Origin of the sequence: Streptomyces sp. NPDC018029 (assembly GCF_044327655.1) — a bacterium.
In the GTDB taxonomy this organism is placed as follows: domain Bacteria; phylum Actinomycetota; class Actinomycetes; order Streptomycetales; family Streptomycetaceae; genus Streptomyces.
The window spans coordinates 112,526-339,955 of sequence record NZ_JBIRFV010000001.1 but is presented as its reverse complement, the minus strand read 5'-3'; the positions used below and the strand labels follow the sequence as shown (position 1 = coordinate 339,955).

Genomic DNA, 227,430 nt, shown 5'->3' with positions numbered 1-227,430 from the left:
TTGATCTTCAGGTCGCGGGAGGCCGTGTCGACCTCGCCCGGCGTGCCGTGGGTCAGCGACGCGTCCATGACGGCCAGCGGGCCCGCGTCCCCCGTCTCCAGGCTGTGCGCGCCCGCGCCGAGCCGGACGGCCGGGGACTTCTCGCCCTCCTGGCAGAGCGTGATGTCGACCGGGCGCCGTTCGGTGAGGTCCCGGACCCTGCCCTTGGCGCTCGTCTCGTACAGCTCGCCGTCGATCGACATCGTCGGGCCCTGGCCGCAGGGCAGCGAGAAGCGGTCCGCCGGGTCGGGCTGCTTGGTGCGGTACTCGTCGAGCGCCGGGACGTACACCTCGGTGAGGCCCACGGGCAGCTGGAGGTCGTCGTCCGCCATCGGGTTGTGGACCGTGAGCGGCGCGGTCTCCGTGATGGTGATGTCCATCTCGTCGGTGGTGATCGGGGTGAAGCGGGCGTTGCCGTGCTCGTCCACGCCCGCGGTCGCCGCGCCGTCCGGCGAGCTGATCTCGATCTTCACCGGGCGGGTGGAGAGACCGCCCGCGGCGGGCAGCACGATCTCGCCCACCGCCTGCTTGCCCGGCCACTTGAGGTGGATCACGGGCCGGTTCGCGGAGCCCGCGATCCAGCCCGTCGTCAGGTCGCCGTCGGTGAGGTTGCGCGGCGACAGACCGTTGCCGAGCCGCGCCGTCGAGTCCGCCGTCGCGATGATCTGCCGCTCCTGCTCCGGCGCCACCTTGTACAGCAGCTCGTCCAGTGCGGCGCCCGGCACGGCGACCGCGCTCGCCTTGAACTCGTACGCGCCCTCGCCCGTCGTCGTGAAGCGGCGGTGCAGGCCGGCCTCGGCGTTCACCGGGGACAGGGCGCTCGGGTCCGACGAGCGGTGCATGGAATACGTCGTCGCCTTGGCGTCGGTGGACTTCTCCGCGTCCGTGGGGAGCTGGAGGAGCTTGGTGACGCGCACGTCGGGGATGCTGATCTCCGCGAAGCCCGCGCCGGCCAGACCGGGGCGCGCCTCCTCGGTGTCCACGATCGTGATCTTGATCCAGTCGGTGGTGCCCGGGCGGGCCTTGATCCGCTGGGCCGTGCCGTCCGGCCGGAGGTCGCTGGTGACGCTGCCCCGCTCCGTCTCCACGCGCACCCGCGTGGGCGCCGACCGCACGCCGTCCTGCGGCAGCGGCGTGACGCGGAAGGAGGACGGGACCGCGACCTTCGAGTTGAACTCCGCCTTGATCCACTCGCCGTCCGCGGAACCCGAGCCGCCCTCGGCCCAGGCCGTGGCCGGGTTCCCGTCGAACGCGTTCACCGGGTCGTACTGCGGCAGGTGGAAGAGCCAGTTGCCGTAGCTGGACGCGGAGACCGACCTGGCGCCGCGCAGCTCCGCCGTCGTCTGGTGCTCGATGCCCTTGGTCGGCAGGATCTGGTGCGGCTTCTTGCCGGGGTCCTGCACGGCGTCGACCGCGTTCCGCTCGTCGCGGCCGTACGTGTAGGAGGTGTTGGAGTTGACGAGGCCGAAGCGGGTGTCGGCGCGGCGCAGGCCGTCACCGACCGCCTGCAGGCCGGGCGCCCCGATGCCCGGGTGGTTGTCACCGGTCAGGACGGCCGGGCGGTCCCGCATCGACGGGTCGGCGGAGAGCGGGAGCAGGGACTCCGGGCCGCCGCTGACGACCGCCGTGTTGGATACCGGCTTCAGACCCGCCTGGCCGGGGCGCTCGGCGCCCTTGCCGGGGGCGTAGATCTCGACCGCGCGCTGGCGCGGATAGAGCCCCTCGACCTGGATCGGGGTGTCGTCCTCGATCTTCCCGCCGGTCGTCGTCGGACCGAGGCCCGTGACCCGGCTGAAGCCCGACTCCTCCAGGGTCCGCTTCACCGTCGCGGACGGGACGTGGCCGACCTGGTCGGGGTCGAGGTCGTTGCGTACGACGACGTAATAGAGACCGGCACGCGTCAAGTAGTCGCGCAGGCCCGGCACTTCGCCACCGGTCATCAGCGCCTGCTCGACCGCGTCCATCGCGCGGCGGTTGCCCGGGGTGCCGAACGGCACGTAGTCGCGCTGCGCCCACCGCGAGTCGGCGAGCACGTCCAGGGGCTGGTCGATGGGCGAGCCCCAGGTGTAGATGCCGTGCGCGGTCGCGGGGACGACGAGGGCACGGGAGTCGGGGGAGTACTTCTCCAGCCAGTCGGCCGTCGCCTGCCAGTACGTCGGCAGCTTCTGGAACGAACCGGGCTGCAGGATCGAGCCGTTGACGTACGGCCAGGCGAGGCCGGGCAGCACCAGGGCCGCGGCGATCAGCGGCGCGAAACGCCGCCCCCGCACCGGCCGCGCGCCCCGCGCCTGGGAGGCCACGCCCACCAGGTGCATCAGCCCGAAGACCAGCGCGAGCGCCAGGCCCGTCTGGAACTTGTAGATGTTGCGGAACGGCACGAGGCCGCCGTTCAGCCACGACTGGACGGTGTCGTGGAAGGGCGCCCCGAACGCGCCGCCGTACCCGGCGAGCGTGACCAGGGCGACGGAGAGCACCGTCAGGACCAGCCAGCGCCGCTCCGGCAGATCGCGCCGCGCCAGACCCGCGAGGCCGAGCGCCGCGGCGAGCGCCGAGCAGACGATCGTCACGACCGCCGTCGCCACCGTCCACCCCGCGGGCAGCCACGCCTCGCCGAAGTGGAGGTACGCGACCCAGTTCCCGGCGCCGCGCAGCGTCTCGGTCGCCGACATGGTGCCCGTCGTGGTGGCCGAATTCTCCACGTACGGAAGGAAGTTCTCGCCGTAGATGCCGAGCATCAGCAGCGGTATGACCCACCAGGCCGTGGCGAGGATGACGCCCGGCACCCACCAGGTGATCAGTTTTCTCTTACGGGGGCCGTTCGGCCGGGAGAGGAGATAGAGGCCCACCGGCAGCAGTGAGGCGAGCGTCGCCGCCGCGTTCACACCGCCCATGAACGGGATGATCAGCGCCGAGCGGCACGCGGCGAGGCGCGCGCTGATCCGCTCGTCGGCCAGCGGGAGCAGCACCCACGGCAGCACCGCGCCGGGCAGCGCGGCCGCCGACGTCGATCCCACCACCACGGTGAACGTCGGCCACAGCGCGTACACCGCCGCGCCCAGCAGCCGGCTGGGACGGCTGCCGATGCCGAGGCGCTCGGCGAGCCGCAGCGCACCCCAGAACGCCGCCGTCACGATCAGCGACAGCCACAGCCGCTCGGCCAGCCACACCGGCAGCTGCACCAGGTCGGCCAGGCCGTAGAACGGCAGCATCGGGAAGACGTAGCCGACGTACTGGTCCTGGATGCCGCCGAAGCCGCCCCGGTCGTGCCAGAGCTGGCCGAGGTCGGAGAGGAACTGCCAGGGGTCGACGGCGACACCGAGCTTGGTGTCGAACGTCATCCGCCCGGGTTTCACCGCGAGGAACAGCACGAACACCACGGCCCAGAACCCGAGGAGCCAGCGCCGCGAGCGCGGCCCCCGCGAGGGTTCAGGGGCATCGGTCGTGGGTCTTACGGCCGCCGGGGGTGGGGCCTGGACCGTGGTCATGGACACCGCCTGAGAATGAGAAGGAGATTCCAGGTCGCGATCTCGCGCACACCCGGCACCTTGGTGATCGCCCCGGCCAGGAACGGCCAGTAGCGCGAACGCGCCGATACGACGGCCACGTCGTCGCGGCCCCGCACCTCGCGCAGGGTCGTGCCGACGTGGTGGGCGAAGAGGTTCTCGCCGAGCGTGTGCTTCGCGGCCTTGCCGGTACGCCGTTCATAGCGGGCGCGGGCCCGGTCGGCGCCCAGGTAGTGCCAGGGCGCCCACTCGTGCCCGCCCCACGGGGAGAGCCAGTTGGTGAACGAGACGTAGATCAGACCGCCGGGCCTGGTGACCCGGACCATCTCGCTCAGGAACGTCTGCGGGTCGTCGACGTGCTCCAGGACGTTCGAGGAGAACGTGACGTCGGCGACGCCGTCCGCCAGCGGCAGCAGATACCCGTCGGCCACCACCGAACCCTCCGGCGGCTTGGCCCCCAACTCGGCCGGATCCGGCTCGAAGAGGAAGCACTGCGCGCCGCGCCGCCGGAACTCCTCGGTGAAGTAGCCGCCCCCGCCGCCGATGTCGACGACGACGCGGTCCTTCACGGGTACGTACGCCTCGACCTGGTCGGCGGCGTCCCGGGCGAGGAGGGTGTAGCACCGCTCGGGTTCCTGCTGCTCGCGCAGGAAGGCCCGGAAGAGGGTGGCGGAACGGCGCAGCGAGGGGTCCTTCACGCAGACCCCTGGGGTATTCCGGCCGCGTGGTGGGCGGCGACCGCCTCGGCCGCCACCGACTGGAACTGCCGCACCGTGTTGCCCCAGCGGAACTGCGCGGCCCGCTCACCTGCGGCCTTGCCGAGGGACCTGCGGCGCTCGGCGCTGAGGGCGAGGGTGCACCAGGCGGCGGCGAAGGAGCTCTCGCCGCGCGCGAGGAGCCCGGTCACGCCGTCCTCGACGGAGTCGCGCACCCCCGGCACGTCGAAGCCGATCGAGGGCGTGAAGCGGGTCGCCGCCTCGGTGATGACGAGCCCCCAGCCCTCCACGGCCGACGGATGCAGCAGCATCCACGCCTCACAGAGCAGCCGGTGCTTCTCCGCCTCGGAGACATGGCCCTTGAACTCGACGCCGGGGCCCGCGAGTTGTTCGAGCCTGCCGCGCTCGGGTCCGTCGCCCACGATCACGAGGCGGCCGCCCGTGACGGGTCTGACCCGCTCCCAGAGCCGCAGCAGCAGATCGATGCGCTTGTACTCGACGAGCCGCCCCATCGCGAGGAACAAGGGCTCGTCGGAGCGGGGGTGCAGCGGCCCGGGCTCCTCGACGCCGTTGTGTACGATGCGGATGCGCTCGCGCTCGACGCCGATCGCCCGCAGCGCCGTCGCCGTCGACGGCGACACGGCCACGAGGAGATTGCCGCGCTGCGCGCCGGACAGCGCCCAGTGCTCCAGCTTGCGGCCGAGCCGCGCCGCGGGGGCGAGGGCGCCCTGGAAGCGCATCCCCCACAGATCGGTGTGGACGTGGTTGACCAGGCACAGGGTGGGCCCGCGGTGCCACAGCGGCGCCAGGTACGGCATGCCGTTGCAGACCTCGACGAGCAGGTCGCAGTCGCCGACCTGCCGGGCGAACGCGGAGCGCGCCCGGACGAAGTGGCCCAGGTCGCTGCCCGCGGACACCACGCGGTAGTCGCGGTACGCGGCGGGCCCGCCGCACAACAGGGTCACCTGATGACCGAGGCCGCTGAGCCCGTCGGCGAGCCGGTCGACGAGGAGTTCGGAGCCCCCCGCGGCCGGATTGCCGAGGTCGCGGTGGGCGAGGAAGACGATCCGGCGCGGCTGTGGGGGAGGCGCCGGAAGGCGCTCCGCGCGGCGTGGGGCGGCCGCGCGCAGCGAGGACGGTACGTGCTGGGGCATGCGTGCTCCAACTCGTCTCAGGGTGCGGAACTGTGGGGGGTCCGGTCGGCGGAACGGTCCTGCTGGGTCATGGGGGAGTGCTGCGGGGGTGGTGCCGGGGTGGTGCGGGGCTGTGCGTGGGTGGGGGTGGATAGTTTTCGCCGCCCCGTACCGCGCGGCTACTCACCGAAGTGACAATTTTTGCGCTTTCAAGGGCTGACGTCTCATCACATCGTGGTGGGTTGCAGGGCGGTCGGTGACGCGTCCGGATTCGGACTCCCGGACTCCGCCGAACCGCCGTGCCGTCCGGGGCCGTTCGCCCCGTCGTCGTGCCGCCCACGCGCGACGAGCACGACACCCGCCACCGCGAGTACCCCGCCCAGCACGCCCGCACCGAGCGGAAGCGTCTCGCCGACCAGTTTCAGACGGCTGCTGTCGTCGTCGGCGAGCTTCACCTGAGCCTTCTGCGTGGCCGGCGTGAACGCGATCCGCTCGCTGTCGAGCAGCACTGTCGCGTCCTTGTCCGAGCCGGGCGCCCGCAGCGTCTTGCGGGGCCCGATGGCGGCGTAGATGATCCGGCCGGTGCGCTGGTCCGCGACGAGCTCGATGCCGTGGTTGGCGTAGTACTCGTCCGCGATGACCTGGCTCTTCCTCGGCTGGCCGACCATCCGCCCCGGCACCTGACGCGTGCCCGTCTTGGTGGCCTTCACGGTCGCCGTGAAGCGGTACCCCTCGTACCCCTGGATCTTCTTCGTGCCCTTGTACGTGAGCGGCACGGTCGCGCCCAAGGTGTTGTCCCACCAGCGGTAGGAGCGCTTCTCGACGTCGAAGGGGAACTTCAGATAGGCCTCGCCCTCGAAGTACGGCTCCTCGTCGCAGCAGTGCACGGGCTTGTTCGTCTTCCGGTCCGTGACCCAGCGCTCCTGGGTCCACTGGAGCGAGTCGTGCGGGCTGGCGGCGGGCAGTGACTTGTCCGGGTCGACGGACGTCACCACGTCCCAGACGGCCCGCCCGCTGTCCTCGCTGTCGGCGACGTCGCCGCGGACCTGGCGGGTGATCGTGAGGTTCTTGTCGTGGACGGTCTTGATCTTCTTGGTGTCGAAATAGCTTCCTTTGCCCTTGAAGACCGTGATGGTGTCGATGTCCACGGGCGTGCGTTTCGCTCGGGGCTCCACGTACCAGGCCAGCATCGGCGCGAGGACCAGAAGAAACGCGCCGAGCCCGAGAAGGATCAGCGACAGAGGTGAGGCGGTGCGGCGCATGAGGTCACTCCTGGGCTGAGGCGGGAGAAGTGTTACTGAGCCGTATGGGCCGGGAACGTAGGCCCACCCTTGACGAAGTGTCAATGCATTGCAGAGACTGAGCACTTGCCGGACGGGGCCGGCGCGGGCTGTGCGACCAGGACTTCGTGGCCGGAGCTTTCCGGCCGGCCGAGTGCCTGCGCGCCCCGGGGTGGGGACGACCTCCGACAGAGAGGCTGACCCTCGCAATGCACCGACTGCTCGCCGCTTCACTCACCGTCGCCGCCGGGGCGCTCCTCGCCGTGGGCGCGGCGCTCGGCATCGTCGCGCTCCTCGACGCCACACCGGACCAGCCCAACACGCCTCTTGTGCATTACGAGACCCCGGCGCGGGGGCAGTGAGCGACCGTGGCCGCGACCAGCGCTCAGCCGTCCGGTGACCGGACGGCCGACGACAGCTTCCCGGCCGGACGGACGGCCGACGCCGGCTTCCCGGACGACCGGCCTCCGGAGGGCACACCTCCGCACCGCTCCGCCTGGCGTGACGTACCGCCCCGGCAGGTGCGGCAGTTCGCCGCGCTCGCCCTGGAGGAGGTGCCGGCGCTCGCCCAGGACATCCTGCGCGAGATCCGCGCCGAGTACCCCGGCCTGCCCGTCGTCCTCGACGACTCCGGCGAGCCGATGGCCCTCATCGGCATCCGCCGCGCCCTGGAGGGCTTCGTCCAGCAACTGGCGTCCCAGGAGGGCAGGCCCCGCTACCACCTGGAGGTCTTCCAGGAGTTCGGCCGCGGCGAGGGCCTGCACGGCCGCAGCCTCGACTCGCTCCAGGCGATCTACCGCCTGGGCGTACGACTGGCCTGGCGCCGCCTCGCCGAGATCGGCCAGCAGATAGAGATCCCGCCGCCCGCCATGTACGAACTCGCCGAGTCGGGCTTCGAGTACCTGGACGGCCTGGTCGACCAGTCCGTACGCGGATACGCGGAGGCGGCGGCCCGCGAGGCGGGCGAACGCCTGCGCCTGCAGCGCAAGTTGATGGAGCTGCTGCTCTCCGAGCGGCGCTCCGACAGCACGACGGGGGCCGCCCACGGATCAGGGGCGGGCATCGGCCCGGCATCCGGCGGCAAGGCCTCCGCTTCCGGCAAGACCTCGGCCCTCGGCAACGCACTCGGCGAGCGCGCCGCCCGCGTCGGCTGGCAGCTGCCCGAACGCGTCGCCGTGGGTGTGCTGCTGCGCCCCGCGCGGGAGGCCGTCGCGCCCGCCGTCGGCGAGGGCGTCCTGCTCGACATGGAGGCCGAGCAGCCCCGCATGGTGGTGCCCGACCCCGAAGCGGCGGGGCGGCCCGAACTCCTGCGCCGCGCCATGACCGGCTGGTCCGGCGCCATCGGCCCGCCCGTCGCCCTGGCCGACGCCGCGAAGTCGCTGCGCTGGGCGGAGGCGGCGGTGCGTCTCATGGAGCGCGGACTGCTGCCCTCCGGTGAGGTCCTGCACTGCACGGAGCACACCGAGGCGCTGGTGCTGCTGCAGCCGGAGGAGCTGATCGAGGACCTGGCCCGCCGCTGTCTTGCCCCCCTGGAACACTGCGGTCCGGCCCACGGCCGCCGGCTCGCCGAGACCCTCCTCGCCTGGCTGGAAACCCGCGGCGGCGCCCCCGAGGTGGCGGCCCGCCTGGGTGTCCACCCGCAGACGGTCCGTTACCGCCTCCGCCAGATAAGGGAACTCTGGGGCGACGAGGTGGACGACCCGGACCGCCGCTTCGAACTGGAACTGGTGCTGCGGGCTCGTCGTCTGAGAGGCCTGCTGGGCAGGGCGTGACGCGTCGGCGCCACGCCGTCGAACTCACCGGACTTTTCGATTCCGCACACAACTTTCACAGCCCCCGCTTCCGCTGTCACCGGCGTGGCGCCTAGCCTCCATGCCTCATGGACTACTGCCACCCGTGCCGCAGGCACCTCAACGGCGCCCTCGCCTGCCCGGGGTGCGGAGCCCCGGCCGAAGCCTGCCGGGAGTACGCGCAGTCCGTCCCCGCGCCGGACGCGGAACCGGCCGACCGCGATGCCCCGCACGAGGCGCGGCCCCCGCACGCCCGTGGCCGCGCCCGCAGGGCGCACCGGCGCCGGCGCCGCAAGGTCCTGTTCATCACCGCGGGCCTCGCCCTCGCGGCGGGCGGCCTGAGCCTCGCCGAACTGGGCGCGGAGGACCCGGCCGCGGTGTCCGCCCCGGCCTCCGGCCCGTCCCCGACGGGGACCACGGCCCCGGGCGGCGGCACGACGGCAGAGGACGCGGCGGCCACATCGACGGCTCCCTCCGGAACGGAGTCGCCGGACGTGAAGCACCGGGACGACGAGACCGACAAGGCCGCCAAGGCCGACAAGAAGAACCGAAAGGAAGAGAGGGAAGAGGAGCGACCGGGAAACGCCGGGGCAGAAGGCGCGAAGGGCACGGAAGCGGGGGAGGGGACCGGCGAAGAATCCGAGCACACGACCCCTTCGACACAGACACCTCCCAAATCCCCGGACGCCACCCCCACCCCCACGCCACCCACTCCCACCACCCCAAGACCGACACCCCCGGACCCGACCCCCACCAAAACGTGCGACCGCTTCCTGTGGTGGTGCACGTAGCAGGGCCGACCGGGGGCGAGGCGAACTGCGCGCGACGAGGGCCGGTGGGGAGCGTGTGCGCGGGGTGTGAGCGAAACGTGAGCGAAACGTGAGCGGCGGAGCTCACGCTGGACCGCGTAACGCCCCGCTCTGGACAGGAGTCCCATGCCCGGCCCCACCCCCCGCGCCCGCGCCGGATCGCGCAGAAGGTCCCGCCCGCTGGCACGTCTGATGACGGTCTGTGCCGCGCTCGGTGCGGCACTGCTGACCCCGACCGCCGCGGAGGCGGCCGGGTCGACCAATGACGACGCCTACCGTCACATCGGCGCACCGGACCGGAACGAGTGGATGTGGGGCGTCGCGAGCAACACCAGGCTGTCGGACATGTCCATCCCGGGGACGCACGACACCCTGTCCATCCACGGCGGCAACCACGTGGAGACGCAGGAGAACTACGGCGACAGCGGGCAGACGCTGAGGGCGCAGTACGATCGCGGGATCCGTGCCATCGACATCCGGGTCCGCTCCATCGGGGGCAGGTTCGCGATCCACCACGGCTCGTTCTACCAGAAGGCCAACTTCGACGACGTCCTCAAGAAGACGCGGGACTTCCTCAAGGCCAACCCGCACGAGACGATCGTCATGCGGCTGAGGGCCGAGTGCCTCTACAAGGACGAAAAGGGCAGCCCCTTCGACTGCAGGAACGAGCCGGAGGGCGTGACCCAGGAACAGATCCGGTCGACCTTCGACACCTATGTGAAGGAGTACCCCGGCCTCTTCTACGCCGATTCGGTGAAGGGGGAGGGCAAGGCGGACATCCCCAGGCTGGGGGACGTCCGCGGCAAGCTGGTCCTGGCCGCCTTCGACAATGCGGACGCCGGCAAATACGGCATCAAGGATTTCGACTCCAACAAGGAAGACACCTGGAACGCGGCGGACCTCGGCGTGAAGTGGGAGCACGTCAAGAAGAACGTCGACAAGGCGATGGACAGCCCTTCGCCCCGTGACCTGTTCCTGACCTATACGTCCGCGTCCAACGCCCCCCTGGGCTTCGACCCGTACGAGTACGCCGGCGGCCGCGTGTACTCGAACAAGCCCCAGATGGGGGGCGTCAACCTCTGGCTGATGGAGCACCTCAACGACCGCAAGGCCGGCCGGGTCGGCTTCGTCATGATGGACTACCCCGGCTGGGGTCTGGTGAACGCGATCATCGACCACAACGCGGACAAGTTCGTCTCGGGCGGCAACCGGATGTTCTGGGTGGTCAACAAGGACAAGACCTACGTCAACAGCCTGTACGGCCGCTGCATGGTGCGGGGCCCCGAGTTCGACGACTCCAAGTCCGGCGGTCTGGTCACCCAGCGCGAGTGCCAGTCGGACGCGCCCGGCAGCCACCAGTGGGAAGCCTCGCAGCCGAAGTCGTTCGACCACAAGAACCACTTCTGGATCAAGGCGAACAACGGCAAGTGCCTGACGGTCCCCTACAACAACGGCACCCCGCCGGGCTCCGGCACCCAGCTGTTCTGGTGGGACTGTGAGACCCGCTGGTTCTCCGGCAGCCAGATGTGGAACGTCGTCCCGACCAAGATCGCCACCCCGACCGGCTCCATGGACGGCTACAAGTTCATCAACAACTGGACGGGCATGTGCCTGTCGATGGACCCGGCCACCGCCGACAAGGCGGGCGGCAAGGTGACCCAGGAGACCTGCCCGAAGAAGTAACCCCCGGCACGCTCCCCAAGCTTCCGACGTCCAGGCCGTCCCTCCTTTCCGGAGGGGCGGCCTGTTCGCGCTGCCCCGGACTCGTCCAGCTCTTCAGACGGCCGCCCCGCACCCAACACGCCACCACCCCCGAAACACTCACCCGTCCCCCTCACCCACCATCCTCCGCAACAGCCCCCGCAGAGCCACCCGCTCCTCGCGGGACAACTCCGCCAGCGGCTCGCGCGCGAAGCGCAGAGAGCCACGCAGGCGACGGGCGACCTCGAGCCCCTCCGGTGTCGGCGCCGCCAGCTTCACGCGGCGGTCCCCCGCATCGGCCCGCCGCTCCACGAGGCCGCGCGCCTCCAGCCGGTCCACGATCCCCGTGATGTTCGACGGCTCGCACTTCAGCTTCTGCGCGATGCGGCGCATGGGCATAGGTTCGAGGGAGAGCAGCCCCAGGACACGCGCCTGCGCGCCGGTCAGCGCGTGCTCGGCGGCCGCCTCCTCGTACTCCTCGTGGTAGCGGGCCACAACCGTGCCGATGAGCTCGACGACTTCGAGTGTCAGCGGGTCGACACGGGGGACGCGAGGGTCGGGAGTGCTGGTGGCCATGGTCCCCAGGCTACCCACTTACTTGACATCATGAAATATTCAGGAGCATGGTTGTTTAACAACCTCAAGCATCTCAAGTGCTTCTCCCCCCATTCCGTCACCCGTCTTGCCACGCAGTAGGAGGACGCCCCCCATGTCCGTCACCCCCGAGCAGCTCCCCTCCGTCAGCCGCGAATGGCACCTCGTGCGGCGCCCGTCCGGCTGGCCGGTCCCGGAGGACTTCGCGCTGCGCGAGGTTCCCGTCGAGGCCCCGGCCGAGGGCCGCGTCCTGGTCCGCAACCTCCACTTCTCGGTGGACCCGTACATGCGGGGCCGGATGAACGACGTGAAGTCGTACGTCCCGCCGTTCCAGCTGGACCGCCCCATGGAGGGCGGCGCGGTCGGCGAGGTCGTCGCGTCGAACGCCGACGGCTTCGCGGTGGGCGACCACGTCCTGCACTTCGCCGGCTGGCGCGAGTACGCCTCCGTGCCCGCCCAGCACGCCACCAAGGTCGACCCCGAGGCCGCCCCGCTCTCCGCCTACCTCGGCGTGCTCGGCATGACGGGCCTGACCGCGTACGCCGGGCTCCTCGAAGTGGCCTCCTTCAAGGAGGGCGACGCCGTCTTCGTCTCCGGCGCGGCCGGTGCCGTCGGCGGCCAGGTCGGCCAGATCGCCAAGCTCAAGGGCGCCTCGCGCGTCATCGGCTCGGCCGGCTCGGACGACAAGGTGAAGCTCCTCGTCGAGGAGTACGGCTTCGACGCCGCCTTCAACTACAAGGACGACAAGCCCGTCGCCGAGCAGCTCAAGGAGGCCGCCCCCGACGGCATCGACGTCTATTTCGACAACGTCGGCGGTGAGCACCTGGAGGCCGCCATCAGCCGCCTCAACGTGCACGGCCGGGTCACGATCTGCGGCATGATCGCGGGCTACAACGACACCGAGCCGACCCCGGCCCCGCGCAACCTCGCCCTGGTCATCGGCAAGCGTCTGCGCCTGACGGGCATGCTCGTCCAGGACCACAGCGCGCTGCAGCCCGAGTTCGTCCGCGAGGTCGGCGCCTGGATCCGCTCCGGCGAGCTCAAGTACCGCGAGACGGTCGTCGAGGGCGTGGAGAACGGCGTGGACGCCTTCCTCGGCATGCTCCGCGGCGAGAACACCGGAAAGATGATCGTCTCCCTCGCGTGATTTCCGTCATCCGATAACCTGATTCCAGAAACCGTGGTTGTGGGCGCGCGCCACGTCTCGTCTCAGGAGGAATGAGCAGGTATGTCCATCCAGAAGATCGACGTCAAGTACACCGCCGTAGCCACTGCGGAGAACGGCCGCGACGGCCGCGTCGCCAGCGACGACGGCAAGCTCGACGTCGTCGTGAACCCGCCGAAGGAGATGGGCGGCAGCGGCGCGGGCACCAACCCCGAGCAGCTCTTCGCCGCCGGCTACAGCGCCTGCTTCCAGGGCGCCCTCGGCGTGGTCGCCCGCAAGGAGAACGCCGACATCTCCGGCTCGACCGTGACCGCCAAGGTCGGCATCGGCCAGAACGAGTCCGGCGGCTTCGGCCTGGAGGTCGCGATCACCGCCTCCATCCCGAACGTGGACGCGGCCACCGCGCAGTCCCTCGTCGAGAAGGCGCACCAGGTGTGCCCCTACTCGAACGCCACGCGCGGCAACATCAAGGTCGAGCTCTCGGTCGCCTGACCGGGACCTCTCCGCTCGTCCGTACGACGGAGGGCCGCACCCCGAACCAGGGGTGCGGCCCTCCGTCGTACACATGGTCCATCCGTCGCTCAGCCCAAGGCCAGCGCCGCCTCGTGCACGGCCCGCGCGAGACGCTCGTTCTCCGGCGCCGGGCCGCCCGGGAACGCGTACCGCCGCCGCGTGTAGCCGTACGCGAGGCCGCTGCGCGGATCGGCGAACGCCTGCGAGCCGCCCGCGCCGCTGTGCCCGATGGAACCGGCGCCCAGGAACGGGTACCAGACCTCCGACGTGGCCTGGAAGCCGACCGCGAAGACCTTGTGGGTCCGCGCCACCAGGTCGTACCCCACCGACTGGACCTGCCCGAACTCGGCGACGGTGTCCGCCGTCAGGAGCGGTTCGCCCCCGTCGAGACCGGTGACCGCCGCCGCGTACATCCCCGCGAGGCCGCGCGCGGAGGCCACACCGCCGACCGACGCGGGCCCCTTGGCGCGCACCGCACGGGAGTTGGGCAGCGCCTCGATGTCGGTGGGCTCCGCCGCGTTGCGGTTGAAGGCGATGGAGGCCAGGTTCTGCGGGCCGGTCGGCAGCGACGCGAGGAGCGCCCGCTGCTCGGGCGTCGGGTCCATCGGCAGGACGGAGCGGAACCGCCCCTCGTGCTCCTCGGGCAGCCCCAGGAAGAAGTCCAGGCCGTGCGGCGCGCGCACCCGCTCCTCGTACAGCTCCCGCAGGGTCCGGCCGGTGGCGCGGAACACCACCTCGCCGGAGAGCGCCCCGATGGACAGGGCGTGGTAGCCGAAGGCGGTGCCGGGCCGCCAGTACGGGCGCTGCGCGGCCAGGCGCCGGGCGATCGCCCGGTCGTCGGCGAGCTCCTCGGGGGAGAAACCGGTGTCGGCGCCCACGACGCCCACCCGGTGCGCGAGCAGCTCGCGCAGCGTCGCGGCCCCCTTGCCCCCGGCGGCGAACTCCGGCCAGTAGTGCGCCACTTCGCGGTCCAGATCGAGCGTGCCGTCCTGGACGAGCAGGGCGACGACGAGATGCGCCGCACCCTTCGTGGAGGAGTACACCCCGTACAGCGTGTCACCGTCGGTGTCCGGGCCCACCCACAGGTCGACGACCTTGCGCCCCTTGACGTACGCCGCCAACTGCCCGGCGTAGTGGGGGTCCTCGGCGGCGAGGACGGCGGTGAACTCGTCGCGCACGGACTCGAATCCGTCGGCGACAGTGCCCTGCACTCTGATCTCACGCGTCATACGGAAAGCCTCCGGGGTGCGGCGGAATGATCGGTATCTGTGCAACCGCCGCGCCCCGGAGCATATTTCCCGGTCTCAGCCGACGCTCAGCAGTGCCCGCCCGACCTGCGGGAACACTCCCTTCGGATGGTCGCGGAAGAGCGGCTCGGTGCCGAAGAGCACCACTTCCGCGGCTCCGGCCGACCCGCTGACGACGGAGGCGCGGCCCGCGGCGTCCGCGGGTCCGCCGGTGCCGTCCTCCAGCGCGCGCCAGTGCCCGGAGACGAGCGGGTTCCCGCTGCCGTACCTCTGCTCCGCGCGCACACCCGGGCCGAGGTCGGTGAACCACGACGGCGAGTAGACGAAGCTGTGGTCCGGCGCCCCGCCGGTGACCGTGCCGCCCGCGTTGGCCACCCGGACCACGCCGTTGGCGTCGCCGTTGCCCTCGACGGCCCGCACGTCGAGCAGCCCGGCGTCGGCGTTGAGCGCGGCGCCGGTCGCACCCCGCCCGACCAGACCGCCGCCTCCGGCGAGGAACCGGTCGAGCCCGGCGCGGGCCGCCGGATTCAGCTTGCCGCGGTCGAGCCCGGCCGACACGAAGAGGACGTCCGCCTTCTTCCAGTCGAAGCCGGAGTTGAGCACGCCGGTCGACACGGGCACGACGTCGAAGTTCATCTCCCGCAGCGCGAACAGCTCGCCCGGCGTGACGGCCGCCGCGACCCGCGTGCGGTGCAGCGCGGGGCCGCCCTTGGCCTTCGTGGCGTCGAAGGCGACGTCGTACTTCTTCGCCGCTGCGGTCGCGGCACGCCGCGCGGACGACGGCACGACGGCACTGCCGTCACGGTCACGGCGTACGGAAACACCTTCGGCGAGAAGGGAGTTGACGGCCGCTATCTCCCGGGGGTCGTCGAGGCGCAGCCGCAGGTCGCCGCGGGGCGCCACATAGGCGACGCCGGACGCGGCACGCACCTTGCGCGTGTGCACACCGTCCAGGTCACCGCTCTTGACGGCGTCCACGCTTGCCCCCCACAGCCGGCCGAGGCTCCACCCCGAGATGTCGTACATGGTCGACACCTTGTCGCTGATGTCCCGCCCGTCGGCCAGCAGCACATTGGCCAGGCCCCGCTTCGGCTGGTGCATGTCGACGACGTACGACCCCTTCGCATACGTCCGCCCGCCGAGTCGGAAGCCGTGGCTCGCGCGCTCCACCCGCACGTCGTTGGCGACCAGATGGTCCACGAGCCGCGCCGCCGCCGTCGCCGACCGCTGACCGTGCCCGCCGCCCTTGGCGCCGCCCGCCGGAATCACGTAAGCGCGCGGGAACTCGGTCGTGTAGACGTCCTCCGGCCCGATCCCGGGCACGCCCGGCACGGTCTCCTCCGACACCGGCACCTGCTCCGCGCCCGTCGCGCCCCGCCGGAAGACCTCGATCTGGTCGGCGATCACGGAGGTGCGGTGGCGGTCGGTCCAGTCGAGCGCGGCACGCATCGCGGCGCCCGCGATGTCCACGTTGATGGCGGCCCTGCGGCGCAGCTCCTGGACCGGCTGCGTGTCGTACGCGTTGTTGTTCACCTGCATCGGGAACTCGATGGTGTGCGTCGCGACCGCGCCGTGGAACGGCATGTACTGCGGGGTGAAGATCGGCGGCCAGTCGTCCCAGCCCTCCTCCTGGTCCCGGAAGGGAATGACGGCGGGCTTCACCCCGTCCTTCTCCTCTGTGTAGCCGAGCCCGTTGACGGCGGCCTCCATGCCGAGGGCGTTGGCGTAGGAATTCTTGAGGAAGAGGTCGTACTCGTAGTTCTCGCCGTGCGGGGGAGTGGTCGGCTCGATCAGCGTGCCGTTCACGTACCCGTGCAGGTCGAGCATGACGGCGGGCTGCTTGGCGATGGCGATCCGCCGGACCGCTCGGGTCTCGGGCTGCGAGGCGGTGACGAAGTCACGGTTGAGGTCGAAGCCGTTGGCGTTGGCGCGGGTGCCCGCGATGCGGCCGTCGGGGTTGGTGGTGATGTTGAAGTAGAGGCGGTTGTGCGCGAGCAGCGACCGGCTCTTCCTGTCCTTCGCCTTCGCCAGCTTCTCGATGAGCTTCAGGGCGGCGTCGGTGCCCTCCCACTCGTTGCCGTGGATGTTGTTGTTGATGAAGACGGGCGTCTTGTACGAGGACTTGATCGCCTTGTCCCGGGCGGCCGCCGCGGGGGAGTCCTCGATGCGCTCGCGCATCCGCTCCTGCCGTGCCGTCTCCCGCGCGGACTCGGGAGCGGTGACCGTCACGAGGTAGAGCTGGTGCCCGCCCGCGGAACGGCCCGCGATCTCCACGCTGACGCGGTCGCCGATGCGCTGCAGGGCGTTCAGCTTCGGGGCGATGCCGTGGTACGGCGTGAGCCCCAGCTTTATCGACTTGTCGGCAGGGTTCTCCGGGGGTGCGGTGAGCTTCCGCTCGCGCGGATAGCCGCGGCCCTTGTCGCCCCTGAGGCCCGTGTCCCCTGCGCTCCCCCTGTCGCCGAGGGCCCGTTGGGCGGCCGCTTCCGGCGCCGTGGCGGCCCGGTCGGCGCCGAGCGGCGAGCCCTCGCGGACGGCTGGGCGCGGCGTCGGATCGGCGGTCGCGCTGCCCGGGGCGAGCGCGGTGAGGACCAGCGCGCCCGCGGTGACGGCGGTGGTGAGCAGAACGGGTCTGGATGGCCGGGATATACCCATATGTACCTCCGGGAGATCGGTAAGCGAGGTCTTACCGGTTCGCCACCCGTTCAACAAGAGGGCCGTGTTCCGCAGTTGTGCACCACCTGTGACAGTCCTGCCGACCGCCGCGGATCAAACCCCCGCCCACCTGCGGCTAAGGTGTGCCGCATGCGCGATCTGGGTGTGGGCTTCGGCTACTTGATGAAGGGGCAGCGCTGGGTCGCCCAGCACGGCAAGCAGTACGGATGGGGGCTGCTGCCCGGCCTCATCACGCTCGTCCTCTACGCGGGCGCGCTCGTGTCGCTCGCCCTGTGGGGCGGCGATCTCGTCGGCTGGGCCACGCCGTTCGCCGACGACTGGTCGTCCCCCTGGCTCGGCCTGTTCCGCGGCTTCCTGACGGCTCTGCTCTTCGCCCTCGCGCTGCTGCTGTCCGTCCTCACCTTCACCGCGGTGACGCTGCTCATCGGTGACCCCTTCTACGAGAAGCTGTCCGAGCAGGTCGACATCTCCGAGTGCGGCCACGCCCCCGAGTCGGGGCTGCCGCTCTGGCGGGACCTGTGGATCTCGGCGAGGGACAGCCTGCGGATCGTCGTGCGCGCGCTGTGCTGGGGCGTGCTGCTCTTCGCGCTCGGCTTCGTCCCGGTCGCCGGCCAGACCGTCGTCCCCGTGATCGGCTTCTGCGTGACCGGCTTCTTCCTGGTCGAGGAGCTCACCGCGGTCGCCATGCAGCGCCGCGGTGTGGAACTCCGCGACCGGCTCGCCCTGTTGCGCTCCCGCAAGACGCTCGCCTGGGGCTTCGGGACGCCGCTCGCCGTCGCCTTCCTGGTGCCGTTCGTCGCGGTGTTCCTGATGCCGGGCGCGGTCGCGGGCGCGACGCTGATGGCACGGGACCTGCTGGGCGAGAACGGGCCGTCGGGAGGCGACGGCGCCGGTGCTGCGGGCGGTGGTCAGGGTGATGACGTGGCTGACGCGGCGGCGCCGAGGATGCCCCGCACCTGAGCGATGATGTCCAGCCGGTTCCGTACGAACCCGGGATCGGTGACGGCACCCGTCGCCGGGTCGGTGTTACCCGCGCCGAACTGCAGGACGGGCGTGTGCACATGGCCGCCGGGCAGCCGGTCGCGCAGCCCGAGGCGGTCCCGCAGCAGCGTCGCCCGGTAGGCGATCTCGTTCGACAGGTAGTCCCCGCCGCCGCCCGCGCGCGCCGCCGACCCCTCGGTGGGCCCGTCGGGCCGGACCACGGGCGCGGTGCCGCCCGCCGGTATCTCGGTCACCGACGTGTTGTCGTACACGGGGAAACGGCCCGTCTTCGCCGCCACGATCTCCTTGTACGGGAGAGTCGTCGACGTCCACTGGGGCTGCGTCGCGGGGTCGCGCACCGGCACGGTCCCCGTGCGTGACAGGTTCTCGTTGTCCGCGAAGCCGCCGCGCCAGGCGCCGTTGGTCCGCTCGATGTCGAACCGGCCGACGCGGCCCTGGCTGATGGTGGTGAAGAGGTCGACGCGGGGGAGGTGCGGGCGCAGTGCCCGCTCCACGGCGCCGTCCGCGAAGTCGTCCCAGCGGACCGGGAAGACCATCGCCTCGACGCGCGCGGGCCCGTCGGCGGTCCGGATCGTCGTGCCGTCCAGGGCGAGCGCGGCGGCGCCCGACGGATTGCTGATCCGGACGTCGCGGTCGAGGGTGAAGGGGTCGAAGCCGGTGATGAGGATGCGCTTGGTGGCCCCGCGCCCGGACCCGCCTCCGTGCCTGTGCCCGTCGGGCCCGAAGCCGATGCTGTCCTGCCCGCGGGACGACGTCTCCAACGCGCCCACCAGCCGCGCCCGTTGGCGGTCGGTCATCCGGAAGCGGGTGGGCTCCCACTGCCGCAGCTCCCGCGTCATGCCGAGCCGGGCCCAGTACAGCGGCCGGTCGTCATCCTTGCTGAGACCCGCCTGCGGCTTCCCCTGCGCCCGGTCGACGGCCCGCCGCCACAGCGACTTCCCTTCGCGTACGACGAGACGCCGGGCCTGGTCGTAGGAGCGGGCCCGCTCCAGCGCACGCGCCAACTCCGGGGCGGCGCTGTCGAAGCCGCTGCGCCGCAGGATTTCCTGAGGGGCGGCACGGTCGAGCCGCGCTTCTTCGACGGTGGGGGCGGTGGGGGTTTCGGGGGTGGTGGCGGAGGCGGGGGCCGGGAATCCGAGTCCCAGTCCGGCCAGCAGAGCGGCGGCGCCGAGGGCGCCGAGTCGTGTGTGCACGCGAGTCCTTCCGTAACCGGTGAGGTGGCGGAAGTATCGCGGGACGCGTGGGGCGAGCGCTACAGCTCCTTGCGCACGAACCGGCTGCGGGCCGCGGCCGCGAGCAGCGCACACCCGACCACTCCGACCACCAGGTCGGTCCAGCCCGGGGCGCCGGCCTTCCGCAGCAGGGCGGAGACGCCGAACGAGGAGTCCCAGCCGGCTTCCGTGATCGCGGAGCCGAAGCCCTGCACGAGCAGGATGAAGCCGAAGAGGGCGAGAAGCCCCGCTGACGACTTGGTCTTGGAATTGCGATCGGTCTGACTGGCCACGTGCGTCGTCTCCTCGTTGCGCCCATTGCGGCGCGTGTTCCGATGCGGTCGCATCACATCATGCAGGGAGAAGGGATATGATGCAACCGCATCGAAAAACCCGGAGGAAGGCGCCCGAACCATGCCCAAGCAGGTCGACTACGAGGACCGCAGGGCCCGCATCGCCGAGGCGGTGTGCCTCCTGATCGCCCGCTCCGGGATGGAGGCCGTCAGCCTGCGCGACGTGGCCACCGAGGCGGGGGTGTCGATGGGGGCGGTGCAGCGGTGTTTCCGTACGAAGGACGAGATGCTGCTCTTCGCCCTGGAGGGCATCTCGCAGCGGATCGGCGACCGGGCGAAGGCGCGCATCGCGGCGTCGGGGACCCCGGAGTCGGCCGTGACCCTGCTGGACCGCACGCTGTCCGCGCTGGCGCTCGTCGAGCCGGAGGACGAGACGGAGGCGCGGGTCTGGGGGGCGTTCGTCGCCCACGCGGCGGTGAGCGGGGAGCTGGCGAAGGTGCTGCGCGAGACGTACGCGAAACTCCACGAACTCCTGGTCTGGCTGATCGGCTACGGCCAGGACACGGGCGAACTGAGCCCCGCCCTGGACCCCTCCGCGGAGGCCCACGTCCTGGTGGCCCTGACGGACGGCCTCACCGCACAGGTCCTGGTGGGCCACCACACGCCGAAGTCGGCGCAGGGGGTGCTGAGGAGGTACGCGGAGGGACTGAGGGCGTAGGCGGGGCGTGCGACTCCGCGCCTCATGCACCCCTCCCCGCACCCCGCCCGCCCCTACTCCCGCAGGACGTCGCGGGGCAAACAGGCGGGCGGGTGGGAGACATCCGCCGCGAAGCGGCGGGCCTGCCTACGACGGACGGACGGACCCCTACCGCACCACAAGATTGTCCGCGGCCGAAGTCGACGCCCCAGTCGTGGTGTTGCCGTAGTACACCCAGCGCCACGCCCCCGTCTGGGACGCCTTCACGGTCGTCCTGAGAGCCCCCGAGCCGTTGGCGCGCACCTTCTTCACGGTCGTGTAGGAGGCGGCCCCGCTGGGCTTGAACTGCAGGCTCACCAGGCGGCTTCCGTAGGAGACGTACTTCTTCTTCTCCCAGTCGGCCCGCGTGACCTTGCCGGTGACGGTGATGGTCCTGCCCTTGGCCACCGGCTCGGGCGCGGCGTTCACAGTCAGGCGGGAGTTGCGCTTGACGTAGGCGGTCAGGCCCTTGTCGTCCGTGTCGTCGCCGCCGCCCTTGAAGGACACCTCGGCCGCGACCTTCCAGGCTCCGGCCTCGCTGTTGCTCATGTCCCACACGGAGGGGTCGAAGTACATCGTCTCCTTGAAGTCGCAGACGCCCGAGCCCGCCTCGTGGCAGTCGCTCGTCTCAATGGCGTGCCACAGCCGGTCACTCGTGTTGCCGCGGTACAGGAACACCGCAGGCCACTTCCACTTGCGGGTGGTCGTCATCCGGAAGGAGGTGGGCACCGCGACCTCCTTCGACACCCCGATCACGATCGGCTTGCCGCCGTTCACCTGGACGCGGGTGAAGGAGGCCCCGCCCTCGGCCGCCCCGGCCGGCACCGCGGCCATGCCCGTGAAGACCGCCGCCGCGCCACCCGCCACGACAGCTCTCCAGACCTTCTTGCCCACCCGATCCCCGATCTCCGTCATTTCTGTCATCTCTGTAGCTCTGTACCGAAAGGCGCCGGAGAGCCCTCCTCCGGCGCCTTTCAGACAGCCGGGATCCATACGGGGTTGTGCACCCGTGGATCACGATCGGGCATCACGATCCGTCTCGGAACGGCCCGCGCCGGGAAATCGGTTGGCGGTGCCGCGCGGCGGCGGGAAGCTCACACCATGACGCCGACCCCCGCGCACCCATGAGCGCGGTCCTCCTCGCCGGGCTCCTCGCCGGGTACGGCATCGCGATGCCGGTCGGCGGAGTCGGGACCTACCTCGTCGCGCTCACCGCACGGACGACCCTGCGGACCGGCGCCTGCGCCGCCCTGGGGGTCGCGACCGCCGACGGCCTCTACGCACTCGTCGCCGCCGTCGGCGGCACCTCGCTCACCGGCGTCGTGGAGCCCGCCCTGGAGCCGCTGCGCTGGGCGTCGGTGCTGGTGCTCGTCGCGATGGCGGCGTGGGGCGCGGTGTCGGCGGTGCGTGAGTACCGCGGGGGCGACAGGGCCACAGCCAGGACCGGCACCCCCCTAGGCCCCGCCCGCGCCTACACCGCCCTCCTCGGCATCACGCTCCTGAACCCCGCCACCGTCGTCTACTTCGCGGCGCTCGTCCTCGGCAGCCCGGCCACGGCGACCCTGACACACGCGGAGCAGGCGGCGTTCGCACTGGCCGCCTTCGTGGCGTCCGCGAGCTGGCAGTTGCTTCTCGCGGGAGGCGGGGCCCTGCTCGGCCGGACCCTGACGGGCCGCAGGGGGCGTATGGTCACCGCGCTGGTGTCGAGCGCGCTGATCACGGGCCTGGCGACGCACCTGCTCCTGAGTGCCTGACAACCGGCCGAGCCGCCCCGCGACCAGCCCCCTCACCGTTACGCGTCGCCGGGCTCCGTCAGGCGGCCGATGACGCGGCGCGCCGTACTCGCCATCACCGGGTTCGTCTCCTGGTAGTACGCGAGTTCCGTGGCGGCGATCGTGAGGGCCCAGCCCCGGCCGCGCGCCCACATGGCGTCGTCGGCGGCAGGGCCGAGCGCGGCGCGGAAGACGTCGCGGGCCTCGGCGTCCATCAGGTACCACGCGGCGATCAGGTCGACCGCGGGATCCGCCGTACCCATGCATCCGAAGTCGATGACGGCGCCGAGCCGGCCCCCGTCGACGAGGACGTTGCCCGGTTGCAGGTCCCCGTGCACCCAGACGCCGGGACCCTCCCACGCGGGGGCGCGCACGGCGGCTTCCCACACCGCGGTCACGGCCCGCCCGTCGACGAGCCCGCCCAGGCCGGCGATCACCTCGCGGGTGTGGGCGTCGCGCCCGGCGAGCGGGTCGCCGCGGTAGGCGGCGGGCGCCCCGGCCGGGTCCACCTCGCGCAGGGCGGCCACGAACTCCGCGACGTCCTTGGCGAACAGGGAGGGTTCCGCGAGCGGCCGGGCCGGATCCGGTGTCGTGCCGTCCAGCCAGCGGAACACCGACCACGCGTACGGGTACCCCTCGCCCGGCAGGCCTTTCCCGAGCGGCACCGGAACGGCGACGGGCAGCACGGGCGCCAGCCGGGGCAGCCACACCTGCTCCCGCTCCACGTCCTCGGCGGCGCCCGCCACACGCGGCAGCCGCACCACCATGTCCGCGCCGAGCCGGTACATGGCGTTGGACGTCCCGGCCGATGCGACGCGCTCCACGGGCAGCCCGGCCCACGCGGGGAACTGGCCACCGACCAGCCGCCGCACCAGCCCCTCGTCGATGTCGGCTTCGTCGGCGTGCATCTTCCCGCTGCTCACATGTCCCCCTCGCTCACCGGTCCGGCCAGGTCAGGTCCGGCCTGGTCCGGCCCGAATGAAAGCCGTCAAGGAGCCCGGGGGTCAAACCAATTCAGCCCAGAGAGGCCGCCCGCCGCGCCGCCTCCCGCAGTGCCGTCAGGAACGGCCGCGTCGCCGGTGCCGAGGTGCGGTCCCGGGCCGTCGCCGCGTACACCGTGCGCGGCGGCGCCCCTTCGTCCCGCACCGGGACCAGCGTGATGTCCGGTCGTACGCCCTCCGCCGCGAGTGCGGGGACGAGGGCCACGCCGAGACCCGCCGCCACATACCCCTGTTTCGCCGTCCACTCGGCGACGACGTGGGCGACGCGTGGCCGGAAGCCGTGGCGCAGGGCCGCCTCCAGGAGGGAGCCCTCGACGCGGGGGCTCCCGGAGATCCAGTCGTCCGCGGCGAGTTGCGGGAGCCGCAGCTCGGGCTCGCCCGCCAGCGCGTGCCCCGCCGGCAGCGCGACGTACAGCGTCTCGTCGAGCAGCCGGTGCAGCTCGTACGCCTCGCCGGGCAGCGTGCCGCCCGTCGTCGACACCACCGCGAGGTCGAGCTCGCCCTCCGCGAGCCGGGACAGGAGCGCGGGCGTCAGGCCCTCCTCGCGGGTGAGGGTCACGCCTGGGTGGCGCGCACGGAACGCCGCGATCGCCCGCGGCACGAGACCGGCGTCCGCCGTCGCGAACGCCCCGACCCGCAGCAGCCCGCCCGTCGCGTCCCGGAGCGCCGCCAACTCCCGCCCCATGGCGCCCAGGCGGGACAGCAGGTCCTGCGCATGCGGCCACAGCGCCCGGCCGTGCGCCGTCGGGCTCACCCCACGCGGCAGCCGGTCGAAGAGCGGCGCACCACCGAGCGCCGCCTCCAGCGCGGCGATCTGCCGCGACACGGCGGACTGCGTCCACCCCAACTCCCGGGCGGCCACCGTGAACGACCCGTGCCGGGCCACCTCCAGGAAGGTGCGGAGCCAGACGGTCGAGAGGTCGGGCGGCAGGGGATCGGGGATGACCGCCCCCCGTGCGTCATGCGGATTCGGCATGGCTCGCATGCTAGACATTCGCTTGTCGCATCCCGTGGCCGGGCCTAGCGTCGGGCCCATGGAAAAGATCGCATTCCTCGGCCTCGGCCACATGGGAGAGCCCATGGCGCGCCAACTCCTGGCGGCCGGGCACCCGTTGACCGTCTGGAACCGCACACCGGCGAAGGCGGACGCCCTCGTCGCGGAGGGTGCCGTGGCCGCCGCGACCCCCGCCGACGCCGTCCGCGAGGCCGACGTCGTCATCACGATGCTCGCGGGTCCCGAAGCCGTGCGCGAGGTCGCAGGCGCCGTCCTCCCCGCCCTGCGCCCCGGCGCCCACTGGGTGGAGATGTCGACCGTCGGCCCGGACACCGTAAAGGAGTTGGCGGGACGCCTCCCGGACGGTGTCACCCTCGTCGACGCCCCCGTCATGGGCAGCACCGACAAGGCCGCCGCGGGACAGCTCGGCATCCTCGCGGGCGGCGAGGCGGCGGGCGTCGAGCACGTCCTCGCCCACTTCGGCCCGGTCACCCGCACGGGCGCCCTCGGTACCGGCGCGGCGCTCAAGCTCGTCGTCAACACCGCCGTCATCGGCGGAGTCGCCCTGATCGCCGAGGCCATGAAGCTCGCCGACGCACTCGGCCTCGACGAGGACACCGCCAAGGAGGCCCTCGCCGCGGGACCGCTCGGCGGCGCCGTCGCCCGCGCCTTCGCGACCGGCGTGCACTTCGGCAGTGATCTGGCCGTCAAGGACATCGCCCTCGCCACGGAAGCGGCACAACTCCCGGCGATGCGCGCCGTGTTGGGTCACTTCGAGGCGGCTGCCGCCGACCCGGACGTGGTCCACGAGGACATCGCCCGCGCCGTCACCCACATCCGCGCCCGGCGCGACACCTGACGCCCCCGCCCCGTCCCACGACCACGCCCACGCAAGGAGCCCGCACCGTGCAGATCACCATCGACAACCCCGCCACCGCCCCGCAGCCCTTCGGCCCCTACTCGCAGGTCGCCCGCGTCGAACACGCCGACGGCGGCGTCCTGTTGTACGTCTCGGGGCAGTGCGCCGAGGGCGACGACATGGCCACCCAGACACGCGGCGTCTTCGAGGCCCTGGAACTGCTGCTCAAGGCCCACGGCGCCGGACTCGACGACATCATCAACATCCGCACGTTCCTGACCGACATGGACGGCTTCGCCGACTACGCGGCCGTACGCAAGGAGTTCCTCACCGGCACCCCGCCCACCAGCACCACCGTCGCGGTGGCGCGTCTCGTCCCGCCGCGGGCGCTAGTCGAGGTCGAGGTGGTCGCCGCCGTCGCCGCTCCCGCCGCCCGCGGTCCCGTCCCCGGCGCCCCCGCCCAGTAGCCGCAGGAAGTCCCTGAACGCCCCCGGCATGTCCACCGTGTCGGGGGCGAGCAGCCACTGGTACTGCAAGCCGTCCATCACCGCCACCATCAGCGGCGCGGCGGCCTCCGGCGTGAGCCCGCCCGGCAGCCGGTCGCCGTACTCGGCGCGCAGCACCGCCGCGAAGCTCTCGCGCACCGCCTCGTACCGCCCCGCGAAGAAGGCGCGGGCCGGATGCCCGTCCGTGACGCTCTCGCCGAGCAGGGCGGAGAAGGTCTGCACGATGCCGGGGCGCATCGCGTTGTACTCGACCAGCGAGCCGAGCAGGTCGAGCCGCCACTCCGCGCGCGGCACCGCGTCCCATTGGTCGCGGGCCTCCAGGACGGCGACCAGCAGCGCCTCCTTGGTGGGGAAGTGGTGCAGCAGCCCCTGCTGGGTGAGCCCGACCCGCTCGGCCACCGCCCCGAGGGTCGCGCCCCGGTAACCGCGCTCGGCGATGACCTCGAACGCCGCCCGCAGGATCTCCGCGCGCCGCTCCTCACCCCTGGCCCTGACCGCCATGGCCGGCACCCCTTCCGTACGTCCTTGCTCGGAGGACCGTACGACATGTTTGGATAACGGCAAGATAACAAAACCTACCGGTCTACAGGTACGGGATGCACGATGGAGGAACCGGTACGGAACGAGGAGGCACCTCCATGGCGGAAACCGAGCCCACCGAGCAGAGCCAGGCCCGGACCCGGCAGGCCCAGGCCCGGACCCGGCAGGACCAGGCCCGAGAGGCCGCCGTCGAGGCCGCCCTTGGCAAGCTCGACCTGGAGGCCAAGGCCCGCCTCCTCGGCGGCCGCAACATGTGGGCCCTGCACGCCCTGCCGGAGATCGGCCTGGGGTCCCTCGTCATGTCCGACGGCCCGATCGGCGTGCGCGGCGTCCGCTGGACCGCCGACGACCCGTCCATCGCCCTGCCGTCCCCGACCGCCCTCGCCGCCACCTGGGACCAGGACCTCGCCCGCCGCGCCGGCGTACTGCTCGCGCAGGAGGCCCGCCGCAAGGGCGTGCACGTCCTCCTCGCCCCCACCGTCAACCTCCACCGCTCCCCGCTCGGCGGCCGCCATTTCGAGGCGTACAGCGAAGACCCGTACCTGACGGGCGTCATCGGCACCGGCTATGTGCGGGGCGTCCAGTCCGGCGGCGTCGGGACGACCGTCAAGCACTTCGTCGCCAACGACGCCGAGACCGACCGCTTCACCGTCGACAACAAGGTGCCCGCGCGCGCCCTGCGCGAGCTGTACCTCGCGCCCTTCGAAGCCATCGTCGCCAACGCCCACCCGTGGGGCATCATGACCGCGTACAACCAGGTCAACGGCGTGACGATGACCGAGCACCGGTATCTCGTCGAGGACGTCCTGCGCGGCGAATGGGGCTTCGACGGCTACAACGTCTCCGACTGGCTGGCCGCCCGCTCCACCACCGGCGCCATCGAGGGCGGTCTCGACGTCGCCATGCCGGGCCCGCGGACCGTGTACGGCGAGCCGCTGGCCGCCGCCGTCCGCGCGGGCCGGGTCGCGGAAGACACCCTGGACGAGGCCGTCCGCAACGTCCTGCGCCTCGCCGCCCGCGTCGGCATCCTCGAAGGCGCCGAACCGGCCGTCGCCCCGCGCGACCTGCCCGCCGAGATCGACGGCGAGGCCCTCGCCCGCGAGGTCGCCCGCCGCTCCTTCGTCCTCGTACGCAACGAGAACCGGACCCTGCCGCTGCGCGCCGACGGCACCGTCGCCCTCATCGGCGCAGCGGCCCGCGACGCCCGTATCCTCGGCGGCGGCTCCGCCACCGTCTTCCCCGCCCACGTCGTCTCCCCGCTCGACGGACTGACCGCCGCCCTGCCCGATGGCGCGCTCTCGTACGCGGTCGGCGCCGACCCCAGCGACGAGCTCGCCCCGGCCGACAAGGGGTTCGAGCTCCGCGCGGTCTGCCGCGACGCCACCGGCGCCGTCCTCGGCGAGGGTAGCCTCCCCACCGGCCAGGTCCAGTGGATCGGCGACGACCTGCCCGAGGGCGTCACCCACGAGACCCTGGCGAGCGTCGAGGTGACCGGCACCTTCACGCCGCGCGAGAGCGGTGACCACACGTTCGGCACGCGCGGCCTCGGCGCCTTCACGCTCACCGTCGGCGGCGACGTCCTCTACGACGGCGTCCAGGGGGCGGGCGCCGCGTCCGACCCCTTCGAGGCCTTCTTCGGCTCACCGGTCGAGCGCGGCAAGGTGACGCTCACCGCGGGCGAGCCCGTCGAGATCTCCCTGCGCCACCCGGTCGGCCGGGAGCCCGCGGCCCCGCTGCCTGCCGTCATGTTCTCCCTCGTCCACCTCGGCCCGCGCCGCGCCGCCGACGAGCTGATCGCCGAGGCCGTCGAGGCGGCGCGCGCCGCCGACACCGCCGTCGTGGTCGTCGCCACCACCGAGAGCGTCGAGTCCGAGGGCTTCGACCGCCGCGACCTCGCGCTGCCGGGCCGCCAGGACGACCTGGTCCGCGCGGTGGCCGCCGCCAACCCGAACACCGTGGTCGTCGTCAACTCCGGCTCCCCGGTGGAACTTCCGTGGCGCGACGACGTCGCGGCCGTGCTGCTCGGCTGGTTCCCCGGCCAGGAGGGCGGCGCCGCCCTCGCCGACGTCCTGCTCGGCACCGAGGAGCCCGGCGGTCGACTGCCCACGACATGGGGCGACCTGGCGTCCGCGCCGATCACCCGGACCACGCCCGCCGACGGCGAACTCGCCTATGAGGAGGGCGTGTTCATCGGATACCGCGCCTGGGAGAAGGCGGGCGCCACACCCGCCTACCCTTTCGGGCACGGCCTCGGCTACACCGACTGGACGTACGAGTCACTGACCGTCGACGGCACCACGGCCACGGTCCGCGTCCGCAACTCCGGGGACCGCGCGGGCCGCGAGGTCGTCCAGATCTACCTGGCCCCCACCGAGAACGACGGCAGCCGCCCCGCCCGCTGGCTGGCCGGTTTCGCGAGCGCCGACGCGGCACCCGGCGAGAGCGTCGAGGTCACCGTCGACTTCCCGCGCCGCGCCTTCGAGACCTGGGACGAGACCACGAACTCGTGGGTGTTCCAGACCGGTTCGTACGAGGTGGAGGCGGGCCGCTCCGTCACGGACCGCCGCCTGAGCACCCCTTTGACCGCCTGACAGAAGAGAAATCGCGCGACCTCACCGCACCGAGAAGCCGTACACCGTCTCCGACGCGTACACCTCGCCGGGACGCAGCACCGTGGAGGGAAAGTGCGGCCGGTGCGGCGAGTCGGGAAACCGCTGGGTCTCCAGCGCGATCCCGTCGCAGGGCGCGAAGGGCAGCTCCGGGGCGAAGTGGTCCGCCGTGTAGAGCTGCAGGCCCGGCTCCGTCGTCGCGACGGTCAGGACCCGGCCGGAGCCGGGGTCGCACAGCCGGGCCACCTCGACCGGCTCCGCCGTGACTCCCTTGTCCAGCACGTAGTTGTGGTCGTAGCCGGGCCCGGCCCCGCGCGTCGCACGGAAGTCGAACCGCGTCCCCGCCACATCCTCGTACGCGCCCGTCGGAATCCCGGCGCCGTCCGTCGGCGTGATGCGTGAGGCCGCGATCCGCACCTCGTGACCGAGTGCGCTGCCCGTCCCCGCCCCGGCGAGGTTCCAGTACGTGTGGTTGGTGAGGTTCACGACGGTCGGCGCGTCGGTCGTCGCCTCGTAGGCGATCCGCAGCGCCCCCGTCTCGTCCAGCGCGTACGTCGCCGAGACCGCGAGCCGCCCGGGATAGCCCTCCTCGCCGTCGGGGGAGACCCGCGAGAGCCGCACCCCGTGCCCGCCCGCCGGCTCCGCGTCCCACACGTGCTTGTCGAAGCCGCGCTCGCCCCCGTGCAGCGCGTTGGGCCCGTTGTTCCGCGCGAGGTCGTACGTCCGCCCGTCGATGACGAAGGAACCGCCCGCGATCCGGTTCGCGTACCGCCCTACCAGCGCACCGAAGTACGGCCCCGGATGCGCCAGATAACCGTCGAGCCCCTCGAAGCCCAGCGCCACCGGCGCCGCGCGCCCCGACCCGTCGGGGACGTCCACCGACTGCACGATCCCGCCGTACGTCAGGACGCGCACCCGCACCCCGGCCCTCTCCAGCGTCCACCGGTGGATAGGGCTGCCGTCGGGAAGCGTCCCGAAGAGTTCACTGCGCATGATCGAGACCCTAGCCGGGCCCCCGCCCGGAGCGCCTCCTCCGGCTATGCCACGGGCTTCTTGGACGTCACCTGCCGGTAGGCGATCTCGGCGAGCCGCGCCTGGCCGTTCTTGCTGGGGTGGAACCAGTCCCAGTGGCTCAACTGGTCGCCGTCGAAGCGGTAGTCGAAGACCGCCCCGCCGTCGTGCCGGCAGCGCCGGTCCTTCTCACACACCTCTCTGAGGACTTCGTTGTACGCGACCACGCGGTCCCGCACCGCGTCGCGCCGCTGCGTCGCCCGCGCGTCCAGGTCGTCCGGGTCGGCCAGCATGGAGGCGCAGATGCCCAGCTTCCACACCTGCTTGCCCAGCGGATTGGTCCGCCCCTGGGACCAGAGCCGCTTCAGGTCCGGCACGGACGCCACGTACACCTGCGCCTTCGGCAGCTCGCGGCGCAGGGTGCGCATCGCCTCCTGGAAGTCGGCGCGGAACTGCGCGACCGGCGTCATCGCGGCGACGGACGAGCGGCAGGCGTCGTTGGCACCCGTCATCACCGTGACCAGCTCGGGGCGCTCGGTGGCGGCCGCCTCGACCTGCCCGGTCAGATCCGCCATGCGGGCGCCGGTCTTCGCGTGGTTCCAACTGTGCGTGGCGGCGCGCCCCTTCCCGAGCAGCCGCGTCGCCAGGCTGTTGATCTCGCTGTCGGTGCCGGTCGCCCAGGACGCCTCGGGGCAGTCGGAGAGCACCGAGCAGGCGTCGAAGCCGCGGGTGATGGAGTCGCCGACGGCGGCCAGCGAGCGCGGTGAGGTGTCCCAGGCGGGCGTGGGCTTCGGGGACGGCCGGTGGGCGGACGAGCCGCCGGGCGCCCCGGAGTTGCCGCCCTGGGCGTCGCACGCGGTGAGCGCACCGCCGCAGAGAAGGGCCGCGGTCGCGAGGGCGACGGCGGCACGCGAGCGGTGCCTGCGGTTCCGCATCCCCTGCTCCCCTCTGTCGTTCAACGTGACGTCGTGCGGGTGGCCGGGGTTGCGCCCCGCCGGGTGAAAGGTCGGAGTTTCCTGGCCTTCGGACCGACGGTACGTCACACTCCTTGCGCCGCCGCACGGTAGCCTCGGCCCGTAGCCGCCGGACCACCGCTGTCACGGCGGCGACAGGCGGGTGGTCCACCCGGTGGCGCCCCGCTGCGGTGGTTCCGCTAAATTACATCACGTCACATCTGTCCCCTTTTCCCAGGTTTATCTAGTATTTGGGGAAAACTGCTCGGCACGGGCGCGAGGCCGCTGGGGAAGGCGAACCTCGACCCACACTGGAGGTCCCGGTGACGACACGTGGAGTTCTGTACGTGCACTCCGCTCCGCGCGCGCTGTGCCCACACGTCGAGTGGGCTGTCGCGGGCGTGCTCGGTGCGCGTGTGAGCCTCGACTGGATCAGGCAGCCCGCGGCGCCGGGCACCTGGAGATCCGAATTCTCCTGGCAGGGCTCGGTGGGCACCGCGTCCAAGCTCGCCTCCGCCCTGCGCGGCTGGGATCTGCTGCGCTTCGAAGTCACGGCGGAGCCCTGCACCAGCGCCGAGGGCGAGCGCTACAGCGCCACGCCCGAGCTCGGCATCTACCACGCCGTGACCGGTATCCACGGCGACATCCTGGTCCCCGAGGATCGGCTCCGCGCCGCGCTCGCCCGCTCGCAGCGCGGCGAGAGCAACCTGGAGGCGGAGCTGGCCAAGCTCCTCGGCAAGCCCTGGGACGACGAACTGGAGCCCTTCCGGTACGCGGGCGAGGGGGCACCCGTGCGCTGGCTGCACCAAGTGGTCTGACCTGCGCGAAGGGGCCCCACCGAACCGGTGGGGCCCCTTCGTACGTGCGGCAGGCTCAGACGCTGCGGAACGCCAGGACCACGTTGTGGCCGCCGAAGCCGAACGAGTCGTTCAGCGCCGCGATCGTGCCCTCGGGCAGCGGACGGGCCTCGCCGCGGACGATGTCCGCGTCGACCTCGGGGTCGAGGTTGTCGATGTTGATCGTCGGCGGGGCGACGCGGTGCTTGAGCGCGAGGACCGTGGCCACGGTCTCCACGCCGCCCGCGCCACCGAGCAGGTGACCGGTCATCGACTTGGTGCTGGAGATCGCCATGTGGTCCACGTCGTCGCCGAAGGCCTTGCGCAGCGCCTTGATCTCCGCGACGTCACCCTGCGGCGTCGAGGTCGCGTGCGCGTTCACGTGCACGATCTCGGCGGGCTTCAGGTCCGTCGTGTCGACCAGGTTCTGCAGCGCCGCGGCGATGCCGTTGCCGGACGGCTCGGGCTGCGTGATGTGGTGGGCGTCGGCCGAGATGCCCTGGCCGACGGCCTCCGCGTAGATCTTCGCGCCGCGGGCCTTGGCGTGCTCCTCGGACTCCAGGACGATGACACCGGCGCCCTCGCCGAGCACGAAGCCGTTGCGGTCCGCGTCGTAGGGCCGCGAGGCGCCCTGCGGGTCGTCGTTGTTCTTGGACATCGCCATCATGTTGCCGAACGCGACGATGGGCAGCGGGTGGATCGCCGCCTCCGTGCCGCCCGCGACGACGACGTCGGCGCGGCCGGTACGGATCATCTCGATCGCGTAGCCGATGGCCTCCGCGCCCGAGGCGCAGGCCGACACCGGGGTGTGGACGCCCGACTGGGCACCCAGCTCGATGCCGACGTTGGCCGCCGGGGAGTTGGGCATCAGCATCGGCACGGTGTGCGGGGAGACGCGGCGTACGCCCTTCTCCTTGAGCACGTCGTACTGGTCGAGGAGCGTGGTCACGCCGCCGATGCCGGACGCGATGACCGCGCCGAGACGGTGCGGGTCCACGGAAGCGTCCTCGCCCGCCTTGGCGGTGTAGCCGGCGTCCGCCCAGGCCTCCTTGGCCGCGATCAGCGCGAACTGCGCCGACCGGTCCAGCTTGCGGGCCTGCGGGCGGGGGATGACCTCGCCCGGCTCCACGGCGATCTGACCGGCGATGCGGACCGGCAGCTCGGCTGCCCAGTCCTGCTCCAGCGTGCTGACGCCGGAACGGCCCGCGAGCAGGCCCTCCCACGTCGAGGCTGCGTCGCCACCCAGCGGTGTGGTTGCGCCGATACCGGTGACGACCACGGTGCGATTGGTCGAGTTCACAGGAAAATTCTCCACGGTGTTGAGGGGATCAGCGGCGCCACCGCCGGGTGGCGACTGAGCACGAGCTGGGTCAGCTCTGGTGCTCGAGGATGTACTTGGTCGCGTCGCCGACCGTCTTGAGGTTCTTGACGTCGTCGTCCGGGATCTTGACGTCGAAGCGCTCTTCGGCGGCGACGACGACCTCGACCATGGACAGCGAGTCGACGTCCAGGTCGTCGGTGAAGGACTTGTCCAGCTGGACGTCCTCGACCGGGATGCCGGCGATCTCGTTCACGATCTCGGCGAGACCGTCGACGATCTCCTTCTCAGTGGCGGCCATGTTGGCGCTCCTTCTTGTGGATCCAGAGGGTGGGGCGCCCGCCGCGGCAGCGGCAGGCTGGGCACAGCTGTACGGATCGGAAGATCCGGACGAGATGCCTAGGGGAGGGTAACGACCGTGGCGGCGTACACGAGACCCGCCCCGAAGCCGATGACGAGCGCGGTGTCGCCGCTCTTCGCCTCGCCGGTCGCCAGGAGCCGCTCCATCGCGAGCGGGATCGAGGCGGCCGAGGTGTTGCCGGTGGTGCGCACGTCACGGGCGACCGTGACGTGTTCGGGCAGTTTCAGAGTCTTCACCATCGAGTCGATGATCCGCTCGTTGGCCTGGTGCGGAATGAAGACGTCCAGGTCGTCCGCGGTGATTCCGGCCGCGTCCAGCGCCTGCTGGGCGACCTTCGCCATCTCGAACACGGCCCAGCGGAAGACCGCCTGGCCCTCCTGCGTGATCGCAGGGAACTTGGCGGGCGCACCGCCGTTGCGGTACACCTCCCAGGACTCGGTCTGCTTGATCGTCTCGGCCTTGTCGCCCTCCGAGCCCCAGACCGTCGGGCCGATCATCGGCTCCTTGGCGGGGCCCACGATCACGGCGCCCGCGCCGTCACCGAAGAGGAAGGCCGTGGCACGGTCGTGCAGGTCGGTGAGGTCGCTCAGCCGCTCCACGCCGATCACCAGGACGTACTCCGCGGAGCCGTCGACGACCATGCCCTTGGCCAGCGTCAGGCCGTAGCCGAAGCCGGCGCAGCCCGCGGAGATGTCGAACGCGGCGGGCTTGCCCGCGCCGATCTTGTCCGCGATCTCGGTCGCGATGGCCGGGGTCTGCTTGAAGTGCGAGACGGTGGAGACGATCACGGCACCGATCTGCGCGGGCGTGATGCCCGCGTCCGCGATCGCCTTGCCCGACGCCTCGATCGACATCGCGGCCACGGTCTCCTCCTCGGAGGCCCAGTGGCGGGTCGCGATGCCGGAGCGGGAGCGGATCCATTCGTCGGACGAGTCGATCGTCTCCAGAATGACCTCGTTCGGCACGACGCGGGTGGGCCGGTAGCCGCCGACGCCCATGATCCGCGCGTACGGATGGCCCTTGCCGGGCTTGATCTTCGACATGCGCTACGGCTCCTTGTCTGTCGTCGGCTCAGGAATGCTCGGCGACGAGCGCGCGGGCCGCGTCGAGGTCGTCGGGGGTCTTCACCGCGAGGGTCTGCACGCCCTTCAGGGCGCGCTTGGCCAGACCGGTCAGGGTGCCGCCGGGGCACACCTCGATCAGCGCCGTCACACCGAGCTCCTTGAAGGTCTCCATGCACAGGTCCCAGCGGACCGGGTTGGCGACCTGGCCGACCAGGCGGGAGATCACCTCGGCGCCGGTGTCGACGGTGCTGCCGTCGCGGTTCGAGACGTACGGAATCTTCGGGTCGGCTGCGGTGAGGCCGGCTGCGGCCTGCTCCAGCTTCGCCACGGCGGGCGCCATGTGCTCCGTGTGGAACGCGCCCGCGACCTTGAGGGCGACGACCTTGCGGACACCTTCGGGCTTGTCGGCCTGCAGGGCATCCAGTTGCTCCAGCGTACCCGCTGCAACGATCTGACCTGCGCCGTTCACATTCGCCGGGGTCAGGCCGAGCTTCTGCAGGTGCGGGACGGTGACCTCGGGGTCGCCGCCGAGCAGCGCCGCCATGCCGGTCTGCGTGACCGCGGCGGCCTCCGCCATCGCCAGGCCGCGGGTGCGGACGAAGCCCAGGGCGGCGTCGTCACTGAGCACCCCGGCGTACGCGGCGGCGGTGATCTCACCGACGCTGTGTCCGGCGACGGCGCCCGGCGTGATGTCACCGAGTGCCGCGGCGGAGAGCAGTCCGGCGGCCACGAGCAGCGGCTGGGCCACTGCCGTGTCGCGGATCGCGTCCGCGTCGGCCTCGGTGCCGTAATGGGCGAGGTCGAGCCCGATGGCGTCGGACCAGGCGGCGATGCGGTCGGCGGCACCGGGGAGGTCGAGCCAGGGGGTCAGGAAGCCGGGCGTCTGAGCGCCTTGGCCGGGAGCGACGAGTACGAGCACTCTTACACTCTCTCTTGTGGACGGTGGGGGCCGCCCGTGGGGACAGGGACGAAGAACCGCTGGGGTAATTGTAGGAGCTCGACAAAACCCTAGGATTGAAGATCCGCGTCGGCCAGACGTCCCAGGATCAGCGCGATCCGCAGCGTGAACGCGGAACGCACATCGGAAGGTGACCAACCGGTGACGTCAGTCACACGTCGGAGCCGGTAGCGCACGGTGTTGGGATGCACAAAGAGCATCCGGGCCGCCCCTTCGAGGCTGCTCGCCTGCTCCAGATAGACGCTCAGCGTCTCCAGGAGCGCGGAGCCCGCCTCCTCCAGCGGTCTGTAGATCTCCTCCACCAGCTGCTCACGGGCCGCCGGATCCCCCGCCATCGCGCGCTCCGGCAGCAGATCGTCCGCGAGGACCGGCCGCGGGGCGTCCTGCCAGGCGGCGGACGCCTTGAGTCCGGCGGCGGCGGCCTGCGCGGAGCGGGTCGCCGCGAGCAGGTCGGGGACGATCGGTCCCGCCACCACGGGACCGGCGGCGTACGGCCCGATCAAGGACTTCGCCACGTGCAGCGGATTGTCGTTGCCGCCCGCGATGACGACCAGGCGGGTGCCGAGGACACCGGTCAGGACCTGCAGTTTCGCGTGCCGGGCGGCGCGGCGGATGGCCTCGACGGTGAGCTCGCTGTCGCCGTCGGGTGCGGTGCCGAGCACCACGCAGACGTGTTCGGGGGAGTTCCAGCCGAGCGCGGCGGCGCGCGAGACGGCCCCCTCGTCGGCCTCCCCGGACAGCACCGCGTTCACGACCAGGGACTCCAGGCGGGCGTCCCAGGCACCGCGTGCCTCGGCGGCCTGCGCGTACACCTGTGCGGTGGCGAAGGCGATCTCGCGGGCGTAGACGAGAAGGGCCTCCCGGAGCACGGACTCGTCGCCGGGGGCCGCGACCTCGTCGATCGCGGACTCCATCACCTCGATCGTCGTCCGCACCATCTCCACGGTCTGGCGCAGGGTGATCGCCCTGGTCAGCTCGCGGGGAGCGGTGCCGAAGACATCGGTGGAGATGGCCTGCGGGGCGTCCGGGTGCCGGAACCACTCGGTGAACGCGGCGATACCGGCCTGCGCGACCAGACCGATCCAGGAGCGGTTCTCCGGAGGCATCGCCCGGTACCAGGACAGCGTCTCGTCCATCCGCGCGATGGCCTGCGCCGCGAGGCTCCCTGACGACTTCTCCAGCCGCTTCAGGGTCGCGGTGTGGGCGTGGGCGGACCTGCGGGCGTCCTGGCCGGACTCCGGGCGGGATTCCCGGCGGGACTCCTGATGGGCTTCGTTCGCTGAGGGTTCGGGCACGGGACAAGACTGCCTTATCGGGGCGGGGACGTGCGGTGCCGGGGCTACGGTGGGGTGCGTGATTGATGTACGGCGCTCCGGCGACCGGTACCGCGGCGGGGAGACCGCGGCCGGCATCGAGTCCTGCCACGCCTTCTCCTTCGGGCCTCACTACGACCCCGACAACCTCCGCTTCGGCGCGGTCCTGGCCTGCAACGAAGAGCGCCTCGCCCCCGGCGCGGGCTTCGACGAACACCCGCACAGCCACACCGAGATCGTGACCTGGGTCGTCGAGGGTGAGCTCACCCACCGGGACTCGACGGGCCACGCGTCACTGGTCCGCCCCGGCGACGTGCAGCACCTGTCCGCGGCGGGCGGCGTCCGCCATGTGGAACGCAATGACGGCGCGACCCCGCTCGTCTTCGTCCAGATGTGGCTGGCCCCCCTCGCCCCGGGCGGCGACCCGGCCTACGAAGTGGTCCGCGGCATCGCCGACTCGACGCCGTACGCGGTGCCCGGCGCGGGGGCGCTGCTGCATGTGCGGCGCCCGGCGGCGGGCGAGCGGCTCGCGGTCCCGGCCGCGCCCTTCGTGTACGTCCATGTGGTGCGCGGCGAAGTGGCCCTGGGGGAGGAGCGGTTGGGGCCGGGCGACTCCGCGCGGATCACCGGGGAGGCGGGCCTGGAAGGGGTGGCCTCGGACGCGGCGGAACTGCTGATCTGGGAGATGACGGACGCCTCTCAGGGTCCCTGAGGATGCGGCGGGTGGCCGATCACCCGCGCAGCTCGGCGAGCACCGCGTCCGTGAACGGGGGCCACACCTCGACGGCCCACGGCCCGAAGGGCCGGTCGGTGAGGGCGACACAGGCCGCCCCCGCGTCCGGGTCGATCCACAGGAACGTCCCCGCCTGGCCGAAGTGCCCGAACGTCCGGGGCGACGAGGAACTCCCCGTCCAGTGCGGTGCCTTGGAGTCCCGGATCTCGAACCCGAGCCCCCAGTCGTTCGGATTCTGGTGCCCGTACCCCGGCAGGACGCCCTTCAGTCCCGGGTACGTCACCGTCATCGCCGCCGCCACGGTGCGTGTGTCGAGCAACCGGGGGGCCTGCACCTCCGCGGCGAACCTGACCAGGTCGTCGACCGTGGACACCCCGTCCTTGGCGGGCGAGCCCTCACCCTCCAGCGCGGTCGCGGTCATGCCGAGCGGCTCCAGCACCGCCTGCCGCAGATACTCCGCGAAGGGAATGTCCGTCGCCTTGGCGATGTGATCGCCCAACACCTCGAAGCCCGCGTTCGAGTACAGCCGCCGCGTCCCCGGCGCCGACGTCACCCGGTGCTCGTCGAACGCGAGGCCACTGGTGTGCGCCAGCAGATGCCGCACCGTCGACCCCTCGGGCCCTGCGGGCTCGTCGAGCTCGATCGCCCCCTCTTCGTACGCCACGAGGGCCGCGTACGCCGCGACGGGCTTGGTGACCGAGGCGAGGGCGAACCGCCGGTCCGTGGGGCCGTGGGTCCCGACGACGGTGCCGTCCGCACGGACGACGGCCGCGGCAGCGGTGGGGACCGGCCAGTTCTCGATCAACGCCAGGCTCTGCATGCCCCCGAGCCTAAGCGGCCGCCAGGACCAGCCGCATCGAGGGGTCTTCCCCGCATCCGCACGTCGCCGCAGATTCCCGCTTGCTTGGAGTGCACTCCAGGGTTCTAGCGTGTGGGCATGACGGTGACGGAGACCAGGAGCGCAGCAACCCGCCCGAACAGTGAGGACCGCTACACGATCAGCGAAGTCGCCGACCGTACCGGCCTCACCGCCTACACCCTGCGCTGGTACGAGCGGATCGGCCTGATGCCGCACATCGACCGCTCCCACACGGGCCAGCGCCGCTACACCAGCCGCGACCTGAACTGGCTCGCCTTCGTCGGCAAGCTGCGCCTGACCGGGATGCCCGTGGCGGACATGGTCCGTTACGCGGAACTGGTGCGCGAGGGCGAACACACCTTCCCCGAGCGCCAGGAACTCCTGGAGAGCACCCGGCGCGACGTCCGCGCCCGCATCGCGGAGCTGCAGGACACCCTCGCCGTCCTCGACTACAAGATCGACACATACGCGGGCGCCCGGCGGGCGTCGGAAAGGCCCTGAACACCATGACGGACACGAACATCACGAAGGTGCGACTCGGCGGCGAAGGGCCGGAGGTCGGCGTCCAGGGCCTCGGCTGCATGGGCATGAGCTTCGCCTACGGCCCCACGGACACCGGCGAGGCCAGGGCCACCCTGGACCGCGCCCTGGAGCTGGGCGTCACCCTCTACGACACCGCCGACGTCTACGGCATGGGCGAGAACGAGAAGTTCCTGGCCCCCTTCGTCAAGGCGCACCGCGACGAGATCGTCCTCGCCACCAAATTCGCCCTGGCCATCGACCCGGCCGAGCCGACGAAGCGGCGCATCGACAACTCTCCGGAGTACATCCGCGCCAGCATCGACGCCAGCCTGCGCCGCCTCGGCACGGACGTCGTCGACCTCTACTACATGCACCGCCGCGACCCGGACGTGCCCATCGAGGAGACGGTCGGTGTGCTGTCCGAGCTCGTCGCCGCGGGCAAGATCAAGCACGTCGGCCTGAGCGAGGTCACCGGCGCCGAGCTGCGCGCCGCGCACGCCGTCCACCCCATCGCCGCGGTCCAGTCGGAGTGGTCGCTCTTCAGCCGCGACATCGAGCGGAGCGTGGTCCCCACGGCCGCCGAGCTCGGCGTGGCGCTCGTGCCCTACTCCCCGCTCGGCCGGGGCTTCCTCACCGGCTCCTTCACCCACGCGGACAAGGAACTCGGCGAGGACGACTTCCGCCGCCAGCAGCCCCGCTTCACCGGCGAGAACGCCACCGCCAACGCCGCGCTCCTGGCCCCGGTCCGCTCCGTCGCCGACGCCCACGGAGCGAGCCTCGGACAGATCGCCCTGGCCTGGGTCCAGCAGCAGGCCGCGGTCCACGGCCTGCCCGTCGTCCCGATCCCCGGCACCCGCAGGCCCGCCCGCGTCGAGGAGAACACCGCGGCCACCCGCATCACGCTCACCGACGACGATCTCGCCCTGCTGAACCCGATCGCCGCCGACGTCGCGGGCAACCGCTACGCCGACATGACCTTCACCTCGGCGGGCCGGGAGTAGCCGGCGGCGGCCGGGAGCCGCCACCCGCTCAGAGCTCCGCCAGCAGCTCGGCCTTCTTCATCGTGAACTCGTCGTCCGTGAGCAGGCCGGCCTGGTGCAGCTCGCCGAGGTGCCGAATGCGGTCCGCGATGTCCGCCGGATCGCGGCGCACGGCAGGCACCGCGGGAGCCCCCGCGCCGACGCCGTCGGGCAGCAGGGCCGGGCTCGACGCGCGGACCGCGGCGAGGACCGAAGCGGCGAACGGCAGCGACTCGTGGACCGGGCCGTAACCGAGGCCGAAGACGACGGCCGCCGGGTCCTGGTCGGCCTGCGCCGGCTGCTGGACCGGGGTGTCGCGGCGGAGCAGCCGCAGATGGCCCTCGAAGACCTCCGGAGAGCGCCATTCGATGCCGCACAGATCCGTGACGGGGAAGCTCTGGTCCCCGGCCTTCCACTTCGCCGACGACGCGCCCGTCCAGAACCAGCGGAAGGACACCAGCTTGCCGTCGAAGGACGCCTTCCCGTCGTACGCCTTGAACTGCAGGGGCGCCTCGGGGGCGGCCACCAGGAAGCGGTCCGCGCTCTCGCCGACGTCCGGCGCGAGCCGGGCCCGCAGCTCGTCCGCGTAGTACTCGGCGAGTGTCTCCCGCTCCGCGGGAAGCACCAGGCGGTACGGGTCGCTGCCCTCCTTGAGCTGGCCCGCCGCGGCCTCCATCAGAGGATCGGCGCCCGGTCTCGGCACGGCGTGCAGCACCACGGTCCCGCGTTTGCCGGGGGAGAGCGTCACCGCCGCGATCGCCTCATGGGGGATGCGCCGTTCACCGAGAGCCTGGAAGAGCTTCGGTGTGCGGATCCCCCGTTCGAAGCGGATGAGCACGGAGTCGGACTCGAACTCCCAGGCGGCATGAAATCCGGCCAGAACATCACCCATGCGGCTCATCGTAGGCGGCACGAGCGCCTCCGTCCCTCCTGCGGCGGGCCGCTGTTTCATGGATTTCTACGCGCGTCAGGCCGCGGCCGTGCCGGAAAAACCCTTCCGGCAGGCGTCGTCGTCGCTCGCGCACCGCACCGAGCGGTACGCACCGGTGCCGATTTCCGCGAAGTTGCGGAGGCTCTCCGTGCCCGGCTCGAAATAGCCGGTGTGGCCCCGCGCGCCGGCCGCGGAGAGGATACGCGCGCCGAAGCCGACGGCCACCGGGTCGGCACCGTGGCCGAGCCCGCCGATCTCCATGTTCGGCACGTCCTGGATCCAGTCGTCGCCGTCCCGGGTGGCCCAGACCCGGGCCTTCGTGCCCAGCTGAGAGGCCGAGTCGGCGCGCATGCCCGGGCTGCCGGCCACCGCGATGTCCGTGACCCGCGGGGGCAGCTTCCGCGCGGCCACCCCGCACACCACGGAGCCGTAGCTGTGGCAGTACAGCGCGACCGGAGTGCGGCCGGGCAGGCCGCGCACCAGGGAGTCGAGCCGCTTGGCCCCGTCCTCGGCGCGCATCGCCGTCGCCGCGTCCACGCCGATCCCGACGGGCGCGGTGTAGTCGGCCCAGGCGATCACGGCGGTACGCGCGCCGGGATCCACCGCACGCTCCTCGCGGTAGAGCGCCTTCGCCATGCCCACCGGAGCGGAGTACTTGCGGAACGTCCGCTCGAAGGTCAGTACGTTCGTGTCCACACCGGGCACGACCACCGACACCCGGCGGGCCTTGTCCATGTCTCCGAAGACCTCGGCCATGCGCCCGGAGCCCATGGGATCGAAGGCGAGCACCTGGCGTCCCGGGCGCATCATCACCCCGAACCGCTTCATCCTGCGCTCGGCCTCCTGCTTCCCCAGCGGGGAGAGGCGGTTGTCGCGCATGCGCTGGCGCTCGACCTTGCGGGCCTGTCCCAGCGCGATGTGGTTGGCGCGGTAGCGGAGCTCGGCGGGCGCGCCGTTCATGTTGCCGACCGCGAGCGGGTAGCGGGCGGCGAGCCGGTTGCGCTGCTGCGTGTCGAGCGAGGCGAAGAAGTGGGCGAGCCGGCCGGCGGGCCCGTCCGGGTCGGGCAGCGCGCGTCCGGCGATGCTGCCCTTCTCCCAGGCGGTGAGGGCGGCCTCCAAGGGCGACGCGTCGCCCTTGTTGTGGCGCACGGCGGTCCAGCCGGTGGTGGCGAGCATGACGAACACCACGGCGAGCGCGAGGAGAGTGCGCCAGGCGTTGAGTTGAGGGGAGGAGTCGAAGGAAGTCACTACGGACCACCCTAGGAGAATCGTGATGTTTACCGTGCATCGCGTGAGGCAGATCACGTTTCCACAGGGGTAATTGAGGCGAAGCAGACACTTCGAGCGACCCAGGGTGTATGGGCCGCTGCTCAACGTAGGGGCGGTTCCGGCCGGTTGCCTCGGGCCGGTTGCTTCAGGGGGTGCGTGTGCGCCACTCCCCGGCCAGGGCGGGGCCCAGGTGGTCGAGGTAGGTCTCCGTGAGGACGCGGATCGACTCCGGGCTGGTGTCCTCGCCCGCGCCCCACAGCCGTCCCGTCACGCGCATGACGCCGCTGAAGGCGGCCACCGCCACGCGGGGGCGGGGGTCGCTGTCCACGTCGAGGCCCTCGCGCTCGGCGATCACACGGGCGACCTCGTCCTCCATCTCGATGGAGCGGCGCAGGTGGACGGCGAGCAGGGCGGGTGTCGACTCGATCATCTGGTAGGTCCGCATGTGGAGTTCGACCGGCACGACCTCCTCGATGGACTGGCCCATCGCCTCCCAGGCGCCGAGCACGGCACCGCGCAGGGCCACCAGCGGGGCTTCGTGGGCGGGGCGGTCGCGCAGGGCCTGGACGAAGCGCGCCTCCACCATCTCCTGGACCGCGAAGGCGGCTTCCTGCTTGTTGGCGAAGTAGCGGAAGAACGTGCGCTGGGAGACGTCGACGGCCTCGGCGATCTCGTCGACGGTCGTCTCCTCGTACCCCTTGGTGGTGAAGAGTTCGAGCGCCACGCGCAGAAGGGCGTCCCGGGTGCGCTGCTTCTTGCGCTCGCGCAGCCCCGGCCTGGAGGCTTCCGCGGGCGTGCCCTCGGCGCTCTCCTGCCGTGTCTCCGGGCGGTCCGTCGCTCGCTGCGTCGTCTTCACACCATGGTCCTCTTTCCGGCCGTTTGCCCAGTTCACCTTACCTGTGAGGCACGTGACAGTTACCGACTAGTGAAATAGTTTGTCAACTGTCAGACGCTGTCACTAACCTCGAACCCATGACTAGTCAGACCACCGTCGACAAGGCGGACGAGGCGCCGGAGCCCCTCTCCGTTCCGGCCCCGGCCAAGGGGCTCCGCGGCCACCCCTGGCTGACGCTCTTCGCCGTCGCGATCGGCGTGATGATGGTCGCCCTGGACGGCACCATCGTGGCGATCGCCAACCCGGCCATCCAGAAGGACCTCGGCGCCACCTTCGCCGAGGTGCAGTGGATCACCAACGGCTACTTCCTCGCCCTCGCCGTCGCGCTGATCACCGCGGGCAAGCTGGGCGACCGCTTCGGCCACCGCCAGACCTTCCTCATAGGCGTGGTGGGCTTCGCCGCCGCCTCGGGGGCCATCGGCCTCTCCGACACCATCCCGCTGGTCGTCGCCTTCCGCGTGCTCCAGGGCCTCTTCGGCGCCCTGCTGATGCCCGCCGCGCTCGGACTGCTCCGGGCGACGTTCCCGGCCGAGAAGCTCAACATGGCCATCGGCATCTGGGGCATGGTGATCGGCGCCTCCACGGCCGGCGGCCCGATCCTCGGCGGTCTCCTCGTCCAGCACGTCAGCTGGCAGTCCGTCTTCTTCATCAACGTGCCGGTCGGCATCATCGCTGTAGTGCTCGGTGTGGTCATCCTCAAGGACCACCGTGCGGAGAACGCGCCGAAGTCCTTCGACGTCGTCGGTATCGCCCTGCTGTCGGCAGCCATGTTCTGCCTGGTCTGGGCGCTCATCAAGGCCCCAGAGTGGGGCTGGGGCGACGGCATGACCTGGACCTTCATCGGCGCCTCCGTACTGAGCTTCGCGCTCTTCGCGGCCTGGGAGTCGAAGGTCAAGGAGCCGCTCATCCCCCTGGCCCTGTTCCGCTCGGTGCCGCTCTCCGCGGGCGTGGTCCTGATGGTGCTCATGGCCATCGCCTTCATGGGCGGCCTCTTCTTCGTCACCTTCTACCTGCAGAACGTGCACGGGATGAGCCCCGTGGACAGCGGCCTGCACCTGCTTCCGCTCACCGGCATGATGATCATCGGCTCGCCGCTGGCCGGCGCGATGATCACCAAGGTGGGCCCGCGCATCCCGCTGGCCGGCGGCATGCTCTTCACCGCCGTCGCCATGTACGGCATGTCCACGCTGGAGGCGGGCACCGGCAGCGGTCTCATGTCGATCTGGTTCGCGCTCCTCGGCCTCGGCCTCGCCCCGGTGATGGTCGGCGCGACGGAGGTCATCGTGGGCAACGCGCCGATGGAGCTCTCCGGCGTCGCCGGCGGTCTCCAGCAGGCCGCGATGCAGATCGGCGGCAGCCTCGGCACGGCCGTCCTCGGCGCCGTCATGGCGTCCAAGGTCGACAGCGACCTGCCCGACAACTGGGCCGATGCGAAGCTTCCGCCGCTCAGCGAGGCCCAGCTCGACAAGGCCGCCGAGGCCGTCCAGGTCGGGGTGGCGCCGGTGCCGCCGAAGGCTCCGCCGTCGATCGCCGACCAGATCACCTCGGTCGCCCACGACACCTTCATGTCGGGCATGGGCCTGGCCTGCCTGGTCGCCACCGGAGTCGCCGCGGTCGCCGTCTTCGTCGCGTTCCTGACCAAGCGCGGCGTCAACGCCGAGGCGGGCGCGGGCGTGGGCCACATCTGAGGCCCAGATACGCCGAGGCGTCCCCGGGTGCGCCGAGGTATCTCCGCGTACGCCGAGATATCGGGGAAAGCCCCTCAGGGAGAACCTGGGGGGCTTTCGCCTATCAGGGTGACGCACATTCGTACCCCTTCCGACGGCCGGTCCGGCGGGTCCACAGTGCAGACAGAAGATCCGCACACGTGGCCAACGGAGCCACAGCACACGGGGGTTGAAGAACCATGCGTACGACCACACCCGCGACCGCCACCGCAGCCGCACTCGCCGTATTGGCCGCACTCGCCGCGGTCGTCCTCACGCCCACGCACGCCGGGGCCGCCGCCCCGCCGACACTGCGCGGCTGCGGCGCCGGCGAGCTCTGCCTCTGGGAGAAGGCGGGCTTCCGCGGCCCCCGCCATGTGTACGAGCTGGCGGGCATCGACATCGAGAGCTGCACCGCGCTGCCGGAGGGGAGCAGCGCGGAGGCCGTCGCCAACCGCACGGGCCGGCCCGTGACGGTGTACCAGTCGGCGGAGTGCGCCGAGACCGGCGAGTTCAACACCTATCCGGGCAGCGGCACCTGGGCGCCCGAATCCCCGTATCGCGTCAGGGCTTTCAAGGTCTGGGAGAACTGAACGGGGGTACTCGCGGAGACATCACGCGCAAGCGCCCCGGCTCACGCGGCCGTACGTGGTCGCGGAGTCGGCCGGATCGCGCGACGCTCACCGGGACGGGAGGCTCCGGCTACGCGCCGGGCTTCCCCGCTCCGGGCCGTGGCACCGCAGCACCCACCTGCGGCTCGGCACCCACCACTCCGGGCACCGCAACCACTCCCGACTCCGCGCCCGATAGAGCCGTCACCTGCGCCCGCAGCGCCTTCACCTCGGCCGTCAACGCCTCGATCGCGGCTGTCTGACGCCGCTCCTCGGCATCGTCCTTCTCGAAGCGGGCGATGAACCAGGCGGCGATGTTCGCGGTCACGACACCGAGCAGGGCGATGCCCGACAGCATGAGACCGACCGCGAGCACCCTGCCGAGGCCCGTCGTCGGCGCGTGGTCGCCGTAGCCGACGGTCGTCATCGTGGTGAAGGACCACCACACCGCGTCGCCGAGCGTCTTGATGTTCCCGCCCGGTGCGTCCCGCTCCACGGAGAGCACCGCCAGGGAGCCGAACATCAACAGCCCCACCACCGACCCCACGACATACGTCGTCAGCCTTATCTGCGACGCCATCCGGGCCCGTCGGCCGACGAGAGTCAGCGTGGCGACGAGCCGCAGCAACCGCAGCGGCTGAATCATCGGAAGGAGCACGGCACACAGGTCCAGCCAGTGGGTGCGCACGAACCGTCCGCGGTGCTCGGCGAGGAGCAGACGCACGACGTAGTCGACGGCGAACGCACCCCAGACGAACCACTCCACCATCGAGCAGGTCTTCGCCACGGCCCGGTCGGCGTCGGGCATCACGATCGGCACGGCGTAGGCGACGGCGAACGCCACCGCGAGCGCGAGGAGCGGGCGCTGCGTGCGCCGCTCCCAGCGGATCTGTGCGGGTTGCGCCGGTTCTTCCTTCATGGGCGCATCGTAGAAAACGCCGATGGGCGGCGGGACCGTACCCCGCCGCCCATCGGATGGAGCGCTGTGTATCTGGAGCGCTATGTATCTGGAGTGCTGTGTGCCTGGGGCGCTACGCGTCGCCCCCGGCCGCGCCCGGGTCCGCGGCCGTGACGTCGAGGAGCTGGTAGCGGTCGATCGCCTGCTTCAGGACGGAGCGGTCGACCTTGCCCTCGCGAGCCAGTTCGGTCAGCACGCCGACCACGATCGACTGCGCGTCGATGTGGAAGAAGCGCCGGGCCGCGCCGCGGGTGTCGGCGAAGCCGAAGCCGTCCGCGCCCAGTGACTGGTAGGTGCCGGGCACCCAGCGGGAGATCTGGTCGGGGACGCTCCGCATCCAGTCGGAGACGGCCACGAACGGGCCTTCGGCGCCGGACAGCTTCTGCGTGACGTAGGGGACGCGCTGCTCCTCGTCGGGGTGCAGGAAGTTGTGGCGCTCCACGTCCACGGCCTCGCGGCGCAGTTCGTTCCAGGAGGTCGCCGACCAGACGTCCGCCTTGACGTTCCACTCCGCGGCGAGGATCCGCTGGGCCTCGACCGCCCACGGCACCGCGACGCCGGACGCGATGATCTGGGCCGGGATGGCGCCCTGCTCACCGGTCTTGAAGCGGTAGATGCCCTTGACGATGCCGTCGACGTCCACGTCGGCCGGCTCGGCCGGGTGCTGGATCGGCTCGTTGTAGACGGTGAGGTAGTAGAAGACGTCCTCGCTGTCGGGGCCGTACATCCGGCGCAGGCCGTCCTTGACGATGTGCGCGATCTCGTAGCCGAAGGCGGGGTCGTAGGCGACACAGCCCGGGTTCGTGGAGGCGAGCAGCTGCGAGTGGCCGTCCGCGTGCTGCAGGCCCTCGCCGGTCAGGGTCGTGCGGCCGGCGGTCGCGCCCAGGACGAAACCGCGCGCGAGCTGGTCGGCCATCTGCCAGAACTGGTCGCCGGTGCGCTGGAAACCGAACATCGAGTAGAAGACGTAGACGGGGATCAGCGGCTCGCCGTGGGTGGCGTAGGCCGAGCCGGCGGCGATGAGGGACGCCGTGCAGCCCGCCTCCGAGATGCCGTCGTGCAGCATCTGGCCCGTCGGGGACTCCTTGTACGCGAGGAGGAGGTCGCGGTCCACGGCCTCGTACTGCTGGCCGAGCGGGTTGTAGATCTTCGCGCTCGGGAAGAAGGCGTCCATGCCGAAGGTGCGGTACTCGTCGGGGGCGATCAGCACGAAGCGCTTGCCGATCTCCTTGTCCCGCATGAGGTCCTTCAGGATGCGGACGAACGCCATGGTGGTGGCGATCGACTGCTGTCCCGAGCCCTTCTTAGCGGCCGCGTACGCCTTGTCGTCGGGCAGCTGGAGGGGCTTGGCACGCACGACGCGGGTCGGGACGTAGCCCCCGAGGCCCTTGCGGCGGTCGTGCATGTACTGGATCTCTTCGGAGTCCCGGCCCGGGTGGTAGTACGGCGGGGCGCCGTCCTCCAACTGCTTGTCCGTGATCGGGATGTGCAGGCGGTCCCGGAAGCCCTTGAGGTCGTCGACCGTCAGCTTCTTCATCTGGTGCGTGGCGTTGCGGCCCTCGAAGTTGGGGCCGAGGGTCCAGCCCTTGACCGTCTGGGCGAGGATCACCGTCGGCTGGCCCTTGTGCGCCTTGGCCGCCGAGAACGCCGCGAAGATCTTCTTGTGGTCGTGACCGCCGCGGCCCAGGTGCAGGATCTGGTCGTCGGTCATGTTCTCGACCATGGCGCGCAGCCGGTGGTCGTCGCCGAAGAAGTGGTCGCGGATGTAGGCGCCGGTCTCGGTGGCGTACGTCTGGAACTGGCCGTCGGGCGTCGTGTTCAGCTTGTTGACCAGGATGCCGTCGCGGTCCTGCGCGAGCAGCGGGTCCCAGCTGCGGTCCCAGACCAGCTTGATGACGTTCCAGCCGGCGCCGCGGAACTGCGACTCCAGCTCCTGGATGATCTTGCCGTTGCCGCGCACCGGGCCGTCCAGGCGCTGCAGGTTGCAGTTGACGACGAAGGTGAGGTTGTCCAGGCCCTCGCGGGCGGCGATGGAGAGCTGGCCGAGCGACTCGGGCTCGTCCATCTCGCCGTCGCCGAGGAACGCCCAGACGTGCGACTTGGAGGTGTCCGCGATGGAGCGCGCCTCCATGTAGCGGTTCATCCGGGCCTGGAAGATCGCACCGAGCGGGCCGAGGCCCATGGACACGGTCGGGAACTCCCAGAAGTCCGGCATCAAACGCGGATGCGGGTACGACGAGAGGCCGTTGGGCGCCTTGGACTTCTCCTGGCGGAACGCGTCGAGCTGCGGCTCGGTGAGCCGGTCGAGGAGGAAGGCGCGGGCGTAGATACCGGGGGACGCGTGCCCCTGGAAGAAGATCTGGTCGCCGCCGTCGCCCTCGTCCTTGCCGCGGAAGAAGTGGTTGAAGCCCACGTCGTAGAGCGACGCGGAGGAGGCGAAGGTGGCGATGTGGCCGCCGACACCGATACCGGGACGCTGGGCGCGGGAGACCATCACCGCGGCGTTCCAGCGGGTCGCGTTCAGGATCTTGCGTTCGACTTCCTCGTTGCCGGGGAAGAACGGCTCGTCCTTGGTGGCGATCGTGTTGACGTAGTCCGTGCTGCGCATCTCGGGCACGGCGACGCGCTTCTCGCGCGCGCGTTCGATCAATCGGAGCATCAGGTAGCGGGCCCGCTCGCGGCCGCGTTCGTCGACCGCGGCGTCGAGGGAGTCGAGCCACTCCTGGGTCTCTTCGGGATCGAAGTCCGGGACCTGACTCGGCAGGCCGCCAATGATGATCGGGTTGCGATCGGATCCGGAAGCCACGCTGTTCCTTCGCTGTTGGGGCTCTCGCCTGCGGTGTGCCTGGCCGTGCACCGTTTCCCATCGTGTACCTCGCGGACGCAAACGTCATGTCTACCGATTGGTAACCGAGACGCTCATCCGGCCACCCTGGGGTAGGCTCGGCCCAAATCGCAACGATACGCCCAACGTGTCCAGCCGCTTCGCAGAGCCGTTCGGCCTCGTACAGGTGAGGCGGCAGTTGCGGCGACACGGTCGGGAACATCACCGTTTCGGCGGTCTCGACGGCCGGGTACTTGCGCGATCCGTCCCGCCCGTGTGGACTACGGCCAACGCCCCGCGCACGCGCGTGGCTGACAGGCATTCCCAAAAACATGATCAGGAGGCAATCCGTGAGCGCGACCGCGGACCACGCGGAGACGAACCTTGCCGTAAGGCTTGGTTTCCAGCCCGACCAGGTGGTCCAGGAGATCGGCTACGACGACGACGTCGATCAGGAGCTCCGCGAGGTCATCGAAGAGACCATTGGCTCCGAGCTCGTCGACGAGGACTACGACGACGTGGCTGACGCCGTGGTGCTCTGGTTCCGTGAGGACGACGGGGACCTGACCGATGCGCTGGTGGATGCCATCGCCTACATGGAGGAAGGCGGCTCGATCCTGCTGCTCACTCCGAAGACCGGTCGTGACGGGTACGTCGAGCCGAGCGAGATCGGCGAGGCGGCCACCACAGCGGGCCTCTCCCAGACCAAGAGCATCAACGCCGGCAAGGACTGGAACGGCAGCCGGCTGCTCACCCCCAAGGGCGCCGCCAAGAAGCGCTAGAGCGCCAGGCCCCGGCGGACCCAGAGTGGCACCGCAGAACGACCGTGAGGCCCCCGCCGACGACCATCCGTCGGCGGGGGCCTCACGCGTGTGCTGAACGCGTGTGGCGAACGCGTGTGCCGAGCGCCCCGAAAGGCGTAGATCGCCGCAAGTAGGGTGGGTGTCACCCGAACGGCCCCACCCGAGGGGCCCCGTCGAAGGGATGCGTACTCATGGCGATCGAGGTGGGCACCAAGGCCCCGGAGTTCGAGCTGAAGGACAACCACGGCCGGTCCGTGCGGCTCTCCGACTTCCGCGGCGAGAAGAACGTGGTGCTGCTCTTCTACCCGTTCGCGTTCACCGGCGTCTGCACCGGCGAGCTCTGCGCGCTCCGCGACGAGCTGCCGAAGTTCGTCAACGACGACACCCAGCTGCTCGCCGTCTCCAACGACTCCATCCACACCCTGCGCGTCTTCGCCGAGCAGGAGGGCCTGGAGTACCCGCTGCTCTCCGACTTCTGGCCGCACGGCGAGGTCTCGCGGGCGTACGGCGTCTTCGACGAGGAGAAGGGCTGCGCGGTGCGCGGCACCTTCATCATCGACAAGGAGGGCGTGGTGCGCTGGAGCGTCGTCAACGGCCTGCCGGACGCCCGTGACCTGAATGAGTACGTCAAGGCCCTCGAAACGCTCTGAGCAAGCCCCGTTTTCGCTCGCGGCCGGGAACCGGTCACTAGGATCCACACGTTGATCCGATGGCAACGCAACGCTTGGGGCTCCCCGCCCCTGGACACCAATTGGGAGGACTCGTGGGAGTCAGCCTCAGCAAGGGCGGCAACGTATCGCTGAGCAAGGAGGCGCCGGGCCTGACCGCGGTTCTGGTCGGCCTCGGCTGGGACGTCCGCACCACCACCGGTACGGACTTCGACCTCGACGCCAGCGCGATCCTGACGAACGCGGAGGGCAAGGTCAGCAGCGACCAGAACTTCGTGTTCTTCAACAACCTGAAGAGCCCCGACGGCTCCGTCGAGCACACCGGTGACAACACCACCGGTGAGGGCGAGGGCGACGACGAGGTGATCAAGGTCGACCTGGCCGCGGTCCCCGCCGACGTCGAGAAGGTCGTCTTCCCCGTCTCGATCTACGACGCCGAGAACCGCCAGCAGTCGTTCGGCCAGGTCCGCAACGCGTTCATCCGCGTCGTGAACCAGGCGGGCGGCGCGGAGATCGCGCGGTACGACCTCTCCGAGGACGCCTCGACGGAGACCGCCATGGTCTTCGGCGAGCTGTACCGCCACGGCGCCGAGTGGAAGTTCCGCGCGGTCGGCCAGGGCTACGCCTCGGGCCTGCGCGGCATCGCGCAGGACTTCGGCGTCAACGTCTGAGCCGAGCACACCCCGCACCATCCGTCCGGCGCCGCACACGCACGTGGTGCGGCGCCGGACGTGCTCAACCACCTGGTGCGCCCGTCACCGCGGGCGCACGGCTCTCGTCACCACGGGGAGGACCAGCACCATGGGCGTCACGCTCGCCAAGGGAGGCAATGTCTCCCTCTCCAAGGCCGCACCCGATCTCACCCAGGTCCTCGTGGGCCTCGGCTGGGACGCGCGCTCCACCACCGGCGCCCCCTTCGACCTCGACGCCAGCGCCCTGCTGTGCAACGCGGGCCGGGTCCTGGGCGACGAGTGGTTCGTCTTCTACAACAACCTGAAGAGCCCCGACGGCTCCGTCGAGCACACCGGCGACAACCTCACGGGCGAGGGGGACGGCGACGACGAGTCGGTCCTGATCGACCTCTCCAAGGTGCCGGCCAACTGCGACAAGATCATCTTCCCCGTCTCGATCCATGACGCGGACAACAGAGGGCAGACGTTCGGCCAGGTCAGCAACGCGTTCATCCGCGTCGTGAACCAGGCGGACGGCCAGGAGCTCGCGCGCTACGACCTCAGCGAGGACGCCTCCACGGAGACCGCGATGATCTTCGGCGAGGTGTATCGGTACGGGGAAGAGTGGAAGTTCCGTGCCGTCGGGCAGGGGTACGCGTCTGGCCTGCGTGGTATCGCTCTAGACTTCGGGGTCAACGTTTCGTAAAGCAGGGGACCGGCGCGGGGGAGACCGCTAAACGGGAGCCCGTAAACACACGATTGGGTAACCAGTGATTCTGAAAACCTTCGGCTGGTCGTTCGCGGTGACCGCGCTCGGCCTGGTCGCCGCGGTGTTCTACGGGGGGTGGACCGGCTTCGGCGTCGTGGCGATCCTGTCCATCCTCGAGATCTCGCTGTCCTTCGACAACGCGGTGGTCAACGCCGGAATCCTGAAGAAGATGAGTGCCTTCTGGCAGAAGATCTTCCTCACCATCGGTGTCCTGATCGCGGTCTTCGGTATGCGACTGGTCTTCCCCGTCGTGATCGTGGCCATCAGCGCCAAGGTCGGCCCGATCGAGGCCGTCCGCCTCGCCCTCAACGAAAAGGACCAGTACCAGCAGCTGGTCACCGACGCTCACCCGTCGATCGCCGCCTTCGGTGGCATGTTCCTGCTGATGATCTTCCTGGACTTCGTCTTCGAGGACCGGGACATCAAGTGGCTCGGCTGGATCGAGCGCCCGCTCGCCAAGCTCGGCAAGGTCGACATGCTGTCGGTCTGCATCGCGCTCATCGTGCTCCTGATCACCGCGATGACCTTCGCCACCCACGCCCACCAGCACGGTGGAGCGCATGTGGACAAGGCCCAGACGGTCCTCATCTCCGGCATCGCGGGTCTCATCACGTATCTCGTCGTCGGCGGTCTCTCCGGCTACTTCGAGAACAAGCTGGAGGAGGAAGAGGAGCGCGAGCACGAGCAGGAGGAAGAGGCCAAGCGGTCCGGCAAGAAGGTCCCGGCCGTCGTGATGGCCGGCAAGGCGGCGTTCTTCATGTTCCTCTACCTGGAGGTCCTGGACGCGTCCTTCTCCTTCGACGGTGTCATCGGCGCCTTCGCCGTCACCAACGACATCGTGCTGATGGCGCTGGGTCTCGGCATCGGCGCGATGTACGTCCGGTCCCTCACGGTCTACCTGGTCCGCCAGGGCACCCTCGACGACTACGTCTACCTGGAGCACGGCGCGCACTACGCGATCGGCGCCCTCGCCGTGATCCTCCTGATCACCATCCAGTACGAGATCCACGAGGTCATCACCGGCTCCGTCGGCGTCATCCTCATCGCCTGGTCCTTCGTCTCGTCCGTGCTGCGCAACCGGAGGCTGGCAGCGGCCGAGGGGAACGCGAGCGGTGACAAGACCCAGGTGTCGTCAGGGGTCTGAGACTGACTGATTCGCTCACCGAGCTGTCCGATTCCGGTTCCCGGAGTGTGACGACGGCCCGGGTGAGGAACGCTCTGTGCGGGGCGGCCGTCGAGGAGATGTCCTCATGGCCGCCCCGTCGGTTTCGTAGGCGGCACAAGGGCACTTGGGGGCGGAATGTCCTTCTGGGACGGTCTGTGGCGCGGGCGCTCGATGGACTTCGAGTCGGGCAGCGCCGCCAGCAACTCCATCGAACTCACCAAACGGCACCCGACGGTCTCGCTCTCCAAACAGGGCGCGGCCACCGGCAATCTGCGCGTCAACCTGTCCTGGCAGATGCGCACGTCCGACCTCATCGGCAAGCCCCGCCGCAGCGGCGGCCTGCTGCCGCACCCCTTCAAGCTCTTCCAGCCCGACGTGGTCCAGGCGCACACCCAGGGCGTGGTCAACGTCGACCTCGACATCGGCTGCCTGTACGAGCTCATGGACGGCACCAAGGGCGTCGTACAACCCCTCGGCAGCTTCTTCGGGGACCTGAACGGCCCGCCGTTCGTGAAGCTCAGCGGCGACGACCGGTTCGGCTCACCGTCCGGCGAGACCATCTACGTCAACCTCGACCACCGCGAGTCCATCAAGCGGCTCCTGGTCTTCGCGTACATCTACGACCAGACACCGGCCTTCGACCGTACGCAGGCCAAGGTCACGCTCTACCCCAGCAACGGCCCGCGCATCGAGATCGACCTCGACGAGCGGCAGCCGCAGGCCCGCTCCTGCGCGGTCGTCGCCATCGAGAACGTGAAGGACGAGCTGATCGTGCGCCGCGAGGTGAAGTTCGTCTACGGCTTCCAGGCCGAGCTCGACCGGCTGTACGGCTGGGGACTGCAGTGGGGCCGGGGCTACAAGACCAAGGTGGGCTGAGCCCCGTGCACCCACCGGGCCGGCCCGCCGCCTCAGCGGGGCAGGAACTGCGGCCCCTGCGGCGGCAGCCGGAAGTTCGGGTCCGGCATCGGCGTCACCGGCTGCGGATAGCCGTACGACGGCTGGGCGACCGGGGGCGGCGGCGCGATCGGGGCGGGCTGGGTGGCCGCCGCCGGCGGATAGCCGTACGCGGGCTGGGGCGCCGGGTGGCGGGGCGGCTCGGGCGGGTAGCCGTACGCGGGCTGCGGGGGCGTCTGCGGGGCCGGCTGGGCGATGGACGGCTGGGCGTGCTGCGGCGCCGGCTGCCGGGGCGGCAGCGGGAAGGACGTCGAGGGGGCTGCGGGCGCGGGCTCCGGGGCCGCGGAATCCGAGTCGTCCACCGAGATGCCGAAGTCGGAGGCGAGGCCCTCCAGGCCGTTGGAGTACCCCTCGCCGAGCGCGCGGAATTTCCAGCCCTCACCGCGGCGGTAGAGCTCCCCGCAGATCAGCGCGGTCTCCTCGCCGGTCTGCGGCGTGATGTCGAAGTAGGCCAGCGGCTCGCCCTCGGCGACCGCCGCGTCGAAGAGCAGGATCCGCAGCGCGGGTACATGCTCGAAGGAGACACCCTCGGCCGACGCGGCGAGGAGCACCCGGTCCACGGCCGGATCCAGGCCCGCCAGATCCGTCTGGATCGTGTCGGTGAGCCCCTCGGCGACCCGCTTCTTGCCGAGCCGCCACACCTTGCCGCCGGGGTGACGGGGCTGGTTGTAGAAGACGAAGTCCTCGTCGGAGCGGACCCGGCCGTCGCCGCCGAGCAGCAGCGCCGACGCGTCGACGTCGGGGACGCCCTGGCCCGGAGCCCAGCGCAGCACCGCGCGGACGGACGAGGCTTCGAGAGGGACGTTCGACCCCTTCAACATCGCGTGCGTCATACGGTCATCCTGCCTTCCCCCGCACGAGTGGGACAACGCGGGGGGCCGAAGCTCCCGGTCGCGCCATCAGGCTCCTGACCTGCGGGTGCTGCGAACGTGCGACGGTGGTGTGGTGAGCGTGTGTGACATGGCCGGGTTACCTGAAGTTCATGCCCGGAGGGAACCCCCGGCACCCGTCTCTACGTACTATTACCGGCCACATCCAAACGGCCCACGTCGATGAAACAGGCGATAGCAGGGGAATCACATGCGTCATTTCGGGCACATCGCCCCAGAGGTGCGTCAGCGCCTCTTCCACCGGGAGCCGTGTGCCTTCACCGCGGACTCCCCGCCCCACCTGCTCGCGCCCGCCCTGGGCGCCACGCTCTATAGCCCGGCCACCCGCCCCCGCCTCGCGGACGACATCATGAAGCAGGCCGGGCGCGGCGTGATCTCCATGGTCGTGTGCCTGGAGGACTCCATCGACGACTCCGAGGTCGCCGAGGCCGAGGAGAACCTGGTCAGGCAGTTCGCCGACCTGGCGGAGCGGGACGCGGAGCCGCCGCTGCTCTTCATCCGGGTCCGCGCCGCCGGGCAGATAACCGACCTCGTCCGCAGGCTCGGGACGAGCGTCCGGCTGTTGTCCGGATTCGTACTGCCCAAGTTCACCGAGGAGCGGGGCGTTCCGTTCCTGGAGGCGGTGGCGGCCGCGGAGGCGGAGCTGCCGACGGGGCCCACGGGCGGGGGCCGGCGGCTCTTCGCCATGCCCGTCCTGGAGTCGCCCGAGCTGCTGCATCTGGAGAGCCGCGCCGAGACCCTCGCCGGAATCGCCCGCACCGTCGACAAGTACCGCGACCGGGTCCTCGCGCTGCGTCTCGGCGTCACCGATTTCTGCTCGGCGTACGGACTGCGCAGACCGCCGGACATGACCGCGTACGACGTGCAGATCGTCGCCTCCGTCATCGCCGACGTGGTCAACGTCCTCGGCAGGGCCGACGGCACGGGCTTCACCGTGACCGGGCCCGTGTGGGAGTACTTCCGCGTCCAGGAGCGGATGTTCAAGCCGCAGCTGCGCCGCAGCCCCTTCCTGGAGAGCCGGGCCGAGGAGCTGCGCCAGGCCCTCATCGAGCACGACATGGACGGGCTGCTCCGCGAGATCGAGCTCGACCGCGCCAACGGCCTGCTCGGCAAGACCTGCATCCACCCCTCGCACGTGCTGCCCGTGCACGCGCTCTCCGTGGTCAGCCACGAGGAGTTCAGCGACGCCGAGGACATCCTCCGCCCCGAGCGGGGCGGCGGCGGGGTGCTGCGCTCCTCGTACACGAACAAGATGAACGAGGTGAAGCCGCACCGCGCCTGGGCCGAGCGGACCCTGCGGCGCGCCGAGGTCTTCGGCGTGGCCAAGGCGGACATCGGCTTCGTGGAGCTGCTCACCGCGGGACTTCCCGCTTGACCGGCCGGACTCCCCGGCCGGACCGCCGGGCTTCCCGGCCGACGAAGGCGCCGGGTTCCCGGCCGACGAACGTGCCGGTCTCCCGGCCGATGAACGTAAGGGACATGACGTACGTGACTGAAGACGCGGTGCCGGAGACGACGGAGTGGTCGGGGACCTGGGTCGCCGAGCGGCTCGGGGTCGGGCTCGACGGCGACGCGTCGCTGCGCGGCCTGCTCGGCCTCGCCCTGCGCCGCAACCCCAAGCGGGCGCACCTCCTGGTGTCGAACGTCCTCGGCAAGCACGTCCCCCAGCGCCCCTCGGTGGTGTACGCGGCCGGGCACGACCTCGGCGTCCGCGTGCGGGAGCTGCTCGGCGACGACGAGGCCCGGTGCGCCGTCGTCCTCGGCTACGCGGAGACCGCGACGGGCCTCGGCCACGCGGTCGCCGACGGCATCGCCCTCGCGCCCTACCTGCACTCCACCCGGCGCCCCGTCGACGGCGTCGAGCGCGCGGGCGGCTTCGAGGAGTCCCACTCGCACGCCAGCTCGCACCTGCTGCTGCCCGAGGACCCCGCGCTGCTCGCGGGGAACGGCCCACTGGTCCTCGTCGACGACGAGTTCTCCACCGGCAACACCGTCCTCAACACCATCCGCGCCCTGCACGAGCGCTTCCCCCGCGAGCGGTACGTGATAGTGGCGCTCGTCGACATGCGCTCGCCCGCGGACCGGGGGCGGCTCGCCGACTTCGCCCGCGAGATCGGCGCGCGCGTCGACCTCGTCGCCACGGCGTCCGGCACGGTGCGGCTGCCCGACGGCGTCCTGGAGAAGGGGCAGGCGCTGGTCGCGGAGTACGAGACGCGTCCCGTCCCGCCGCCCGGTGGGGGACGCGGCCCCGTCACGCGCGTCGAGCTCGGCTGGCCCGCGGGTGTCCCCGACGGCGGACGGCACGGCTTCACGCCCGCGCACCGGGCCGCCCTGGACGCGGCGCTGCCCGCCATGGCGGCCGAGATCGAGAAGGCCCTGCCGGCCGGGGCGCGCCGCGTGCTCGTCCTCGGCTTCGAGGAACTGATGTACGCCCCGCTCGCGCTGGGTGTGGAGCTGGAGCGCAGGGTCGGGGGAGAGGGGCGGGCCGGTATCGAGGTGCGGGCCGGTGTCGAGGTGCGGTTTTCGACCACGACTCGGTCGCCTGTGCTCGCCGTGGACGATCCCGGCTACGCGATACGCACCCGCCTCGCCTTCCCCGCGCACGACGACCCCGCCGACGGTCCCGGCACGCGGTACGCGTACAACGTCGCGGGCGGCGGTTTCGACGCGGTCGTCGCGGTCGTGGACTCGGTCGCGGACACCCCGCAACTGCACGCCCCGAACGGCCTGTTGGCGCAGCTCTCCGCACACACCGGGCACGTCCTGCTGGCCGTCGTCCCCTCCTACGTACCCGAGCGTGTCCCTGAAAGGTCCCGCATGCTTCCCGAGCCCCTTCGCGGCCCCGCCTTCTCCTCGTACGCCCCCGAAGACGTCGGCTGGCTGCTCCAGGACCTCTCGGACGTGACGCTCGAAGCCCCCACGGAGGAGCGCGAGGAGGCGATACAGAGCGGTGGCGCGCACTACGCCGAGTCGCTGCCCGTCGAGTACCAGCCGAGCGAGCGCTACCAGGAGCTGTTCCGCGCCGCGCTCGACACGTCCGCCGCCCGCATCGCGCAGGCCGTCGGCACCGTCACCGAGACCGTGCTCGCGGAGAGGTCCCCGCGTCCGGTCCTGGTCTCCCTGGCCCGCGCGGGCACCCCGGTCGGCGTCCTGATGCGCCGCTGGGCCGCCCACCGGCACGGCCTCGACCTGCCGCACTACGCCGTGTCGATCGTCCGCGGCCGCGGCATCGACGCCAACGCGCTGCGCTGGCTCGCCGCCCACCACGACCCGGTCGACGTCGTCTTCGTCGACGGCTGGACAGGCAAGGGGGCGATCACCCGCGAACTCGCGGACGCGGTAAGGGAGTTCGAGGCTTCGGGCGGTCCCGCGGGCTTCGATCCGGAGATCGCCGTGCTCGCCGACCCCGGCTCGTGCGTCCGCACCTACGGCACCCGCGAGGACTTCCTCATCCCCTCCGCCTGCCTCAACTCCACGGTGTCCGGGCTGATTTCGCGCACCGTGCTCCGCGCCGACCTGGTCGGCCCCGACGACTTCCACGGCGCGAAGTTCTACCGCGAGCTCGCGGAGGCGGATGTGTCCGGCGAGTTCATCGACGCGGTCGCGGGCCGTTTCGCGGAGGTCGACGACGCGGTGGACGCGCAGGTCAAGGAGGCGCTCTCCGCCGACCGCGCGCCGACCTGGGAGGGCTGGGCCGCCGTCGAGCGCATCAGCGAGGAGTACGGCATCCACGACGTGAACCTCGTCAAGCCGGGCGTCGGCGAGACGACCCGCGTCCTCCTCCGCCGCGTCCCCTGGAAGATCCTGGCCCGCGCGGGCGCCGGGGCCGACCTCGACCACGTACGCCTGCTCGCCGAGCAGAGGGGCGTGCCCGTCGAGGAGGTCGACGAACTCCCGTACACCTGCGTCGGGTTGATCCACCCCAAGTACACGCGCGGCGCGACGGGCGCGGACGGCAGGGCGGTGACCGGCAAGTGAGCACCATGGTGATCGCCAGCGACCTCGACCGCACCCTCATCTACTCCACCGCCGCCCTCGGCCTTGCCATGCCCGACGCCGAGGCGCCGCGCCTGCTCTGCGTCGAGGTGTACGAGGGCAAGCCCCTGTCGTACGTCACCGAGACCGCCGCCGGACTCCTCGACGAGCTGGGCCGCACCGCCGTCTTCGTGCCGACCACGACCCGGACCCGCGCACAGTACGGGCGCATCCATTTGCCGGGTCCCGCACCGAAGTTCGCGATCTGCGCCAACGGCGGGCACCTGCTCGTCGACGGCGTCTCCGACCCCGACTGGCAGGCGGTGGTCGCCCGCCGCCTCGCCGCCGAGTGCGCCACGCTCGACGAGGTCCGCGCCCACCTGGTGCGGACCGCCGATCCGGCGTGGCTGCTCAAGGAGCGCGTCGCCGAGGACCTCTTCGCGTACCTCGTCGTCGAGCGCGCGCTGCTGCCGGGGGAGTGGGTGAAGGAGCTCGCCGTCTGGGCCGAGGAGCGCGGGTGGACCGTCTCGCTGCAGGGCCGCAAGCTCTACGCCGTGCCGAAGCCGCTCACCAAGAGCGCGGCGGTACGGGAGGTCGCGCGGCGGGCCGGCGCGACGGAGGTCCTCGCGGCGGGGGACTCGCTGCTCGACGCCGACCTGCTGCTCGCGGCGGACCGCTCCTGGCGGCCCGGCCACGGGGAGCTCGCCGACACGGGGTTCGTCGCGCCGGGCCTCACGGTGCTCGCCGAGCGCGGGGTCGCGGCGGGGGAGGAGATCGCCAGGGCGTTCCTGGGGGCGGTGGGGTCCCGCTAGCCTGGGGTCATGCCTCGATACGAATACCGGTGCCGGTCCTGTGGTGAGACCTTCGAGCTGAGCCGTCCCATGGCCGAGTCGGGCGACCCGGCGGTGTGCCCCGGCGGGCACGAGGACACGGTGAAGTTGCTTTCTACTGTGGCCGTCGGTGGGTCGGCTGCCGCGTCTGCGCCCGCGGCTCGCGGGGGCGGGGGCGCGGGCGGTGGCGGTGGTTGCTGTGGTGGGGGTTGCTGCGGCTGAGGGCGCCGTTGGGGGCGGGGTGGGTTGTTCGGCTGCGGGTCGGGTGTGGCTGGGCGCGCAGTTCCCCGCGCCCCTGGGGCGGCGGGGGTGCGGGTTTGTCTGCGGGCCGGTGGGGGCTGGGCGCGCAGTTCCCCGCGCCCCTGGAAGCTGCCCTGGCGGGCGCTTTCCCCGGGGCCCCCGCCGGGGGCTAGCGGACCACCGTCCCGCCGCCTGCCCCCAGCAGGCCCAGCTCCGCCCGTGTCGGTGCGCCCTCCCAGTCGCCGGGGGTCGCCACCGCGAACGCGCCCGTCGTGACCGCGCGGGCCAGGCGGTCCTGCACGTCCGCGCCGTCGAGCAGGGCCGACAGGTAGCCGGCGACGAACGCGTCGCCCGCGCCCACCGCGTCCACGGCCCGCACCTCGCGGGCGGGGGAGTGGAGTTCGCCCTCGGCGGTGTGCACCGTGGCGCCGTCGGCGCCGAGTTTGACCACGACCTCGCGCACGCCCCGCTCGATGAGGCCATTCTCCGTGGTGCCCGACGGCAGGCACAGCGGCAGTTCGTCGTCGGAGGCGATGAGGACGTCGACGTACGGGAGCCACTCGCGCAGCTCCGTCGCCGCCTGCTCCGGACTCCACAGGCGGGAGCGGAAGTTCACGTCCAGGCAGACCTGTGTGCCGTGCTCGCGGGCGAGGCGCAGGGCGCGCCGGCACGCCTCGGCCGCCGACGGGCCGAGCGCCGGCGTGATGCCCGTCAGGTGCAGGACGCGCGGCGGCCGGGCGGTGGCGAAGGCCGCCTCGACCGCGTCCGGGGCGAGCCGTGAACCCGCCGACCCCGCCCGGTAGTAGTGCACGCGGGTCACGTCCGGCAGCCGCGGCTCGAACAGGACCAGGCCCGTCGGGGCCCGCGGGTCGCGCGTGGCGGCGGTGACGTCGACGCCCTCCGCGCGCAGCGTGCGCAGGACCAGCTCACCGGCCTCGTCGTCGCCGACCGCGCCCGCCCAGCGGACGGTGTGACCGAGCCGGGACAGCCCGATGGCGACATTGCTCTCGGCACCCGCGACCGACACATCCATCGAGCCCCCCAGCTTGAGGGGCCCGCTCCCGCGCAGGGCAACCATGGTCTCGCCGAGGGTGAGGACGTCGCAGGGGGCCGGGGGCGACGTCAAGGGCGAAGTCTGGGGTGAGGGCAAGGGCGAGGGCGGAGCCGGGGTCGAGGTCGAGGCCGGGGGCGAAGTCGGGGGCGAGGGTGGAATCGGGCCCGGGGTCGGGGGCGGGAGCGGTGGTGTGCTCATCGGGGCACCGCCCCCGTCGCCTCCACGAACTCCGCCGCCCGGGCGCGCAGCGCGCCCAGGTCGCCGCCGTCCGCCGCGTCGCCGATCAGCGGTGAGCCGACGCCCACCGCCACCGCGCCGAACGCCAGATACGCCTCGGCGGCCACCGCGTCCACCCCGCCGACCGGCACGAAGGCCGCGTCGGGGAAGGGGGCCCGCAGCGCCTTGAGATACGTGGGGCCGCCCATCGCCGACGCCGGGAAGACCTTCAGCGCCGTCACGCCCGCCGCTTCGGCCGCGATGACCTCGGTGGGCGTGAGGACACCACCGAGCACCGGAAGCCCGAGGCGCACCGCCTCGTCGACGCCCGCGCCGAGCCCGGGCGTGACGATGAGGTTGGCACCCGCCTCGGCGGCCCGGCGCGCGTCGTCGGCCGTGCGGACCGTGCCCGCGCCGAGCCAGGCGTCCGCGCCGAGCTCGGCCCGCGCCCGGCGCAGCACGCCCAGGGCGTCGGCGCCGCTGAGGGAGACCTCGACCAGCGGAACGCCGGACTCCACGAGCGTCATGACCGTACGGAAGGAGGCGTCGGGATCGGTGCCGCGCACGATGGCGACGAGGCGCCGCGCCCGGAGATCCGTGGGGAAGTCACCCGTGGGGAAGTCACGCATCTCCCCACGTTCGCACAGGGGTTCAAGCCGTACCCCGGCCGGGGTGATGAGACAGGCTCTCAGGCCCCCTGCCCCCGCTCCTCCCGGATCTGCGCGACCACGCGCGCCACGGTGGTGCGGACCGCCTCGGTCTCGGTCAGGAAGTGCCAGTAGTCGGGGTGGCGGCCCTCCAGGGAGGCCACCGCGCGGTCCAGGCGGGCCACGGAGTCGTCCAGCGGGCGGGCGTGGCGCGGCTCGGGGGTCTGGCGGCCCGCCATCGCCAGGCGCTGCGCGTCCCGGATCGCGAAGCGGGTGCGGTCGATCTCCTGCTGCGGGTCCTTCGACACCGCGTTCAGCCGCTGGAGGCGGTCACCGGCCGCCGAGACCGCCTCGTCCGTGGAGTTCAGCAGCGCGCGGACCGTGGAGAGCCGCGCGGTGGCGTCCGGCCAGCGCTGCTCCTCACGGGCCTGGCGCGCCTCCGCCAGCTTGGCCTCGGCCTGGCGCACGTGCTCCGCGGCCTGGTCGGGGACGTGCTGCAAGTCCTGCCAGCAGGCGGCGGAGAACCTGCGCCGCAGCTCGCTGAGGACGGGGTCGACCTGGCCGCTGCGCGTGGTCAGCGCCTGCGCGCGGGTGCGCAGCGACACGAGCCGCCGGTCGATCTCGGCGGCGCGCTCGGGCAGCCGCTCGGCCTCGGCGCGCACGGCCTCGGCGTCGCGCAGGACGCGGTCGGCACGCTGCAGCGTCTCCGGCACGCCGTGCCGGCCCGCGCCCTGGTTGAGCTTGGTCAGCTCGGGGCCGAGTGCGGCGAGCCGGGCGGCGAGGTCGTCGGCCTTGAGGCCCGCGGCCCGCACGGTGTCGAGGGCGTTGCTCGCGGCGAGCAGCGTCTGGCGGGCCCGCTCCACCGCGGGGGCGAGCCGCGCCAGCTGGGTCTCCGCCTTGTCGAGCAGCGGTCCGAGGCCCTGCTGGAAGCGGTCGAGGTCCTGCTTGGCCTTGTCCAGCTCGGTCTTGGCCGCGGCGAGTTCGGTCCTGGCGCGGGCCGCGACCGAGGACTCCAGGTCGTCCCGGTCGAGGTCGTGAGCGTCCACCGCGCTGATGTACTGGTGGCTCACCTCGTCGATGCGCCGCCCGATCGCCTCGAAGTCCGAGACGGCGCGCTGGGCCGCGGGCGAGGAGTCCACGGCCACGATCGTCTCTATCGAGATGCGCAGATCGCGCTGGGCGGTGTCCAGTTCGTAGAAGGCGGCGGCAGCGGCGTCCTTCGCGGCCTGCGCCTCGGCGCGCAGGCTCTCGCCGCGGCCGCCGAACCAACGGCGGGTGCCGCCGCCCGCGAACGCGGCCGGTGCGGCGGCGGCGAGCAGCGGCAGGGAGAGGGTGACGGCGGTGACGAGGGCGAGGGCGTGGAGGGCGTCACGGAGGGGACCGCCGCGACGCGCGCTCCCGCACTGAGCGCGCACTGTGCCCGCCGCGTCTCCTGTGGCTGTGGCTGTGGCTGTTGCTGTCGCTGCTGTGGTGCTCTCGGCCTCGGTTCTGTCCGGTGTGTACGGCTGCGAAGGTGTCGCCGTCACTATCCCTCTCCCGTGCTGTCATCCGCCCTGCCCCGGTGTCACATTCTCCCACCGGTTAAGGACGAATACACGGGCCGGTTAGTTCGCGCTGCGCACGGTGACTTTGCCGTCGGCGCTGCGGACGGACAGCCGGTGGGGGCTGTTGTCGTCGCGCGGCACCGCCACGTCGACGGAGCCGTCGGAGACATCGGTCCGCACGTCGTACGCGACCTTCTTCCCGCTCTCCCTGTCCGGCACCGCTATGTCGACGGAGCCGTCCTTGCTCCGGGCCTCCACGCGGTCGGGCACGGCGGCCAGTTCCAGCCGTACGGAACCGTCCTTGGAGTCGACGGCCACCTGCCGCGACGTGATGCGGCGCGCGGTGACGGAGCCGTCGGAGCTGTGCAGATCGAGCGGCCCCTGCGCGCCGTCGACGGTGATGGAGCCGTCGGAGCTGCGCAGGTCGAGCGCGGCGTGGGTGTTCTTGACGGTGACCGATCCGTCCTTCGTACGCACCTTCAGCGCGTCCTTGAACCCGCTCGCCGTGACCGTGCCGTCCTTGTTCTCGACGGTCACCGCGACCCCGCGGGGCACCTCGACCCGGTGCCTGGCCGAGCAGTTGGCGATGACTCCGGAGCACTCCATGTCGAGCGTGAGCCGGTTGCCCTCCATCTTCCACGTCACCTTGGGGTCGCCGCCGAGCACGGTCTCTCCGTCGAACCACCGGGTCACCTGCACGCCCTTGGCGTCGCCGGCGGCGGGAACCAGTTCGAGGGTGGAGTCGCTGGACTCGACGGTCAGCGTCTTGCCCGGCAGGGCGAACGTCCGGTGCTCCGGTTCGGTGTCGTCGTCGGCGTCGGCCCCGCACGCGCCGACGAGCAGGACGACGGCCGCGGTCCCGCCGACGGCGGCGAGTGCGCGGGCCGTGCGCGGACGACGACGGGTGCGGACGGTCATGACGGGCTCCCCCTGAAGTGCTCTCGTGCTGCTGAAGCGCTCTTGCGCGGCTGAAGTGATCTTGTGCTGTCGGGTCAGACTCTACGGAGCCGCCCGGGCCGGGAGGATCCCGCCGGCCACCGGATCAGGGTGGGGTTAACCCCCGGCCGCCCGGTGACAAGAAGGGGTTTGCGGGGCACTGCCTGCGGCAAGGTAGGCTGTCCACTCGTCCCGGGCGCGTAGCTCAGGGGTAGAGCGCCTCCCTTACAAGGAGGATGTCGGCGGTTCGAAACCGTCCGCGCCCACCGGGTGAAGAAGCAGGTGTCGTCCTGCTCGTGGCCCCCCGGCCGTGATCGGCCGGGGGGCTTCTTCGTGCGCCGGGTCCGCGGGACGAGGGGTAACCCGAATGGGCTAACCGGCGAGGGGCCGACCAGATCCGTCCGATGGCCGCAGGCGTGCCTCTGCACGGCCTTTTGCGGGCAGTCCGGGTACGGTGCGTGACTTTCCTGGTTGCGGCGCGGCGCCGCGCAGAGCGCGATGGAGGGGAGGCGTGCGTCCTCCGAGGCGAAAGTCGATTTTCGCCTGTCGCGCGCTGCAAGGGAGTGATCACCCATGACGCAGGGCGAGGCCTTCACCAACCCCGACGGGCTTGCGGGCCTGACGGCCTACGACCGGACCGGCGAGAAGATCGGCAGTGTCGAGCAGGTCTACCTCGACGACCGCAGCGGCCGCCCCGAGTGGATCACCGTCAAGACCGGCCTGTTCGGTATGAAGCAGAGCTTCGTCCCGCTGGCCGGCGCCCGCCGTCAGGAGGACAAGCTGCACGTGGCGACGACGAAGGAGGCCGTCAAGGACGCTCCCCGCATCGACGCCGACCAGCACATAGAGCCGGGTGAGGAGCACGAGCTCTACGCCCACTACGGGCTCGCCAGGCCCGACGCGACCGCGCGTGGCATGGCGGGCGGCAACCAGACGCGCACCACCTCCGGGACGGGCATGGCGGGTGCCGGAGCGGGTGCCGGTATGGCCGGCGCGGGCGCGGGTGGCTCGCGTGAGTTCGCGACGCGGGCCGGTGCGGCCGACACCGGCAAGGCCGAGGACATGGTGCGCTCCGAGGAGCGGCTGCGGGTGGGGAAGGAAGAGGAAGTGGTCGGGCGGGCCCGCCTGCGCAAGGTGGTCGTCACCGAGGACGTGAAGACGTCCGTGCCCATCTCCCACGAGGAGGTACGCGTGGTCCGCGAGCCCATCCGCGAGGGCGAGGAGACCCGCTCCAACATCGGTGAGGCCGAGACCGAGGTGACCCTGCACGCCGAGAAGCCCGTCGTCCGCAAGGAGTCGGTGCCGGTCGAGCGCGTGCGTCTGGAGACCGAGAAGGTCACGGAGACGCAGGAGGTCTCCGACTCCGTGCGCAAGGAGCAGATCGAGTTCGAGCGCGCCAAGGGTGAGCGCGGCGACGCGAAGGGTCAGGACTGGCGGGACCGGAAGCAGGGTCCGCGTCACTGACGCTCCCGCTCCGGTTGCGCGCAGGCCCCCCGCCGATGTCGGCGGGGGGCCTGCGCGTGGCGCTGCTCTTCGGCCGTCCCGGCGGGGATTTCAGCGGCCGGATCCGGGGTGCGTCCTGCGGTATCGGCGGTCCCAGCGCTCCTGGCGTTCCTTGCGGATGCGGTAGTCGCGGTACGTCTTGGGGTAGCCGCCGCCACCTGCGCCGCCTCCCCCTCCGGCGCCCATGCCGCTACCGCCGCTCCCGGAACCGCTCTTCTTGCCGGCCGAACCGCCCTCGTAGAAGCGCACCAGGTAGAAGGCGAGTGCCGCTGCGGCCAGCCACAGCAGAGGTTGGTCGAAGCCCAGGCCGAAGAGGGCCAGGATCGCGACGACTATCAAGACGTTCATGGCTGCACCTCCGTGGCTCGAAGGGGGCTCTTGTGCGCGGCTGGTAGGGAGTCAACGCCCGCTCTCAGCGCGTGTCAATGGCTTTACGGCGCGGACTCGTCCGGCGTCTCGTGGGCGTGCTTGAGGCGGGCCCGCGCGGCGACGACGTCCGGTCCCGTGACCTGTTCCCAGTACCGGTGGCAGGTCACGAAGACCGCCAACTCCCTTTCCCGCGTGCGGAGTTTCTCGACCTCGGCCTGTTCGTCGGGGGTCCAGCCGGGCGAAGCGGGGCGCTCCACTTTCCGCCAGCCGCCCGTGTCGCTGAAGCCGTCGAGGGGCTCGACGGACCAGGGCAGGCGTTTGAGCAGCGCCAGGAGCGTGGAGCGGACCTGGTGCAGTTCCTCCTGGCCGGCGAGGAGGTCGCTCGGGAAGTCATGGGGTGGGGTGACAGGCACGCCGTAATGGTACTCCTGTTCGAATTCCGTGTGCGAGTGATCCGTGCGCTCCGATCCGATTCGACGCGGCATCGGTGATGGCTAGGTGCGGCTCGGCGACGGCCCGACGTTGGCCCGGCGATGGCCCGGCGGCGGCCCGGCGGCGGCCCGGCGGTGGCAAGCTGGAGGCATGTGCCGAAGCATCAAGACGCTCCGCCCGCCCGCCATCCCCGAGGACGCCACCGAGGAGGAGATCCGGGCCGCCGCGCTTCAGTACGTACGCAAGGTCTCCGGCTTCCGCGCCCCGGCCGCCCACAACCGCGAGGTGTTCGACCGCGCGGTGAACGCGGTGGCGGAGGCGACGGCGGAACTGCTGGCGGACCTGGAAGTGCGCGGGGCACGCGCGTCCTAGCCCCAGCGGTGACCTGCCCTGCGGCAGGCTTCCCCCTCCCGCAGAGCGGACAAGGCAGAGGGTCGTCGTTGCCGCTGGGGTGCCCGGATGCGGCCGCCGACCCGGGTGGCGCCCGCTTCGCGGCGACGCGCGCATGCGCGAGGAGCGCGCAAGACGGCTAGGACCGCCGGAGCCGCCCCCCCCCGGAGCGCAGCCGGTCTGCCGGTGGGCCTGCACTCGGCGGACCTTTCGGTCCGGTGCTGCCACGGCTGGGCGGGGCGTGCGCTCGGCCGGCCGGGGCGAGGGGGGTTAGGGCTGGGGTCCGTGTGGGGCCGTGGCCGCTCGGTTTCCCTGCGCCTTCGTGGCGTCCGGTCCTGGGTGGCGTACCGGGACGCCGCCAGTCGGTCGGGGGGCAGGTGCGGGAGCGTGGTCCCATACGGCGCCTTCGGCCTCCGGCCCTGGGCGGCTTCCTGGGAACGTGGCCGGTCTTCGGGGTGCACCAAGGGGGGTGGGAGTGTGGGCGGGGCCGCGTGTCTCGGGCCTACGGGCGTCCGGTCCCCGGCGGCGTACCGCGCCCTCGCTGTGTCCGGTAGGCCCCGGCGGCGTACCCGAAAACGGCGCCGGCGGTAGGTCGGGGTGGGTGCAGGGGTAGAGCGCGGCCGTTCCGGCGGCCAGGGGCCATGCCGGGGCCGGGCGGTTGCCTACGCCTTTGCCGGTTCGGTTCCCGGCGGCGTGCGCCGTCGGCCAGGCGGGGCGGGAGTGCAGGTGGCCCTCCGGGGTCCGTGCCGGCCCGCGTGGTGCTCTGTGTGTTCGCTGCGGCCCGTCCCGGGGGGCGTGCCAGGGATGCCGCCGGTCGGGGCCCGGGGTGGGCGCAGGGGCGGCCCCGGGACCCCCGGGCGGACCGTGCCGGGTCGGGTGGTTGGTTAGGCCTTTGTTGGGGTCGGGGTGGGGCGGCGGACCAGGAATGCTGCTCCTGCGCCTGCTGCGAACAGGGCGAGGAGTGAGACGCCTGTGGCGAGCCACGTCGCGCCGAGCCATTGGCCGCCGAAGTAGCCGAGGGCGACGCTGTAGCCGGCCCAGGCCAGGCCGGCCAGGGCGGACCAGGGCAGGAACTCGCGCAGCCTGCGGTGGGCCGCGCCCGCGCCGAGGGAGACGATCGAGCGGCCCGCCGGTGCGAAGCGTGCGATGACGACGAGGATGCCGCCGCCCCGCGCGAGCGCGGTGCCGAGTCGTTCCTGCGCGGTGGTCAGGCGCCGGGAGCGGGCGATGGCGCGGTCGAGGCGTTCGCCGCCGCGCCAGGCCAGGCGGAAGGCGACCATGTCGCCGAGCACGGAGGCCGTCGCCGCGCAGAGGGTGAGCATCAGGATGTCGGGGACGCCGTGCGGCACTTGCCCCGCACCGGTCCCCGCCGCCGCGGCCGCCGTGGCCGACATGATGACGAGGACGCCGCTCGGCAGCACAGGAACGAACACGTCGAACAGGACGGACAGGGCGACGACCGCGTAGATCCACGGACTGCCGGTCAAGGCCCCCACACTCTCAAGCACCGTAACTCCCCGTTACTCCCCGGTTGGCAGCGCGTTGCCGCTGTGTCTCGGGGAACGGCAGGGGCGGCCTGGTGACAGCTGTACAGCGTACGCCGCGCGAAGGGCGAGAGATCCACTGGGGGTTTAGATGTTCCCTACATCACGTTCACCCGGCTGCCTCCCCCGATGCGGCGTACGGCACCGAAGTCCCGTACGAACGAGTCAGCGCCCGAGCGGGACGCGGGCGACATCAGGGACATGGAGCGGGGCGATGGTGGTGCCAGGGGTGCTGGTCAGGGTCGGTGTCGGGGGCATGGCTGCGGTGGGTGTGGTGAGTGTGATGGGTGTGCTGGGTGCGAGTGGTGCGGTTGCGGGGACCCCCTCCGTGCGGGTCGAGGCGCGGTTCGCGCCGCCCACGGCCTTCATCCCCTCGCCCGCGGTGACGTACGACCAGAGACTCGTCCCCGCGGCGTCGTGGATCGAGGTCGTGCAGCGCGGCGTCGAAGGCGGCACGGCCGTCACCCTGCGGGTCAGGGGCATGAAGCCGGGGCACGCGTACGGCGTGCACGTGCACCGGAAGCCGTGCGGCGCGGACCCGGAGGCCGCGGGCGGCCACTACCAGCACCGCGTCGACCCGGTGCAGCCGTCGAAGAACCCGGCCTACCTCAACCCGGAGAACGAGGTGTGGCTCGACTTCACCGCCGGAGCGGACGGCTCCGGATCGGCGGGCGCGGTCCACGGCTGGGGATTCCGGCCCGGCGAGGCCTCCTCCGTGGTCCTGCACCACGAGCCCGGCGGCGCCGGTGACCGGGCCGCGTGCTTCACGGTGCCGTTCGAGCCCCGGGCGCACGCGAAGGCCGACCGGGCGTAGACGGGAAACGGCGCCCCCTTCCTCGTACCGGAACACCGGGATGCTTGAGGAAGGGGGGGCGCCGCTTCGTACGCCGGCTCAGGTCACGCCGCGACCGGCGCCCGCTTCGAGTCCGCGTCCTCCCCGCCGGCCCCGCTCTCGACCCGCGAGGCGAAGAACCGGTCGAGGCCGAACGCGCCGGAGCCGGTGAAGACGAGCAGCAGCATGGCCCAGCAGAAGATCGCCGCGGCCTCGCCGCCGTTCTCCATGGGCCACAGCGCCTCCGGCTGGTGGACCTTGAAGTAGGCGTAGGCCATCGAACCGGACGAGACGAAGGCGGCGGCGCGGGTGCCGAGGCCGAGCAGGACCAGGCCGCCGCCGACGAGCTGGATGACGGCCGCGTACCAGCCGGGCCAGGTGCCGGCGTCGATCGTGCCGCCGCCCGCCGCGCCGCCGAGGACGCCGAAGAGGGAGGCGGCGCCGTGGCAGGCGAAGAGCAGGCCGATCACTATGCGGAACAGGCCGAGGGCGTAGGGCTGGGCGCTGTTGAGACGTCCAGTCATGGTGGGGGACTCCTTCGGTCGGGGGACGGTAACCGAGCGGAGGCCCAAGATTAGGCGCACCTAATTAGTGCTTGCAAGTTCAACATTCGGTCAGTCGGAGATTCCGCTTCGGCTCCGTCCGGGGTCCGGGAAGCGGCTCACCGCCCCCGGCGGCCATGCGGAGCGCGGCCCGCGCCACCGCGTCCGCGTCCGACAGGGTGACCGAGTCGACGCCGGGCCTGGCACCGGCCGCAGTCACCCAGTGGACCCCTTCGGTGGGCACACCGAACGCGAACCTCCGCGGCTGGACACGGCCTTGACGGTCGATCAGGCGGTAGGGCCGCGGCGTCACGTCCAGGCCTCCGGTTTCGTAGCCGTCGACCACATGGGGCCGGCATCCGCCGCTCGCCAGGAGCTCACCGAGCAGCGCGTCACCGGTGCGGCGCAGGTCCGGTTCGGGCAGCCGGGCCTCGATCAGCGTGGTGACACGGACGGCGGAGTCCGGCACGTCGGGGGAGTGGGCGAGAAAGGCCCCGCTCTCGGGCCGCACGGTCAGGCGCGGACCGAGCACCTCCAGGACCCCCGCCTCGATCAGTGCCGCCATCTCCTCGATGCGGCGGCGCGGCGGACCGATGGACAGGAAGGCGTTGAGCGGCGTGTACCAGCGGTCGAGGTGGTCGCGGCGCGAGGTGCCGGAGAGGCCGCCGTGGTCGACGATGCCGCGGAGTTCGTTGCGCAGGTCGCGGAGCACGTCGAGCGCGGCCTTCAGCGGACCTGCGACATTGCCGAGCGCGGCCTGCGCGGCGTCCTCGCGCAGCCGCTCCAGGAGCCACGCGCGGTGGGCGCGCGCGGAGGTGAAGGGGCGCGGCGGGTGCGGCCGGGAGAGCCGGTCCCAGGACCAGCGGTCGGCGTCAGCGATGCCGAACTCGCCCAGCACGCGCGCCTCTTGAGGGCTCCCGTGGCCGGTGGCGAGAAACCGTCCCCGGAAGTCGCTCACCCCTGCCGGGCCACCGCCCCAGCCCGCCAGCAGCGCCGCGTAATAGACCGTCTCCACCTCCTTCGCGATCAACGGCCATATCTCGTCGAGGAAGTCGGGGGCCTCCCCGCTCTCCGCGCGCTTGCGGAAGCGGGCCACGACGTCACCGGTCAGGACGGCGGGCTCGTGCCGCCCGTACGGGCCCTTCGCGTTGTCGCCGCGCGCCTGGTACGGGACGCCGCGCCGCGAGCCCGCGTACAGCCGCGGCTCACGGCCCGACGGCCGGTACCGCAGCGCGCCGCCGGGCGTTCGCACGTACCGGCCGCCGCGGCCCTCGGTGAGCAGCGCCATGTGGTCGAAGAAGTTGAGACCGAGCCCGCGCAGCAGCACCCGCTCGCCGGGGGCGACGGCGGACAGGTCCAGGTCGGCGGGGTTGGCGGGCGGGAAGTGGCGCAGGCCGTGCCGCGCCGCGTGGTCGGTCAGGCGCCGCTGCTCCGGGGTGGCCGCCGTCGGCAGGTGGCCCTGCGCGAGCACGACCGCCGCGAGGCCGGTGAGTTCCAGGCCGTCGTCCAGTACGAGGGTCTGCGCCCCGTCGGCCGTCCCGGTCAGGCGTACCGCGCGCGCCGCGTGCACCCGGACGCGGATCGAGCCGGGTGCGCCGCGCACGGTTTCGGCGAAGACCCACTCCAGATAGCGGCCGTAGCAGGCGCGGGTCGGATAGTCGTCGGGCCCGAGCCCCGGCGCGTGCCCTGCGGCCGCCCATTCGTACAGGCTCGGGCCCTGCCGTATCGGCCCCGAGCAGTCGACGCTCTCGTCCGTGAAGAGGGTCACCTGGGACGCGACGGTGTTCATCAGGAGCTCGGCGGGCTGTGCCGTGCGCCAGACGCGGCCCGCGCCCGGCGGGGAGGGATCGACGACGTGCACCGTCAGACGTGTCCCCGGCGTGAGGAGTTCGGCCGCCGACGCGCAGAGCCGTTCGAGCACGCTGGTGCCGCGGGGGCCCGCGCCGACCAGGGCGAGGGCGGACTCGTGCGGGCCGGGCCGGGATGACGCGGGTGGGAGCGGCGCGGGTACAGGTGCAGACAAAAGCGTGACTCCCGGGGCATATAGAGAACGCTGGAACGCAGGAAGGCCGAGCGCCGGAACGCTGGAACCAGGCGGTCCGCATCGGTCCGGCATCATCATGCCGTCGGCGGCCCCGATGCCGAACCCCTGCCGGAGGATCCGCTTCCGGCTGTGGGACGCGTCACGCCCGGGTGGCGGCACAGGCTCTCAGGAGAGCCGTGTCGACTCCGCCGTCTCCAGGCGTACGCTCCCGCCGCGCACCGCACGCGCCTGATCGAGCCGCAGCAGGGCCGAACGGCCGCGCAGCGTCAGGGTCATCAGCTGGTTGCCGAACCAGGGCCCGCCCGTCCTGCGCCAGTCGATGCCCGCCTGCGTCACCCCGCCGTGCCGCGCGAAGCGCCGTCCGAGCGCGCGCCCCACGCGGCTCCAGCCGAAGCGGAAACCGAGCTTGATGGAGGCGGGGATGGAGTTGTGCACCGGGGAGCAGGTGAGCTGCAGGACCCGGGCCTCGGGCCCTTCGCCCGCGGGCCAGCTCGGCTCGGCGATGTAGGCGTGGTGGACGTCGCCGGAGAGCACGCACACCGTCGCGGGCGCCGCCGGGCCCGAACCCGCCTCCGTGATCAGCGCGGTGAGCGCTTCGAAGGAGGCGGGGAAGGCGGCCCAGTGCTCCAGGTCCGAGCGTCTTCGCAGGTTCTCGCCGAAGCGGGCCCAGCGCTCGCCGCGCTCGCCCCGGCACAGCGCGGCGTTCCACCCCTCGGCGTCGTGGATGAGGTGGGGGAGGAGCCAGGGCAGGGAGGTGCCGATGAGGAGATGGTCGTACGCGCCAGGATCCGCCAGCGCCTGCTCGCGCAGCCAGTCGGCCTCGTCGGCGTCGAGCATGGCGCGCTCGCGCTCGTCCAGGACGCGGGCGGCGCGGGTGTCGACCATCAGCAGGCGTACGCGCCCGAAGTCCCGCCGGTAGCTCCAGCGGGCGGTGGTGGGGTCCAGGTCGGCCGCGGCGGCGAAGGCGCGCAGCGCGTCCGTGCCGTCCGGGGTCGCGCACACGGCGGCGTAGAGGGCGTCGCGCGCCAGTTCGTCGGGCGGCAGATTGCCGAGGTGCTGATAGACCCAGTACGACATGAGGCCGCTCAGGAGGCGCTCGCGCCACCAGGGCGTGGCCCGCATCTCGGCGAGCCAGGCCGCACTGGTGTTCCAGTCGTCGACGATGTCGTGGTCGTCGAAGATCATGTTGCTGGGCACGGTGGACAGCAGCCAGCGGATCTCCGGGTCGAGCCAGGACTCGTAGTAGAGCTGGGTGTACTCCTCATAGTCCGCGACCTGGGCGCCCGGGGGCTCGGCGAGGTCGCGGCGGGCGGCGAGCCAGCGCTGGGTGGCCTTGGAGGTCTGGTCCGCGTACACCTGGTCGCCGAGGAGCAGCAGGACGTCCGGGCGCTCGGCGGCCGGGTCGGCCGCGATGCGGGCGGCGAGGGTGTCCAGGGCGTCGGGCCCCACGGGGTCGTGCTCGCCGGACGGCGGCGCGGCCCACCGGCAGGAGCCGAAGGTGACGCGCAGCTCGCCGGCGCGGGGGTCGCCGGGCTCCGCAGGGGTGCGGATGGTGCTCGCGGGGTAGGGCGATGCGGGCAGGGGCCAGACGACGGCCCCCTCGCCGTCGCCGAGCCGCACTTCGTACGCCGTCTCGGTGCCGGGGGTCAGGCCGGTGACCGGGACGAGCGCGTAGTGGTGGCCGGCGATCTGGAAGGTGCGTGCCGAGCCGCGCGCGCCGTCCGCGCACCGCACCTCGGCGGTGCACGGCCGGTTGGCCTCGACCCAGACGGTCGCCGTGGCGCCGTCGACGTATCTCAGCAGTGGACCCAGGCGCAGCCGTGCCACAGGTGATCACCCTCCTCCGTCGCCCCGTACGGTACGGAACGACGGGGGAGGGCGGGCCGGTTCCGGGACAACCCGTCGGAACCCGGTCCGCCCGCCCGCGGGCGATCAGGAATCGTTTCAGCAGCCGTCGCGCAGCTGTCAGCAGCCGTTGAGCAGCGAGGAGAGGGTGCTCTTCTCCTCGGTGTTCACCGCCAGCTTGTAGTGGTGCTTCACGTCCACCCACATCCGGGCGTAGTAGCAGTGGTACGAGGTGGTGGGCGGGAGCCACTCCGCCGGGTCCTGGTCGCCCTTGGCCTGGTTGACGTTGTCGGTGACGGCGATCAGCTGGGGCTGGGCCAGGTCGTTGGCGAAGGTCTCGCGCTGCGCGGTGGTCCAGCCGCTCGCGCCGGACTTCCACGCCTCGGAGAGCGGCACGACGTGGTCGATGTCGACGTCGGACGCGGCGGTCCAGGTGCCGCCGTCGTAGGGGGACTTCCAGGTGCCGGAGGTCGCGGCGCAGCTGGCGTCCTGCTGGACGTTCGTGCCGTCGCGCTCGAGGACGACCTCGCGCGTGTTGCAGGCGCCGGACTGCGTCTTCCAGTGCGGGAACTTGTCGCGGCTGTAGCCGTCGGAGGAGCCCTCGGCCTTGACGGTGAGCTCGCCGAGGTAGGTGCGGGCCGTGGCGGCGCCGACCGGGGCCGGGGGTGCGGCCTCGGCGGAGGTGCCGGTGAGGAGGGTGGCGGCGGTGGCCAGGACGAGGGCCGCGGCGGCGAAGGCGGGCCGGGTGTGTCGACGCGCGTAGACAGCGGACATGCGAACTCCCTTGATGTGGGGGGCGGTTGACCGGTGGGGCGGTCAGAGTCGCGGGTCGTGGTGACGGACGGATGTGCGTCTAGTGACAGGGTCGCGTCAAACAGGTGCCGACTTCAAGAGTTCTGGCGTGGCGTCAAGTGCATTGGGCGGGACGGAAGTTGCATTCCGCGCGTATCGGCGCGCTTCCCGTGATCCAGGTCACTCCGGCGTGGACCGAAAGTCCCTGGTCGCGACCCGCGCGCCGTCCCGTACGATGGACGGCGCAGAAGGGGAGTAGCTCTTCGCCGGACCGTCGACATACTGCTCAGCTCGTCTGAGCCGGCGCCCGGAGGCAGGCCCTGTGGGGCAGGCCAGCGAGACCTTCGGCAAGCAGTGCCCGACGTGCGCGGCCCGTGTACGTCCAGACGCCCACATCCGTGTGCGTCCGTGTGCGCTGCCGTGCCGAGGTGTCGTACGCGAAGCGGTGTAACACTCTCGGTGGGGCGGCCCCGACCGATTGAGGAACCCTTGATCAGCTTCAGCGTGATGGCGCTCGTCTTCGGCGTCGTCTTCCTTGCCGAGCTGCCGGACAAGACGGCGCTGGCCGGGCTCGTCCTCGGCACGCGCTACCGCGCTTCGTACGTCTTCGCCGGCGTCGCGGCCGCCTTCACCGTCCATGTGGTGCTCGCCGTCGCGGCGGGCAGCGTCCTGACCCTGCTGCCGCAGCAGCTGGTCCACGCGCTGACGGGCGTCCTCTTCCTCGGCGGCGCCGCGATGCTGCTCCTGAAGGGCGGCGGCGAGGAGGAAGAGGTCAGGCAGCCCGAGGACCAGAGCTTCTGGAAGGTCTCCGGGGCGGGCTTCATGCTCATCCTGGTCGCCGAGTTCGGCGATCTGACGCAGATCATGACCGCGAACATGGCGGCGCGTTACGACGACCCGCTCTCCGTCGGCCTCGGCGCGGTGCTCGCGCTGTGGGCGGTCGCGGGACTCGGCATCGTCGGCGGAAAGGCGCTGATGAAGCGGGTGCCGCTGGTGCTCATCACGAAGATCGCGGCGCTGCTGATGCTGGGGCTCGGGGTGTGGAGCCTGTACGAGGCGATCGCCTGAGAGGGGTGGCCGCCCCGTGGGCAGTGGTCCCTTTTGCGGGTCTTGACCGGTCTGACCTGCGGCGTTGGCTTTTGGGGCCCACGTTTTGTACCGTGCAGGAACAAAGTGGCTCCGCCCGTACTCCCTGACCGGCGGGCGGGGCCGCCTTGATCTTTCGCTGCCCCTGCGCTCTGGAGCACCCCGATGACGGCAACGACCGCCGACCCTGTCGCACCCGTTCTGACCGCCCGGGCCGTTCTCCTCGACATGGACGGCACCCTCGTGAACTCCGACGCCGTCGTCGAGCGCTGCTGGCGGCGCTGGGCCGCGCGGCACGGGCTCGACTTCGACGAGGTCATCAAGGTCGTCCATGGGCGGCAGGGATACGCGTCCATGGCGGTGCTGCTGCCCGAGCGGCCCATGGAGGAGAACTACGCGGAGAACCGCGAGATGCTCGCCGCGGAGACCGCCGACATGGACGGCGTCGTTCCCGTGCCGGGCGCGCCCGCCTTCCTGGCCGCACTGGCCGGCCTCCGCCTGCCACACGCGCTCGTGACCTCCGCCGACGTGCCCCTGTCCACCGGACGCATGGCCGCGGCCGGGCTCGCGCTGCCCGAGGTCCGGGTGACCGCGGAGAGCGTGGGCGCGAGCAAGCCGGACCCCGAGGGGTTCCTCAAGGGGGCGGCGGCACTCGGTTTCGACCCCGCGGACTGCGTGGTCTTCGAGGACTCCGAGGCGGGGATACGCGCGGGTCAGGCGGCCGGCATGAGGGTCGTGGGCGTCGGCCCCCGCGCCGCGGAGTTCGGCCCGACGGTGCATGTGGACGACCTGACGGGCGTGGGCGTCGCGGACGCGGGCGACGGGTCGATCCGTCTGACGTTCGACTGACGTTCGGCTGAGGTCGCGGGGCGGGACCGACGCGAAGGGGTTTGTCTATGGTTCCGAGGTTTCCGCCTCCAGGCTGCGGCGGGTCTCGCGGCCGTACTCGCCCCGGGTGTCTTCGGTGAGGCCGCGGGCCCACTGGTAGCGGGCCACAGCCTCGGCGACCCGGGACGTGTAGACGCCGTCCCGCTCACCCACGTACAGGTAGAGTTGCGCAAGCCGACCCTGCAGCTCGGCGACGCGCGGCCCCTTGTCGCCCGGCCTCAGCGTGACGTCGGCCGCCTTGCGGGGCGGCGGTGACGCCGACGGCCCGACCGAGCCCGTCGCGCGCGCGGTCGAGGGCGTGATCGAGGGTGTCGGCGACGCCGAGTGCGCGGGCGTGGGTGCGGGCGGCAGGTTCACGGCCGGTGTGCTCGGGGTGACGGAGGGCGTGCGCGCGAGGGACGCCGACACGGATCGCTTCGCGGAGGGCGGCGCGGGCTTCGTCGGATCCGCGTACGCCGACACCGGGTCGCCCGGCAGCGCGCGGTCCCGGTCCGGCCCGTCCGTGGCGGCCGAGAAAAGCCCCACCGCGAAGACGGTGCCGGCCACCACGGCTGCCGCCGCCCCGGCCCCGGTGACCAGCGCGAGGCGCCGGTTGCGGGCCGGGTTCTCGTGCGGGGTGGTGGGTCCGGGAGCGGGATCTCTTTCGGCGTCCGGTGCCGGGGTGTCGGCGTTCGGGAGTGGGTGGGGCGGCGGCTGGGCCGGCAGGGGCGCCGTATCCGCCGCACGATCGGTCGGGGTGGCCGTATCGGGGTCCGGCAGCGAGACGTAGGGCCGTATGCGTAGCGGATCGAAGTCCTCCGCAGCGGCGGCCTCCGCAGACCGCAGACGAGTCCGGTCGAGGGCGTCAATCACGCGTGCCGCGGCGCCTGTGCCGGCTGGGCCACCTGCGCCTGCCGGCTCTGCCGGGTCTGCCGACCCTGCTGGACTTGCCGGCCCTGCCGGCCCTGCCGGGCCAGCCGGGCCCGCTGGGCTGCTGGTGCCTGCTGGGCTGCCTGCCGTGCTGGCCGGGTCGGCCGTGCTGCCCGGGCCTGCCGGGCCTGCCCGGCCTGACGGGCCGACCGTAGCGACTGGGCTCGCTGGGCTGCCCGCGTTTGCCGGGCCAGCCGTGTCAACCGGGCCCGCTGCACTTCCCGCGCCCGCTGGGCCCGCTGTGCTGCCCGGGCCCATCGCGCCGCCCGCGCCCGCCCGCCCCGGGCCTGGCGCGTCGACCGCCCCTGCCGAGCAACCGCACCCCGAGGACGCGCCCCCGGGCTCGCGAGGCGCGGATTCGCACGACGGGGAGTGCGGGTCGTCCCGTCCGCCCTGCCTGCCCCGCTCGCCCCGTAACCCCTCGTGCCGTTCGTCCTGTCCGGCCACCGGCCGTTCCTCCCCTCCTGCGTCCCGCCCGCCCCGAGAGCTCCAGCGATTATGCAGACGCTCGCTTCAACAGGCCATAACGGGAGACACGGACCAGGATGGAAAGGGAAGGCCGCAACGGACTCCACGGGTTCAACAGACTCAACAGACTCAATCGACCCAAGAGACTCACCGGGCTCGCCGGGCTCGCCGGGCTCACCTGGCTTGCCGGGCCCTACAGACCCGACAGCCCCGGTGAGAACAGCTGACCCGGCTGAATCAGCGGACCACGCGGCCCCGACGGACCCCCAGGAGGTGTCCATGTCGCAGGATGTCAGCGCCCGCTCCGCAGGAGAGGGACCCGGACCCGGCTCGACGCACGCCGGCGGCAACGGGCATCCCCCCGGAAACGTACTGATCTCCATCGGCGCACTGCTGCTGGGCATGCTCCTCGCGGCCCTCGACCAGACCATCGTCTCCACCGCTCTGCCGACGATCGTCAGCGAGCTCGGAGGCATGGACCACCTGTCGTGGGTCGTCACCGCGTACATGCTGGCGGCGACGGCCGCGACCCCGCTCTGGGGCAAGCTCGGCGACCAGTACGGCCGCAAGAAGCTGTTCCAGACCGCGATCGTGATCTTCCTGGTCGGCTCGGCGCTGTGCGGCATGGCGCAGAACATGCCGCAGCTCATCGGGTTCCGCGCGCTGCAGGGCCTCGGCGGCGGCGGGCTCATGGTGCTGTCCATGGCGATCGTCGGAGACCTCGTGTCGCCGCGCGAACGCGGCAAGTACCAGGGCCTGTTCGGCGCGGTGTTCGGCGCGACCAGCGTCCTCGGGCCGCTGCTCGGCGGACTCTTCACCGAGCACCTCTCTTGGCGCTGGGTCTTCTACATCAACCTGCCCATCGGCGTGCTCGCCCTCGCCGTCATCGCCACCACCCTGCACATCCCGGTGCGCAGGACCCGGCACACCATCGACTACCTCGGCACGTTTCTCATCGCGTCCGTCGCCACCTGCCTGGTCCTGGTCGCCTCGCTCGGCGGCACCACATGGGCCTGGGGCTCACCGCAGATCATCGGGCTCGCGGTGCTCGGCGTGATCCTGGCCGGGGCCTTCGTGGCGGTGGAGCGCAGGGCGGCGGAGCCGGTGATCCCGCTGAAGCTGTTCCGGATCCGCACCTTCACGCTCTCCGCCGTCATCAGTTTCATCGTGGGCTTCGCGATGTTCGGTGCGATGACCTACCTGCCGACGTTCCTCCAGGTCGTGCAGGGCGTATCGCCGACGATGTCGGGCGTGCACATGCTGCCGATGGTGGCCGGCATGCTTCTGTCGACGACCGCCTCCGGCCAGATCGTCAGCCGTACGGGCCGCTGGAAGGTCTTCCCGATCGCCGGCACGGCCATCACCACGCTCGGCCTGCTCCTGCTCCACCAGCTCAACGAGAACAGCGGCACCTTCGAGATGAGCGCGTACTTCTTCGTCTTCGGCCTGGGCCTCGGCCTGGTCATGCAGGTCCTCGTCCTCATCGTGCAGAACGCCGTCAGCTACGAGGACCTGGGCGTCGCCACATCCGGCGCGACGTTCTTCCGCTCCATCGGCGCCTCCTTCGGCGTCGCGATCTTCGGCACGGTCTTCACCAACAGGCTCGGCGACAAACTCACCGACGCCCTCGCCGGACAGCAACTGCCGCCCGGCCTTAGCGTGAGCACCCTGGAGGCCGACCCGCGCGGCATCGCCCGGCTCCCCGCCGACCTGCGGCCCAGCGCCCTGCACGCGTACGCCTCGTCGATCACCGACGTCTTCCTGTACGCGGCGCCGGTCGCCCTCGCGGCCTTCCTCCTCGCCTGGTTCCTGCGCGAGGACAAGCTGCGCGCCTCGGTCACGGCACCCGATCCGACCCAGACGCTGGCCAGCAACCCCGTGGAGCGTTCGTCGTACGACGAGTGCGCGCGGGCGCTCTCGGTGCTCGGGACGCGCGAGGGGCGGCGCAAGATCTACGAGAGGATCACCGAGCGGGCCGGCTACGACCTGCTGCCCGCGTCGAGCTGGCTGCTCCTGCGCGTCGCCCGGCACGGCTCCGTCGAGCCCGGCGTGCTCGCCGAGCGCACGACGGTGCCGCTGACCGTCATCACGGCCGCCGCCCGCCAGGTCGAGGAGCGCCGCCTGGCCGAACGCCAGGGCCTGGAGATGATCCTCACCGACCGGGGCCGCGAGGTCGCCGCCAAACTGGCCACGGCCCGCGAGGAGTCCCTGTCCGAACTCCTCGGCGACTGGTGGGGCCCCCACCGCCCGACCGACCTGGACCGACTGGTCAAGGAACTCAGCGCCGAACTGTGCGGCTCGGAGTCGGAGCGCCCGCACAACGGATCGACGGTGGCGCGGGCGGCGTGAGACCCGCCTGGTTCAGAGGGCGGCAAGTCCCCACGCGGCGCGGACGTCGGAGATGATGACGCGCGCGCTCTGAGGTGAGATGGACAGCTCCTGGCGTGCTTCGGCGAGCGGCTGCACACCGTCCCTGCGTGGTGACCGGCCGTCCGCCGCGGCCTTGCGGCGGGTGAACTCGGCGGACCCGAAGACGTCCAGGAGCGTCAGCCCGAAGTAGACGTACGCGCTGGCTTCTTCGAGGAGCGCGAGCGTCCCGTCCGACAGGCCGGGGCCCGTGGGCCATGGCTGGGCGCCGTCGACGGTCCACTGTCGCATGGGCCGCACCCGACGGCCCGCGAAGTCGGTCATGAGCACCCGGGCGTTGTTCCGGCGGGAGAGAGTCGATCCGGGCTGCTCGGCGCCGTCCGCCGACAGGAGCTGTTCGAGTTCGCCGAGGTGGAGCAGGACGGCGGCGGTCCCGGCGGTCCAGCCCGGCTCATCGGCGAGCAGCACGCGGGTGCTGGCCAGTGCTTCCGCCACCTCGTCGGAGATCATCTCCCAGGCCAGCTGCGCCATTTCGTACGCGTTGGTCTCCTGCTGCACTTCGTCCAGGCGGCGGCCGTACCGGATGAGGTCCCGCGGAACGCCACCGGAGAGGGCGTGGGAGAGGCAGGCGTACGGCGGTGTCAGGCCCGGAACCCGTTCCTTCAGGATGGCGGTCGATTCGGCGAGCGTGCAGGGCCGTACGTGCAGCACGTCATCGAGTGAGCTCTCGGTGACGTCCCGGTGCGGGAGCCCTCTGCGGACGAACGCGGCACCGACGTCCTCGGCGACGGAGATCAGGTAACAGACCCCGCGGATGCCGAACACGGCCTTCACCTCGCGCAGAAAGGCGAGGGCCTGCTCCTCGGTCCCGACGCGGTCCAGTTCGTCGATCGCGATGATCACCTTGGTCCGACGGCGGTACGAACCCAGCGGCCCGAGCCCCGAACCGCACTCCAACGCGATGTCGCCGAGGATCTGCCGGAAGTCGGAGACCAGTTCCGGATACGTCAGCGGGGCGAGGGAGAGCGACGTGGTCTGTGAGGCGCCGAGCTTGTCGGGCATGCCCAAACTGACCATGGCGGTGGCGTTCTGCAGCGTGCGCAGCCGGTACAGATGCCGTTGGCAGCGATGCACCAGATAGGGCGTCCTTCGCCTGTTGCGTCGGTAGGTGAGGTCGAAGAGGCCGAGGCCGGTGCAGACGAGAGCGACGCGTGCGGCGTTGTCGTCGTCGAAGACGAGAGAGACGATCTCCTCCTGCGTGACCGCCCAGTGCAGCCCTACGGCACCGCAGACGACGAGGGTGCCGAGCCAGAGAAGGGCCCTGGCGTCCTGGGGCTCGGAGTACCGGCCCGCCCTTTCCACGTAGAAATCTCTGTGCCTCCGCCAGATGATCCGGATGAGATAGGGCAGAGCGACGAACACGGCCAACAGGACGCCCCAGTCCGCGCCTTCGTAGAGCTGAACGGAGTTGTGTCGGATGTCCCGGTCGTAGAAGAGAGAGAAGACCGATGCGCCGATGACGGCCAGGGCGGCGAACCGGAGCGCGATACGCGTGGTACGGGCGGCGGTCCGGCGGAAGCCCGGCGACGTGCGGCACGACCACAGGAAGATGCCGGCGACGGTCAGCGCAAGCGCCGCCACGGGCCGCTCCCCTCGCCAGATCTGCTCCCCGTAGTCGAAGAGTCGCGACCCGTGGCCGGTGATCTGTTCGCGGAGACCCGGCCCGTGCTCGGTGACGTGGACGTCGACCTCCCGCGCAAGGCCGAGCACCAGAAGTCCGGCCGAGACCGCGGCGAAGACGAGCCGCCGGGCCAGCCGGCTCGTCGCCTTCCTCGCGAAACGCAGCGGACGTCGGATCAGCCCCAGAGACGTGAACTCCGGGACCGGGTAACCGTGACCACCGATGTAGTCCTCGCAGACCTTCGCCGACAGGTGGAGCAGGAAGTCGTGCGGGGTGTACGTGGCGGGCACCTGGACGAGGACGGAGAACGCGGCGTCGGCGGTGGCCTCTTCGAGCAGGGTGGTCTTGCCGGTGCCGCGCGGACCGCAGACGGCGATGGTGCCGTCGTCGATCTGGTCGATCTTCCGTTTCAACTGCGCGGACGCGGCCGAGTCGACGACATAGGCGCGGCTCCGGGCCGAGTAAAGACCCTGCTTGCTCGTGGGCAGGTACAAGCTGTCCTGGTCGTCGCCGAGCAGGTCCTCGACGATGTCCACGACCATGGGCAGGGTGGCGTTGCGCATGCGAAGCGTCACGGCCCGCGCCCGGCTCTCCATGACCGCGCGTGCCCATCTCGACTCGGCCCATCGCCTGGCCAAGGCGAGCCAGTTGTCGGCGCACGCGCGTGAACCCGAGGACATCACGGCGAGCGCCAGGCTGATCAGCGCGCAGCCGGCGAGCGCCCAGAGAACGGCCGTCGAGGAACCGATGAGGGTGTAGAGCGAGAACCAGCCGCAGGCGATCACGGCGCCTATCAGGCGCCAGTCCCGCAGGGGCCGACCCGTGGCCTCCCGCAGCCTTCCGTCGGCGGTCTCCCGGCGCTGCACGGCTGCCCGATACGAGGAGAGCACTGCGCCGCACCCGCTCAAGACCGTGGACACCTGGGACGGGTGGGCCGCGGCACGGCGCACGTTGGACGCGCTCGCCGACAGCCGCTTGTCGACCTTCTTCGCGACCTTCGGATTGGTCAGCGCGTCGTCGACGGCATCGGTGTACAGGGCCCGCTCCGCCTCGCCGCGCAGCGGGCCCGACCGCAGTGTCTGGCGGTGTGCGTTCCATGCGGGTGAGGTCATTCACGCGTCCTTGTGTGGCTGCCCTGGGCACGGGTGCCGCGTGCCCTTGGTACGGGGCGGGGCCGCCAACAGCCCCACGACGGAACCCTAGCGACGCACACTGACATCCTGATCTTGTGACCGGACACGGTGTCACGGAGACGCGACTGTGCCCCGTGTCCGGAGCGATCCGGGTACGGGGCACAGTGTCGAACCGAGCCGTTACTCGCCCTTGGGCGCGGCCTGCTGGATGACCTCGAAGGACCAGACCGAGGACCCGCTGGCGGCGGGCTTGGGGCGGTCGCCGCCCTCGCCGCCGCCTTGATGCGCGGCCTTCATGGGGCCCTCCATCCACGCCTGGAAGGAGGCCTCGTCGCGCCAGCGGGTGTAGACCAAGTACTGGTCCGTGCCCTCGATCGGGCGGAGGAGTTCGAACCACTCGAAGCCGTCCGAGTTCTCCACCGCGCCCGCGCGGGAGGCGAAGCGCTTTTCCAGGATCTCGCGCTGTTCGTCGGGGACGGTGAGGGCGTTGATCTTCACGATGCTCATACCGCCATCCTGCCGCACCGGGGTGTCGGGGCGGCGTGAGCCCCGGCCCCGGCGGGTGACAAAGGAGGGGGCACGGCGCCTGTCACAGGCGCAGCAGGCGCTCTGCCGTCTCGCGGTAGTCGCGCAGGGCCAGGCGGAGCTGTTCCGTGTCCCCGGTGGCCGTGCCGCCGGTGGCCGTCTCCCCGGTGGTGGTGCCACGGCCGGTGGTGTCACGGGCGGTGGTGTCACGGGCCGTGGTGTCTCCGGGACGGTGCCCGGAGGCGGCGGGCGGGGTGGCGTCGATGGTCGTGGGCGCGGCCTCGCCGGGTGCGCCCTGTGCCGGGAGGGACTGCCAGCTCGTGCGCAGGGTGCGGCGGCGCTCCTCCAGGGTGCGCGTCAGGTCGGCGATCGTCTCCTCCAGGACGCGGTCGGCGTTCTCGACGGCGGCACGCGGCTCGTCGACGAAGCCGTTGACGGCGTTCTGGAGGCGCAGCGTCAGCTTGTCGCGTGCGTCGGGCGGGAAGAGAGCGGTCCCGTCAGCCATGCTGAACTCCCTTGTGGGTGATGCCGGTCGAGCGCTTGTGGGTGCCGTGCCTGCCGTCGTGCACGGCGTCGGTGTCGGTGTGCTGCTCCTTCACCAGGGCGTCGAAGAGCGCCCGCGCCTCGATCATGGCGGCGCGCATCTCTTCGGTGCCGGTGCCGGTGCCGGCGCTGGTGCCGTGTTCGTCGGTGCCCGGCGTGTCGAGCGCCGCGCGGTGCACCTTGCGGTAGCCGTGGACGTGGTGGGCGTGATGCACGGAGAGCGCGTCGACCTGGTCCTCGTAGTGGCCCGCGTCGGGGAAGCCGCGGGCTCCCGCCACCTCGGCGATGAGCCGGTCGGCCTCGATCAGGGCTTCGCGGGGGGAGTCGACGAAACGTTCCTGGGCGACGGTCCAGCGCGCCGCGTACTCCTCGCGAGCGGCGGGCGCCAGCGGCCGCGTGCGCAGCGAACCGTGCCGCTTCACACGCTCGCCGAGGTCGCGCTCGGCGGCCTTGGTGTCACCGTCGTGCCGGGCGACCGCGCGGTCGTACTCGGGCCCGAAACGGCGCCTGAGATTGCGCCTGCCGCCCGCGCCCTGCCGCTTGCGGCTCAGTACGGCGAAAGCGGCGGCGACGAGGACGACGGCGACCACGATCAGAACGATGAGCAGGACTGTGGACATGGGTGGGTGCCCTTTTCGGCTCGGGGATCGGCCTGGGGCGCGAGACCCTGGGGGCCTCGACACCCGTTCCCCGAATCGAGTTGCCCGAAAGGGAGCCGTCAAACGGCCGGTCCTGAGGGCGAGTCGGGCCGCTCAGGCCTGATGGCGCTCCCGCCAGTCGCGGGCCACCTCGTCGACGTCGTAGGGGGCCAGGCCGAGCGGCGGGCCCGGCGGCGGGGTGCGCAGGGCCGCGCGGATCTTCTCGTTGAGTTCCGTCACGAGTCTGCGCGCCATGCGCTCGGACGGGGCTTCGGCGGCCGCGACCAGCGTGTCCTCGGCCTCCTTGCGCAGGGCGAGCGTGGGGGACAGGTAGGAGAGGCCTTCACGGGCCATCTTCCGCTTGACCCACCACATTTCGTCGTACGTCGGGTCGGGTCCCTCGGGGAGTGGCTTGCCCCTGCCCGGCAGGGAGGCGAAGTCCCCGCGCTCCTCCGCCTCACGGATCTGCTTGTCGATCCAGGACTCGAAGTCGACGCCAGGTGGCTTGCGCTCAGTCATGGGCCCATTGTCCCAGGAGGGCCGTGCGTCCGCCCAGGGAGGCGCTTAGGATGCGGCACGCGACACACCGGCCGCGGACCGGCAACCGCGGTCGTGCCGCCCCGAGTTGAAGGAGCGTACCCACGTGCTGGAGCTGACCATGGCCTCGGTGTCCGGGACGGACGCGGGCGCGACCGCAGGCATGCTGATGGCCGAGACGCCGAGCGAACCCGGTGCGGTGCTGCGGGTGGGGCGGGACAGGAACGTGTGCCGCCTGGTGACGCCCGACGACTGGCTGTTCGTGTCGCGTACGCATCTGGAGTTCCGCTGCGGGCCCGACGGGGCCTGGTCCGTCCGGTGGCTGCGCGGCTCGAACCCCGATCCGGCCTCCGAGGTGCGGGTGGTGTCCGAGGGCGCGGCGCGGCCCCTCGCCTACGGAGGGGCCGCGCCGCTCTCCTGGGGCGGCTCCGGGGAGATCGTCATCCAGGACAGGTCGGGGCCGCGGAGTGTGAACATCGGTTACTACCACGAGGGTTGAGGCCCGGACGCGCTAGGCCAGTACGCGGGCCAGCGCGAAGCCGTCGTACCCCTTGACGCCGACCGTCTGCACCGCCGTCCCGCTCAACTTCGGGTGCTCGGCGATGAGTTCGAGCGCGGCCCGGGTGCCGAGCACGCCCGGGTCGGTGCTGGAGGCGTCGGTGACGGCGCCGCCCCGTACGACGTTGTCGAGGATGATGAGGCTGCCGGGGCGGGTGAGCTTGAGCGACCACTCCAAGTAGTGCGCGTTGTTGACCTTGTCGGCGTCGATGAAGACGAGGTCGAAGGGGGCGGCGTGCGCGACGTGTTCGGCGCCGAGCGCGGTGAGCGAGTCGAGGGCCGGGCCGATGCGCACCTCGACGAGCTTGTCGAGTCCGGCGCGGGCGAGGTTGCCGCGGGCCACGGCGGCGTGCTGGGGGCTGTGTTCGAGGGTGATGAGACGGCCGTCGGCCGGCAGGGCGCGGGCCAGCCAGATGGTGCTGTAGCCGCCGAGGGTGCCGATCTCCAGGATGCGGCGGGCGCCCTGCGTCTGGGCGAGGAGGTGGAGCAGCTTGCCCTGGTTCGGGGCGACGTTGATGTGCGGCAGGCCGGCCGCGTCGCTGTCGCGCAGGGCGGCGGTCAGGGCCTCGTCGGCGGGGGCGAGGAGGCCGGTGAAGTAGTCGTCGACGGAGTCCCACTGCGGTTGGTTCATGCGGCGCGCACGTTCCCTTCGACTGTCTAGTTAGCTTCGCTAAGGAGTCTAGGGCGGGCGGCGGGGATTGTCAGTGGGGGCTCGCATACTGGGGGTGAAGATCGGCGGTTCAGGTGATGACGGGGGATGGGTGTCGTGGAGTACGGGGGGGCGGTGCGGGGGTTCGCCGAGCGGTGGCTGCCCGAGGTGGAGCGGGTGGCCGACGGTGTCGACGGCTCGGGGGACTTCGTGTGTTCGCCGGCCGGGATGTGGCTCGCGCTGGCCTCGGTCGCGGCGGGCGCCCGCGGGGAAACCGCCGACGAGCTGCGGGAGTTGCTCGGCGTCGCCGGGGCCGAGGCCGCCCGCGCCGTGACGGACGGCGCGCGGGCCCTCGCGGACACGGACGCGCTGGGCGTCGCCACGCGCGTGTGGAGCCGGGTGCCGGTCCTGCGGGAGTACGAGGAGGCCTTGCCGGACATCGGCTTCGGCCCCATGGACGCCGACGGCGCCGACGCCGCGGACGCGTGGGTGCGGGAGGCCACGGACGGCATGATCGAGCGCCTGCCCGTGACCGTCACCCCGGACACGCTGCTCCTCTTGGTCAACGCGCTGGCGCTGAAGGCGCGTTGGGAGTACCCCTTCGAGGGGGCGGCCACGCGGGACGCCCTCTTCACGGACGCGGCGGGCGTCGCGCACCAGGTGCCGACCATGCGGCGGGAGGTGGCGCCGGGGGACGCGTGGGTGGTGGACGCGGCCCTGGGCGGGGGTGCGGGTGCGAGTATGGGGGCGCGTGTCGTCGAGATGCGGTGTGCCGCCCCGCGCGGCGGTCTGCTTCCCGTACGGGTCCGCTTCGTCCTCGGGGAGCCGGGGGCCGGGCCGGCCGCCGTGCTGCCGCTCGCCTGGGCGCCTCGAGAGCGGCGCTCGCCGATCGACGCCGAACAGATCCTCATGGCCCTGCCCCGCTTCTCACTGCGTACGCGCACCGACGCGACGGGACAGCTGGCCGCTCTCGGGGTGCGGTGGGCCATGAGTGACGCCGCCGACTTCTCCGGGATGTCACCGGAGCGGCTCGCGATATCCCAGGTGGTGCAGGAGGCGGTCGTGAAGATCGCCGAGCGGGGGGTCGAGGCGGCGGCGGTGACGGCCGTGCCGATGCCGGCGGGCGCGGCGTATCGCCCACGGCGCGTGGAGCGGATCACTTTCGACCGCCCGTTCGGCGTCGTCGTGCTCGACGGTGCGGGGGAGGTGCCGCTGTTCGCGGGCTGGCAGGCGGGGGTCCCTACCGGCCCGTGAGCCGCCGCCTCCGGCTACACGCCTTTGGCGGCGTTTCGCCGGAGCCGGACTCCGCGCCTCCGCGGGGGCGTACATCTCGCTGGATCCGGACTCCGTGCCTCCGGGGGGGCGTACATCTCGCTGGATCCGGACTCCGTGCCTCCGGGGGGGCGTACATCTCGCTGGATCCGGGCCACACGTCTCGCCGGAGCCCAGCGTCGCCCGCATCTCCCCGGAGCCGCGACTCCGCCGCATCCCCCGGCGAGGGGCGGCCTCCTGAGGCCCCGCCTCGCCTCCCGCTCCTTGGGTGCCGGAGGAGCTGGATGGGCCAGGCCTCGCCCCGCGGCGCGGCCTCCCGAGGCCCCGCCCCGCCTCCCGCCCCTGGGGCGCCGGAGGAGCCAGGTCCCGCCGCCCGGCCTTCCGAGGCCTCGCCCCGCCTCCCGCTCCTTAGGCGCGGGAAGAGCCGGAGGAGGCGGAGGTGCCGGAGAGGCCGCAGGGAGCGGAAGAGCCGGAGGAGCCCGAGGCGCTCGCGTTCCGCAGGGCGGTCGCCTCTGCCTCCGTTTCCACCGCCGGCGGCGAACCCGGCAGTGGGCTGCGGGCCGATTCCGTCATGTACCAGACGGCGATGCCGCCCACCACGGCCGCCGCCATCATGTAGTACGCGGGCATCATCTTGTCGCCCGTCGCGCCGATCAGTGCCGTCACGACCAGCGGGGTCGTGCCGCCGAAGACCGAGACGGAGATGTTGAAGCCGATGGACAGGGAGCCGTAGCGGACCTTCGTCGGGAAGAGGGCGGGGAGCGTCGACGGCATCGAGGCCGTGAAGCAGACCAGGAGCATGCCGAGCGCGCCGAGGCCCAGCCCGATCGCCCACAGCGAGCCGTCGCGGATCAGGAGCAGGGCGGGGACGGAGAGCAGGAGGAAACCGGCGCAGCCCGCGGCGATCACCGGGCGGCGGCCCACGCGGTCCGTGAGCGCCCCCATGAACGGCTGGGCGCACATCATGAGCGCCATGACGGCCAGGATGACGAGGAGGCCGTGCGTCTCGTCGTACTCGAGCTCGCTGGTCAGATAGCTCGGCATGTACGACAGCAGCATGTAGTCCGTGACGTTGAAGACCAGGACCAGGCCCATGCAGAGGAGGAGCGCCTTCCACTGGCCCGTGACCATGTCGCGCAGGCGCACCTTCGCGCGGGTCTGCTCCTCCTTGTGGGCCTTCTCCAGCTCGGCGGCGAACGCCGGGGTCTCCTCCAGCTTCATGCGGAGGTAGAGGCCGATCAGGCCCATCGGGCCGGCGATCAGGAACGGGATGCGCCAGCCCCAGGAGAGCAGGTCGTCCGAGGAGAGCAGGGCCGTCATCAGGGTGACGAGGCCCGCGCCGCCGATGTAGCCCGCCAGCGTGCCGAACTCCAGCCAGCTGCCGAGGAAGCCCCGCTTCTTGTCGGGGGCGTACTCGGCGATGAAGGTGGAGGCACCCGCGTACTCGCCGCCCGTGGAGAAGCCCTGCACCAGACGCGCCGCGAGGAGCAGCACCGGCGCCCAGACGCCGATCGACGCGTAGGAGGGGATCAAGCCAATCGCGAAGGTGCCCGCCGCCATCATGATCATGGTCAGTGCGAGGACCTTCTGGCGGCCCACGCGGTCGCCGAGCGGCCCGAAGATCATGCCGCCGAGCGGCCTGATCAGGAAAGCCGCGGCGAAGGCGCCGAAGGTGGAGAGCAACTGGGCCGTCGGGTTGCCCGAGGGGAAGAAGACCTTGCCCAGGGTGACGGCGATGTAGCTGTAGACACCGAAGTCGAACCACTCCATCGCGTTGCCGAGGGCGGCCGCCTTCACCGCGCGCCTGACCATTGCCGGGTCGGTGACGGTGACGTCCTGAACTGCGGTGACGTCCTCAGCCGCTCCTCCCCGGGGCCCGGCCCCGGTTCCGGCCCCGGCCCCGGGCAGGTGTCCTTGCGAGGACTCCGGCTTGCGTAGTGCGACGGGTGTGGCGCTCGCCAAGGGTTCGCTCGCCTCTTTCGGTCGACGACAAGGACAAGGCCGCACCCGGAAACCGGGGCGGCCCGAAAAGCGACCATAGGTGCAAGGGGCATCATTACGGTGGGTGCCCGGGCGGCCGCGCACCGCACCGAAACCGCTGTTGTCCAGGCCAAACGTCTTTTCGTCCGGTAGGAGAGACTAGGTCTGTATGTGATCTATGTCGCCGCCCCGGCGCGGAACCGCACGCGTACGGCACGCCAAGCGCACGCGAACCGCACAGGAGCGGCACAGGAACCGCAGGTCGGGGGCCGATTCCCGGCCGCGGGCGGCGGGCGCGGCCCGGCGCCGGGCCCGAAAAGCCGATAGAAAGCGATGTGGCGGCCAGGTGAAAAGGTGGTTGCGTGCGTCTCACATGAGGGGCTTGAAAAGGGCCGCAGACAGGACGAACGGGGCGGGAGGGTCGACGGGGCGTGGCGAACGTTGAACACAGGAGTGGCGGCGCCCTGGGAACAGGGCCGGCCGGCGGACCCGAGTCGCGGATCGGAGCGGCCCGCGTCGTCCTCTGGCTGCTCGCCGCCGTCCTCGCGATCCGGCAGGCCACCGACGTCCTGCGGACCCCCGCGGGCGAGCGCCTCACCGATCTGGAGACCTGGATCGGGCCGGAGGGCGTCCTGCACGTGAAGGGCTCCTTCTACGACGCGGACAAGTTCACCGGCACCCCCTTCGCGGGCCTCGTCCTCAAGCCACTCGCGCGCTCCGGCGAGCAGGCGCTCGGCTGGGCCTGGACCTTCGGCACGCTCGGCCTCGTCGTCGCGCTCGGCCTGATCGCCGCCCGCGCCCTGCCCCAGCCGGTCACCCGGCGCACCTCCCTGCTCGCCGCCCCCGTCGCGGTCAGCCTGCTCATGCTGTCGCTGCCGGTCCGCAACACCCTGCACCTCGGCCAGACCAGCATCCTCCCCGTGCTGCTCGTCCTGCTCGGCCTCTTCGCGGTCCGCGGCGAGCGGACCAGCGGCGTCCTCATCGGCATCGGCGCGGCCCTCCAGCCGACCATGCTGCTCTTCGCCGCGCTGCTCTGGTGCACAGGACGCAGGAAGGCCGCCGCCTCCACCGGCGCCGGCTTCGCCGCCTGCACCGCGCTCGCCTGGGCGGCGATGCCGAGCGATTCGTCGACGTACTGGTTCCACCACCTCGGAGGCGCGGGCCTGGGCGGGAACCCGGACGCCAACGCCAACCAGTCGCTGCACGGCATGCTGCTCCGCGCCGGCCTCGAAGGACCGCTGGAGATCGGGCTCTTCCTGGCCCTGAGCGCCGCCCTCGTCGTCGTCGGCCTGCGCCGCGCCGTGCGCTACGCGCGGGACGGGCAGCTGCTCCTCGCCGTCGCGATCACCGGCTGTGTCGCGGTCGCGGTCTCCCCGACGACCTGGCAGCACCAGCTCCTGTGGGTGCTCTTCGCGGTGGTCGGCCGGGTCGGCAAGCGCCAGTCCGACCGGTACATGTGGCCGGTGGCCGTCGTCCTCGTGTCGACGCTGCCCGCCAAGATGATGCTGCCGAACATGCCGGTCACCGAGCCGATCAGGGACAACATCGTGCTGATCGCGGCGCTCGCCGCGGCCACCGTCGTGCCGTTCCTGTCGCGCACGCACCCGCAGTACCGGAGCCCCATCCCGACGGACTACGCGGCGCCCGTCCCTGCGCGCTGGAAGTGGGTGCCGCTCGTCCCGTTCTGGCGGCGCGTCGTGACCCGCCCGAACCTGCTGCTCGAACTGCTTCTGATCCGCGTCGGCTACTCCGCGTACCAGCAGGTCAGGCTCGCGGCGACGGGCGGCACGATCTCCGGGGGCCGGGCCACCGCCGAGCACCACGGCGAGCAGGTGCACGCGATCGAGCAGTTCCTGTTCATCGACATCGAGCACTGGTTCAACCATCTGACGGCGCGGACCGGCTGGATGGAGGACTTCTTCAACTTCTACTACACGTCGTTCCACTTCCTGGTGCCGCTGAGCGTCCTCGCGGTGCTGTACGTGCGCCGCCCCGCCGACTACCGCTGGGCGCGCTCGGCGCTCGGCTTCGCGACGGTCCTCGCGCTCATCGGGTTCTGGGCCTATCCGCTCGCCCCGCCCCGTCTGATGCCGGAGCTCGGCTTCATCGACACGGTGCACGGCGTGCAGGACTTCACCCAACCGGACTACGGCACGCTGACCGCGCTCACCAACCAGTACGCGGCGATGCCCTCGCTGCACTTCGGCTGGTCGCTGTGGTGCGGCCTGATCATCGCGATCGTCGCGCCCCGGTGGTGGATGAAGGCGCTCGGCCTGCTGCACCCGTTCTTCACGGTCTGCGCGATCGTCGGCACAGGCAACCACTGGATCCTTGACGCGGTGGGCGGCGCGGCCGTCGTGGGCGCGGGCTTCGGCCTCACCTACCTGCTGTCCGGACCCCGGGTGCGGCAGCCGCGGAAGACGCCCGTGCGGGAACCGGTCACCGGCACGTCGAAGGACGGCTCCGCGAAGGACCGTACCCCGAGCTGATCTCGTAGGTGCCGGCCGCGGGCACCGACAGACGCGTGAACTCGCCGTGCCGCTTCAGGCAGGCACCCTCCGCCCGGAGCCACGGCGAGTACACGAGGCGTACGGTCACCGAGCCCCGCTCGGGCACCCGCACCACCACGTTCGAGCCCGTGGAGCGGACGACGGCCGCGGGCTCGGAGACCAGCGGCACCGGGTCCTTCACCCGGAAGATCTGCCAGTGCGCGTCCTTCCACACCGGTTCCAGCCACTTCGGGCCGCTCGCCACCAGCTCCGCCTCGTCCTCGGCGAAGCCGTCCGGCTTGCCCGCGGGCAGCACGACGTACCCGACGGCCCACTTGTCGAGCCACTTGCGGTAGCTGGCCGCCGAGAACGACCCGTCGTAGAAGAGGCGGCCGCGCTCGATGTCGAGCTGGCGGTTCCAGCCGCGCGCCATGTTCACGTACGGGGCGAGGGCGGTGGCCTCGCGGTGGTTGCGGGTCGGCACGACCTCGACGCGGGTGCGGTTGGCCTCCAGACGCTCCAGCTCCCGCACCACGCCGTGGGTGTCGACCGCCCACTTCGGCACCTTCGTGGAGACCCGCAGGTCGTCGAGGGTCTTCTGCGCCACCCAGGCCGAGGACAGCACGAGCGCCACCGTCAGGGTGATCCGGCGGGCCCGGACAAGGCCGGGGGCGAGCAGCGCGGCGAGCAGCACGGCGGGGCCGACCAGCTCCGCGAGCCGCTCGACGTTGGTGCCGATCGGGGAGGGGATGAGGTACGTGAGGACGGTGCCCGCCGCGTAGACGCCGGCGCCCCACCGCAGCACCCGCCAGTGGCGCGGCCCCGCCACGATGAGGGCCAGGCTGAACAGCACGGGCGGGAAGATCCGGTCGAAGGGCATCAGGTGCTCGCCGGTGAACGGGAAGAGCACCGTGGTCGCCCCGACGACCAGGAACGGCGGCAGGATCAGCGCGGCCGACCGCACCCAGTCGCGTACGAAGAAGTAGCCGGCGCCCGCCACGACGAGGAAGAGCCCCGCGACCGGGGACCCCATGGTGGCGAGGGCCGCGCACGCCACCGCGGCGACCGTGCGCCGGCGGCCCACCAGGGCGAGACAGGCGGCGAGGCCGAAGGCGAGGCCGAGCGCGAACGTCGTACGGCCGGAGGCGACGTTGCACCAGACGGCGAGCGAGGCGAGCACCGCGGGCCACAGGGGTCTGCGGATGCCGCTGCGCTCGATCAGGACGGCGACCAGCCAGGCGCCCGCGATCCCCGACACCGCCGTCACGGTCTTCACGCCGAGGGCGGCCATCAGATAGGGCGAGACCAGGCTGTAGTTGGCGGTGTGCATGCCGCCGTACCAGAAGAGGTTGTACGCGGCCGAGCCGTGCTCGGAGGCGAACCGCGCCCAGGCCTCCTGCGCCGCGAGGTCGCCGCCGCCCGTCGCGAGGAACATCACCCACACGGCGTACAGGGGAAGCGTGGGGACGGTCGCCAGGAGCGGTACGCGATAGCGCCGGAGGAACTGCCGGAGCGGGGGGTTCCGGCCGGTGGACGCAGTGCCGGACGGGGCGAGCGAGACGTCGGCAGAGACCACGGTCACCGTTTCCGTTCGTGTCCTGGGAAGCCAAGGTTCACTTCTCAGGACGCTTCATGCAACGGAAACGTTGGTTCCGTAAAGGTGATTGACCTGATAGGTCGCCTCATGGCGCTCTATCGGCTCAGGGGCGGGCGCCGCGGCCGGTGCTGACCCGGAGTTCCTTGACGCCGTTGAGCCAGGCGGAGCGGAGCCGGCGCGGGTCGCCGGTCAGGCGCAGGCCGGGCATGGTGTCGGCGATCGCGTTGAAGATGAGGTTGATCTCCAGGACGGCGAGGGACTTGCCGAGGCAGAAGTGCGGTCCGCCGCCGCCGAAGCCGAGGTGCGGATTCGGGTCGCGGGTGATGTCGAACTTCTCCGGCGACTCGAACACGTCGGGGTCGTGGTTGGCCGATGAGTAGAAGATGCCGACCCGGTCGCCCTTCTTGATCCGCGCGCCGCCGAGCTCCGTGTCCTGGGTGGCCGTGCGCTGGAAGGAGACCACCGGGGTCGCCCAGCGCACGATCTCCTCCGCCGTCGTGGCGGGGCGCTCGCGCTTGTAGAGCTCCCACTGGTCCGGGTGGGTGAGGAAGGCGTGCATGCCGTGGGTGATGGCGTTGCGGGTGGTTTCGTTGCCGGCCACCGCCAGCAGGATCACGAAGAAGCCGAACTCGTCGGAGGAGAGGTTGCCCTCGTCCTCGGCGGCCACCAGCTGGCTGACGATGTCCTTGGCGGGGCACTCCTTGCGGGCCGCGGCGAGGTTCATCGCGTACGCGACGATCTCCATGGCCGCCTCGGCGCCGATCTCCTCGGTGATGGCGTACTCCGGATCGTCGTACGCCGCCATCTTGTTGGACCAGTCGAAGATCTTGGAGCGGTCCGCCTGGGGCACGCCGATCAGCTCGGCGATGGCCTGCAGCGGCAGCTCGGAGGCGACGTTCGTCACGAAGTCGAAGGAGCCGTCGTCGGCCGCGCCGGCGAGCGCCGTCTCGACGATGGAGCGGGCACGGGCGCGCAGCGCGTCCTCCAGGGACCGGATGGCGCGGGGCGTGAAGCCGCGCTGCACGATCTGCCGGACGCGGGTGTGCTCGGGCGGGTCCATGTTGATCATGATCAGCTTCTGGACCTCGATCCGGTCCCGGTCCATCGACTCGTTGAAGCGGATGATCGCGGTGTTGACGTTGGTGGAGAACAGCTCCGGGTGCGTGGAGACGTACTTGACGTCCTCGTGCCGCGTGACGGCCCAGTACCCCGCGTCGTCGTAGCCGGAGACGCGGTACGGCTGGGTGATCCAGCGCACCGGCTCCGTCCGCCGCAGCTGCGCGAACTCCGGCAGGGGGATCCGGTCCTGGATCAGGTCGGGGTCGGTGAAGTCGAACCCGTCGGGCAGCGCTGGACAGGGCATCGGCAACTCCAGGCGTGAACGGGGTTCCGACGGGCGGCCCGGACGGTGTCCTGACGGTCCATCAGAAGGCTTGGCCCGCAAGGTAGTAACGGGTTCTACAAGAGGCAAGGCCCAGAGCCGGTCCGGTTGCGTGCGGATCCTGCGCAAGGTGCGTGCAAGACCCTTGCGGCACCGGGGCCCGGCTCCGCAGACTGCTGAACGGAACTAGAACGCGTACTAGTTCTACTCGCGAGCCGCCGGGACGGCTCGCGGGACGTGGAGAGGGAGGACGAGCCCATGGCCGCGGAACCCGTCATCGTCGAAGCAGTGCGCACGCCCATCGGCAAGCGCGGAGGCGCGCTCGCCAATCTCCACCCCGCCTATCTGCTCGGTGAGACCTACCGCGAACTCCTCGGCCGCACCGGCATCCACGCCGACTGCGTCGAGCAGGTCGTCGGCGGCACGGTGACGCACGCCGGGGAGCAGTCCATGAACCCGGCGCGCACGGCCTGGCTCACCATGGGGCTGCCGTACGAGACCGCGGCCACCACCGTGGACTGCCAGTGCGGCTCCTCGCAGCAGGCGAGCCACATGGTCGCCAACATGGTCGCGGCCGGTGTCATCGACGTCGGCATCAGCTGCGGTGTCGAGGCGATGTCGCGGGTGCCGCTCGGCTCCGGGTCCAAGCACGGCCCGGGCAAGCCCTTCCCCGACGAGTGGAACGTCGATCTGCCGAACCAGTTCGAGGCCGCCGAGCGCATCGCCCGAAAGCGCGGGCTGACCCGCGAGAACGTGGACTCGCTCGGCCTCATCTCGCAGGAGCGGGCGGCCGTCGCCTGGGCCGAGGAGCGCTTCAAACGCGAGACCTTCGCCGTGCAGGTGCCCACCACGGAGGAGGAACAGGCCGCAGGACAGGGCATGTGGCGGCTCGTGGACCGCGACGAGGGGCTGCGCGACACCACGATGGAGGGCCTCGGCGGCCTCAAGCCGGTCATGCCGACCGCCGTGCACACCGCGGGCAACTCCTCGCAGATATCGGACGGCGCGGCCGCCCTCATGTGGGCGTCCAAGCGGATGGCGCGCGCCCTGAAGCTGAAGCCGCGGGCCCGCATCGTCGCGCAGGCACTCGTCGGCGCCGACCCGCACTTCCACCTGGACGGACCGGTCGACGCGACGCGCGCGGTGCTGGGCAAGGCCGGGATGTCCCTGAAGGACATCGACATCGTGGAGGTCAACGAGGCGTTCGCCTCAGTGGTGCTGAGCTGGGCGCAGGTCTTCGAGCAGGACCTGGAGAAGGTCAACGTGAACGGCGGCGCGATCGCGCTGGGCCACCCGGTCGGGGCGACGGGGGCGCGGCTCATCACCACGGCCCTGCACGAACTGGAGCGCAGGGACAAGGAGTTCGCACTCATCACCATGTGCGCGGGCGGGGCGGTGGCGACGGGGACGATCATTCAGCGGCTTTAGGCACACCAATCGCCGGACAGTCATAGCCTGTCCGGCGATTGAGGGCGAACTCGGCGAAGCCGGTGATGCGGCGGTGCTCAGTGGAACCGTTCAGGCGCCTGTCGCAACGCTCAGTACCAGCCGTTCGCCTGCCAGTGGCTCCACGCGCCGGTCGGGCTGCCGTAGCGCTCGTTCATGTACTTGAGGCCCCACTCGATCTGGGTCTCGGGGTTGGTCTTCCAGTCGGCGCCCGCGGAGGCCATCTTCGAGCCGGGCAGGGCCTGGACCAGGCCGTAGGCGCCGGACGAGGAGTTGGTCGCGCTCGGGTTCCAGCCGCTCTCGTGCGAGACGATCTTGTCGAACGCGGCGTACTGCGCCGGGTCCGGGATCATCTTCTTGGCGATCGCCTTGGCGGACGCGGGAGCGGCGGCCGGGGCGGCGGCCTTCGTGGTGGTCGGGGTGGCTGCCTGAGCCGGTGCCGCGGCGAAGACCATGCCGGAGGCGGCGGCGGCGACGAGGCCGCCGGTGATGGCCTTCTTCGGGGAAGCGATGCGGCGGATGAGCGAGGCGGACACAGAGGACCTTCCGGTGGGGAACGGGGCGGTCGCGGCGCACGCCGTGGCACACGGAAGTGTGGGGGACATGCGGCGGCGCCGAGGCCCGGGTGGGCTGTCGGCGCCTTGCGACTCATCCAGAGAAACAGGCCCGAGCCCTCGCCGCAATGACCCCGTTTACTAGTGGAAGCCGCACCCGCGCCAAATGTCCATTGTGTGACGTGGCTCTCAATGCCCAGGTCAGAGCGGGTATTGATGCGTGTACGTCAAGACGTGCGGGCTACTGGCCTCTTTCGTAGAGGACCAAGGTCCTGTGGGCCGCCTCACGCTCGCGGGACCTCGATGTGACGCGCCGCGTCGGTTCCCTCACGCCTTCGGGGCCTCGAATGTGACCGGCGCCTCGAACGCCGCCCGGCGCGTGGCCCGCCGGAGCGCCTTCAGGACGGCGGGGCCGAGCGCGAGGCTCAGCAGCACGGTGACCACGGCCCGCGGCAGGTCCCAGCCGAGCGAGGTCGCCAGGCAGTACGCGACGAAACGGCCGAGGTTGTCCACGAGCGGGTCGCCCGGCACGAAGGACACACCGGTGGCCCCACCGGCGAGATAGGGCCAGCCCTGGAGGTTCATCACCGTGCCGTACAGCACGGACGAGACCGCTCCATAGACCGCGAGCAGCCACAGCTCACGGCGGCCGCGCAGGGTGTCGGGCCCCGGCAGCAGCCCCGCGCCCATGCAGACCCAGCCCATCGACAGCATCTGGAACGGCATCCACGGCCCGACACCACCGGTCAGCAGCGCCGACGCGAACATCGACACCGCCCCCAGCACGAACCCGAAGCCGGGCCCGAGCACCCGGCCGCTCAGCACCATCAGGAAGAACATCGGCTCGATGCCCGCCGTCCCCGCGCCCAGTGGCCGCAGCGCGGCACCGGCCGCGGCCAGCACGCCCAGCATCGCGATGGCCTTCGCGTCAAGCCCGACGTCCGCGATGGTCGCCACCACGACGGCGAGCAGCAGCGGAAGCAGCGCCGCGAACAGCCACGGCGCGTCCTGCGCGTGATCGCTCAGCCCCGAGCCGCCGTCCGCGAGCAGCGGCCACCCGAACGCGGCCACGCCCACCGCGCTGACCAGCGTGAGCGCGACGACCGACCGGAGGCCGAGGCGGATGGGACGAACCCGGCGCGGGCCGTCCGGCCCGGCGGAGTCCTTCCGCACCGCCCTCACGACGCGCCCTCCCGGTCCCCGTCCAGTGCCTGCCGTACCTGCGCCACCGTCAGCCACTCCTGCGGCGCGAGGATCTTCGTGACCTGCGGAGCGAAGGACGGCGACGACACCACGATCTGCTCGGTGGGACCGTCCGCGACGACCTCGCCGTCCGCGAGGATCACCACGCGGTGGGCGATCTCGGCAGCCAGCTCCACGTCGTGCGTGGCCAGCACAATCGCGTGCCCCTCGGCGGCGAGCCCCCGCAGGATCCCGACCAGCCGCGCCTTCGCCGCGTAGTCGAGGCCGCGGGTCGGCTCGTCCAGGAGGAGCAGGGGCGGGCGTGTGGCCAGGACGATCGAGAGGGCGAGCGCAAGCCGCTGTCCCTCGGAGAGGTCCCGGGGGTGCGTGTCGTCGGCGATGCCGGGCAGCAGCTCGCTCACCAGGGCGCGGCAGGCCCCCGGTGCCGCACCGGCGTCATGGTCGGCGGCCGCGCACTCGGCGGCCACGGTGTCCGCGTACAGCAGGTCGCGCGGTTCCTGCGGGACGAGGCCGACGTGCCGGATCAGCTGCCGCGGGGCCGTGCGGTGGGGGACAGCGCCGCCCACCCGGACCGTCCCGGAGGTGGGCTCCAGCAGGCCGACGAGGGCGGAGAGGAGGGTCGACTTCCCGGCGCCGTTGCGGCCCATCAGGGCGACGGTCTCGCCGGGCGTGACGGTGAGGTCGACGCGGCGCAGCGCCTCGACGCGGCCGCGGCGCACGGCGAGGCGCTCGACGCGGGCGGCGGCTGTGTCTGCTTCGGATGTACGAGGTGTACGAGGTGTACGAGGCGTACGTTCCTTGCGCAGCCGGGACCACCGGCCGGGGGCCCGATGCTCGGCGGCCGGTTCGGCAGGCGTTTCCCGTGGCGGACCGGCCGCCGCGAGCCGCTCCCGGAGCCCGCCCGCCCTGCGCCGCGCGTCCCGCACGGTCAGCGGCAGCGGCGACCAGCCGGCGAGGCGGCCGAGCGCGACCACCGGCGGGAAGACGGGGGAGCGGGCCATCAACGTCGCCGGGTCGCCGAGCACCGGAGGCTCGCCCGGCGCGGCGAGGAGCAGCACCTGGTCCGCGTACTGCACCACCCGCTCCAGGCGGTGCTCGGCCATCAGGACCGTGGTGCCCAGGTCGTGGACGAGCCGCTGCAGCACGGCGAGGACCTCTTCGGCGGCGGCCGGGTCGAGCGCGGACGTCGGCTCGTCGAGGACGAGGACCCGCGGGTGCGGGGTGAGCACCGAGCCGATGGCGACGCGCTGCTGCTGGCCGCCCGACAGGGTCGCGATGGGGCGGTCGCGCAGATCGGCGAGGCCGAGCAGGTCGAGGGTCTCCTCGACGCGCCGCCGCATCACGTCAGGGGCGAGCCCCAGCGACTCCATCCCGTACGCCAGCTCGTCCTCGACGGTGTCGGTCACGAAGTGCGAGAGCGGGTCCTGGCCGACCGTGCCGACGACGTCGGCGAGCTCGCGCGGCTTGTGCGTACGGGTGTCGCGCCCCGCCACCGTCACGCGGCCGCGCAGGGTGCCGCCCGTGAAGTGCGGCACGAGCCCGCTCACGGTGCCGAGCAGCGTCGACTTGCCCACCCCGGACGGCCCGACGAGCAGCACGAGCTCCCCCTCGGGGACGGTGAGGTCGACCCCGCGGACGGTGTCCCCGGCGGCCCCCTCGTACGCCACCGACACATCCTCGAAGCGGATCATGAGGTCTCCTCGGGGGGTGTGGGGGATGCGGGCGTGGTCGATTCGCCGTCCCGGCGTGCGGGGGCTGTTCGCCATGCGGCGGGGGAGGGCCGTTGCGCGGGGGCTGCGGGGCGCCCCGGGACCGGGGCGGTCGGCTCACCGGTCCGGGCGGGCGGTTCGCCGGGGTGCTCCGGAGCGGGGTTGCCGGCGCGCTCCGGGGCCGGTCCGGCAGCGTGTTCCGCGGCCGGTTCGCCGGGGTGTTCTCGGGTCGGTTGGTCGGCGTGTTCCGCGGCCGGTTCGCCGGGGCGTTCCGGTACCGGTTTGTCGGGGTCTTCGGGGTCTTCGGGGTCTTCGGGGTCTTCGGGGTCGTCGGGCTCCGAGGTGCTGGCGTGCTCCGGGGTCCGCGTGGCGCGACGGACGGGCCCGGTTGCCCGGGCGGCCTCGGTGGATCCGGTGGATCCGGTGGATCCGGTGGATCCGGTGGCCTCGGTGGCGTCGGCGGTCCCGGCGGGCTTGGTGGGCCTGGTGGTCTCGGTGGTTCCGGCGGGCCTGGTGGGCCTGGTGGCCTCGGTGGTCCCGGGGGCCCCGGTGGTCCTGGTGGCCTCGGCGGCCCCGGTTGCCTCGGCGGCCCCGGTGGTCCTGCTGGCCTCGGTGGCCCCGGTGGTCCCAGCGGGCCTGGTGGCCTCAGTGGTCTCGGGGGTCCCGGCGGCCCGGGTTGCCCCGGTTGCCCCAACGGCCCCGGTGGCCCCGACACCGCGGGACATGTTCTCCGCCGGGACCGGTGCCACGAACGCCGGGAGGAGGCCGATCAGGACTGCCGCCGCGGGCCACAGCGGCAGCGTCGGGGCTACCAGCGGTACGACGCCGGGGTGCAGCGCGGCCGGGTCGTGCGACGCGGCCCAGATCGTCAGTCCCGCCACCGCGATCCCGGACGCGGAGACCAGCCAGGCGCGCGGGCCCCACGGGTCGGGCCGGTAGCGGGTGCGCACCGAGCGGCGGCCGCCGAGCCGCAGCCCCGCGAGCACGGCGAGCAGCCCGACCAGCAGGAAGGGCAGGCCGTAGACGGTGCCCTGCGCGGTCAGGAGTCCGTACGTCCCCACGCACACGCCCATCAGACCGCCGAGCGTCAGCACGGCCGTCGCCCTGCGCACCCCGGCGGGGACGGGCGCGGTGCGGCCGAAGCCGCGCGCGTCCATAGCGGCGGCCAGCGCGACCGACCGCTCCAGCGCGCCCTCCAGGACGGGCAGGCCGACCTGGAGGAGTCCGCGTATCCCCTTGTCGGGCCGGCCACGCAGCCGCCTGGCCGCCCGCAGCCGCTGGACATCGGTGATGAGGTTGGGGGCGAAGGTCATCGCCACGACCACCGCCACCCCCACCTCGTACAGCGCCCCCGGCAGCGACTTGAGCAGCCGGGCCGGGCTCGCCAGGGCGTTCGCGGCGCCGACACAGATCAGCAGGCCGGCCAGCCTGATCCCGTCGTAGAGCGCGAAGGTCAGGCCCTCGGCCGTGACGCGGCCGCCGATCCGCACGCCCTTCGCCCAGTCGGGCAGCGGCACCTCGGGCAGCGTGACGACGGTGTGCGTGCCGGGGATCGGCGAGCCGAGCACGATCGCGAAGACGAGACGGATCGCGATGACGACCAGGCCCAGCTTCACGAACGCGCCGTACGACTTCGCCCACGGCGCCGACGTCCGCCGCGCCGCCACCACATATCCGGCGACGCCGATCAGCATGCCGAGCAGCAGCGGATTGGTCGTGCGGGACGCCGCGGTGCCCAGGCCGATGGCCCACACCCACCAGGCGCCCGGGTGCAGGGCGTTGCTCCGGTGCGCCTCGGGGGCGAGGCGGCGCCGGAGGGGTCCTGGCACGCTGCTGCCGTGGTCGGTCATGGTGCTCTGCTGTCTGTCCGTGGGCTGTCCGTGTCCGTGGGAGTCCGGGCCCGCTCAGCCGCGGCGGCGCCGGGCCTGCCAGATCCCGGCACCGCCGAGCAGCGCGACGGCGGTGATCCCGGCGATCAGACCGAGGGAGGGTCCGCCGTCGTCCCCGTCCGTGTCGGGCTTGCTCTCGGTGGTCGTCTCCTGCCGGCCGGCGCCGTCCCCGGAGACCTGCTCGCCGCAGCCCGACTTCGGGTAGCCGTCGATGGCGCAGAGCAGGGCCTTGGTGTCGTAGCGCAGCGGCTTGGCGACGGCGGCGAGGGCGTCCGCGCTGGTGGCGTCGGAGGCGACGCGGGCGCAGGCTCGCCGGGGCGCGGGCGGTGTCTCGCCCTTGGGTGCGTCCTTCGGCAGGCCGAAGTCGATGACCAGCGCAACCCGCTTGCGGCCGTCCTCGGCGGGCGTGCTCGCGCAGATGTCCTCGAAGTCGGCGGGGCCGCGCGGCCGGGCCGAGTCCTGGGAGTCGTCGGAGACGGAGAAGCGGAATCCCTGCACGTCACCGTCCTCGGGGCGGGCGGTGCCCGGCCCCTGGCTGGCATACGTCCACTGGTCGCCGTCCCGCTCCCAGAACGACCAGTAGCGGTAGCCGGCGGCCTGAGCGGGCGCGCCGGCGAGGAGGCTCAGCAGGGCGGCGAGGACCACCCCGGCCGCCGCGCCGAGCCGCAGCCGGCCGCGGGTCACGGCTGCTGCTTCTTGCGGTTGCCGCTGTACAGGAAGCCGATGCCGATGCCGGCGACCATGCCGACGCCGATGATCCACCAGATGCTGACGCCGCCGTCGTCGTCCTTCTTCTCGTCCGCGTCCGCCGTGGCGGAGGCATCCGCGTCCTGCGGGGCCGGGCCCTGCGCGTTCAGCTGCTTCACGAGGTCGGCGCCGCCGAAGTCGCGGGGGTCCATGCCGGTCGCGTGCGCGGCGAAGATCAGTTTGGCGTACGCGGCCGGGCCGCCCTGCTTCGCCCAGTCCGCGGAGTTCTTCGCGAGCCACTCGGCGGACTTCTTCGCCTGCTCCTGCTGCCCGGCGGCGGCGAGGGCGACCACGGTGTCGGTGGTGCCGCCCGTGTCCGGCACGTCGGAGGCGCCGATCAGGTGGTCGTCCGTCTTGCCCAGGGTGTCCAGCAGATAGCCGGTGCCGTTGCTCGCGGCCTGCGCGGCGGTGTCCGGCTTCGCGCACTTGGGCGCGGAGGTCTCGCGCTTCTTGGGGGGCGACACGACCAGGCCCTTGCCGAGGCTGCCGAGCACGCCGGCCGCGGTGGCGGCGGCGTTCGGCGTGAGCTTGCCGGACTTGGGGTCGGCGAGACCGAAGGCGCCGTTCTCCTTGTCGCAGTCCATGACGAGCTTCGGCAGCGCGTCGTAGGCGGACTTGCCGTCCTGGGACTTCACGGCCGCGGGGTTCTGGCCCGCCGCGACGAGGGCGCCGATCACGATGCCGGTGGAGTTCGCGTCGGTGGGCAGGCCCGGGTTGTAGCCCCAGCCGCCGTCCTGGTTCTGCACGGACTTCAGCCACTGGACGCTCTTCTTGACCGTCGCGTCCTGGTGGCCGAGCGCGGCGAGGGCCTGTACGGCGGCGGCGGTGGAGTTGCTGTCCACCTGCGTCTTGGAGTCGCACGGCTCGCTCGCGTCGGCGCGGTAGGCCGCGAAGCCACCGCTCGCGCACTGCTGACCGGTCAGCCAGTCGACGGCCTTCGTGGCGGGCTTCACGCCTTCGGTGTGCTGGGCGAGCAGGGCGTACGACTGACGGAAGACGCCGTCGAACTTGGGGTCGCCCTTGCCATAGAGGCCCGAGGGGAGCGCGGTCGAGGGCGACGGCTTCGCGTCGTCCGCGAAGGCGGCCGGTGCAGCCACCGAGCCGAACACGGCTACGGCGGCCAGGACCGCGGCGCTGCGGCGAACGTTCATGATGCGGCGGGTTGCCTCTCCCTGCGGGGAGCGGGGCGGCACGGCGCGTGCGAGCACGGCTACCGGGCGGCTCCGGCTCCGTATACCTCGACGGTGCCGCTCATCGGGGTCCGATGAAGCGAGCCGGTCACGATCCGCACAGGGCATTCCGGCTCACCACGTTCGTGGTTGTACGGCTGCGGGTCAGCGCCGGATTCGCACCGGCTTCCCCCTGCGTGGACGTGAGGACGACGCGCCCACTCTACCGGCCGGTCGGCGCGCGCCCCGGGTCACACCGCCACGAACGTGACCGGATCGCTCCCCGCCACGGCCTCCGCGCGGCCCAGCTTCACCAGGCGCCGCACATGCGCCTCGGCCTCCGAGACCGCGATGTTGCGCGAGGCGTAGGGGATCTCGGCCCAGGGGCGGTTCCACTCCATGCGCGCGGCGATCTGCCAGGGGGTGAGGGGCTCGGCGAGCAGGGTGAGGAGTCCGGTCAGGCGGTCCTCGTGGTGGGCCAGGAGTGCGCGGACGCGGGCGGGGGCGTCGGTGAAGGCGCGCTGGTGGGCGGGGAGGATCTCCGCGGGGACGAGGCGGCCGACGCGTTCCAGGGAGTCCAGGTAGTCACCTAGGGGGTCCGTGGCCGTCTCGGCGTCCGGGTCCTCGTACAGGCCGATGTGCGGGGTGATGCCGGGCAGCAGGTGGTCGCCGGAGAAGAGGCGGCCGTTGCCGGGCAGGCCCGTGGGGTGGTCCTCCTCCAGGTGCAGGCAGACGTGTCCCGGTGTGTGGCCGGGCGTCCAGATCGCGCGCAGCCTTCGTCCCGGCAGGGCGAGGAGTTCGCCGGGGGTGATGGAGCGGTCGGGGAGGGCGGGCGCCAGGCCGGGGAGCTTGCGGGGGCGGCCCTCGTCCCTGGCGCGGACCAGCGGGGCGAGGTGGTCGGCGGGGGCGCCGGCGGCGGTGAGCTTGTCGACCAGGTACGCGTACCAGCGGTCCGGAGGGCTGGAGCGGGTGCGGTGGACCACGGCCGCGTCGGCCTCGTGCATCGCGACCCATGCCCCGGAGGTGTCCCTGACCCGCTGGGAGAGCCCGTGGTGGTCGGGGTGGTGGTGGGTGATGACGACGCCGTGCACGTCGGCGGCCGCGACGCCGCACGCGGCGAGCCCGGCGGTGAGGGTGTCCCAGGAGGTGGGGTCGTCCCAGCCGGTGTCGATGAGGACAGGTCCCGCGTCGGTGTCCAGGAGGTGGACGAGGGTGAAGCCGAGGGGGTTGTCGGGGATCGGGACCTTGATGCTCCAGACGCCGCCGCCGTGCTCGATCACCGGCGGGTCCGTCGCCTGCGGGGTCGGGGTCATGGGGCCTCGTCTCTGGTCGCCGGGTGCCGCCACTGTCGTCGCCGGGTGCCGCCACTATAACTAGAACTAGTTTCAATGGTCGCCCAAGTCGACTGACTCTGCGACGAGTTGCCCCTTCCGCTCGTGGACTCCGCCAACTAGAACTGGTATCAGTTCTGAAACAGTGTCAGGAACCGCCCGCCAGGAGGCAGTCAGCCATGACCGAGCTCGTGGAACACGGACAGCTGTTCATCGGCGGGGAGTTGGTGGACCCGCTCGGCAAGGACGTCATCGACGTCGTCTCCCCGCACACCGGCGAGGTCTTCGCGCGGGTGCCGCACGCGGCCCCCGCCGACGTCGACCGCGCCGTCGCCGCCGCCCGCAGGGCCTTCGAGCACGGCCCCTGGCCACGGATGACGCTGGACGAGCGCATCGAGGTCATCACCAAGATCAAGGACGGCTTCGCGGTACGCCACGAGGAGATCGCCCGCACCATCAGCACCGAGAACGGCACCCCCTACACCTCCAGCGTGATGGTGCAGGCCCTCGCCGCGATGATGGTGTGGGACGCGGCGATCACCGTCGCCCGCGACTTCACGTACGAGGAGGCGCGCGACGGGGTCCTCGGCAGGATCCTCGTCCGGCGCGAGCCGATGGGCGTCGTCGCGGCCGTCGTGCCGTGGAACGTCCCGCAGTTCACCGCCGCCGCCAAGCTGGCGCCCGCGCTGCTCGCCGGCTGCCCGGTGATCCTCAAGACCTCCCCGGAGGCGCCCCTCGACGCGTACATACTCGCCGAGCTGGCCGCAGAGGCGGGGCTGCCCGAGGGGGTCCTCTCGATCGTCTCCGCCGACCGCGAGGTGAGCGAGTACCTCGTCGGCCACCCGGACGTCGACAAGGTCTCCTTCACCGGCTCGGTCGCGGCGGGCAAGCGCGTCATGGAGGTCGCCGCCCGCAACCTGACCCGTGTGACGCTGGAGCTCGGCGGCAAGTCGGCCGCCGTCGTCCTGCCGGACGCCGACGCGGCGAGCGCGGTCGCCGGCATCACGCCGTTCGCCTGGATGATCAACGGCCAGGCGTGCGTGGCCCAGACCCGCATCCTCGTGCCGCGCACCCGCTACGACGAGTTCGCCGAAGCCTTCGCCGCCGCCGCGTCCGCCCTCAAGGTCGGCGACCCCCTCGACCCCGCCACCGAACTCGGCCCGCTGGTCGCCCGACGCCAGCAGCAGCGGTCCCTCGACTACATCCGCATCGGCCAGGAGGAGGGCGCCAAGCTCCTCGCGGGCGGCGGCCGGCCGCCCGGTCTCGATCAGGGCTGGTACGTCGAGCCGACGCTGTTCGGCGGCGTCGACAACTCCATGCGCATCGCCCGCGAGGAGATCTTCGGGCCCGTCATCTGCCTGCTGCCGTACGGCGAGGAGAGCGAGGCGGTGCGGATCGCCAACGACTCCGACTACGGGCTCAGCGGCAGCGTCTGGACCGCCGACGTCGAGCACGGCATCGACATCGCGCGGCAAGTGCGCACGGGGACGTACTCCGTGAACACCTTCAGCCTCGACATGCTCGGCCCCTTCGGCGGCTACAAGAACTCCGGCCTCGGCCGCGAGTTCGGCCCCGAGGGCTACGGCGAGTACTTCGAGCACAAGATGATCCACCTCCCCGCGGGCCATGACGGGAGTGGTGCCTGATGGGTGACCGCTGGCGCGTCGAGGTCGACCGGTCGGTCTGCATCGGCTCCGGGATGTGCGTGCTCACCGCGCCCGGCGGCTTCGAGCTGGACACCGCCCGACAGTCACACCCCACCGCGGCCGAGACCGACGCCGACGAAAAGATCCTGGAGGCCGCCGAGGGCTGCCCGGTCGAGGCGATCACGATCGCGCTCGCGGACGGCGGCGAGATCGTCTTCCCGCCGGAGGAGTAGCCGGGACAAACACCGACCGCCGTACGCCCGCGCCCCGTTCACCCTCGTCGTGGCGCGGGCGCCCGGGTCTCCGCCGTCAGGTCGATGAGTCTGCACACCGTCTCGATGTCGATCTTCACCTGGGCGATCGAGGCCCGGCCCGAGAGCCAGGTGATCAGCGCCGAGTGCCAGGTGTGCTCGATGACCCGCACCGCGGACAGCTGCTGCGCGGTCGGCGTCTCGGTCAGCCCCATCGCGTCCAGGATGATCGCCGTCGTCAGCCGGGACACCGTGTCGACCTCGGGACTCACCGAACGGTCCGCGAAGGTCAGGGCCCGCACCATCGCGTCCGCCAGATGCGGCTCGCGCTGCAGCGCGCGAAAGGCCCGCATCAGCGTCTCCGCGACCCGCTCGGCGGGCGTCTCGCCGGCCGGCGGGCGCTTCCTGATGGTCGTGTGCATGTGCTGCAGCTGGTCCTGCATGGTGGCGACCAGCAGATGGACCTTGGAGGGGAAGTAGCGGTAGAGGGTGCCGAGGGCGACCCCGGCGGCCTCGGCGACCTCGCGCATCTGCACGGCGTCGAAGCCGCCCCGGCTGGCCAGTTGGGCACTGGCGTGCAGGATGCGGCGGCGGCGCGCCTCCTGGCGCTCGGTGAGGGGCGGCGCCGCAGGGTTCGCCGCCTTGACTTCCGCTGTCATGTCGATGCCCCTCCGAAAAAACGCCTCGCGAGATCGCACAGCATGGCAGGGAGCCCGTGGTGGCGCGAATCACCTGATCCGGGCCTTACACCTCGCCTACCTGCCGGTAGATTCAAAGCTCGTCCAGCGATCATTCAGCGATCAAGTCTGAAACTTGTTCTAGATTACCGTCCCGGCGTAACCTCGCGGAGAACTGCAGGGAGAAGGGGGCCGAGAGGTGACCGCTGAGGCCATGGAGGCAGGCCCCCGAAAGGGCTCAGGCACCGACGGCGAGCGCCCGTTGCGCATCGCTCTCCTCACGTACAAGGGGAACCCGTTCTGCGGGGGACAGGGCGTCTACGTACGCCATCTCTCGCGCGAACTGGCCCGGCTCGGCCACAGCGTCGAAGTGATCGGCGCCCAGCCCTATCCCGTCCTGGACGAGGGCCCGGGCCTCGTGGGTCTCAAGCTCACCGAGCTGCCCAGCCTCGACCTCTACCGCTCGCCCGACCCCTTCCGCACGCCCAGGCGCGAGGAGTACCGCGACTGGGTCGACGCCCTCGAAGTGGCGACGATGTGGACCGGCGGTTTCCCCGAGCCCGTCACGTTCAGCCTGCGGGCCCGGCGGCATCTGCGCGCCCGGCGCGGCGACTTCGACGTCGTGCACGACAACCAGACCCTCGGCTACGGCCTGCTCGGCGACCTCGGCGCGCCCCTGGTCACCACCATCCACCACCCCATCACCGTCGACCGGCAGCTGGAGCTGGACGCCGCGCCCGACTGGAAGCGCCGCGCCTCCGTCCGCCGCTGGTACGCGTTCACCCGCATGCAGAAGCGCGTCGCGCGCCGCCTGCCCTCGGTCCTCACCGTCTCCGGCACCTCACGCCAGGAGATCATCGACCACCTCGGCGTCCGCGACGACCGGATCAGCGTCGTCCACATCGGCGCCGACACCGGCCTCTTCTCGCCGGACCCGGCCGTCCCGGAGGTGCCCGGACGGATCGTGACCACCTCAAGCGCCGACGTGCCGCTCAAGGGCCTCGTCCACCTCGTCGAGGCGCTCGCCAAGGTCCGCGCCGAACACCCCGGCGCCCACCTCGTCGTCGTCGGCAAGCGCGCCGAGGACGGGCCCGTCGCCCAGGCCATCGAGCGCTACGGCCTCGAAGGAGCCGTCGAGTTCGTCAAGGGCATCACCGACGCCGAGCTCGTCGACCTCGTCCGCTCGGCGCAGGTCGCCTGCGTCCCTTCGCTGTACGAGGGGTTCTCGCTCCCCGCTGCCGAGGCGATGGCCACCGGCACCCCGCTCCTCGCCACCACCGGCGGCGCGATCCCGGAGGTCGCGGGCCCCGACGGGGAGACCTGCCTCGCGGTCCCGCCGGGCGACGCGGGCGCGCTTGCGGTCGGCCTGAACCGGCTCCTCGGCGACCCGGAGCTGCGCGCCCGGCTCGGCACGGCGGGCCGCGCACGCGTCCTCGCCAAGTTCACCTGGGCGCAGGCCGCCAAGGGCACCGCAGACCGCTACCGCGAGGCCATCGCCCGCGCCGCGGCCACGAACCCCGGCCGCGCCGCCGCGGCCACCACGACGTACTCGACGCACTCCGGGAGCCATCGCTGATGCTGACCGTCGACTTCACCCGCTTCCCGCTCGCTGCGGGCGACCGCGTCCTCGACCTGGGCTGCGGCGCGGGCCGGCACGCCTTCGAGTGCTACCGGCGCGGCGCGCAGGTGGTGGCCCTCGACCAGAACGCCGAGGAGATCCGCGAGGTCGCCAAGTGGTTCGCCGCGATGAAGGAGGCGGGCGAGGCACCGGCGGGCGCGACCGCCACCGCGATGGAGGGCGACGCGCTCAACCTCCCCTTCCCCGACGCCTCGTTCGACGTCGTGATCATCTCCGAGGTCATGGAGCACATCCCCGACGACAAGGGCGTCCTCGCGGAGATGGTCCGCGTCCTCAAGCCGGGCGGCCGCATCGCGGTGACCGTCCCGCGCTACGGCCCCGAGAAGGTCTGCTGGGCCCTCTCCGACGCCTACCACGAGGTCGAGGGCGGCCACATCCGCATCTACAAGGCGGACGAGCTGCTCGGCCGGATGAAGGAAGCCGGACTCAAGCCGTACGGCACCCACCACGCGCACGCGCTGCACTCGCCGTACTGGTGGCTCAAGTGCGCGTTCGGCGTCGACAACGACAAGGCGCTGCCGGTGCGCGCGTACCACAAGCTTCTGGTCTGGGACATCATGAAGAAGCCCCTCGCCACCCGCGTCGCCGAGCAGCTGCTCAACCCCGTGGTCGGCAAGAGCTTCGTCGCCTACGCCACCAAGCCGCACCTGCCGAAGGCCTCGGCCGACGCCGCGGCGGCCGCCAAGTGACGAGCCCGGAGCGGACCGAACACCTCGTCCTGCCCGGCGTCCTGACGGCCGGTCAGGCCGCGGCGACGGTCCGCGGCATCCTTGCCGTCCAGCGCGAGGACGGCGCCATCCCGTGGTTCCGCGGCCACCACCTCGACCCGTGGGACCACACCGAGGCCGCGATGGCGCTGGACGCGTCGGGCGAACACGCGGCGGCCGAGCGCGCCTACGAGTGGCTCGCCCGCCACCAGAACGCGGACGGCTCCTGGTACGCGGCGTACGCCGACGGTGACCCGCACGACGTCACCGACCGCGGCCGCGAGACCAACTTCTGCGCGTACCTCGCGGTCGGCGTCTGGCACCACTACCTCTCCACCGGCGACGAGGCGTTCCTGGACCGCATGTGGCCCGCCGTGGTCGCCGCCGTCGAGTTCGTCCTGGCGCTGCAGCAGCCGGGCGGCCAGATCGGCTGGAAGCGGGAGGACGACGGCACGCCCGTCACGGACGCGCTCCTCACCGGCTCCTCCTCCATCCACCAGGCGCTGCGGTGCGCCCTCGCCATCGCCGAGCAGCGCGACGAGCCGCAGCCCGACTGGGAGTTGGCGGCCGGCGCCCTCGGGCACGCGATCCGCCGCCACCCCGAGCGGTTCCTCGACAAGGACCGCTACTCGATGGACTGGTACTACCCGGTCCTCGGCGGCGCGCTGACCGGCGCGGAGGCCAAGTCCCGTATAGAGGAGGGCTGGGACCGCTTCGTCGTCCCCGGCCTCGGGGTGCGCTGCGTGGTCCCGAACCCCTGGGTCACCGGCGGCGAGAGCGCCGAACTGGCCCTCGCGCTCTGGATACTGGGCGAGTCGGACCGCGCCCTGGAGATCCTCCAGTCCATCCAGCACCTGCGCGACCCGGAGTCGGGCCTGTACTGGACGGGCTACGTCTTCGACGACAAGGCGATCTGGCCCGAGGAACTCACCACCTGGACGGCGGGCTCCCTGCTCCTGGCAGCGGCGGCCCTGGGCGGCGACGAGGCCACCTGCGCTGTCTTCTCGGGCGACCATCTGCCGCGGGGCCTCGCCCCCGAGTGCTGCGAGCCGCCGGAGCAGCCGTCTCAGTAGCGGCGCAGGCGGTTCGCGACGGCGTGGCCGATGAACAGGTAGACCACTGCGGCGAGGCCGTAGCCGGCAACGACCCTGGCCCAGGTCTCGTCGAACGTGAACAGATCGTGTGACCAGCCTGCCAGCCAGCGGGCCGCGTCGTGGATGAACTGGACGAGGTCGTTGGCGCGGTTCGCGTCCAGCAGGTACATCAGGATCCACAGGCCGAGGATGGCGGCCATGATGTCGGCGACGAGCGCGATGACCCGTGCCGCGGTGCTGCCGTGGGAGTTCCGCGTGGGAGACATGGCGTCCGGGTACCGGGGAAGCCGCCGTTCGAAACCCGTTCGGGTCCACCCCGGTGGCGGGGCCCGGCGACCCGGGTGAGGGTGCGAGCAAGGTCCGCGCGCGACCGCGCGCACCTCAGCCCACGCCTGGAGGCCCCGCCGTGCCCAGCACCGTAACCGTCCGCCGTGCCGGAGTTTCCCTCACGCTCTGCTGCACCCTGCTGGCCGGTGCGACGGCCTGCGGCGGCAGCGGCGAGGACACCGCCACCGCGTCCGCGCCGTCCACCAGCAGCAGCGCCGAGAAGCAGAAGTTCGCCAAGACCCGCTTCGTCGCCAACGCGGGGCTCGCCGCGGGGGCGACCTACCAGTGGATCGTGAAGCCGTACCGCGCGGGCAAGTTCAAGAAGGGCGCCAACGGCCGCAAGTTCGCCCTGGTCAAGGCGGGCCTCGCGGGCGCGTTCACGTACAACAGGCTGAAGGCCGCGACGAAGAACGCGAAGGGCGACCCCACCCTCTCCAAGGCGGTGGCCCCGCTGACGTCCGGCATCGACGCCCTGAAGGACCTCCCCTCCAAGCTCCGCAAGGGCGAGGGGACGGACTCGGTCGTGAACTCCTTCGACGACATCATCAAGGACGTGAAGGGCGCGGGCAGCAAAGCGGGTGCCGAGGTCAAGGACAAGGTGCCGTCGGCGGGCGAGCTGGCGAAGGGCTGACGCGCACCGGCGCGGGCGTGGTCGTGGGCGTGGGCGTCAGGAGTTGAGCTCGGCGAGGACCCGCAGCGTGTGCGGGTCCGGGGCGAGCACGAGCAGGTCCGTCACCGGACCCTTGCGCCACAGTTCGAGCCGCTCCGCGATCCGCGCCCGCGGCCCGATCAGGGAGATCTCGTCCGCGAAGGCGTCGGGCACGGCGAGGACCGCCTCTTCCCTGCGCCCGGCGAGGAACAGCTCCTGGATGCGCCGGGCCTCCGCCTCGTACCCCATGCGGGCCATCAGGTCGGCGTGGAAGTTGCGGGCGGAGTGCCCCATTCCGCCGATGTAGAAGCCGAGCATGGCCTTGACGGGCAGCAGCCCCTCGGCGACGTCGTCGCAGACCTCGGCACGGGCCATCGGGGCGATCAGGAAGCGCTCCGGCACGTCGGCGAGCGACGCCTCGTACACGTCCGTCCGCAGCGGCGACCAGTACAGCGGCAGCCAGCCGTCCGCGATCCGCGTCGTCTGCGCGATGTTCTTGGGACCTTCCGCGCCGAGCAGGACGGGCAGGTCGGCGCGGAGGGGATGGGTGATCGGCTTGAGGGCCTTGCCGAGGCCGGTGCCGTCCGGGCCGTCGTACGGATGGGAGTGGAAGCGGCCCGCCACCTCCACCGGACCCTCGCGCCGCAGGACCTGCCGGATCACCTCGACGTACTCCCGCGTCGCGGTCAGCGGCGACTTCGGGAACGGCCGCCCGTACCAGCCCTCCACCACCTGCGGCCCGGAGAGCCCGAGCCCGAGCATCATCCGCCCGCCGGAGAGGTGGTCGAGGGTGAGCGCGTGCATGGCGGTGGTGACGGGGGAGCGCGCCGCCATCTGCGCGACGGCCGTGCCCAGCTTGATCCGCGAGGTCCGCGCGGCGATCCAGGTCAGCGGCGTGAAGGCGTCCGAGCCCCAGGCCTCGGCGGTCCACACGGAGTCATAACCGAGCCGCTCGGCCTCCTGGGCGAGGTCGACGTGCCCGGGGTCGGGGCCGCGCCCCCAGTAACCGAGTGCGAGCCCGAGCCGCATAGGCCTGCCTCCCTGGTGAGCTGACGGCGTGTCAGATTTGGTGTGCCGGGGAGGGACTGTACGACAACGGCCCCCCGCCCGGAAGGGCGAGGGGCCGCGGTACCGCTGCGCGGACGTCAGCCGCGCTGGATCCCCGTGGTGTCCTGCAGCACGCCGCGACGGCCGTCCTGCGTCTGGGCCACCAGGCCGGGGCCGCGCTGCTCGACGGCCAAGTACCAGGTGCCGGGCGCCAGTTCGGCGATCGGCGTGGGCGAGCCGTCCTCCGCGTACAGCGGACGCGGCACCGGCACGGCGAACCAGAACGGCGAGAAGTCACCGGCCGGCTGCGCCTGCGCGGGCGGCGGGGTCTGCCCGGCCTGCGGCTGCGGCTGCCCGCCGAAGGACTGGCCGCCCTGCGGCTGGCCCGGCTGACCGCCGTAGGGCGCACCCGGCTGCGGCTGGCCCGCGCCGGCGCCCGGGTAGCCGTAGCCACCCTGCGGCTGGCCGCCGTAGGGCTGCGGGGCCATCGGCTTCGGGGCGCCCATGAGGGGGGCCTTCAGCGCAGGAACGATCAGGCCCGCGACCGCACCGGCGGCGAGCACGAGGGCGGCGATCAGGCCGAGGATGAGGCCGACACCGGCGTCGGGGGACTCGCTGCTGCCCTGGCCGCCGCCGAACTGGCTGAGCTGCTTGAAGATGACGCCGAAGGACTGGTCGGTGTCGAAGATCGCACCGAGCGAGGACCAGGCGGCGGCCACCGTGAAGGCGACGCCTAGCTGTCCCAGGTCGAGGCCCGCGACCTTGCGCTGCGGCTGCATGGCGCGGCCGACCACGATGAGCGCGGCACCGATGATGCCGAGCAGGTACACGCTCATCAGCAGGTTGCCGTTGTCCCAGGCGTTGGGGACATCGTCACCATCGCCGTCGAAAGTGCCGAGGAACGAGGCAATGAAGAGCAACACCGCTGCTCCGATCACCACGCCGTCGCCTCGAGTGAGGGAGCGGAAATTCACTTCAGGTCCTTCGTCAGTCGTCTCGTCAGTGGAGGCGTCGCTGTCGCCGTAGTCGCGTTCGTGTCGCGGTGCGCGAAGCGCGGGGGTGGCCCCTCATCGTAGGGAGGACAATATCGTCCGGACACGCGGGGTGTCTGCTCGGGATAAAGACGTCCACGCTTCGTCGCGAAGACGTTCACTTCTACTTCCGCAGGAATCCCGCGATTCCCTCAGAAATGCCCTGTGCCGCCTTCTGGCGCCACTCGCCGCTCTTCAGCAGCGCCGCGTCCTTCGCGTCCCGCATGTTGCCGCACTCGATGAACACCTTGGGGACGGTGGAGAGATTGAGGCCGCCGAGGTCCTTGCGGACGTCGAGGCCGGTGCCGCCGCCGACGTAGTTGGAGGGGGCGCTGCCGGTCGCGCTCACGAAGGCTCCGGCGATGCGTTCGCCCAGCTCGGCGGAGGGGGCGACGATCGCGGATGTGTCGGCCGCGCCGGACTTCACCTTCGCGGGCAGGATCACGTGGTAGCCGCGGTTGCCCGCGCCGGAGCCGTCGGCGTGGATGGAGACCACCGCGTCGGCGTTGGCCTTGTTGCCGATCCGGGCGCGCTCGTCGACGCACGGGCCCCAGGGGCGGTCGCCGTCCTGGGTGAACTTGACCGTGGCGCCCTCCTTTTCGAGCAGGACGCGCAGGCGGCGGGAGACATCCAGGGTGAACTTCGCCTCGGTGTAGCCGTCGTTGGTCGACGTGCCCGTGGTGTCGCACTCCTTATGGTTCGTGCCGATGTCGACCTGACGGTTGATTTCCGCCGTGTGACGGAAGTTGCCGGGGTTGTGGCCGGGGTCGACCACGACGACCTTGCCCTTGAGGGGGCCGTCGGCGGCGGGGCGGCGCGGGGGCGTCTTCGTGGCCGAATCGTTGTCGTCGCCGCCCTCGCCCTTGCCGCTCTTGCCGTCTTTACCCTTTTCCTCCTCCTCATTGGACTTGCCGGGCTTGCCGGGCTCGCCGGTTCCCGAGGAGGAGGACGCGTCCTGTCCTGGGGACGCGCTCGACGACGCCGGCAGCGATCTCGCGGGTTCGTTCCCGTCGGACCCGCTCGTCGCCTGGTGGACGAGCCAGCCCACCAGACACGTCGGTACGAGCACGGCGACGGCCACCGTCAGCGGACGGCCGATGCGGCGCTTGGGCGGCTGGGACGGATCGAATTCCGGACCTACGTACGACACGAGGGCGAGCCTATCCGTGGGGCAGGATCCCCGCTCGGGTACGGGGCGGCGGTCGGATCCCCTCGGGGCGGGCGAGGGTCAGATCCCCGCGCCCGTCCGGCGCAGCACCCGCAGTGACTCCGTCACCGCCGTCTCGGTGAACGCGCCGGACTCCAGAGCCCTGAGGTAGACGCGGTACGGCGCCTGCCCGGTCATGATGTCGACCGGGTCGGGGAACACGTCGTGGATGACGAGCAGCCCGCCCTCGGCGACGTGCGGCGCCCAGCCCTCGTAGTCGGCCGTGGCGTGCTCGTCCGTGTGGCCGCCGTCGATGAAGACCAGGCCGAGCGCGCCGCCCCACGCCTTCGCCACCTGCGGGGAGCGCCCGACGACCGCGATCACGTGGTCCTCCAGGCCCGCCCTGTGCAGCGTGCGGCGGAAGGTGGGCAGCGTGTCCATCCGGCCGACCTCGGGGTCCACCGTCTCCGGGTCGTGGTACTCCCAGCCGGGCTGCTGCTCCTCGCTGCCGCGGTGGTGGTCCACGGTGATCGCGACGACGCCGGCCTGCCGGGCCGCGTCCGCCAGCAGGATCGTGGAGCGGCCGCAGTACGTGCCGACCTCCAGGAGGGGAAGCCCGAGCGCCGCGGCCTCCGTGGCGGCCGCGTACAGCGCGAGCCCCTCGTCACGGGGCATGAAGCCCTTGGCGGCCTCGAAGGCGGCGAGAATCTCCGGCTTGGGCTCGACGGCCATGGCTTCCTCCGGGGCGGGTGCGTGCGCGGATGCGTGTGTGGGTGGGGGCGGTGCGGTCCGGCTCATGATGCACGGCACCCCCGCCACTGCGGTGACGGGGGTGCCGGGTGACGCTTGCCGTGTGCCCCGGTCAGGCCGGGACGTCGCTCTCGCTCTCGCGCGGCAGGGCCAGGTCCATCCGGACCGGGCGGTTCTCGCCGGGGTGGGCCGCCGCCGAGGCGAGCGGACCGTGACCCGCCGCGCGCACCGCCAGGACGTACGAGCCGTCCCCGGGCACCGCCAGCTCGTACTGTCCGCCGTCGTCCGTCAGGGCCGCGCCCGCCTGCTGCCCCCTGCGGTCGATGAGCGTCACCTTCGCGCGGGGCACGGGTGTCCCCGCCGCGTCCCGCACCTGGCCGTGGAAGCCGGCGAGCGCCTCGGCCGCGCGCTCCAGGTTGGCGTCCTCCTCGCTGCTGGCCCGCAGCTGCGTGGTCGTGGAGCGGCGCGCGGAGGGCAGCAGCAGCGCGAAGAGCAGGCCGACGGCGACCGCTCCCGTGGCGATCAGGAACGAGACGCGGAAGCCGTGCATGGTGGGCACGGCGACGCCGCCGACGTGGTCCGCGGTGTTGGCGAGGACCATGCCGATCACGGCGCTCGACGCCGACGTGCCGATCGAGCGCATCAGCGTGTTGAGGCCGTTGGCCGCGCCCGTCTCGGACGGGTCGACCGAGCCGATGATGAGGGCGGGCAGCGAGGAGTAGGCGAGGCCGATGCCCGCGCCGAGGAGCACCGCGATGACGACGGTCTGCCAGGCGGCGCTCATCAGGCCGAGCCCGGCGCCGTAACCGATCGCGATGATCAGCATGCCGAGGATGAGGGTCACCTTCGGGCCGTACTTCGCCGAGAGGCGGGCGTAGACCGGGGCGGTGAACATCATCGTCAGGCCGAGCGGCATCACGCACAGGCCCGCGACGACCATCGACTGGCCGAGGCCGTAGCCGGTCGCCGTGGGCAGCTGAAGGAGCTGGGGCAGGACCAGCGAGACGGCGTAGAAGGCGACACCGACCATGATCGAGGCGAGGTTGGTGAAGAGCACCGAGCGGCGGGCCGTGGTGCGCAGGTCCACCAGCGGGGCCTTCAGGCGCAGTTCCATCACGCCCCACAGGACGAGGACGACGGCCGCGGCGCCGAAGAGGCCGAGCGTCAGGGCCGAGGTCCAGCCCCAGTCGCTGCCCTTGGTGATGGGGAGGAGGAAGAGGACGAGGCCGGCGGAGAGGCCGAACGCGCCGAGCACGTCGAAGGTGCCCTGGGCGCGGACCGGGCTCTCCGGGACGAAGACGAGGGTCAGGACGATGGAGAGGACGCCGAGGCCCGCCGCGCCGAAGAAGAGGGCGTGCCAGTCGGCGTGCTGCGCGGTGAGCGCGGCGAGCGGCAGGGCGAGGCCGCCGCCGACGCCGATGGAGGAGCTCATCAGGGCCATCGCCGAGCCGAGCTTCTCGCGGGGCAGCTCGTCGCGCATCAGGCCGATGCCGAGCGGGATGGCGCCCATGGCGAAGCCCTGGAGGGCGCGGCCCACGATCATCACGATCAGGTTGTCGGTGAAACCGCAGACCAGGGAGCCGACGACCATCACGGCGAGGCTGGTGAGCAGCATCTTCCGCTTGCCGTAGAGGTCGCCGAGGCGGCCCATGATCGGCGTGGAGACGGCGCCCGCGAGCAGGGTCGACGTCATGACCCAGGTGGCGTTCGACGGCGAGGTGGCGAGCAGTGCGGGCAGATCCTTGATGACCGGCACGAGGAGGGTCTGCATCACCGCCACGACGATGCCGGAGAACGCCAGTACGGGGACGACTCCGCGTATGCCACGTGGGTGGGTCGTCGACATCGACATAGGTGGGGGCCTCCGGCGAAGGTCGGGTTCGGCAGGTACTTGTAGATCGAACCTGTATCCCTGGGCGACTATTCCGACGGGTGTCGTACGAGGGGAATTCTTGACCTGCTGTTAACCGAGTCATCAGCCGCGCGCCGAGGCCCCGCTCGCGAGACCATCCCATCTGACCTTCCGTCAGATTGAAACGTGTTCTACTCTGCCTCCGTCCCGGCAGCTGCCACCGGCGAGGATGCGCAGGGAGATCGCGATGGGCGTCGGAATCACGCGGGAACAAGGGGAGTTGGCCTCGGCGGTACGCGGCTGGCTCGCGCGCGCCGCACCCCCGGAGGGGAGGCGCGCACTGCTCGACGCCGCCGAGCCCTCGGAGGAGGGGCGCGCGTCGCCCGCTGCCGGCGGGCCCTCCTCGGAGGAGACGGGCGAGCTGCACGACCCCGCCTCCCCGCCGAGTCCGGGCGGGGAGGGCTCCGCCCCCAGTGCCGCCCGGCCGCCTCGCCCGGACGGGGATAGCTCCGCCCCCGGTACCTCCCCGCCGCCTCGCCCGGACGGGGAAAGCTCCGCCCCCGGCGCTGCCCCGCCACCTCACCCGGGCGGGGAGGGCTCCGCCCCCGGTGCCGCCCCGTCACCTCGCCCGGACAGGAAAAGCTCCGCCCCCGGTGCCTCCCCGCCACCCCACCCGGACCGGGAAAGCCCCGCCCCCCGCGGTGGTCCCCCCGCCCACTGGGAAGGGCTTGCCCGGCAGGGGCTGCTGGGGCTTCATCTGCCCGAGGAGTACGGCGGCGGGGGCGGCGGTCTCCTCGACCTCGTCGTGGTCCTCGAAGAGGCGGCGCGGGCCGCGCTTCCCGGGCCGTTCGCGGCGAGTTCCCTCGCCTCGCTGGTGCTGCACCGTGCCGGCGCGCGGACGCTCGCCGCCGAGCTGGCCCGCGGTGCGCGGATCGGCGCCGTGGCTCTGGGCGCGGGCACTCTCACCGCCGCCTCCCGGCCCGACGGATACGTCCTCGACGGCACGGCGCCGCCCGTCCTCTCCGGCGGCGAGGCCGACCTGCTCGTCCTGGCCGCGGCCTCCGCGGCCGGCCCGGTGTGGCTGGCCGTCGACGCCGCCGCGCTGACCGTGCGTACCCACCGGAGCGCCGACCCGACGCGGCCCACCGCCGAAGTGACCGCACGGGCCGCGCACGTCCCCGCGGACCGGGTCCTCGCCGTGGACTCCGCGCTCGTCCGCGACCTGGCGGCCACCGTGCTGGCCGCCGACGCCTGCGGCACCGCGGCGTGGGCGCTGCACACCGCGGCCGAACACGCCAAGACCCGGGAGCAGTTCGGCCGCCCCATCGGACGGTTCCAGGGCGTCAAGCACCTCTGCGCCGACATGCTGCTCCGCGTCGAGCAGGCCCGCGCCCTGACCTGGGACGCGGCCCGCGCCGCCGACGACCCGGACCTGCCGGACGACGTACGGGGCCTGGTCACCGCCCTCGCCGCGGGCACGGCCCTGGACGCCGCGTACTCCTGCGCCAAGGACTGCGTACAGATCCTCGGCGGCATCGGCTTCACCTGGGAGCACGACGCACACCTGTACCTGCGCAGGGCCGTCGTGGCGCGGCAGCTGCTCGGCGCGGGCGACGCCCACCGGCTGCGGGCCGTGCGGCTCGCGGAGGGCGGCGCGCGGCGCGAACTGCGCCTGGAACTCCCGGCGGAGGCGGCGGAGGAAGCGGCGGCCTGCCGCGCCAGGGCCCGCGCGGCCATCGCCCCGGCCCGCGGGCTCGCCCCGGACGCCGCCCGCAAGGCCCTCGCCCCCACCGGCTACGCGGCCCCCCACCTCCCCGCCCCGTACGGACTCGGCGCCGGACCCGTCGAACAGCTCGTCAGCCAGGAGGAGTTGAAGGCGGCCGGAGTCAAGATCGGTGACCTCGGCATCGCGACCTGGGTGATCCCCTCCCTCCTCGCGTACGGCACCGAGGCCCAGCGGCAGCGCCACCTCGCGCCCACCCTGCGCGGCGAACTGCTGTGGTGCCAGCTCTTCAGCGAGCCGGACGCGGGCTCCGACCTCGCCGCGCTGCGTACCCGCGCCGAACGCGTCGACGAGGGCTGGCGCGTCAACGGCCAGAAGGTGTGGACGAGCGCGGCCCAGTGGGCCGACCACGGCATCCTCCTCGCCCGTACGAACCCGTCGGCGCCCAAACACAAAGGGCTGACGTACTTCCTCGTCGACATGAAGAACACCCCGGGGATCGACGTCCGCCCCCTGAAGGAGATCACCGGCGACTCCCTCTTCAACGAGGTGTACTTCGACGACGTACTGCTCCCCGCGGACGCGGTCGTCGGACAGGTCGACGACGGCTGGCGGGTCGCCCGCCACACCCTCGGCAACGAACGCGTCCACATGGCCGACCAGTTGACCTTCGACACCGGGCTCGAAGCGCTCATCGCCCGCGCCGGTGAGCTGGACGGCGCGTACCGCGCACGCATCGGGGCGCTCGCCGCCGAGGCCCACGCTCTCGCCTGCATCGGCCTGCGCACCACCACCCGGCAGGTGGCGGGCGCGGAGCCGGGCGCGGGCGCCGCCGTCCGTAAACTCGTCCAGACCTCGCACCAGCAGAAGGTCGCCGAGCTCGCCCTCGAACTCCTCGGCGCGGCGGGCGCGGTGCGCGAGGGCCCGGGGGAGCGGGCGCTGCACGGCTTCCTGATGTCGCGCTGCCTGACGATCGCGGGCGGCACCACCCAGGTCCAGCTCAATGTCGTCGCCGAGCGGATCCTCGGCCTGCCCCGTGACTGATCCCAGGACTGATCCCATGACTGGAGGACCCTCATGAAGGCGTACGTCGTCGGTGTCGGGATGACCCGGTTCGAGAAGCCCGAGACGCGGGACTGGCAGTACTGGGACATGGCGAAGGAGGCCGGCGACAAGGCGCTCGCGGACGCCGGGATCACGTACGACCGCATCGAGCAGGCCGCCGTCGGCTACTGCTTCCAGGCCTCCACGGCAGGACAGCGCGCCGTCTACGAACTGGGCCTCACCGGCATTCCCGTCTACAACGTCAACAACAACTGCGCGACGGGGTCGACCGCGCTCATGATGGCGCGCCAGTTCGTCGAGGGCGGCCTGAGCGACTGCGTGCTCGCGCTCGGCTTCGAGAAGATGACGCGCGGGGCGCTGGGCGGAGGCGGCGAGGGCGACTTCGCGACGTCTCCCGTCGCCCGCCACTACGGCATCATGGCCGCGCGCCACGGCTTCGAGATGACCCCGCCCACCGCGCAGATCTTCGGCAACGCGGCCCGCGAGCACATGGAGAAGTACGGCACGACCGAGGCGCAGCTCGCCGCGGTCGGCGCCAAGAACCACCGGCACTCGGTGAACAATCCGTACGCCCAGTTCCAGGACGCGTACACCGTCGACGAGATCCTCGCCGCCAGGACCATCCACCGCCCCCTCACCAAGCTCCAGTGCTCCCCGACGTCGGACGGTTCGGCGGCGGCGGTCGTGGTCTCCGAGCGGTTCGTGGAGCGGCACGGTCTTGCGGGGCGCGCGGTGGAGATCGCCGCCCAGGCCATGACCACCGACACCGAAGAGTCCTTCGCCTCCGGGTCCTGCGTCGACGCCGTCGGACAGCCCATGTCGCGGGAGGCGGCGCGCCGGGTGTACGAGAGGTCGGGGCTCGGCATCGAGGACGTGGACGTCGTCGAGCTGCACGACTGCTTCTCCGTCAACGAACTCCTGACGTACGAGGCGCTCAGCATGTGCGCGCCCGGCGAGTCGGGAAAGCTCGTCGAGAGCGGCGCGACGACGTACGGCGGGCGCTGGGTGGTGAACCCCTCCGGCGGCCTCATCTCCAAGGGCCACCCGCTGGGCGCGACCGGCATCGCGCAGGTCGCCGAGCTGACCTGGCAGCTGCGCGGCGAGGCGGCGGCACGGCAGGTCGAGGGGGCGCGGGTGGGGCTCGCGCACAACATCGGCCTCGGCGGGGCGGCGGTGGTGACGCTCCTGCGCGGCTAGCGGGGCGGGAGGGGCGTTCGACCTAGGCCTCTGGGACCAGGACAGGGGGAGCGAATGCCCGATGCGTCGCTCGAATTCCGCTTGAGAGGATGGCTGTCATGGTCCAGACGCCCTCCACCGCTTACACAGCCGGTTCGGCTCCCGCCGCCTCTCCGGCCCGGTCCGCCCGGCCCGCTCGCCCGCCGAAGAAGTCCGTACCGGTGTGGGCGGTCCTGCTCACCGCCTGCGCCGGTCAGTTCCTGGTCGTCCTCGACGTGTCCGTGGTGAACACCGCGCTGCCGTCGATGCGCTCCGACCTGGGCATGAGCGCCATCGGTCTGCAGTGGGTCGTCAACGCGTACTCCATAGCCTTCGCCGGCTTCATGCTGCTCGGCGGACGGGCCGGGGACCTCTTCGGACGCAAGCGCATGTTCCTCGTGGGGCTCGGCCTCTTCACCGCCGCCTCCCTCGGCGGCGGCCTCGCGCAGGCCGAGTGGCAGCTCCTCGCGGCGCGGGCCGTGCAGGGCCTCGGCGCCGCCGTCCTCGCGCCGTCGACCCTGACGATCCTCACCTCCGCGGTGCCCGAGGGCCCGGCAAGGGCGCGGGCCATCGGTGTCTGGTCGGCGGTCGGCGCGGGCGGCGGCGCAGCGGGCGGTCTGGTCGGCGGTGTCCTGACCGACCTGCTCTCCTGGCGCTGGGTGCTCCTGATCAACGTGCCGGTCGGGGCGCTGGTGATCGTCGCGGGCCTGGCCTGGCTCACCGAGAGCAGGGCCGACCGGACGCGCCGCCTGGACGTGCCGGGCGCCGTCCTCGTCACGGCCGGACTCGCCACCCTCGCGTACGGCATCGTGCAGACCGAGGAGAAGGGCTGGACGGCCGCCCCGACCCTGCTGCCCCTGGCGGCCGGGCTCGCGCTCCTCGCGGCCTTCCTCGTGGTGGAGTCGCGCACGAAGGCGCCGCTGATGCCGCTGAAGCTGTTCAAGGTGCGGACGGTGTCGGCGGCGAACGCCGCGATGTTCGTGTGCGGCGGCGGCATGTTCGCCATGTGGATGTTCATGACGCTCTACACCCAGAACGTCCTCGGCTACTCCCCGCTCAAGGCGGGCCTCGCCCTCATGCCGTCCTCGCTCACCGTCGTCCTCGGCTCGATGCTCGCGCCGCGCCTGATGCCGGTGATCGGCGCGAAGAGCGTCTCCGCCCTCGGCATCCTCGTGGCCGCCGCGGGCTTCGGCTGGCAGTCGACGGCGATGACGGTCGACGGGGCGTACGTGACCTCGATCCTGCTGCCCGGCATGGCGATGATGCTCGGCGCGGGCCTCGCCACGACGCCGCTCGCCTCACTCGCCACCTCGGGCGCGGCGGCGGGCGACGCGGGGCTCGTGTCCGGCCTGGTCAACACCTCCCGCACGATGGGCGGCGCGCTCGGCCTCGCGGTGCTGTCCACGGTGGCCGCCGCGCAGATGAACGGCTCGGCGTCGCGCCAGGCGCTCACCGACGGCTACGCGATGGCGTTCCGGACGAGCGGGTTCATCCTGCTGGCGGGTGTGGTGGTGCTGCTCCTGTGGATGCCGAGGCAGCGGAGCTCCTCACAGGAGTAGGGGGGTCACAACCACCCCTGCTGCCGGGCCTCCCGGACCGCCTCCATCCGGTTCCGCGTCCCCGTCTTGCCGATCGCGGCGGACAGGTAGTTCCGCACGGTCGACTCCGACAGATGCAGTCTGCCCGCGATGTCGGCGACCGTGGCGCCGTCCACGGAGGCCTTGAGGACGTCCGCCTCGCGGCCGGTCAGGGGGCTCGGACCCGCGCTCAGCGCGGCCGCGGCGAGCGCCGGGTCGATCACCGTCTCGCCCCGCAGCGCCCGCCGGACCGCCTCGGCGAGCTCCTCGACGGGCCCGTCCTTGACCAGGAAGCCGACCGCGCCCGCTTCCATGGCGCGGCGCAGATAGCCGGGCCTGCCGAAGGTGGTGAGGATGAGGACCCGGCAGTCCGGGCACTCCTCGCGCAGCTCGGCCGCGGCGTCCAGGCCGCTGCGGCCCGGCAGCTCGATGTCGAGCAGCGCCACGTCGGGCCGGGCGGCCAGCGCCGCGTCGACGATCTCGTCCCCCGCCCCGACCTGCGCGACGACCTCGATGTCCGCCTCAAGCCCGAGCAACAGCGCGAGCGCGCCCCGCATCATGCCCTGGTCCTCGGCGAGGAGAACCCTGATGGATCTGGTGGGGCGGTGGTCCTGCGGCATCTCTTCCACGGGAGAAGAGTATGACGGCCAGTCAGGCACAGGGGATTCGCGTCGGCTCACGCTTCTCGGGCGCCCGTCGGGGCGGGTGTGAGGGAGGTGGCCGGGACGGGGTCGGTCTCGGTGGCCGGGAGGATCGCTGTGACGCGGAAGCCGGTGCCGGGGGCCGGGCCCGAGGTGAGGGAGCCGCCTGCTGTCGTGAGGCGTTCGGTCAGGCCCTTCAGGCCGGTGCCGGGTGCCCCGGCGCCCCCGCCGCGGCCGTCGTCCGTGATGTCCAGGCGGGTCTGTTCGGAGGTGCCGGTGACCTCGATCTCGCAGTGGGCGGCGCCGGAATGGCGTACGACGTTGGTGGCGGCTTCGCGGACCACCCAGCCGAGGAGCGCCGCCGTCTGCGGGGCGAGGGGCGGGCCCGACTGGCGTACGACCGTGTCGATGCCCGCCGCGCCGAGCAGATCGCGGGCGCGGTCGAGCTCCGTGGCGAGGCTGCCCTCGCGGTAGCCGGTGACGGCCTCGCGGATCTCGGTGAGCGCCTGCCGGCCGACGGACTCGATGTCGGCGACCTGGCCGAGTGCCGCGTCCAGGTCGCGGGGGGCCAGGCGGCGGGTGGCCTCCGCCTTCACCACGATCACGGAGAGCGTGTGGCCGAGCAGGTCGTGCAGGTCCCGGGAGAAGCGGAGGCGTTCCTTCTCGACGGCGGCGCGGGCCAGTTCCTCGCGGGTGGCGCGGAGTTCACGGACGGCCTCGGACAGGGAGAGGATCGCGGCGGTCACCATGGTGGAGAGGAAAGTGCCGTAGGCGATGTTCACCGCGTCCCAGCCCTCCCTGAAGCCGCCGATGCCGCCGGCCAGGACGCTCAGGCCCAGGCCGACGGGGCCGAGGCCGCGCCCCCGCACGACGGCTCCGGTGGCCAGGCCGAGGAGCGGGAAGAACATCAGCCAGTTGCCGCCGTAGCCCGCGGCGAGGGCGATGGTGAGCACGGCCAGGGCGCCGAGGGCCCGGAAAGTGGCGGGTGCGGTGCGCTTCTCCTTGTCGAAGGCGCGGAACACCACGGAGATGTAGAGGGAGTTGAAGGCGATCAGACCCACGCCCGCGATCCACGGGTTGGGCGTCTTGCCCTGGAGGAGGTGCGAGAAGGCGCCCATGCCCATGAGCAGCCAGGGCAGCAGGGCGAAGCCGTTGGGCGGGCCGAACTCGTGCGGGGGGATCTCGCCCGCCTTCTTCTTGGCGCGCCAGGCGGGCTTGGCCTCCGCCCATGCGGACTTCCACGTCCGGCGGGCGTGCTGCCACTCGTGCATCCGGCAGCTGACCTTGTTCTTCCAGGACATGTCCACGTTCCTCGTCCTCCGGCTCATGCGGCTCACGCGGCTCACGCGGTGCGCGCGGCCCGCCGGTACGAGACAACAGCGTACGAACCGAACGCGAGCAGCCAGCAGAGCAGGACCGTCACGGTGACGAGGCCCGGCGCTTCGTGCTCGGTCACGGCGACGCCGAGGTCCGCGAACCGGTGGGTGGGTGTGTAGTCGGCGACGGTGCGCAGCCAGTCGGGGAACTGGGTGATCGGGAACCACAGGCCGCCGAGGACCGAGAGGCCGAGATTGCAGGCGATGTTCACGACTCCGGTGGACTGGGCGGTGAGACGGTAGCCGTTGCCGAGTCCGAGGAAGGTGAACGGCAGCGAGCCGAGCCACAGCAGCAGCGCGGCCGCCGCCCACTGCCAGGCGTCCATGCGCACGCCGTTGACCAGGCCGCCCGCGACGAACACCGCGGCGATCGAGGGGAGCACGGTGACCGAGCCGTTCAGGGCCCGGCCCGCGACGACCTCGCGCGGGGTCATCGGCGTGACCCTGAGCTGCCGCAGCCAGCCGACGGACTTGTCCTCGGCGACGCCGGTGCCGGTGTTCATGGCCGCGCCCAGCGCGCCGTACGCGGCCATGCCGATCATCGTCTGCGTCTTCCAGGCGTCCGCGTCGTCCCCGCCGACGTTGGTGAACAGCAGAAACATCAGGACCGGCATCGCGACCGCCGAGATCACATAGCCGGGGTCGCGCAGCGTCCTGCGGACCTCGAGTCGGAGGTAGGCGAACATCAGAAAGTCTCCAGAGCGGTCGGGGAGGTGGAAGCGGAGGTGAGGGCGAGGAACGCGTCGTCCAGGGAGGCCGGTGCGACCTCGAGGCCCCGGATCGCGCCGAGCGAGGCGAGCGCGAGGACCGTCGCGTCCGAGTCGTCGGTACGCAGCCGGGCCCGGTCGCCGCGCACCTCCAGGGAGCGCACCCCGGGCAGCTCGGTGAGCCCGGCCGTGCCGCCGCCCGCCAGGTCGAAGGAGACGAGGCTGCCGCCGGCGGCGCGCCGCAGCCGGTCCCCGGTGCCGTCGGCGACGATCCGGCCGCGGTCGAGGACGACGATCCGGTCGGCGTGCGTCTCGGCCTCCTCCAGGTAGTGGGTGGAGAAGAGGACGGTGTGGCCGCGCCGCGCGTAGGTGCGCATCGAGGTCCAGAAGGCGATGCGGGCCTCGACGTCGAGGGCGGCGGTCGGCTCGTCGAGCACGAGCAGCGCCGGGTCGCCGGCCAGCGCCACGGCGAACCGCACCCGCTGGCTCTGGCCCCCGGAGAGCCGGTCCACGCGCCGGTCGGCGAGTCCGGCGATGCCCGCGAGGTCGAGGGCCCGGGCGACGGACAGCGGCTCCGGGTACGTCCGGGCGACGAAGGAGACCAGCTCGCGGACGGTGACGCGCGGCACCTGGCGGCCCTCCTGCAGCATCGCGCCGACCCGGCCGGCGGCCACGGCGTGCTCCGGGGAGCGCCCGAAGAGCCGGACCGTGCCCGCGTCGGGGTCGTTCAGGCCGAGCAGGAGGGAGAGCGTGGTGGACTTGCCCGCGCCGTTGCGGCCGAGCAGCGCGACGGTCTCGCCCCGCTCGATCCGCAGGTCGACGCCGTCCACGGCGCGGACCCCGCCGAAGGTCTTGACAGCGCCGTCGAACGCCACCGCGGGCGCGTCCTCCGATGTGTTCGTCATGGCTGCGACTGATGTCTTCGTCATGACCACGACGCTACGAATCCGGGGCGGGGCGGCGGCAGATGCGGTTGTACGGACCCTGCCGGTACAAATGTCACCGTCACCCGACGGTGCCCGAGATCTGACGTCGCGTCAGGAGGGTTCACAAGTGCTGGGGCCTCGGCTATACATGGGATCGCCGGACTGGAACGCGTTCTAGAACCGGCCGGTTCGCGGACCGTTCGCCGACCGGCCTCCGGCCCTGTCACGACCTCGGTGCGGCCGACGGTGCGGACGGTCGCACCGAGGTCTTCTCCCGTCGGCCCAAGGAGCTGCCCCCCGATGCCCATCGACGCCGAGAAGGCCATGGCCGCCGAGCCCCGGTCCGCCGAGATCGCCTGGGACCACAAGGACGTCCAGCTCTACCACTTGGGCATCGGCGCCGGGCTGCCCGCCACGGACCCGGACGAGCTGCGCTACACCCTGGAGTCCAGGCTGCACGTCCTGCCCAGCTTCGCCACCGTCGCGGGCGCGGGCATGGGCGTCGTCGGCGGACTCTCCGCGCCCGGCATCGAGGTGGACCTGGCCGCCGTCCTGCACGGCGGCCAGAGCATCACGCTGCACCGCCCCATCCCGGTCCGGGGCAAGGCCGTCACGACGTCCCGGGTCGCCGCGGTGTACGACAAGGGGAAGGCCGCGATCCTCGTCCTGCGCTCCGACGTCGCCGACGACGACGGGCCGCTGTGGACGAGCGACGCGCAGATCTTCGTACGCGGTGAGGGCGGATTCGGCGGCGAGCGCGGGCCCTCCACCCGTGTTCCCGCACCCGAGGGCGACCCCGACCTGGAGGTCGAGCGCCCCGTCCGCGAGGACCAGGCGCTCCTCTACCGCCTCTCCGGGGACTGGAATCCGCTGCACGCCGACCCCGAGTTCGCCGCGCTCGCCGGCTTCGACAAGCCGATCCTGCATGGCCTGTGCACCTACGGAATGACACTCAAGGCCGTCGTCGACACCCAGCTCGGCGGCGACGTGACCCGCGTCCGCGGCTACAGCACCCGCTTCACCGGCATCGTCTTCCCCGGCGAGACGCTGCGGATCCGCATGTGGCGCGCCGAGGGCCGCGTCCAGGCCACGGTCACCGCCGTCGAACGGGACGACGCGCCGGTCCTCGCCGACACCGTCGTCGAACACGTCTGAGGCGTCGAACACGTCTCCGTACGAGAGGAGCCGCGCCATGCGCGCAGCCGTACTGCACGAGACAGGCCAGGAGAAGCTCGAAGTCCTCGACGACCTGGAGACGGCGGGCTTCGGCCCCGGCAAGGTGAAGATCCGGGTCCGGGCCACCGGGCTCTGCCACTCCGACCTCTCGGCGATGAGCGGCGTGCTGCCGCAGCCCGCCCCCTTCGTCCCCGGCCACGAGGGCGCCGGCGAGATAGTCGACGTCGGCGACGGCGTGAGCGGCCTCGCCCAGGGCGACCGGGTCCTCCTCTGCTGGCTCCCCGCCTGCGGCACCTGCCCCGCCTGCAAACGCGGCCAGACCCACCTCTGTCTCGCCGGGTTCATGAACGCGGGCACCCCCAACTTCAAGCGCCCCGGCGGTGACGTCTTCGGCTTCGCGGGCACCGGCACGTTCGCCGAGGAGGTCGTCGTCGACGCCGGGTGCGCCGTGCCGATCCCGGACGACGTGCCCTTCGACATCGCGGCGCTGATCGGCTGCGGCGTGACGACGGGGCTCGGCGCGGCCGTCAACACGGCGGACGTGGCGGTCGGTTCGTCGGTCGCCGTGATCGGCTGCGGCGGCGTCGGCATCTCCGCGATCCAGGGCGCCCGGCTCAAGGGCGCGGCGCAGATCGTCGCGGTCGACCCGGTCGCGTCGCGCAGGGAGGCGGCGCTCGCGTTCGGCGCCACGGAGGCGGTGGCGCCCGGCGAACTGGCCGACGCCAAGCAGCGGATCACCGCGGGCGAGGGCTTCGACTACGTCTTCGAGGTCGTCGGCAAGTCGGCCACGACCCGCACGGCGTACGAGACGACGCGGCGCGGCGGCACGCTCTGCGTCGTCGGCGCGGGCGCCATGGACGACCACCTGCAGCTCAACATGTTCGAGCTGTTCTTCGACGAGAAGCGCATCCTGCCCTCCATGTACGGCGGAGGGGACGTCCTCACGTCGTACGAACGGGCCATCGCGCTCTGGCGGGCGGGCCGCATCGACCTGGCGGGGATGATCACGCACCGCGTGCAGCTCGCCGAGGTCAACGAGGCGCTGGACCAGATGCGCACGGGTGTCTCCCTGCGCACCTGCATCGAGATCTGACCGCTCCGAGCGTCGAAGGGATGCAGATGTCACTGCCACTTGAGGGCCTGTCCGCGGTCGTCACCGGTGCGGGCCGCGGGCTCGGCCGTGCCGAGGCGCTGGAACTGGCCAGGCTCGGCGCGAGCGTCGTCGTCAACGACTTCGGGCAGCCGGGACGCGACGGCTCGGGCGAGGCGTCGGCCGCGCCCGCCGAGGAGGTCGCCGCCGAGATCAGGGCGGCGGGCGGGCAGGCCGTCGCCCACACCGGTGACGTCGCGGACCACGAGCAGGCCGGCGGCCTTGTGCGGTCGGCGGTCGAGACGTACGGAAAGCTCGACATCCTGGTCAACAACGCGGGCATCCTGCGGGACCGGATGATCTTCTCGATGAGCGAGTCCGAGTGGGACTCGGTCATCCGCGTCCACCTCAAGGGCCACTTCAATACGACTCACTTCGCGTCGGCCCACTGGCGCGAGCGCTCCAAGGCGGCGGGCGGCCCGGTCTACGGCCGGATCGTCAACACGTCGTCCGAGGCCTTCCTCGCCGGGTCGGCGGGCCAGCCCAACTACGCCGCGGCGAAGGGCGGCATCGTCGGCCTGACGACGTCGACGGCGCTGGCCCTCGCCAAGTACGGGGTGACCGCCAACGCCATCTGCCCCCGGGCCCGTACGCGGATGACGGAGGACGTCTTCGCCGGGTTCGAGGAGCCGTCGGAAGGCCGCCTCGACCCGTTGGCGCCCGAGCATGTCGCCCCGCTGGTGGGGTACTTGGCGTTGCCCGCCGCGGGGCGGGTCAACGGACAGCTGCTCGTCGTCCACGGCGGCATGGTCGCCGTCGTCGAGCGGCCCAAGGTGGCGGCGAAGTTCGACGCGGCGAAGGAGGCGTTCACCTTCGACGAGCTGGACGAGGCGCTCTCCCCCTACTACGCGGACCGCCCGGCGAACGAGACGTTCGCGGCGGCGGAGGTCCTGGGCCTCAAGCGGGGCTGAGCCCCGGGCCGGGGAGGGAGAGGAACGGAGAAAGGCCCCGCCCCGTGCCGCTCGTGACGGCGTGGGGCGAGACCTTTCTGCGACGAGCCACTCGGCGTCAGGACTGCGGGTCCTGCCTGCGGTGCCGCCCCCGCGGCGCCGTCGCCTCGTCGTGCTCGGCCACCGGGCCCCGGTGCCTGCCGGCGCCGACGTGCGCGCCGGTGGGCACAGTCGTCGGCCGCTGTGGCGCGGTGTTCTGCTGTGTCTCCGTGACGGTCTCGGTCATAGTCAAGCCATTCACCCCGTAAAGAAGATCGTTCGTACAGCCGGGCGAGTCTAACCGCCCGCCGTCCGCCCGCCGAGGGGTGCCTGCTGCAGCGGTACGGGGCGTGCCGCCGCGGGCTTCGGGGGGTGGGCCGGAGGTGGCTGCGGGGTGGGTGGTGCGTCGGCCGGCGGGGGTTCGCCGGCGGCGGGCCGTGCGGGTTCGGGGGCGGGTGCGGACGTGGCGGCGGGCGCGGGTGCGGAGGCGGGCGGCGCGGGGCCCCGCACGCGGGCGACTCCGCACGGAGTCGCGCTCGTCGCGTACGGCAGACACAGGGTGCCCTCCCGCGTCCACCACCCCGAGCCGGTCAACCACCCCGGGGGCGCGGCCAGTTGCTGCACCTGTCGCCGGGCGGGCCGCCACAGCCCGAGCCAACTGCCCCCGCTTCCACGGCCCGCACCGCCCCCGCCGCCGGCCGCCGGGCCGTCGATCCGCAGCGCCACCCCGCAGGACTCCGGCGTGAGCACCTGCCCCGGCTGGATCGCGAACGGCGTCACCGCGAGGCCGGGCAGCCGCAGGCTCTCGGGGAAGCGGACCGGCCGCGTGCCGCCGAGGACGCCCCAGCCCAGGCGGTGCTCGCCCGGGGCGTCGGAGCGGATCAGGAGCAGGCCGCTGCCCGCGTCGGCGAGCAGCAGCCGGTCGTCGCTGTCCTCGGAGATCTGCAGGAGCGGGGAGACCTCGCCGCCGCGCTCCAGGTCCACCGCGACCGTCTTGGTGCGGCCGTCCAGCTCGCGGTCCAGGGCGAGCATGCGGTCCGTGCCGTCCAGCCAGACGCCGCCCGAGCACCGGCCCGGCACCTCGGCGAGGTGCTCGGGCCCGAAGGCGCCGCCCGCCACCAGCCAGACGTCCGAGGCACGCGCGCCGGGCGCGAGGGCGTACGCGCGAGTGCCGCCCGGCGCGGGCGGCAGCAGGCTCAGCTCGCCGCACTCCACGGCCCCCAGCGGCACCTCACCGGTGGCCGGACCCGTCGGGTACAGGAGGGCGAAGGTGTGCCGCTCGCCCACCACGCGGTGGATGAGGACACGGCCGTCGGCCATCGGGAGCACTTCCGTGGCCGGTTCCTCCGGCTGGTTGCCGGGCAGCGGCACGGCGTACGGCTCGGCGGAGCCGAGGGTCCAGCGTTCGGGATACCAGGAGTCCGGAGCGCCCGCGGCGCGGGCGAGGCGCGCGGCGTACGACCCGTCCGCCGCGATCGTGCACCCCGCGGCGCGGGCGGGGACACGGACGCGGGCGCGGGCCCGGGGCGGTGGCGGCACTGGGGGCGCCGGTGGCGCCGGTGGTGCTGGTGGCGCTGTCATCGTGGGTGTCACCTCCGGCCCCGAAGCTAGTTTTCGCACGCACTGACGTGGCACCGACGAGCGTCCGCTTCACACAGAAGGGTGGAGATGTCCGGATTCGCCTGAGGGAGCAGGAGCGGTTGTGCTGCGCGGGGCTCTTCCGTGCCGTCGGCCGGGTCGCTCGCGCGGTTCCCCGCGCCCTCTTCGGGGCCCTCCGTGGCGGTCCGGTAGCGGCGGGTGACGCACGACATGCCGGGCGCGGCGGGAAGGTAGCCTTTCTTCGTGCCCCGTCTGTCTGAAGTCATCGCCGCGCTCGACGCCCTGTGGCCCGCCGAACTGGCCGAGAGCTGGGACGCGGTCGGCACGGTGTGCGGAGACCCCGAAGCGGAGGTCTCCCGGGTCCTCTTCGCCGTCGACCCCGTCCAGCAGATCGCCGACGAGGCGGTCGCGCTGGGAGCCCAGCTCCTGGTCACCCACCACCCCCTCTACCTGCGGGGTACGACGACGGTGGCGGCGTCCACCTTCAAGGGCCGCGTCGTCCACGACCTGATCAAGCACGACGTCGCGCTGCACGTCGCGCACACCAACGCCGACCGCGCCGACCCCGGCGTCTCCGACGCCCTCGCGGGCGCCCTCGACCTCCGCGTCGTACGCCCCCTCGTGCCGGACCCCGCCGACCCGCACGGGCGTCGCGGCCTCGGCCGGATCTGCGAACTCGACCACCCCCTGACCCTGAGCGAGCTGGCCGAGCGCGCCGCGAAGCGGCTGCCCGCCACCGCGCAGGGCATCCGCGTCGCCGGCGACCCCGCCGCGCAGATCCGCACCGTCGCGGTCAGCGGCGGCTCCGGCGACAGCCTCTTCGACGACGTGCGCGCCGCCGGCGTGGACGCCTTCCTCACCGCGGACCTGCGCCACCACCCGGCGTCCGAGGCCCGCGAACGCACGCCTCTCGCGCTGCTCGACGCGGCGCACTGGGCCACCGAGTGGCCCTGGTGCGAGCTGGCCGCAGCCCAGCTCGACGAGATCTCCGACCGGAACGGATGGGGACTGCGCGTCCACGTCTCGAAGACGGTCACCGACCCCTGGACCGCCCACGCGGCGTCCACGACTTCTGACACTTCTCAATCCTCTGGAGCCCCCAACTGAACGCCGCGCCCGCCGACCAGATCCGACTGCTCGACGTCCAGGCCCTGGACGTACGCCTGCAGCAGCTCGCGCACAAGAAGAAGTCCCTGCCCGAGCACGCCGAGATCGAGTCGCTGACCAGGGACCTCACGCAACTGCGTGACCTGCTCGTCGCCTCGACGACCGAGGAGAGCGACTGCGCCCGCGAGCAGACCAAGGCGGAGCAGGACGTCGACCAGGTCCGTCAGCGCGCGGCCCGCGACCAGCAGCGCCTGGACTCCGGCGCGGTCACCTCGCCCAAGGACCTGGAGAACCTCCAGAAGGAGATCGTCTCGCTGGCCAAGCGCCAGGGTGACCTGGAGGACGTCGTCCTGGAGGTCATGGAGCGCCGCGAGTCCGCCCAGGAGCGGGTCGCCGAGCTCACCGAGCGCGTCTCGTCCGTCCAGTCGAAGATCGACGACGCGACGGGCCGGCGTGACGCCGCGTTCGAGGAGATCGACGGCGAGGCCGCGACCGTGGGCAAGGAGCGCGAGGTCGTGGCGGCCTCCATCCCGGCCGACCTGCTGAAGCTCTACGACAAGCTGCGCGAGAAGGAGGGCGGCGTCGGTGCCGCCAAGCTCTACCAGCGGCGCTGCGAGGGCTGCCGCCTCGAGCTCAACATCACCGAGGTCAACGAGGTGAAGGCGGCGTCCCCCGACACCGTGCTGCGGTGCGAGAACTGCCGCCGCATCCTGGTCCGTACGTCCGAGTCCGGCCTGTAAGGGCCTTCTGGGATGCGGGAGTTCATCGTCGAGGCCGACGGCGGGTCACGGGGCAACCCGGGGCCCGCGGGCTACGGCTCGGTCGTCATCGACGCGGCCACGGGCGAGACCCTGATGGAGGCCGCCGAGTACATCGGCGTCGCGACGAACAACGTCGCGGAGTACAAGGGCCTCGTGGCGGGCCTGAAGGCGGCCCACCAGCTGGACCCGGCCGCCTCGGTGCACGTCCGCATGGACTCCAAGCTCGTCGTCGAGCAGATGTCGGGCCGCTGGAAGATCAAGCACCCCGACATGAAGCCGCTCGCGGCGGAGGCCGCGCGGATCTTCCCCGCCTCCCGCGTCACGTACGAGTGGATCCCCCGCGAGCGCAACAAGCACGCGGACCGGCTCGCCAACGAGGCGATGGACGCGGGCAAGCGGGGCGAGCGGTGGGAGCCGTCGAACTCGACGGCGGACCTCGACACGTCCGCCGCGCGGGCGGCGGCCGGACCCCCGCCGGGCCCGCCGGGCGACGCGGCGGCGGGCGCGGCGCTGGCCCGCGCGGCCCTGGCGACGACGGCCCGGGGGCCGCAGCAGCCTCCAGCCGGAACCACCGCTCCGGGCGCTTCGGCTTCCGGGCAGGGCATTTCAGTCTCGGATGCGGCCGTTTCGGGGCGCGGGGCCGCTGCGCAGGGTGCCGTGGCTCCGGGCCACGGAGCCTCCGCGCCCGCGCCCGCGCCTGCCGCCGAGCCGGTGCCCTCCGGGGCCGGCGCGGCGGACCGCGTCGACGTTCGTGCGGCGCGCAACGCCGCCACCCCGCCCGTGGGCTGGGCCGCGCCCGCCGACCTCGGCGCCCCCGCGACCTTCGTCCTGCTGCGGCACGGCGAGACCGCGCTCACGCCGCAGAAGCGGTTCTCCGGGAGCGGTGGGTCCGATCCGGCCCTGTCGGACGTGGGGCGCGAGCAGGCCGAGCGGGCCGCGGCCGCGTTCGCCGCGCGCGGCACGATCCAGGCGGTCGTCTCCTCGCCGCTCAGGCGCTGCCAGGAGACCGCGCGCATCGTCGCCGCCCGCACCGGACTCGACGTACGCATCGAGGACGGCCTGCGCGAGACGGACTTCGGGGCCTGGGAGGGCCTGACCTTCGGTGAGGTGCGCGAGCGCCACCCCGACGAGCTCAACGCCTGGCTCGCGTCACCGGAGGCGGCACCGCCGGGAGGCGAGTCCTTCGCGGCGGTCTCCCGGCGCGTCTCGGCGGCGCGCGACCGGCTCGTCGGCGCGTACGCGGGACGCACGGTCCTGCTCGTCACGCACGTCACGCCCATCAAGACGCTGGTGCGGCTCGCGCTCGGCGCCCCGCCGGAGTCCCTGTTCCGCATGGAGCTCTCGGCGGCATCGGTGTCGGCCGTGGCGTACTACGCCGACGGCAACGCGTCGCTGCGCCTCCTCAACGACACGTCGCATCTGCGCTAGCGCAGGACACGTCACACTTGCGCCAGCGCAGGACGCGTCACACTTGCGCCAGCGCAGGACACGTCAACGCCTGCGTCAGCGCAGGGCCGCGGCCTCGCGGGCCAGGGACTCGACGCGGTCCCAGTCCTTGGCCGCGACCGCGTCGGCGGGAAGCATCCAACTGCCGCCCACACAGCCGACGTTCTTGAGCGCGAGGTAGGTCGGCGCGGTGCCGGCCGTGATCCCGCCGGTCGGGCAGAACCGGGCCTGGGGGAGCGGGGCGCCCAGCGACTTCAGGTAGGCGGTGCCGCCGGCCGCCTCCGCCGGGAAGAACTTCATCTCCCGTACGCCGTGTTCCAGGAGCGCCACGACCTCCGAGGTCGTCGAGACGCCCGGCAGGAACGGCACGCCGGAGCCCTGCATCGCGTCCAGCAGCGACTCCGTCCAGCCGGGGCTGACGAGGAAGCGGGCCCCCGCCGCCACGGAGTCGGCGACGTGCCGCCCCGTGATGACGGTCCCCGCGCCGACCACCGCGTCCGGCACCTCGGCGGCGATCGCCGAGATCGCGTCGAGCGCGACCGGCGTCCGCAGGGTCACCTCGATCGCGGGCAGCCCGCCCGCGACCAGGGCCCGCGCCATCGGCACGGCGTCCTGGAGGTCCGAGACGACGACTACGGGGATGACGGGGGCGAGGTCCAGTACGGAGGAGGTCATGAGGGCATCCTGCCCCGGTGGGAGCAGCACGCGCAAAGCCCGTTGCGCATGCTGCAATCCTTTAAAGTCAGGGCCGGTCAGTGGATCTCCCGCACCACCACGTCCAGCGCCCACGGCTTGCCCGGCTTGGCCGGAGCCTCCGCCTCCACCACGTGCCCCAGGTCGCGCAGCGCCTCGACCAGCTCGGCGGGGTCTTTCGGCTCGGTCCCCGTGGTCAGCAGGGAACGGACGATGCGGCCCTTCGTCGCCTTGTTGAAGTGCGACACGACGGAGCGCTTCTCGGTGCCGGTCTTCTCGTCGAGCTGCGCGTGCAGCACGCGTACGGTCGCCGTCCGGCCGGCGAGCTCACCCTTCGGCTTCCACGCCGCCGCGTACGCGGACGACCGCAGGTCCAGGACGAGGCCTTCGCCGGCCGCTTCGGGCATGACGGAGGCCATCGGCGTACGCCAGTACGCGCCGAGGGCGCCGATGCCCGGCAGCTTCACGCCCATCGAGCAGCGGTAGGAGGGGATCCTGTCGCCCACGCCGACGGCGCCCCACAGGCCGGAGAAGACCAGCAGCGAGCGGGTGGCGCGGCGCTTGGCGGCGGCGTCGAGGGAGGCGAGGTCGAGGGCGTCGTACAGCACGCCCGTGTAGATCTCCCCGGCGGGCCGGGCACCGGCCGTACGCAACCCGGCGTTCTTCGCGACCTCACCGCGGAGCCCCTCGCTCAGACCGAGCACGTCGCGGGCCTTCTCCTCGTCCGCGGTGCACAACTCGACGAGCTCGTCGAGAACGGCCTGCCGCGCGTCGGCGAGCCCCGGCAGCGACAGGGACTCCGGCTTGAGGGGGGCGCCCCGGCCGGAGGAAGCCTTGCCTTCGGACGGCGGCAACAGGACGAGCACGATCGGACTCCTTAAGCGGTACGGGGGAGGGGTGCGGCCCCGGTGAAAGCGTACGGGGCGGGTCCTGCCGCGAAACATCGCGGAGCAACCCCCACCCACCCGCCCCTACCCCCGCAGGCCGCCGCGGGGGCCCCCCACCCACCCGCCCCCACTCCTGCGGGGCGTCACGAGGGCACCCCCGCCCACCCGCCCCTACCCCCGCGAAACGGTGCGGGGTGAACGGGTGGGTGGGTGGGAGGTATCCGCCGCGGAGCGGCGGGCTTGGGGTTCCTGGCCCGGCGGGACGGCGACGTGACGCAAGGAGGCAAGCGCGTGCCGGAACCCCGGCGCGGCCCTACGCTCGGGACATGCCCCGCCGCCACCTCCGCCTCACCACCGCCCCCGACGCCCCGCTGCGAACCGCGCTGCGGGATCTGCGTACGAGACTGGACGTGCCCGGAGAGTTCCCCGCCGGCGTCCTCGCGGAGGCGGAGCGTGCCGCCGCCGCGCCCCGGCTGCCGGAGTGCGACGCCACGGACATCCCCCTCTTCACCGTCGACCCGCCCACCTCTGTCGACCTGGACCAGGCCATGCACCTGTCGCGGCGCGACGGCGGCGGCTTCCGGGTGAGGTACGCGATCGCCGACGTAGCCGCGTATGTCGCGCCGGGCGGGCCCCTGGACGCCGAGGCGCATCGGCGGGTCACGACCCTGTACTTCCCCGACGGGAAGGTCCCGCTGCACCCCGCCGTGCTGAGCGAGGGCGCCGCCAGCCTGCTGCCGGGCCAGAGCTGTCCCGCCGTGCTGTGGACCGTCGACCTCGACGCGGACGGCCGCGCCGTGGCGACCGACGTGCGCCGTGCCCTCGTACGCAGCCGGGCGAAGCTCGACTACGAAGGCGTGCAGCGAGCCATCGACGGCGGCACCGCGGAGGAGCCCGTCGCGCTGCTGCGGGACATCGGGCTGCTCCGCGAGCGGCAAGAGGTCGAGCGGGGCGGGATCTCGCTCGGCGTGCCCGAGCAGGAGATCGTCGAGCGCGACGGAGCGTACGAACTGGCCTTCCGCGCCCCGCTCCCCGCCGACGGCTGGAACGCCCAGATCTCCCTGCTCACCGGCATGGCCGCCGCCGAGCTCATGATCGCCTCGGGGGCGGGCATCCTGCGGACGCTGCCCAGCGCCCCCGACGGAGCCGTGGGCCGGCTGCGCCGCACCGCCGACGCGCTGCACATCGACTGGCCGCACCACATGCCGTACGCACGGCTCGTACGCTCCCTCGACCCGCGCGAGTCGCACCACGCCGCCTTCCTCCAGGAGTGCACGACGCTGCTGCGCGGCGCGGGCTACACGGCGTTCAGCGGCGGCAGGATCCCCGAGCTCACCACCCATGCCGCGGTCGCCGCCCCGTACGCCCACTGCACCGCCCCCCTGCGCCGCCTCGTCGACCGTTATGCCTCCGAGCTCGCCCTCGCGGCCTGCGCCGGCGCGCCGCCCCCCGAGTGGGTGCTCGCCGCCCTGGACGAGCTGCCCAAGGAGATGGCGGACGGGGCGCGGCGCGGCAACACCGTGGAGCGGGAGTGCGTGGACATCGTCGAGGCCGCCCTGCTGAAGGAGCGGGTCGGGGAGGTCTTCGACGCGGTGGTGGTGGACGTGAAGGAGGGCGAACCGGCCGCCGGCACCGTGCAGTTGACCGAGCCGGCGATCGTGGCCCGCGTCGTGGGCGGCTCGGCCCAGTTGCCGTTGGGGGAGCGGATGCGGGTCCGGCTCACGCAGGCCGACCCCGGCACGGCGAAGGTTCAGTTCGCGCCCGCGTGAGGGCGGTGGCCGCCGAGCGCCGTGAGGTGGTCCCGCAGGGCCGTGAGGAGCCGGTCCGGCTCGTCCGCGTGCAGCCGTACCGTCGTCACCTCGCGCCGCTTCCCCAGGAAGCCGACATCGGTGACGGGCCGGGCGAGCTCCAGGGTGAGTGACGTCGTCGACGCGACCGGCACGGCGAGCACGCCGTCGGCGGCCTCGTGCGTGAACAGGCGCTCGGCGCGTACGGCGGAGACCAGCTCCAGCGGTATCCGCAGGTCCCGGTGGGCGCCCTGGCGCACCCGCAGCGCGTCCCGCGACAGCACGTGCGGGCGGGTCACGGACGCGGCGTGGATGCCGATCATCAGGAGCACGCCGTAGACGTCGACGACCAGCACGACGGCGTGGAGGGTCGGCCAGTGCCGCAGCAGCACGGACATCCCGAACGACTCGACGACACAGACGAAGGTCAGGCCGTACATGATCGCCGCCTGTCCGCGGGCGTGCCCGAAGGCACGGTCGCCGGCCGCCGGGCGCACCCCGTGCCGCCGCCGGGTCACCCACATCAGGAGGCTGGCCAGCACGCGCAGCTCGTGCCCGACGAGCCGCCGAGCGGGTGTGGGCACGGCCGCCCGGAGGACCTTCGTCCAGGCGCTCCCTGTCCGCGTTCTCATCCCGCCCCCCGCCCTTCCGCCCTCTCGTCCGCTTCATTTCCGCGGCGCACGAGCAGCCGCATCGCGCGGCGTACGGCCTCGGCCTGCGCGGGCGCGAGGTCGGCGAAGAACGCTTCGAGGAAGCCGTCGTCGCGGCTCCCGCGGCCCTCGGCGAGAGCCTGGGCGCCCTCGGTCCCCAGCTCCGTCAGGAGCGAGTCCGGCAGCGCGTCGGCGAGTGTCCGCGCGGCCTCGTCCACGGCGGCGTCCGTGCCGGGTTCCGCGAGGTCGGCGTCGGCGAGGGCGTCGAGCCGCGCGTACACCTCGTGGGCCCGCTCCACCGCGCCGGGCGTGCCGAGCGCAGGACGCATCGCGGCGAGGAAGGCGTCCCGGTCCTCCGGCGAGGCGGTGGTGTCGAGCAGGACGAGGAAATCGCGGTCCTTCGCGGCCATCACGGACTCCGTGCCCTGGCGCCCCTCCGACGCGCGGGCCATCTCTCCGAAGAAATCGGCCAGTTCGGGGGAGACGGGGCCCTCGGGCGACAGGCGCCCGCGCTCCGCGTCGTCGAGCAGGACCCGCAGCCGTGCCCTGTGCTCCCGGATCGCGGTCTCCTGCCGGGCGAGGTCCTCGTCGAGTTCCGTGAGGACCTCGGCGAGGTCGCGGCCCGCGTCGGCCGCGAGCACGTCCCGCACTTCGGCGAGACCCAGACCCAGCTCGGTCAGCCGCCGGACGCGGGCCAGCACGACGGCGTGCCGCAGCCCGTACGCGCGGTAGCCGTTGGGCCGCCGTTCGGGCTCCGGCAGCAGGCCCTGGTGGTGGTAGTGCCTGATGGCACGCGTGGTGACGCCGACCAGGCCGGCGAGTTCTCCGATCCGCATGCCCTCAGTAGAAACGTTGACGCTGCGGCAAGGTCAAGCACACGCGGGGCCGGACCGCTGCCCGGCACGGGCGCCGGTGTGCCACGATCGCGGGAAAGGCTCCGAGCTCACGGAGGCCGACGATCCGATCTCGCCGGGGGAGCGGCCACATGGACCACGAGGCGACGGCGGCCGGGCGTCCGCGCGAGCTTGCGGTGTGGGCCCGGGCTCCCGTGGGGCCCCGCGGCCAGACCCTCGACCTGCTGACCGCGCGCTTCGACCGGCACCGCTACGCGCCGCACTACCACGAGGAGTTCACCGTCGGCGTCTGCGTCGGCGGCTCGGAGGTCATCGACTATCGCGGCGGCCGGCTCGACATCGGGCCGGGTTCCATCGTCGTCCTCGCGCCCGGAGAGGTGCACACCGGCGGCCCCGGCGCGACCGGCGGCTACGCCTACCGCGCCATGTACCCGGCGCCGTCCCTCCTCGGCGAGGGCACCAGGACCCTGCCGCACTTCCGCGACCCGGTCCTCGACGACCCCGGCCTGGCCGCCGCCCTGCGTGCCGCGCACACCGGACTGAGCGCGCACGCCGACCCGTTGGAGGCCGAGTCCCGGATCCCGTGGCTGCTCACCGCCCTCGCCCGCAGACACGGCACCGCCCGGCCCCTCGACGACCGCGTGCCCGGCGCCGACCGCATCGCCCGCGCCGTGCGCGACCGTCTCGCGGACGAACTCCTCACCCCGCCCACCCTCGCCGAACTCGCCGCACCGCTCGGCCTCTCCCGCTACCAGCTCCTGCGCGCCTTCCGTACGTCGACGGGGATGCCGCCCTACACCTGGCTCGCCCAGCACCGCGTGCAGCGGGCCCGCGCCCACCTGGAGGCGGGCCTGCGCCCGGCCGAGGCGGCGTCCCTGGTGGGCTTCGCCGACCAGGCACACCTCACGCGCTGGTTCCGCCGGGTGCTCGGGGTGACCCCGGCGGCGTACCGCAACAGCGTTCAAGACACCGGCGGCCGAGGCGGCCGAAACTGCGCGCATGACGGCACGCGGCTGGTTCCTCTTCTCCCTCATGGGTGTCCTGTGGGGCATCCCCTATCTCATGATCAAAGTGGCGGTCGACAGTGATCTGTCACCGTCGATGGTGGTCTTCACACGCTGCGCGCTCGGCGCGGCGATCCTGCTCCCCTTCGCCGTACGACAGGGCGGACTCCCCGGCGTACTCAGGACGCACTGGCGCCCCATGCTGGTCTTCGCCTGTGTGGAGATCCTCGGCCCGTGGTGGACCCTGACCGACGCCGAGCGCCGCATCTCCAGCTCCACGGCCGGGCTCCTCATCGCCGCCGTCCCGATCATCGGCGCGCTCCTCGCCCGCTTCTTCGGGGACACCGAGCGCCTCGGCGCGCGCCGCCTCACCGGCCTCGGGCTCGGTCTGGCGGGCGTCGCCGTCCTGACGGTGCCGCACCTGACGGGCGGCGACGCCTGGTCCCTCACGGAGGTCATGCTCACCGCCCTCGGCTACGCCATCGCCCCGCTGATCGTCGCCCGTCATCTGCGCGGCATCCCCACCCTGCAGCTCATCGCGCCCTGCCTCACCCTGGCCGCCCTGGTCTACGCCCCCGCGGCGGCGGCGAGCTGGCCGGAGACCATGCCGGACACCGAGACCCTGGCCTCGCTCGCGGGCCTCGGTGTCATCTGCACGGCCCTGGCCTTCGTCGTCTTCCTCGAACTGATCAGGGAGGCGGGGCCGACCCGCGCGGTCGTCTTCACGTACGTCAATCCGGCCGTGGCGGTGGCCGCGGGCGTCACGTTCCTCTCCGAACCGCTGACGGCGGACGTCGTGGCGGCCTTCACGCTGATCCTCGCCGGCTCCTTCCTGGCGACGGCGGCGACGGCGACAGCGGCGGCGACGACGTCGGGCGTGGCGTCCGGCCCCGGGACCCGCCGGGTACCATGGTCGGCACGGCAGACGAGCCGGGCGGGCGGCCGCGTGAAGACCCCTTCGGGGGCCCTTCCCGAGGAACGTCCGGGCTCCACAGGGCAAGGTGGTGGCTAACGGCCACCCGGGGTGACCCGCGGGACAGTGCCACAGAGAACAGACCGCCGAGGGCTCCGGCCCCCGGTAAGGGTGAAACGGTGGTGTAAGAGACCACCAGCGCCTGAGGTGACTCAGGCGGCTAGGTAAACCCCACCTGGAGCAAGGTCAAAAGGAGCGCCGTCACAAGCGCTCTGCGCGGACGTTCGAGGGCTGCCCGCCCGAGTCCGCGGGTAGACCGCACGAGGCCGACAGCAATGCCGGCCCTAGATGGATGGCCGTCACCGCGACGTCCGCGAGGACCCGCGGTACAGAACCCGGCGTACAGCCCGACTCGTCTGCCTTTCTCTCAGCCATCCGGTGGAAGGGCGCCGGAAGGTAGGGTGTAAGGGGTGGGCGGTGCGCCATGGCCCGGGGGTGTCGGTCGTAGGTCATAGGGCCGACGGTCCGGGTGGTGTGGCGGATTCGTGGTCCTTCATCCGTGCCGGGTCCGGATGGACAGCCGTTCACGTCCGCCGCCGGGCGCCCCGGCGACAGCCGTTCGACACCTGCCGAGCCTTCCTCGGTACGTTCCCCACGTTTCCCGCCGGAAGGCTCACCGTGAATCACCAGGACCGCCCCGACCGCCCCTCCTCCTTCGCCGAGCTCGAACTGCCCGGTGAGCTGTTGCGGGCGCTCGACCGGCTCGGGGTGCGGGAGCCCTTCCCCATCCAGGCCGCCACCGTGCCCAGCGCCCTCGCCGGACGTGACGTCCTGGGCCGCGGGCGCACCGGGTCCGGCAAGACGCTCGCCTTCGGGCTGCCGCTGCTCGCCAGGATCGCCGGGCGGCGCGCCGAGCCGAAGCAGCCCCTCGCGCTGGTCCTGGTGCCCACGCGCGAGCTGGCCCAGCAGGTCACGGAGGCGCTCACGCCGTACGCCGAGGCGCTGCGGCTGCGCCTCGCCACCGTCGTCGGCGGCATCTCGATCGGCCGCCAGGTCGCCGCGCTGCGGGACGGCGCCGAGGTCGTCGTCGCCACCCCCGGTCGGCTGCACGACCTCATCGACCGCAAGGCCTGCCGCCTGGGCCGGGTCGGGATCACCGTCCTCGACGAGGCCGACCAGATGTGCGACATGGGCTTCCTGCCGCAGGTCACCGAGGCCCTCGACCAGGTGCGCCCGGACGGCCAGCGGATGTTGTTCTCGGCCACCCTGGACCGCGACGTCGACCAGCTGGTCAGCGACTATCTCCACGACCCCGTCGTCCACTCGGTCGACCCGTCGGCGGGCGCGGTGACGACGATGGACCACCACGTCCTGGTCGTCCACGGCCCCGACCGGTACGCCGTCACCACGGAGATCGCCGCCCGCGACGGCCGCGTCCTGCTCTTCCTCGACACCAAGCACGCCGTCGACCGGCTCACCAAGCACCTGCGGGACAGCGGAGTGCACGCCGCCGCCCTGCACAGCGGCAAGTCGCAGCCGCAGCGCAGCCGGACGCTCGCCCAGTTCAAGGGCGGCCAGATCACCGCGCTCGTCGCGACCAACGTCGCGGCCCGCGGGCTGCACGTCGACGACCTCGACCTGGTGGTCAACGTCGACCCGCCCACCGACCCCAAGGACTATCTGCACCGCGCGGGCCGCACCGCGAGGGCCGGCGAGTCCGGCCGCGTGGTCACCCTGGTGCTGTCCGCCCAGCGCCGCGAGATGAGCGAGCTGATGGCGGAGGCCGGCATCGAGCCGAAGGTCACCAAGGTGCGCTCGGGCGAGGCGGAGCTGAGCAGGATCACCGGGGCGAAGGCCCCCTCGGGCACCCCGCTCGACCGCGGGCCCGCCGAGACCCGCCCCAAGAACGTCAACACCCCGTTCCGCGGCCTCGGCTCCAGCAAGGACGCCTCCCGCGGCACGGGTGGCGGCGGTGCGGGCGGCAAGTCCCGCAAGGGCAGCGAGGCCCGCAAGCTCGCGGAGGCCCGCAAGGCGGCCCGGGTGCGGCGCGGGGGCTGAGCGCCCGCCCCCGCCCTGCCGGGCGCTAGCAGTTCTCGGTGTGGCTGAGGTGGATCAGATGGGCCACCGTGGGCGCGGTGCGCTTGCTGCGGATGCGGCGCAGATACGTGCTCACGGTGTGCACGCTGATGCCCAGGCGTCTGGCGATCTGCTTGTGGGAGAGGCCTGCCGCGATGTGGGCCAACACCTGACGCTCCCTGTGGGACAACGCCGGTGCGTTCTGCGGGCGGCTGTCTACTGGCATCTTCCCTCCGGGAGGGACTGTCAACACGTACGGCGGCTGTGGCCGCAACGTGATCTAACCACGGTCGTGGAGAAACAGAAAGGAATCCCCGCATACCCAGGGGAAACGCTGCGCTACTGAGCGCCATCGACCATGTCAAGTCCCCAATTCGGGTGACTGTAGGCGTGCTTCGGTGCGGGCGAGTGTGAAGGCGGTCTCGGCTGAGCGGCAGCCGTACACGTTCTGAATGGCAGCCCGGCGCGGACCAGGGGGGAACGCTTGCTCCACTTTCGCCTGCTCGTCGCGGGTAACGCCGTCTCGGCGTACGGCAGTTACCTGAACATGGTCGCCCTGAACGTGTTCGTCTACGAGGTGACCGACAGCGCGCTGGCCGCGGGGATCTTCATGGCCGTACGCCTGCTGACCAGTGTCGTGTCCGGCTTTGTGAGCGGACGCCTGGTCTCGGCGTACGACCGCAAGAGGTTGATGGTCGGCGCCGATCTGACGCAGTGCGCCGCCATGATAGCGCTGCTGATCGCCCCCGACGCGGGACGTGCGGGGCTTCTCTACGTCCTGGCCGTCGTGACCGGCTTCTGCTCGACCCTGTCGGGCGTGGCGCTGCGCAGCAGCATCCCGGAGATCGTCGGCAGCGACCTGCGGCTGCGCGCCAACTCGCTCCTCGCGACCGGGCGTTCGCTCGCGATGATCGCCGGTTTCGCCTCCGCGGGTGTCGTGGTCGCCCAGCTGGGATACGTCGCCGCCATCTCCCTGGACGCCGCCACCTTCGCGGTCTCCGCGTGTGTGCTGCTCTCGCTCCCGATCCGTACGAGGGCGGAGGCAGGGGACTCCACGGGCTCCGAGGGCTCCGGCGGGAAAGAGGACGCCGGGCGGAAGGCGGAGCGGCGTGGGGCCGGGGCGCTTCTTCTGCTGCGGGCCGCCCCTGTCCTCACCCTCATGATCGCCCTCCGGGCCGCCGACGGCCTCGGGTCCTCGTCCCACAACGTGGCCCTGCCCGTGTACTCCAGCGACCTCGACCCGTCCCATCCGGCCACGTTCATCAGCCAGTTCTGGGCCACGTGGGCCATCGGCAACATCGTCATGCAGCAGGTGTGCGGGCGGTGGGGCGGGCGCGGCGGCCGGCAGGGGCCGGGGGAGCGGGCGTTCGCGGTCGGGGCCTGTGTGATGTCGGCCGCGTTCATCGTGGTCTTCGCCGGGCTGCCCACGGGGGTGGCGGTCGCGGCGGCCCTGGTGGCGGGCATGGCCGACGGACTGACCGAGATCGCCTACGTCACCCGTCTCCAGGCGGCCCCCGACGAGCAGCGGGGCAGGCTCTTCGGGCTCTCCGCTTCGGTCGAGAACACCGGCTTCGGCCTGGGGATGCTGGTCAGCGGCGCGCTCCTTGACCACTTCTCACCGTTCCAAGTGGTGGGCCTACTGCACGGATTGGCGATCGCCCTGTGCCTCGGGATGTTCGTCGTCATGGTGCGTCAGGGCCGACGGGGCACGGCGGCACCGCCACCGGAGGGCGGCACGTCGACGAAGCCCGGGAACCCCGTGAAGAGCGAGAGTGAGCCCCGATGACCACGCCTGCCACAGGCCCCGCCTCCGGCCCCGACGTCTCCGTCGCCGTCGTCGGCATGTCCTTCCGGCTGCCCGGCGCGGACACGCCGGAGGAGTTCTGGCGCACGATCCGCGACGGCGCCGACCGCATCCGCCGCTTCACCGACGCCGAGCTCGCCGCCGCCGGGGTGCCCGAAGAGGCGTACCGCGCGGAGGAGTTCGTCGGGGCGAGCGGGGTCCTCGACGGCATCGCGGGGTTCGACGCCGGGTTCTTCGGAATGAGCGCGCACGAGGCCCGGATCACCGACCCGCAGCAGCGGCTGTTCCTGGAGTGCGTGCACCACGCGCTGGAGAACGCCGGGTACGCGGGCGGCGACGAAGGGGCGGCCGGGGACCGGGGCGGCCACGGTCACGACGTCGGCGTGTACGCCAGCACCGGCTACCACCTCTACTCCCTCCAGACCTATCTGCAGAACAACGTCCTCCGGGGCGGCATCGCGGACTGGGTCGCCGGACTCCAGGTCACCATCGGCAACTTCACCGACTTCACCGCCAACCGCGCCGCCTACCGCCTCGGCCTCACAGGACCCGCCGTCAACGTCCAGACGGCGTGCTCCAGTTCGCTCACCGCGGTCCACCTCGCGGCGCAGTCCGTCGTCGCCGGGGAGTGCGACATCGCTGTCGCCGGTGCCACCGCCCTCCACGTGCCGCAGGTGCTCGGCTACCAGTACGTCAAGGGGTCCATCCTCTCCAAGAGCGGCCGGCTGCGGCCCTTCGACGCCGGCGCGGACGGCACGGTCGGGGGCACGGGCGTCGTGGCGGTGGTGCTCAAGCGCCTCGACCGGGCGGTGGCGGACGGCGACCACATCCACGGCGTCATCCGGGGCTGGGGGGTCAACAACGACGGCGCGGACAAGAAGGCGTTCACCGCGCCCAGCGCGGCCGGCCAGCGCGGCGCGATCCGCCGTGCCCTGGCGCGGGCGGGCGTCGACGCGGCCACCATCGGCTACCTGGAGACGCACGGCACCGGCACGTTCAAGGGCGACCCCATCGAGTTCGAGGGCGCCACCGCCGCGTTCCGCGCCGACACCGACCGTACGGGGTACTGCGCGCTCGGCTCGGTCAAGGCCAACATCGGGCACCTCGACGTGTGTTCGGGCCTCGCGAGCCTGGTCAAGGCCCTCCTCGTGCTGCGGCACGGCGTCATCCCGCCGATGGCAAACTTCCGCCGCCCCAACCCTGCCCTCGACCTCGCGGCCAGTCCGTTCTACATCCCCGAATCCGCACGGCCGTGGCCGAAGGGCGACGTGCCGCGCAGGGCGTGCGTCAGTTCGTTCGGCGTCGGCGGCACCAACGTCCACGTCGTCCTGGAAGAGGCCCCCGAGCCCGCGCCCCGGCCCGCCGACGCCCCACCGCCCCCGGGCCTCCTGCTGGTCGCGGGCCACACCGAGGAGGCGCTCGCGGCCAACGCCACGGCCCTCCGCGACCACCTGCGCGCACACCCAGGGACACATCTCGCGGACCTCGTGACCACGCAGGCCCTCGGCCGCGCCCACCGCAAACACCGGCTCGCCGTGCGGGGCGACACCGTGGCCGCGCTGACCGGCGCCCTGGACGACTGGCTCACCCGGCCGCATCCGCAGCCCCGGCCCCGGACGTCGGGCGCGGGTGGTGCCGGGTTCCTCTTCACGGGGCAGGGCAGCCTCCACCGGGGCGCGGCCCGCGCTCTCCACGAGCGCTTTCCCGTCGTACGCGAGGTACTGGACGCCTGCGAGCGGCAGTTCGCCGAGCTCACCGGGGGCGACAGCCTCCTCGGCCCGCTGCTCGGCGAAGCGGGCGGAGAAGCGGGAGCGGAGGAGCCGGTCTGGCCCACCGAGGTGGCGCAGCCCGCGCTCTTCGCGCTGCAGTGCGCGCTCGTCCGCCTGTGGCGGGAGGCCGGGATCGCGCCGGACGTCGTGGCCGGGCACAGCGTGGGGGAGTACGGCGCGCTGTACGCGGCGGGCGTGCTGTCCGCCGAGGACGGGCTGCGGCTGACCGCGGGCCGCGGCAGGCTCATGCGGCTCCGGTGCGAGCCCGGCGCGATGGCCGCGGTCCCGACGGACAGGGCCACGGCGGAGAGGCTGGCCGCCGAGGTGCCCGGCGTGGAGCTCGCCGTCACCAACGGCGAGCACAACCAGGTCCTCGCGGGCCCGGTGGCCGCCATGGAACGGCTGACGGAACGGCTCGCGGCGCGCGGCGTCCACGCACGGGAACTCCCGGTGCGGCACGCCTTCCACACCGCCCTCATGGACCCGGCCCTCGACGGGCTGCGGCAGCTGGTCGCCGACGTGCGACCGCGCCCGGCCGAGGTGCCGTTCGTGAGCGGTCTGGACGGGCGCACCCGGCCGCCCGGCTGGGTGCCGGACGCCGACTACTTCGTACGGCAGGCGCGTGAGCCGGTGCGTTTCGCGGACGTACTGGAGGAGTTGAGGTCGGCGGCGTACGACGGCGTGGGCGCGCTGGTGGAGATCGGGCCGCACACGACGCTCAGCGGCCTCGCACGCCGGGAGCTCCCCGACCGGGCGGCCCTTCCGTCGCTGCGGCGCGGCGCCGGGCTCGAACCGCTGTGGGACGCGGCCGCCGGTCTGTACCGGGCCGGCGCGCCCGTCGCCTGGCGGGTCTTCATGGGCGGGACGGGGCGCAGGATCCCCCTGCCCGGCTACCGATTCCAGCACAAGGACTACTGGACAGGGCCGGAGAACTTCCTTCCCCGGCCCGTACAACCCGAACAACCGGCAAAGGGTGGGGCGGAAGTGGCACAGGACGAGGCAGCGGTCGAGCGCGTGCTCCAGCACATCATCAAGGTCACCGCGAAGCACCTCAGCTACGACACGAGCGAGATAGCCGAGGACGCTTCCTTCTTCGACCTCGGCGCGGACTCCCTCCAGATGATCGGGGTGCTCCGGGAGCTGGAGGAGGAGCACCAGGTCAAGGTGTCGATGCGGGAGCTCTTCGAGGAGGCGGGCACGGCACGGGGGCTCGCGGAGATCATCGCGGCGAAGGCGACGGCGACGGCGGGGCGCGCCGAGCCGCGGCCCGAACGACTTCCGGACCCTCTGCCGGAGCCGCAGGTCCAAGCGGCGCCCACGAGCCCCGCGCCCACGGCCCCCGCACCGGCGGTGGCGCCCGCCCCCGCGGCGTCCACGGAGTACGCCACCCGGCAGGAGGTCGAGGACCTCGTGCGCCAGGTGCACCAGCTCACCCAGATGCAGCTGCAGCTCATGGGCCAGCTCTCCCAGCTGCTCGCCGCGCAGACGGCACAGACGGCACAGGCAGCGCAGACAGTGCAGCCCACGCAGCCCGCGCGGGGTGACCGATGACCGCGCACCCCGGCTCCGTCTCCGCCGCGGTCGACGCGGACCTCGCCGCGATGGCCGAGCTCTCGCGGCGCATCACCGAGCAGATGGGGGCGACGGCAGCGGCCGAGGAGACTCCGGCGCCGCGCCCGGCCCAGCACGGCCCCCGCCTGGAGGTGTCCCGCGGCTCCGGAATGCTCCGCGGCAACGCCTCCGACAGCCAGCGGGCCCACCTGGCCGACCTCGTCCGCCGCTACACCGCCAAGACGCCCACATCGAAGAGCATCACCCAGCGCTACCGCCGTGTGCTCGCCGACAGCAGGGCGGCGGTCGGCTTCCGCAGCAGTACGAAGGAGATGCTGTACCCCATCGCGGGGCGGCGGGCGAAGGGCTCCTGGCTGGAGGACGTCGACGGCAACCGCTATGTCGACATCACCATGGGCTTCGGCGTCCTGCTCTTCGGCCACGAGCCCGCCTTCGTCACCGAAGCGGTCCGCGAGCACCTGTCGCGCGGCATCCAGCTCGGCCCGCGCAACGTGGAGACCGGCGAGGCCGCCGAGCTGCTCGCCGAGCTGACCGGCATGGAGCGCGTCGCCTTCGCCAACTCCGGCACGGAGGCGAACTCCGCGGCCATCCGGCTCGCCCGCGCCGCCACGGGACGCTCCCGCATCATCACCTTCGAGGGCGCCTACCACGGCCACAACGACAACGTACTCGGCCGCTCCCCGCACACCGGCGGCGACGGCCTCACCACCGTGCCGATGTCCGCGGGCGTGCCGCACAACGCCGTCGCCGACCTGCTCGTCCTGCCGTACGGCAGCGAGGAGAGCCTCGCCGTCATCGAGCGGGAGGCCGCCGGCATCGCGGCGGTCGTCGTGGAGCCGGTGCAGAGCCGCCACCCGTCGCTGCGGCCCGCCGAGTTCGTGCGCCGACTGCGCGAACTGACCCGGCGGCACGGCATCGTGCTGCTCTTCGACGAGATGCTGACCGGCTTCCGCCCCGCGCCGCGCGGCGCGCAGGAGCTCTACGGAGTCACGCCCGACCTGGCCACGTACGGCAAGCTGCTCGGCGGCGGCTTCCCCATCGGCGCCATCGCGGGCCGCGCCGACATCATGGACGGCATCGACGGCGGCCACTGGCAGTACGGGGACGACAGCTACCCGCGGGCCGACACCACGTTCTTCGGCGGTACGTACATCCAGCACCCGGTGTCGATGGTCGCCACGCGTGCCGTACTGGCCCACCTCAAGGAGCACAGCCCGCGGCTCCAGGAGCGCCTGAACGCCCGCACCGACGACATGGCCGCCACGCTCAACGCCTTCTTCGAGGCGGAGGGGTTCGCCCTGCGCATGAGCCACTTCGGCTCGATGTTCCGCTTCGAGCACCGCGCGGACATGGAACTGCTCTACCACCACCTCATGCTGCGCGGCGTGCACGTGTGGGAGTGGCGCAACTTCTTCCTCTCCACCGAACACTCCGACGGGGACATCGAGTTCATCGTGGACGCGGTGAAGGACTCGCTGCGGGAGCTGCGCGCGGCGGGCTTCCCGCTCGGGAGCCCCGCCAAGCCCTGCACCAAGGCGCCTGCGAAGGCACCTGCCAAGGTCTCCGCCAAGCCACAGGCCATGGCCTGGAACAGCGCGGCCACCCTCCAGCAGGAGCAGTCGGAACCCGCCCGCCCCCTCGACTTCGGCGTCTACTTCTTCGGCGACTACCCGCAGGACGAGGCGACCCCCCGGCACGGCAAGTACGACCACCTCCTGGAGACGGCCCGGTTCGCCGACCGCAACGGCTTCCACTCCCTGTGGATCCCCGAACGGCACTTCCACTCCTTCGGCGGTCTCTTCCCCAACCCCGTCGTGCTCGCCGCCGCGCTCGCCCGTGAGACGAGCCGCGTCCGCATCAACGCGGGCTCGGTGGTGCTGCCGCTGCACGACCCGATCCGCGTCGCCGAAGAGTGGTCGATGGTCGACAACCTCTCCGGCGGCCGCATCGGCATCGGCTGCGCCAGCGGCTGGAACGCCGACGACTTCGTCTTCTTCCCCGAGCGCTTCGGCTCGCACCGGGAGATGATGTACGAACAGGTGGCGCAGGTCAGGCAGTTGTGGCGCGGTGAGCCCGTGCGCCGCACCACCGGGGACGGCGAGAGCGACCTGCGGCTGTTCCCCCGCCCCGTCCAGGACGCCCCGCCGATGTACACGGCCGTCGTCGGCAACCCGGCGTCGTACGAGCTGGCCGCCCGCCACGACGTCGGCATCGTCACCAACCTCATGACGCAGAGCGTCGAGCAGCTCCGCGACAACATAGCCCTCTACCGGCGCACGCGCGCCGAGTGCGGCCTGGACCCGGACGCCGGGCACGTGGCCGTGCTGCTGCACACCTACCTCGCCGAGGACCACGCGACGGCCCGTGCAGAGGCGCGCGATCCGCTGTCGCGGTACATGCGCTCCTCCCTCTCCCTCTTCGGCAACGTCGCCAACAGCCTGGGCCACCGCATCGACCTGTCGGCGATGACCGAGGACGACCTGGACGTGGTATTCCGCCGCGCCTACGACCGCTACTGCGACCAGCGGGCCCTCATCGGCAGCCCCGAGAGCGTGCGGCCCGTCGTGGACGCGGTGCGCGCCGCGGGCGCCGACGAGATCGTCGGCCTCGTCGACTTCGGTGTCGCGCCCACCGCGCTGCGGGACGGCCTGGTCCACTTCGACGGGCTGCGCCGGGCGTACGTGGCTTCCTCTGCACCGGAGCCGGTCGCCGACCGCGGGGCGCCCCTGTCCCCCGGGCAGCAGCGCGTCTGGTTCCTGGAGCGGATGCTGCCGGGCCGTACCGCGTACAACGAGACCAAGGCCATCGAGCTCGAAGGCCCGCTGGACGTCCCCGCGCTGCGCGCCGCCCTGTCCGACCTCGCCGAACGGCACGACCAGCTGCGCACGGTGTTCCGCGAAGTGGGCGGTGAGGCGCGGCAGTTCACACTCCCCCCGGGAGAGGTGGACTTCGAAGTCGTGGACGGTACAGGAAAGGGCACCGGCGCCGGTGACCCCGTCGCCGACGTGCTCAAGGCCGAGAGCGAGCGCCGCTTCGACCTCGCGAACGGCCCCCTGTTCGTCACGCGCCTCGTCCGGCTCGGCGAGCGGCGGCACGTCCTCGTGCTCTCCCTGCACCACATCGTGATGGACGCGGCATCGGCCGCCGTGCTCGCCCGCGACGTCTCCGCCCTCTACCGCGCCCACCTGCCGGGCGCACCGGCCGCGGAACTCCCCGCCCTCACCCGTACCTACGCCGACCACGCCCGCGAACAGCGCACCGCGCTCACCGGTCCGAAGGCGGCCGAGGACCTCGCGTACTGGAAGAAGACGCTCGACGGCGACCTGCCCGTGCTGCGGCTGCCCACCGACCGGCCGCGGCCCGCCGTCATGACCTCCAACGGCCGCGCCCTGTTCCGCACCCTCGACCCCGAACTGTCCGACAAGGTGCGGCAGTTCGCGCGCGAGCGCCGCAGCACCCTCTTCATGGCCCTGCTCGCCGGCTACGCGGCCGCCCTGCGCCGCGTCACCGGCCAGGACGACCTGGTCATCGGCACCCCGATGTCCGACCGCACCCCCGAGTACGAGGACGTCGTCGGCTTCTTCGTCAACACCCTCGCGCTGCGCCTCGACCTCTCCGGCGACCCGGACTTCGGCACGCTCCTCGACCGGGTACGGGGGGTGGCCCTGGACGCGTACGACCACGCGGACGTGCCCTTCGAGGCGGTCGTACGGGAGCTCGCGCCGGCCCGCACGCTCGACCGGACGCCGGTCTTCCAGACGCTCGCCGAGTTCGAGACCGGCGACCCCTTCAGCTTCGACCTGCCCGGCGTGCGGGCGACGCCGCTCGACTCGGGGCCCGACAAGGCGCTGACGGACCTCAGCGTGTACTTCACCGACCAGCCCGACGGCATCCGCTGCCACCTGGAGTACCACACCGACCTCTTCGACGAGGCGACGGTCGACGCGCTCTTCGGCACCTTCCGCGAGGTCCTCGCGGAGGCGGTGGGGGCCGGGAGCGCGCAGGCCGCGGTGGCGCGGGAGTGGCGGCACGGGCCCGTCCGGCAGCGGACGCGCAGCACCGTCGACGCCCTGGCCTCGCGGTGGGCCGAGGTCGCCCCGGACCGCGTCGCGGTGATCAGTGGCGAAGTGACGCTGACGTACGGCGAGTTGAACGCCCGTGCCGAGCGACTGGCGGCCGTGCTGCGGACGGCGGACGGCGGCGGCGCGCCGGTCGCGCTGTGGCTGCCGCGCGGCGCCGACCTGATCGTCGCGATGCTCGCGGCCCTCAAGTCGGGACGCGGGTACGTGCCGCTGGACCCCGGACAGGGCAGGGCGCGGGCCGAGGCCGTTCTGGCGGAGAGCGGCGCGCGGATCGTGGTGGCGGACGGGACGCAGGCCGCGGATGCCGGCGCACGGCCGACGTGGCCGGCCGGGACGACACTGCTGGACGTCACCGCCGCCACCGTCACCGACGCGGCCCCGACGCCCCCGAGCGGCCCGGCGGCGACACGGCCCACCCCCGACTCCCTCTGCTTCGCCATCTACACCTCGGGCAGCACCGGCGCCCCCAAGGGCGTGGCCGTCCCGCACCGGGCCGTCGTGGACCTCTGCCAGTGGCACCACGAGCGGTTCGGGTTCACGGCGGACGACCGCAGTGCCGCCGTCTGCAGCCAGGGCTTCGACGCGGCCGTGCTGGAGATCTGGCCGGCGCTGACGGCGGGCGCCACGGTCGTCGTGGCCGACGAGGCGGTCCGCAGGGACCCGGCGGCGCTGGCCCGCTGGTACGCGGACCGGCGGATCACCTTCTCCATCCTGCCGACGGCTCTCGGCGAGGCGGTCCTCGCGCTCCCCGAGCCGCAACAGCCCCCGCTGCGGCACCTGTTGCTGGGCGGCGACGTGCTGCGCACCCGCCCGCGCCCCGGCGTCCCGTACGAGACGGTGAACGTCTACGGCCCGACCGAGGTGACGGTGCTGTGCACGGTCGCGACAGTGGAACCGGACCCGTCCGACGGCCCTATCCCGATCGGCCGCCCCGTCGACAACGTCACCCTGCGGGTGCTCGACGAGCGCGGCAGGGAGGTGCCCGCCGGTGAGGTGGGGGAGCTGTACGTCGGCGGGCCCGGGGTGGCCGCCGGCTACCTGGGCAGGCCGGACCTCACGGCGGAGCGCTTCGTCGACGACCCGCTGGGTGCCGAAGGGCGGATGTACCGCACGGGCGACCTGGTCCGCTGGACCGGCGACGGGGCGCTGGAATTCCGGGGCCGGGCCGACGACCAGGTGAAGATACGAGGCCACCGCGTCGAACCCGAGGAGGTCACGCGCACCCTGACCGGCCTGCCGGAGGTCCGTGACGCCCTCGTCCTGGCCCACCGCGACCGCCGGGACGACGCCTACCTCGCGGCCTACGTCGTACCCGCGTCGCCCGCCCCGGCGCGGGAGCGGGAACTCGCCGACCGTCTGACGGCGGACCTCGCGGCCCGCCTCCCGGACCACCTGGTGCCCCACGCCTGGGCCGTGCTCCCCGAACTCCCCATCTCCCCCAACGGCAAGGTGGACCGCGCCGCACTCCCCGCCCCCGCCCTCACCACCTCGACCGCCCCGCCCCCGCCGACGCACACGGTGCCCTCAATACCCCCGGCACCCTCGACGTCGGACATCGAGGCGCGCCTGAAGCGTCTCTGGGCGGCGGAGTTCGAGGTCGACGCGGCGTCGATCGATTCCGGCGCGTCCTTCTTCGAGCTGGGCGGCCACTCGATCACGGCGATCCGGCTGGCGAACGGTGTGCGGGAGGAGTTCGGCACGGAGTACCCGGTGGCGCGCTTCTACGAGGAGCCGACGCTGCGGGCGATGGCGGCGTACCTCGCAGGAGACGCCGGGGGAGGCGAGGACGTGCCGGTGCGCGCCCCCGTCACCGCCCAGCAGGGCGCCTTCATCACCCGGCACCGCACGCACCCCCGTCCGCAGATCTACAACGTGGCGATGCGGCTCACTCTGACGGGAGCCCTGGACGTACCGGCCCTGCGGACCGCGCTCACCCAGCTCGTCGCCCGGCACGAGGCCCTGCGCACCCGCTTCGTGGAGGACGGCGGCGAATGGTGGCAGGAGGCGCTGCCGGCCCGGCCGGTGGAGCTGCCGGAGGAGGATCTGTACGCGCGGCACGGATCGGCGGCCGCCGCCGACGAGCAGGCGGCACGCACGGCCGCCGACGTGGCCGCGACCCCCTTCGACATCGAGGCGGAACTCGCCCCGGTCCTCCGCCTGTTGCGCACCGGACGCGACCGGTGGACGCTGCTCTTCGTCCTGCACCACGCGGCCTGCGACGGCTGGTCGGTCAGCGTCCTGCTGCGCGAACTCGCCGCGCTGTACCGGGCGGCGGCCACCGGCACCCCGCACGGCCTGCCGGACGACGTCCCGCAGCCGGGGGAGTACGCGCGCTGGCAGCGCGAGCGGAGCCGTACGGAGGACAAGGGCCGGCTCGTCGACTACTGGACGCGTCAGCTGAAGGGCGCCCCCTTCGGTATGCCGCTGCCGCTGGACAGGCCCCGCCCGGCGGAGCTGAGCGGGGCCGGGGACGTGGTCCTGTTCACTGTGGACCGGGCCGCCCGCGCCGACGTCGAGGCGCTGTCACGGCGGCACCGCACGACGCCCTTCGTGGTGACGGCGGCCGCGCTGGCCCGCCTTGTCGCGGAGGTGGGCAAGGAGCCGGACGTCGTGCTCGGCATCTCCTACGCCAACCGCGAGCGGCGCGAGTTCGAGGCGCTCGCGGCCTGCACGGTCTCGTCCTTCACGCTGCGGGTGCGGGGCGGCGAGGCCGCGTCGTTCGGGGCGCTGGTGGACCAGGTGGCGCGCAGTTCGGTCGGGGCCATCGACCACGCCGCGCCGATCCGGGCGGTGGCGGCGGACGTGAGCGCCGCACTGGGCACGGAGGTGCCCGAGCGGCTGCCGCTCGGCTTCCAGTACCAGAGCTCCCTGGAGACGGAGATCGAACTGCCGGGCGTTACCACGGCGGTCGAGGACCTCGCGGTCCCGGGCGCGCGCTCCGAGTTCAACTTCGGCCTGATCCCCACGGGCGACGTGCTCTCCGGATATCTGGAGTACTCGACGGACCTGTGGGACCGCACCACGGTCGAGGCCTGGACCGGCGCGTACGTCGAACTCCTGGCGAGGGAGGCGGCGGAGGCGCTGCGGGACGGAGGCGCCCCCGGCGACAGCCGGTGACGTCTTCCACCCGCTCCACGAGGATCCGTCGGCATGGGGCCGTGGGGCCGAGCGCCCCACGGCTGGAATTGAGCGTGCCATGTCAAGAATCTTGGGGATCGGCCTTGTCGCCCCAAGACCCCTGTGCCTCAATGGGCAGCGATCCGGCCTGCTGACTGCCCGTCAGGCCGCGGGCCGGCACTCGCGTCCCCCCTCACTCCCCCCACCTCATGAAGGCAGGTCCTCCATGCGACACGGCAGCAGACACGGCAGCAGGCACGGTAGACTCGGCGGTACCGGCAGACTCGGCAGAGGCATCGGCTCGGCCCTCGGCGTCGGCGCGTTCGCCGTCGGCGCGCTCGCGATGGCGCCCGCGGCCGGTGCCGTGGAACCGCAGAGCGCCACCCTCTCGTTCGACTGCGGATCGTACGGCTCCGGAACGGCGACCCTCACCGCCGCTCAGGACGGCACCAACGCGACCATCAGCGTGTCCACCTCGGCGATCACCGCCCCGATCGACCTCGGCGCGGGCTCCGTCAACTCCACCCTCACCCTCACCAAGAACGGCACAGGGACGACCGACTTCACCGGCAGCTCCAACCCGGCCATCCCGGCCGGCGGCGCCGTCTCCACCGGACCGCTCACCGGGACCGTCGCCGCGGGCGACAGCCTGGAAGGGAAGTCCCTGAAGATAGTGGTCTTCGGGATCACGGTCACCTGCAACGCCACGTCGGCGCAGTCACCGGGCCCGTTCGTGTTCTGACCCGGCTCCGCCCGCACCTCCGGCGAGGGGGCGCCAGTACTGCTCCGCCCCCTCGTCGCGTACGACGAAACCGAGCCCCCGCACCGTCTCGGCCAGGTCCCTGGCGTCCTGCGGGGCCTTCCGCCGCAGCGCGGCCTTGCGTGCCGCGAGAAGCGCGTGGACCTCGGCGGGCAGGTCCGGGGTGCCGGGGATCCAGCGGTGGAACAGCGACGCGTGCGGGTCGCCGTCCCGCCACGGGTAGCCGTGCGCGCGGAAGGCGGCGGCCAGCGCGGCGGCCCGCGCACTGGGCTCGCCCCGCACGAGCTCGCCCGAGTCCGTGCCGAGCAGCACCAGGTGCTTGCCGTCGAGGAACACCGCGGAGACGGCAGCGCGTTCGAAGGTCCGGGTCCGGCCGTCCTGTTCGACGTGCACCCGCGCGTCGGTCAGCTTCAGCGACACCGTCTCGGCGATCGCCGTGAAGGCGAGGACGAGCCCGGCCACCAGGCCGGCGGCCACCACGAGCGCGGTCTGCCAGGGCGCGTCGAGCCTGCCGACGAACTCGATGCCGTCCCGCCACGGCAGCACCGGCGATCCGGAGGCCCAGCGGGCGAGCCGCGGCACGACGAGGCCGAGCAGCAGCCCGAGGAGAGGGAGACCGACGAGCAGGAGCAGCAGATCCCCTCGCGGATGCCCGAGCTCCGTGACCGTGCCCTGCGCCTTGCCCCGCTCGTCCCGCGTCTCGCCCCGCCTCTCGCCTCGCGCCTTGCCGAGCTCTTTGCCCGCCATCCCGTGCACTCCGTTCCGCCGCCCCGCCGGTCGTCTCCTCCACGACGCTAGGAGCGGGGATCGGGCCCGCACAGCCGCCGAAAGTCGCGCGCGGCCCTACTTCGGTAGGTGCCGTGCGCGACGTTCAGGGCGTCAGACCGTTTCGAGGGGGCGGTGCGGGCCCTCCGGCAGGACGACCTCGATCACGTCGCCGGGCCGGACCTCGCCGCCCTGCCGGACCACGCTCATCACCCCGGCCTTGTGGCGGACGGCCCCGGACGCGTCACGGCCGACGACCTTCTTCATCAGACCGGCCCGGAACCCGTCGATCTGGCGGCACGGGTTGCGCAGGCCGGTGATCTCGACGACGGCCTCGTCACCGAGGCGCAGCAGCGCGCCCACGGGCAGGCCGAGCAGGTCGATGCCGCGCGTGGTGATGTTCTCGCCGAGTTCGCCCGCCGCCACGGTGTAGCCGTCGTCCGCCAGCTCGTCGAAGAGCTCCTCGTGCATGAGGTGGACCTGGCGGAGGTTCGGCTGGTCGGGGTTCCGGGCGACACGGAAGCGGTGCTTCACCTTCGTACCGGCATGCACGTCCCCCTCGACGCCGAGGCCCGCGAGCAGCGTGACGCTCTCGCGGTTCGGCTTGGAGAAGGAGTACGTTCCGTTGCTGCTGACCGCAGTGACCATGGCGTCCATGGTGCGCGACCCTAGCCGCTCTCAGCCGACCGGCCCGACCGGCCCGACCGGCCCGACCGGCACCAAGGTCAGGTACGCGATGCCGAGCACCCGGCGATAGCCGCGCAGCCAGGAGGAACGCTGCGCGTCGACGCGCTCGCGGGTCTCGGCGGCCAGCGGGTGGCCGGGGTGCGCGGCGAGCCACTCCTCGACGTCGGAGCGGTAGCCCGACTCGAACTCCTCCCACTCCTCGACGCTCGCCGTCTCCACCCACAGCGGGCGGAACCCCGCCTCGATCGCCGCGTCCACCAGGTCGCCAAGCGCCAGGTGCTCGCCCGCGTCGGCGTCCGGCCACATCGCGGCGAGCTCTTCCGCCGTGGGCTCGCGCTGCCAGAAGCCCTCGCCGAGCACGACGCGGCCGCCCGGATTCACCAGGCGGCGCAGCGCGTGCAGCGCCTCGGTCGTCGTCCGGGGCGGCTCGGCGGAGCTGAGGGCCTGGCTCGCGCCGAGGCACAGCACGACGTCGGCGGGGCCGCGGGCGGTGTCCGTCGCCGACTCCTCGGCGAAGAGGGCCCGGCCGTCGAGCCCGCGCGCCGCGGCGTTCGCGCGGCCGCGCTCCAGGTCCTCGCCCTTGATGTCGACACCGACACCGGTCGCCTCCGGCACGGCTTCGAGGACGCGCAGCATCAACTCGCCCCAGCCGCAGCCGATGTCGAGGACGGTACGCGGACCCGCCGCCGCCAGCCGCTCCACCAGCCGGTCCGCGCGGGCCTCGGAGAGCGGGCCGTGGAAGGTGAGGCGGGTGAGCCGCGGGGGATGATCGGTGTCAGTGGTCATGACCCGGCACGCTAACCCGCCGACCGGCCCCTGGACCAGCACTTTTCCTGCCCCGCCAGCTCGGTCAGTCCTCAGCCTCCCCGGCCCCCCTGGACCGCTGGTCGACGCGGTGCAGGTGTCCGGCCAGGACCTGTGCCGCGTCCGGGGTGAGCGTGCGCAGGGCGACCATGGCCGTGACGATGACGTCGCAGAGCTCCGCCTGTACGTCGTCCCAGGTGTGGCTGGTGCCCTTGCGCGGATTCTGGCCGGTGGCGCCGATGACCGCCTGCGCGACCTCGCCGACCTCCTCCGACAGCTTCAGCATCCGCAGCAGCAGGGCCTCTTGGGGCGCTTTGCGGTTGTGGGAATCCAGCCATTCGTAGAGGCGGTCGACGGTCTCCCACGCATCCCGCAGGCCCCCCGACGCCGACGCGCCCCGCTGATCGTCGTCCATGCCCCGCAGCCTGCCACGGCGGCTACGCGTCGGACGAGCCGCCCTCGTCCCCCGCCCCCGCCGCCCGGACGGTCTTCTTCCGTGCTCCGAGCGTCACGAGTACGCCGACCGCCGTGCCCGCGAGTGCGGCCGGGACCATCCAGGCGCGGTTGAGGGAGTGGCCGAGGGCGTGGTCGGCGGAGTAGCGGCCGGGCCCTGTGACGGCGAGTGCGGCGGAGACCATGCCGAGGAACGCCGGGTACTCGTAGCCGCCGCCCTGGCTGAAGAAGCCGTTCGGCGCGTGCACGGCCGCGGCACCGGCCATCGCGCCCGCCGCGGCCGAGCCCGCCGCGGGGGTGGCGAGGCCGAGGGCGAGGAGGACGCCGCCGCCCGCCTCGGCGAGCCCCGCCACGACGGCGTTCACCTTGCCCGGCGCGTAGCCGACGGACTCCATGAAGGCGCCGGTGCCCGCGACGCCCCCGCCCCCGAACCAGCCGAACAGCTTCTGGGCGCCGTGCGCGGCGAGCACTCCGCCGGTGCCCGCACGGAGCAGCAGCAGCCCGACGTCTCGGCGGTCCGGACACGAGCAGGTGGTCATGGGGAACTCCCGGTTCGGCCCCTCGGCGGGGTGGCGGATACGTCCGCCTCCACCGTCCACCGGACCGGCCCGCGCCACCCGGCCCGCGGGTCCGTCCGGGTGACCCGCCCGGTGCGACCGGGGGAGGGCGGCGGCCCCGGTGGCGACGCGCGCCGACCGGTGTGACCGTGGGCCCATGAGTATTCAGGTGAGCCGTCTCTCCGACCCCACGGTCCGGTCCTTCGTCGCCGCGGTGAACGCCCACGACAAGGACGCCTTCGAAACCCTGCTCGCGCCCGGCGCGACCATGTCGGACGACGGCTCCGACCGGGACGTCGCGGACTGGACGGACCGCGAGATCTTCTCCTCCAACGGCCACATGGACGTCGAGACGGAGTCGGACGGCGGCCGCGTGCTGGTCGTCTCCTACCGCAACGACACCTGGGGCGAGATGCGCACGAAGTGGCGGTTCACCGTCGACGGCGGCAAGATCTCCCGCTTCGAGACGGGCCAGGCCTGAGCGGCCGCCCTTCCCCCTGACAGCGGTCAGTGGCAGCTGACGGAACCGGAGCCGAGCCGCGCCCACGAGCAGGAGTCCTGCTGCGCGCCGCTCGGCTTGATGAGGCGGGCCTTGTCGCCGGTGTTGTTCCAGACGTAGTTGGTGCGGCCCCAGTAGCGCACGCCGGAGGCGTTGGTGCCCTTGCCGGTGCGGACCTTGACGGTCTTGCCCGCGCCGATGTTGTAGCTGCCGAAGGTGTACGTGTAGCCGGTGTCGTCCTTCAGCTTGTAGCCCTTGAGCTGGATCGCCGAGCGGGTGTTGTTGTGGATGTTCACCCACTCCGCGTTCAGTGAGGAGTTCGAGCGGGTGTCCCGGCCCGGGCTGTCGTACTGGATGGAACCGAGGTGCAGCCCGCCCTGGTGGCGTGCCGTCGCCGCCGACGCGGGGGACGCGGCGAGCAGGGCCACCGACAGGGCGGTGGCGGTGAGGACGGCGGGGGCCGCGGTACGTATGCGCAAGGAGTGCTCCAAGTGTGAAGTTCTCGTGGAGAGAAGCCGAGCATACGGGGATCTCCGACCGGCCTTGATGCGGTATGCCGCATTCCACTTGTGGAGATATCGGCCCCGGCGCGCTGCACCCTCCCCGCGCGTCAACCCCGCCCGATGTACGGCATGTTGGTCGCGAGCACCGTCGCGAACTGGACATTGGCCTCCAGCGGCAGCTCCGCCATGTGCCGCACCGTGCGCGCCACGTCCGCCACGTCCATGACCGGCTCGGTCGCGAGCTGCCCGTTGGCCTGGGGGATCCCGGACTGCATGCGCTCGGTCATGTCGGTCGCGGCGTTGCCGATGTCGATCTGGCCGACCGCGATCCGGTAGGGCCTGCCGTCCAGCGACAGTGACTTCGTCAGGCCCGTCAGGGCGTGCTTCGTCGCCGTGTACGCCACCGAGTGCGGGCGCGGGGCGTGGGCCGAGATGGATCCGTTGTTGATGATCCGGCCGCCCTGCGGGTCCTGCTCCTTCATCTGCCGGAAGGCCGCCTGCGCGCACAGGAACGCGCCGTTCAGGTTGGTGTCGACGACGTGCCGCCAGGCCTCGTAGGGAAGCTCCTCGACCGGCACGCCGCCGGGACCGAACGTACCGGCGTTGTTGAAGAGGAGGTCCAGGCGCCCGAAGTCCGCGCGGACGCGGGAGAAGAGCGCCGCGACGTCCTCGGGGCGCGACACGTCCGTACGGACACACAAGGCGCCGCCGGCCTCCCTCGGCGCGAGGGCCGCCGTCTCCTCCAGCGTCTCCGTGCGGCGCCCCGCGAGCGCCACGGACCAGCCCGCTGCGAGCAGTTCCAGGGCGACGGAGCGGCCGATTCCGGAGCCGGCTCCGGTCACCACGGCGGTCTTCGGCGATGCAGTTCGCTCAGCGTTCATGGCCCCGCAGCGTACGGGAGGGCCGTCCACGCGGACATCATCCGCCCGCCATGCGGCTGTTGTGTACGCGACAGTCCCACGTCGTCCCCCGCCACTTACATGCCCCTGACAGCAATCGTCAGGGGAGGGCCACATGACACCCGCAGGCCAGCACCACGCACCGGAACTCCGTGCCGCCGCCCGCCACTTGGGACGCCGCAGGTTCCTCACCGTCACCGGCGCCGCCGCCGCGCTCGCCTTCGCCACCAACCTGCCCACCGCGGGCGTCGCCGGTGCCGCCGAGCTCGACGCCCGCCGCATCAGCAAGAACCCCTTCACGCTCGGCGTCGCGTCCGGCGACCCGCTGCCCTCCTCCGTCCTGCTGTGGACCCGGCTCGCCCCCGCACCGTACGAGCCCGACGGCGGCCTGCCCCGCGAGCGCGTCACCGTGGACTGGGAGCTCGCCCACGACGCGAGGTTCCGGCGCGTCGCCAGACGCGGCAAGGTCACCGCCCACCCCGAGTTCAGCCACACCGTGCACGTCGAGGCCGACCACCTCGACGCGGGCCGCACCTACTACTTCCGCTTCAAGACGGGCCGCTGGGTGAGCGAGACCGGCCGCACCCGCACCGCGCCGCCCATCGGCAGCCGCGCCGGCGCCCTCACCCTCGCCGCCGTCTCCTGCCAGGCGTACCACGACGGCTACTTCACCGCGTACAAGCACCTGGCGCAGGACGACGTCGACGTCGTCTTCCACCTCGGCGACTACCTCTACGAGTACGCCGTCAACGCGGTCGGCGGCGCCCGCAACTACACCGACCGCACCCTGCCCGCCCACTTCAACAAGGAGACGCAGACGCTGGAGGACTACCGCCTGCGGTACGCCCTCTACAAGTCCGACCCGGACCTGCGCGCCGCCCACGCCGCGCACCCCTTTGTCGTCACCTGGGACGACCACGAGGCCGAGAACAACTACGCCGACGACATCGACGAGAACGGCAACCCGCCGGCCGAGTTCCTGCTCCGCCGTGCCGCCGCCTACCGCGCGTACTGGGAGAACCAGCCGCTGCGCCGCGGGCAGCTGCCGAGCGGGCCCGACGCACAGCTCTACCGGCGCCTGAAGTGGGGCCGCCTCGCCCAGTTCGACATCCTCGACACCCGGCAGTACCGCTCCGACCAGGCGTACGGCGACAAGGCGCACGTCCCCGGTCCCGAGACCGACGATCCGAGGCGCACCATCACCGGCGCCACGCAGGAGCGCTGGCTCATCGACGGCTGGCGCCGCTCGCGGGCGCTGTGGAACGTCGTCCCGCAGCAGGTCACCTTCTCCCAGCGCAAGCTCGACCTCAACGCGCAGGCCAAGCTCTCCATGGACGCCTGGGACGGCTACCGCGCCTCCCGGAAGCGGGTCCTCGCGGGCGCGCGCTCGGCGGACATCGAGAACCTCATGGTCCTCACCGGTGACGTGCACGTCGGCTACGCCTTCGACATCAAGGCCGACTTCGACGACCCGTCCTCGAAGACCGTCGGCACGGAGATCGTCGCCACGTCCATCGCCAGCGGCAAGGACGGCGCGGACAAGCCGGCCAACTGGGACACCTACACCAAGGCCAACCCGCACCTGAAGTTCTACAACGGCCGCCGCGGCTACGTGACGGTCGCGCTCGGCTCCGACTCGGCGCGCGCCGACTTCAAGACGGTGTCGGCGGTGACGACGCCCGGCGCCCCCATCAGGACGGCGGCGTCGTTCGTGACGGAGGCGGGCGACCCGGGGCTGCGGCCCGCGTAGCGGTCGGCGGTCTCCCGCGGCGTCCTGCGCGCCAGGGCCAGGTCGTTGTTCACGGTGAAGTAGGGGCGCACGGAGACGGCGGCACCGGCCTCGTCGGCGAGGTGCCCGGCCGGATACACGTCGGTCCGCTTGCGGGCGACGACGTCGCCGATGACGCGCGCCAGGCGGACCGGCTCGGCCCCGGGGGACAGGGACAGCGCCAGGTCCCACGTCTCCGGGGCGGCGCCCTCGCCGGCGGCCGGCAGCCGGGAGTACGCCAGGGAGAAGCGGAAACGGTCCTTCCCCGACGTCGTCACATCGGCCTCGAAGGCGGCGGCGGGGTCGTGGCGCGGTACGGCGAGGAGCCGGGGCGGCTGTCCCGGGGCGAACTCCGCGCCGTACAGCGTCCCTTCGACCGCGCACGACGTCCCGTCGGTGGCCACCGTGTGGGCCTCCGCGTGCGCGGGGCGGCGCCAGGACCGCACGGAGAGGTTGTTCTTGACGGTCGCGTAGGGGATCCACCAGGCGAACGGCGCCTCCGGCGCGGCCCGCAGGCTCAGCAGGCCGCGCTGTTCGACCGTCGTGGCGGCGACCCGGCGCCGCGCCCCGTCGTCGGAGCGGACGATGTGGAAGTCCCAGCGGCCCTCGGCGAGCGGGTGGGCGCGGCGCTCCAGCACGGCCGTCCAGGGCTCGTCGTCGGTCTCGGGCCGCCGCAGCGGCACCTCGACCAGCTGCTCGTCCCGGCCCTCGGAGCCCCGGAGCGTCGCGGTCAGTGTGAACGCGGTGCCTGGCATGCCGGCCCGGTCCAGGCGTACGACGAGATCGCCCGCGGCGTTCACGGCGCAGGTCGAGCGCGGGCGCAGCGCGGGGCCCGCCGGGCGCCGCCGCCCCGCCCTGCGCACGGTCCGCCGCACGGCCTGCCGGACGGCCGCCCGGGCGCGCCCCGCACCGGCCGCCAGCCGGCAGTCGAGCGGCACCGGGGCGGGCGGGGAGGCGGCGCGCAGCTCGGTGAAGAGTTCCTCGTAGCGCCGGGCGACGTGGTCGGGTGCGTACCGCTCGACGTTGCGCCGGGCGGCGCCGCCCATGGCGCGGCGCAGGTCGGCGTCCTCGATGAGCCTGAGCAGGCCCCGGGCGACGGCCCCGCTGTCGCCCGAGCGGACGAGCAGGCCGTCCTCGCCGTCGCTGATGATCTCGGCGGGCCCGTGGGGACAGTCGGTGGCGACCACCGGGGTGCCGCACTGCATGGCCTCCACGATGGTCATGCCGAACGACTCCTCGCGCGAGGTGACGGCGGCGATCGACCCCTTCGCCCACTCGGTGGCGAGAGAGGGGATGGCGCCCATCAGGAAGACGTGGTCGCTCAGGCCCAGTTCGTCGATGCGGGCCCGCAGCGGCGCGTGCTTGGGGCCGCGGCCGTAGATCCGCAGCTTCCACTCCGGGTGCGCGGCGGCCACCGTCGCGAAGGCGTCCACCAGCAGGCCGTACCGTTTCACCGGGATGAGGCGCCCACCGGCGATGACGAGCCGGGCCTCGCCGTCGGATGCGGTGGTGAGGGGCGGCGGCGGTGAGGCGTTGGGGACGGACACGATCGGGGTGCCCGTGCCCGCCAGGTGCCTGCGGTGCGTGACGGCGTCCGCCTCCGTGACGGTGGTGTGCGCGTCGAGCGAGGCGATGGCGGCGTCCTGGGCGGCGCGGATCCCGGGCTCGTGCGTGCCGTACACGCGGTGTTCCTGACCGATTCTCAGGTAGTGGTCGCGGCCGAACTCGGCGAGGTACATCACCAGGCCCGGCCGGGTGGCCACCACCACGTCGGTGTCGGTGCGGCGCAGGAACCGGGCCACCCGGCGGTCGGTGAGCCGGTCGAAGCCCGCGCCCCGCGCCTCGGCGGGCGGCACCAGCGAGGTGGTCTCGCCCAGCAGCGCGTCGCCCAGGTCGTTGCGCGGCGAGTGCGGCCGGCTGTCGATCAGGTGCCGCAGCCGGACCTTTCCGCCGAGCGGCAGGCTGGGCCTGTCGCGCGGGCGCCAGACGCTGACGATCTCGACGTCGTGCCGCTCGGCGAGGGCACTGGCGGAATTGAAAGTGGCGCGGATGGTGCCACCGATTCCATAGGCGTTCTGCAGCAGGAAGGAGATTCGCATCGAGCCTTGTCCAGATCGGCGGTCGGAGCCGGGGCCCGAATTGCCCGGCGATGTTGCTAAACGAGTGAAGCGTGCTGACGTCACATGTCCGGCACCTACGACGTCGTACATGCGGTCCCGACCACGCGTCGGGAGCTGCGACCATGGAGAGCGGATCCGATCGACCGGGAGGGGCGCGATGCCTGAGCGTGGGCAGACAACGGCAGAGGACCGGATAACAGAGGCGGCGGAGCCACACGGGCCCGTCGCCGTCCGTCGTACCGGAGCCCTCGTCACCCTCGTCCTCGGCGGCCTCACCGCCGTCCCCGCGCTCTCCATGGACATGTACCTGCCGGCCCTGCCGGAGGTCACCGACGCCCTGAGCTCCCCGGCCGCCACCATCCAGCTGACCCTGACCGCCTGCCTCCTCGGCATGGCGCTCGGCCAGCTCGTCGTCGGCCCGATGAGCGACAGGTGGGGCCGCCGGCGCCCCCTCCTCGTCGGCCTGCTCGTCTATGTGATCGCCACCGCGACCTGCGCCTTCGCGCCCACCGCCGAACTCCTCATCGGCTTCCGCCTCCTCCAGGGACTCGCGGGCTCCGCCGGCATCGTCATCGCCCGCGCGATCGTCCGAGACCTGTACGACGGCGTGGCCATGGCCCGCTTCTTCTCCACCCTGATGCTGATCTCCGGCGTCGCCCCCGTCGCCGCCCCCCTCATCGGCGGCCAGGTCCTCCGCTTCACCGACTGGCGCGGCATCTTCGTCGTCCTCACCGTCGTCGGCACCGCGCTGACCCTGCTCGTCTGGCGCCGCCTGCCCGAGACCCTCGCCCCCGAGAAGCGGCACGGCGGCGGCACCGTCGAGGCGCTGCGCACCATGAGGTCGCTCCTCGCCGACCGCGTCTTCGCCGGCTACATGATCGCGGGCGGCTTCGCGTTCGCCGCGCTCTTCGCGTACATCTCCGCGTCGCCCTTCGTGATCCAGGAGATCTACGGCGCGTCCCCGCAGACCTTCAGCCTCCTCTTCGGCGTCAACTCCGTCGGACTGATCGCCGCGGGACAGCTCAACGGCAAGGTCCTGGTCGGCCGGATCAGCCTCAACAAGGTCCTCGCCGCCGGCCTCGCGATGATCACGACCGCCGCGATCGCCCTGCTGCTCATGACGACCGGCGTCCTCGGCGACGTCGGCCTCTTCCCCGTCGCCGCCGGGCTCTTCGTCCTCATGTCGTCGATGGGCCTCACCCTGCCCAACACCCAGTCGCTGGCGCTGATCCGCACCCCGCACGCCGCGGGCTCCGCCTCCGCGCTGCTCGGCACCTCCTCCTTCCTCATCGGCGCGGTCGCCTCCCCGCTCGTCGGCATCGCGGGCGAGGACACCGCCGTCCCGATGGCCGTCGTCCAACTGGTCTGCGCACTGGCCGCCGTCACGTGCTTCGTGGGACTGTGCCGCCCCTGGCAGCACGAGCCGACCCAGGAGGCGGACCACTGAGCGCACCCAGACTCCTGCGCCCCGGCACACCGGACCGCGCGGGCCTCGACCCCGACGAGATCGGCCGCCTCGTCACCGGGGTGCGCGACCTGACGCGCGGGCCGCGCCCCTGGTGCGCGGGCGCCGTGGTCCTCGTCGGCCGCGGCCCCGTGATCGCGGCCGAGGAGGCGGCGGGCTGGGCGGTGCGGTACGCCTCGTACGACCCGGAGAGCGACACCGGCGTCGAGCTGCCCCGCGAGTGGCGGGTGCCCATGCGCACCACCACCCCCTTCGACCTGGCGTCCCTCACCAAACTCTTCACGACGATCGCCGCCGTGCAGCAGCTGGAGCGCGGCACGCTCGGCATCGACGCGCTCGTCGGGGCGTACGTCCCCGAGTTCACGGCCGCCGCCGAGCACGGCATCACGGTCCGCCAGCTCCTCACCCACACCTCGGGGCTGCGGCCCGAACTGCCGCTGTACGACTGCCCGGACGCCGCCGCACGCCTCGCGGCCCTCCGCGCGGAGGCCCCGGCCACCGAGCCGGGCGAATACGTCTACTCCGACCTGAACATGCTCCTCCTCCAGCACATCCTGGAGCGCCTCACCCGCCGCCCCCTCGACGCGCTCGTCCGCGAGGGCATCACCCGCCCGCTCGGCATGGCCGACACCGGCTTCGGCCCGTGCCCCGAGGCCGCGGCCACGGAGGACCAGCGCAGGCCCTGGGCGAAGGCCGACCGCGGAATGCTGCGCGGCACCGTCCACGACGAGAACGCCTGGGCGCTGGGCGGGATCGCCGGGCACGCCGGCCTCTTCTCCACCGCCCGCGACCTCGCGGTGCTCTGCCGCACGCTGCTGTGCGGCGGCTCGTACGGCAGGGCCCGCATCCTCGGCCCCGACTTCGTCGAGCTGATGCTGGCGGGCGACGGCCTCGGCTTCGCCATCGACCAGCCCTGGTTCATGGGCGAACTAGCGGGCCGCGGCGCGGCGGGCCACACGGGTTTCACCGGCACCTCCCTCACCCTCGACCCGGCAACGGACACATTCCTGATCCTCCTGGCCAACACGGTCCACCCCCGCCGCCGCCCCCCGGACAACACCCCTCGCGCCACAGCCGCCACCCACCTGTCCCGCGCGGCCCGGGGCCGATAGCGGGGGGGGGCACGGGACGGCACGGGGTGCCGAAGGGTTTCAGGGGCGCGGGGAACTGCGCGACCGGCCCACCCGGACCCGCACCCGCCGGACGGCCGCCATGGGGCAGACGCGAAGGCACGGGACCGAGTCGGCTCAGGCACACCCCACACCCGCCCCCGCCAGCGCAGCGCAACGCCCCCGCCAGCGCAGCGCAACGCCCCCGCCAGCGCAGCGCAACGCCCCCGTAGAATCACGGGGTGAACGCCCCGATCCCCCCGGCACCCCACCCCCCGGCCGAGACCCTGCGCACCTCGCTCGCCGGGCTCCTGGACGGCCTCCCGCCCAAGCAGGCGACCCAGGCCGTCGACCGGCTGATCGCCAACTACCGGGGCCGCACCCCGACCGACGCCCCGATCCTGCGCGACCGCGCGGACGTCGTCGCGTACGCCGCGTACCGCATGCCCGCGACCTTCGAGGCGGTCCGTGCCGCGCTGGCCGCCCTCGCGGACGCGGCGCCCGAGGGCTGGGCGCCCGGCAGCCACGTGGACGTCGGCGGCGGGACCGGCGCGGCGACCTGGGCGGTCGCGGCGACGTGGGCGGGGGAGCGCCCGGTGACGGTCCTGGACTGGGCCGAGCCCGCGCTCGCACTCGGGCGGGAACTGGCCGAAGCGACACCCCGGCTGAGCGCCACCCGATGGCAACGCTCCCGTATCGGATCGACGCTCACCATCGAGAGCACCGCTCTCGTCACCATCTCGTACGTCCTCGGAGAGCTCACGGAGGCCGACCGCCGCTCCGTCGTCGACGCGGCGGCCCACGCGGCGACCCAGGCCGTCGTCATCGTCGAGCCCGGCACCCCCGACGGCTATGGACGGATCATCGAGGCCCGCGACCGGCTGATCGCCGCCGGCTACCGGATCGCCGCACCCTGCCCGCACAGCTCGGCGTGCCCCATCGAACCCGGCACGGACTGGTGCCACTTCTCCGCACGGGTCAGCAGGTCGTCCCTGCACCGCCAGGTCAAGGGCGGCTCCCTCGCGTACGAGGACGAGAAGTTCAGCTATGTCGCGGCGGTCCGCTTCGACCCGGACCCCGCGCCCGCCCGCGTGGTGCGCCGCCCGCAGATCCGCAAGGGCCAGGTGCTCCTCGACCTGTGCGGGGTCGAGGAGTCCCTGCGCAAGGAGACCGTGACCAAGCGCCACGGCCCCCTCTACCGCGCGGCGCGCGACGCGGACTGGGGCGACGCGTGGCCGCCCCCGTCCGCGCAGTGACTCACGCGCCCCAGGTGCCCTGGTTGACGGCGCAGTTCCAGCCCGTGCCGCGCACGGAGAACTTCACCTTGTAGGACCTGGTGTTCAGCAGGCGCGTGCGCACCTTGACGCCGAGCTTGGCCTTGCCCGCCAGGCTCTTGTCGTACACGGTGACGGTCTTGGACGTCTTGTGGGTGACCTTGCCGCCCTTCGGCGTCGCCCGGCCGAAGCGGATGTTCTTCACGTTGGTCACCGTGAAGCTGACCTTCTTGAAGCTCTTCGTGCTCTTGTTCTTGATGCCGAAGTACAGGCCCCCGTTGGTGACCCAGCCGTTCCGGTCGACCTGGAAGCGAGAGGTGTACACGATGTCGATCGGGCAGCCGGAGACGGCACTCGGAGACGCCTTCGGCGCGGCCTTCGGAGCGGTCGGGCCGGTCGCGGCGGACGCGGACCCGGCGAGGCCGAGCTGAGCGGCGGTCAGGGCCCCCGCGGTGGCCAGCACTGCGGCGGACGTGCGCATACGGTTCACTGCGCTGATACCTCTTCTTCCCCCTGGGCCCCCGTGGACCCAACTGTTTGGTTGTGGTGACGCGTTCGCACAGGACTGTCTGCGTACCTGTGCGTCCGTATTGTTAGCACGCCGTCGGCCAGATGGCTGAACTGCCCCTCTTCTTAAAAGGTTCTTAGAGGCGGCGACTATCCACATCTCCATGCCAACCAAGAGCAGTTCGCCCGGCCACGCCCGCAGGCGGTCGGAGACCCGATTCCTCGCCCTGTCCGTCGCCCTCGCGGTCGTCGCCGCAGGAGCCACCACGTACGCCTTCACCGCCGGAGCCGAGCCGCCGCACGGCCGGCACGTCGAACTCGCCGTCGAGGGCGGCACCGCGGTCGTCGACACCGCCACGCTCGCCGTCCGCGCCCGCACCCGCGACGGCCGCGACCTCACCCTCTCCGACGCCTCGGGCACCGACCTCGGCAAGCCGGGCCCGGTGACCCGCACCGGCACCGGCCGCGCCCGCTGGAGCTACCCCGAGCGCGGCATCGACGTGACCGCCCGCACCGACCACGGCCGCCTCTCCCTCAGCATGAAGGCACACCGCGACACCTCGGTCAGCTGGCCCGTCACCGGCACCGACTCCGCCGCCACCGCACTCCAACTCCCGCGCGGGGAAGGCCTGGACATCCCCGTGAAGGACGCGTTCTGGACCAAGGGGGAGGACGGCCTCGCGGGCAGCGGTGTCGACGTGAGCGAAGGCCTGACGCTGCCGCTGTGGGGCTACTCCCTCGGCAAGCGGGCCGGCGTCAGCTACCTCACCCCCACCGACATCGGCACGAGCCTCGGCTTCGCCGCCCCGGGAGGACGGTTGCGCACCACCGCCGAGCACACCTTCGACCGCGGCGAGGGCACCCGCGACTACACCGTCACCTTCGCCCTGACCGACGGCAACGCCGTCGCGCCCGCCGCCGACTACCGCTCCTACCTCGCCGAACGCGGCCGGCTCGGCAGCCTGAAGCGGAAGATCGCGAAGAACCCCGCCACCGGCAAGCTCCTCGGCGCCTTCCACGCCTACACCTGGGGCGACGCCCGCAAGCGCGCCGGGATCGAGGAGCTGCGCAAGCTGGGCGTCGACCGCATGTGGCTCGGCTACGACGGGAAGCCGTACCCGGACAAGGCGGCGGTGGGCGCCGCGAAGAAGGCCGGGTACCTCATCGGCCCCTACGACTCCTTCGCCAACGGCCAGGACCCGAAGACCGCCGACGCCCCGAACTCCGTCTGGCCCGGCACGGTCTACCCGGACTTCTGCGTCCGTGACGCCAAGGGCGAGCCGGTGACGGGCTTCGGCGGCCGCGGCTGCTACCTCAGCTCTTCCGCCTTCGAGAAGGCGGAGAAGCACCACCACTACCTGGCCGACCGCACCCGCCGGATGGTCGCCAACGGCGCCGACAGCTACTTCCTCGACGTCGACGCCACCGGCGAACTCTTCCGCGACCACGGCAAGGGCCACCGGATGACCAAGGCCGAGGACCGCGAGCACCGCCTCGCGCGCATGCGGCGCATCGCGGACCGAGGTCTCGTCCTCGGCTCGGAGACCGCGCAGGCCTGGGCGAACAAGACGCTCGCCTTCGACCACGGCGGCGCGACACCGGTCGCCGACGGCCTCTGGAAGCTCCAGAAGGACCGCGAGAAGTGGGGCGGTTACTACCCCGAGAACGCGCCCGGCGTCTTCTTCAAGCCGGTCGACCTGCCCGCCGGCCTCGCCAAGGCGATGTACGACCCCCGCTACCGTGCCCCGCTCTACGAGACCGCGCTGCACGGCTCGCTCGTCAACACCGAGCGCTGGGAACTCTCGTACGAGAAGCTGCCCGCCCAGAAGACCCCCCGCGCCCTGCTCGCCATGCTCTACAACACCCCCCTCAACTACGTCCTCGACGGCCCCTCGCTGAAGAAACACGGCGCCGAACTGGCCGCACTCCAGAAGTACTTCTCGCCCCTGCACAAGGCAGCGGGCACCGAACAGCTCACCTCTTTCCGCCGGCTGACCGAGGACCGCACCGTCCAGCGCACGGTCTTCGGCAAGGGCACGCTGACGGTGACGGCGAACTTCGGCACCAAGGCGTACGGGGGGCTGCCGGGCGGCTGTGCCGACGCCCGGCTCAAGGGCGACGACAAGCCGCGCCGGCTCTGCCCGGCGGAGCTGCGGAAGGGCTAGCCCCGCAGCTCCTGCGTGCAGCACTTCACGCTGCCGCCGCCCTTGAGCAGCTCGGTCAGGTCCATCCCGATGGGTTCGTAGCCGCGCTCGCGCAGCGGCTCGAAGAGGCCGAGCGCGGCCTGCGGAAGCAGCACGTGGAGCCCGTCGGAGACGGCGTTGAGCCCGAGCGCCTCGGCGTCGGGCTCCTCGGCGATCAGCGCGTCGGGGAAGAGCCGCCGCAGCACCGCCCGGCTGCCGGGGGAGAAGGCGGGCGGGTAGTACATGACGTCGTCCGCCGCGTCGTCCAGGACGGCGAGCGCGGTGTCCAGGTGGTAGTAGCGGGGGTCGACCAGGTCGAGCCCGATCACCGGGCGGCCGAAGAACTCCTGCGCCTCGCCGTGCGAGAGCGGGCTGGCCCGGAAGCCGCGCCCGGCCAGGACGTAGGAGGAGGTGACGGCGAAGTCGCCCTCGCCCTCGTTGATGTGGGTGGGTTCGTGGATCTCGGTGAAGCCGTGCGCGCGGAACCACTCCAGGTGGGCCGCGGCCTCCTCCTCGCGCTCGCGGTAGGCGAAGCGCGCGCCGAGCACGCGTCCGCCGACGACGGTCGCGCCGTTCGCCGCGAAGACCATGTCCGGCAGCCCGGGCCGGGGGGTGAGCTCCTCGACGGTGTGGCCGAGGGAGACGTACCGGTCGCGCAGGTCCTCCCACTGGGCGACGGCGAGGGGGACGTCGACCGGTTTGCCGGGGTCCATCCAGGGGTTGATGGAGTAGGTGACCTTGAAGTGTGCCGGTGGGCACATCAGATAGCGCCGGTGTGTGGCGCGCCGAGGAGAGCGAGGAAAACGGGACAATGAAGGCTCCTCACGTACCGCAGGTCATGTGCTGCCCATGGTGGGGCAGTTGATGCCCATAGTGCGGTCTGGGAGAGCTTTCGCGCAGTGAACCGAACGGGTGGTTGCGAGATTGGCCGAACGGGTGGTGCCCGGCACGCCCCCGCGGGCGAGACGACGCGTCTTGTCTAGACGGTACGTCTCGGTTCGGCCGCTGCTACATTCGACGGCATGGCCCAGAAGACAGCTCCCGACTCCACGCGCCGCAGCGAACGCTCGCGCCGCGCGATCTACGACGCAGCCCTCGCCCTCGTCGGTGAGGTCGGCTACGCGAAGCTGACGATCGAGGCCATCGCGGCCCGCGCCGGCGTCGGCAAGCAGACGATCTACCGCTGGTGGGCGTCGAAGGGAGCCGTCCTGCTCGACGCCTTCCTCGACCTCGCCGAGCAGGCGTCCCGGGAGGCCAGTGAGAACGCGGGCAGGGCGGAGATCGAGACCGAGATCCCGAACACCGGGGACCTGGAGGCCGACCTCAAGTACGTGATGCGCGCCACCGTCGACGAGTTCAACGACCCCAGGTACGACGCGCCCTACCGCGCGCTCGCCGCCGAGGGGCTGCTCAACCCCGAGCTGGGCGCCGAGTTCGTCGAGAAGCTCCTGGAGCCGCAGCTCCAGCTCTTCGTGAAGCGCGTGGAGCAGGCCCGCGAGGCGGGGCACGTCGTGCCCGACATCGACCCCCGCATCGCCCTCGAACTGTGGTCGAGCCCGCTCGCCCAGCGCTGGCTGATGCGCTCGGGCCCCCTCACCCACGACTACGTGGACAAGCTCGTCGAGTACGCGCTGTACGGCATCACGCCCCGGCCGTACTCCGCTTCCTGACCGGCGTACGCGAGAGCAGGCCGGGAGCGTCCGTGATCACGCCGTTGCAGCCGAGGCGCAGCACCCGGTCGCGCTGCTGCGGAGTGGTCACCGTGTGCGCCCACACCCGCGGGACGCCCGAGTTCACCGCGCGCAGCAGATCGCTGTCGCGCGCCTTGTAGTCCACGTCCAGGACGTCGACGAACGACGCCCACTCCTTCGGGCGGTCCCGCCGCATCTGCGCCTTCGAGCGCCACAGCTGGGCCAGCAGGCCGAGGCGGTGGGCGCGCCGGGCGACCGCAGGGTCGTTGGTGTTCACGAAGACCGAGCGGGTGAGCCCGCGGGCGCGGATCAGCCGGGCGAGCGGCTCCAGGCTCTTCGGGTCCTTGGCCTCCAGCATCAGCATGATCCGCCCGCCGAACCGGTCGAGGACCTCCGCGACCGTCGGCGGCCGCTCCGGGCGCCAGCGGCCGGGCACCGTGGCCGGGGGGCGCAGCCGCACGGCGAGCCAGCCCCACCGGTCGAGCCGGTGCACCGGGCCCGACGTGTACGTCGTGCGGTCCAGGGTGGCGTCGTGCATGACCACCGGCGTCCCGTCGCGCAGTATCCGCGTGTCGAAGTCGATGACCTGGGCGGTACCGCGTTCATAGGCGGCCAGCAGGCCCGACATGCTGTTCTCCGGAACCTCCAGGGCACCGCCGCGGTGCGCGGTGTAGACGACGCGGGGCAGCGCGTCCACGGTCAGCGGCCCGCTCCACTCGATCGGGGTGAGGAAGCCGTTCGGTGCCGTGAGGGTCAGCGCCGTGAGGCTCGTCAGCACAGTCCTAATGACCATGGCGCCCACGGTAGGCGGGTAAATCCAAACTTGCACCGGAAAGACGCGCTATGTCATCCCGCGGTGGGCATACCCCGGCCACCCCGGATGTGGCCTCCGGCCCCCCGAGGCGCAGGATGGTGGGACCATGGGTCATGCTTTCGGCACAACGGCGAGGTGAGGGGCTAGATGGGCGCGGAGTTCGGCAGCCGGTCCGGCGGACAGGGCAAATTCTCCCAGTGGCTCCGACGGCGCCCCAAGGACACGGCGGCGGATGACCGGGCCCGCGAGGAGCTGCTCCTCGCCGCCGCGGCGGCCGGACTGCCGCTGGCCCCGGCCGCGTATCCCTCGGGGTACCGATGTTCCTGCGACCGGATCGGCTGTCCCACCCCCGCCCGGCACCCGGTCTCCTTCGCCTGGCAGACGCAGTCCACGACGGACCGCGGCCAGATCGAGCGGTGGGCCCGCCACCAGCCGCAGGCCAACTTCATCACCGCGACCGGCATGATCCACGACGTCCTCGACGTGCCGCTGGACGCCGGGCTCGAAGCACTCGAGCGGCTGCTCGCCGCCGGGATCGAGGTGGGCCCGGTCGCGGAGTCGGGCGGCAGCAACGGCCAGGGGCGGCTGCTCTTCTACACCGCGACGCGCGGCACCCCCGAGGACGAGGACGAGTGGTGGCCGTGCGAGCTCGACTGCCACCCCGAGACGATGGACGAGCACCCCGGCCTGCGCTGGCACTGCCGCGGGTCGTACGTCCTGGTGCCGCCCGCCCGGCTCCCCGACGACCGGGAGGTGCGCTGGATCCGCGGCCCCGAGCATCCGCTGCCGGACCCGCTGACGCTCCTCGCGACGCTCACCGACGAGTGCGCGCGCGTGGCGGGCGAGCCCCAGCAGGACGTCGCCGCCTGGCCCCTGCGGGGCTGACCCGGCGACCGCTCCGGAGGACCCGGGTGGCCTCTCCGGGGGAGGGGCCTACTCGCCCGTCGCGCCCGTCAGACCCTGGAGGCGGCCCAGGAACGCCACCTTGTCGCCGCCCGGCTTCTTCGGGTCGACGACCACCTGGTTGGAGACCCGGTGCAGCAGCAGGGACTGCCGCACCTCGCCCTTGAGCAGCGCCTTCGCGTCCGCGTCGACCTTCGGGCTGAGGCCCTTGAACGCGGTCTGCTTCTCGTAGTGGCGGGTGGCGAAGAACACCAGCGCGCCACCGTCCTCGGTGCGCAGCCCCAGCGGCGCGAACGTGCCGCCGTTCTCCGGCTCGTCGAGGTACTGCACGGCGAGGCCGGCCCGCTTGGAGTTCCGGTCGCGGTAGGCCTTCCAGCGCGACGTGTGGTCGCTCGGCGCGAACGCGTCGCCGCCCGACTTGAGGTACGACGTGTACTCCTCGCCGAGGTCGGCGGGGGCCAGCGCGAGGTCCTTCGCCCGCAGGCCCACCGGCTCGGCCCAGCCGTCCCCGTCCTTCTTCAGCTTCGGCATCTTCTCCGGCGACACCAGGTTCAGATAGGTCGCCCGCCACAGCTGGTCGGGGCCGCTCTTCGTGAAGACCCACAGCCACCGCAGGTCGGAGCGGCGGTTGGCCTTGGTGTCCGCCAGGAACCAGCGCGGCCAGCCGGCCTTCTTCGGTATCGCGTACGTCACGTCCGTGAGTTCCAGCGGCACGTGGTTCTTGTTGCCCTCCGGATGCTGCACGCGCCGGGACTTCAGGCCGCCCTGGTTGATGGCGCCCAGCGGCCCGGTGATGCGGGCGGCGTCCGCGGCCGGGTCGTAGGCCTTGTCCGCCTTGTTGTACGCGGTGAGGAACTCCCTGAGGGCGCGGTCCGCCTCGGACTTGGTGGCCGCGGGGACGACCTCCCGCTCCCCGTGCACGGTCACGCAGCCGCTCGCCGTGAGCGCCAGGACCGTCACCGCCGCCGACACCGTGACGGACCGGCCGGGACCGCGAACCCTGCGAACGTTGCTCATCGGAATGCCTCCACCTACCCCTTCCCGGGCCCGAACCTTATCGGGCCCGGAAAAGGGGTGTGCGGAAGGGGTGTGCGGGTGCGGGTCAGATCTCCTGGAGGCGCGTCGCACGCGACCTCGAGCCGCGTGCGAGGAGGAGCAGCGCGGGGACCGCGTACAGCGGCCAGATCACCGTCTGGACCACTGTCGGGTCGGGGCGGAAGCCGACGACGCCCGCCAGGAGCGCGCCGTACCAGCTGTCCGGGGGGACGGCCCCGCTGATGTCGAACGCCGTGTTCCGCGCGCCGCCGAGGAGTTCGGCCTCCTGCAAGGCGTCCACGCCCTGCGCGAGGAAGCCCGCGGCCACGACGATCAGCGCGACGCCGGACCAGGTGCGGAACCGGTCCAAGTCGGCGCGGACCGCGCCCAAGTGGAGCAGCCCGACCAGGACGAGCGCGGTGAGCAGGCCCAGGACCACGACGAGCAGCGGCCCGTGCGCACCGTCCCTCGACGCCTGCACCGACGCCCAGAAGAACAGGGCCGTGTCCAGCGCCTCCCGGCCCACCGCGAAGAACGCGGTCACCGCGAGCAGCGCCGTCATGTGCCGCGCCTCCGCGCGCCGCATCCGAAGGGCCACCCACGTCAACAGGCCCACGGCGGCGAGCGACAGCGTCCCGCCGAGCGTCTCCCGTGCCCGGGGCGTCAGCTCCTGCGAGCCGAACGTCAGCGCCCAGCCGAAGCCGAGCGCGAGAAACGCCGCGACACCGATGCCTGCCCCGACGGGCCGCAGCGCGTCCCGCCGCCCGGTCCTCGCGGCGAAGGTGAGGAGCAGGCCGGCGGCCGCGCCGGCCTCCAGACCGGCGCGCAGCCCGATCAGATAGTTGTCGAACATCTCCGGAAGAGTAGCCGCGCCCCTTTCCCCGTCACTGCCCGCCGTCCCTGAGCGGGGCCACCACGGGGGCGCCGGTGCGCGGGTGCGGGAACACCTCGACGGGCTGCCGGTACACCTCGGAGAGCAGCGTCGCCTCGAACACGTCGCCGGGGGCACCCTCCGCCGCGACGGTCCCGCCGCGCAGCACCGCGACCCGGTCCGCGTACGCCGCCGCGAGGCCCAGGTCGTGGAGGACCACCACGACCGCGTCCCCTGCGGCCGCCCGCTCCCGGCAGATGCGCAGCACCAGCTCCTGGTGGCGCAGGTCGAGCGCGGCGGTCGGCTCGTCGAGCAGCAGCAGCGGGGCGCGCTGGGCGAGGACGCGGGCCAGCGTGACCCGGGCGCGCTCACCGCCGCTGAGCGCGGAGAAGGGGCGCGCGGCGAAGCCGCCGACCTCGGTGGCCGCCATCGACTCGCGCACCACCCGGTCGTCGTCGTCCGCCGCCCGGGTCCCGGCCCAGGGCGCGCGGCCCATCCGTACGACATCCGCCACCGGGAAGGGGAAGGAGAGCGCCGCGGACTGCGGCAGCACGGCGCGGCGCAGGGCGAGTTCGGGCGCGGGCCAGTCGGGGGCGGGCCGGCCGCAGAGGCGTACGACTCCCTCGTCGGCCGGGAGGTCGGCGGCCAGCGCGGCCAACAGGGTGGACTTCCCGGCGCCGTTGGGGCCGACCAGGGCGAGCACCTCGCCCGCGCGGGCGGCGAGCGAGACCCCGCGGAGCACCTCGCGGCCGCCGAGCCGCACCCGCAGCCCCTCGGCCTCGGCGAGGACGTCCCCGCGCGCGACGGGCCCGGGCGGCACGCGCTCCCGCCCCCCGAAGAGCCTCCTGCTCAGCTGTCCGATCACGCCCAACCTCCCTGCCTGCGACGGGTCCTGCGGAGCAGCCAGAAGAAGAACGGGCTGCCGAGGAGCGCGGTGAGCACGCCCAGCGGCAGCTCGGCGGGCGCGGCCACCGTGCGCGCGGCCAGATCGGCGGCGACGAGGACCAGCGCGCCGCCGAGCGCGCTGCCGGGCACGAGGAAGCGGTGCCCGGGGCCCGCGGCCATCCGCAGCAGGTGCGGCACGAGGAGGCCGACGAAGGTGATGATCCCGGCGACGGCCACCGCGGCCGCGGTCAGCAGGGCCACCACGAGGACGAGGACGAGCCGCAGCCGCTCCACGTCCACGCCCAGATGCCGGGCGGGCCGCTCACCGAGCGCGAGCAGGTCCAATCGCCGCGCGTGGAACGGCGCGACGGCCAGCCCGACGAGCGCGCAGGGCAGGACGGCGAGGACCTTCGGCCAGGTCGCCTGGGCGAGCGAGCCGAGCTGCCAGAAGGTGATCTGGCTGATCTGCGCGTTGTCCGCGAAGAAGATGCACAGGCCGATGAGGGCGCCCGCGAAGGCGTTCACGGCGATGCCGGTGAGGATCAGCGTGACGACTTCCGTACGGCCGCCCTCGCGCGACATCGCGTACACCAGCAGGACGGTCGCGAGCCCGGCGACGAACGCGCAGACGGTCACCGTCCAGTTCCCGAGGAAGCCGAGGCCGAGCGCGATGGAGGCGACGGCGCCGACCGCGGCGCCCGACGAGATCCCGATGACGCCGGGCTCGGCGAGCGGATTGCCGAACACACCCTGCATCAGCGCGCCCGCACAGCCGAGCGAGGCGCCGACGAGGAGGGCGAGCACGACGCGCGGCAGCCGCACGTTCCACAGCACGCTCTCGCCGACCCGGTCGAGCGCGGACCCGCCGAGCCCCAGGCGGTGCTGGACGGAGGAGACGACGTCGCCGAGGGGGATGTCGTACGCGCCGGTGCCCGCGGAGAGCAGGCAGAGCAGGACGAGGACGGCGGCGAGCACCGTGGTCAGGGTGAGGGCGGCACCGCGGCGGCGGGGGACCGCGCCGTCCGGCGTGGGGGCGGACACGTCCGGGGCCACGTCCGTGTCCGTGCCCGCGTCCGTGTCTGCGGCTTTGGCTTTGGCGAGCACGCTCACTCGGCGTCCCCGTACAACTGCTCCACCAGGGACTTCAGCACCTGGTCGGTGCGCGGCCCGTAGTTGAGGAGCACGCCGTCGTCGATGGAGACGACGCGCCGGTCCAGGCCCGCGGGGGTCTCGGCGACGCCCGGGACCTTCAGGAGCCCGTCCACGCCGTCCACCGACGCGAGTCCCTTCCGCATCACCAGGATCGCGTCGGGCGCGGCCTTCGCGAGCGCTTCGCTCGTGATCGCCGTGAAGTCCTTCCGCAGCCCTGACTCCTTGCCCGCGTCGACCGCGCCCGCCGCCTCCAGGAGCGAACTCGCCCCGGACTCGCGCCCGCCGAGCAGATAGACGGAGGCAGAGCCGCGCAGATAGAGGAAGGCGACCCGCGGCTTCTTCTTCCCCTTCCCCGCCGGGATGTCCTCGCGGACCGCCGCGATCCGCTGCCGCGTGCGCTCCGTCAGCTCGGCGCCCGCCTTCCGCACGCCCAGCGCGTCGGCCACCGCCTCGATGCGCGGGCCCACGTCGTCGAGGCTCTTCGCGGGGTCGAGGACGACGACGGGGATGCCCGCGTCACGGATCTGGTCGATGGCCTCGGCGGGCCCGGTGGTGGTCTCCGCGAGGACGACGGTCGGCTTGAGGGAGAGCACACTCTCCGCCGAGACGTCGTGTGCGCGGGTCACCACCGGCAGCTTCTTCGCCTGCTCGAAGGTGGCGGTGATGTCGCGGGCGACGACGTTCCTGCCGAGTCCCAGGGTGAAGACGATCTCGTTGAGGCTGCCGGTGAGCGGCACGATGCGACGGGTGTCCTTCACCGTCACCTTGTGACCGTCGGCGGAGGTGACGGTGGCGGGGAGCACGGGTTTCGGCTCGGTCTTCAGCGGCTCGACCCGGTCGGGCGCGGAGGTCTTCGCCTGCGCCCGCCGCGCGTGGGGGCCGCCGTCGCCGTCCGGCGTTCCGCACCCGGTGAGACCGAGGGCGAGCACGGCGGCCCATGCGCCGGCGATGCGGAGTGAGCGCGGCATACGCACCGAAGTCCACCGTCCTGTCGAGCTGTTGAGGTCTGCTCCGAGGGCTGGGTTCCGGTTGGGGGTTCCAGCCCGGAGCGTTCGTAGTTTAGGTTAGCCTTACCTAATTCGCCAGACCGCAGGAGGGGTCCCATGCCGTCGTCCGGACAGGCGCGTGCCACCGTTCGCGCCGGAGCCGTGGCCGTGCTCACGGCACTCGTCGGAGCGCTGCTCCCGGCGGCCGCCGCGCACGCCGAGGACCGCACGGTCCGGGGCGGACGGCTCGACTGGGGCATCAAGTCCTCCTTCCAGAGCTACGTCACGGGACCCATCGCCCGCGGCGCCTCCACCCTGCAAGGGGGTGCGGCCACGGTCGGCGGGAGCCAGTTCCGCTTCCACTCGGCGAAGGGCTCGTACGACCCGGACAGCGGGGCGTTCACCGCGGGTTTCTCGGGCGGGGTGCGCTTCACCGGGCACAAGAAGGGCGGCTCGTACGAACTCGACCTCACCGTCAGCCGCCCCACGGTGAAGGTCTCCGGCGGTTCCGGCACGCTCTACGCCGACATGGTCAGCAAGGAGAAGGGCACCGGCAAGGTCACCAGGACCGCGCAGGTGCCGCTCGCCTCGCTCGACATCTCCGGCATCGACATGAAGGGCGGCACCGGTCCGATCGCCCTCACCAACCTTCCCGCGACGCTCACTTCACAGGGGGCGAAGGCCTTCGCCGGCTACTACACGGCGGGCACCGCCCTCGACCCGGTGAGCCTGTCGACGGACCTCGTCGCCAAGAGCCCCCCGAAGAGCAAGGGCGCGAAGAGCAAGGGCACGAACAAGGGGAAGAAGAACGCGGAGGCGGGCCGGACCGGCCGCATTCAGGACGCCGCCGTCGACTGGGGCGTGCGCCGCACCTTCCGCGAGTACGTCACCGGGCCCATCGCCAAGGGCGAGTGGAAGCTGTCCGCCGGCGCCCAGGACGGCGGCGCGCTCTTCCGCTTCCCCAGGGGCAAGGGGACGTACGACGAGAAGAAGGGCACCCTCACCGCGGACTTCGCGGGGGCGGTCCGCTTCACCGGCGAACACGGCCTCGACCTGACGCTCGCCGGGGTCGCCGTCGAGATCGAGGACGGCAAGGGCACGCTCACCGCGGACGTCGACGGCAAGGGCGACCGCGGCACCACCCTCAAGAACGCCCCGCTGATCACCTTCCCCGCGAAGGAGCTGCGGCCGAAGGACGGCCTCGTCTCCCTCACCGAAGTTCCGTCGAAGCTCACCGCCGAGGGCGCCAAGGCGTTCGGCGGCATGTACAAGGCGGGCTCCGCCATGGACCCGCTCTCGCTCGCCGTCGCCCTCGACGCCGACGCGGAACTCCCCGCGCTGCCGGACCTCGGCTCGTCCGCGAACTCCGCGTCGGAGCCGACCCCGAAGCCGGACCCGAACTCTTCGAAGACCGCGGCGGCACCCCGCACCGAGAACGCCGCCGAGTCCTCCGACTCCTCGTCGAACGCCGTGCCGATCGGTGTCGGCGCAGGCGTCGCGGTCCTGCTCGCCGCGGCGGTCGCCTTCGGAGTCGTACGCAAGAAGCGCGCGACGCCGGACACGCGGGACACCCCGGACGCCTGACCACCTCACTGTTGCCTGCCCCCTCCTCCCCCTCTCAAGGAGAAGCCTGATCATGGCCGCCACCCGTCGCCCCACCGTCCTCGCGGCAGCCGTCGCGACCGCCGTCGCCCTGGGCGCGAGCGCCCTCACGCTCCCGGCGGTCGCCGCCGACGCCGCCCCGGCCGCCCCGCCGAAGCTGGAGCTCAAGGACGGCACGCTGGAGTGGGGCCTGAAGGAGTCCTTCCGGAAGTACGTCACGGGCATGGCCCACGGCAAGATCGAGGCCAAGGACGGCGCCCGGCAGGCCGCGGACAACGGGGTGTTCACGTTCTCCGGGGGCAAGGGCACGTACGACACCGGTACGCACGCCACCGACACCGCCTTCAAGGGCAGCGTCCGCTTCACCTCCACCCTCCACCGCTTCGACATCGGCGTCACCGACGTCAAGGTCCGCACCCAGGGCAAGACCGGTGCCATCCAGGCCGACGTCACGCTGAACGGCTCCGTCCAGAACGACATCGACCTCGCCGCGCTCGACCTGAGCACGGTCAGGCCCGGGCAGGGCGAGGGCGGCGCGATGGTCTTCAAGGACATCCCGGCGGCGCTGACCGCGGACGGCGCGAAGGCGTTCAACGGCATGTACGAGGCGGGCGAGAAGCTCGACCCCGCCACGCTCACGGTGACGGCGGGCGGACCGGTGACCGAAACCCCCACGCAGAAGCCGACGCAGAAGCCCACGGAGAAGCCGACCCAGAAGCCCACGCAGCGCCCCACGAAGAAGCCGACCGACGGCCCGTCCGAGCCCGGCAAGGCCCCGAAGCCCACCGCATCGCAGGGGTCGCGGGAGTCCACGGGCGATGTCGCCGGCGGCCGCCTCTCCTGGGGGCTGAAGGAGAGCTTCCGGAAGTACATCTCCACCGGCGGGAAGGCGACCGTCGCGGGCGGCGCCAAGAAGATCTCCGACGGCTACCGGTTCCCGTACGCCAAGGCGGAGCTGGACTCCGCCGCCAAGAAGGCCGACGCCTCCTTCGGTGGCAGCGTCCGCTTCACGTACAAGGCGCACGGCATCGACATGAAGTTCAGCGACCTCAAGGTGCGGGCGAGCGGAGCCAAGGGCACCCTGCTCGCCGACGTCACCACGCCCCAGGGCAAGAACAACGACGTGAAGTTCGCCGCGCTCGACCTCTCCGGGGTCTCGTACAAGGCGAAGAACGGCGTCGTGCTGTTCGACAAGGTGCCCGCGACCCTGACGGCGGCGGGCGCCAAGCAGTTCGCCAATGACACGACCGGTTCCCCGTACCGGCCGGGCGAGAAGCTCGACCCGGTGACGGTGGCGCTGTCCTCATCGGCGGGCGCGATGCTCCCGGCCGGCGGCAACACCGGGGCAACGGCCTCCGGTTCGTCCGTCTCCGGTGCCGGCTCCGTGGGCGGCGGCGGTTCCGTCGGCGGCTCGGGCTCGCTGGCGGACACCGGCTCCTCGGTCCCCTCCACCGCGCTGCTCGGAGTGGCGGGCGTGGCGCTCGCGGCGGGCGCGGGCGCGGTCGTCGCGGCCCGGCGGCGGGGGAGCGCCGCAGCGGTGTGATGCTTGAATGCGAGGGTGACTGAACCCTTCGACGTACTGCGTGTGTTCTGCGGGCCCGACGGTCGGCACGGCAACGAACTCGGTGTCGTGCGCGACGGGGCCCGCATGCCTGATCTGGCGGACCGTCAGGCGTACGCAGGGAAACTCGGCTTCAGCGAGACGGTGTTCGTCGACGACCCCGAGCGCGGCGTCATCGACATCTACACGCCGACGCTCAGGCTGCCCTTCGCCGGCCACCCCTGCGTCGGCACGGCCTGGCTGCTCGACGTGCCGGAGCTGGTGACACCCGCGGGTGTGGTGGAGGCGCGCCACGACGGCGAGTTCAGCTGGATCACGGCACGCGCGGACTGGGCGCCGCCGAGGACGCTGCGGCAGTACGGGACGGCGGCGGAGGTCGACGCGCTCGACGTGCCGCCGCCGGGGGAGTGGATCTACGCCTGGGCCTGGGAGGACGAGGCCGCGGGCCGCGTGCGCGCGAGGGGCTTCCCCGGGCGGGGCGACGGCATCGACGAGGACGAGGCGACGGGCGCGGCGGCACTCCTGCTCACCCACGAACTGAGCCGCGCCCTCAACATCACCCAGGGCCGCGGCTCCCAACTCCTGACGGCCCCGGGCCCGGAAAACTCGATCGAGGTCGGCGGCCGGGTCCGACGATTCAGCCCCTCCGGCGTTTGAGGAGCGGGGGTCCGGGGGCAGAGCCCCCGAGTCGTCACCCCGTCAGGCGCTGAGCGGAAACTCTTCCCCGAGCTCACGAAACACCGCCGTATTCAAAGCGAAAGCGAACTTGCACTCGTCGACGATCCGCCGCTTCTCCAAGTCGTCCGTGACCACCACGTCGATCCCGTCGAGCAGTTCGCGATAGCCCCGCTTGAACGCGGCCGGGTTGGGGATCCCCTCGAAGACGTAGAACCGCACGCCGTCGCCCTTGCGGGCGAAGCCCCAGGTCCGCTCGGCCTTGCCGCGGATGATCTGGCCGCCGGAGAGGTCGCCGAGGTAGCGCGTGTAGTGGTGGGCGACATAGCCGCCGGGCCAGGTGCGCGCACACTCCGCGATCCGTGCCGCGTACGCCTCCGTGGCGGGCAGCGGGGTGAGGCCGGCGCGCCAGTCCGCGCCCCGCAAGTGTGCGAGGTCGCGCTCCAGCTCGCTGACGCGGTGCAGCTCGGGCCGGATGAAGGGTCCCGCGACGGGGTCCTCGCGCAGGGCCTGGGCGCCGTCCTCCAGGGCGCGGTACACGAACCAGAGCTGTTCGGTGTAGCGCGTGTACGCGTCGACGCCGAGCCCGCCGCCGAGGAGGTCGCTCATGAAGGTCGAGGTCTCGGCCTCGGTGTGCTGCTCGTGCGACGCCGTGCGGATGACCGTCGAGAAGGGCGTGAGCGGCGAGTCCATGAAGACCTCCAGGGGAGCCGGGAAGGACGGGGCGGCGGAAACCGGTGACCTCTGCAGATCATGCAAGTTAGGCTTACCTAAGTCAACCGGTTCCCGACACTCTGTCGGTAAAAGACTTACCCGCTCCCGACCCCCGGAACCTCCCGTTCAGCGATCTTCCGCATCCCTGCTGGGCTCGTCCTCAGGGGAGCGTGAGGATCTCCGCCCCGGTCGCCGTCACCACCAGCGTGTGCTCGAACTGAGCGGTCCGCTTCCGGTCCTTCGTGACGACGGTCCAGCCGTCCTCCCACATGTCGTACTCGTACGTCCCGAGCGTCAGCATCGGCTCGATCGTGAACGTCATGCCGGGCTGGATGAGCGTCGTGGCGTGCGGGCTGTCGTAGTGCGGGACGATCAGGCCGGAGTGGAAGGACGTGTTGATGCCGTGGCCGGTGAAGTCGCGCACCACGCCGTAGCCGAAGCGCTTGGCGTACGACTCGATGACCCGGCCGATGATGTTGATCTGGCGGCCGGGCTTGACGGCCTTGATGGCGCGGTTCAGGGCCTCCCGGGTCCGCTCCACGAGCAGCCTGGACTCCTCGTCGACGTCGCCGACGAGGTAGGTGGCGTTGTTGTCACCGTGCACGCCGCCGATGTAGGCCGTCACGTCGAGGTTGATGATGTCGCCGTCGTTCAGGACGGTGGAGTCGGGGATCCCGTGGCAGATGACCTCGTTGACCGAGCTGCACAGCGACTTCGGGAAGCCGCGGTAGCCGAGCGTCGAGGGGTAGGCGCCGTGGTCGCACATGTACTCGTGCGCGACGCGGTCCAGCTCATCGGTGGTCACGCCGGGCGCGATGTGTTTCGCGGCCTCTTCCATGGCGCGGGCGGCGATGCGGCCCGCGGTGCGCATCAGCTCGATGGTCTCGGGGGTCTGCACCTCGGGCCCGGTGTACGGGGTCGGCGCGGGTTTCCCTACGTACTCGGGGCGCCTGATGTTGCCGGGTACGGAACGGATGGGGGAGAGCTCCCCTGGGACGAGCAGTGACTGGCCAGACATGTGAGCGAGTCTAGCCAGCCGTCGTGGGGCAGCATGGCCTCAGAGAATGTGACCCGATCGGGGACGGAAGGAGCGGGGCATGGCGCTGTTCAAGAAGCGGACCGTCGGCAAGCCGGGCGAGTGGTTCTACTGCCTGGAGCACCAGAAGGTCGAGGAGGGGCCCGACTGCCCCGGCAAGGACCGGATGGGGCCCTACGCCTCGCGCCAGGAGGCGGAGCACGCGATGCGGACGGCCGCGGAGCGGAATCTCCAGTGGGAGAACGACCCCCGCTGGCACGACACGGCGGCCCGCAGCGACGACAAGGCCGACTGACCGCCCGGCGGCGCCCCCGTGGGGGACGACCGCCGCCGCCCGGCCCGCCCCCGTCGGGGAACGCCCCGCCTCTGTCCGGCCCGCCCCCGTCGGGGCGCCGATGCGCCTCCGCCCGGCCCGCCCCCGTCGGGGGGCGATCCGCCTCTGTCCGGCCCGTTCCCGGTCTGGGCGCCGATGCGCCTTTGCCTGGCCCGCCCCGTCGGGGGCGATCCGTCTCTGTCCGGCCCGTTCCCCGTCGGGGAGCCGAAGCGCCTCCGCCCGGCCCGCCCCCGTCGGGGGGGCGGTCCGCTCCTGTCCGTTCCCCGTCGGGGAGCCGATGCGCCTCCGCCCGGCCCGCCCCCGTCGGGGGCGATCCGCCTCCACCCGGCCCGTTCCCCCTCGGGGAGCTGATGCGCCTCGGCTTGGCCCGTCCCCCGTCGGGGGCCTGCCTCCCTCCGGCCCGCCCTTCGTCGGGGGGCGACCTGCCTCCACCCGGCCCGCCCCCCGTCAGGGGGCCACCGCCTCCGCCGTCCTCTCGCCCTGCTCCCGGCGCCGCCTAGCGTCCGGGTCCGTCGTTGCGTCGTACGACACGAGCCGTGGCAGGAGTGTCGCGAGGACGCCGACCGAGGCCACGCAGGCCAGGCCGCCCGACCAGATGGCGGGCCGCGTGCCCGTCCAGCCCGCCGCGGCGCCCGCGCGGACCTGGCCGAGCTGGGGACCCACGCTGTACGACAGGACCTCGATCCCGGCGAGCCGGCCCCGCAGCTCGTCCGGGATGGTCTGGTTCCAGATCGTGGAGCGGCCGAGACCGCTCGCCATGTCGCCCGCGCCCGCGAGCGCGAGACAGCCGAGCACCACCCAGATGTTCGAGAACCAGCCCGCCGCGGTGACCGCGAGGCCCCAGCCCGCCGCGCCGAAGACCACGAGCAGCCCGTGCCGCCGCACCCGCGACGTCCACCCGCTGGTGAGGCTGAACAGCAGCGAGCCGACCGCCCCGGCCGCGTACATCAGGCCGAGCGCCCACTCCGCGTCCAGGTCGTCCGCGAGGAACGGAAAGATCGTGTTCGGGAAGGCGAAGAACATCGCCGCCATGTCGATCGCGTACGTACCGAGCAGCACCGGCCGCGACCACGCGTACCGCGCGCCTTCCGCCAGGCCCTTCAGCGACGGCTTCTCCGCGTCGTGCGCGGCCGGCGCGGGGGAGAGGCGGGTGCACAGGAGCACGGAGACCGCGAAGCAGCCGATCGTGATCGCGTACGCGGAGGCGTGCCCGGCGTACGCCACGACGAGGCCGGCGAGCGAGGGGCCCGCGATGGCCCCCACGTTCCAGCGCAGGGAGTTCAGCGCGGCGGCCGCCGTCAGCTGGTGGTGCGGCACGATCCGCGCCATGAGGGAGTCGAGCGCGGGGCGCTGCAGGCCGGCGAGGGCGGAGACGCCCGCCGCGACGACGTACAGCGGCCACAGCATCGGGTCGGGCAGCAGCGCGTTCACCAACAGGACGACGGCCAGCAGGCCAAGCGCCGCCTCGGTCAGGAGGATCACCTTGCGCCGGTCCACGGCGTCGGCGAGCGCGCCGCCGTAGAGCCCGAAGACGATCAGCGGCACCAGCTCGACCGCGCCCATCGCACCGACCGCGACCGGCGAGTCCGTCAGCTCCTTGATCTGCAGCGGCAGGGCCACCATCGCCATGAAGCTGCCGAAGTACGTGACGAGGCCCTGGATCCACAGCAAGCGGAAGTCGCGCGTGGAACGCCAGGGGGAGAGATCGGGCAGTATCGCGGAGAGAGGCACGAAAAGCCATGTTCAGGGCGGTCCGGTGCCGCGAGCAACCGAATTACGCTCCGCGCGGGCGCGGCACGTCACCACCGCGCCGGCGGCGGCGACGTCAGCTGGTCGGCGAGGCGGGACAGGCGGTCGCGCAGCCGCCTGCGGCCCCGCGGCTCGGGCAGCGCGTTCTCCCCGGCGGCCGCGCTCACCAGGTGCTGGACCGTGTCGAGGTCGAGGTCGGCCGTCTCGGGCACCGCCAGCGCCTCGTGCGACAGGGCGCCCAGGTCCCGGTCGCCGGAGCCGAGCGCCAGCACCGTCGCCCCCGCGCGCCGCGCGTCGTGCACCCGCGTGAGCAGCTCCGGATCCGGCGCGTCCGGCGCCACGACGAGCAGTGTCTCGCCGCGCCGCGCCGCCTCGATGCGGCCGAGCCCGGTCGACAGGTGCGCGGGATCCGCGGCGCGCACCCGGTGCCGTACGAGCGTCGGGGTGAGCTCCGGCGTGCCCGACCAGGCCGCCTCGTCGACCAGGTGCGCGGCCAGGTGCCACGGCTCGTACGCCGCCGTGCCCACGAGCAGCAGCCCGCCGCCGTGCGGCACGACGGAGGACCGCAGCGTCCCCGCGAAGCGGCGGGTGGCGCCGAGCCACTCGGTCCCGGCGAGCACTTCGCGCAGCAGCGCGACCCGTACGGCGTCCATGGCGAGGCATCCTGCCCCAACATGCCAGTCGTCACCGGGAGTTCACCGCGAATTCCCCCGGGATGGGGAGGCGCGGAGGATGACTTATGAGACGTCTGTTCCCTTCCGCGCGGGCCGCGAGGGATACGCGAGCTTCCGCATCCCGGCCGTCGTCACCACGGCCTCCGGCACCGTCCTCGCCTTCTGCGAGGGCCGCGTCGGCTCCTCGGAGGACTTCGGCAACATAGACATCGTCCTCAAACGCTCCGCCGACGGCGGCCGCACCTGGGGCCCGCTCCAGGTCGTCGGCAAGAACGGCGCCGACCTCGCGGGCAACCCCGCGCCCGTCGTCCTCGACACCGGCCGCGTCCTCCTCGTCCACGTGCGCAACGCCGCCGCGGCCACCGAGGACGCCATCCGCCGCGGCAAGGTCTCCGCGGCCAACGGACGCCGCGTCTGGGTGCAGCACAGCGACGACGACGGCCTCACCTGGACGGCGCCGCGCGAGATCACCGGCCAGGTGAAGCGGACGAACTGGCGGTGGTACGCGACCACGCCCGGGCACGCCGTACAGCTCACCACGGGCCGCGTCGTCGTCCCCGCCAACCACTCCCTGCCGCCCACCGGCACCGACAACGGCACCGAGGGCAAGTACAACGGCGGGCACTGCCTGCTGAGCGACGACGGCGGCGCCACCTGGCGCATCGGCTACATCGACGACAACGTCAACGGCTACATCAACGTCAACGAGACCACCGCCGCCGAACTCCCCGACGGGCGCCTGTACCTCAACACCCGCAACGACTCCCCGGCGCCGGGCAACCGCGCCGACGCCCACTCGCGCGACGGCGGCCAGAGCCTCGTCAAGCCGTTCCGCCCGCAGGCCTCGCTCACCGGCCCCGTCGTCGAGTGCAGCGTCCTGCAACTGCGCGACCCCGACGTACTCCTCTTCTCCGGCCCCGCCGACCCCGACTTCCGCGCGCTGATGACCGTGCGCCGCTCCACCGACGGCGGCACCACCTGGCGGACCGCCCACACGGTCGACGGGCTGCCGGCCGCCTACTCCGATCTCGTACGGCTCGACGAGCACACCGTCGGGCTCCTCTACGAGACCGGCGACTTCAGCGCCTACGAGACGATCTCGTTCCGCCGGATACCGGTGGCGGAACTCGCCGGATAGCCCCTGACCGGTGACCACCGGGTGCGGAACCGGTGCGTAAGGTCGCCCCATGACCTCTACAGACAGTGCGCAGAACGCTCCCGCCAAGGCCCCCGCCAAGGATCCGTGGGAGCTTCCCGACGTGTCCGGGCTCGTCGTCGGTGTCCTCGGCGGCACCGGTGACCAGGGGCGCGGCCTCGCCTACCGGCTCGCCCGCGCCGGGCAGAAAGTGATCATCGGCTCCCGCGCGGCGGAGCGGGCCCAGGCCGCCGCCGACGAGCTGGGCCTCGGCGTCGAGGGCGCCGACAACGCCGAGTGCGCGCGGCGCAGCGACATCGTGATCGTCGCCGTGCCGTGGGAGGGCCACGGGAAGACCCTGGAATCCCTGCGCGAGGAGCTGAGCGGCAAGCTCGTCGTCGACTGCGTGAACCCGCTCGGCTTCGACAAGAAGGGGGCGTACGCCCTCAAGCCCGAGGAGGGCAGCGCGGCCGAGCAGGCCGCCGCGCTGCTCCCCGACTCGCGCGTCACCGCCGCCTTCCACCACCTCTCGGCCGTCCTCCTCCAGGACCCGGACGTCGAGGAGATCGACACCGACGTGATGGTCCTCGGCGAGCGCCGCGCCGACACCGACGTGGTCCAGGCACTCGCCGCCCGCATCCCCGGCATGCGGGGCATCTTCGCCGGGCGGCTGCGCAACGCCCACCAGGTGGAGTCCCTGGTCGCCAACCTGATCTCCGTCAACCGGCGCTACAAGGCGCACGCGGGGCTGCGGGTCACGGACGTGTAGGGACCCGTGCCGGGCGGGGGCGGGCATGGGGGACACTGGTTGCGTACGCGCACGCGTACGCAACCGTGCTTGCCACGCTTCACCGGACAGGAGCCGTTCCCCATGCCCCGCCTCGCCGTGTACGCCCTCGTCGTCTGCGCCCTCGCCGTCGCCGCGGCCGTGATCTCGTTCGTGCAGGGCAGCTGGCTCGGTGTCGTGTGGGTGCTGCTCGCGGGGCTCTCGTCGAACATGGCGTGGTTCTACCTGCGGCGGGCCAAGCTGGAGCGGGACGCGGCGGCCGCCTCTCCTGCTGCACACTGACCTGACTGCCTGCGCACCGACTCACGCCGCTGGGGGAATCTCCTCCGAGGTCTGCCAGAAGCGGTACAGGTCCTGGCCCCAGTAGGTGTCCCACTCGCTGACGCCGAGGGCGCGGAGGACCGCGTCGATGGCGTCGAAGAACGCGTGGTTGATCTCCGGGATCCACAGCACGGCGAAGACCGCGATCAGCCCGAACGGCGCGAACGGCTCCACCTGGCGGCGGATCCGGTGCGAGAGCCAGGGCTCGATCACGCCGTAGCCGTCGAGGCCCGGGATGGGCAGGGAGTTCAGGATCGCGGCGGTCACCTGGAGCAGGGCGAGGAACGCGAGCGCGTACCGGAAGGTGTCGGGGACGCCGTCCAGGGCGTCGAGCCAGAACGGCGCGGTGCAGACGACGGCGAACGCCACGTTCGTCAGGGGGCCGGCCGCCGAGATCAGGCTGTGCTTCCAGCGGCCCCGGATCCTGCCCCGCTCGATGAAGACCGCCCCGCCGGGCAGGCCGATGCCGCCCATGATCACGAACAGCACCGGCAGCACGATGCTGAGCAGGGCGTGCGTGTACTTGAGCGGGTTGAGGGTCAGATAGCCCTTCGCGCCGATGGAGATGTCGCCGCTGTGCAGGGCGGTGCGCGCGTGCGCGTACTCGTGCAGGCAGAGCGAGACGATCCAGGCGGCCGTCACGAAGAGGAAGACGGCGAGCCCGGGGTTGTCCGCGAAGCCGGTCCAGGCGGCCCAGCCGGAGACCGCCGTGACGGCGGCGATCCCCAGGAAGACGGGGCTGATCCGCCGGTCGCTGCGGCGGATGGGGGCGGTGGTCATGGGGCGGGGCTCCTGGAGTCCGACGGCCTGGCGTGCCCGACGCTATCGGGTCCGTGCGGTGAGAACGTCCGGTGAGGGGGCCGGGTTCCTGCTCCCGCCTCAGGTGACGTCGGGTTTCCTGGGCGAGAAGAGCCACGTGTCGAACAGGTCCGTGAGGTCCTCGCCCGATTCCTTCTCGCACAGGGCGATGAACTGCTCGGTGTCGGCGTTCCCGTGCCGGTGCTCGCGCGTCCACGTGCGCAGGATGGTGGAGAAGGCGTGCTCGCCCACGGCCTCGCGCAGCTGGTGCAGGGTCATGGCACCCCTGCCGTACACCGGCGAGTCCGAGACGCGCGCGGCGGTCGGCGGGTCGGCGGGCGGGAAGCCCCAGATGCCGTCGCTCTCCGGGTGCGTCCCGTCGTAGAAGGAGTCGAAGGTCTCTTGCGCGGTGGGGCCGCCGTGTTCCTCGTCCCACAGCCACTCGGCGTACGTCGCGAAGCCCTCGTTCAGCCACATGTCCTGCCAGGAGCGGGGCGTGACGCTGTTGCCGAACCACTGGTGGGCCAGCTCGTGGACGACGAGGAGGGCGTCCGGGGCCTCTTCGAAGTACGGCTTGGTCTGGGTCTCCAGGGCGTAGCGGAGGTCGGGGAGGTGGTCGACGACGGCGCCGGCCGAGGAGAAGGGGTAGGGGCCGAAGCGGTCCGCGGCCCAGTCGAGGACCTCGGGCACCAGCTCCGGGACGTCGACGGGGCCGTCCGCCTCGTCGGGGTCGACGGCCGTGTAGAGAGGCAGGCCGTCGTCGGTCTTACCGGTGGAGACGTCGAAGACGCCGGTGACGACGGTCGCGACGTAGCTCGCCATGGGTTCTCGGTTGCGCCAGCGGAACGTGGTGCGCTTGCCGCGCCTGTGGGTCTCGTGCAGCGTTCCGTTGCTGACCGCGGTGTAGTCGGACGGCACGGTGACGTCGATGTCGTACGTCGCCTTGTCGGACGGGTGGTGGTTGCCGGGGAACCACGTCATGGAGCCGCTGGGCTCGCCGAGCGCCGCCACGCCGTCGTCCGTCTCGATCCAGCCCTCGTCGCCGCCGTCGCTCGCCGTGAGCATCCGGGGCACCCCGCCGTACCGGACGGTGGTCTTGAAGGTCTTCCCCTCGGCGATGGTGCGCGAGGGCGTGAGCGTCAGCTTGTTCCCGCTCCTGCCGACGCGGGCCTCGGAGCCGTCGATGTCGGCGCGGCGCACGCGCAGGCCCGCGAGGTCCAGGCTGAGGCGGGGCAGGTCCCGGGTGGCCCGGGCGGTGATCACCGCGGTGCCGGTGAGCCGGTTGCTGTCCGGGGTGTAGTCGAGGGTCAGGGCGTAGTGCATGACGTCGTAGCCGCCGTTGCCGAGCGCCGGGAACAGGTGGTCGTCGACGCGCTTCCCGCCTGCGTCGAGCAGGACGAAGTCCCGCACGGTGCCCACGCGGCCGCCACCACGAGCACCAAGATCGCGCACCCGGTCTACGTTGAGGCGTAGGTCGCCCGGCTGCCCTTGGATGTCACGATCCGGCCCTCGAACATCCCGAGATCCACTCGGTCCCTCGGAACGCCCTTAGCAACGGATTAGGCAGAGGGCCGCCGCGGAGGCGAGGGCGCGCTTCATGAGGGGGCTCCGTCCTGTTGCACGACGGGGAAGAGGGGCGGCGGCACCCTGAGGTTGCCGCCGCCCCTTGCTTCGAGGGGGATCTGCCCGCGGTTACTCGGGTGCCACGAGCTGGTTCTCCGCGCCGATGCCGGAGGCGTTGCCGTCGGCGTAGAGGGTCAGTTCGCCGTCCGACCAGCGCACGATGGTGTCGTCGGGCCTTGCGTTGTCGGTGAAGTCGCCGCCGCTGACGATCAGGGCGCGCTTCCACAGGCTGTTCGGGGCCTGCCACTTGTGCTCGCCCCGGAGGGAGCCGGCGCCGGTGAAGTCCTGGTACTGCGTCAGCTCGCCGTCGGACCAGCGCACGACGAGGTCCCAGGTGTCGTCGCCCGAGTGGTCGCCCGCGGCGATCTGGGTGGCGTGCTTCCACGTGCCGGTCTTGGCGGAGCCCGGCGGGACGACCTTGATCTCCTTGCCGAGCTTCTTGTTGCCGCCGGTGTTCCGGTAGAGCGAGACCTCGCCGTCCGACCAGCGCACGACCAGGTCGTCCTGCCGCTTGTTGCCGCCGAAGCGGCCCGCGGTCATCACCTCGGCGTGCTTCCAGGTGCTGTTCTTGGCGACCAGCCGGTGCTCGCCGTGGAAGCCCTTCTCGTCGACCGACGGGTAGAGCGTCACCTCGCCGTCCGACCAGCGGACGATCAGGTCCGAGCCGCTGTCACCGGTGAAGTCGCCGGCGACGACCTGCTTGGCGTGGTCGCGCCACAGGGCGCTCGGGCCCTGGATCTTGAACTCCTTGTCGAAGTGGTTCCTGGCCTTGCCCGCGCCCCGGTAGAGGCTCAGCGCGCCGTCCGACCCCATGACGAGCATGTCCGTCCGGTCCTCGGCGGCCGGCCCGTCGAGCGTGAAGTGGCCGTTCACGATGGTCTTGGCGCGCTTCCACGTGCCGGCGCCCGGCAGCACCGGGTCGGTCATCGGCGGCGGGTCGATGCTCGCCGGCTGCTTGCCCGCCTTCGCGGCGTCGTAGATCCGCTTGACGTCCTTGCCGAAGTACGACGAGTACGAGGTGTCCGCGCTGTGACCGCCCGTCATCCAGCCGCCGATGACGCCGATCAGCTTGGCCGGCTCGCCGCCCGCCGTGATGAAGGGGCCGCCGGAGGTGCCGCCGACATAGCCGTCGCAGTCGATCTCGGTGAAGGTGCCGCCGCGCCAGAGCCGGCCGCCGCTGTCCTTGACGTTGCCGGTGGTGTACTTCTTCGTCGGCGTGGTGCAGCTGAGCGGGTCCTGCTTCGGCTTGTAGCGGTCGCCGCCGTACATGTACGGGTAACCGATCACCTGCGCGGTGTGGCGGAAGCCGGTGTTGAAGCCCATCGGGACGGACCCGACGACGTCCTCGACCTTCTTGCCGTCGCCGCGCGGCTCGGTGGCGAGGAACGCGACGTCGACCGCGGTGTAGTTCTCCTCGCTCTTCTTGGACCCGGTGTAGCCGGGGTCCTTGAAGATGCGGCTCTTCTTGATGGGGAACATGCCGTGCGGCATGGGGTTCCTCGCGCTGTGCTGCGGCACGAAGATCAAGTTCTCCTGGCGGGCGCCACTGTCGAAGCAGTGCGCCGCCGACACGACCAGGTTCTTGCCCGGGGACGGGACGACGGTGCCGCCGCAGAAGCGGTAGTCGTAGCGGTCCGGGAAGTCGTTGCCCGCCTTCTCGGCCCAGTAGAAGGTGCCGACCTCCTTGCGGCCCTTGAAGGGGCGGGAGGGCGAGCGCAGCATGCCCTTGCGCGGCGCCGCGTCCTCCTTCTCCTCGGCCTTCTCCTCGGCGTCTTCGGCGGCCGCGGCCTCGCGGGCCTGCTGCGGCTCGACCGGCTCGGCCTCGGCCATGCGCTCCGGCGTCCAGAACTTCTCGAGCGTGCGGGCCAGTCCCTGGTCAGGGGCCTGGGAGGGCGACTTCGAGGGCTTGGACGAGGGCTTCGCCGACGACGTCGGCGGGGTCGGCGCCGGGTCCGGAGCGGACCACGCCGGAGCCGCGGCGGCCAGGAGCGCGGCCGCGGCGGCTGTCGCAGTCAGACTGCGTCTCATTCTCACAGTGGTGTTCCCCCACGAAAAACGGACCCCGGGCAACCGGAGTCCGATTGGTACACATCAAACGAGAAGTTACGTTACGCATGCATCTGATGATGTGTCGATTTGTTTGGAGAAAGCAGTTTGGAGAAAACAGTGGGGACGACGGGGCGCTTCGCCCGGACCGGAACGCGCGCCGGGGTGCTCGCGGCAGGCGCGCTGCTCCTGGCGGTGGGGTGCTCCGGGGGCGGGGACGGTGACAGCGGAGCCGCCAAGGACGACCCCAATCTGCTGCGCGGTTTCCGCAGCTGGCTGAAGACGAACGACTCGGAGCGCGACGACGCCCTCGCGGGCCACGCGCTGCACATCAGCCTCGACTACCTGCCCGGTGACCGCGACGGAGTCGTCAAGGTCCTCACGGACTACGGACCCTGGGGCGAGGCGGAGGGACAGGTCGGGCCGCTCGCCGAGGCGTTCACGGAGTGGTGGGACGAGGACCCCGCGGCCGGGAGCGCCCGCATCCTCGGGCAGGGCGGAAAGACCGCGAAGACACTCACGCTGTACGACGGTGACGAACCCTCCAACCTCGCGGACGAGTTCCGCTCCTGGACGGCGAAGAACTCCCCGGGCGGCGCGCGCCTCGCCCCGCACGTCACGGAACTCACCATCGGATACGGGGCGAAGGGCGCCGGCGCGGTCACCGTGGCGACGGACTACCTCACGTACAAGGACAAGAAGACCCGGCAGAACCTCGACGCCCTGGGGAAGGCGTTCGCCGACTGGTGGGACGGCGACGAGGGCGCGGGCACGGTCACGGTGACCAGCGAGGACCAGGGCACCCGAGCCGTACGGAAGCTGACCCGCCCGTGAAGCCCTCGTCCCGCCGGCCGCCGCCACCAAGAGACAATGGCCCCGTGCGATACCGCGTCCTGGGGCCGACCCGAGCCGTCCGCGCCGACGGAACCACCGTTCCCGTCGGCGGCGCCCGCCTGCGCGCCCTCCTGACCGCGCTCGCCCTGCACGCGGGACGCCCCGTCCCCGCCCCGGCCCTGGCCGAGGAGGTGTGGACCGGCGAACCCCCGGCCGACGCGACCGGCGCCCTCCAGGCGCTGGTCGGGCGGCTCCGCAGAGCCCTCGGCGCGGACGCCGTCGCCTCGGTGGACGGCGGCTACCGGCTCGGCGCGCGCCCCGACGACGTGGACGCGTTCCGGTTCGACCGGCTGGTCGGCGAAGGCGGGCGCGCGCTGGCCGACGGCGACCCGGCGAAGGCCGCCGCCGTCCTGGACGACGCGCTCGCCCTGTGGACCGGCGAACCCCTCGCCGACCTGCCGGACCGCACCGCGGACGCCGCCCGCCTGCACGCCCGGCACCTCGAAGCCCGGCGCGCCCGGATGGCCGCGGCCCTCTCCCTGGGCGAGGCGGAACGGGCCCTGCCCGAGCTCGCCGCGCTGTGCGAGGCTCACCCCCTCGACGAGCCCCTGCACGTCCTGCGGCTGCGCGCACTGCGCGACACGGGGCGTCCGGCGGAGGCGCTCGCCGCGTACGACGGCGTACGACGTGATCTCGCCGAGCGGCTCGGGGCCGACCCCGGACCCGAACTGAGCAGGCTGCACCAGGAGTTGTTGGAGGGTGGTGCGACGCCGCCCGCTCCCGCGCGGGGCCGGCCTGCCGGGAATCTGCGGGCCCGGCTGACGTCGTTCGTCGGGCGCGAGGCCGACATGGACGCACTGCGGGACGACCTCGGGCGGGCGCGGCTCGTGACCCTGCTCGGGCCCGGCGGGGCCGGCAAGACGCGGCTGTCGCAGGAGGCCGCGGAGGCCGTCGCCCCGGACCTGCCGGACGGCGTGTGGCTCGCCGAGCTCGCGCCGGTCGATGACCCCGCGGACGTCCCCGAGGCCGTCCTCACCGCGGTCGGCGCCCGCGAGACCGTGCTGCGCGGCGCCGGCGCCGAGGAGCTGCGGGCCCTTGCCGAACGGCACGGCGAGGACCCCGTCGCCCGGCTCGTCGAGCACTGCGCCGCGCGCCGCATGCTGATCGTCCTGGACAACTGCGAACACGTCGTCGACGCGGCCGCCCGCCTCGCCGACGAACTGCTCGCCCGCTGCCCCGGCCTGACGGTGCTCGCCACCAGCCGTGAACCCCTCGGCGTACCGGGCGAGTCGCTGCGGCCCGTCGAGCCGCTGCCCGAGCCGGTGGCGGTGCGGCTCTTCGCCGAGCGCGGTGCCGCGGCGCGGCCGGGGTTCACCGTCGAAGGGGATCCGGCGGCGGTCGCCGAGATCTGCCGCAGGCTCGACGGTCTGCCGCTCGCCATCGAGCTGGCCGCCGCCCGGCTGCGGCTGCTCACCCCGCGCCAGATCGCCGACCGTCTCGACGACCGCTTCCGCCTGCTCACCAGCGGTGCCCGCACGGTCCTGCCCCGCCAGCAGACGCTGCGGGCCGTCGTCGACTGGTCCTGGGACCTCCTCGACGACGCCGAGCGGACCGTGCTGCGACGGCTCTCGGTCTTCGCGGGCGGCTGCGACCTGGCCGCGGCGGAGGCGGTGTGCGCGGCCGCCGGCAGCACGTACGACGTCGCCGACCTGCTGGGTTCCCTCGTCGACAAGTCCCTTGTCGTGGCGGCCCCTTCGGAGGCGTACGGCAGTGGCATGCGCTATCGGCTCCTGGAGACCGTCGCCGAGTACGCGGGCGAGCGGCTCGACGAGGCCGGTGACCGGGCCGCGGCCGAGCGGGCGCACCTCGTGCACTACCGCGAGGTCGCGAGGACCACCGACCCCGAGCTGCGCGGCCGCGGCCAGCAGGCGGCCGTGCGGCGCCTCGAGGTGGAGTACGAGAACCTGCGCACCGCCCTGCGGCACGCGCTCGCCGCGCGGGACGAGCAGGAAGCGCTCTGCCTCGTCCTGTCCCTCTCCTGGTACTGGCAGATGCGCGGCATGCGCATGGAGACCCGCAACTGGGCCCGCGACGTCACGGCCCTCGGCCCCGACCCCTTCGCCCCGCCCGTCGCCCCCGCGCCCCCGCTCCACGAGTCGTGCACGGCCGCGCCCCCGCCGATGAGCCCCGAGCTCCTGGTGGAGGCCCGCCGAGGCGCGCATCTGCTCCTCCTGTCCTGCATGGAACTGGAACTGGTCGACTGGCAGTCGCCGGAGGCGACGGAGAAGCTGGCCGGCATCAGGCGCGCCTACCGGCCCGGCCTCCCGCAGACCTGCCGCACCCCCGGCAACCTCTGGTTCTACGCCGTGCTCCTCGGCGGCGACATGGACCTGCTGCGCGCCACCCTCGACGAGACCGTCGCCGCGTGCCGTGCCCTCGGATACGACTGGGAGCTCGCCGCCGCCCTCCAGCTGCGCGCCAACATCCTCGCCAACCGCGGCGACTGGGCGGGCGACGCCATCCGCGACGCGGACGAGGCGCTGCGCGGGTTCCGGCGGCTCGGTGACATGTGGGGCATCGCGGAGGCGCTCTCCGCGCGCGGCGAATCACGCGAGCGGCGCGGCGAGTTCACGGCGGCCGCCGAGGACTACGAAGCCGCCGTCGAATATGCCGAACAGCTCGGCGCCCAGACCCAGATGGGCCTGCTCAAGGCCCGCCTCGGCGCGATCCTGACGGACTCCCCGGAGCGGCGGGACCTCTTCGACCGGGGCGAGGCGATGCTGCGGGAGATCCTCGCCGAACCGGGCAGGCACCACACGGGCGAGGTCATGCCCGCCGCCCGGCTCTTCCTCGCCTGCGCACTGGGCCACGACCGCCGCACCGCCGAGGCGCGCGAGCAACTGCGGCTGCTGCGGCAGGAGTTCAACGGCATCGGTTACGCGGTCTTCGACAGTTCCGTGCTCGGCATCGGGGCCTGGCTCGACGCACTGGACGAGCGGTACGCCGAAGGGTTCGCCAGGGCGCGCGAGGCCTTCGAGAAGGCGCTCGACCCGCTGTCGCGGCTGGTCGCCCCGCAGATGGTCTCGGTCCAGCTGTCGCTCGTCGCGATGACGCTGGCCGGGGACGGGGGAGTGCCCGGGAACGGGCCCGGGGGCGGGTCTGATGGCGGCGCCCGTGCGCGCGACGCGGCGCGCATCCTGGCCGTCGCCGACCGGGAGCTGCCGCCCCGCCACTTCGCGAACACGATGGAGCGGGAGATCCGCGCGGGCGCGCGGGAGCGGTGCCGGGCCGCGCTCGGAGACGAGGCGTTCGAAGGGGCGTACGCGGAGGGCGGCGGCCTCTCCTTGGAGGAGACCGCCGCCCTGTGCGCCGCATGGGCCGAGTGACCCCACGGTGAACCGTGAACGGTGACCCGGTGATCAGTTCTTCGTGCGGAACTTGTGGATCGCGATCGGCGCCATCACCAGCGTGAGCGCCACCGACCAGCCGACCGTCACCCACACGTCGTGCGCGACGGGGCCGCCGACCATCAGGCCGCGCGCGGAGTCCGCGAGGGAGGACAGCGGGTTGTAGTCGGTGAAGCCCTGCAGCCAGCCCGGCATCGACTTCGTCGGCGCGAAGATCGACGAGCCGAACTGCAGCGGCATCAGGACCAGGAAGCCCATCGCCTGCACGGACTGGGCGCTCTTCATGGAGACGCCGAGGACCAGGAAGATCCACATGATCGACGTGCCGAACAGGGCGGAGAGGCCCACGGCGGCGAACAGGCCGAGCCAGTTCGTGATGTCGAAGCCCACCAGGACACCGACGATCATCATGATCGTCGTCGCGATGAGCAGCCGCATCAGCTCCACCACGATCTTGGCGAAGAGAACCGAGCCCTGACCGATCGGCAGGGTCCGGAAGCGGTCCATGATGCCGTTCTGGAAGTCCTGGTTGAAGCCCGTGCCGACGGCCATGGCGATGTTCATGCTCATCATCGCCATCATGCCGGGGACCACGTACTGCACGTACTGGTCCTGACCGCCGCCGAGCGCCTGCCCGATGGAGCCGCCGAACACGTACACGAACAGGAGCGTGAAGACGATCGGCATCAGGACCGCGTCGAACATCGACTCCGGGTCCTGCCGGATCCACAGCAGATTGCGGCGGACCAGGGCGCTGGTGTGGCGGACATGGCCGCGCAGACCGATGCGGGCGTCCGCCTCCCCCGTCTTGAGGGGGGCCGTGAGTGTGGTGGCGCTCATACGGCGACCTCCTCGAGTTCCGCGGGGCGGGCGTCCTGCGGGGCACTGGCCTTCTGGCCGGTGATGGACAGGAACACCTCGTCCAGGCTGGGCAGTTCGGTGGCTATCGAGCCGATCGTGATGCCGCGCGCGGTGACCGCGCCGACCACGGCGGTCAGCTGCTCGTCGCTGAGGATCGGCACGAGGACCGTGCCGGTCTCGACGTCGACCGTCGAGGTGGCGAGGCCGGTCAGACCGAGGTCGTCCAGGGCGTTCGCCAGCGGGCGCAGCTCCAGGGGGTCGGCCGGGCGGACGCGCAGGGTGCGGCCGCCGACCTTCGCCTTCAGCTCCTCGATGCCGCCGTTGGCGATGACCTTGCCGCGGTCGATGACCGTCAGCTCGGAGGCCAGCTGCTCGGCCTCCTCCATGTACTGGGTGGTGAGCAGCACGGTCACGCCGTCGCCCACCATGCGCTTGACCTCGGCCCACACCTCGTTCCTCGTGCGGGGGTCGAGACCGGTCGTCGGCTCGTCCAGATAGAGGACGGCCGGGCTGCCGATCATCGACGCGGCGAGGTCGAGGCGGCGGCGCATACCGCCCGAGTACGTGTTCGCCGGGCGCTTGGCGGCCTCGGTGAGCGAGAACCGCTCCAGCAGGCCGTCGGCCCGGGACCTGGACTCCTTGCGGGACAGGTCGAGCAGCCGCCCGATCATGTACAGGTTCTCCCGGCCGGACAGCTTCTCGTCCACCGACGCGTACTGGCCGGTGAGGCCTATCACGCGGCGCAGCTGGCGGGGCTGGCGCACCACGTCGTACCCGGCGACGAGGGCGGTGCCCGCGTCCGGGGTGATCAGGGTCGAGAGGCAGCGCACGAGGGTGGTCTTGCCTGCGCCGTTGGGCCCGAGCACGCCGAGGACGGTGCCCTCGCGCACGTCGAGGTCCACGCCGTCCAGAGCTTTGGTCTCGCCGTAGTGCTTGACCAGTCCCCTTACGGTGACCGCGCTCCCTGCGCCGCCGGGGTTCATGTCGATTCGCGTCATGCCCACAAGGTGTCAGACCCCACCGACAAACGACCGACATCCCACCGACAGCGGGGGCTCGCCGGGGGCGGGACGGGGTTCCGGGTGCGGGCACCCGTGCCGGGGGCGTTGGTGTGGTTACCCGTGCCGGGGACGTGGGCCGGGTTTCCGGGGGTGCGGCCACCCGTGGCGGGACTGGGGGGGGGGAGGGCTGGTTGGCGCCCTCTTGCCGGCGGCGGCTCGGGGCGGGCCGTTCCTGCCCCACCGCCTGGATACGGTGCCGGTGGGGGCGGCCGACCCTGTCCCGCCGCTTCACGGCGGATGTCCCACCGCCGTCCCACTGCTTCCGGTCCGGTGGGGGAGACCTTCCCCCGCCGCTTCGCGGCGAGCATCCCGCCCGCCCACCCATCACCCGTCTCTCCGGTGCGGGTCTCCTTGTCCCGCCGCTTCGCGGCGAGCATCCCGCCCGTCCACCCCATTACCCGTCTCTCTGGTGCGGGTCTCCTTGTCCCGCCGCTTCGCGGCGAGCATCCCGCCCGTCCACCCATCGCCCGTCTCTCTGGTGCGGGTCTCCCTGCCCCGCCGCTTCGCGGCGGATGTTTCCCACCCACCCACCCGTGCACCCCGAACCGACCGGGACTGTAGGGGCCCCTACCTGCACCTTGACTCGCGGGGCAAACGGGTGGGTGGGTGGGATGATCCGCCGCGAAGCGGCGGGACAGGGGTGCTCCGAGCCCGCAGACTGCGACGCGAGCAGCGCCCGGTCGGCGGTGGTTCGCCGCGAAGCGGCGGGACAGGAGGGTGCCCCGAGCCAGCAGCCTGCGACGCGAGCAGCACCCGGTCGGGGACGATCCGCCGCGAAGCGGCGGGACAGGGGCGTCCCGAGCCGGCAGCCTGCGAGGCGAGCAGCACCCGGTCGGGGGTGATCCGCCGCGAAGCGGCGGGGCAGGGGTGGGCCGAGCCGGGGCCAGGCGAGAGGGTCGTCCAAGCGCCCAGGGGCGAGAACAGGCAGCCCGTTGACGGGGGAATCGACGGGCTGCCATGGTGCCGCGATGGATCAGGGGAGGCGGGCGGAGGGGACCGCTCGCCCCCACGGTCTCAGTGGACCGCGTGCTCCGGCGCCGGGAACGCCCCGCCCACCACGTCCTCCGCGAACGCCTTCGCCGCCCCGGCCATGACGTTCCGCAACTCCGCGTACTGCTTGACGAAGCGCGGCATCTTTCCGCCGGTCAGGCCCATCATGTCCGTCCAGACCAGGACCTGCGCGTCGCACTCGGAGCCCGCGCCGATCCCGACGGTCGGGATGTGCAGGGAGCGGGTGACTTCGGCGGCGAGCTCCGCGGGGACCAGCTCAAGGACGACCGCGAACGCGCCCGCGTCCTGCGCGGCCTTGGCGTCGTGGAGGAGCCGGTGGGCGGCCTCGTCGCCGCGGCCCTGCACCCGGTAGCCCATGGTGTTCACGGACTGAGGGGTCAGGCCGAGGTGCGACATGACGGGGATGCCGGACTGGACGAGCAGCTCGGTCTGGGCGAGGGAGCGCTCACCGCCCTCCAGCTTCACCGCGCCGACGCCCGCCTCCTTCACGAGGCGCGTCGCCGACCGGAGCGCCTGGACGGCGCCCTCCTGGTACGAGCCGAACGGCAGATCGCCGACGATCAGGGCGCGCGAAGTGCCCCGTACGACCGCGGCCGACAGCATGGTCATCTCGTCGAGGGTGACGGGCACGGTCGTCTCGTACCCCAGGTGGCAGTTGCCCGCCGAGTCGCCGACGAGCATGACGGGGATGCCCGCCTCGTCGAAGACGGACGCGGTCATCGCGTCGTAGGCGGTGAGCATGGGCCACTTCTCGCCGCGCTCCTTGGCGGCGGTGATGTCGCGCACGGTGATGCGCCGGGTGCCCTTGCCGCCGTACAGCGCCTTGCTGCTGTCGGGGCTCTTGGGGGCGTCGGCGCTCTTCTGGGCAGCCGAAAGCTGCGTCATCGCAACGGCTCCTTCTGTCATCTCGAGGCGCCCTGACGGCGTCCCCGGATCACCTCCATGGTGGCACCACGTGCGGCCCCGGGGCTAGTGCGAGTTCAGGAGGAGCGGTTTCGGTAGCAAGGGACCCTTTCAGCAACAAGGGAACCTTTCGGCAGCAAGGAAACCTTTCGGCTCAAGGGAACCATTCGGCGGCAGGGGAACCAGTCGATGGTGAGGAGCCCCTTCGACAGCGCGGGGAGGCCTTTCGGTAAAGGCACGCCCTCGTGTTCGGCAAACCTTTCCAATACGAGACGGTCTCGTATCGAATTAGCTTTACGGTGGTCTGCATGTCCTCCCCTGCCATGCCCACCCCGCCCCGCATACCGGAAGCCGTCCACCGGCGCCGCTGGGCGATCCTCGCGGTGCTGATGCTCAGCCTGCTGATCGTCGTGCTCGACAACTCGATCCTGAACGTCGCCATCAAGACCATCTCCACCCCCGCCCCGACCGGCCTCGGCGCCACCCAGAGCGAGCTGGAATGGGCCATCAACGCCTATACGCTCGTCTTCGCGGGTCTCCTCTTCACGGCGGGCCTGCTCGGCGACCGGCTCGGCCGCAAGAAGGTCCTGCTGGGCGGCCTCGTCGTCTTCGGGCTCGGGTCGGCGCTCGCCGCCGTGTCCGGATCGCCCGTGCAGCTCATCGCGTTCCGCGCGGTGATGGGCCTCGGCGCGGCGTTCGTGATGCCGGCCACCCTCGCCGTCCTGATGAACGTCTTCGAGCGCGAGGAACAGCCCAAGGCCATCGGCATCTGGGCGGGCGGCGTCGGCCTCGCCATCGCCATCGGGCCCATCACCGGCGGCGTGCTGCTCGACCACTTCTGGTGGGGCTCCGTCTTCCTCGTCAACGTACCGATCGTGATCGTCGCCCTGGCCCTGATGGTGTGGCTGGTGCCCGACTCCCGCGACCCGAGGCCCGGCCGGATCGACCTCTTCGGCGTCGCGCTCTCCGTCGTCGGCCTGGTGCTGCTCGTCTACGGCATCATCAAGGGCGGCCAGCTGGCCGACTTCACCGACCCGGCCGTCCTCGGCACGGCCGGCGCGGGCCTCGCCGTCCTCGTCGCCTTCGTGCTGCACGAGAAGCGCAGCGACCACCCGTCCGTCGACATCACGTACTTCAAGAACCGGGTGTTCTCCGCGGCGATCTGCGCCATCGCGCTCGTCTTCTTCGCGCTGATGGGCGTGACCTTCTTCTCGGTGTTCTACACCCAGAGCGTGCGGGGCTACTCGCCGCTCCAGACCGGCCTGCTGATGCTGCCGCTGGCCCTGGCCCAGCTCGTCTTCGCGCCCCGGGCCCGCCTTGTCGTCGACCGTTTCGGCGTGCGCGCCGTCTGCACCGGCGGACTGCTCCTGGTGGCGGTGACCCTGACCGCCTTCACCCTCTTCGACGCCGACACGCCCATCTGGCTCCTGGAAGTCGTCTTCTTCCTGATGGGCACCGGCATGGCGCACATCATGACGCCGACCAGCGTCGTGATCATGCAGGCCCTGCCGCGCGAGAAGGCCGGCTCCGCGTCCGCGCTCAGCAACACCTTCCGGCAGGTCGGCGGCGCCCTCGGCATCGCGGTCCTCGGCTCCGTGCTCTCCACGGCGTACCGGAACGGGGTCGAGGACCAGCTGACCGTGCTGCCCGAAGGGGCCCGGCACACCGCAGGCGAGTCCATCGAGGCGACCCTCGGCGTCGCGGCGAAGCTCGGCCCCAAGGGCGAACCCCTGATCACCGCCGCCAACGACTCCTTCCTGCACGCCATGCACGTCACGGCGGTGTGGGGCGCGGGCGTCGCCGTGCTCGGCGCGCTGGTCGTCTTCCTCTTCCTGCCGGGACGTACGCCCGCGGAGCCCGGCCCGGCCGAGAAGGCGGACGAACCGGTGGGTGCCACCGGCCGCTGAGGCAGAATCGGCCCGGCGGCCGGGCGGGCATCCGGTGCGCCGAGAGCGCCGAGAGCGCCGAGAGCGCCGAGAGCGCCGAGAGCGCCGAGAGCGCGGAGACGCGCGGAGAGAGGGAGAGACGACGTGGTCCACCAGGGCGTGCGGGTCGCGGACGAGGGTGACGTCGCGAAGGAGCCGCCCCTCGTCAGGAGCGGCCGCGGGCGGCCCAGGAGCGAGGCTGTCGAGCAGGCGATCATCGAGGGCGTGGTGCGGCTCCTGGAGGAGGGCGTCTCGCTCACCGAGCTGTCCATCGAGCGGATCGCCCGCACGGCCGGGGTCGGCAAGGCCACCATCTACCGGCGCTGGGACGGCAAGGAGGCCCTCTTCGTCGACGTCCTGCGCGCCTTCGAGGAACCGGACCTCCCGCTGCCCGGCACCTCGATGCGCGACGACCTCGTCCGCATCCTGGAGAGCCTGCGCCGCCGCGGCCTGACCATGCGCTCCTCGGCCCTCCTGCACAACGTCTTCGCCCAGATGAAGGCCCTGCCCAAGCTGGCGGAGGCGTACCAGGAGACGGTCGTCGCGCCCCGCCGCCGCATGATCGTCGAGGTGCTGCGGCGCGGCGTCGCCGACGGCGAGCTGCGCACGGACGCCGACGTGGAGCTGGCCAACGACCTCTTCGTGGGCCCCATGCTGCTCCGCACGATCCTGCGGCCGGGCGCGCCGCTCGACGACGACCTCGCGGAGCGGATCGTCGACACCGTCCTGGAAGGGCTGCGGCCCACGCGGTGACACGGCCCACCGGATCCGCCGTCGGGGTTGTGCGCATTTCGTCACAGAGGGCGCTCTCCCCCGCAGATCAGGAACCCCTCGCGCCGCCCCGGACGTCATGGTGCCTGTACGGCCGTCGTGGACGGCAGGGACGACACCGGTTCATCCCCTAGGGTTTCAGGGGGGCGGGACAGACGGTGTGCACGGCAGGCAGTGAGGCGACGACAGCATGGCGCAGGCGTATATGACGGAGACGGGCAGCGGCGGCTCGGGGCCCGAGCGTCCGGGGTCCCGGCTCCGCCGCCTGCTCGACGGCTGGCGGGGCGACCCGGGCATCTGGCGGCGCGGGCTCGTCACGGCGGGCGCCGCGGTCCTGATCGCCCTGGTGATGCTCTTCCACGCGCAGATCCCCAACAACGTGGGCAACCTCGGCAGCCTGACCGAGACCTTCCTGCCCTGGCTCGGCGTCTTCATCCCGGTGTTGCTCGTCATCGCGGTGGTCCGCAAGTCCGCCACCGCGCTGATCGCCCTGCTGCTGCCCCTGATCATCTGGATCAACTCGTTCGGCGGCCTGATCACCGGCAAGTCGGGCGGCACCGGCGGCGACCTGACCGTCGCCACGCACAACGTGAACGCGGACAACCCCGACCCGACCGGCACCGCCCAGGACGTCGCCTCCTCCGGCGCCGACGTCATCGCGCTGGAGGAGCTCACCGCGGACGCCGTCCCCACGTACGAGAAGGCGCTGGCGGGGGAGTACAAGTACCACTCGGTGAAGGGCACCGTCGGGCTGTGGAGCAAGTACCCGCTGACCGACGCCAGGCCCGTGGACATCAAGCTGGGCTGGGTCCGGGCGATGCGGGCGACGGTCAACACCCCCAAGGGTGACGTCGGCGTCTACGTCGCGCACCTGCCCTCGGTCCGCGTGAAGCTCGACGCGGGCTTCACCGCCAACCAGCGCGACAACAGCGCCGACGCGCTCGGCGAGGCCATCGCCGACGAGAAGCTCGGCAAGGTCGTCCTGCTCGGCGACCTCAACGGCACGATGAACGACCGCGCCCTGAACGCGGTCACCTCCCAGATGCGTTCCACGCAGGGCGCGGCGGGCGACGGCTTCGGCTTCAGCTGGCCCGCGTCGTTCCCGATGGCCCGCATCGACCAGATCATGGTCAAGGGCGTCGAGCCGGTCGCCTCCTGGACGCTGCCGGAGACGGGCAGCGACCACCTGCCGATCGCGGCACGGGTCGACCTCTCCTCGTAACGTGCGCGTGGTGCGGGTGTGACCGTGCGGATGTGAGCGCACGGAATACTGGGCGGGCGCGGGTTTGTTCCGTACGTAAACTTATGGGTTCACTCTGCGTTGGTCCCCGGCGCTCTCCGCGCCCTCGACGCTCTCAGTGAAGCAGCCCCCCGCCCCCACCCCCGCTTCCGTTGGAAGGTACTTCTTCATGCCCCTGGCCCTGCTCGCCCTCGCCGTGGGCGCCTTCGGCATCGGCACCACCGAGTTCGTGATGATGGGTCTGCTGCCCAACGTCGCCGACGACCTGCACCTGTCCATACCCACCGCGGGACACCTCGTCTCCGCGTACGCGCTCGGCGTCGTCATCGGCGCCCCGCTCCTCGCCGCCGTCACCGCGAAGCTGCCGCGCCGCCGCGTCCTGATCGGCCTGATGGTGCTCTTCGTGGTCGGCAACGCGCTGTCGGCGGCGGCCCCCGACTACCACCTCCTGATGGCCGCCCGCTTCCTCAGCGGGCTGCCGCACGGCGCGTTCTTCGGGGTCGGCGCGGTCGTCGCCACCGGGCTCGTCGCCCCCGAGCGCAAGGCCCGCTCGGTCTCCCTGATGTTCCTCGGCCTGACCGTCGCCAACATCGTCGGCGTACCGGTGGCCACGGCGATGGGGCAGCAGCTCGGCTGGCGCGCCACGTTCCTCGCGGTGAGCGCGATCGGGCTCGCGGCCATCGCCTCGCTCGCCCTCCTCGTCCCGGCCGATCACGGCCACGGCGACGCGGCGGGACTCCGCGGCGAGCTCCGCGCGCTGCGCAGCCTTCCGGTGTGGCTGGCGCTCGGCACGACCGTCGCCGGCTTCGGGGCGCTCTTCGCGGCGTACAGCTACATCACGCCGATGCTGACGGACGCGGCCGGCTACGCCGAGTCCAGCGTCACGCTGCTCCTCGCGCTGTTCGGCGTGGGCGCGACGGCGGGCAACCTGCTGGGCGGCCGCCTCGCGGACCACTCCCTGCGCGGCACGCTCTTCGGCGGACTCACGGCGCTGGCCGTCGTCCTCGCGCTCTTCCCGCTGCTCATGAGCGCCGGATGGAGCGCGGCGGTCGGCGTCGTCCTGCTCGGCATGGCGGCGTTCACGACGGGCTCGCCGCTGCAGCTCATGGTCATGGAGAAGGCCGCGGCGGCCCCGTCCCTGGCCTCATCCGCCAACCAGGGCGCGTTCAACCTCGCCAACGCGGGCGGCGCCTGGATCGGCGGCCTCGCCCTCGCGGCGGGCTTCGGCGTGACCTCCCCGGCCGTGACGGGCGCGGTCCTCGCCGTGCTCGGCCTGGCGGTGGCCGGCGTGGCGTACGCGGTGGACCTCCGCAGGGGGCCCGTGACGGGCACGGAACGGGTCGTGGCGACCGGCACCCCGACGAGGGAGCCGGCCCGCCACTGAGCCGAGCTGCTCCGGGCTGATCCACCCCTTACCTGATCTGCCCCTGTCGCCGTGTGGCGACAGGGGCAGATCACGTGGGGCGCCGCCGGGCGTCCCGCGCCCGGAGTGGCCGGTCAGCCCGCGGAGGACTCGCGCCAGCGGTTGGTGATCGGCAGGCGGCGGTCCTTGCCGAAGCCCTTCGCGGAGATCTTCGTCCCCGGCGGGTACTGCCGCCGCTTGTACTCGGCGGTGTCCACCATCCGCAGCGTCTTGACGACCAGCTCCCGGTCGAACCCGGCGGCCACGATCGCGTCGGCGCCCTGGTCCCGGTCGACGTAGAGCTCCAGGATCGCGTCCAGGACCGGGTAGTCGGGCAGCGAGTCCGTGTCGACCTGGTCGGGGCGGAGCTCGGCGCTCGGCGGCTTGGTGATGGAGTTCTCCGGGATCGGCGGCGTCTGCCCCCGCTCCCGCGCGGCGCGGTTGCGCCACTCGGCGAGCCGGAAGATCGCCGTCTTGTAGACGTCCTTGATCGGGCCGTACGCCCCCACGGAGTCGCCGTACAGCGTGGAGTACCCGACCGCCAGCTCGGACTTGTTGCCCGGCGCGAGCACGATGTGCCCCTCCTGGTTGGAGAGCGCCATCAGCATCGTGCCGCGCAGCCGCGACTGGAGGTTCTCCTCGGCGAGCCCGGTGAGCCCCAGCGAACCCATGTACGCGTCGAACATCGGGGCGATCGGCACGGTGCGGAAGTTGAGCCCGGTGCGCCGCGCCAGCTCCTCCGCGTCACCGATGGAGTGGTCGGAGGAGTACCGGGACGGCATGGCGACGCCGTACACGTTCTGCGCGCCCAGCGCGTCGCAGGCGATGGCGGCGGTGAGCGCCGAGTCGATGCCGCCGGAGAGGCCGATCAGGACGCTGCTGAAACCGTTCTTCGCGGCGTACGCGCGCAGCCCCACGACGAGCGCCGAGTACACCTCCTCGTCGTCGTCGAGCCGCTCGGCGTACCCGCCGGTGAGCTCGGCCTCGTACGCCGGGAGGGGCTCATCGGAGAGCGTGACGTGCTCGATGCGCAGCCCGTCGTCGACGACGCCGGACGGCGGCACGGGCGCGGCGGCCGGCAGGTCGAGGTCGAGGACGACACAGCCCTCGGAGAACTGCGGGGCCCGGGCGATGACTTCGCCGTCCTTGTCGACGACGATCGAGTCACCGTCGAACACCAGCTCGTCCTGCCCGCCGATCATCGCGAGGTACGCGGTGGTGCAGCCGGCCTCCTGCGCGCGCTTGCGCACGAGTTCGAGACGCTGGTCGTCCTTGTTCTGCTCGTACGGCGACGCGTTGATGGAGAGCAGCAGACCCGCCCCCGCGCTGCGCGTCGCCGGCACACGGCCGCCGTCCTGCCAGAGGTCCTCGCAGATGGCGAGCGCGACGTCGACGCCGTGCACCCGCACGACCGGCAGCGTCTCGCCCGGCACGAAGTACCGGAACTCGTCGAAGACGCCGTAGTTGGGCAGGTGGTGCTTGGAGTACGTCAGGACGCACTCGCCGCGGTACAGCACCGCGCCCGCGTTGCGCGGGGCGCCCGCGGGCTGGCCGAACTTCGGCTTGGCCTCCTCGGTGCGGTCGAGATAGCCGACGACGACCGGCAGCTCTCCGAACCCCTCGTCCCGCAGCCGCACGGCGAGCGCGCGGAGCGCCGCCCGGGAGGCCTGGACGAAGGACGAACGCAGCGCGAGGTCCTCGACGGGATAGCCGGTCAGCACCATCTCGGGGAACGCGACGAGATGCGCCCCCTGCTCGGCGGAGTGCCGGGTCCAGTGGACGATCGCCTCGGCGTTCCCGGCGAGATCGCCGACGGTCGAGTCGATCTGATTCAGAGCGAGGCGTAGTTGAGGCACGGAATCAGTGTAATCGTCAGAGCGACGCGATGCCTTGCTGGGCTCGGTGCCTCGCCGTGGCGGGTGCGAGGGGTGTCCCCTCGCGTCACCGGGTGCTTCCGGACCAGGTCGCGTTGTCGTACTGGAGGAAGCCGGGTTCGACCTGGACCTCCAGCGTGTGCGCGGCGTCGGCCGGGAGGCTGACGGCGTAGGTGGCGGCGGACAGCTTGCCGGGCGCCAGCTTGCCGGCGAGCTCCCTCGGCAGGTCACCGTCGAAGACCTTGTCCGCCTCGGCGCCGTCGGCGTCCTTGAAGGTGACCGTGGTCAGGTCCAGATCGGCCGTCTCGTCCGAGCCGTTGACGACGGTGATCCTGACGGTCAGGGCCTTGTGGCCCTGGGTGTGGCCCGCAGCGTACGGACCCGGCTGGTAGGGGGCGGGTTCGGCGACGGTCACCTTCACGCCGTCGTCGTACGCGAAGGTCTCGCCGAACCCGAGCTCGCCGGAGTCGTCCCCCGCCTCCGTCTCCGTCCCGGCCTCCGTCTCCCGCTCCCGGCCGGAGCCGGACGGCTCGGCGGGTGCGGTCGACGCTTCCTTCTTGCCGCCGGTCCCGTCCAGCTCGTCCACCGTGTCGTTGAAGACCGAGACGCTGATGACGAGACCGACGACCGCCAGAACCGCGGCGACCGCCCCGAGCGAGGTGCCCCAGATCGCCATGCCCCGGTTGGTGGCCTGGCCTCTGCGGGCCCTGCCGATGCCGACGAAACCGAAGACCAGCGCCAGGACGGCAAGGACGCCCGCAGCCCAGAACAGCAGCGGCACCAGCCCACACAGCACACCGATGATGCCGAGCACCAGGGCCGCGGTACCGAGGCCGTTGCGCATCTGCTGCGGTGGTGGCTGCTGCGGGGCGCCGGGTTGCGGGACGCCAGGGGTGGTCATGGGGACCGGCCCCCTTCGGAAGGGGTGGCATGGGCCTGTGGCCTGGGATGCCTGCCGACTGCTATGCCGTTATTATCCCGCTTCTAGCGATAAGTGCCTACCCTTCTTCCGTGGTCGGCGGGCGGTCAGCTCCGGTAGCCGAGGACCGTCATCATTCCCGCCTCCGCGTGGTACACGTTGTGGCAGTGGATCATCCACAGGCCCGGGTTGTCCGCCTCGAAGTCCACCGTCAGGCTGCTGTTCGGCAGGACGATCGCGGTGTCCTTGCGGGGGCCGCCCGGGGTGTGCGCCAGGGCGAAGGTGTGGCCGTGCAGGTGAACGGGGTGCCACATCGAGGTCGAGTTGGCGAAGGTCAGGCGGACCCGCTCGCCGGCGCGGACGGGGTGGCGCCGGCCGGGGGAGTAGGGCTTCTTGTCGAAGGCCCAGTCGTACGCGGCCATGCCGCCCGTCAGTTGGAGCCTGATCGTGCGGTCCGGCTTGCGGGAGGGCAGGGCGACCGACTCGTGCGCCCTCAGCTCGGCGGCGGTCAGGAGGCGCCCCTTCAGCTCGTCGGGGCGGGTCGACGCGGTCGGCGCGGCCCCGCCGCCCGTGCGCAGCACCGCGAGCGCCGCCGCCTTCTTGCCCTCGGCGACGGCGGTCAACGGGAAGACGCCGTCCTTGGCGGTGACCAGTACGTCGTACCGCTCGCCCATGCCGAGGAGCAGCGCCTGTGTCTTCGCGTGCCGCACCGGGAAGCCGTCCGTGTGGGTCACCGTCATCTCGTGGCCCCCGAGGGCTACGCGGAAGGCCGTGTCCCCGCCGGCGTTGATGATGCGGAGGCGGATGCGGTCGCCGGGGCGGGCGCGGAACTGTGAAGGCGCCGCGGCCGTGCGCCCGTTGATGAGGTAGTGCGGGTAGGCCACGTCGCCCGCGTCGCCGCCCAGCAGGTCGCTCTTGGCGCCCATCATCATGCGGGAGGGGCCGGCGGAGCCGGAGGGGGTGCCCGGCATGTCGTGCCCACCGTGGCCGCCGTGGCCGCCGGAGTCCCCGCCGCCCATGTCGTGGTCGGCCATGCCCTTGCTCAGCTCGGCGAGCACGCCGTCCGGGGTCGAGCCGTCCACTCCGTCCACCCAGTCGTCGAGGACGATCACCCACTCCTTGTCGTACTTCAGCGGCTCCTTCGGGTCCTCGACGATCAAGGGTGCGTACAGCCCGCGGTCCTGCTGGGTGCCGGAGTGCGGATGGAACCAGTACGTCCCCGGGTGGGGCACCGTGAAGCGGTAGGTGAAGTCCGCTCCCGGTTTGATGTCCTGCTGGGTGAGGCCGGGGACGCCGTCCATGTCATTGCGCAGGGCGATGCCGTGCCAGTGCAGGGAGGTGGCCTGCGGCAGGTGGTTGGCCAGGGTGAGGGCGAGGGTGTCGCCCGCGGTGACCCGGACCTCCTTGCCGGGGAGCCGGTCCCCGTACGCCCACGACCTGACCGTGGGGCCGCCCAGGTCGAGCCTGGTCTCCACCGCCGTCAGCCTCACCTCGCGGGTCCGGCCGCCGCGGCCGCGCTTCTTCTCGGCGGCCGCGACCTCCTTGCCCGCGGGGTCCACATAGCCCTCGGGCCCGGACGCACCGCCCGGGCCGTGCCCGCTGTGGCCACCGCCCTGGTCCGCGTCCGAACAGGCCGTCAGGATTCCCGCCCCGGCGACGGCGGCCGCGGCACCGAGCACGGTGCGCCGCGAGGGAACGACGCGGGAGGGAACGGGCCGCGCGAGAAGGGGTTGCGCGAGGACGGATTGCGCGGGAACCGGCTGTGAGAGGGCGGGCTGTGACGGGACGTGCGGAGAAGCTTCTTTACGCATGGCTGGGTGACACCTCGTCGTGGTGGTGCGTGCAGATGGGCGCATCTGCTGCTTCTGGTACACCGCCCGACCCCCGCGGGTTCCCACAGGAGCACCACGAGTTCGGCGGGCAGCGCGAAGCAGCCGGTGCGCAGGCCTAAATGCGCAGCACCGACAGACGGGAGAGGAGTATGCGGGGCGGCGGCGGGTTGGGCCGCAGGATGTGGAGGAGCCGCCCGGGAGCGCGCAGATGGGCGACGCGCGGGCCCGGCCGCAGCAGGCCTGCCCGCACCAGCAGGGCGAGCGTGAAGGCGCCCAGCACCGCGAGGCACACGGACAGCGGGTCCATCGCCATCCCGCCGTCGTGCGGTTCGGAGGCGGAAGCGGGGCCGGCCGCGGGGGACACGGCCACGCGCATGCCACGGTCACCGTGACGGTCAGGGTTCATGAGGTCACCGTGACGGTCAGGGTTCATGAGGTCACCGTGACGCTCGGGGCTCATGCCGTCCCCGTGCCGCTCGGGGCTCATGCCGTCCCCGTGACGCTCGGGGCTCATGCCGTCCCCGTGCCGCTCAGGGCTCATGCCGTCCCCGTGCCGCTCAGGGCTCATGCCGTCCCCGTGCCGCTCGGGCCTCATGCCGTCCCCGTGCCGCAGGGATTCACCGACGGCCACATGCCGGTCAGCCTCGTGCCGGTCACCCCCATGCCCCCCGCCGGAGCCCCCCGAAGGATGCCCCAACGTATGCATGGTCACGATCCCGAAGAGCAGCGCGGCGAGCAGCAGCCACTGCCCGTGCCCCGTGCGGCTCCTCGTCCTCGCCATGAGGCGCACCCTACCCCCGCCGGGTATCCGGCGACATGCGGGCCCCCGCCGCTCCGACGATCATGAGCGCATGACGAAAAAGGACGAACCGGAGCAGACCGGTGCGGGAACCCTGCCGGAGCCGGACCCGGCCATTCCGCGGCAGTTCATCTCCTGGCTGACGCTCGCCCTGATGACCACCGCGTCCGTGGCCAGTCTGCGCCCCTCGCCCTCCATGGCCATCTACGGACTGGCCGCCGTCTTCCTCTACCTCCTGCCCGCCGTCGTCTTCCTGCTCCCCACCGCCCTCGTCGGCGCCGAGCTCGCCTCCGGGTGGTCCGGCGGCATCTACCGCTGGGTGAGCGAGGCCCTGGGCAAGCCGCTCGGGTTCGTCGCCGTCTGGTGCCAGTTCGCCATGACCATCGCGTACTACCCGAGCCTGCTCGCCTACGTCGCCTCGACGTTCGCGTACGTCGTCCATCCGAGCCTTGCCGAAAACGGCCTCTACGTAGCGATCGTCATCGTCGTCATCTACTGGACCGGCGTATGGGTCACGTGCCGGGGGACCAAGACAGTCGCCGGGCTGTCCTCCTGGGGGCTCGTCATCGGCACCCTCGTCCCGGGCGTCGTCCTCGTCGCGCTCGGGGTCGTCTTCCTGGGGCAGGGCAACCCGTCCGCCGCGCCCATGAGCGCCGACCACTGGCTGCCTCCGTGGACCGGCCTCGCCAGCCTGGTCCTCATCGTCAACAACTTCCTCTCCTACGCGGGCATGGAGATGAACGGCGTCCACGTGTCGTCGCTGCGCCACCCCCGCTCCGAGTACCCGCGCTCGATCTTCCTCGCCACCGGCCTCGTCCTGCTGATCTTCATCCTTCCGGCCCTGGCCATCAGCTGGGTCATGCCGTCGGGGCAGCTCAGCCTCACCGCCGGTCTGATGCAGGCCTTCCAGGCCTTCTTCGACCACTTCCACGTCGGCTGGCTGACCAAGGTCGTCGGGATCATGCTGGTCATGGCCGCGCTCGGCGGCATGCTCACCTGGCTCGCGGGCCCCGCCAAGGGCCTAGTGACGCTGGCCCGGCAGGAGGGCTATCTGCCGCCCGTCCTGCAGAAGTTCAACAAAGCGGGCGTCCCCCGGAACATCATGGTCGCGCAGGGCGTGATCACCACGCTGATCGGTGTCCTCTACGCCTTCAGTGACAACGTCTCCAGTGCGTACTGGATGTTCTCGGTCATCACCGTGCAGATCTACCTCATCGCGTATCTGCTGATGTTCGTGGCCGTCGTACGGCTGCGGAAATCCCATCCGGAGGTGCCGCGCGGCTTCGTGGTCCCCGCCGTGACGCTCGTCGCGTCCGTCGGCTTCGTCGCGTCGCTCGTCGCGCTGGCCATCGGCTTCGTGCCGCCCGACCAGTTCGGCAAGGGCCCGCTGTGGCGCTACCTGCTGATCGTCGGCGGCGGCCTCCTCGCGCTCGGCGTCCTGGCGCCCGCGGCCTTCCTCAAGTACCGCAAACCCAGCTGGATCCACCCCGAGCACCGGCCGGCCCATGCGCAGAAATAGCGTGTGCGCACCGGTGCCCTCCGCCACGACGGCAGCCGCCCCCATGGACGCACGTCCCGTCCGCCTCGCCAGGCCCGCCGCCGCACGTGTCCTCGTGGGCCTCCTGCTGGCCGCCGCCCTCGCGTACAGCACATGGTCGGCCGAGGCCTTCCTGCCGACCGGCCTCTCGTCACGCACGACGTACGTCAGTGAACTCGCCGCCGAGGACCAGCCGTACGGGACGTTCTTCCGCACCGCGGACTTCCTCGCGGGCCTCCTCGTCCTCGCGGGCGCGGCGCTCGCCCTGGCACGGCTGCCGCTCCGCGGGTGGTGGACCGCGGCGGGCTGGGCGGGGCTCGCGCTGTTCGGGGCGGCCACGGCGGCCGACTCCCGTCTCCCGCTGAACTGCGCGGCGACCGCCGACGCGGGCTGTGCCGCGCGCGAGCGGGCGGGCATCGTCCCCTGGACGCACTCCGCACACGCGGTCAGCAGCAGCCTGGCGGTCACCGGAGCGCTGGTCGCCATGGTGCTGCTCACGGTCGCCGCGCGCCGTCGTGCCGGCACGTGGCCGACGCTCGCGCGCACCGGGCCCGTCCTCGTCGTCCTCGAACTGGCCGCCACGGGGTGGACGCTGGCATCCGTCGCCGCGTTCGAGGCCGGGCGGGGGACGTGGGGGCTCGGGATCGGCCAGCGCCTCCAGGTGCTGTTGATCGCGGTGTGGTTGGTGACGCTCGCGTGGTCGGTGTCTAGGGACGCGAAGGGTCCGCCTTCGGAGGCAGGGCGGGGGTGACCGCGTGACCTTCGTACGCGTCGGGGGAGTCCCGCACCACGTCGAGGTGACGGGGAGCGGGCCGGTGTGCGTGCTCAGTGCCGGGCTCGGCCTCGGCTGGTTCGACTGGGACCCGGTGGTCCCGCTGCTCGCCCCGCACCGGACCGTCGTCCGCTTCGACCGCCCCGGCCTCGGTCTCAGCGGCCACGCGCGCGTGGCACCCACGTTGCGGGGCGAGGCGGACCGCATCCGGTGCGTCCTCGACGCGGTACGGCTCGGCGCGGCACGGGTCACGGTGGTCGGCCACTCCCTCGCCGGATTCCACGCGGAGGCGTTCGCGCGGCTCTACCCAGTACGTACGGAGGGACTCGTCCTGGTCGACTCCAGCGTCGAGGAGCGGCCGCGCGCCCTGCTGCCGCGCGGGGTCCGGGTGACGGCCACGCGCGCGTGCGGGACGCTGCTGTGCGCGGCGGGCCTGCCCCGGGCGACGGGCCCCGCACTGCGACACCTGGCGGCGCCCACCCCTTGGGCCCGTCTGTACGGGAGCAGCCGTGTGTGGCGGGCGACGCTCATGGAGTACGCGACGTACGCCGACGAGGCACGTGAACTGGCCGCCCTCCGGCGCGGGGCGCCCCTGCCGGCCGGTCTCCCGGTCACCGTACTCGCCGCGTACAAGGGAGGCCCGCGCCGATGGCTGAACCGCCAACGCGCCCTGTCCCGCAACCTGGACGCGACTTTCCAGGTGGCGCACCCATCGGGCCACATGATCATGCACGACCACCCGACGGCCCTGACAAGCGCCATCCTGACGACAACGCCATAGCCGCCCCCTACGTAGACGCCGACCGGGCGGACGACGGCCAGGCGTGATGCTTCAGGGGCGCGGGGAACTGCGCCCCCGCACCACCCGCACACTGTCCCGAATCACGATGTGCGTACCGAGAACATGCCGTTCCTGGCCCGAGGCCGGAGAGCCGGAGAGGGCGCGGCGGACCGCCGTGCGGCCCATTTCCTCCGCGGGGATGTGCACGGTCGTCAGGCCGGGAGTGATGTCACCGGCCACCGGGTCGTCGTTGTAGCCGACCACCGACATGTCCTCCGGCACCCGCAACCCGTACTCCCGCAGCGCGATGATCGCCGCCGCCGCGGCCCGGTCGTCGCCCGCGAAGACCGCCGTGAAGTCGGGCTTGCCGCCCGACCTGTCGAGCAGCTCCCGCATCGCCCGATAGCCGTGGTTTTGCCCGAAGCCGATGCCGTGGAGGACGGCCTCCTCGCGCGGCACCCCGTGGTCCGCGAGCGCCCGGAGGAAGCCGGCGAGCCGGTCCTCGCCGGTGGTGTTTCCCGGCTCGTAGCCGAGCAGCGCGATCCGCCGGTGTCCGGCGCCCAGGAGGTGGCTGGTCACCGCGTGGGCGCCCGCTTCGTTGTCGTACTCGACGACCAGCGCGGGCATGTCGGGCGTCGGCGCCGGCCGCCCGCACAGGACGAGCCGGGAGCCCGCCGCCGCGAGCGCCTCGGCGTACCGCGCCATCCGCTGCCGGTACTCGTCGTCCTGGACGGCCCCGCCGACCAGCATCACGGCCTCGGCGGCCTGTTCCCGCATCATCTGGACCAGGGCCAGCTCGCGCGCCGGGTCGCTGCCCGTGGACGCGACGAGGGTGAGGCGGCCCCGCTGGGCGGCCTCCACCTCCACGCCCTGCGCGACCTGCGCGTAGAACGCCCCGACCACGTCGTACATGAGCACCGCGATCGTCTTGCGGCCCGCGCCCGCCAACGCGCGCGCGTGCGCGTTGGCGACGTAGTCGAGGTCCTTGACCGCGCGCAGCACCTTGGCGCGCGACGCCGTGGACGTCGGGTAGTTGCCCGCGAGCACCCGCGAGACCGTCGCCACCGAGACGCCCGCACGCGCGGCCACCTCGCGGATGGTGACCCGCTCACCCACTGTGTCTCCCTCTCCTGGCCATCGGCCGACCGCCGTCCGGCGGCGAACCCGCCGGGTCCGGGGCCGAGTTGCCACTCGCCGGCGCCCTGCCCCCGGACCCATCATCCCGCGCCCCGCCGCCGGGTCAGTGCGCGGCCTCGTACTCCTCGAGGAACTCCTCGGCGGCCCGCTTGCCGCCCTGGGAGCGCCACTTGTCGTAGACGCCGTCCCAGTCGGAGAGCTTCTTGCGGCCGGAGACGATCGCGGTCACGCCGTCCTCGATGATCTGCTGCATGGAGGCGCCCTGCCGGTTGTACGTGTCCGACATGAGGCCCCAGTGGTCGTCGGGCACGAGGAGCGGGACGACCTTCTTCTCCCAGGCGTGCAGCCGCTCGGTGAGGTCGGGGAAGCCGGGGAAGTACAGCGGCTGCGGGGCGTCCATGAGGTAGGGGAAGGGCAGGTTGGTCCTGGAGTCGATCAGGCCGAGCTCGGTGGCGACCGGATCGCCGTCCTTGTTGTACTCGAAGTGGGTGCCCTCCACTCCGTAGTGCATCAGCTCGTACTCCTTCGAGCCGAACGGCGAGGCCAGCCAGTCGAGCACCCGCAGCATCAGCCGCACCCGCTCCTTGGAGGCCTTCTTGATGACGGTGTAGCCGAAACAGCCGCGGTTCTGCTGGTAGACGGGTGTGGCGCCGTCCACCGTGTAGGGCTCGGCGACGTCGAGGGTGAACTCGTCCTTGATGCCCTGGGCGTTGGAGATGACGGCGCCCCAGCCGTCGGTCATCGAGCGGACGGTGCCGTTGTAGAACTGGGTCTTCAGGTCGACCTGGGAGATCGACGTGGCGTCCGGGTTGTACGAGCCCGCCTTGCGCATCCCGGCCATGTGTTCGAGGGCGGCCTTGAACGCGTCGGTCCCGTACATGTCGGTGACCTTGCCGTCCTTGATCTGCCACTGGTTGGGCGCGCCGTGCCACATCGCGTGGTACATGTAGCCGAAGAAGCCCACCGTGGACGCGCCGAGGGCGTACTTCCTGTCCTGTGAGGCCTCTTTCGCCATCGCCCGGAAGTCGGGCGCGGACATCCCCGGCTCGTACCCGGCCCGGTCGAACGCCTCGCGGTTGATGAACATCGCGCCGTGCACCTTGGCGCGTTCGATCGGCAGTCCGTAGATGCGCCCGGCGATGCGGCCCATGCCCTCCCAGGCGTACGTGGGGATGTTGGCGAGGTTGGGATAGTCCTTGACCGCGTCGCCCGACAGGTGCTCGCTCAGGTCGGCGCACCGCGACTTCACGAACTGCGACTCGCGCGGCAGGACGTACCCGCCCCCGAAATTGATCATGTCGGGCAGGTCGTCGCCGGACATGAGGGTGGACATCTTGGCGCGGAAGTCCGCGTCCGGCACGACGGTGAACTCGACCTCGACGCCCAGGGCTTCGTTGACGGCCTGCCAGTACTCGTTGCGGCCGACCGGCTTCGGCGGCGTGCCGTAGGTGATGGTCATGACCTTGATCTTCTGCTTGCCGGTGCCCGGCTTCTCGCTCGTCGCCCGCACCAGCTTCTGGGGGTACTTCGTGTACCCGGGCTGGACGCCCTCGGCGGTCGGCGCGAGATCGGGGGTGGGGCCCTTCGCCGGCGTGTACGTCGGCCAGGGCGCCGCCTTCTTGCCAGCGTTGGCGACGTTGCCGCCGCCGTCGGAGCCGGTCGAGCAGGCGGTGAGGACGGACGGGGCGGCCAGGGCGGCGCCGCCGACGGCTATGGAGCGGAGCACGGTACGCCGCGACATCGAGGAACCGGACACGTGGATGGGCCCTTCTGGACGAGTTGGCAACGGGGCGAGGTATCAGCTCTTGATGGCGCCGGTGAGCACGCCCTTGGTGAAGTACTTCTGCAGGAAGGGGTAGACGAGCAGGATCGGCACGGTGGCGATCACCAGGACGGCCATCTGCGTCGTCTGCGGGGCGGAGACCTGGCCGGCCTCGCTCAGCCCGGTGTCGGCGATCTGGGAGCCGCCGATGACGTACGTACGCAGCACCTGCGACAGCGGCCAGTGGCCGGACTCCATGTAGATGGAGGCATGGAACCAGGCGTTCCAATAGCTCACGGCGTAGAAGAGGGAGACCACGGCGAGGGCCGCCTTGGACAGCGGGAGCGCGATCCGCCACAGGATGTGCCAGTCCCCGGCGCCGTCGAGCCGTGCGGCCTCGTACAACTCCTCGGGTATCCCCTGGAAGAAGCCGCGCAGCACGATCAGATTGAAGACGTTGATCAGCACGGGGGCGATCAGCGCGGCATACGTGTCCATCATCCCCATGCCCTTGACCAGCAGGAAGGCGGGGATCATGCCGGGCGGGAAGAGGAACGTGAACAGGATGAGCAGCAGCACCGGCTTGCCGCCGAAGACACCGGGGCGGGCCAGGGCGTACGCGAGGAAGGTGGTGCACGCGAGCGAGAAGAGCGTGCCCACGACCGTGAGGCCGACGCTCACGCCGAGCGCCTTGGTGACGATGCCGCCGTCGAGGATGGTCCGGTAGGCGCGCAGCGTCGGATCGCCCGGCCACAGCACCCAGCCGCCGTTCTCCACGACCTCCCGGTTGGAGGCGAGCGAGGTCGAGACGATGACGAGGAACGGCACGAGCACGAGCGCGAGAACGACCGCGACCGCGACGGCCTTGGCGGCCTTGGTGGCGAACCGGGGCTTCTCCATCCAGGCGGGCCTGGTGGCGTGTCCTGTACTCACTTGTAGACCCCCTGCTCGCCGAGCCGGTGGGCGATCCGGTTGGCGGTGAAGACGAGCGCCGCGCCGACGACGCCCTTGAACAGGCCCGCGGCCGCCGCGTATCCGGTGTCGCCGCCGACGATCCCCTGCCAGAAGACGAACGTGTCGAGCACCTCGCCGACCTCCGGGCCGACCGACTGCCGTTGCAGCAGCATCTGTTCGAAGCCGACCGAGAGGATGTCGCCGAGCCGCATGATCAGCAGCAAGATGATGATGGGCCGGATGCTGGGCAGCGTGACGTGCCAGAAGCGCCGCCAGGGCCCGGCCCCGTCGATGGCGGACACCTCGTACAACTGCTCGTCGACCTGCATCAGCGCGGCGAGGAAGATGATGGTCCCCCACCCCGCGTCCTTCCAGATCACCTCCACGACGACGAGCGCCTTGTACGCGTCCGGGTTGCCGATGATGTCGACGGTGTGCAGCCCCGAGTCGCTCAGGAACGTGTTCAACAGGCCTGTGTCGCTCAGCACTTGCTGGAAGAGCGCCACGACGACGACCCACGACAGGAAGTGCGGCAGATAGATCACGGACTGCGTGAAACGACGCAGCAGGTCCGAGGTCAGGCTGTGCAGGAGCAGCGCGAGGGCGAGCGGCGCGGGGAAGAAGAAGACCAGCTGCAGCACGGCGATGAACAGGGTGTTCCACGTCGCGTGCCAGAAGTCCGGATCCCCGAACATCCGCGAGAAGTTCTCCGTGCCCACCCACGGGCTGGCCCAGAGGCCGTCGAAGGGGACGTACTCCTTGAAGGCCACCGCGTTGGCGACGAAGGCGCCGTAGTGGAAGACCAGGAAGTACGCGAGCCCGGGCGCCATGAGCAGCACGAGGAAGCGCGTGCGCTGAAACCGCTTCCACGCCGTATCGCGTACCGATTTCTTGCCATCTGACCTGGTATCGCGCCTGCCGGGCGGCTTCACCGCCCCGGTTTCCGCCCGGTCCTTCGTCACCGTCGGCACGGCAACCCCTCCGTCGTCGGAATAAGGTGCCCGGAATCTAAAGCGGTTACATCGCCCGGTCAACCCCCCTTGCCTCGCTGTCTCTTGACCACTCTCCCGGATTGGTCCTAGCCTCCAGACGCTGGTTGGTAACCGGTTACTACGAGGGACGGTCACGCGTGGCAGATCAGGCAGAGCGGGCGGGTCGGGCGGATCGGCGAGAACGGAACGGCGACGGTCCGCCCATCGCGGCGCTGGCCATGGGCGTCGAGGTCGCGGAGCGCGTGTTCACACCGGATCTACGTGAACGACTCGCCCGCAGCGTCCGGTTGACCCAGCCGCTCCTCTCCGGCCCCCTCACGGCACCCGAGGCGGTGACCGTCCTGTCTGTCGCGGAAGTACTGGTCACGGGCTGGGGCTGTCCGCCCCTGACCCCGGAGATCCTGGCCTCCGCACCTGCCCTGCGCGCCGTCGTCCACGCGGCGGGCTCCGTCAAGCCGATGGTGACGGAGGCCGTGTGGGACCGCGGCATCGTCGTCTCCTCGGCGGCGGACGCCAACGCGGACCCGGTGGTGGCCTTCACGCTCGCAGCGATCACGTTCGCGGCGAAGGGGGCGCTGTCGGCCGCGGCGGGGTACGCGTCCGGGTGGCCGCCCTTCACCGACCGCACCGGGGCGGACGCACGCACCATCGGCGTCATCGGCGCGTCCCGGATCGGCCGCCGGGTGATCGCGGCGCTGCGGGGGTCTGACGCGGGCTTCCGCGTCCTGCTCACGGATCCCTATGTGAGCCGCGCCGAGGCGGCGGAACTGGGCGCCGAGCTGGTGGACCTGCCCGCCCTGTGCGAGCGCAGCAGCATCGTCACGGTCCACGCGCCGCAACTCCCGGAGACCCGGGGCCTCCTGAACGCCGACATGCTGAAGCGCATCCCGGACGGCGGGGTCGTCATCAATACGGCGCGGGGGTCACTGGTCGACACGGAGGCGCTGGCGCGGGAGTGCGGGGCGGGGCGCCTGGACGCGTTCCTCGACGTCACGGATCCTGAGCCGCTGCCGGCGGACCACGTGCTCCTGCGGCTGCCCAATGTGCTGGTGACCCCGCATGTCGCGGGGGCGCAGGGGAGTGAGGTGCGGAGGCTCGGGGAGTACGCGGTCTCCGAGGTCGAACGTTACGTCGCCGGAGCGCGGCTCCGGGGGGTCCTCGTGCGGGAGGACTTGGCCCGCCTGGCCTGACCTGACCTGGCCCCTGGGCCTCGAGCACCTCCCGTCTCCCCTGCGCCATCCCGCCGGAGTAGGAGCCCCAAGCCCGCCGCTCCGCGGCGGATGCTCCCCACCCACCCACCCGTTTGCCCCGCGCCGTCCAGCGGGAGTAGGGGCGGGTGGGTGGGTCTGCCCCGTGGCGTCCTGCGGGGGTTGGGGCGGGTGGGGTTTGCCCCGGGGCGCAGCTGCCGCGCAGGGGGCAAAAGGCGGGGTACCCCCGCCGGGCCGCAGCTGCCGGGCAGGGGAGCGAAGGCGGGGAAGCCCCACCGGCCCGGCAGCCGCTCGCGCTCGCGAGGGGACGTGGGGGTATGTGCGAACGGAGCACTGAGCGCGCTGTGGCGTCTTTGGACTTGAGGCGTGGCGCAGGGATGGCGAGTACGCACATACCCCCGCGGCCCCGCCCCACAGACGGGCCCCCGGCGTACCGCCCAGGCACAGCGCCAGCGCTACGGCTTAGCGCCCCGCGCCTTCAGCAGCGTAGACATCAGCGAGATCTCCGACTCCTGCGACTCCACCATCCCCCGAGCCAGCCTCCGCTCCGCGGAAACCTCGCACCGGTCCACGCACCCCTGCGCCATATGCACCCCACCCTTGTGGTGCCGTGTCATCAGTTGCAGATACAGCACCTCCGCCTTCTTGCCGCTCAGCTTCCCCAGCCGTTCGAGCTCCGCCCCCGTAGCCATCCCGGGCATCAGCGCCCCGTCCTTGCCGGGCGGCATGTCCCCCATGCCCATCCACTCCATGGGAGCCCCGTCCGGAACCTTCGGCAGCTCCCACAGGTCCAGCCACCCGAGCAGCATCCCGCGCTGGTTGGCCTGGGTCTGCGCGATGTCGTACGCGAGGCGCCGCACCTCCTCGTCGTCGGTCCGGTCCCGCACGATGTACGACATCTCCACCGCCTGCTGGTGGTGGACGGCCATGTCCCGCGCGAACCCCGCGTCGGCCGACGAACTCGCGGGCGTGCTCCCCGAGTCGGAGGAGTCCGTGGCGGCGACCGCCGCCGTGATGCCGCCGCCGGCGACGACCGCGGCGACGACGCCCCCGACGAGCCAGTTGGTACGCCGCCTCACTGCGCCAGCCCGCTCGTGCAGGCCGCACCCGGCTCCGGCGTCTGCTTGCCCTGGACGTACTTGGAGAAGAACTCCTTGACCTTCGGGTCGTCCGCGCCCGAGACCGTCCGCTGGTGTGCCCACGCGGTCAGCATGACGGGGTCCTTCTGGTCCTTGACCGGGCTCATCAACGAGTACGGCGTGGCCTTGACCTTCGCCTCGAGCTTCTTCAGGTCGGCCGGCTTCGCCTTGTCGTTGTACGTGACCCAGACGGCACCGTGCTCAAGGGAGTGCACGGCGTTCACCTCCGGGATCTCCTTCTTGTAGACGTCGCCGTTGCAGTTCATCCACACCTGGTTGTGGTCCCCGCCGACGGGCGGCGTCATGGGGTAGTCGACCTTCTTCGTGACGTGCGTACGGCCGAGTTTGCCCCAGACCTTCTCGCCGTCGGCGGAGACCTTGTACTTCGGCCAGCCCTTCGCGTCGTCCTTCGAGCCCGAGTCGTCGGACGCCTTGTCGAAGAGGAAGAAGCCGCCCACGCCGAGCGCCGCGACGAGGACCGCGCTGAGGGTGATCGTCAGGGCCCGCCCCCGCCGGTCACGCGCACGGTCCGCCCGGCGCATCTCCTCTATCCGGGCCTTGCGGGAAGCGTTGCTCGTGTTCTTGGCGGAACCCATGATGTGTCCTTCTGCGGAAAGGGCCGAACTGGACGACGAACGAGTCCGCTGATCGTAGTGCGAGGAAGGGCCGCTACCACAGGGCGTCCGGGCGCAAAATTTGAGCCACGGATGCGCATTACCTACGCTCGGGGACATGCGGCTCATGAGATCCACCGACCTGGCGCTGCGCACCCTCATGCGCCTGGCCGTGGCGACCGGAGCGGCTCCCACGACGCGCGAGGTGGCCGCCGACATGGCGGTGCCGTACACCCACGAGGCGAAGGTCGTCGCCGAGCTCCAGAAGATGGGCCTGCTGGCGGCCCGCAGGGGCAGGGGAGGCGGCCTCACACTGACGGAGGCGGGCCGCACGGCGTCGGTCGGCGCGCTGGTGCGGGCCTTCGAGGGCACGGGCGACGTGGTGGACTGCGAGGGCGGCGGCACGCCGTGCCCGCTGAACTCGGCGTGCCGCCTGCGGGACGCGCTGCGCAGGGCGCAGGAGGCCTTCTACGCCTCGCTGGACGCGCTCACGGTGGCGGACATCGTGGCCGCCCCGACGGGCCCGCTGCTCATCGGCATCACAACCCGCGACGCGACCCCCGAGTCACCCCGCGACGACATCTGACCCCCCACGTCTACTCAGCCCTGCGCCGCCAGCCACAGATCAGGCCCGAACACCTCGTAGTGGATGTCCGCGGCGGCGACACCGCGCGCGATCAGCTGGGAACGTACCGTCCGCATGAACGGCAGCGGCCCGCACAGGTACGCGCGCGTGCCCGGCGCGACCGAGGGAAGTGCGGCCAGATCGACGCGCCCCGTGAGCTCCGCAGGGTGACCTGCCTCGGGCCGCTCGTAGAAGAAGTGCGCGGTGGCGTCCGGGAGTTTGCCGGTGTACGCCTCGTGGTCGGCGCGCAGCGCGTGCTCGGCGGGGGAGCGGTCGGCGTGCACGACGGTGACCGGTGCGCGGTGTCCGGTGGCGGCGAGCTGCTCCAGCAGGGCGATCATCGGGGTGACGCCGATGCCGGCGGAGGCGAGCAGCAGCGGAACGTCCGTGTCGGTCTCGTCGAGGACGAGATCCCCGTACGGCGGGGAGACGCGCAGGACGTCTCCTTCACGCACGCGCGCGTGCAGGTGGTTCGAGACCTCACCCTCAGGCGCCCCCGCACCCCCCGGCACCCGCTTCACACTGATCTGCCACACCCCAGAGCCACCCCCAGGCCCAGCCCCACACTCAGCCCCCGCCCCACCCGACAAGCTGTACTGCCGTATCTGCCGCGCCCCGTCCCCGAGTTGCACCTGCACGGACACGTACTGCCCCGCGCGGAAGCCCGGTGC

The 227,430-nt window shown here is 72.3% G+C and carries 193 protein-coding genes, 1 tRNA gene, 1 other RNA gene, 4 pseudogenes and 1 riboswitch (2 of these 200 only partly in view); of the genes and pseudogenes, 89 read left to right on the top strand and 110 right to left on the bottom strand.

All coding sequences use genetic code 11. The annotated features are described in order from the left end of the window. From ACH4D5_RS01495 to ACH4D5_RS01480, 4 genes are all read right to left on the bottom strand, one after another. A protein-coding gene (locus ACH4D5_RS01495; protein WP_398297403.1) for a DUF3367 domain-containing protein crosses the window boundary here: on the bottom strand, window positions 1-3,524 show its 5' portion. The gene continues 868 nt to the left of window position 1, outside the view; only the first 3,524 of its 4,392 coding nucleotides appear in the window; the start codon lies at window positions 3,522-3,524; the stop codon falls past the left edge of the window. Continuing rightward, window positions 3,521-4,240, bottom strand: coding sequence for a class I SAM-dependent methyltransferase (locus ACH4D5_RS01490; RefSeq protein ID WP_398297401.1), 720 nt, complete (start codon window positions 4,238-4,240; stop codon window positions 3,521-3,523). Before ACH4D5_RS01490 ends, ACH4D5_RS01495 begins: the two co-directional genes overlap by 4 nt. Next, a complete protein-coding gene (locus ACH4D5_RS01485; RefSeq protein ID WP_398297399.1) occupies window positions 4,237-5,412 on the bottom strand; it encodes a glycosyltransferase family 4 protein in 1,176 nt (391 codons plus the stop codon). The genes ACH4D5_RS01490 and ACH4D5_RS01485 overlap by 4 nt, the downstream gene beginning before the upstream one ends. A gap of 206 nt (window positions 5,413-5,618) precedes the next feature. Then, window positions 5,619-6,653 (bottom strand): DUF3068 domain-containing protein, encoded by a 1,035-nt coding sequence (locus ACH4D5_RS01480; RefSeq protein WP_398297397.1) that lies wholly within the window; start codon window positions 6,651-6,653, stop codon window positions 5,619-5,621. Window positions 6,654-6,880: 227 nt separating this feature from the next. Here ACH4D5_RS01480 and ACH4D5_RS01475 point away from each other — a divergent pair, with 227 nt between their 5' ends. The 4 genes from ACH4D5_RS01475 to ACH4D5_RS01460 all read left to right on the top strand — a co-directional run bounded on the left by ACH4D5_RS01475 (window position 6,881) and on the right by ACH4D5_RS01460 (window position 10,953). Next, the gene (locus ACH4D5_RS01475; RefSeq protein ID WP_361714866.1) at window positions 6,881-7,033 is read left to right on the top strand and encodes a hypothetical protein; all 153 of its coding nucleotides are present in this window, start codon (window positions 6,881-6,883) and stop codon (window positions 7,031-7,033) included. 159 nt (window positions 7,034-7,192) lie between these two features. After that, on the top strand, window positions 7,193-8,443 hold the full coding sequence (locus tag ACH4D5_RS01470; protein ID WP_398298482.1) for a helix-turn-helix domain-containing protein: 1,251 nt from the start codon (window positions 7,193-7,195) through the stop codon (window positions 8,441-8,443). Window positions 8,444-8,550: 107 nt separating this feature from the next. Then, window positions 8,551-9,252 (top strand): hypothetical protein, encoded by a 702-nt coding sequence (locus ACH4D5_RS01465; protein ID WP_398297395.1) that lies wholly within the window; start codon window positions 8,551-8,553, stop codon window positions 9,250-9,252. Window positions 9,253-9,396: 144 nt separating this feature from the next. Next, window positions 9,397-10,953: a phosphatidylinositol-specific phospholipase C domain-containing protein gene (locus ACH4D5_RS01460; protein WP_398297393.1), complete on the top strand. Its 1,557-nt coding sequence runs from the start codon at window positions 9,397-9,399 to the stop codon at window positions 10,951-10,953. A gap of 138 nt (window positions 10,954-11,091) precedes the next feature. On the opposite strand, the gene ACH4D5_RS01455 is transcribed toward ACH4D5_RS01460, so the two are convergent. Continuing rightward, a complete protein-coding gene (locus tag ACH4D5_RS01455; RefSeq protein ID WP_398297391.1) occupies window positions 11,092-11,547 on the bottom strand; it encodes a MarR family winged helix-turn-helix transcriptional regulator in 456 nt (151 codons plus the stop codon). Window positions 11,548-11,680: 133 nt separating this feature from the next. Between ACH4D5_RS01455 and ACH4D5_RS01450 the strand changes: the two genes are divergently transcribed. Both ACH4D5_RS01450 and ACH4D5_RS01445 read left to right on the top strand, forming a co-directional pair. Next, entirely contained in the window at window positions 11,681-12,712 is a 1,032-nt protein-coding gene (locus ACH4D5_RS01450) for an NADP-dependent oxidoreductase (protein ID WP_398297389.1), read from the top strand. Window positions 12,713-12,793: 81 nt separating this feature from the next. Continuing rightward, entirely contained in the window at window positions 12,794-13,222 is a 429-nt protein-coding gene (locus ACH4D5_RS01445; RefSeq protein ID WP_398297387.1) for an organic hydroperoxide resistance protein, read from the top strand. Window positions 13,223-13,311: 89 nt separating this feature from the next. Here the strand turns inward: ACH4D5_RS01445 and ACH4D5_RS01440 are convergent, their stop codons facing one another. Then, window positions 13,312-14,472: a serine hydrolase domain-containing protein gene (locus ACH4D5_RS01440; protein WP_398297385.1), complete on the bottom strand. Its 1,161-nt coding sequence runs from the start codon at window positions 14,470-14,472 to the stop codon at window positions 13,312-13,314. A gap of 75 nt (window positions 14,473-14,547) precedes the next feature. Then, complete coding sequence (locus ACH4D5_RS01435; protein ID WP_398297383.1) at window positions 14,548-17,142, bottom strand: M14 family zinc carboxypeptidase; 2,595 nt, start codon at window positions 17,140-17,142, stop codon at window positions 14,548-14,550. Between the two features lie 150 nt (window positions 17,143-17,292). Here ACH4D5_RS01435 and ACH4D5_RS01430 point away from each other — a divergent pair, with 150 nt between their 5' ends. Then, on the top strand, window positions 17,293-18,123 hold the full coding sequence (locus tag ACH4D5_RS01430) for an EI24 domain-containing protein (protein WP_398297381.1): 831 nt from the start codon (window positions 17,293-17,295) through the stop codon (window positions 18,121-18,123). Here ACH4D5_RS01430 and ACH4D5_RS01425 read toward each other — a convergent pair. Together ACH4D5_RS01425 and ACH4D5_RS01420 are read right to left on the bottom strand one after the other, a co-directional pair. Further along, window positions 18,072-19,358: a pyroglutamyl peptidase gene (locus ACH4D5_RS01425; protein ID WP_398297379.1), complete on the bottom strand. Its 1,287-nt coding sequence runs from the start codon at window positions 19,356-19,358 to the stop codon at window positions 18,072-18,074. The two genes, ACH4D5_RS01430 and ACH4D5_RS01425, sit on opposite strands and share 52 nt — an antisense overlap. Before the next feature lie 59 nt (window positions 19,359-19,417). Further along, window positions 19,418-19,669, bottom strand: coding sequence for a hypothetical protein (locus tag ACH4D5_RS01420; RefSeq protein WP_398297377.1), 252 nt, complete (start codon window positions 19,667-19,669; stop codon window positions 19,418-19,420). A gap of 121 nt (window positions 19,670-19,790) precedes the next feature. Between ACH4D5_RS01420 and ACH4D5_RS01415 the strand changes: the two genes are divergently transcribed. Continuing rightward, entirely contained in the window at window positions 19,791-20,387 is a 597-nt protein-coding gene (locus tag ACH4D5_RS01415; protein WP_398297375.1) for a TetR/AcrR family transcriptional regulator, read from the top strand. Window positions 20,388-20,534: 147 nt separating this feature from the next. Here the strand turns inward: ACH4D5_RS01415 and ACH4D5_RS01410 are convergent, their stop codons facing one another. Then, window positions 20,535-21,299: a hypothetical protein gene (locus ACH4D5_RS01410; protein ID WP_398298480.1), complete on the bottom strand. Its 765-nt coding sequence runs from the start codon at window positions 21,297-21,299 to the stop codon at window positions 20,535-20,537. A 230-nt stretch (window positions 21,300-21,529) separates the two neighbouring features. Between ACH4D5_RS01410 and ACH4D5_RS01405 the strand changes: the two genes are divergently transcribed. Beyond that, window positions 21,530-22,159, top strand: a complete 630-nt coding sequence (locus ACH4D5_RS01405) for a LysE family transporter (RefSeq protein WP_398297373.1) — start codon at window positions 21,530-21,532, stop codon at window positions 22,157-22,159. 38 nt (window positions 22,160-22,197) lie between these two features. Here the strand turns inward: ACH4D5_RS01405 and ACH4D5_RS01400 are convergent, their stop codons facing one another. Continuing rightward, window positions 22,198-23,085 (bottom strand): aminoglycoside phosphotransferase family protein, encoded by an 888-nt coding sequence (locus ACH4D5_RS01400; RefSeq protein WP_398298478.1) that lies wholly within the window; start codon window positions 23,083-23,085, stop codon window positions 22,198-22,200. Window positions 23,086-23,191: 106 nt separating this feature from the next. Next, the gene (locus ACH4D5_RS01395) at window positions 23,192-24,154 is read right to left on the bottom strand and encodes a LysR substrate-binding domain-containing protein (RefSeq protein WP_398297371.1); all 963 of its coding nucleotides are present in this window, start codon (window positions 24,152-24,154) and stop codon (window positions 23,192-23,194) included. Window positions 24,155-24,212: 58 nt separating this feature from the next. Between ACH4D5_RS01395 and ACH4D5_RS01390 the strand changes: the two genes are divergently transcribed. Then, window positions 24,213-25,031: an NAD(P)-dependent oxidoreductase gene (locus ACH4D5_RS01390; RefSeq protein ID WP_398297369.1), complete on the top strand. Its 819-nt coding sequence runs from the start codon at window positions 24,213-24,215 to the stop codon at window positions 25,029-25,031. Between the two features lie 47 nt (window positions 25,032-25,078). After that, window positions 25,079-25,498, top strand: coding sequence for a RidA family protein (locus tag ACH4D5_RS01385; RefSeq protein WP_398297367.1), 420 nt, complete (start codon window positions 25,079-25,081; stop codon window positions 25,496-25,498). Here the strand turns inward: ACH4D5_RS01385 and ACH4D5_RS01380 are convergent. Continuing rightward, on the bottom strand, window positions 25,421-26,038 hold the full coding sequence (locus tag ACH4D5_RS01380) for a TetR/AcrR family transcriptional regulator (protein WP_398297365.1): 618 nt from the start codon (window positions 26,036-26,038) through the stop codon (window positions 25,421-25,423). The two genes, ACH4D5_RS01385 and ACH4D5_RS01380, sit on opposite strands and share 78 nt — an antisense overlap. Before the next feature lie 137 nt (window positions 26,039-26,175). On the opposite strand from ACH4D5_RS01380, the gene ACH4D5_RS01375 reads away from it, so the two are divergent. Then, on the top strand, window positions 26,176-28,668 hold the full coding sequence (locus tag ACH4D5_RS01375; protein WP_398297363.1) for a beta-glucosidase H: 2,493 nt from the start codon (window positions 26,176-26,178) through the stop codon (window positions 28,666-28,668). Window positions 28,669-28,689: 21 nt separating this feature from the next. On the opposite strand, the gene ACH4D5_RS01370 is transcribed toward ACH4D5_RS01375, so the two are convergent. Further along, window positions 28,690-29,679 (bottom strand): aldose epimerase family protein, encoded by a 990-nt coding sequence (locus ACH4D5_RS01370; RefSeq protein WP_398297362.1) that lies wholly within the window; start codon window positions 29,677-29,679, stop codon window positions 28,690-28,692. 44 nt (window positions 29,680-29,723) lie between these two features. Beyond that, window positions 29,724-30,632 (bottom strand): SGNH/GDSL hydrolase family protein, encoded by a 909-nt coding sequence (locus tag ACH4D5_RS01365; protein WP_398297360.1) that lies wholly within the window; start codon window positions 30,630-30,632, stop codon window positions 29,724-29,726. Window positions 30,633-30,973: 341 nt separating this feature from the next. On the opposite strand from ACH4D5_RS01365, the gene ACH4D5_RS01360 reads away from it, so the two are divergent. Then, the gene (locus ACH4D5_RS01360) at window positions 30,974-31,468 is read left to right on the top strand and encodes a DUF3145 domain-containing protein (protein ID WP_398297358.1); all 495 of its coding nucleotides are present in this window, start codon (window positions 30,974-30,976) and stop codon (window positions 31,466-31,468) included. A gap of 55 nt (window positions 31,469-31,523) precedes the next feature. Here ACH4D5_RS01360 and fabF read toward each other — a convergent pair whose 3' ends face one another. The 5 genes from fabF to fasR form a co-directional block, all read right to left on the bottom strand. Further along, window positions 31,524-32,786 carry a beta-ketoacyl-ACP synthase II gene (gene fabF / locus ACH4D5_RS01355; RefSeq protein WP_398297356.1) on the bottom strand — a complete coding sequence of 421 codons (1,263 nt, stop codon included), beginning with the start codon at window positions 32,784-32,786 and terminating at the stop codon, window positions 31,524-31,526. A 70-nt stretch (window positions 32,787-32,856) separates the two neighbouring features. Next, window positions 32,857-33,105: an acyl carrier protein gene (locus tag ACH4D5_RS01350; RefSeq protein ID WP_398297354.1), complete on the bottom strand. Its 249-nt coding sequence runs from the start codon at window positions 33,103-33,105 to the stop codon at window positions 32,857-32,859. A 98-nt stretch (window positions 33,106-33,203) separates the two neighbouring features. Continuing rightward, the gene (locus ACH4D5_RS01345; protein WP_398297352.1) at window positions 33,204-34,208 is read right to left on the bottom strand and encodes a ketoacyl-ACP synthase III; all 1,005 of its coding nucleotides are present in this window, start codon (window positions 34,206-34,208) and stop codon (window positions 33,204-33,206) included. Window positions 34,209-34,236: 28 nt separating this feature from the next. Then, complete coding sequence (locus ACH4D5_RS01340) at window positions 34,237-35,148, bottom strand: ACP S-malonyltransferase (RefSeq protein ID WP_398297350.1); 912 nt, start codon at window positions 35,146-35,148, stop codon at window positions 34,237-34,239. A gap of 89 nt (window positions 35,149-35,237) precedes the next feature. Beyond that, a complete protein-coding gene (gene fasR, locus ACH4D5_RS01335; protein WP_398298476.1) occupies window positions 35,238-36,377 on the bottom strand; it encodes a fatty acid biosynthesis transcriptional regulator FasR in 1,140 nt (379 codons plus the stop codon). A gap of 163 nt (window positions 36,378-36,540) precedes the next feature. Here fasR and ACH4D5_RS01330 point away from each other — a divergent pair, with 163 nt between their 5' ends. Further along, on the top strand, window positions 36,541-37,212 hold the full coding sequence (locus ACH4D5_RS01330) for a pirin family protein (protein ID WP_398297348.1): 672 nt from the start codon (window positions 36,541-36,543) through the stop codon (window positions 37,210-37,212). A 19-nt stretch (window positions 37,213-37,231) separates the two neighbouring features. On the opposite strand, the gene ACH4D5_RS01325 is transcribed toward ACH4D5_RS01330, so the two are convergent. After that, on the bottom strand, window positions 37,232-38,053 hold the full coding sequence (locus ACH4D5_RS01325; protein ID WP_398297346.1) for a serine hydrolase domain-containing protein: 822 nt from the start codon (window positions 38,051-38,053) through the stop codon (window positions 37,232-37,234). A 117-nt stretch (window positions 38,054-38,170) separates the two neighbouring features. Between ACH4D5_RS01325 and ACH4D5_RS01320 the strand changes: the two genes are divergently transcribed. After that, a complete protein-coding gene (locus ACH4D5_RS01320; RefSeq protein ID WP_398297344.1) occupies window positions 38,171-38,593 on the top strand; it encodes a MerR family transcriptional regulator in 423 nt (140 codons plus the stop codon). 5 nt (window positions 38,594-38,598) lie between these two features. After that, window positions 38,599-39,615, top strand: a complete 1,017-nt coding sequence (locus ACH4D5_RS01315) for an aldo/keto reductase (protein ID WP_398297342.1) — start codon at window positions 38,599-38,601, stop codon at window positions 39,613-39,615. 28 nt (window positions 39,616-39,643) lie between these two features. Here the strand turns inward: ACH4D5_RS01315 and ACH4D5_RS01310 are convergent, their stop codons facing one another. The 3 genes from ACH4D5_RS01310 to ACH4D5_RS01300 all read right to left on the bottom strand — a co-directional run bounded on the left by ACH4D5_RS01310 (window position 39,644) and on the right by ACH4D5_RS01300 (window position 42,602). Next, window positions 39,644-40,525 (bottom strand): DUF4429 domain-containing protein, encoded by an 882-nt coding sequence (locus tag ACH4D5_RS01310; protein WP_398297340.1) that lies wholly within the window; start codon window positions 40,523-40,525, stop codon window positions 39,644-39,646. Between the two features lie 75 nt (window positions 40,526-40,600). After that, window positions 40,601-41,812, bottom strand: coding sequence for an alpha/beta hydrolase (locus ACH4D5_RS01305; protein ID WP_398297338.1), 1,212 nt, complete (start codon window positions 41,810-41,812; stop codon window positions 40,601-40,603). A gap of 166 nt (window positions 41,813-41,978) precedes the next feature. Next, complete coding sequence (locus tag ACH4D5_RS01300) at window positions 41,979-42,602, bottom strand: TetR/AcrR family transcriptional regulator (protein ID WP_398298474.1); 624 nt, start codon at window positions 42,600-42,602, stop codon at window positions 41,979-41,981. A gap of 203 nt (window positions 42,603-42,805) precedes the next feature. Here ACH4D5_RS01300 and ACH4D5_RS01295 point away from each other — a divergent pair, with 203 nt between their 5' ends. Continuing rightward, window positions 42,806-44,416, top strand: a complete 1,611-nt coding sequence (locus ACH4D5_RS01295; protein WP_398297336.1) for an MFS transporter — start codon at window positions 42,806-42,808, stop codon at window positions 44,414-44,416. A 218-nt stretch (window positions 44,417-44,634) separates the two neighbouring features. Then, complete coding sequence (locus ACH4D5_RS01290; protein WP_398297334.1) at window positions 44,635-45,027, top strand: peptidase inhibitor family I36 protein; 393 nt, start codon at window positions 44,635-44,637, stop codon at window positions 45,025-45,027. A gap of 109 nt (window positions 45,028-45,136) precedes the next feature. On the opposite strand, the gene ACH4D5_RS01285 is transcribed toward ACH4D5_RS01290, so the two are convergent. Both ACH4D5_RS01285 and aceE read right to left on the bottom strand, forming a co-directional pair. Then, window positions 45,137-45,964 carry a potassium channel family protein gene (locus ACH4D5_RS01285; protein ID WP_398297332.1) on the bottom strand — a complete coding sequence of 276 codons (828 nt, stop codon included), beginning with the start codon at window positions 45,962-45,964 and terminating at the stop codon, window positions 45,137-45,139. A 112-nt stretch (window positions 45,965-46,076) separates the two neighbouring features. Continuing rightward, window positions 46,077-48,809, bottom strand: coding sequence for a pyruvate dehydrogenase (acetyl-transferring), homodimeric type (aceE, locus tag ACH4D5_RS01280; RefSeq protein WP_398297328.1), 2,733 nt, complete (start codon window positions 48,807-48,809; stop codon window positions 46,077-46,079). Between the two features lie 368 nt (window positions 48,810-49,177). On the opposite strand from aceE, the gene ACH4D5_RS01275 reads away from it, so the two are divergent. The 6 genes from ACH4D5_RS01275 (at window position 49,178) to ACH4D5_RS01250 (ending at window position 53,779) form a co-directional block, all read left to right on the top strand. Further along, window positions 49,178-49,609 carry a DUF3052 domain-containing protein gene (locus ACH4D5_RS01275; RefSeq protein WP_398297326.1) on the top strand — a complete coding sequence of 144 codons (432 nt, stop codon included), beginning with the start codon at window positions 49,178-49,180 and terminating at the stop codon, window positions 49,607-49,609. Between the two features lie 212 nt (window positions 49,610-49,821). Beyond that, window positions 49,822-50,280: a peroxiredoxin gene (locus ACH4D5_RS01270; protein WP_398297324.1), complete on the top strand. Its 459-nt coding sequence runs from the start codon at window positions 49,822-49,824 to the stop codon at window positions 50,278-50,280. Window positions 50,281-50,393: 113 nt separating this feature from the next. After that, a complete protein-coding gene (locus ACH4D5_RS01265) occupies window positions 50,394-50,969 on the top strand; it encodes a TerD family protein (protein WP_362994506.1) in 576 nt (191 codons plus the stop codon). Window positions 50,970-51,099: 130 nt separating this feature from the next. Continuing rightward, window positions 51,100-51,675 carry a TerD family protein gene (locus ACH4D5_RS01260; RefSeq protein ID WP_398297322.1) on the top strand — a complete coding sequence of 192 codons (576 nt, stop codon included), beginning with the start codon at window positions 51,100-51,102 and terminating at the stop codon, window positions 51,673-51,675. Between the two features lie 64 nt (window positions 51,676-51,739). Next, a complete protein-coding gene (locus ACH4D5_RS01255) occupies window positions 51,740-52,882 on the top strand; it encodes a DUF475 domain-containing protein (protein WP_398297320.1) in 1,143 nt (380 codons plus the stop codon). A gap of 156 nt (window positions 52,883-53,038) precedes the next feature. Continuing rightward, the gene (locus ACH4D5_RS01250; protein WP_398297318.1) at window positions 53,039-53,779 is read left to right on the top strand and encodes a Tellurium resistance; all 741 of its coding nucleotides are present in this window, start codon (window positions 53,039-53,041) and stop codon (window positions 53,777-53,779) included. Between the two features lie 32 nt (window positions 53,780-53,811). Here ACH4D5_RS01250 and ACH4D5_RS01245 read toward each other — a convergent pair whose 3' ends face one another. After that, entirely contained in the window at window positions 53,812-54,690 is an 879-nt protein-coding gene (locus tag ACH4D5_RS01245; RefSeq protein ID WP_398297316.1) for a TerD family protein, read from the bottom strand. A gap of 247 nt (window positions 54,691-54,937) precedes the next feature. Between ACH4D5_RS01245 and ACH4D5_RS01240 the strand changes: the two genes are divergently transcribed. The 4 genes from ACH4D5_RS01240 to ACH4D5_RS01225 all read left to right on the top strand — a co-directional run bounded on the left by ACH4D5_RS01240 (window position 54,938) and on the right by ACH4D5_RS01225 (window position 59,774). Further along, entirely contained in the window at window positions 54,938-56,122 is a 1,185-nt protein-coding gene (locus tag ACH4D5_RS01240; protein ID WP_398297314.1) for an HpcH/HpaI aldolase/citrate lyase family protein, read from the top strand. 104 nt (window positions 56,123-56,226) lie between these two features. Then, window positions 56,227-58,725, top strand: coding sequence for a phosphoribosyltransferase (locus tag ACH4D5_RS01235; RefSeq protein WP_398297312.1), 2,499 nt, complete (start codon window positions 56,227-56,229; stop codon window positions 58,723-58,725). Between the two features lie 5 nt (window positions 58,726-58,730). Then, entirely contained in the window at window positions 58,731-59,534 is an 804-nt protein-coding gene (locus ACH4D5_RS01230) for an HAD family hydrolase (protein ID WP_398298472.1), read from the top strand. A gap of 9 nt (window positions 59,535-59,543) precedes the next feature. Beyond that, entirely contained in the window at window positions 59,544-59,774 is a 231-nt protein-coding gene (locus ACH4D5_RS01225; protein ID WP_398297310.1) for a zinc ribbon domain-containing protein, read from the top strand. A gap of 187 nt (window positions 59,775-59,961) precedes the next feature. On the opposite strand, the gene ACH4D5_RS01220 is transcribed toward ACH4D5_RS01225, so the two are convergent. From ACH4D5_RS01220 to ACH4D5_RS01205, 4 genes are all read right to left on the bottom strand, one after another. Next, window positions 59,962-60,918 (bottom strand): sugar kinase, encoded by a 957-nt coding sequence (locus ACH4D5_RS01220; RefSeq protein ID WP_398297308.1) that lies wholly within the window; start codon window positions 60,916-60,918, stop codon window positions 59,962-59,964. Window positions 60,919-61,040: 122 nt separating this feature from the next. Then, window positions 61,041-61,691, bottom strand: a complete 651-nt coding sequence (locus ACH4D5_RS01215; protein ID WP_398297306.1) for a bifunctional 4-hydroxy-2-oxoglutarate aldolase/2-dehydro-3-deoxy-phosphogluconate aldolase — start codon at window positions 61,689-61,691, stop codon at window positions 61,041-61,043. Window positions 61,692-61,750: 59 nt separating this feature from the next. Next, window positions 61,751-63,235 carry a hypothetical protein gene (locus ACH4D5_RS01210; protein ID WP_398297304.1) on the bottom strand — a complete coding sequence of 495 codons (1,485 nt, stop codon included), beginning with the start codon at window positions 63,233-63,235 and terminating at the stop codon, window positions 61,751-61,753. A 78-nt stretch (window positions 63,236-63,313) separates the two neighbouring features. Then, entirely contained in the window at window positions 63,314-64,171 is an 858-nt protein-coding gene (locus ACH4D5_RS01205; RefSeq protein WP_398297302.1) for a DUF4097 family beta strand repeat-containing protein, read from the bottom strand. Between the two features lie 212 nt (window positions 64,172-64,383). Here ACH4D5_RS01205 and ACH4D5_RS01200 point away from each other — a divergent pair. Both ACH4D5_RS01200 and ACH4D5_RS01195 read left to right on the top strand, forming a co-directional pair. Beyond that, window positions 64,384-64,455: transfer RNA gene (locus ACH4D5_RS01200), tRNA-Val, on the top strand. 307 nt (window positions 64,456-64,762) lie between these two features. Then, window positions 64,763-65,653, top strand: coding sequence for a DUF2382 domain-containing protein (locus ACH4D5_RS01195; protein WP_398297300.1), 891 nt, complete (start codon window positions 64,763-64,765; stop codon window positions 65,651-65,653). A gap of 90 nt (window positions 65,654-65,743) precedes the next feature. Here ACH4D5_RS01195 and ACH4D5_RS01190 read toward each other — a convergent pair whose 3' ends face one another. Both ACH4D5_RS01190 and ACH4D5_RS01185 read right to left on the bottom strand, forming a co-directional pair. Further along, entirely contained in the window at window positions 65,744-66,040 is a 297-nt protein-coding gene (locus ACH4D5_RS01190) for a hypothetical protein (RefSeq protein WP_398297298.1), read from the bottom strand. An 83-nt stretch (window positions 66,041-66,123) separates the two neighbouring features. After that, window positions 66,124-66,474, bottom strand: coding sequence for a hypothetical protein (locus ACH4D5_RS01185; RefSeq protein WP_398297295.1), 351 nt, complete (start codon window positions 66,472-66,474; stop codon window positions 66,124-66,126). Between the two features lie 169 nt (window positions 66,475-66,643). Between ACH4D5_RS01185 and ACH4D5_RS01180 the strand changes: the two genes are divergently transcribed. Then, window positions 66,644-66,865: a DUF2277 domain-containing protein gene (locus tag ACH4D5_RS01180; RefSeq protein WP_398297293.1), complete on the top strand. Its 222-nt coding sequence runs from the start codon at window positions 66,644-66,646 to the stop codon at window positions 66,863-66,865. A 902-nt stretch (window positions 66,866-67,767) separates the two neighbouring features. Here the strand turns inward: ACH4D5_RS01180 and ACH4D5_RS01175 are convergent. Continuing rightward, window positions 67,768-68,391, bottom strand: coding sequence for a DedA family protein (locus ACH4D5_RS01175; protein WP_398297291.1), 624 nt, complete (start codon window positions 68,389-68,391; stop codon window positions 67,768-67,770). Between the two features lie 250 nt (window positions 68,392-68,641). On the opposite strand from ACH4D5_RS01175, the gene ACH4D5_RS01170 reads away from it, so the two are divergent. After that, complete coding sequence (locus ACH4D5_RS01170) at window positions 68,642-69,241, top strand: superoxide dismutase family protein (protein ID WP_398297290.1); 600 nt, start codon at window positions 68,642-68,644, stop codon at window positions 69,239-69,241. Between the two features lie 83 nt (window positions 69,242-69,324). On the opposite strand, the gene ACH4D5_RS01165 is transcribed toward ACH4D5_RS01170, so the two are convergent. The 4 genes from ACH4D5_RS01165 to ACH4D5_RS01150 form a co-directional block, all read right to left on the bottom strand. After that, window positions 69,325-69,783 carry a DoxX family protein gene (locus tag ACH4D5_RS01165; RefSeq protein WP_398297288.1) on the bottom strand — a complete coding sequence of 153 codons (459 nt, stop codon included), beginning with the start codon at window positions 69,781-69,783 and terminating at the stop codon, window positions 69,325-69,327. 79 nt (window positions 69,784-69,862) lie between these two features. Continuing rightward, entirely contained in the window at window positions 69,863-71,752 is a 1,890-nt protein-coding gene (locus tag ACH4D5_RS01160; RefSeq protein WP_398298470.1) for an FAD/NAD(P)-binding protein, read from the bottom strand. Between the two features lie 258 nt (window positions 71,753-72,010). Further along, window positions 72,011-73,672, bottom strand: a complete 1,662-nt coding sequence (locus tag ACH4D5_RS01155) for an alkaline phosphatase D family protein (protein ID WP_398297286.1) — start codon at window positions 73,670-73,672, stop codon at window positions 72,011-72,013. Window positions 73,673-73,810: 138 nt separating this feature from the next. After that, on the bottom strand, window positions 73,811-74,464 hold the full coding sequence (locus ACH4D5_RS01150; protein ID WP_398297284.1) for an HNH endonuclease family protein: 654 nt from the start codon (window positions 74,462-74,464) through the stop codon (window positions 73,811-73,813). A 507-nt stretch (window positions 74,465-74,971) separates the two neighbouring features. Between ACH4D5_RS01150 and ACH4D5_RS01145 the strand changes: the two genes are divergently transcribed. Both ACH4D5_RS01145 and ACH4D5_RS01140 read left to right on the top strand, forming a co-directional pair. Beyond that, window positions 74,972-75,550 carry a TMEM165/GDT1 family protein gene (locus tag ACH4D5_RS01145; RefSeq protein WP_398297282.1) on the top strand — a complete coding sequence of 193 codons (579 nt, stop codon included), beginning with the start codon at window positions 74,972-74,974 and terminating at the stop codon, window positions 75,548-75,550. A 183-nt stretch (window positions 75,551-75,733) separates the two neighbouring features. After that, window positions 75,734-76,417 (top strand): HAD-IA family hydrolase, encoded by a 684-nt coding sequence (locus tag ACH4D5_RS01140; protein ID WP_398297280.1) that lies wholly within the window; start codon window positions 75,734-75,736, stop codon window positions 76,415-76,417. A 45-nt stretch (window positions 76,418-76,462) separates the two neighbouring features. Here the strand turns inward: ACH4D5_RS01140 and ACH4D5_RS01135 are convergent, their stop codons facing one another. Beyond that, complete coding sequence (locus tag ACH4D5_RS01135) at window positions 76,463-77,308, bottom strand: peptidoglycan-binding protein (RefSeq protein ID WP_398297278.1); 846 nt, start codon at window positions 77,306-77,308, stop codon at window positions 76,463-76,465. A gap of 804 nt (window positions 77,309-78,112) precedes the next feature. Between ACH4D5_RS01135 and ACH4D5_RS01130 the strand changes: the two genes are divergently transcribed. Next, complete coding sequence (locus ACH4D5_RS01130) at window positions 78,113-80,182, top strand: DHA2 family efflux MFS transporter permease subunit (protein ID WP_398297276.1); 2,070 nt, start codon at window positions 78,113-78,115, stop codon at window positions 80,180-80,182. Between the two features lie 12 nt (window positions 80,183-80,194). On the opposite strand, the gene ACH4D5_RS01125 is transcribed toward ACH4D5_RS01130, so the two are convergent. The 5 genes from ACH4D5_RS01125 to ACH4D5_RS01105 form a co-directional block, all read right to left on the bottom strand. Next, window positions 80,195-82,993, bottom strand: a complete 2,799-nt coding sequence (locus ACH4D5_RS01125; protein ID WP_398297274.1) for a hypothetical protein — start codon at window positions 82,991-82,993, stop codon at window positions 80,195-80,197. 201 nt (window positions 82,994-83,194) lie between these two features. Further along, window positions 83,195-83,521 carry an antibiotic biosynthesis monooxygenase family protein gene (locus tag ACH4D5_RS01120; protein ID WP_398297272.1) on the bottom strand — a complete coding sequence of 109 codons (327 nt, stop codon included), beginning with the start codon at window positions 83,519-83,521 and terminating at the stop codon, window positions 83,195-83,197. Window positions 83,522-83,603: 82 nt separating this feature from the next. Then, the gene (locus tag ACH4D5_RS01115; protein ID WP_398297270.1) at window positions 83,604-84,044 is read right to left on the bottom strand and encodes a hypothetical protein; all 441 of its coding nucleotides are present in this window, start codon (window positions 84,042-84,044) and stop codon (window positions 83,604-83,606) included. Next, window positions 84,037-84,702, bottom strand: a complete 666-nt coding sequence (locus ACH4D5_RS01110) for a hypothetical protein (RefSeq protein ID WP_398297268.1) — start codon at window positions 84,700-84,702, stop codon at window positions 84,037-84,039. The genes ACH4D5_RS01115 and ACH4D5_RS01110 overlap by 8 nt, the downstream gene beginning before the upstream one ends. Before the next feature lie 132 nt (window positions 84,703-84,834). Continuing rightward, a complete protein-coding gene (locus ACH4D5_RS01105; RefSeq protein WP_398297266.1) occupies window positions 84,835-85,239 on the bottom strand; it encodes a DUF1992 domain-containing protein in 405 nt (134 codons plus the stop codon). Window positions 85,240-85,363: 124 nt separating this feature from the next. On the opposite strand from ACH4D5_RS01105, the gene ACH4D5_RS01100 reads away from it, so the two are divergent. Continuing rightward, window positions 85,364-85,756 (top strand): FHA domain-containing protein, encoded by a 393-nt coding sequence (locus ACH4D5_RS01100; protein WP_398297264.1) that lies wholly within the window; start codon window positions 85,364-85,366, stop codon window positions 85,754-85,756. 12 nt (window positions 85,757-85,768) lie between these two features. Here ACH4D5_RS01100 and ACH4D5_RS01095 read toward each other — a convergent pair whose 3' ends face one another. Next, window positions 85,769-86,446: an O-methyltransferase gene (locus ACH4D5_RS01095; protein ID WP_398297262.1), complete on the bottom strand. Its 678-nt coding sequence runs from the start codon at window positions 86,444-86,446 to the stop codon at window positions 85,769-85,771. Window positions 86,447-86,572: 126 nt separating this feature from the next. On the opposite strand from ACH4D5_RS01095, the gene ACH4D5_RS01090 reads away from it, so the two are divergent. Next, a complete protein-coding gene (locus ACH4D5_RS01090) occupies window positions 86,573-87,718 on the top strand; it encodes a serpin family protein (protein WP_398297260.1) in 1,146 nt (381 codons plus the stop codon). A 426-nt stretch (window positions 87,719-88,144) separates the two neighbouring features. On the opposite strand, the gene proP is transcribed toward ACH4D5_RS01090, so the two are convergent. Further along, entirely contained in the window at window positions 88,145-89,644 is a 1,500-nt protein-coding gene (gene proP, locus ACH4D5_RS01085; protein ID WP_398298468.1) for a glycine betaine/L-proline transporter ProP, read from the bottom strand. A gap of 503 nt (window positions 89,645-90,147) precedes the next feature. Between proP and ACH4D5_RS01080 the strand changes: the two genes are divergently transcribed. After that, a complete protein-coding gene (locus tag ACH4D5_RS01080; protein WP_398297258.1) occupies window positions 90,148-92,205 on the top strand; it encodes a bifunctional glycosyltransferase 87/phosphatase PAP2 family protein in 2,058 nt (685 codons plus the stop codon). On the opposite strand, the gene ACH4D5_RS01075 is transcribed toward ACH4D5_RS01080, so the two are convergent. Beyond that, entirely contained in the window at window positions 92,156-93,787 is a 1,632-nt protein-coding gene (locus ACH4D5_RS01075) for a hypothetical protein (protein ID WP_398297256.1), read from the bottom strand. The two genes, ACH4D5_RS01080 and ACH4D5_RS01075, sit on opposite strands and share 50 nt — an antisense overlap. A 118-nt stretch (window positions 93,788-93,905) precedes the next feature. Continuing rightward, window positions 93,906-95,165 carry a cytochrome P450 gene (locus tag ACH4D5_RS01070; RefSeq protein ID WP_398297254.1) on the bottom strand — a complete coding sequence of 420 codons (1,260 nt, stop codon included), beginning with the start codon at window positions 95,163-95,165 and terminating at the stop codon, window positions 93,906-93,908. A gap of 276 nt (window positions 95,166-95,441) precedes the next feature. On the opposite strand from ACH4D5_RS01070, the gene ACH4D5_RS01065 reads away from it, so the two are divergent. Then, a complete protein-coding gene (locus ACH4D5_RS01065; RefSeq protein ID WP_398297252.1) occupies window positions 95,442-96,611 on the top strand; it encodes a steroid 3-ketoacyl-CoA thiolase in 1,170 nt (389 codons plus the stop codon). Window positions 96,612-96,721: 110 nt separating this feature from the next. Here the strand turns inward: ACH4D5_RS01065 and ACH4D5_RS01060 are convergent, their stop codons facing one another. The 7 genes and pseudogenes from ACH4D5_RS01060 to ACH4D5_RS01030 form a co-directional block, all read right to left on the bottom strand. Next, window positions 96,722-97,165 carry a transglycosylase SLT domain-containing protein gene (locus ACH4D5_RS01060; protein ID WP_398297250.1) on the bottom strand — a complete coding sequence of 148 codons (444 nt, stop codon included), beginning with the start codon at window positions 97,163-97,165 and terminating at the stop codon, window positions 96,722-96,724. Between the two features lie 345 nt (window positions 97,166-97,510). Continuing rightward, entirely contained in the window at window positions 97,511-98,365 is an 855-nt protein-coding gene (locus tag ACH4D5_RS01055; protein WP_398297248.1) for an ECF transporter S component, read from the bottom strand. Further along, complete coding sequence (locus ACH4D5_RS01050) at window positions 98,362-100,077, bottom strand: ABC transporter ATP-binding protein (protein WP_398297246.1); 1,716 nt, start codon at window positions 100,075-100,077, stop codon at window positions 98,362-98,364. Before ACH4D5_RS01050 ends, ACH4D5_RS01055 begins: the two co-directional genes overlap by 4 nt. 752 nt (window positions 100,078-100,829) lie before the next feature. Next, window positions 100,830-101,945, bottom strand: a pseudogene (locus tag ACH4D5_RS01045) (energy-coupling factor transporter transmembrane component T); the annotation flags it as partial. Between the two features lie 54 nt (window positions 101,946-101,999). Continuing rightward, a complete protein-coding gene (locus ACH4D5_RS01040; protein ID WP_398297244.1) occupies window positions 102,000-102,668 on the bottom strand; it encodes an SCO2322 family protein in 669 nt (222 codons plus the stop codon). After that, window positions 102,665-103,882: a prenyltransferase/squalene oxidase repeat-containing protein gene (locus ACH4D5_RS01035; protein WP_398297242.1), complete on the bottom strand. Its 1,218-nt coding sequence runs from the start codon at window positions 103,880-103,882 to the stop codon at window positions 102,665-102,667. Before ACH4D5_RS01035 ends, ACH4D5_RS01040 begins: the two co-directional genes overlap by 4 nt. 141 nt (window positions 103,883-104,023) lie before the next feature. Then, window positions 104,024-104,095: riboswitch (cobalamin riboswitch) on the bottom strand. 56 nt (window positions 104,096-104,151) lie between these two features. Then, entirely contained in the window at window positions 104,152-105,213 is a 1,062-nt protein-coding gene (locus ACH4D5_RS01030; RefSeq protein WP_398297240.1) for an MBL fold metallo-hydrolase, read from the bottom strand. A gap of 197 nt (window positions 105,214-105,410) precedes the next feature. On the opposite strand from ACH4D5_RS01030, the gene ACH4D5_RS01025 reads away from it, so the two are divergent. Then, window positions 105,411-106,877 (top strand): aldehyde dehydrogenase, encoded by a 1,467-nt coding sequence (locus ACH4D5_RS01025; RefSeq protein WP_398297238.1) that lies wholly within the window; start codon window positions 105,411-105,413, stop codon window positions 106,875-106,877. Continuing rightward, window positions 106,877-107,110, top strand: coding sequence for a ferredoxin (locus ACH4D5_RS01020; RefSeq protein WP_398297236.1), 234 nt, complete (start codon window positions 106,877-106,879; stop codon window positions 107,108-107,110). Before ACH4D5_RS01025 ends, ACH4D5_RS01020 begins: the two co-directional genes overlap by 1 nt. Before the next feature lie 38 nt (window positions 107,111-107,148). Here ACH4D5_RS01020 and ACH4D5_RS01015 read toward each other — a convergent pair whose 3' ends face one another. Continuing rightward, window positions 107,149-107,787 carry a TetR family transcriptional regulator gene (locus ACH4D5_RS01015; RefSeq protein WP_398297234.1) on the bottom strand — a complete coding sequence of 213 codons (639 nt, stop codon included), beginning with the start codon at window positions 107,785-107,787 and terminating at the stop codon, window positions 107,149-107,151. A 217-nt stretch (window positions 107,788-108,004) separates the two neighbouring features. Between ACH4D5_RS01015 and ACH4D5_RS01010 the strand changes: the two genes are divergently transcribed. The 3 genes from ACH4D5_RS01010 to ACH4D5_RS01000 are packed head-to-tail and all read left to right on the top strand — an operon-like array spanning window position 108,005 to window position 111,224. Further along, a complete protein-coding gene (locus ACH4D5_RS01010) occupies window positions 108,005-109,381 on the top strand; it encodes a glycosyltransferase family 4 protein (protein WP_398297232.1) in 1,377 nt (458 codons plus the stop codon). Beyond that, complete coding sequence (locus ACH4D5_RS01005) at window positions 109,381-110,133, top strand: class I SAM-dependent methyltransferase (RefSeq protein ID WP_398297230.1); 753 nt, start codon at window positions 109,381-109,383, stop codon at window positions 110,131-110,133. Before ACH4D5_RS01010 ends, ACH4D5_RS01005 begins: the two co-directional genes overlap by 1 nt. Next, window positions 110,130-111,224, top strand: a complete 1,095-nt coding sequence (locus ACH4D5_RS01000; RefSeq protein ID WP_398297228.1) for a prenyltransferase — start codon at window positions 110,130-110,132, stop codon at window positions 111,222-111,224. Before ACH4D5_RS01005 ends, ACH4D5_RS01000 begins: the two co-directional genes overlap by 4 nt. Here the strand turns inward: ACH4D5_RS01000 and ACH4D5_RS00995 are convergent. After that, window positions 111,218-111,511 (bottom strand): hypothetical protein, encoded by a 294-nt coding sequence (locus tag ACH4D5_RS00995; RefSeq protein ID WP_398297226.1) that lies wholly within the window; start codon window positions 111,509-111,511, stop codon window positions 111,218-111,220. The genes ACH4D5_RS01000 and ACH4D5_RS00995 overlap by 7 nt on opposite strands. Before the next feature lie 140 nt (window positions 111,512-111,651). Here ACH4D5_RS00995 and ACH4D5_RS00990 point away from each other — a divergent pair, with 140 nt between their 5' ends. Further along, window positions 111,652-112,203, top strand: coding sequence for a hypothetical protein (locus tag ACH4D5_RS00990; RefSeq protein WP_398297224.1), 552 nt, complete (start codon window positions 111,652-111,654; stop codon window positions 112,201-112,203). Window positions 112,204-112,239: 36 nt separating this feature from the next. Here ACH4D5_RS00990 and ACH4D5_RS00985 read toward each other — a convergent pair whose 3' ends face one another. The 5 genes from ACH4D5_RS00985 to ACH4D5_RS00965 form a co-directional block, all read right to left on the bottom strand. Next, window positions 112,240-113,250 (bottom strand): LLM class F420-dependent oxidoreductase, encoded by a 1,011-nt coding sequence (locus ACH4D5_RS00985; RefSeq protein ID WP_398297222.1) that lies wholly within the window; start codon window positions 113,248-113,250, stop codon window positions 112,240-112,242. A 116-nt stretch (window positions 113,251-113,366) separates the two neighbouring features. Further along, a complete protein-coding gene (locus ACH4D5_RS00980; protein ID WP_398297220.1) occupies window positions 113,367-114,242 on the bottom strand; it encodes a hypothetical protein in 876 nt (291 codons plus the stop codon). A gap of 181 nt (window positions 114,243-114,423) precedes the next feature. After that, complete coding sequence (locus tag ACH4D5_RS00975; protein ID WP_398297218.1) at window positions 114,424-115,449, bottom strand: N-acetylmuramoyl-L-alanine amidase; 1,026 nt, start codon at window positions 115,447-115,449, stop codon at window positions 114,424-114,426. 78 nt (window positions 115,450-115,527) lie between these two features. After that, window positions 115,528-116,178, bottom strand: a complete 651-nt coding sequence (locus ACH4D5_RS00970; RefSeq protein ID WP_398298466.1) for a class I SAM-dependent methyltransferase — start codon at window positions 116,176-116,178, stop codon at window positions 115,528-115,530. Window positions 116,179-116,308: 130 nt separating this feature from the next. Then, a complete protein-coding gene (locus ACH4D5_RS00965) occupies window positions 116,309-118,048 on the bottom strand; it encodes an MFS transporter (RefSeq protein WP_398297216.1) in 1,740 nt (579 codons plus the stop codon). Between the two features lie 676 nt (window positions 118,049-118,724). Here ACH4D5_RS00965 and ACH4D5_RS00960 point away from each other — a divergent pair. From ACH4D5_RS00960 to ACH4D5_RS00950, 3 genes and pseudogenes are all read left to right on the top strand, one after another. Further along, window positions 118,725-120,815: pseudogene (locus tag ACH4D5_RS00960) on the top strand (acyl-CoA dehydrogenase); the annotation flags it as partial. Window positions 120,816-120,848: 33 nt separating this feature from the next. Then, a complete protein-coding gene (locus tag ACH4D5_RS00955) occupies window positions 120,849-122,033 on the top strand; it encodes a lipid-transfer protein (RefSeq protein ID WP_398297214.1) in 1,185 nt (394 codons plus the stop codon). 98 nt (window positions 122,034-122,131) lie between these two features. Beyond that, the gene (locus tag ACH4D5_RS00950; RefSeq protein WP_398297212.1) at window positions 122,132-123,610 is read left to right on the top strand and encodes an MFS transporter; all 1,479 of its coding nucleotides are present in this window, start codon (window positions 122,132-122,134) and stop codon (window positions 123,608-123,610) included. A 5-nt stretch (window positions 123,611-123,615) separates the two neighbouring features. Here ACH4D5_RS00950 and ACH4D5_RS00945 read toward each other — a convergent pair whose 3' ends face one another. From ACH4D5_RS00945 to ACH4D5_RS00930, 4 genes are read right to left on the bottom strand one after another with little or no spacing between them, the layout of a single operon-like run. Beyond that, entirely contained in the window at window positions 123,616-124,248 is a 633-nt protein-coding gene (locus ACH4D5_RS00945; protein ID WP_398298464.1) for a response regulator, read from the bottom strand. Window positions 124,249-124,304: 56 nt separating this feature from the next. Beyond that, window positions 124,305-125,570 carry a sensor histidine kinase gene (locus ACH4D5_RS00940; RefSeq protein ID WP_398297210.1) on the bottom strand — a complete coding sequence of 422 codons (1,266 nt, stop codon included), beginning with the start codon at window positions 125,568-125,570 and terminating at the stop codon, window positions 124,305-124,307. Window positions 125,571-125,611: 41 nt separating this feature from the next. Beyond that, window positions 125,612-126,331 (bottom strand): ABC transporter permease, encoded by a 720-nt coding sequence (locus tag ACH4D5_RS00935; RefSeq protein WP_398297208.1) that lies wholly within the window; start codon window positions 126,329-126,331, stop codon window positions 125,612-125,614. Beyond that, on the bottom strand, window positions 126,331-127,281 hold the full coding sequence (locus tag ACH4D5_RS00930) for an ABC transporter ATP-binding protein (RefSeq protein WP_398297206.1): 951 nt from the start codon (window positions 127,279-127,281) through the stop codon (window positions 126,331-126,333). Before ACH4D5_RS00930 ends, ACH4D5_RS00935 begins: the two co-directional genes overlap by 1 nt. A 297-nt stretch (window positions 127,282-127,578) precedes the next feature. On the opposite strand from ACH4D5_RS00930, the gene ACH4D5_RS00925 reads away from it, so the two are divergent. Genes ACH4D5_RS00925 through ACH4D5_RS00915 form a run of 3 tightly spaced genes read left to right on the top strand, consistent with a single transcriptional unit; the run spans window position 127,579 to window position 130,515 of the window. Then, window positions 127,579-128,433: a MaoC/PaaZ C-terminal domain-containing protein gene (locus ACH4D5_RS00925; protein ID WP_398297204.1), complete on the top strand. Its 855-nt coding sequence runs from the start codon at window positions 127,579-127,581 to the stop codon at window positions 128,431-128,433. A gap of 37 nt (window positions 128,434-128,470) precedes the next feature. Beyond that, the gene (locus tag ACH4D5_RS00920; protein ID WP_398297202.1) at window positions 128,471-129,547 is read left to right on the top strand and encodes a Zn-dependent alcohol dehydrogenase; all 1,077 of its coding nucleotides are present in this window, start codon (window positions 128,471-128,473) and stop codon (window positions 129,545-129,547) included. 20 nt (window positions 129,548-129,567) lie between these two features. Beyond that, entirely contained in the window at window positions 129,568-130,515 is a 948-nt protein-coding gene (locus ACH4D5_RS00915) for a 3-oxoacyl-ACP reductase (protein WP_398297200.1), read from the top strand. A 97-nt stretch (window positions 130,516-130,612) separates the two neighbouring features. On the opposite strand, the gene ACH4D5_RS00910 is transcribed toward ACH4D5_RS00915, so the two are convergent. Further along, window positions 130,613-130,786, bottom strand: a complete 174-nt coding sequence (locus tag ACH4D5_RS00910; protein ID WP_398297198.1) for a hypothetical protein — start codon at window positions 130,784-130,786, stop codon at window positions 130,613-130,615. Between the two features lie 44 nt (window positions 130,787-130,830). Further along, window positions 130,831-132,114, bottom strand: coding sequence for a hypothetical protein (locus tag ACH4D5_RS00905; RefSeq protein WP_398297196.1), 1,284 nt, complete (start codon window positions 132,112-132,114; stop codon window positions 130,831-130,833). 261 nt (window positions 132,115-132,375) lie between these two features. On the opposite strand from ACH4D5_RS00905, the gene ACH4D5_RS00900 reads away from it, so the two are divergent. The 3 genes from ACH4D5_RS00900 to ACH4D5_RS00890 are packed head-to-tail and all read left to right on the top strand — an operon-like array spanning window position 132,376 to window position 135,428. Then, window positions 132,376-133,239 (top strand): Nif3-like dinuclear metal center hexameric protein, encoded by an 864-nt coding sequence (locus ACH4D5_RS00900; RefSeq protein WP_398297194.1) that lies wholly within the window; start codon window positions 132,376-132,378, stop codon window positions 133,237-133,239. Next, a complete protein-coding gene (locus ACH4D5_RS00895; RefSeq protein ID WP_398298462.1) occupies window positions 133,236-133,979 on the top strand; it encodes a zinc ribbon domain-containing protein in 744 nt (247 codons plus the stop codon). Before ACH4D5_RS00900 ends, ACH4D5_RS00895 begins: the two co-directional genes overlap by 4 nt. A 12-nt stretch (window positions 133,980-133,991) precedes the next feature. Then, window positions 133,992-135,428, top strand: a complete 1,437-nt coding sequence (locus ACH4D5_RS00890; RefSeq protein ID WP_398297192.1) for a bifunctional RNase H/acid phosphatase — start codon at window positions 133,992-133,994, stop codon at window positions 135,426-135,428. Window positions 135,429-135,503: 75 nt separating this feature from the next. Here the strand turns inward: ACH4D5_RS00890 and ACH4D5_RS00885 are convergent, their stop codons facing one another. Beyond that, window positions 135,504-136,121, bottom strand: a complete 618-nt coding sequence (locus ACH4D5_RS00885; RefSeq protein ID WP_398297190.1) for a bifunctional 4-hydroxy-2-oxoglutarate aldolase/2-dehydro-3-deoxy-phosphogluconate aldolase — start codon at window positions 136,119-136,121, stop codon at window positions 135,504-135,506. A 77-nt stretch (window positions 136,122-136,198) separates the two neighbouring features. Next, window positions 136,199-137,005 (bottom strand): peroxide stress protein YaaA, encoded by an 807-nt coding sequence (gene yaaA, locus ACH4D5_RS00880; protein ID WP_398297188.1) that lies wholly within the window; start codon window positions 137,003-137,005, stop codon window positions 136,199-136,201. A gap of 347 nt (window positions 137,006-137,352) precedes the next feature. On the opposite strand from yaaA, the gene ACH4D5_RS00875 reads away from it, so the two are divergent. After that, the gene (locus ACH4D5_RS00875; RefSeq protein WP_398297186.1) at window positions 137,353-138,795 is read left to right on the top strand and encodes an RNB domain-containing ribonuclease; all 1,443 of its coding nucleotides are present in this window, start codon (window positions 137,353-137,355) and stop codon (window positions 138,793-138,795) included. On the opposite strand, the gene ACH4D5_RS00870 is transcribed toward ACH4D5_RS00875, so the two are convergent. Both ACH4D5_RS00870 and ACH4D5_RS00865 read right to left on the bottom strand, forming a co-directional pair. Beyond that, complete coding sequence (locus tag ACH4D5_RS00870) at window positions 138,777-139,397, bottom strand: hypothetical protein (RefSeq protein WP_398297184.1); 621 nt, start codon at window positions 139,395-139,397, stop codon at window positions 138,777-138,779. The two genes, ACH4D5_RS00875 and ACH4D5_RS00870, sit on opposite strands and share 19 nt — an antisense overlap. Before the next feature lie 44 nt (window positions 139,398-139,441). Next, a complete protein-coding gene (locus ACH4D5_RS00865) occupies window positions 139,442-140,299 on the bottom strand; it encodes a MerR family transcriptional regulator (protein ID WP_398297182.1) in 858 nt (285 codons plus the stop codon). Between the two features lie 149 nt (window positions 140,300-140,448). On the opposite strand from ACH4D5_RS00865, the gene ACH4D5_RS00860 reads away from it, so the two are divergent. From ACH4D5_RS00860 to ACH4D5_RS00845, 4 genes and pseudogenes are all read left to right on the top strand, one after another. Next, window positions 140,449-141,405: an AraC family ligand binding domain-containing protein gene (locus ACH4D5_RS00860; RefSeq protein ID WP_398297180.1), complete on the top strand. Its 957-nt coding sequence runs from the start codon at window positions 140,449-140,451 to the stop codon at window positions 141,403-141,405. Next, window positions 141,317-142,099 (top strand): annotated as a pseudogene (locus tag ACH4D5_RS00855) (DMT family transporter); the annotation flags it as partial. The gene ACH4D5_RS00860 and the pseudogene ACH4D5_RS00855, both read left to right, overlap by 89 nt. A gap of 148 nt (window positions 142,100-142,247) precedes the next feature. Further along, window positions 142,248-142,653, top strand: an RNA gene (rnpB, locus tag ACH4D5_RS00850) — RNase P RNA component class A. A 259-nt stretch (window positions 142,654-142,912) separates the two neighbouring features. After that, window positions 142,913-144,292: a DEAD/DEAH box helicase gene (locus ACH4D5_RS00845; RefSeq protein ID WP_398297178.1), complete on the top strand. Its 1,380-nt coding sequence runs from the start codon at window positions 142,913-142,915 to the stop codon at window positions 144,290-144,292. Window positions 144,293-144,317: 25 nt separating this feature from the next. Here the strand turns inward: ACH4D5_RS00845 and ACH4D5_RS00840 are convergent, their stop codons facing one another. Further along, window positions 144,318-144,536, bottom strand: a complete 219-nt coding sequence (locus ACH4D5_RS00840) for a response regulator transcription factor (protein WP_398297176.1) — start codon at window positions 144,534-144,536, stop codon at window positions 144,318-144,320. Between the two features lie 258 nt (window positions 144,537-144,794). Here ACH4D5_RS00840 and ACH4D5_RS00835 point away from each other — a divergent pair, with 258 nt between their 5' ends. The 4 genes from ACH4D5_RS00835 to ACH4D5_RS00820 all read left to right on the top strand — a co-directional run bounded on the left by ACH4D5_RS00835 (window position 144,795) and on the right by ACH4D5_RS00820 (window position 157,396). Next, window positions 144,795-146,096, top strand: a complete 1,302-nt coding sequence (locus ACH4D5_RS00835; RefSeq protein WP_398297174.1) for an MFS transporter — start codon at window positions 144,795-144,797, stop codon at window positions 146,094-146,096. Next, window positions 146,093-149,434, top strand: coding sequence for a type I polyketide synthase (locus tag ACH4D5_RS00830; RefSeq protein ID WP_398297172.1), 3,342 nt, complete (start codon window positions 146,093-146,095; stop codon window positions 149,432-149,434). Before ACH4D5_RS00835 ends, ACH4D5_RS00830 begins: the two co-directional genes overlap by 4 nt. Beyond that, window positions 149,431-156,654 (top strand): MupA/Atu3671 family FMN-dependent luciferase-like monooxygenase, encoded by a 7,224-nt coding sequence (locus tag ACH4D5_RS00825; protein WP_398297170.1) that lies wholly within the window; start codon window positions 149,431-149,433, stop codon window positions 156,652-156,654. The genes ACH4D5_RS00830 and ACH4D5_RS00825 overlap by 4 nt, the downstream gene beginning before the upstream one ends. Before the next feature lie 226 nt (window positions 156,655-156,880). Then, complete coding sequence (locus ACH4D5_RS00820; protein ID WP_398297168.1) at window positions 156,881-157,396, top strand: hypothetical protein; 516 nt, start codon at window positions 156,881-156,883, stop codon at window positions 157,394-157,396. Here ACH4D5_RS00820 and ACH4D5_RS00815 read toward each other — a convergent pair. The 5 genes from ACH4D5_RS00815 to ACH4D5_RS00795 all read right to left on the bottom strand — a co-directional run bounded on the left by ACH4D5_RS00815 (window position 157,373) and on the right by ACH4D5_RS00795 (window position 160,662). Next, window positions 157,373-158,161 carry a hypothetical protein gene (locus tag ACH4D5_RS00815; protein ID WP_398297166.1) on the bottom strand — a complete coding sequence of 263 codons (789 nt, stop codon included), beginning with the start codon at window positions 158,159-158,161 and terminating at the stop codon, window positions 157,373-157,375. The genes ACH4D5_RS00820 and ACH4D5_RS00815 overlap by 24 nt on opposite strands. Window positions 158,162-158,293: 132 nt before the next feature. After that, window positions 158,294-158,836, bottom strand: coding sequence for an MOSC domain-containing protein (locus ACH4D5_RS00810; RefSeq protein WP_398297164.1), 543 nt, complete (start codon window positions 158,834-158,836; stop codon window positions 158,294-158,296). A 21-nt stretch (window positions 158,837-158,857) separates the two neighbouring features. Then, entirely contained in the window at window positions 158,858-159,652 is a 795-nt protein-coding gene (locus ACH4D5_RS00805; RefSeq protein ID WP_398297162.1) for an SAM-dependent methyltransferase, read from the bottom strand. 64 nt (window positions 159,653-159,716) lie between these two features. Next, complete coding sequence (locus ACH4D5_RS00800) at window positions 159,717-160,085, bottom strand: MazG-like family protein (RefSeq protein ID WP_398297160.1); 369 nt, start codon at window positions 160,083-160,085, stop codon at window positions 159,717-159,719. A 22-nt stretch (window positions 160,086-160,107) separates the two neighbouring features. Next, window positions 160,108-160,662: a DoxX family protein gene (locus ACH4D5_RS00795; protein WP_398297158.1), complete on the bottom strand. Its 555-nt coding sequence runs from the start codon at window positions 160,660-160,662 to the stop codon at window positions 160,108-160,110. Between the two features lie 175 nt (window positions 160,663-160,837). On the opposite strand from ACH4D5_RS00795, the gene ACH4D5_RS00790 reads away from it, so the two are divergent. Continuing rightward, window positions 160,838-161,161 carry a nuclear transport factor 2 family protein gene (locus tag ACH4D5_RS00790; protein WP_398297156.1) on the top strand — a complete coding sequence of 108 codons (324 nt, stop codon included), beginning with the start codon at window positions 160,838-160,840 and terminating at the stop codon, window positions 161,159-161,161. A gap of 26 nt (window positions 161,162-161,187) precedes the next feature. On the opposite strand, the gene ACH4D5_RS00785 is transcribed toward ACH4D5_RS00790, so the two are convergent. Continuing rightward, window positions 161,188-161,658, bottom strand: coding sequence for a lamin tail domain-containing protein (locus ACH4D5_RS00785; protein WP_398297154.1), 471 nt, complete (start codon window positions 161,656-161,658; stop codon window positions 161,188-161,190). A gap of 131 nt (window positions 161,659-161,789) precedes the next feature. After that, the gene (locus ACH4D5_RS00780; protein WP_398297152.1) at window positions 161,790-162,563 is read right to left on the bottom strand and encodes an SDR family oxidoreductase; all 774 of its coding nucleotides are present in this window, start codon (window positions 162,561-162,563) and stop codon (window positions 161,790-161,792) included. Between the two features lie 133 nt (window positions 162,564-162,696). On the opposite strand from ACH4D5_RS00780, the gene ACH4D5_RS00775 reads away from it, so the two are divergent. After that, window positions 162,697-164,331 (top strand): alkaline phosphatase D family protein, encoded by a 1,635-nt coding sequence (locus ACH4D5_RS00775; protein WP_398297150.1) that lies wholly within the window; start codon window positions 162,697-162,699, stop codon window positions 164,329-164,331. A 1,013-nt stretch (window positions 164,332-165,344) separates the two neighbouring features. Here ACH4D5_RS00775 and ACH4D5_RS00770 read toward each other — a convergent pair. Then, window positions 165,345-166,088, bottom strand: a pseudogene (locus ACH4D5_RS00770) (glycosyltransferase); the annotation flags it as partial. Window positions 166,089-166,626: 538 nt separating this feature from the next. Between ACH4D5_RS00770 and ACH4D5_RS00765 the strand changes: the two are divergent. The 3 genes from ACH4D5_RS00765 (at window position 166,627) to ACH4D5_RS00755 (ending at window position 170,299) form a co-directional block, all read left to right on the top strand. Further along, window positions 166,627-167,916, top strand: a complete 1,290-nt coding sequence (locus ACH4D5_RS00765) for a multidrug effflux MFS transporter (protein WP_398297148.1) — start codon at window positions 166,627-166,629, stop codon at window positions 167,914-167,916. Further along, window positions 167,871-169,046 (top strand): serine hydrolase domain-containing protein, encoded by a 1,176-nt coding sequence (locus ACH4D5_RS00760; protein ID WP_398297146.1) that lies wholly within the window; start codon window positions 167,871-167,873, stop codon window positions 169,044-169,046. Before ACH4D5_RS00765 ends, ACH4D5_RS00760 begins: the two co-directional genes overlap by 46 nt. Window positions 169,047-169,285: 239 nt before the next feature. Next, window positions 169,286-170,299: a small ribosomal subunit Rsm22 family protein gene (locus ACH4D5_RS00755; RefSeq protein WP_398297144.1), complete on the top strand. Its 1,014-nt coding sequence runs from the start codon at window positions 169,286-169,288 to the stop codon at window positions 170,297-170,299. Between the two features lies 1 nt (window position 170,300). Here the strand turns inward: ACH4D5_RS00755 and ACH4D5_RS00750 are convergent, their stop codons facing one another. Continuing rightward, window positions 170,301-170,798 carry a hypothetical protein gene (locus ACH4D5_RS00750; RefSeq protein ID WP_398298460.1) on the bottom strand — a complete coding sequence of 166 codons (498 nt, stop codon included), beginning with the start codon at window positions 170,796-170,798 and terminating at the stop codon, window positions 170,301-170,303. A gap of 190 nt (window positions 170,799-170,988) precedes the next feature. Between ACH4D5_RS00750 and ACH4D5_RS00745 the strand changes: the two genes are divergently transcribed. Further along, complete coding sequence (locus ACH4D5_RS00745) at window positions 170,989-172,989, top strand: glycoside hydrolase (protein WP_398297143.1); 2,001 nt, start codon at window positions 170,989-170,991, stop codon at window positions 172,987-172,989. Here the strand turns inward: ACH4D5_RS00745 and ddaH are convergent. Then, on the bottom strand, window positions 172,986-173,819 hold the full coding sequence (gene ddaH, locus ACH4D5_RS00740; RefSeq protein WP_398297142.1) for a dimethylargininase: 834 nt from the start codon (window positions 173,817-173,819) through the stop codon (window positions 172,986-172,988). The two genes, ACH4D5_RS00745 and ddaH, sit on opposite strands and share 4 nt — an antisense overlap. A gap of 210 nt (window positions 173,820-174,029) precedes the next feature. On the opposite strand from ddaH, the gene ACH4D5_RS00735 reads away from it, so the two are divergent. Further along, on the top strand, window positions 174,030-174,677 hold the full coding sequence (locus tag ACH4D5_RS00735; protein WP_398297141.1) for a TetR/AcrR family transcriptional regulator: 648 nt from the start codon (window positions 174,030-174,032) through the stop codon (window positions 174,675-174,677). On the opposite strand, the gene ACH4D5_RS00730 is transcribed toward ACH4D5_RS00735, so the two are convergent. After that, a complete protein-coding gene (locus ACH4D5_RS00730) occupies window positions 174,649-175,491 on the bottom strand; it encodes a glycerophosphodiester phosphodiesterase (RefSeq protein WP_398297140.1) in 843 nt (280 codons plus the stop codon). The genes ACH4D5_RS00735 and ACH4D5_RS00730 overlap by 29 nt on opposite strands. A 168-nt stretch (window positions 175,492-175,659) precedes the next feature. On the opposite strand from ACH4D5_RS00730, the gene ACH4D5_RS00725 reads away from it, so the two are divergent. Continuing rightward, window positions 175,660-176,397, top strand: coding sequence for a bifunctional DNA primase/polymerase (locus ACH4D5_RS00725; protein ID WP_398297139.1), 738 nt, complete (start codon window positions 175,660-175,662; stop codon window positions 176,395-176,397). 48 nt (window positions 176,398-176,445) lie between these two features. On the opposite strand, the gene ACH4D5_RS00720 is transcribed toward ACH4D5_RS00725, so the two are convergent. From ACH4D5_RS00720 to ACH4D5_RS00700, 5 genes are all read right to left on the bottom strand, one after another. Beyond that, window positions 176,446-177,432, bottom strand: coding sequence for a hypothetical protein (locus ACH4D5_RS00720; protein ID WP_398297138.1), 987 nt, complete (start codon window positions 177,430-177,432; stop codon window positions 176,446-176,448). A gap of 85 nt (window positions 177,433-177,517) precedes the next feature. Next, window positions 177,518-178,303, bottom strand: a complete 786-nt coding sequence (locus tag ACH4D5_RS00715; RefSeq protein ID WP_398297137.1) for an FTR1 family protein — start codon at window positions 178,301-178,303, stop codon at window positions 177,518-177,520. A gap of 31 nt (window positions 178,304-178,334) precedes the next feature. Then, on the bottom strand, window positions 178,335-179,192 hold the full coding sequence (locus tag ACH4D5_RS00710) for a heme ABC transporter ATP-binding protein (protein WP_398297135.1): 858 nt from the start codon (window positions 179,190-179,192) through the stop codon (window positions 178,335-178,337). Then, complete coding sequence (locus tag ACH4D5_RS00705) at window positions 179,183-180,247, bottom strand: FecCD family ABC transporter permease (protein WP_398298458.1); 1,065 nt, start codon at window positions 180,245-180,247, stop codon at window positions 179,183-179,185. Before ACH4D5_RS00705 ends, ACH4D5_RS00710 begins: the two co-directional genes overlap by 10 nt. A gap of 65 nt (window positions 180,248-180,312) precedes the next feature. Continuing rightward, complete coding sequence (locus ACH4D5_RS00700) at window positions 180,313-181,326, bottom strand: hemin ABC transporter substrate-binding protein (protein WP_398297133.1); 1,014 nt, start codon at window positions 181,324-181,326, stop codon at window positions 180,313-180,315. A 135-nt stretch (window positions 181,327-181,461) separates the two neighbouring features. On the opposite strand from ACH4D5_RS00700, the gene ACH4D5_RS00695 reads away from it, so the two are divergent. Genes ACH4D5_RS00695 through ACH4D5_RS00685 form a run of 3 tightly spaced genes read left to right on the top strand, consistent with a single transcriptional unit; the run spans window position 181,462 to window position 185,164 of the window. Then, a complete protein-coding gene (locus ACH4D5_RS00695) occupies window positions 181,462-182,928 on the top strand; it encodes an HtaA domain-containing protein (RefSeq protein ID WP_398297131.1) in 1,467 nt (488 codons plus the stop codon). Window positions 182,929-182,980: 52 nt separating this feature from the next. Further along, entirely contained in the window at window positions 182,981-184,489 is a 1,509-nt protein-coding gene (locus ACH4D5_RS00690) for an HtaA domain-containing protein (protein ID WP_398297129.1), read from the top strand. A gap of 15 nt (window positions 184,490-184,504) precedes the next feature. Next, the gene (locus ACH4D5_RS00685; protein ID WP_398297127.1) at window positions 184,505-185,164 is read left to right on the top strand and encodes a PhzF family phenazine biosynthesis protein; all 660 of its coding nucleotides are present in this window, start codon (window positions 184,505-184,507) and stop codon (window positions 185,162-185,164) included. A gap of 42 nt (window positions 185,165-185,206) precedes the next feature. Here the strand turns inward: ACH4D5_RS00685 and ACH4D5_RS00680 are convergent, their stop codons facing one another. Together ACH4D5_RS00680 and map are read right to left on the bottom strand one after the other, a co-directional pair. Then, a complete protein-coding gene (locus tag ACH4D5_RS00680) occupies window positions 185,207-185,875 on the bottom strand; it encodes a heme oxygenase (biliverdin-producing) (RefSeq protein ID WP_398297125.1) in 669 nt (222 codons plus the stop codon). A gap of 181 nt (window positions 185,876-186,056) precedes the next feature. Further along, window positions 186,057-186,914 (bottom strand): type I methionyl aminopeptidase, encoded by an 858-nt coding sequence (gene map, locus ACH4D5_RS00675; RefSeq protein WP_398297123.1) that lies wholly within the window; start codon window positions 186,912-186,914, stop codon window positions 186,057-186,059. Between the two features lie 79 nt (window positions 186,915-186,993). Between map and ACH4D5_RS00670 the strand changes: the two genes are divergently transcribed. Then, a complete protein-coding gene (locus tag ACH4D5_RS00670) occupies window positions 186,994-187,227 on the top strand; it encodes a hypothetical protein (protein WP_398297121.1) in 234 nt (77 codons plus the stop codon). Window positions 187,228-187,713: 486 nt separating this feature from the next. On the opposite strand, the gene ACH4D5_RS00665 is transcribed toward ACH4D5_RS00670, so the two are convergent. Together ACH4D5_RS00665 and ACH4D5_RS00660 are read right to left on the bottom strand one after the other, a co-directional pair. Then, window positions 187,714-188,997: an MFS transporter gene (locus ACH4D5_RS00665; protein ID WP_398297119.1), complete on the bottom strand. Its 1,284-nt coding sequence runs from the start codon at window positions 188,995-188,997 to the stop codon at window positions 187,714-187,716. A 68-nt stretch (window positions 188,998-189,065) separates the two neighbouring features. Further along, window positions 189,066-189,668: a hypothetical protein gene (locus ACH4D5_RS00660; RefSeq protein WP_398297117.1), complete on the bottom strand. Its 603-nt coding sequence runs from the start codon at window positions 189,666-189,668 to the stop codon at window positions 189,066-189,068. Between the two features lie 79 nt (window positions 189,669-189,747). Between ACH4D5_RS00660 and ACH4D5_RS00655 the strand changes: the two genes are divergently transcribed. The 3 genes from ACH4D5_RS00655 (at window position 189,748) to ACH4D5_RS00645 (ending at window position 191,893) form a co-directional block, all read left to right on the top strand. Next, on the top strand, window positions 189,748-190,827 hold the full coding sequence (locus tag ACH4D5_RS00655; protein ID WP_398297115.1) for an exo-alpha-sialidase: 1,080 nt from the start codon (window positions 189,748-189,750) through the stop codon (window positions 190,825-190,827). 49 nt (window positions 190,828-190,876) lie between these two features. After that, window positions 190,877-191,593, top strand: a complete 717-nt coding sequence (npdG, locus tag ACH4D5_RS00650) for an NADPH-dependent F420 reductase (protein WP_398297113.1) — start codon at window positions 190,877-190,879, stop codon at window positions 191,591-191,593. 102 nt (window positions 191,594-191,695) lie between these two features. Then, the gene (locus ACH4D5_RS00645) at window positions 191,696-191,893 is read left to right on the top strand and encodes a hypothetical protein (RefSeq protein WP_398297111.1); all 198 of its coding nucleotides are present in this window, start codon (window positions 191,696-191,698) and stop codon (window positions 191,891-191,893) included. Between the two features lie 21 nt (window positions 191,894-191,914). Here the strand turns inward: ACH4D5_RS00645 and ACH4D5_RS00640 are convergent, their stop codons facing one another. The 3 genes from ACH4D5_RS00640 to ACH4D5_RS00630 all read right to left on the bottom strand — a co-directional run bounded on the left by ACH4D5_RS00640 (window position 191,915) and on the right by ACH4D5_RS00630 (window position 196,381). After that, the gene (locus ACH4D5_RS00640) at window positions 191,915-192,712 is read right to left on the bottom strand and encodes a site-2 protease family protein (RefSeq protein ID WP_398297109.1); all 798 of its coding nucleotides are present in this window, start codon (window positions 192,710-192,712) and stop codon (window positions 191,915-191,917) included. A gap of 99 nt (window positions 192,713-192,811) precedes the next feature. Further along, on the bottom strand, window positions 192,812-194,182 hold the full coding sequence (locus ACH4D5_RS00635; protein ID WP_398297107.1) for a M1 family metallopeptidase: 1,371 nt from the start codon (window positions 194,180-194,182) through the stop codon (window positions 192,812-192,814). Between the two features lie 240 nt (window positions 194,183-194,422). Further along, window positions 194,423-196,381, bottom strand: a complete 1,959-nt coding sequence (locus ACH4D5_RS00630) for a trypsin-like serine peptidase (RefSeq protein WP_398297105.1) — start codon at window positions 196,379-196,381, stop codon at window positions 194,423-194,425. A gap of 138 nt (window positions 196,382-196,519) precedes the next feature. Between ACH4D5_RS00630 and ACH4D5_RS00625 the strand changes: the two genes are divergently transcribed. Together ACH4D5_RS00625 and ACH4D5_RS00620 are read left to right on the top strand one after the other, a co-directional pair. Then, complete coding sequence (locus ACH4D5_RS00625; RefSeq protein ID WP_398297103.1) at window positions 196,520-197,233, top strand: hypothetical protein; 714 nt, start codon at window positions 196,520-196,522, stop codon at window positions 197,231-197,233. 44 nt (window positions 197,234-197,277) lie between these two features. Next, window positions 197,278-200,619, top strand: coding sequence for an ATP-binding protein (locus ACH4D5_RS00620; protein ID WP_398297101.1), 3,342 nt, complete (start codon window positions 197,278-197,280; stop codon window positions 200,617-200,619). Between the two features lie 33 nt (window positions 200,620-200,652). Here ACH4D5_RS00620 and ACH4D5_RS00615 read toward each other — a convergent pair whose 3' ends face one another. From ACH4D5_RS00615 to panB, 3 genes are all read right to left on the bottom strand, one after another. After that, entirely contained in the window at window positions 200,653-201,480 is an 828-nt protein-coding gene (locus ACH4D5_RS00615; protein WP_398297099.1) for an ABC transporter permease, read from the bottom strand. Next, window positions 201,477-202,499: an ATP-binding cassette domain-containing protein gene (locus ACH4D5_RS00610; RefSeq protein WP_398297097.1), complete on the bottom strand. Its 1,023-nt coding sequence runs from the start codon at window positions 202,497-202,499 to the stop codon at window positions 201,477-201,479. Before ACH4D5_RS00610 ends, ACH4D5_RS00615 begins: the two co-directional genes overlap by 4 nt. Window positions 202,500-203,576: 1,077 nt before the next feature. Next, a complete protein-coding gene (gene panB / locus ACH4D5_RS00605; protein ID WP_398297095.1) occupies window positions 203,577-204,458 on the bottom strand; it encodes a 3-methyl-2-oxobutanoate hydroxymethyltransferase in 882 nt (293 codons plus the stop codon). Between the two features lie 326 nt (window positions 204,459-204,784). Here panB and ACH4D5_RS00600 point away from each other — a divergent pair, with 326 nt between their 5' ends. From ACH4D5_RS00600 to ACH4D5_RS00585, 4 genes are all read left to right on the top strand, one after another. Next, window positions 204,785-206,383, top strand: coding sequence for an MFS transporter (locus tag ACH4D5_RS00600; RefSeq protein ID WP_398297093.1), 1,599 nt, complete (start codon window positions 204,785-204,787; stop codon window positions 206,381-206,383). A gap of 138 nt (window positions 206,384-206,521) precedes the next feature. Beyond that, entirely contained in the window at window positions 206,522-207,154 is a 633-nt protein-coding gene (locus ACH4D5_RS00595) for a TetR/AcrR family transcriptional regulator (RefSeq protein WP_398298456.1), read from the top strand. A 208-nt stretch (window positions 207,155-207,362) separates the two neighbouring features. Next, window positions 207,363-208,394 (top strand): endonuclease/exonuclease/phosphatase family protein, encoded by a 1,032-nt coding sequence (locus ACH4D5_RS00590; RefSeq protein WP_398297091.1) that lies wholly within the window; start codon window positions 207,363-207,365, stop codon window positions 208,392-208,394. A 187-nt stretch (window positions 208,395-208,581) separates the two neighbouring features. After that, window positions 208,582-209,796: an MFS transporter gene (locus tag ACH4D5_RS00585; RefSeq protein WP_398297089.1), complete on the top strand. Its 1,215-nt coding sequence runs from the start codon at window positions 208,582-208,584 to the stop codon at window positions 209,794-209,796. A gap of 113 nt (window positions 209,797-209,909) precedes the next feature. On the opposite strand, the gene ACH4D5_RS00580 is transcribed toward ACH4D5_RS00585, so the two are convergent. From ACH4D5_RS00580 to ACH4D5_RS00565, 4 genes are all read right to left on the bottom strand, one after another. Next, window positions 209,910-211,670 (bottom strand): NAD+ synthase, encoded by a 1,761-nt coding sequence (locus tag ACH4D5_RS00580; protein WP_398297087.1) that lies wholly within the window; start codon window positions 211,668-211,670, stop codon window positions 209,910-209,912. Window positions 211,671-211,755: 85 nt separating this feature from the next. Beyond that, window positions 211,756-212,589, bottom strand: a complete 834-nt coding sequence (locus ACH4D5_RS00575; protein WP_398297085.1) for a DUF4190 domain-containing protein — start codon at window positions 212,587-212,589, stop codon at window positions 211,756-211,758. Window positions 212,590-212,714: 125 nt separating this feature from the next. Continuing rightward, window positions 212,715-214,418 (bottom strand): multicopper oxidase family protein, encoded by a 1,704-nt coding sequence (locus ACH4D5_RS00570; protein ID WP_398297083.1) that lies wholly within the window; start codon window positions 214,416-214,418, stop codon window positions 212,715-212,717. Window positions 214,419-214,554: 136 nt separating this feature from the next. Then, on the bottom strand, window positions 214,555-215,220 hold the full coding sequence (locus tag ACH4D5_RS00565; protein ID WP_398297081.1) for a hypothetical protein: 666 nt from the start codon (window positions 215,218-215,220) through the stop codon (window positions 214,555-214,557). 70 nt (window positions 215,221-215,290) lie between these two features. Here ACH4D5_RS00565 and ACH4D5_RS00560 point away from each other — a divergent pair, with 70 nt between their 5' ends. The 3 genes from ACH4D5_RS00560 to ACH4D5_RS00550 are packed head-to-tail and all read left to right on the top strand — an operon-like array spanning window position 215,291 to window position 218,328. Further along, window positions 215,291-216,757, top strand: coding sequence for an APC family permease (locus ACH4D5_RS00560; protein WP_398297079.1), 1,467 nt, complete (start codon window positions 215,291-215,293; stop codon window positions 216,755-216,757). Between the two features lie 43 nt (window positions 216,758-216,800). After that, on the top strand, window positions 216,801-217,526 hold the full coding sequence (locus ACH4D5_RS00555) for a DUF998 domain-containing protein (protein WP_398297077.1): 726 nt from the start codon (window positions 216,801-216,803) through the stop codon (window positions 217,524-217,526). Between the two features lie 4 nt (window positions 217,527-217,530). Then, window positions 217,531-218,328 (top strand): alpha/beta fold hydrolase, encoded by a 798-nt coding sequence (locus tag ACH4D5_RS00550; protein WP_398297075.1) that lies wholly within the window; start codon window positions 217,531-217,533, stop codon window positions 218,326-218,328. Between the two features lie 51 nt (window positions 218,329-218,379). Here the strand turns inward: ACH4D5_RS00550 and ACH4D5_RS00545 are convergent, their stop codons facing one another. The 4 genes from ACH4D5_RS00545 to ACH4D5_RS00530 form a co-directional block, all read right to left on the bottom strand. After that, on the bottom strand, window positions 218,380-219,444 hold the full coding sequence (locus tag ACH4D5_RS00545; protein ID WP_398297073.1) for a LacI family DNA-binding transcriptional regulator: 1,065 nt from the start codon (window positions 219,442-219,444) through the stop codon (window positions 218,380-218,382). Window positions 219,445-219,568: 124 nt separating this feature from the next. After that, complete coding sequence (locus tag ACH4D5_RS00540; RefSeq protein ID WP_398297071.1) at window positions 219,569-221,206, bottom strand: sugar ABC transporter substrate-binding protein; 1,638 nt, start codon at window positions 221,204-221,206, stop codon at window positions 219,569-219,571. A gap of 57 nt (window positions 221,207-221,263) precedes the next feature. Continuing rightward, entirely contained in the window at window positions 221,264-222,127 is an 864-nt protein-coding gene (locus tag ACH4D5_RS00535; RefSeq protein WP_398298454.1) for a carbohydrate ABC transporter permease, read from the bottom strand. A 29-nt stretch (window positions 222,128-222,156) separates the two neighbouring features. Next, window positions 222,157-223,011, bottom strand: a complete 855-nt coding sequence (locus ACH4D5_RS00530; RefSeq protein WP_398298452.1) for an ABC transporter permease — start codon at window positions 223,009-223,011, stop codon at window positions 222,157-222,159. 380 nt (window positions 223,012-223,391) lie between these two features. On the opposite strand from ACH4D5_RS00530, the gene ACH4D5_RS00525 reads away from it, so the two are divergent. Continuing rightward, window positions 223,392-224,363 carry a hydroxyacid dehydrogenase gene (locus ACH4D5_RS00525; RefSeq protein WP_398298450.1) on the top strand — a complete coding sequence of 324 codons (972 nt, stop codon included), beginning with the start codon at window positions 223,392-223,394 and terminating at the stop codon, window positions 224,361-224,363. 473 nt (window positions 224,364-224,836) lie between these two features. On the opposite strand, the gene ACH4D5_RS00520 is transcribed toward ACH4D5_RS00525, so the two are convergent. Beyond that, entirely contained in the window at window positions 224,837-225,460 is a 624-nt protein-coding gene (locus tag ACH4D5_RS00520) for a DUF305 domain-containing protein (RefSeq protein WP_398297069.1), read from the bottom strand. Then, the gene (locus ACH4D5_RS00515; RefSeq protein ID WP_398297067.1) at window positions 225,457-226,116 is read right to left on the bottom strand and encodes a DUF3105 domain-containing protein; all 660 of its coding nucleotides are present in this window, start codon (window positions 226,114-226,116) and stop codon (window positions 225,457-225,459) included. The genes ACH4D5_RS00520 and ACH4D5_RS00515 overlap by 4 nt, the downstream gene beginning before the upstream one ends. Before the next feature lie 136 nt (window positions 226,117-226,252). On the opposite strand from ACH4D5_RS00515, the gene ACH4D5_RS00510 reads away from it, so the two are divergent. Next, window positions 226,253-226,720, top strand: a complete 468-nt coding sequence (locus ACH4D5_RS00510) for an RrF2 family transcriptional regulator (protein ID WP_398297065.1) — start codon at window positions 226,253-226,255, stop codon at window positions 226,718-226,720. Between the two features lie 14 nt (window positions 226,721-226,734). Here the strand turns inward: ACH4D5_RS00510 and ACH4D5_RS00505 are convergent, their stop codons facing one another. Next, a protein-coding gene (locus ACH4D5_RS00505; RefSeq protein ID WP_398297063.1) for a globin domain-containing protein crosses the window boundary here: on the bottom strand, window positions 226,735-227,430 show its 3' portion. The gene runs 549 nt beyond the window's last position; the window shows 696 of its 1,245 coding nt (coding positions 550-1,245); its start codon lies off the right edge, out of view; the stop codon is at window positions 226,735-226,737.

What these genes read in the sequence shown, in the direction of transcription:
- ACH4D5_RS00645 (WP_398297111.1), top strand. Translation starts at nt 191,696, where the DNA reads ATGCCCCGCCTCGCCGTGTACGCCCTCGTCGTCTGCGCCCTCGCCGTC.
- ACH4D5_RS01465 (WP_398297395.1), top strand. Translation starts at nt 8,551, where the DNA reads ATGGACTACTGCCACCCGTGCCGCAGGCACCTCAACGGCGCCCTCGCC.
- ACH4D5_RS01455 (WP_398297391.1), bottom strand. Translation starts at nt 11,547, where the DNA reads ATGGCCACCAGCACTCCCGACCCTCGCGTCCCCCGTGTCGACCCGCTG.
- ACH4D5_RS01015 (WP_398297234.1), bottom strand. Translation starts at nt 107,787, where the DNA reads ATGACAGCGGAAGTCAAGGCGGCGAACCCTGCGGCGCCGCCCCTCACC.
- ACH4D5_RS00905 (WP_398297196.1), bottom strand. Translation starts at nt 132,114, where the DNA reads ATGACAGCGCCACCAGCACCACCGGCGCCACCGGCGCCCCCAGTGCCG.
- ACH4D5_RS00600 (WP_398297093.1), top strand. Translation starts at nt 204,785, where the DNA reads ATGTCCTCCCCTGCCATGCCCACCCCGCCCCGCATACCGGAAGCCGTC.
- ACH4D5_RS00790 (WP_398297156.1), top strand. Translation starts at nt 160,838, where the DNA reads ATGAGTATTCAGGTGAGCCGTCTCTCCGACCCCACGGTCCGGTCCTTC.
- ACH4D5_RS00585 (WP_398297089.1), top strand. Translation starts at nt 208,582, where the DNA reads ATGCCCCTGGCCCTGCTCGCCCTCGCCGTGGGCGCCTTCGGCATCGGC.
- ACH4D5_RS00655 (WP_398297115.1), top strand. Translation starts at nt 189,748, where the DNA reads ATGACTTATGAGACGTCTGTTCCCTTCCGCGCGGGCCGCGAGGGATAC.
- ACH4D5_RS01205 (WP_398297302.1), bottom strand. Translation starts at nt 64,171, where the DNA reads ATGACCGTCCGCACCCGTCGTCGTCCGCGCACGGCCCGCGCACTCGCC.
- ACH4D5_RS01310 (WP_398297340.1), bottom strand. Translation starts at nt 40,525, where the DNA reads ATGGGTGATGTTCTGGCCGGATTTCATGCCGCCTGGGAGTTCGAGTCC.
- ACH4D5_RS01270 (WP_398297324.1), top strand. Translation starts at nt 49,822, where the DNA reads ATGGCGATCGAGGTGGGCACCAAGGCCCCGGAGTTCGAGCTGAAGGAC.
- ACH4D5_RS01350 (WP_398297354.1), bottom strand. Translation starts at nt 33,105, where the DNA reads ATGGCCGCCACTGAGAAGGAGATCGTCGACGGTCTCGCCGAGATCGTG.
- ACH4D5_RS01375 (WP_398297363.1), top strand. Translation starts at nt 26,176, where the DNA reads ATGGCGGAAACCGAGCCCACCGAGCAGAGCCAGGCCCGGACCCGGCAG.
- ACH4D5_RS00700 (WP_398297133.1), bottom strand. Translation starts at nt 181,326, where the DNA reads ATGCCGCGCTCACTCCGCATCGCCGGCGCATGGGCCGCCGTGCTCGCC.
- ACH4D5_RS01150 (WP_398297284.1), bottom strand. Translation starts at nt 74,464, where the DNA reads ATGTCCGCTGTCTACGCGCGTCGACACACCCGGCCCGCCTTCGCCGCC.
- ACH4D5_RS01480 (WP_398297397.1), bottom strand. Translation starts at nt 6,653, where the DNA reads ATGCGCCGCACCGCCTCACCTCTGTCGCTGATCCTTCTCGGGCTCGGC.
- ACH4D5_RS00795 (WP_398297158.1), bottom strand. Translation starts at nt 160,662, where the DNA reads ATGACCACCTGCTCGTGTCCGGACCGCCGAGACGTCGGGCTGCTGCTG.
- ACH4D5_RS01070 (WP_398297254.1), bottom strand. Translation starts at nt 95,165, where the DNA reads ATGCCCTGTCCAGCGCTGCCCGACGGGTTCGACTTCACCGACCCCGAC.
- ACH4D5_RS01475 (WP_361714866.1), top strand. Translation starts at nt 6,881, where the DNA reads ATGCACCGACTGCTCGCCGCTTCACTCACCGTCGCCGCCGGGGCGCTC.
- ACH4D5_RS00535 (WP_398298454.1), bottom strand. Translation starts at nt 222,127, where the DNA reads ATGGAGAAGCCCCGGTTCGCCACCAAGGCCGCCAAGGCCGTCGCGGTC.
- ACH4D5_RS00660 (WP_398297117.1), bottom strand. Translation starts at nt 189,668, where the DNA reads ATGGACGCCGTACGGGTCGCGCTGCTGCGCGAAGTGCTCGCCGGGACC.
- ACH4D5_RS01450 (WP_398297389.1), top strand. Translation starts at nt 11,681, where the DNA reads ATGTCCGTCACCCCCGAGCAGCTCCCCTCCGTCAGCCGCGAATGGCAC.
- ACH4D5_RS01370 (WP_398297362.1), bottom strand. Translation starts at nt 29,679, where the DNA reads ATGCGCAGTGAACTCTTCGGGACGCTTCCCGACGGCAGCCCTATCCAC.
- ACH4D5_RS01050 (WP_398297246.1), bottom strand. Translation starts at nt 100,077, where the DNA reads ATGATCCGCTTCGAGGATGTGTCGGTGGCGTACGAGGGGGCCGCCGGG.
- ACH4D5_RS00765 (WP_398297148.1), top strand. Translation starts at nt 166,627, where the DNA reads ATGCCTGAGCGTGGGCAGACAACGGCAGAGGACCGGATAACAGAGGCG.
- ACH4D5_RS01325 (WP_398297346.1), bottom strand. Translation starts at nt 38,053, where the DNA reads ATGCAGAGCCTGGCGTTGATCGAGAACTGGCCGGTCCCCACCGCTGCC.
- ACH4D5_RS00860 (WP_398297180.1), top strand. Translation starts at nt 140,449, where the DNA reads ATGGACCACGAGGCGACGGCGGCCGGGCGTCCGCGCGAGCTTGCGGTG.
- ACH4D5_RS01065 (WP_398297252.1), top strand. Translation starts at nt 95,442, where the DNA reads ATGGCCGCGGAACCCGTCATCGTCGAAGCAGTGCGCACGCCCATCGGC.
- ACH4D5_RS01035 (WP_398297242.1), bottom strand. Translation starts at nt 103,882, where the DNA reads ATGAACGTTCGCCGCAGCGCCGCGGTCCTGGCCGCCGTAGCCGTGTTC.
- ACH4D5_RS00825 (WP_398297170.1), top strand. Translation starts at nt 149,431, where the DNA reads ATGACCGCGCACCCCGGCTCCGTCTCCGCCGCGGTCGACGCGGACCTC.
- ACH4D5_RS00720 (WP_398297138.1), bottom strand. Translation starts at nt 177,432, where the DNA reads ATGAGCAACGTTCGCAGGGTTCGCGGTCCCGGCCGGTCCGTCACGGTG.
- ACH4D5_RS00630 (WP_398297105.1), bottom strand. Translation starts at nt 196,381, where the DNA reads ATGAGACGCAGTCTGACTGCGACAGCCGCCGCGGCCGCGCTCCTGGCC.
- ACH4D5_RS01180 (WP_398297293.1), top strand. Translation starts at nt 66,644, where the DNA reads ATGTGCCGAAGCATCAAGACGCTCCGCCCGCCCGCCATCCCCGAGGAC.
- ACH4D5_RS00970 (WP_398298466.1), bottom strand. Translation starts at nt 116,178, where the DNA reads ATGGCCGTCGAGCCCAAGCCGGAGATTCTCGCCGCCTTCGAGGCCGCC.
- ACH4D5_RS00555 (WP_398297077.1), top strand. Translation starts at nt 216,801, where the DNA reads ATGGACGCACGTCCCGTCCGCCTCGCCAGGCCCGCCGCCGCACGTGTC.
- ACH4D5_RS00885 (WP_398297190.1), bottom strand. Translation starts at nt 136,121, where the DNA reads ATGACCTCCTCCGTACTGGACCTCGCCCCCGTCATCCCCGTAGTCGTC.
- ACH4D5_RS00930 (WP_398297206.1), bottom strand. Translation starts at nt 127,281, where the DNA reads ATGACGAAGACATCAGTCGCAGCCATGACGAACACATCGGAGGACGCG.
- ACH4D5_RS00715 (WP_398297137.1), bottom strand. Translation starts at nt 178,303, where the DNA reads ATGTTCGACAACTATCTGATCGGGCTGCGCGCCGGTCTGGAGGCCGGC.
- ACH4D5_RS01415 (WP_398297375.1), top strand. Translation starts at nt 19,791, where the DNA reads ATGCCCAAGCAGGTCGACTACGAGGACCGCAGGGCCCGCATCGCCGAG.
- ACH4D5_RS01430 (WP_398297381.1), top strand. Translation starts at nt 17,293, where the DNA reads ATGCGCGATCTGGGTGTGGGCTTCGGCTACTTGATGAAGGGGCAGCGC.
- ACH4D5_RS00640 (WP_398297109.1), bottom strand. Translation starts at nt 192,712, where the DNA reads ATGACCACCGCCCCCATCCGCCGCAGCGACCGGCGGATCAGCCCCGTC.
- ACH4D5_RS00840 (WP_398297176.1), bottom strand. Translation starts at nt 144,536, where the DNA reads ATGCCAGTAGACAGCCGCCCGCAGAACGCACCGGCGTTGTCCCACAGG.
- npdG (WP_398297113.1), top strand. Translation starts at nt 190,877, where the DNA reads ATGACCTCTACAGACAGTGCGCAGAACGCTCCCGCCAAGGCCCCCGCC.
- ACH4D5_RS01445 (WP_398297387.1), top strand. Translation starts at nt 12,794, where the DNA reads ATGTCCATCCAGAAGATCGACGTCAAGTACACCGCCGTAGCCACTGCG.
- ACH4D5_RS01320 (WP_398297344.1), top strand. Translation starts at nt 38,171, where the DNA reads ATGACGGTGACGGAGACCAGGAGCGCAGCAACCCGCCCGAACAGTGAG.
- ACH4D5_RS00560 (WP_398297079.1), top strand. Translation starts at nt 215,291, where the DNA reads ATGACGAAAAAGGACGAACCGGAGCAGACCGGTGCGGGAACCCTGCCG.
- ACH4D5_RS00940 (WP_398297210.1), bottom strand. Translation starts at nt 125,570, where the DNA reads ATGTCCTGGAAGAACAAGGTCAGCTGCCGGATGCACGAGTGGCAGCAC.
- ACH4D5_RS00525 (WP_398298450.1), top strand. Translation starts at nt 223,392, where the DNA reads ATGGGCGTCGAGGTCGCGGAGCGCGTGTTCACACCGGATCTACGTGAA.
- ACH4D5_RS01225 (WP_398297310.1), top strand. Translation starts at nt 59,544, where the DNA reads ATGCCTCGATACGAATACCGGTGCCGGTCCTGTGGTGAGACCTTCGAG.
- ACH4D5_RS00875 (WP_398297186.1), top strand. Translation starts at nt 137,353, where the DNA reads ATGCCCCGCCGCCACCTCCGCCTCACCACCGCCCCCGACGCCCCGCTG.
- ACH4D5_RS00530 (WP_398298452.1), bottom strand. Translation starts at nt 223,011, where the DNA reads ATGGCGCCCGGGCTCGCGTACTTCCTGGTCTTCCACTACGGCGCCTTC.
- ACH4D5_RS00935 (WP_398297208.1), bottom strand. Translation starts at nt 126,331, where the DNA reads ATGTTCGCCTACCTCCGACTCGAGGTCCGCAGGACGCTGCGCGACCCC.
- ACH4D5_RS01345 (WP_398297352.1), bottom strand. Translation starts at nt 34,208, where the DNA reads ATGTCGAAGATCAAGCCCGGCAAGGGCCATCCGTACGCGCGGATCATG.
- ACH4D5_RS00540 (WP_398297071.1), bottom strand. Translation starts at nt 221,206, where the DNA reads ATGTCGCGGCGTACCGTGCTCCGCTCCATAGCCGTCGGCGGCGCCGCC.
- ACH4D5_RS01170 (WP_398297290.1), top strand. Translation starts at nt 68,642, where the DNA reads ATGGTGGTGCCAGGGGTGCTGGTCAGGGTCGGTGTCGGGGGCATGGCT.
- ACH4D5_RS00890 (WP_398297192.1), top strand. Translation starts at nt 133,992, where the DNA reads ATGCGGGAGTTCATCGTCGAGGCCGACGGCGGGTCACGGGGCAACCCG.
- ACH4D5_RS01315 (WP_398297342.1), top strand. Translation starts at nt 38,599, where the DNA reads ATGACGGACACGAACATCACGAAGGTGCGACTCGGCGGCGAAGGGCCG.
- ACH4D5_RS01400 (WP_398298478.1), bottom strand. Translation starts at nt 23,085, where the DNA reads ATGCACGCCGACGAAGCCGACATCGACGAGGGGCTGGTGCGGCGGCTG.
- ACH4D5_RS00955 (WP_398297214.1), top strand. Translation starts at nt 120,849, where the DNA reads ATGAAGGCGTACGTCGTCGGTGTCGGGATGACCCGGTTCGAGAAGCCC.
- ACH4D5_RS01190 (WP_398297298.1), bottom strand. Translation starts at nt 66,040, where the DNA reads ATGAACGTCTTGATAGTCGTCGCGATCCTGGCCCTCTTCGGCCTGGGC.
- ACH4D5_RS00510 (WP_398297065.1), top strand. Translation starts at nt 226,253, where the DNA reads ATGCGGCTCATGAGATCCACCGACCTGGCGCTGCGCACCCTCATGCGC.
- ACH4D5_RS00995 (WP_398297226.1), bottom strand. Translation starts at nt 111,511, where the DNA reads ATGTCTCCCACGCGGAACTCCCACGGCAGCACCGCGGCACGGGTCATC.
- ACH4D5_RS01115 (WP_398297270.1), bottom strand. Translation starts at nt 84,044, where the DNA reads ATGGCTGACGGGACCGCTCTCTTCCCGCCCGACGCACGCGACAAGCTG.
- ACH4D5_RS00590 (WP_398297091.1), top strand. Translation starts at nt 207,363, where the DNA reads ATGGCGCAGGCGTATATGACGGAGACGGGCAGCGGCGGCTCGGGGCCC.
- ACH4D5_RS00780 (WP_398297152.1), bottom strand. Translation starts at nt 162,563, where the DNA reads ATGAACGCTGAGCGAACTGCATCGCCGAAGACCGCCGTGGTGACCGGA.
- ACH4D5_RS01245 (WP_398297316.1), bottom strand. Translation starts at nt 54,690, where the DNA reads ATGACGCACGCGATGTTGAAGGGGTCGAACGTCCCTCTCGAAGCCTCG.
- ACH4D5_RS01485 (WP_398297399.1), bottom strand. Translation starts at nt 5,412, where the DNA reads ATGCCCCAGCACGTACCGTCCTCGCTGCGCGCGGCCGCCCCACGCCGC.
- ACH4D5_RS01130 (WP_398297276.1), top strand. Translation starts at nt 78,113, where the DNA reads ATGTCGCAGGATGTCAGCGCCCGCTCCGCAGGAGAGGGACCCGGACCC.
- ACH4D5_RS01105 (WP_398297266.1), bottom strand. Translation starts at nt 85,239, where the DNA reads ATGACTGAGCGCAAGCCACCTGGCGTCGACTTCGAGTCCTGGATCGAC.
- ACH4D5_RS00950 (WP_398297212.1), top strand. Translation starts at nt 122,132, where the DNA reads ATGGTCCAGACGCCCTCCACCGCTTACACAGCCGGTTCGGCTCCCGCC.
- ACH4D5_RS00920 (WP_398297202.1), top strand. Translation starts at nt 128,471, where the DNA reads ATGCGCGCAGCCGTACTGCACGAGACAGGCCAGGAGAAGCTCGAAGTC.
- ACH4D5_RS01395 (WP_398297371.1), bottom strand. Translation starts at nt 24,154, where the DNA reads ATGCCGAATCCGCATGACGCACGGGGGGCGGTCATCCCCGATCCCCTG.
- ACH4D5_RS00965 (WP_398297216.1), bottom strand. Translation starts at nt 118,048, where the DNA reads ATGTCGATGTCGACGACCCACCCACGTGGCATACGCGGAGTCGTCCCC.
- ACH4D5_RS00570 (WP_398297083.1), bottom strand. Translation starts at nt 214,418, where the DNA reads ATGCGTAAAGAAGCTTCTCCGCACGTCCCGTCACAGCCCGCCCTCTCA.
- ACH4D5_RS01390 (WP_398297369.1), top strand. Translation starts at nt 24,213, where the DNA reads ATGGAAAAGATCGCATTCCTCGGCCTCGGCCACATGGGAGAGCCCATG.
- ACH4D5_RS00690 (WP_398297129.1), top strand. Translation starts at nt 182,981, where the DNA reads ATGGCCGCCACCCGTCGCCCCACCGTCCTCGCGGCAGCCGTCGCGACC.
- ACH4D5_RS00830 (WP_398297172.1), top strand. Translation starts at nt 146,093, where the DNA reads ATGACCACGCCTGCCACAGGCCCCGCCTCCGGCCCCGACGTCTCCGTC.
- ACH4D5_RS00745 (WP_398297143.1), top strand. Translation starts at nt 170,989, where the DNA reads ATGCCAACCAAGAGCAGTTCGCCCGGCCACGCCCGCAGGCGGTCGGAG.
- ACH4D5_RS01140 (WP_398297280.1), top strand. Translation starts at nt 75,734, where the DNA reads ATGACGGCAACGACCGCCGACCCTGTCGCACCCGTTCTGACCGCCCGG.
- ACH4D5_RS00810 (WP_398297164.1), bottom strand. Translation starts at nt 158,836, where the DNA reads ATGGACGCCATGGTCACTGCGGTCAGCAGCAACGGAACGTACTCCTTC.
- ACH4D5_RS00750 (WP_398298460.1), bottom strand. Translation starts at nt 170,798, where the DNA reads ATGCGCACGTCCGCCGCAGTGCTGGCCACCGCGGGGGCCCTGACCGCC.
- ACH4D5_RS00725 (WP_398297139.1), top strand. Translation starts at nt 175,660, where the DNA reads ATGGGCGCGGAGTTCGGCAGCCGGTCCGGCGGACAGGGCAAATTCTCC.
- ACH4D5_RS00615 (WP_398297099.1), bottom strand. Translation starts at nt 201,480, where the DNA reads ATGAGCGCCACCACACTCACGGCCCCCCTCAAGACGGGGGAGGCGGAC.
- ACH4D5_RS01460 (WP_398297393.1), top strand. Translation starts at nt 9,397, where the DNA reads ATGCCCGGCCCCACCCCCCGCGCCCGCGCCGGATCGCGCAGAAGGTCC.
- ACH4D5_RS01230 (WP_398298472.1), top strand. Translation starts at nt 58,731, where the DNA reads ATGGTGATCGCCAGCGACCTCGACCGCACCCTCATCTACTCCACCGCC.
- ACH4D5_RS01005 (WP_398297230.1), top strand. Translation starts at nt 109,381, where the DNA reads ATGCTGACCGTCGACTTCACCCGCTTCCCGCTCGCTGCGGGCGACCGC.
- ACH4D5_RS01165 (WP_398297288.1), bottom strand. Translation starts at nt 69,783, where the DNA reads ATGACTGGACGTCTCAACAGCGCCCAGCCCTACGCCCTCGGCCTGTTC.
- ACH4D5_RS01290 (WP_398297334.1), top strand. Translation starts at nt 44,635, where the DNA reads ATGCGTACGACCACACCCGCGACCGCCACCGCAGCCGCACTCGCCGTA.
- ACH4D5_RS00735 (WP_398297141.1), top strand. Translation starts at nt 174,030, where the DNA reads ATGGCCCAGAAGACAGCTCCCGACTCCACGCGCCGCAGCGAACGCTCG.
- ACH4D5_RS00915 (WP_398297200.1), top strand. Translation starts at nt 129,568, where the DNA reads ATGCAGATGTCACTGCCACTTGAGGGCCTGTCCGCGGTCGTCACCGGT.
- ACH4D5_RS01285 (WP_398297332.1), bottom strand. Translation starts at nt 45,964, where the DNA reads ATGAAGGAAGAACCGGCGCAACCCGCACAGATCCGCTGGGAGCGGCGC.
- ACH4D5_RS01020 (WP_398297236.1), top strand. Translation starts at nt 106,877, where the DNA reads ATGGGTGACCGCTGGCGCGTCGAGGTCGACCGGTCGGTCTGCATCGGC.
- ACH4D5_RS01120 (WP_398297272.1), bottom strand. Translation starts at nt 83,521, where the DNA reads ATGAGCATCGTGAAGATCAACGCCCTCACCGTCCCCGACGAACAGCGC.
- ACH4D5_RS00815 (WP_398297166.1), bottom strand. Translation starts at nt 158,161, where the DNA reads ATGGCGGGCAAAGAGCTCGGCAAGGCGCGAGGCGAGAGGCGGGGCGAG.
- ACH4D5_RS00610 (WP_398297097.1), bottom strand. Translation starts at nt 202,499, where the DNA reads ATGACGCGAATCGACATGAACCCCGGCGGCGCAGGGAGCGCGGTCACC.
- panB (WP_398297095.1), bottom strand. Translation starts at nt 204,458, where the DNA reads ATGACGCAGCTTTCGGCTGCCCAGAAGAGCGCCGACGCCCCCAAGAGC.
- ACH4D5_RS01030 (WP_398297240.1), bottom strand. Translation starts at nt 105,213, where the DNA reads ATGACCCCGACCCCGCAGGCGACGGACCCGCCGGTGATCGAGCACGGC.
- ACH4D5_RS01250 (WP_398297318.1), top strand. Translation starts at nt 53,039, where the DNA reads ATGTCCTTCTGGGACGGTCTGTGGCGCGGGCGCTCGATGGACTTCGAG.
- ACH4D5_RS00985 (WP_398297222.1), bottom strand. Translation starts at nt 113,250, where the DNA reads ATGCGGCTCGGGCTCGCACTCGGTTACTGGGGGCGCGGCCCCGACCCC.
- ACH4D5_RS00565 (WP_398297081.1), bottom strand. Translation starts at nt 215,220, where the DNA reads ATGGCGAGGACGAGGAGCCGCACGGGGCACGGGCAGTGGCTGCTGCTC.
- ACH4D5_RS01380 (WP_398297365.1), bottom strand. Translation starts at nt 26,038, where the DNA reads ATGGCGGTCAGGGCCAGGGGTGAGGAGCGGCGCGCGGAGATCCTGCGG.
- ACH4D5_RS01195 (WP_398297300.1), top strand. Translation starts at nt 64,763, where the DNA reads ATGACGCAGGGCGAGGCCTTCACCAACCCCGACGGGCTTGCGGGCCTG.
- ACH4D5_RS01435 (WP_398297383.1), bottom strand. Translation starts at nt 17,142, where the DNA reads ATGGGTATATCCCGGCCATCCAGACCCGTTCTGCTCACCACCGCCGTC.
- ACH4D5_RS01125 (WP_398297274.1), bottom strand. Translation starts at nt 82,993, where the DNA reads ATGACCTCACCCGCATGGAACGCACACCGCCAGACACTGCGGTCGGGC.
- ACH4D5_RS01295 (WP_398297336.1), top strand. Translation starts at nt 42,806, where the DNA reads ATGACTAGTCAGACCACCGTCGACAAGGCGGACGAGGCGCCGGAGCCC.
- ACH4D5_RS00515 (WP_398297067.1), bottom strand. Translation starts at nt 226,116, where the DNA reads ATGGGTTCCGCCAAGAACACGAGCAACGCTTCCCGCAAGGCCCGGATA.
- ACH4D5_RS01405 (WP_398297373.1), top strand. Translation starts at nt 21,530, where the DNA reads ATGAGCGCGGTCCTCCTCGCCGGGCTCCTCGCCGGGTACGGCATCGCG.
- ACH4D5_RS00945 (WP_398298464.1), bottom strand. Translation starts at nt 124,248, where the DNA reads ATGCCGCAGGACCACCGCCCCACCAGATCCATCAGGGTTCTCCTCGCC.
- ACH4D5_RS01440 (WP_398297385.1), bottom strand. Translation starts at nt 14,472, where the DNA reads ATGACGCGTGAGATCAGAGTGCAGGGCACTGTCGCCGACGGATTCGAG.
- ACH4D5_RS00680 (WP_398297125.1), bottom strand. Translation starts at nt 185,875, where the DNA reads ATGGACTCGCCGCTCACGCCCTTCTCGACGGTCATCCGCACGGCGTCG.
- ACH4D5_RS00800 (WP_398297160.1), bottom strand. Translation starts at nt 160,085, where the DNA reads ATGGACGACGATCAGCGGGGCGCGTCGGCGTCGGGGGGCCTGCGGGAT.
- map (WP_398297123.1), bottom strand. Translation starts at nt 186,914, where the DNA reads ATGTCTGGCCAGTCACTGCTCGTCCCAGGGGAGCTCTCCCCCATCCGT.
- ACH4D5_RS00925 (WP_398297204.1), top strand. Translation starts at nt 127,579, where the DNA reads ATGCCCATCGACGCCGAGAAGGCCATGGCCGCCGAGCCCCGGTCCGCC.
- ACH4D5_RS01240 (WP_398297314.1), top strand. Translation starts at nt 54,938, where the DNA reads ATGCGTCATTTCGGGCACATCGCCCCAGAGGTGCGTCAGCGCCTCTTC.
- ACH4D5_RS01025 (WP_398297238.1), top strand. Translation starts at nt 105,411, where the DNA reads ATGACCGAGCTCGTGGAACACGGACAGCTGTTCATCGGCGGGGAGTTG.
- ACH4D5_RS01260 (WP_398297322.1), top strand. Translation starts at nt 51,100, where the DNA reads ATGGGCGTCACGCTCGCCAAGGGAGGCAATGTCTCCCTCTCCAAGGCC.
- ACH4D5_RS00820 (WP_398297168.1), top strand. Translation starts at nt 156,881, where the DNA reads ATGCGACACGGCAGCAGACACGGCAGCAGGCACGGTAGACTCGGCGGT.
- ACH4D5_RS01090 (WP_398297260.1), top strand. Translation starts at nt 86,573, where the DNA reads ATGGGTGTCGTGGAGTACGGGGGGGCGGTGCGGGGGTTCGCCGAGCGG.
- ACH4D5_RS01235 (WP_398297312.1), top strand. Translation starts at nt 56,227, where the DNA reads ATGACGTACGTGACTGAAGACGCGGTGCCGGAGACGACGGAGTGGTCG.
- ACH4D5_RS00805 (WP_398297162.1), bottom strand. Translation starts at nt 159,652, where the DNA reads ATGACCACTGACACCGATCATCCCCCGCGGCTCACCCGCCTCACCTTC.
- ACH4D5_RS00670 (WP_398297121.1), top strand. Translation starts at nt 186,994, where the DNA reads ATGGCGCTGTTCAAGAAGCGGACCGTCGGCAAGCCGGGCGAGTGGTTC.
- ACH4D5_RS00575 (WP_398297085.1), bottom strand. Translation starts at nt 212,589, where the DNA reads ATGACCACCCCTGGCGTCCCGCAACCCGGCGCCCCGCAGCAGCCACCA.
- ACH4D5_RS01365 (WP_398297360.1), bottom strand. Translation starts at nt 30,632, where the DNA reads ATGCGGAACCGCAGGCACCGCTCGCGTGCCGCCGTCGCCCTCGCGACC.
- ACH4D5_RS00730 (WP_398297140.1), bottom strand. Translation starts at nt 175,491, where the DNA reads ATGGTCATTAGGACTGTGCTGACGAGCCTCACGGCGCTGACCCTCACG.
- ACH4D5_RS00695 (WP_398297131.1), top strand. Translation starts at nt 181,462, where the DNA reads ATGCCGTCGTCCGGACAGGCGCGTGCCACCGTTCGCGCCGGAGCCGTG.
- ACH4D5_RS01215 (WP_398297306.1), bottom strand. Translation starts at nt 61,691, where the DNA reads ATGCGTGACTTCCCCACGGGTGACTTCCCCACGGATCTCCGGGCGCGG.
- ACH4D5_RS00775 (WP_398297150.1), top strand. Translation starts at nt 162,697, where the DNA reads ATGACACCCGCAGGCCAGCACCACGCACCGGAACTCCGTGCCGCCGCC.
- ACH4D5_RS01110 (WP_398297268.1), bottom strand. Translation starts at nt 84,702, where the DNA reads ATGTCCACAGTCCTGCTCATCGTTCTGATCGTGGTCGCCGTCGTCCTC.
- ACH4D5_RS00865 (WP_398297182.1), bottom strand. Translation starts at nt 140,299, where the DNA reads ATGCGGATCGGAGAACTCGCCGGCCTGGTCGGCGTCACCACGCGTGCC.
- ACH4D5_RS01095 (WP_398297262.1), bottom strand. Translation starts at nt 86,446, where the DNA reads ATGAACCAACCGCAGTGGGACTCCGTCGACGACTACTTCACCGGCCTC.